This window comes from Singulisphaera rosea (assembly GCF_054877945.1).
In genome coordinates this window covers 518470-729718 of record NZ_JBTYIP020000003.1, presented here as the reverse complement: position 1 = coordinate 729718, position 211249 = coordinate 518470, and the positions used below count along the sequence as shown (strand labels likewise).

Sequence of the window (211249 nt, the reverse complement as noted above, 5' to 3'; positions counted from 1 at the left end):
TTAGGCTTCAACCCGATATCCTCGGCGCTGAGGAGGTAGAGGCCGTAGAAGAGGTCGCGCATCGATCGCAACTCGGCATGGAGGTCCGGCTCGCGGGTCCCGGCCTCTCGGAGCCCGTGGAGCGACTCCAGGGCCGGCTTCCCGAGCGTCGACTCGAGGAAGGCCGCGAGGAACGCATAAGACCGCGCCGTCCTCAGAAAGTGGGAAGGGTTCGGTTCGACTCGAAGTCTGGGCTTTACGGAAGACAAGACGGGGGATACGCCCCCGCCTACTCCCATTTCGGCGCCCCGCACATGCGTTTCCCGTCGCTTGGTCATCAATGCCTTGAACGCCTCAAGCAACCGGTTCTTGTAGCCCTTGGTCATCAAGAGCTTGGCCGACTCCTCACCCTTCGCGGGCAGGAGTAAGGTTTCCAAGGCGTAGATTTGATATTCATACCAACCGCCGTCTTTGCGGGGCGTGAGGTCGACTTTTCCTGAGCGGATGGCGGAGATCAACTCGCGCATCAAGTCGGCCTGGGGCGGGAGGCCTCTGGGGAAAAGTTTGTTGAACAGAGTCGTTTCTCGAGACGACGAGGGCGGGAACAGCGCGACGGGCGGTCGCTTGGTCGAGGCCGGAGGCGGGCCGTTGAGGAAGTCGATCGGAGTCAGACCCACCAAAGGGTTGGTCAACTTCGCGTCGAAGGAATACGCCGCCACATAGTCCTTGCGGAGCGCCTCGTCTTCGCGGAGGACTTTGGCGATCTCGAGTGGGATCGCGTCCCCGTCGATCGGCTGGGCGAAGAAACGGAGGACGCGGAAGCACTCGGATAGGGTCGGGTTCCAGGTGTAGACGCCGATCGGCTGGGAGAGCACCAACTGCGACAGGAAGCCGTCAGCGAGCGCCTTCGCGCGGGGCGTCAACCCCACGCCTTCGCCCGTCAGGCTCAGGCCGGCGGCCAAATAGTCGTCGGCCTCGGTCCCCTTGCCGACCTTCTCGCGGATCCGCCGGAGGGTCCCGAGTCGGCTCTTCAACGTCTCGCCATGCCCCAGGAAATAGGCCTGGTCAATGGCGGCCATGAGGCCGTCGTCGAACTGCTTGGCCTTCCCGTCGATCATGTTGATGGAGGGGAGGATGTAGGACATCGTCGGGTGGGTTGCGGCCGCGTAGCTGGGGTAGAGGGGCCGCCGATCGGGATGCTCTCCGGTCCAGACGACAGGGACGTCGAGGCCGATGACCGCCTCGCTCGCGTTCAGGGACCAGCCCTCGATCGGGCGGCGGTCGATGAGTTCTGGGTCGAATTGAGTCGTCTTCTCTTCGATCCTGTCGTCGACGAGTGAGGCCTCAATGTCCTCGCTCGCGTACAGAAACTCATCATCACTCGGCCGACGGCCGGTAAGGTCCGGGTTGCTACTCTCCGCCACGTCTCCGTTATCGGGCTTGTGCACATCCATGCACCCCACGCCCGAGAACACCAGAGCTAGGAGGCCGAACACGAAGACTGGAGAATTACGAAGCATGAACGTGCCTCGACGAGTAACAAATTACATTAAGTTCGCGTTTGGTCTGAATGGTGGTGCAATCCCGAGTGATTACCCCCTCCCCCCCCAGTCACCGGTTCTTCTGCCGAGTCGGGTATCCGAACGCGGGCTCAGTCTCATTTCTTGAGGGCTTCGAGGATCTTATCCTTGGTCTTCTGCTGATCGCAGAGTGCACGAAGCTCGGCCCGGGTGAGGACTTTCGCACCCTTGAGCTCGACCTCGGCGAATTCATCGACGGGGATGACGTATTCGGCCGGGACGAGCGCGCTCGTCTCGACCGGTTTCCAGTCGCCCGAGCCGTCGGCGGGTCGGACCCGAGGGGCTCGGGCGTAACTGGCCTCGAGCGCGGTGAGCCGGACGCCGATGGTCATCCAGAGGCGGACGGTGCCCGTCTGGGGGTTGTAGTGGATCGGGACCGCGACCCGGGTGTCGGCCGCCAGGTCCGGGTCGTCCTTCAGGTTCGCGAGCCAGTCGTTGGCGACCTTCTCGCAGGCGTCGCGGTCGACGGCCTCCCCTTCCGTGAGGTTAGGCTTCAACCCGATATCCTCGGCGCTGAGGAGGTAGAGGCCGTAGAAGAGGTCGCGCATCGATCGCAACTCGGCATGGAGGTCCGGCTCGCGGGTCCCGGCCTCTCGGAGCCCGTGGAGCGACTTCAAGGCCGTCCCGCCGAGTGTCGATTCGAGGAAGCTCGCCAGAAACGCGTAGGACCGCGCCGTCCTCAGGAAGTAGGACGGGTTCGGTTCGACACGCAGCCTGGGCCGGACGTCCGTGAGAGGCTTGATCGCCTCTGTGGTTACCGTTTCGACGAGGCTCCGCACGTGCGTCTCCCGATGCTTGGTCATCAATGCCTTGAAAGCTTCGAGCATCCGCGTCTTGTAGCTCTTGGTGAGCAAGAGCTTGGCCGACTCCTCACCCTTCTCGGGCAGGAGCAGGGTTTCCAAGGCGTAGACCTGGTATTCATACCAGCCGCCGTCCTTGCGAGGCTTGAGGTCGACCTTTCCGGAACGGATGGCCGTGATCAGCTCGCGCATCAAGTCGGCTCGGGGCGGGAGGCCGTCGGGGAAGAGCTCGTCGAACAGGATGATTTCGCGGGATGACGACGGGGGGAACAGCGAGATGGGGCGAGGCCTGGCCGTGGCCGAGGGGGGGCCGTCGAGGAAGTCGACCGGCGTCAGGCCGACGAGGGGGTTGGTCATCCTCGCGTCGAAGGAGTAGGCCGCGATATAGTCCTTGCGGAGCGCCTCGTCCTCGCGGAGGACCCTGGCGATCTCGAGCGGGATCTCGAGGCCGCGGATCGGCTGGGCGAAGAAGCGGAGGACGCGGAAGCACTCGGAGAGGCTCGGGTTCCAGGTATAGACGCCGATCGGCCTGGAGAGGGCCGGTTTCGAGAGGAACTCGTCCGCGAGCGACTTGGCCCGGGTCGACAACTTGGCTTCCTCGCCTGAGAGGCTCAGGCCGGCCGACAAGTAGTCGTCGGCGGGCGAGCCTTTGGTGACCTTCTCGCGGATCCGTTTGAGGGTCAGGAGCCGGCCCTTCATCGTGTCACCATGCCCGAGATAGTACGCCTGGTCGATGGCGGCCATGAGGCCGTCGTCGAACTGCTTGGCCTTGCCATCGATCATGTTGACCGAGGGAAGCAACTCCCCACGCATGTTTTGGGTCGCGGCGGCGTAGCTGGGATGGAGGACGAGTCGGTCGGGATAGACATCCGGTTTGACGGCCGGGACGTCGAGGCGGATGACCGCTTCGCTCGCATTCAGGGACCAGCCCTCGAGCGTTCGTCGGTCGACGAGGGCCGGGTCGAAGGTCGTTTTCTTGTCCTCGATCCGGTCGTCGACGAGTGGGAACTCATCACCCTTGGGAGGATGATAGTCGGTCACCTCGATGGTGTCCGTGCCGTTTGTGCATGCGTAGCCGACGCCTAGGAGCAACAAGCTCAGGATGCCGAGCCAGGCCGTTCGAGGAATGCGACTCATGGTGATGTCCCGTTCGTTGAGGCGAAGGAGGCAAATCGAAGCGCGGTCATGAAGCCGGTATGATCGATAATGATAACGTCGAGGTACTGGTTCTTCTTAAGGAGATTTTAGAGAAATCGGGGCTTCTTGACAAAGAGCGTCATTGCCAAAGATCGGGCGATTTGGGACCGAAAAGGCAGAGGTGAGATCCGCGATGGGTCTCTGGGGATGTATCGAGTTGACTCCGGAATTGAGCCACGTGTCGTGCCGCCTCGGTGTGTCAGGCCGGTCGGTCGCAACATCGTCGATAGCCGAGGCGATGTGGACCTTGTCGGTTCAACGAGTCTAACCTAATCGATGAGAATCGAGGACTGCGATGCGAATATCCCAGTTCAAGTCCTGGAAGATCTTACCCATCGCCGCCGTCGCGATGGTCCTTGCCTTGGTGGTAAGACTTGGATGGCGGGGACCGGATGTACGACGATCGCCAGTTGCCCCGAGAACTCTCGTGAAGGTGAAAGCGGATCGTCCGCCGGACGCTTCGAGTTCCGCGCCGGCCGGCATTGGAACCAAACCGCCGGTGCTGGTCCACCTCGAACATCTCATCCCGTCAAGTCCGAGGGAAATCTATGCAGAGCAATGGACCACTGCCCCGAAAGGGTATAGTCAAGGCGGGTATCCAAGGGGGAGAGCATTTGCGGGGACAAGGACGCTGATGGAAGAAAATGAAAGGCAGGTCAAAGAGGCTCATGCCTTGTATCAAGACGCGCTGAAGCAACTGGAATTGGATAAAGCCGAGTTGATTTTGATGAAGCGTGCCTTGACGCAAGGAGTCCAGAATTCGGGATCGTCGCAGCCATAACGGAATGCCTGGGCCGAAGTCCGGTTTCTGTTATGAAAACCCGCTCTGCTGGGTCAATCTGTGGGATCTGAGGGGTTTCCGTGAGCTCGGTGCGACCCGCAGGGGCTTGAGCAAATTCCTGGAAACAGGGTTGGCTCATGAAGCGAGATCGGTGCTGGCGCCTTGTAGCCTTGTAGGGTGGGCACTGCCCACCAGGATTCCGGGAGGCCCTGTTGTCGACGTCACCAGCCATCGAATTGCGAGAGGAGCGAGTTGACGACTTTCCTGCTCTCGATCGTCACCGGGGGAGCCTGGTGGGCGATGCCCACCCTACGGGATGACTTCGGCACCGACCGCCACGGGGAATGGCTGCGGAAGGAGCGCCGATGGGGCTTGAAGGGGTGACGAAATGTAGCCCGGCGGCGTAAGTCCCGGGAACGTGGGTATCCTCAGCGCGTTCGCATGCCAGCCTTGCTGGGGGACAGAAACCCAGCTCCAGCACTCTCTTCTTCGAACTGGGATGGATTAGAGCGAATCACACTGGGACAGCATCCACCCGTTGGTTCCCACGGAATGACTCTACAAGCCCGAAGCGCCAGCGAGTGAATCTCTTCGCGAGGAATCAGGGAAGATTCACACGCTGGCGCTTCGGGCTTGTATCAAAGAAGTGCGACCCGGACGTTATTCGCTATAGATCAAGGAATACGCGGTTGGCTTGTCGACTTGTGACGGGACTCTATTACTTCTTGAGGTTTGGGCAATTGATAAATGGTGTGATGTCGCTTTGGCTGTCATCGATTTCCAGTTCAATCGCAAGATACGCGGTGAAAGAAGCCTTTGTCCCGAATAATGATCGAGGACGTACCTCTCGGCTGGCGATGACGAGACATCCGTCAATGATGTGAGGCGGCCCAGTCGGCGGAGGTACCGCGGTATGTCCCCGGTCCTTCCTGGGCGTTTCATGGGACAGCGTTACTTCCACAAGTCGGGCAGATTTCTTGGCCTTCGTTGGCTCGAGGAACTTGGCCATGACAAGAACGTTGCGGAACCTGTCCTCATCCCCGTCGGAAGCCGTGGAAATGCCAATTCCTGGAGCGACGTAGTCACGCTGCCAGGTACCATCGGGTTGACGGCTCAGTTCGCAGAGACGGGCAGAGATATGCGTTTCGGGTTTATTGAAGTACAAGGTATGCGTCGTGCGATCGATGCTGAGCGGTGTGACGGCCTCTTTGAAGGGCAGTTTATATGTCCCCTTCGTTGTAAAGTCTGCACTGACGGCTGGCTTGGCCATGTTGAAAACCAAGGCCATCATCAGGCCGTAGGAGAATAAGGCCTGGGGCTTCGTCATGTTGGTCTCCTTGGTCATTGCTGTTGCACTGGCAGACGCGCTCGGATGCCGAAGCGAGATCGTGAGCTTCATCACTCGATGAACGGACGAGCTTACGAGGCCGTTCACGATCGGAGGAGCGGTATCGAATCGGTGATCGAGGCGACTTCGGACTGCTCGTTTTGAGCTTCCAAGTGTCGAGCACACTCGGTGTGTGGTCGTGTGGGTCCCGATGGACTACTTCGGGTCGGGATTCAATTCAATAATCGTGGCGGGATCGGTCGGCTCATCCTGTGTCTTGACTTCCAATGCAATGACGTGCACGAAGTTCTCTACCTGTAAGGTTGTTCCCCGGGGATCTCTTTCTCGGCAGGCGAGGACGAGACAACCGTCTACTTTAAGGACGCGATCACTCAAGAAGTAAGTCCGTCTCAAATCGGGAATTTTCTCGAAATCTTGACGGACACATCCTGGTCCCACCTTCAGAGAGTAGTTTCTGCACTTGGGGCTGTCGGGGATGAACACACCGATTTCAACATCCTGATACTTGGCCTTTTCGTCGTCTGTACTAATGCTAACCCCAGGGCCTAGATACTCGCGTTGCCAACTACCGTCAGAGCGCCGCCGCAATTCGCAGGGACGGATGGCAACACCCCACACTGGTTTTTCAAAATGAAGTCGATGTTTCCACCATAAGACGTTGAGTGCTCTCGCTAAATCTTCGACCGAAAGGTTATCTGTTGACTGCGCCTGAAAGTCGGCTGCCTGGGCCGAGCTGACGCTACTGAAGAGCATGGCCGTGACCAGCAGGCAGAGACGATAGGGTCTGAAAATTCACCATGGTCGGCTTCCTTGCGGTCTTACTTCAAGGTCTCGCATTTCTGAGCCGTCGAACGCGCAGGTGCTGTGGCGATCGTTGATCTCACGGAGCGGAGGAGATCCCTGGCGCTCGGGGAGAATACCGCAGACGGCAAATCACAACAACATCGAAAACTAAGGCGAAAGGTGACTGAAGGAACGATCCTATCTCAGCGTGGCGCGGGCATTAAGCCCGGCCTCTTCGTGAGCTACGGGGCCTATTTATCTCGGACCGACTCGGAAAAGCCAAGCTCCTTCGTCGGGCCTCGAACTTTGGGTCAAGTGAGAGGCTGAGGTTTCTTCTGCGAGGGACGAGGCCGACGAAGGATCGCGGGGAACCGGAAGCTACCGTCGCGTACGACGTCGAAGATCCAGGCCGCGATCCGGGTCAAGCCAAGGGCCACTGTTGCATGGAGGGCGAGGCTGGCGAGGTAGGTTCGCAGGAGGCCGGGGTCGAGGCGTACGTTGATGGTTCGGAGATCGAAGGGGAGGCTGAGGCGTCCGTCCCACGGGCGGCCGTCGAAGGCGGCCTGGAGGTCGAGGGGGGAGAACAGGGCGAACCATTCGACGAAGGGGGTGACGCCGGCCATGAAGATGGCCGCGGCGGAACCGCCGAGAGGGCCGATGAGCTCGGGGGGGAGGAAGAGGAAGGGCAAGGCGTTGCCCGCGAACAGCGCGAGGAACGTGAGGATGAGCGCCCGGGATGACTGATCCGACAGCATCGACCCGAGAACCCCGAGCGCGGAGGCGTACCAACTGTAGGCGAGGAGGCCGACTCCGGCCGCCAGGACCCCGGCCGGGTGGATCGAGCCGGTCGCCAGTCCAATCACCCAGATGATGAGGAAGGGGATGGCCAGAGTACGCATCCACCAGAGGACGCCGAAGATTTTGGCGCGGACGACCTCGCGGCCGGTCAGGAGGGTCGTCGCCAGGCTCGTCCACGTTTTTTGTTCGCGTTCCCCGGTGATGCTCATCGCCGAGGCGGCGGCGACCGCGGCCAGGCCTAGGACGAAGAGCCCGGTGTGGAGCTGGCGGAGCCGTATGTTCAAGTCGTGGCGCGCCCAAATCTTTGAAGGGCCTTGTGGGATGGTCGCCCACCGTTCGGCGAAGGCTGCGCGTGTGGGCTCGATGAGGGGCCAGAACACGATCAGGCACAGTACGGCGAGCATGACCAGGTGTGGCCCTCGTCGCGAGGTTCGCTCTTTCCAGAGCATCGGGTCGTCGCCGATCGGGGGCCGTTCCCGGACGCGACGATTTATCAGAGTCGTCCGCCTCGGCCGAAGTCCGAGACGGATGGGGCGCAAAAGCGTTGCGGCGGAAGTGAGGAAGAGGACGGATGCGGTCGTCTGGATCGTCATGAGCCTGAGGAATGCGGTCCAGATTGGGGCAAGTGCTCCGTTCAGGGTGGTCGGGTAGACGGTCGCGATCCGGACGGCGTCCCAGAGCGCTCGGATGACCGGGATGGGGTTGCTCGCGAGTAACCCGACATTGAGGAGACGCAGGCCGTCGAGGGCGGGAGGGAGGCCCTTCAGATTGCTCTCGAGCCAGGGCGGGAGCAGTAGCCATGCGCCGGTGACGAGGTAGGCGGCCGTGATCGGCCTGCGCGGGGGACGCACGACCACGGCGATGAAGAGCGAGAGTGACCCGACCGTCAGGGCGAGCGTCGCAAGCATCGGCAGAACGACCGCGACGAGTCGCGGATCGAGCATGCCGAGGAGTCCGAGCGGGATGATCAGAGGTAGTCCGGCGGCCAGGAGGATCGCGACGGACCCGAGGGTGGCGGTCAGCTTGCCCCAGATGATCGACAGGCCCGAGAGGGGGCTGGCCAGGAGGTCGAAAATCGTCCCGCGCCGATCTTCTTCCGCGAGGGATCCCGCCACGAGCCCGGGTACGAGGAGGAGCATCACCACCCCGATGACCCAGGCGGATTCGAGGAAGAGATGGCGAAGAACCCCCGCGGCATACCGGGGATTGATCACGACCCGCTCGCCGCCCGGAGTGACGGGGTCGACGGCGTTTTCATACAGGACCCACGCGACGTACAGGGCCGACAGCCCGACGACTGCCCGCAGCGCATGGTGCAGCGGCCATCGCGAAAAACGTGTCCATTCGCTGCGTAGGATGGCTACGACACCCATTCGCTCAATGATCCCGGGTCGAAGAACGGTTGTTGACTCATGGGGCGAGATTGGTGTTGAGGAACAGCACCCGGGTGCCACGGGTTCCGTCTTCGGACCCCGTGAGGATCAGGCCCGGACCGACACATCGATTCCCCAAGGGGCTCCGACGACCTTGACAGACGGTCGGAGGTCCCGATCGGGAGAGGATCCCGGGACAGACCGTCAGAACTGTCATCGACGGGCTCCAACGCCCAGGTCCGATGCCGACGGCCGGGCCTGCCCCGTACGAGGTCCGAAGACGGAACCCGTGGCAATCTCGACCGCCGTTCCTACACGGATTTCGCTTCATGAGCCAAGGATGTTTTATCGAATTCAGGGAGACTGGCCGGTTGACGATCAAGGACATCTGTAGGACAATCGAGACTATCCGAGTTCGACGTCTGGTTCAACCTCACCTCACCGCTTTGCACGCGAGGGGGGATTCCCAACGGGTCGGCGTTCGTGATTTGCCCAGGAAGATGGACGGAGTTGCCTCGGCCGGGTCCCCATTCACGTTCAGGAGGGTGGGCATGAGATGTTGGGATGAGGATGAGCGATTCGTCAACGGATACGGCAAGGCGGTCTGCATGATGGCGGGCGGCCTTTGTGCCACCGGCATTCTCCTCGGCCTCCTCGCCAGGGACCGAAGTGTCATTTTCTGGATGCTGCAGCTCATCCTCCTCTGTGGTGGGGTTCTGCTCGCTTATGCCTTGATTGTCCAATCGATCGTGGCGCTGGCCATGCTGTCGGCCACGGTCGTCCGCTCTGGCGTTCGCGCTTTCGTCGGCCGGTACGAGGTGTCGGATCCGCGGAATCTCTCTTTCGGAGGGAGACAAACAAGTAAAAAAAGGAGAATCCTCGAAAACTTGGATTAATTGAGGTTGGCGTGTGCCAAAAAACGCGAGCCGTGAGACTGTGGAGACATAGGGACACGCATGGACGCGAAGAGATTCTGGACCTGACCTGAAACCCGAATTTCCCTTCGAAATTGGGTTCCAGGGGGCGTTGGGCACAACATGCTTGGAGGATTCGTCGGCGTCGGAAACCCGGCATTTGTCGAGGTTCCGCCGGGGGAGCATGATCAAAAAGGGTATCTATGTTATTGATTCCGCGATGAAATAACGGTCTGTCACCGACTGATTCTTGGAGGAGTTGCTTGACAGCCTAGGGTGGCCGCTCGATAATCCAGTTCGTCGCCGCGATTCTCGCGGACGGTCTCCTGGTCCTGTACCCCTCGGCATACCAGGCACCGACGTCTCCCTCGAAGCAAAACGGTCTCTCAATCGTCCTACGATTTCCGTTCGGATCTCTCTGCCAGCGGCGGAGCCGGTACTTCGTTGCCTTGGCGATGCTGCCAGGTGCCGCGATCACAATTCATCTTTGGAGTTCGCCTGATGCGATGCAGGTCATCCATGGCGCTGTGCGTCACGTTCGGGGTGTTCGCACTCGTCGGGTGCGACGAAGGGCCGAAGATCCCCCCGTCGAAGGGCGCTCAGTCGCGGGATGAGATCGAACAGCCCTTCGGACCCCCCAAGAATTTGAAGAAGAAGAAAGGCGCCGCCAAGGCTGACGACGCCGAGACGAAGCCCCGAGTGGTCCACTGAGACAGGCGATCTACTCGAGAGCCGCCGTAATCCTTGTTCGCTACCGCAGCCTCTCCCTCGCCCCGTTCGGGGTGGCCGATCCGTGTTCCGTTCGGATTTTTTGGAGAAACTTGTCCATGCTCTCATCTCCGCAAATGAAGCGGCGGGCGTTCGGCTTTACGCTGATCGAGCTGCTCGTCGTCATCGCAATCATCGCGGTCCTGATCGCGCTCTTGCTCCCCGCTGTTCAAGCGGCCCGCGAGGCGGCCCGTCGGATCCAGTGCACCAACAACCTCAAGCAGTTGGGGCTGGCCGCGCATAACTACGTCGACGCGAACCAGGCGTTCCCGCAGGGTGGCTATTACGACCACAACAACGCGGCGTATTCGCCCTGGATGCACAGCTACATCGTCGGGCTCCTGCCGTTCTTCGAGCAGAACAACATCTACAACGCCTTCAACAGCAGCATCCGCTACTACCGTACGGACATCCCTGCCAACTACACGGTCCACGGCGCGAAGCTCGCTGCGTTGGCCTGCCCGAGCGACCCCACCGTACTGGCCGGCAATTCGGCCTACACCACGCCCGCCGGCGGTTGGCCTGCGGCGTTGCCCTCGTACTCCGCGGGCTTGACCAGCTATCGTGGCATCTGCGGCCCGTGGCCCAATCCGCCCCGCGGTTCGTCGGGATCGTCCAGCCAGACGGGCCAGGGCCCTCCGGGCAATGGCAACGCTTCTCCCGACCCGAACTGGACGGCGGAGCTTGGCAACGCCCTCGGCATGCTCTACGTCGGGAGCAGCGTCAAGATCGGCGATGTCACCGACGGAACGAGCAACACCCTCCTGATCGGCGAGAGCGTCTACGGCCGCCTCAGCCAGACCGACCAGAACTGCTGGCACTGGTGGACCGCCGGCAACTACGGCGACACTCTCCAGTCGACCATGTATGCCCCGAACCCCGACCGAAGCGTCGAAGCCCTCACGGACTCCACGCTCACCAACGGGGCCAACGTCTTCATCATCTCGGCGACGAGCAACCACCCCGGCGGTTGCAACTTCGCGTTCTGCGACGGCTCGGTCCGGTTCCTCAAGAACTCGATCAATAGCTGGCCGGCCGCGAACCAGGGGGGCAAGTACCTGCCCACCAACATCGTCGTCGTCGGCAACGGCACCTACAGCACCACCCCGGGCACGCAGTGGGGCGTCTACCAGTCGCTCTCGACCCGCGCCAGTGGCGAGGTCATCAGCGCCGACGCCTATTGATCCGAGATTCGCCGACGCCCAACTCGTTCAGACTTGTAGGGGCCGGGCCGTCGGCGACGATCACGACCGAAGTGGAGAGGCCAGTGTCGAGGGCGGGGGGTGGTCCCCTGCCCTCGGTCGGTTAACAGGGCGGGACTCCTTCGGGGTTGCCCGCACGTTTGGCAAAGTCCCCTTCAATCGACGATGGGACGTCGGCGGGCCTCGGAGTCGGCTCCGGCCCGGTCGATGGCCCGATACCCAGACGAGCCTCGGGGAGGAAGAGACCAATGGAACGACGCGCGTTCTTCGGGCTGGCTACGGGGATCGGGGCGGCGGGTTGGCTCCCCGGGATGGCCATGGCCGCGGCCCAGCAGGTCCGCAGCCTGGCCGATGAGCTGGGGGCGACGCAGGACCCCAAGCAATACTGGGCCCGCGTCAAGAAAGAGTTCATCCTCAAGCCGGGGTTGATCCACCTCAACACCGGGAGCCTCGGCGCCACGCCCCGCTCGGTGGTGGACGCGTTCACCGCGTATATGTACGAGCTCGAGGGGGACCCCGTCTCGAGAGAGTACGGCCCGATGGGCGTCCAGATGGAGGGGATCCGCGCGAAGGCGGCCGAGTTCATCGGGGCGACCGCCGACGAGATGGTCATCAGCAACAACACCACCGAGGGGATGAACACCGTCGCCGGTGGGATCAACCTCAAGGCGGGCGACGAGGTCCTGACCACCAACCACGAGCATCCCGGCGGCATCGTGTGTTGGGAGTACCTCGCCAAGCGTATCGGCATCAAGGTCGTCCAGGTCCCCATGCCCGCCCCGGCGCGGGATGCGGGGCAGATCCTCGAGCTGATCAAGTCGCACATCACCCCGCGCACCAAGGTGTGCAGCGTCCAGCACGTCGACACGATCACCGGCACGCGGATGCCGGTCGCCGAGATCTCGAAGATCACCCGGCCGAAGGGGATCCTGCTCGTCTGCGACGGGGCCCAGGCCCCGGGCATGATCAAGGTCGACGTCAAGGCCCTCGGGGTCGACACCTACGCCTCCAGCAGCCACAAGTGGGTCCTCGCCCCCAAGGGGAGCGGCCTGCTCTACATCCGCAAGGAGGCGCAGGACCGCATCCAGCCGATGATGCTCCACTCGGGCTATAACGTGTATACGGCGTCTTCCGGGACCCGAGACCTCCCCCACATCCTCGCCCACGCCTCGGCGATCGACTTCCTCAACGCCCTCGGCCGCGAGAAGGTCGAGGCCCGCTGCCGCGCCCTCAGCAACCACCTCCGCCAGCGTTTCTCCGAGATCCCCGGCCTCAAGCTGCTGACCACCAGCGAGGACGCCTACACCACGGGCATGGCCGTCTACGGCCTGACGTCGGCCAAGAACGGCGAGGTCTACGACAAGCTCCACAAAGAGCACGACATCGTCGTCAAGCACGTCCCCAAGGCCGACTACAACGCCTTGCGGTTCTCCACCCACGTCTACAACAACGAGGAGGAGATCGACCGCACCGCCGACATCCTCACGAAGATGCTCAAGGTCTGACGTGTCGCCACGGGGGGGATGGCATCCCCCCCATAGGCCACGGATGGGGACAGAGGATTTTTAGCCACGGATGAAACACGGATAATTGAAAAATTAAAAATTGGTTTTTATCTGTGTAAATTTGCGAAATCTGTTGATGAGATCGCCTTCCTGATTTCCGGCCCAATTCGGGTCGCGGTTTTCTTGGCGTGGTAAGGCATCCCCTGGCTTGTCCACGTTTCTCAATCTCTGCTGAAGAGGCACTCCCGACCCTGGCGGGGAGAGGCGCTTTTGCCGATAGGCGGTTTGGGATTGCCTTCGGCGGATTTTTCAACAATAATTCAAAAGTGGTCGACCTAAGGAAGTGACTTCCTCCACGGGTTGGCCAGCGATGCTTGGATGCTTGCGTAGCGGTGCCCGCCTCGGACCTCGTTCCGAATGGATCCTTCCCACCTACAGGGATCACAATGACGCTGATCCGACGTACCTTCGCGGCGACGCTGTTGGCGTGGCTGACCTTCGCGGTCAAGCTCGCCGGGGCGGCGGACGCGCCGAGTCCGACGTTCGAGAAGGATGTCCGCCCGATCCTCAAGGCGCACTGCCTGGGGTGTCACGGGGGCGATGAGACTCTCAAGGGGAAGCTCGACTTGCGCTTGAAGCGATTCGCCGAGCGCGGGGGGGCGAGCGGCGCGGCTTTGGTGCCGGGGTCGCCGGACGAGAGTCTCCTGCTGATGCGGATCCAGGACGGCGAGATGCCGCCGGGCGAGAAGAAGGTCCCGCCCGAGCAGATCGCCGTGATCGAGCGCTGGATCAAGGCCGGGGCTCCGGCCTCGAGGTCCGAGCCGGAGACGCTGGCACCGGGCGTGGACATCAGCGCCGAGGACCGGGCGTACTGGGCGTACCAGCCGGTGCGACGCCCCGAATTGCCGGCGGTCTCGGCGGAGGACGCCGGGCGCATCCGCACGCCGATCGACGCGATCATCCTGGCGGGATTGCGGAAGCATGGACTTGGATTCGCGGACGAGGCTGATCGCCTCACCCTGATCCGTCGCGCGAGCATCGACCTGACCGGGCTCCCCCCTGCCCCGGAGGCGATCGAGGCATATTTGAAGGACTCGGCGCCCGACGCGTATGAGCGGATGGTCGACCGGCTCCTGGCCTCGCCCCAGTATGGCGAGCGTTGGGCGCGGCACTGGCTCGACGTCGCGGGGTATGCCGACTCGGAGGGGAACGGGAGCGATGATAGCTTCCGCCAGTTCGCGTACAAGTTCCGCGACTACGTCATCCGGGCGTTCAATTCCGACAAGCCGCTCGACAAGTTCATCATCGAGCAGATGGCGGGTGACGAGCTCGTCCCCCGGCCCTGGGTGAACCTGAATGCCGAGCAGGTCGACCTGCTCGCTGCGACGGGGTTCCTCCGCTCGGCCGCCGACCCGACCGCGACCGGGGGTGTCGACGAGGTGATGGCCTCGAACCAGGTGGTCGGGGACACGATCAAGATCGTCTCGTCGACCTTCCTCGGCCTGAGCGTCGGCTGTGCCCAGTGCCACGACCACAAGTACGACCCGATCCCCCAGGCCGACTACTATCGCCTTCGTGCGGTGTTCGAGCCGGCGCTCGACCCGATGCACTGGCGACGGCCGGTGCAACGCCTGGTCTCGCTGATCACCGACGCCCAGCGCGCCAAGACGGCGGAGATCGAGGCGAAGGCCAACGTGATGAGCCAGGCCCTCGAGACGAAGCGGACGAAGTTCATGGAGGAGGTCCGGGTCAAGGAGCTCGCCAAGCTCTCCGACGCCGACCGCACCGTCGTGGGAGAGGCCTCCCGAGCCCCCGCCGACAAGCGGACGGAGATGCAGAAGGCGCTCCTGATCAAGTTCCCCCGGCTCGACATCAACGCCGGGAACCTCTACCTCCACAACGACGCGGCGGCGAAGGAGCTGACCGCCGACCAGACGAAGATCAACGAGCTGCTCGCGACGCGCCCGCCGGGCGACTACGTCAGCGTGCTCGACGAGCCGGCGGGGACCGTTCCGCCGACCAAGATCTTCTACCGGGGCGACTATCGCCAGCCGACGAAGGAGGTCAAGCCGGGCGACCTGACCATCGCCGCGCCCGATGGGCAGCGGTATGAGGTCCCCGACGACACGCCGGGGCGGCAGACCTCGGGCCGAAGGCTCGCCTATGCCCGGCACCTGGTCGACGGCAAGCATCCGCTGGTGGGCCGGGTCCTCGTGAATCGGATCTGGCTGAACCACTTCGGACGGGGGATCGTCGACACGGCCGGCGAGTTCGGCCTCCTCGGGACCCGCCCGAGCCACCCCGAGCTCCTCGACTTGCTGGCCGACGAGCTCGTCGCCCGAGGGTGGAGCCTCAAGGCGATGCATCGGCTGATCATGACCTCGACCGTCTATCGCCAGTCGTCGCATCGCCGCCCGCAACAGGATGCGGTCGACTCCGAGAACACGCTGTATGCCCGCTATCCCCTCCGCCGACTCGACGCCGAGTCGCTCCGGGATCGGATCCTCGCGGTGAGCGGCCGGCTCGTGCCGACCTACTTCGGCCCGGCGGTTGGGGTCTCCGAGGACTTCGTCGGCTCGATCACGCCGGACGGCGACTCGGGCCGACGGAGCGTGTACATCCAGGCCAAGCGGACCAAGCCGGTGTCGTTCCTGACGGCGTTCGACGCGCCGGTGATGTCGGTCAATTGCGACCGGCGGTCGCCAAGCACGACGGCGCCGCAGTCGCTGATGCTGATGAACAGCGGGTTCCTGATCGACCAGGCGAAAGCCTTCGCGGCTCGGTTGGTCGCGGAAACCCCGGCCGACCAGGTGCTACCCGAGCCCCCCTCGGCATCGACGAATTCCAGCGGCTGGGGGACGTCCGGCCCTTCGGCGAATCCGAAGAAGGCGGCCCTGGCGAGGATGATCGCCCACGCCTGGACGCTCGCCTATCAGCGGGCGATCTCGAGCGACGAGCTCGACGGGGCCCTCGGGTTCGTCGTCGAGCAGGCCGGGGAGCCGAGCACGGACAAGTTGAATGACGCCCAGGAGAAGGCGGAGGCCGAGCGCCGAGCGGCGGCGCTGGCGAACCTCTGCCAGCAACTCTTCAGCTCGAACGAGTTCCTCTATGTGGACTGACCGACCGGACTGGCCGTCCCGAAGCCGTCGGGCGTTCCTCGCGAACACGTCGTTCGGCGTCGGCTCCTTCGCGCTGGCGCAGCTCCTGCGGGCGGACGGCCTGCTCGCCGACACCGCGACCGCGCCGGCGAAGCCGGTCGAGAACTTCCCGCTCGACCTGGCCCCGCGCATGCCCGCCTTCGAGCCGAAGGCCAAGGCGATGATCTCGCTGTTCATGCACGGCGGGCCGTCGCACGTCGACCTGCTCGACCCCAAGCCCGAGCTCTCGAAGCACCACGGGACCGAGTACACCGGCGAAGTGAGTTTCAGCTTCGTGAACCGGGCGAGCAAGAAGCTGTTCGGCACTCCCTGGAAGTTCGCCAAGCATGGCGAGTCGGGCACGGATGTCTCCGAGCTCCTCCCCGAGTTCGCCAAGATCGTCGACGAGGCCTGCGTGATCCGGTCGATGCACACCGGGCACAACGGCCACGAGGTCTCGATCCGCTACTTCCACGGGGGGATCGCCGGGATCACCGGCCGTCCCACGCTCGGGAGCTGGGTCGTGTATGCGCTCGGCAGCGAGGCCCGCGACCTGCCGGCGTACATGGTCCTCTCCGACCCGGAAGGCCACCCCGTCGACGGCACCCACAACTGGTCGAACGGGTTCATGCCCTCGCTCTACCAGGGGACCGTGCTCCGGGCCCAGGAGCCGAGGATCCTCAACCTCGACCCGCCCCCGCACCTCAAGGGGGCGCAGCAGGCGAAGAACCTCGCGTTCCTCGATCGGCTCAACCGCCGCCACTTCGACCAGCACCCGGGCGAGGACGACCTGGAGGTCCGGATCAAGAGCTACGAGCTCGCCGCGTCGATGCAGGACGCCGCCCGCGAGGCGCTCGACGTGTCCAAGGAGCCCGAGTACATCAAGACGATGTATGGCCTCGACCGCGCGGAGACTCGCGAGTACGGCACCCGTTGCTTGATCGCCCGGCGGCTGGTCGAGCGCGGGGTCCGCTTCGTCCAGCTCTTCCTCGGCGGCCAGCCCTGGGATACCCACACCACGATCCGCTCGAGCCTCCCGGCGATCTGCCTGCGGACGGATCGACCCGCCGCCGCGTTGGTGAAGGACCTCAAGCAGCGCGGGCTGCTCGACACGACCCTCGTCCACTGGGGTGGCGAGATCGGCCGGCTCCCCGTCAGCGAAGGGGACCTCGACACGAACGCGGGCCGCGACCACAACGGCCAAGGGTTCTCGATCTGGATGGCCGGCGGCGGCATCAAAGGGGGGATGACCTACGGCTCGACCGACGAGGTCGGCCACCGCGCCGCCGACAAGATCGTCACCCCGAACGACTTCCAGGCGACCGTCCTCCACCTCCTCGGCCTGAACCACGAGTCGCTGATCTATCGCGCCAACGGCCGCGAACAGCGGATCACCAACGGCCAGACGGCCCGGATCGTCGGCGAGATCCTCAAGTCTCCGCCCGCGGCGATCGCCTGATCGGCGCGTTTGTGTCCGAGCCTCTGTTGCGAAGCCGTCCAGGATCACTGGGCGGCTTCGCGTTTTCTGAGGGGTCGCTAAACCCGGTTTCTTCTTGAAAACCGGGTTATATGAGGGAGTCGGTGATGACATCTCGTGGGGCGCCGACGATGACATCCCGAGAGGGGACGTCGGCGAGATCCCGAGAGGGGTCGGCCGCGTGGACTGGGGTAGAAACCCGGTTTTGAAGAAAAAACCGGGTTTCGGGAACGGGTCTCTCGGCGTTGACCGGGAGGGTTCGCCTGGCCGAAGATGGAAGGCTCGGCGTTGCCCTGTCCTTGGGGTTTCCAGGGGACGACGGCCGGTCGTCGGATGTTTCGAGGGTCGTCGGCATGGCCAGCCCGGAGGAGGATGCGGATGCGGAGGGGGCGGGTGAGGAGGCTCGGCCTCCGCAGCCGTGGTGGGAGGTCGCGCTGATCGGGGTGGTGGTGCTGGGTCTCGGGGGAGCCGTCTGGTTCTGGGCCACCTCCGCGACGGAGCCCGAGCGCCCTCGGACGCACGTCGCGCCGGCCGGATCCCGGCCTGCCGGGCCGGACGCGACGCGGTTCGCGGGCGTCCAGGCTTGTCGCGAGTGTCATCCCGGCGAGCACGCCGCGCACGCCGCCTCGGGGCACAGCCGGACGCTCCGCCGGGCGGCCGACTCGCCCGCAGCCCGGCAGCTCGACGGCAAGGTCGTCGCCGACCCCGAGAAGCCTGGCATCTCCTGGACCTATGCATTGCGCGACGGCCGCTTCACCATCCAGCGCTCGGGCGACGACCAGGGAGGCACGATGCTCGTCGACTTCGCCCTCGGCTCGGGGAAGCACGCCACGACGTTCGTCACTCTCTCGCCGGGGCCTTTGGGAGAGCAGTCGGGCCTGGAGCACCGGCTCTCGTATTACGCCAAGGGGGACCCGGCCGCGCTGACCCCTGGGCAACACGAGTTCTCCAAGGCGGGCCAGTCGCCTTTCGGATACGTCCTCCCCCCCGGACAGCTCCTCGACTGCTTCGACTGCCACTCGACGATCACGTCGTCGCAGGGGCGTGCCACGCTCGACGCGGCCACGGTGGTGCCCAACGTCTCCTGCGAACGTTGCCACGGCCCGGGGCGTGCCCACGTCGAGGCCGCGCGTCGGGGGGCGTCGGGCGAGGGCCTGGCCATGCCGCTCGGGACCAGTCGGGAGCAGTCCGAGGCCCAGGTCGCGTTCTGCGGCGAATGCCATCGCCTCCCGCAGAAGCTCTCGCCCGAGGACATCCGCCCCAACAATCCGGCGCTCGCGCGATTCCCGTCGGTCGGCCTGGTGCAGTCGCAGTGTTCCGTCGCGAGCCGAGGCACTCTCGTCTGCACGACCTGCCACGACCCCCACGGCCGGGCCTCGAAGGACGCCGCCGGCTACGAGGCCGCCTGCCTTTCGTGTCACCAGAAGGCCCCGCAACGAACCTGCTCCGTCTCTCCCACGACCGGCTGTATCGGCTGTCACATGCCGGGGCGGGATGTTGGGCACGGACTCACGTTCACGGACCACTGGATCCGCAAGGAGCCGAGCTCATCTCGCTGATGGGACTTGCCTTTGGGCCGGTGGGTTCATCAAAATTTACGGTCGTCTCCGCGAGCGTCCGTACGACTCCCTCTTGAAGACCAAGGCTCCGGGGCCCTTTCACCTCTCTCTTGTCGAAGGGCCTTCCCGACCGTCCTCCCCCCTCGGCGGCTCGGGCGAGCACCCTGGTTCTCGGCCGATCGCCGGCCTAGAATAGAGTCGTTTCTCACGTCGGCAGTCTCCTGGACAGGACGGGTCCCTCGATGCCCCACCCGCGATCCCGTCTGCGACGTATCCTCCGCGTCAGGTTCCGTCGCTTGATGCGCCGGGTCGATCGGATTGCGCCGGGGATCTTGCTTTGGATCCCCTCGTGGGGGACGAGCCTGCTGATCCACGGGGCCCTTCTCCTGCTTTTGGCGCTCTACGTCTACGCTCACTCGGGAGGGCCTCGCGAGGTCGTCATCCAGTCGAGCTTGCCGTCCCAGTTGACGGAAGACCTGACGTCCTTGATCCCGTCCGACCATGCCGGCGACCCGTTCACGGACCTGAAGTCGCCCGAGCCTCCGTCGCTCTCGATCGAGCCACCCCCGCCCGGCCTCGCGGTCGTGAACCAGCCGGTGCTGCCGAGCCTATCGGATTTCGCCCCCGAGCTGGTCCTGCCCGAACTGCCCGCCGAGACGAAGCCGTCGGCGAAGGGGGCCAAGGGGAAGCGTGCGACGTATGCGGTCCACGTCGAGCCGATGGTCGCCCCGTTCTCGGGCCGCCAGGGCGACGCGAAGGCCCGGCTCGTCCGCCGGGAGGGGGGGACGGTACGCTCGGAGAAGGCGGTCGAAGACGGCCTCGACTGGATCGTCCGCCACCAGCGAAACGACGGGGGCTGGAGCCTGAACTTCCACGGCCAGTGCCAGGGCGACGGATGCCCCGCGCAAACCGCGATGGAGTCCGACACCGCCGCGACCGGCCTCGCCCTCCTGCCCCTCATGGGGGCCGGGCACATCCACACCGAGAAGAGCCGCTATCAGGGGAACGTCCGCAGGGGCCTCGACTGGCTGGTCGCGAATCAGCAGGCCACCGGCGAGCTGTTCATCGGCGGAGGGCCGATGGCCCGGATGTACAGCCACGGGATCGCCAGCATGGCGATCTGCGAGGCCTATGGCCTCTCGCAGGACCCCGAGTTGCGCAAGCCGGCCCAGGCCGCGATCGACTTCATCATCGCCGCGCAGAACTCGCAGGACGGCGGCTGGCGGTACGTCCCCGAGCAGGCCGGCGACACCTCGGTCTTCGGCTGGCAGATGTTCGCGCTCCGGAGTGCCAGGCTCTCGGGATTGATCGTGCCGAAGAACACCCTGATCGGGTGCCGGACCTACCTCGACCTCGCCGCGGCCGACGGCCGCAAGACGACCTACTCTTATCAGCCTGGCCGCGCATTCTCTCCCGTGATGACCGCCGAGGCGCTCTTGAGCCGCCAGTACCTCGGCTGGCCCCGCAACTTCCCCCCGCTGATCAAGGGGGCCTCGCACGTCGCGATCGACCTGGAGCAGTCTCAAGAGCGGAACATTTATTACTGGTATTATGCGACGCAACTCCTGCACAACCTGCAGAACAAGGACTGGAAGAAGTGGAATGTCCGGGTCCGCGAGGGCCTGATCCAGATGCAAATCCCCGGCAATGGCTGCGACCGAGGGAGTTGGGACCCCGTCCGACCCCAGGTCGACCGCTGGGCGATGTCGGGCGGCCGGCTCTTCCTGACCTCGCTGTCCCTGCTGACCTTGGAAGTCTACTACCGCTACCTCCCGCTCTATCAGCCCAGCGACGAAGTCCCCGGCCAGGACGACAAGGACAACCCCACCGCCGAAAAGGCCGTCCCCAAGGGTGAGCCCGAGGTCAAGAACCCTCCCGCTCGCCGCGGTTGAACCCGGCATTGACTCCCCTGGTTTCGCCGTCTCGTCAAGGATGGAAAGGCCGTGGACTTTCTCCTTGCGGTGCGCGGATCATGACATCGGGTGGCCGGGCCGTGGCGCAGCGACGCCCCGGGATTCTCGACATCCCGCGTTCCGGGACGTCGCTGCGCGCCGGCCCGGCCACCCGTCGCTCGGGTCCTCGACCTCATCGGCCTACCTCCGCTCGGTTTCTCGACGCCAAAATGGTAGGCGGGGCACTCTTGCCCCGCGGCCGACAACCTCGGCCAAGACAAACCCGATCGGGTCGGTGGGCCCGCTCGGTCAAACGTCGTCGGGCGGAAGGGGGGTACTAGGCAAGGAGTTGAGTCGAGGCTATGCTCGTTGTGGAGACTGGATGATTCGCGCGAAGGTGGAATCGAGGAGGCAACGCGCCGTGCCCGGTCGTGTGTTGATCACCCAGCCGATCCCCGAACCCGGCCCGAGCCTGGTAAAGCGAGTCTCCGACGACGTCACGCAGAACACCGATGATCGCGTCATGAGTGCGGACGAGCTGCGTACCAAGGTCGCCGGTTGCGACGCGGTGCTCTGCCTCTTGACCGACGCGATCGATGCGACGGTCCTGGAGGCGGCTCGGGGTTGTCGCGTCTTCGCCAACATGGCGGTCGGTTACAATAATATCGACGTGGCGGCTGCGACCCGGCTGGGCATCCTGGTGACGAACACTCCGGGCGTCCTGACGGAGGCGACGGCCGACCTGGCCTGGACCTTGATCCTCGGCGTCGCCCGGCGGGCGGCCGAGGGGGATCGGGAGATGCGAGCGGGGCGGTTCCCGGGCTGGGGGCCGTTGTATATGCTCGGCGGTGACGTGACGGGCCGGACGCTCGGCCTGGTCGGCCCCGGCCGGATCGCCACGGCGGTCGCCGAACGGGCCCAGGGCTTCAAGATGCCCCTCCTTTACCATGGTCGACGCCCCAGCCCCGAGCTCGATGCGCTCGGGGCCCGCGGTGTAGGCTTGGATGAGCTGCTCGCCGAGAGCGACTTCGTCAGCCTCCACGTCCCGCTGACCGCCGAGACCCGCTACCTGATCGACGCCAAAACCCTCGCGAAGATGAAGCCGACGGCCTACCTCATCAACACGGCGCGGGGGCCGGTGGTGGACGAGGCGGCCCTGGTCGAGGCGTTGAAGGCGGGTCGGATCGCGGGGGCCGGACTTGACGTCTACGAGGACGAGCCGAGAATGGCGGAGGGTCTTGCCGATTGTCCCAACACCGTCCTCTTGCCGCACCTCGGGAGCGCCACGCACGCGACTCGCGCCGCGATGTCCCGGATTGCCGGTGAGAACCTGGTCGCTGTGCTCCGCGGAGAAAGGCCCCCGAACCTCGTGAACCCCGAGGTCTGGGAGCGATCGGCCGGCCGGTAAGGCCCGTCTCGAGGCATTCCAACACATTCGCCGACCGGGTCCGGGGCGAATTTCCTTCCGTTCGGTTCGGGGCGAGGTCGCATGGGCGTGCTCAGGTTTCGATTGGCGTCGCCCACACCGGCAGCCCGCGCGGCCGAGCTGCGCAAGGCTTACGTGACCGGGCTCGACCGGACGCCGAGCCGCCTGAACGCCGAGCTCCGCAACGGCATCCTGAGCTGTCATCGCGACAGTAACGAGAGCGGCCGCCTGTACGTCCCCTGGCCGGTCGAAGGGGTCGGCACCCCGATCATCGGCACGGCCACCCTGGGCGAGCGGCCCGAGCCCTACAACCTCGCGGTCGAGATGGCGCGGGGCAAGCTCAACGAGGTCCGCAACCAGTTGGCCGACTGGCGCCAGATGGGCCTGCGGACCCCCCCCGAGCTCCAGGGGATGATCACCAAGGCCCACCGCGCGTTCATCAAGGCGGTGACCGCGAGCCAGGACCTGAACGCATCCCACATGGCGGCCCAGGAGAGCCTGGCCGCCGTCTGGGCCGCGGGCGATCTCCTGGTCGACACCTACACCAGCCAGGTCCTCCAGACGCGCCTGGCGGCGACCTCGAAGCTCCCGACCTGGCTCGCCTGCGCCCTGGACGGCGACATGAAGCAGTCGCCGTGGGCCGCCGAGGTCGCCGGCACGTTCAACTCGGCCCAGGTTCGGTGTACGTGGAAGACGCTCGCGCCGACGGAAGGGCAATATCGCTGGGACGAGCTCGACGCCCAGCTCACCTGGTGCCGCAAGAACAAGGTCGCGATCCAGGCCGGACCGCTCCTCGACTTCCGCCCAGGCGCCGTGCCCGATTGGATCTGGCTCTGGGAGGGGGATTTCGAGACGATCCTCGGGCTCGTCGTCGACCTCGTGCGCAAGACGGTCAGTCGCTACAAAGGGAAGATCCCGCTCTGGCACCTGGTCCATCGCCCCGCGAGCAACGAGTTCCTCGGCCTGTCCGAAGAGGAGCAGATCCGGATCGCCGCCCGAGCGATCCAGGTCGCCCGCCAGGCCGACCCCGGGGCGCAGTTCACCCTGGGCGTCGAGCGCCCCTGGGCCGAATGGATGGGCTCGAGCTCGTTCCAGCTCGGCCCGCTCCACCTGGCCGACTACCTCGTCCGCGCCGACCTCGGCCTGGCCGGGATCGCCCTCGAGATCGCGCCGGGTTACTCGTCACCCGGCAGTCACATCCGCGACCTCTTCGACTTCTCGAGGCTCCTCGACCTCTACGCGCTCCTGAACCTGCCGCTCCACGTGAGCTTCGCCTTCCCGTCCTCCTCCGCCCCCGACCCCAAGGCCGACCCGAACGTCCGCGTCGAGACCTCGCAGTGGCCCGCCCCGCCCGACGACACGATGCAGGCGTCCTGGGCGAGCCGATGGATCTCGCTGGCCGTCGCCAAGCCGTTCGTCCGCTCCGTCACCTGGCTCCAGCCCAGCGACTTCAACCCCCACCTCTACCCCCACGCCGGCCTCTTCCGCACCGACCACACCCCCAAGCCCCTCGTCCCCTGGCTCAAGTCGTTCCGCCGAGAGTTGATCGCTTGAGCGATCGTTCGCCTAGATGGGGGCTACGGAGCAAGAGTCGGCGGCGCTCGCGCTTCCGAAACCCGGCTTGTTCTTCAGAACCGGGTTTCGAACCCGACATGGATGATATAAACAAGGGAGATGAATGGTTATGTCGACCGCACCTGACGCATCTCGCGGTCCGATTGGCTGGCGGTTCGACAACACCTATTCGCGGCTGTCGGAGGTCCTCTTCCACGCGGTGAACCCGGTCACGGTGCGGGAACCGCGCGTGGCGATCTTGAACCATCGACTCGCGGAAGAACTCGGCCTCGACCTTTCGGCCCTCTCGCCCGAATCGGCCGCGGCGATCTTCGCAGGTCAGGACCTGCCAGGTGGCTCTCTCCCGATCGCACAGGCCTACGCCGGGCACCAGTATGGCGGGTTCACGATGCTCGGCGACGGCCGTGCCATCTTGCTGGGCGAACATCGGACGACGTCCGGGCGCCTCGTGGACATCCAGTTCAAGGGATCGGGCCGGACGCCGTTCTCCCGAGGGGGCGACGGCCGGGCCGCCCTCGGGCCGATGTTGCGCGAGTACATCGTCAGCGAAGCCATGGCCGCGCTGGGCATTCCCACGACGCGGAGCCTCGCGGTCGTCACCACCGGAGAGTCCGTCTACCGCGAGTCGATCCGCCGGGGAGCCATCCTGACCCGAGTCGCCGCCAGCCACATCCGGATCGGGACCTTCGAGTACGCAGTCCGCCGCGACGACGACGCCCTGAGGCAACTCGCCGACTATGCGATCGCCCGTCATTACCCGGAGTTGTCCTCCGAGGCACCGGGGAAATACCTGGAATTCCTCCGCGCGGTGGCCGACCGCCAGGCTTCGCTCGTGGCTCGTTGGCAACTCGTCGGTTTCATCCACGGCGTGATGAACACCGACAATGTGCTGGTCTCGGGAGAGACGATCGACTACGGCCCCTGTGCCTTCATGAACGCCTACGACCCCAAGACGGTCTATAGCTCGATCGACCACGGCGGTCGATATGCTTATGGCAACCAGCCCAACATCATCCAATGGAACCTGGCCCGGTTCGCCGAGACCCTGGTGGCCCTGATCGATCCCGACCCGGAGAAGGGGGTCGCGGCCGCCGTGGAGGTCCTCGAAGGATTCCCGGACGTCTTCCATCGCTATTGGCTCGACGGGATGCGCAAGAAGCTGGGATTCCAATCCGTCGAGGACGACGACGCCGACTTGTTCCAGTCTCTGCTCGGCTGGATGCAACGCACCAGGGCCGATTTCACCAACACCTTCCGCGATCTCTCCTCGAGAGAGACGCCTGTCGACGATCGCTACCGCGCCCCGGAATTCCAGGCCTGGCACGCCCGTTGGCAAGAGCGTCTCGAGAGGGACGGTCGCCCGAGAGCCGAGTCGTACGCCTTGATGCAGTCCGTCAACCCGGTCGTCATCCCGCGCAACCACCGTGTCGAAGAGGCCCTCGCCGCCGCCGAGGAGCACGACGACTTGACGGTGTTCCATCAACTTATGGAGGCGCTGGCGTCTCCTTACGAGTCGAGGCCCGGTCTGGAAGGATATCAGGCTCTGCCCGAGGATGAGTCCGGCTATCGGACATATTGCGGGACGTAGGCGAGACCCGAGGATCGTTCGGATAGATCCGGGAATCGGAAGAGACCGTCAGTCTGCCAGGGCGGCGACCGGCGCAGGGTTGTGGGTCGTCATCCGCTCGGCGGTGATCGTGATGAGTAGGGAAAGGGTCGCGCACGCGGCCATGGTCACGGCCATCGGACGTCCTGTGCCGTCGTGGAGGAGGCCGACGATAGCCCCGGTGCCGGCACCGATCGAGAACTGGAGCATCCCCAGCAGGGCGGAGGCGACGCCGGCCCGCTCGGGGAAAGGGGCCATCACGGCGGCCGTCGCGTTGGGCAGGATCAGGCCCACGGTGGCGAGGCAGACGAAGATCGTGGCGAGGAACGCCGGCAGGCCACCGAACCCGGTCCAGGCGAGGACCGGTAGCAGGAGGGCCGACGACGCATTCACGACCGAGGCGACGCGGAGGATCCGGTGCGTGTCGTAGGTCCGCGTCAACCGGCGGTTCACCTGGGCGATCCCGATCAGGCCGATGGCGTTGCTCGCGAAGACAAGGCTGAAGGCCGAGGGCGAGAGTTGGAAATGCTGCATGAAGAGCGACGGGGCTGACGCGACGTATGCGAAGATGAGCCCAAGTGCCAGGCTCACCGGCGCCGCGTAGCCGATGAACCGGCGGTCGACGCTCATCGCGCCGTATCGGCGGAAGATCGTGGCGACCGAGTCCCGGCTCCGGCGTGAGACGGGGTGGGTCTCGGGGAGGTCGAACGCCACGGCGACGCCGCAGGCGCACCCGAAGGCGGAGAGGGCCCAGAAGATCGAGCCCCAGCCTCCCAACTGCATCAGCCAACCGCCGATGGTCGGTGAGAGGATCGGGGCGATGCCGATGACGAGCATGAGCATTGAGTAGATCCGCGACGACTCGGCTTCTTCGAACGAGTCGCGGACGACCGCCCGCGCGATGACCATGCCGGTCGAACCCGCCAGGCCCATCACGAAGCGGGCCAGGATCAGCGATTCGATCGAGCGGGCGAAGGCACACGTCAACGACGCGACTGCGAACGCCGCGCTCCCGTACAGCAAGGGAATCCGCCGCCCGATGCGGTCGGAGATCGGGCCGCAGATGAGCTGGCCGATCGCCAGGCCGGCGAGGAAGAGCGACAGGGTCAACTGCATCGCGCCCCCCGGGGCCTTCATGTCGTGCTCGATCCGGGGGAACGCGGGCAGGTACATGTCGATCCCGAGCGGCCCGAATGCATCGAGCAGGCCGAGCAAGACGATGAAGCGCAGGCCGGGATTCCGGGAGGCCGGCTCGCCGGGAGCCGGTGGGAGGGTCGCCAGTCGGTCTGAGGACATCGCTGGGGATCTCGGAGGACGCGAAGGTCAGAGGGCCGGGCGGGGGGACGCATGAGGAGAGATATCACGGGCATCTTAGGACCGGGGGCAAGCATCCCGACGATCGCTTCGCTGCAAGTATTTTGTGAGCGAGGTATTAGGCCCAGCCGATCCCCTCATCGCAACACGAGCCTCCGGCATTTTGTTAGGATGGGCATCGCCCACCACGCCTTCGATTTGCCGGTGGGCGATGCCCACCCTACGAAATGTAACGTGAAATCAACGAGTCATGTGTTCAATCCCCGACCTTTTGGCGACGAACCGGGCGAGGGTGGGGCCGAGGTCGCGATCACGGCCGCCGCGTCGACCCTGCCGGGGCTCGTGGCGATCTCCGTCGACGAATGGGGCACCCGGGAACGGCCGAGGATCCCCTTCCGGAGGTCGATCATCGCCAAGGCCGTCGTGCGAGGGTCGACGAACATCGAGGTTTACCTCCTGGCCCGATGCCGGGCAGAGTCCGGGATCTCGCCCGGGAGTCGCAGACTTCGGCAACGACTCGGGGCATGGATCGCTCGGTCGGGCGTGATAATATGAGGTGAGCCTCACGAAATTGATTTATGAGGGGTTCCTCGCAAATGTCAAGCTCAAGCGGAAAGGGTACGGCGCGCCCCCCTAGTCGAGAGCGGGGGAGACGGCGTGTGGCCTCGCTCCTGGAGGCGGCCATTTCGCTGTTTGCCGAGAAAGGTTACGACGCGGTCACGATGACCGAGGTGGCCGCGAAGGCGGGGGCCCCGATCGGCTCGTTGTACCAGTTCTTCCCCGGCAAGGAGGCGTTGGCGGATGCGGTGATCGAGCGTTTCGGCGAGCGACTCGGGGAGGTGTTGGGGCAGATCGAGGAGCAGGCCGCGACCTTGGGCGTCTCCGCGCTGGCCGAGGCGATTCTCGGCGTCCCGGCCAACTTTCGCGAAGAACGGGCCGCGGCGACCGCCCTGCTCGAGTCGCCCCGCGATGTCTCCGCACTCGCCGAGGAGTTGAGGTACGCTTTCCGCACGAACGTCGCGCGAATCCTCCGGGCCGCGAACCCGACTCTCGAGACGGAGCGTTCCGAGCTCATGGCGTTGGTCGTAATCCAGCTCATGAAGGCGGCATCGCAGGCGGTCGAGAGAGATCCCGAGCTCAGTGATTTGATTTCGGGGGAATTTCAAGCGTTGATGGAAAGCTACCTGGCCAAAGCGAAAGCTGGCAAGGCGCCGCCGACCGAAGTGAGATGATCCGGCTTCTGCGAATTCGACTCTTCTCGCTGGTCACCATCGAGCTTTGACCGGAAAAATGCTTCACCACAAAGGACACATAAGGACCATCAAAGCAGTCCGAGGAGGTTTGGTTTGGTCCTATCAGGGTCCTCTTCTTTGTGACATTGTGGTGAAATCCTCGCGCGGTGAGGGTCCGGTAGAGATCAGCGAGGCGAGTTACAAATTCGGGACGATTATCGCTCTCGCGGAGTGGCGGCGGAATCCCGATGATCATGGGACCGCGCTCGCTCGCCTTCTTGGCCCGTCCCGACCCAGGAGTTTCGTCGATGTCCGACTCGGTCAACGAACGCAAGGATTCGCCCCGTCCCCGGACCCAGGCCGTGTGGGCCGGCGAGGGGGGCGTCCACATGCAACGCGCCACCCAGGTCCCGGTGGTGAATAGCGTCTCCTTCGGCTACGACGACCTCGACGAGTGGCAGGCGGTGGCGCTCGGCCGGGCGGAGGGGCACATCTACGGGCGGAACACCAACCCTACCGTCGCCGTCTTCGAGGAGAAACTCCGGGTGCTGGAAGGGGCCGGCGCGGCGACGAGCTTCTCGACGGGCATGGCCGCGATCAGCGACACCCTCTTCACCCTGCTCGATCCGGGGCGTCGCGTGGTGTCGGTCACCGACACCTACGGCGGCACCAACCGCATGTTCAGCGAGTTCCTGCCGAGGGTCGGCGTGGAGGTGACGCTCTGCCCGACCGCCGACCACGAGGCCATCGAGGCTGCGATCGACGAAGGGTTGGCGGTCCTCTATCTCGAGAGCCCGACCAACCCGACGTGCAAGATCCTCGACCTCGCCCGCCTCTCCGCACGGGCCCGAGCACGCGGCGCGACGGTGGTCGTCGACAACACGTTCGCAACGCCCATCAACCAGCATCCGCTCGAGCTCGGGGCCCACCTGGTCATCCACAGCGCGACCAAGTATCTGGGAGGGCACGCCGACGCCCTCGGGGGTGTGGTGGCCGGCGACCCGGCGCTCGTCGAGGCGATCTTCCGGCGCCGAGAGATCACGGGGGCGACCCTGCACCCCGACGCGGCGTACATGCTCCTGCGCGGGATGAAGACCCTGGCACTCCGGGTCGAGCGTCAGAACACGAATGCGCTCGCGATTGCGAGGCACCTGCGGGCCCACCCGCTTGTGGAGCACGTGTTCTACCCCGGGCTGGAAGATCACCCGAACCACGAGGTCGCCCGTCGCCAGATGCCCGGCGGTTTTGGAGGGGTCCTCAGCTTCCAACTCCCCGGCGACTTCGGCGTGGTCAAGCGGTTCCTGCCCCGGCTCCGCTGGGCGCATCGCGCGGCGAACCTCGGGGCGGTCGAGACCGTGGTCGCCCCGCCCGCGACCGGCTCCCACGTCGAGCTCACCGCCGAGGAACGCGCCGCCCTCGGGATCCCCGAGACCCTCGTCCGGTATTCCTGCGGCATCGAGGACGTCGACGACCTGATCGCCGACCTCGACTCGGCGCTCGAGGGCTCGCGGCCCGGTTGAGTCCGTCGCCGATTGATCGAAACTCCTCACCGAAGTCCGCCGGGATCCCTCCGGTGGAATCGGGAGATCTTCACCACAAAGGCACGAAGACACAAAGAAATCCGGGAAGAGATCTGAAGGGAGTTTGGTCCCCTCAGAATGGTCCCACTTTGTGTCTTGGTGCCTTTGTGGTGAAGAAATCCTCCGGTGAGGGCTCGACGAGATCGGCGAGGAGTGCGGATTCTTTCCTCACTCAAGCCGGCGGCTTCACGACGACCGGGATGGTGACGTTCGACGGGTGTTGCTTCGAGCGATGGATGGTGTGCCGGGCCTCGCGGAAGTCGCTTGCTTTGGCCTCGAAGATATTCGGGACGAAGGTCTGCGGGTTGCGGTCGATGAGCGGGAACCAGGTGCTCTGCACGTGCACCATCAGGCGGTGTCCCTTGAGGAAGGTGTAGTCCTGGGTGTGCAGGCTAATGGTGTAATCGAGGATCTCGCCCGGCTTGATCGGCTCGGGCTTCTCGAAGCTCTTGCGGTAGCGGCCTCGGAAGACCTCGTTCGAGACCATGAGCTGGTAGCCGGCCAGGTCCCAGTCGTCGGGGTATCGCTCGGGGTAGACGTCGATCAGCTTGACGATCCAGTCGGCGTCGCTGCCGGTGATGGAGGCAGCGAGGTTCGCGACGACCTCGCCGGCGATGGTGAGGTCCGCCGAGAGTGGCTCGCCCTCCCACGTCAGGACGTCGGGACGCCCGGCGACGAAGCGCTGGTCTTCGAGCAGCCAGGGGGCCCACTTCGACCCGTTTTCGGAGTAGGTCGCCTGGATCGGCCGGTGTCGATACGGGACCGGATGGGCCGGGTCCGAGAGGAAGGTGTCGGAGGCATCGGCGCCCTCCTTCGTCGGCGGGTCGAACGAGAGGCGGCCATCCGGGGCGAAATACAGGCGGCGCTCCTCGGTCTGCTTGACGGGCGGCCAGGCGTCCCAGCGTCGCCAGCGGTTCGAGCCGGGCTCGAAGGTCAGGGCCTCGGGCAGGGTGGATTTGCCTTTGTCCTTGAGGTGGTAGGCGAACCAGGGAGCCTGGACCTGCTCCCGGAAGTATTTCGCGGTGGCTCCGTCGAAGGTGATGGGGCCGAGCTTGTCCCCTGCCCCTCGCGCCCAACCGCCGTGGTTCCAGGGGCCGACCACGAGCGTGTTGATCCCCTTCGTGTCGAACCGCTCGAGCGCCTCGTAGATCCGCATCGGCCCGAAGAAGTCCTCCTGGTCCCACCAGCCCGCGACGTTGAGCGTCGGGACCTTCACGGCATGGATCTGAGGGATCAGGGTCTGTCGTTTCCAAAACTCGTCGTAATCCGGGTGGGCGACGAAGTCGTTCCAGGTCGGGATTTTGTTGTGTAGATGCTTTGCGTTCACGTTGGACAGCGGGCCGAGCTTGAGATACCAGTCGAAGGTGTCTAGCCGGTCGAAGGTGAAGTGGTTGACCTCCTTGCCCCCTTCCAGCATCGCGGCGTACTCGAAGCCGTAGCTGAGCCGGAACGCGCCGTTGTGGTGGAAGTCGTCGCCGAGCCACATGTCGGCCGGCGACGCCTGCGGCGAGATCGCCCGGAGCGCCGGGTGGGGCTCGAGCGCCGCCATGATCGTCGTCCAGCCGTCATAGGAGATCCCGAGCATGCCGACCCGGCCGTTGTTGTGCGGGAGGTTCTTGATCAGCCAATCGATCGTGTCATACGTGTCGGTCCCCTCGTCGAGCGTCTTCGTGTCCCCCTCGACGCGGGGAGGGCGCTGCATGACGAAGGTCCCTTCGGAGCCGAATTTTCCCCGGATGTCCTGGAAAACGAAGATGTAGCCGTCGTCGGCCATCGCCCTGAGATACCCCACGAACGACCGCCCCGCGCGGGCCACGCCGTACGGGGTCCGGCTGAGGATGATCGGGAGGTCACCTTTTTGGTCCTTCGGCGTGAAGATCTTCGCATGCAGCCGCACGCCGTCGCGCGCCGGGATCATCGCCTCGGTGATCACGAACCGGTCGTTCGCCGGCCCATCCTCCGGGGCCGCGATGGCGGCCGATCCGATCATCGCGAGTAGGGTGAAGGCGGCGGGGAGATGCCAAGGACAATGACGAAGATTCATGCGTGCCACACCTGGGATGTCTCGTTTCGACGGGAAAGGGATCGGGCCCTCGATCCGGAGAGAATCCCGATCGCGTGCGTCCTCAGCCCGGCCGCGGGAGGGGTTGGCGGCGAGCCGGAAGGCTGAATCGGGCCGATTCTAGCCGAGCCCGATCGGGCATACAATCCGCGGGCCGTTCCCACCTCAAATCAATCTGGGCCGGACGCTATGGGCCCACGACGATTGTGGTAGGATGGGCGGCGAGGGGCTCGGCCGGCCGTCGGGCGGGCCTTGCGACGTGGTCCACGACGCTGGGCGGTGATCATGCTGATGTTCACGTATGGGGTGGCGTCGGTCCTTTTGGCCTTCGCGAGCGACCCGCCGAAGGCTGGCGATGGCGTGACGTTCCGGCTCCAGGACGATCGTGGGGCCTGGCATTCGCTGGACGACGTCCGCGACCGCAAGCTCGTGGTCCTCGCCTTCCTCGGGGTCGAGTGCCCGCTGGCGAATCTCTACGCGCCGAAGCTCGGGGACCTGGCCCGACGGTTCGGCTCGAAAGGTGTCGCGTTCTTCGGGATCGACGCGAATCGACAGGACGGGGTGGCGGCGATGGGTCGCTTCGCGAAGCGGAACGAACTCCCCTTTCCGTTCTTGAAGGACTCGGGGAATGTGCTGGCCGACCGGCTCGGCGTCGAGCGGACGCCGGAAGTCGTCGTGCTCGACGAGGCGCGTCGGGTCCGATACCGAGGTCGGATCGACGACCAGTTCGCGCTCGGCACTCATCGGCCGACGCCGACGCGGGAGGATCTCGTCGAGGCCCTGGAGGCCTTGCTCGCTGGGCGAGAGGTCCCCGCGCCCGGCACCAATCCTGTCGGTTGCCGGATCGGCCGGGTTCGGGCTCCCCGGGCGGGGACGGTCACGTATAGCAAGCAGGTGTCCCGCATCCTCCAGGATCGCTGCGTCGCCTGCCACCGTCCCGGCGAGATCGCCCCGTTCGCCTTGACCACTTATGAACAGGCGGCCGGCTGGGCCGAGATGATCGGCGAAGTCGTCGGCGAAGGGCGGATGCCCCCCTGGCACGCCAGCCCCGAATTTGGGCGCTTCCAGAACGACCCTCGTCTCACGAAGGAAGAGACGTCGTTGATCACCGATTGGGTCGCGGCCGGCGCCCCCGAGGGGAACCCGGCCGACCTGCCCAAGCCGCGCGAGTTCCTCGAAGGCTGGAGGATCCCGAAGCCGGATCTCGTCATCGAGATGCCGAAGGCCGTCGAGATCCCCGCGACCGGCCTCCTCCCGTATCAAACCTTCGAGGTCGATCCCGGGTTTGACAGGGATGTCTGGGTACGGGCTTCGCAGGTCCGCCCGCTCGACCCGTCGGTGGTCCACCACATCATCGTGTTCGTGATCCCGCCGGGCCGCCGTGTGGAGAATGTGCTGGACCTGGATTTGCTCGCCGCCTACTCGCCGGGGATGCCCCCTCGCGAGATGCCGGCCGGGGTCGCCAGGGTCGTCCCGGCCGGGTCGAAGCTCCTGTTCCAGGCCCACTACACGCCCCACGGGAGGCCGACCACCGACCGGAGCGTCGTCGGGCTGTCGTTCGCCGATCCGAAAGTCGTGTCGAAACGGTTGACCTCCGTTGGTGTCATGAACACCTCATTCCGCATCCCCGCGGGGGCCGCCGACTTCGCGGCCACGGCCGAGCACCGCTTCAATCAGGACTACATCCTCTATGGCCTCCTGCCGCACATGCACCTGCGAGGCAAGGCCTTCCGCTTCGAGGCGAACTACCCCGACGGACGTCGAGAGGTCCTGCTGGACGTCCCGCGCTACGAGTTCGACTGGCAGAATGCCTACATCCTCGCCGAGCCGAAGCCGATGCCCGAGGGCACGATCATGCGTTGCCTGGCCCGGTTCGACAACTCGCCCGGCAACCCGAACAACCCCGACCCCACCCGCACGGTCCCTTTCGGCGAGCAGACGAACGACGAGATGCTCGTCGGCTACATGGACGTCGCGCTCGGCTACCAGGACCTGACCGTCGGCCCTCCCGAAATTAAGCCCGGCGCCGAGGGCAAGTTCGACGTGACCTTCCGTCATCGCCCCCCCTCCGGGACGAAGACCGTCCACCTCGCCGCGACGTTCAACCGCGACTTCTCGCCGGTCCAGAAGCTCGACGGCCCCGACGACAAGGGGTTGTTCTCGGCAACGATCTCTCTGACGCCTGGTGTTTATGAATATAAGTATGTTCAGAATGGCGGAAACTATCGTCACGATCCGGCCAACTGGCGCCAGACCGGCTTCTTCAATAACAGCGTGTTGACGGTGGGATCCCAGCCCTGACCGATGGGGATGCCTCCCTCAGGCGATCTCCGCCCTGGGACACTCATGAGGTGTTGGGGAATCGGCGGTTCGAGACGCATATGGGCCGCGAGGCGGGCCGCCGAGCGTTCTGCGATCGATCTTTGCCGTCCACGGACCGCTGCCCTTGGGTGGTCCCTGGACAGACGGCGGCTCGTGCCTACACTGGACGCTTTCACGAGTGGGTCCGCTCGACCCTCTCCTCGTCGCGGTGCGGGCCGGCGCGGCCGAATCCTTTCCCATCCAAACTTCGGGAGCTACGGATATGAATCGCCGAGAGGCGTTGAAAGCGGGCGTGACGGGGCTCACGACCTCGATGTTGGCCGGCCCCCTGGTCGCGGGCGCGGCGGAGAAGACGTACCGGGTGGGCCTCATCGGGGCCGGCTGGTACGGCAAGAGCGACCTGTTTCGCCTGATCCAGGTCGCCCCCGTCGAGGTCGTCTCGATCTGCGACGTCGACAAGAAGATGCTCGCCGGCGCGATCGAGATGGCCGCCGCCCGGCAGAAGTCCAAGAAAACTCCGCGCGGGTATAGCGACTACCGCGAGATGCTGAAGGAGAAGGACCTCGACATCGTCCTGGTGGGGACGCCCGACCACTGGCACGCCCTGCCGATGATCGCCGCCGTCGAGTCCGGGGCGGACGTGTACGTCCAGAAGCCGATCAGCCACGATGTCCTCGAGGGTGAGGCGATGGTCGCCGCCGCCCGCAAGCACAATCGCGTCGTCCAGGTCGGCACCCAGCGCAAGAGCACGCCGCACCTCGTCGACGCCAAGAAGAACGTCGTCGAGGCCGGGCTGCTCGGCAAGGTCGGCCACGTCGAGGTCTGCTGCTATTACCACATGAGGGCCAACGGGAACCCGCCCGTGACGCCCGTCCCCGACTTCCTCGACTACGAGATGTGGACGGGCCCGGCCGCGTTGCGGCCCTACGACGGCCTGCCGCACGTCCGCTGGTGGCGGACGTTCAATGAGTACGGCAACGGCATCATGGGCGACATGTGCATCCACATGCTCGACACCGTGCGCTGGATGCTCGGGCTGGGGTGGCCGAAGCGGATTTCCTCCTCGGGCGGGATCCTCGTGCAGAAGGAGGGGAAGTCGAACATCGCCGACACCCAGGTCGCCACGTTCGAGTACGACGGCCTGAACGTCGTCTGGCAGCACCGCACCTGGGGCACCTCGCCCGACAACGACTACCCCTGGGCCCTGACCCTCTACGGCGACAAGGGGACGCTCAAGGCGAGCACGATGAGCTACGACTTCATCCCCCAAGGGCAGGGCAAGCGGATCCACAAAGATTGCGTGTTCGAGCGCGAGCAGTACCCCGAAGACCTCACCGAGCCGGCCATCGAGCTGAACGCCGCCCCCGCGACCCGGGCCCACATGAGGGACTTCCTCGCCGCGATCGAGAGCCGAGGCAAGCCGGTGGCCGACATCGAGCAGGGGCACATCTCGACGGCGACGTGCATCCTCGCCAACGTCGCGATGGGCCTGGACCGTCCGGTTACCTACGACCCCGCCAAGCGGGTCGTCGTCGGTGACCCCGAGGCCACGAAGCTTCTCAAGATCGACTATCGCGCCCCGTGGCAACATCCGGGGGATGCACTCGCCTGACCCGATCGCTTGGCTCGGAATTCGTCCCGAAACCCGGTGTTTCAGAAAACACCGGGTTTCGGGAGAGCCGGTCACTTCTTCAACGGGGTGATCGTGACGTTGCGGAAGTAGATCTCGGCCCCTTCCGACTGGAGGATGATCTTGCCGCGCGTGACGCTGGCGGCAGTCCCCCGGTTGGTCACGACGCCGTTGACGATGTTGGTGATCGAGCCGCCGTCGCAGACCACTTCGACCACGTTCCACTCGCCGTTCGGCTTCTCGGCGTCGATCGTCCGGATCGCCCGGCCCCCTTCGGTCTTGCCGTTGACGACCAGGGTGGTCCCTCCGACCATGAAGAAGTCGCCGAAGTCGTGCTCCTGGATCTGGCACTCGATCGACTTCATCCAGACGATGTCGGGCCCGACGCAGTGCATCAGGATTCCGGAGTCGCGCGGGGTCTTCGCCAGGTCGCGCGGGGGCCACTTCTTGGTGCCCCACTTCACCTCGAGGCGGAGACGGTAGTCGGCGTATTCGTTTTTCGTCGTCAGGCAGCCGAACTCCTCGCCCGAGACATGGATCACGCCGTCCTCGACCTTGAAGACTCCCTTGGCATCGACATAAGGATCCACCGACTTGTCGGCGTGCGGCGTGAACGTGTACCAGCCGTCGAGGTCTTTGCCGTTGAAGAGGGAGATCGTCTTCCCCTCTTCGGCGAGCGCCGGGGCACCTGAGAAGGCGATCGCCAGCGCGATCCCGGCGACGGCCATGTGGAACGGGCGATTCATGGGAGAGGCTCCGTGGTGGGGTGGAGAGGAAGGGTCGGGTCGCTCGGAAGCGAGAGGGCGGGAATCCCGCGGCGGGGCCATCGTGTGCCCCTGCCCCGCCTCTTAGCCTCGGACACTTCGTGCGAGGCGGCGGGGCGGATGCGAGGCATCGTAACCCGCGCTGATACCCGGCTCAAGTCGCAATAAATTCGCACTTTGGGTGTTTGGGTAGAATGTGGTTTTTGGGGTTTTTGTAGGTTTTACGTGTTTTGGGTCGATGGTTCGGATGGCGTCATCTCGCCGAGAGGATTCCCCACCGGTTTTCGGATTTTGGATCGATCTTTGGGGCGAGTTTGAACGTACGGGACGTTAACGTATCCGAGTCCCATCGCGGGCATGGTCTTCGCGCAACCACGGGGTTTGCCGTAGACTAGGGAGGCGTGCGACGCGGCATAAGGTCAAAACTAGGATGGAGTCGGTCCCCCTTAGGGATTCCGGGTGCGTCATGAGCGAGCCGGAGAAGCCTCTCTCCACGCCGGGCAAGGATACGGCCATCTGGACCGCCACCGGCGGCTTTGAGACCCCTCGGGATTTGACCGGGAAGACGCTGGGCGATTTCCAGGTCGAGCGGCTGCTTGGCCGAGGGGGGATGGGCGAAGTCTATCTCGCCCGCCAGGTCAGCCTCAATCGTCCGGTCGCGCTGAAGGTCCTCCGAACCGACCTGCTCAGCAAGCCGTCGTACCTCGGCCGTTTCGAGGCCGAGGCGACCGCGGTCGCCAAGCTGAATCATCCGAATATCGTTCATGTCTACATGCTCGGGAGCGTGGACGAGACCCGCTTCATCGCGATGGAGTATGTGCAGGGGACGAACCTGCGCGACTACCTGGTGAAGAAGGGGGCGGTCGAGCTGAACCTGGCCCTCGCGATCATGAAGCAGGCCGGCGTGGCGATCGGCGCGGCGGGGGAGATCGGCCTGGTGCATCGGGACATCAAGCCCGAGAACCTGATGCTGACCCGCAAGGGGCAGGTCAAGGTCGCCGACTTCGGTCTTTGTCGCGACACCGACGCCGAGAACGTGCACCTGACCCAGCCCGGCACAACGATGGGCACGCCGCTCTACATGAGCCCGGAGCAGGCGCAGGGGCACACGACCGACCACCGCAGCGACCTCTATTCGCTGGGGGTGACCTTCTACCACATGCTGGCGGGCGTGCCGCCGTTCCGGGCCGAGACGGCCCTGGCGTTGGCCCTGAAGCACGTCAAGGACACGCCGGTGCGTCTGATCGTGCATCGGCCCGACCTCCCGGCCGAGATCGACCGGTTGGTGATGAAGCTGATGTCCAAGAAGCCGGCCGATCGCTACCAGTCGGCGGCGGAGATGCTCCGGGACCTCGCGAAGATCCGCGAGACCTTGCAGGTTCCGTCGATGGCCTTGCCGGCCGCGACGGACCTCGGCTCCGGTAGCGCCAGCGTGATCCCCGCCCCGGCGGTCGAGCCGTCGAAGTCGTCCTCCATCTCCCCCTCGGGCGAGAATGGGGAAGGGAATGAAGGGCCGCAGGCCCCCTCGGGGTTCCGGATCGGGACCGGCCGGGGGATCAGCCTGGTGACCGCTTGCCTCGCGGGGGGCTTGCTCTGGGGCTGGCTCGTCCGGCCGGTGGATTTGCTCGCGGAGGGGGCTCGGCCGTCGTCGGCGATGCCCGGCCTCTGGATGGCCCCCGACTGGAAGGACCGGAACTCGCGCCAACGCACCGCCGAGGCCCAATACCACCACGCCCTGTACAGGGCCCCGGCCGCCGAGCAGGAATCAGCCTGGGTCGCCGTCCCCGGCTACTTCCCGACCGAACGCGAGTATTGCTCCAAGGCGTACATCCAACTCACCCGAAGCCTACTCAGGCAACGTGACCTCAACCGTTTGGGCGCCCTCGCCGCCGAGCTCGCCCGCTGGAAGGATGACAAGGCCCACGGTGAGGAACTCGCCGTCATCGCCCGGGCCGGGGTCGACGCGCTCGACGGCAACATCGATGGCATCCCGCAGACCTTCGGCAAGGACGTCAGCGACCCGGCGCTTCAGGAATTGGCCATCGAGGTCGTCGCCCAGGCGATCGACTCTGCGAAGACCATGAACACGACGTATGCGCTCAGGGACCTCCAGCCCCTGCTCCGCCAGCTCATCCTCAGGCTCGATCGGGGGAATGTCACCGACGAGCTCCGTGCCAAGCAGATCCTGCGTGGGGTGAAGTGAGCCCCCGCCCCTCCTTCGTGCGTTCGCGGTCGTCTGTTGCGTTGGTGCAAGGGAGTCCCTTGGAATGGCGATCCTCAAGCGGGTGACCGGCCATGCCGCCGGACAGATCATCGAGCTCAAAGGGGACCTGACCGTTATCGGCCGCTCGCCCGAGTGTCAGATCGTGCTCGACCCCAACGGCGTGAGCCGGCGCCACGCCGAGATCCGTCGGGTGGGCGACAAGTTCTTCCTGGCCGACCTCAACTCGCGGAACCTCACCAAGGTCAACAACACCCGCGTCGACCCGAGCAAGGACCACCACCTCCAGCCGGGCGACCGGATCAACATCTGCGACGTCGAGTTCCTCTATTTCAACGCACCGCCCAAAGACCCGCCCTCGAGCTCCGACGGCGACGTCATGCTCGTCACCGAGGGGGACGACGCCGACGACCCGAACATGCACACGTTCGACGCGTCGCGCTCGAGCGCCCTCGCCAGCGCCGTCCGCCCCGAGGTCAAGCTCAAGGCGATCCTCGAGATCACCCGCAACCTCTCCAGCGAGTTGAAGATCGACTCGGTCGCGCCCAAGATCCTCGACTCCTTGATGGAGCTCTTCCCCCAGGCCGAGCGGCTCTTCCTCATCCTCATCGACCCGGCCACGAAGCGGCTGGTGCGCAAGGCGTTCAAGTACCGGCCGAACCGGCGTTCGACGTTCGCGGGGATCCCGGACGACGAGATCCCGATGAGCATCAGCCGGTCGATCGTCAACCACGTCCTCGGCCAGCGCCGGGCGGTGCTCAGCCAGGACGCGGGGAACGACAAGAACCTGCCGACGAGCGCCTCGATCGCCGACCTCAAGATCCGCTCGGTGATGTGCGTCCCCCTGCTCACCCCCGACGGCCAGGCCCTGGGGATCCTCCAACTCGACACGAGCGATCGCAAACAATTCCTCCAGGAGGACCTCGACGTCCTCGCGGCGGTCGCGAGCCAGGCGGCGGTCGCGATCCAGAACGCCGCGATGCACGAGACCCTGATCGAACGCGAGCGGATGGAACGCGACCTGAAGCTCGCCGAGCAGGTCCAGAAACGGTTCCTCCCCCAGTCGGTCCCCACGGTGCCCGGCTACGAGTTCTTCGCGCATTACCATCCGGCCTACGAGGTCGGCGGCGATTACTACGACTTCGTCCGGCTCTCCGACACGAAGTGGGCGCTGGCCCTGGGCGACGTCTCCGGCAAGGGGGTCGCCGCCGCGCTCATGATGGCCAAGTTCTCGGGCGATACCCGGTTCTGCATCCTCACCAAGGACACCCCCGCCTTGGCCGCGACCGAGCTGAACCGCCTGCTCTACGCGGCCGGGATCGAGGAGAAGTTCATCACCCTGAGCCTCAGCGTCCTCGACCTCCCGACGCGCCGGCTCACGTTCTGCTCGGCCGGACACCTCCCCATCCTCATCCGACGCGCGAATGGCGCCGTCGAGGAGGTCGGGGAGGACATCGCCGGGTTCCCCCTCGGCATCGTCGACAGCTCGCACTACAAGCAGCAAGAGGTCACCCTCGGGCCCGGCGACGTCGCCGTGATCCACTCCGACGGCGTCACCGACGCACGCAACACCCGCGAAGAACTCTACGACTCTCGCGACAACCGCCGCCTCCTGAAACGGCTCGCCGAGTCCCCCGGCGGCCCCGAGGCCGTGGGCCGCTCCATCCTCCAGGAAATCCGCGAGTTCTCCGCCGGCCACGCCCAGGCGGACGATATTACGTTGATCTGCTTCGGACCGACGGCTTGAGGGTAGGGGAGCTCTTCACCACAAAGGCACAAAGACACAAAGGGAAGAAAAGAAGATGCATTGAAAGCCAGGAGTTTTAAAAAGATCTAAAAGCTTTTAGATTTGCTCTCTTTGTGTCTTTGTGCTTTGTGGTGAATAGATCCCCTTCTCGCGACGATTACCCAATGTCCCTGAAGATTGCCAACGTTCGACTGGAACTAGACGAGCCCGAGGTTGCGCTGCCGGAGAAGCTCTCGGAGCGGCTCGGCGTCGGTCGCGAGGCGATCGCGCGGTGGCGGATCCTCCGCAAGAGCCTCGACGCGCGGCGGCACGACGACTTGCATTTCGTGTACTCGGCCGAGGTCGAAGTCCCGGGCGCCGAGGCCGAGGCGGAGATCGCCGGCCGGTCGCGGGGCCTGAAGGTCGAGCACTACGAGGCGGAGCATTTCGACTGGCCCGAGCCGGGGGCGGTGCCCCTGTCGCATCGGCCTGTCGTCATCGGCGCCGGGCCGGCGGGCTTGTTGGCGGGCTATCTGCTGGCGCTCGGCGGCTATCGTCCGCTGGTCCTCGAACGCGGGCGGGAGGTGAAAGATCGCGTCGCCGACGTCCGCCGGTTCGATGCCGGCGGGGCCCTCGACCCCGAGAGCAACTACCTCTTCGGCGAAGGGGGCGCGGGGACGTTCAGCGACGGCAAACTCACCTGCCGGAACACCGGACCCGACGTCCAACGCGTGCTCGAGATCCTCGCCGATTGCCACGGCAAGCCGTCGATCCTCTACGAGCACCGCCCCCACCTCGGTTCGAACCGCCTCCCGCTCATCGTCCGCACCCTGAGACGCAAGCTCGAGCAGCTCGGCGGTGAGGTCCAGTTCTCCTGCCGGGTCGAGGACCTCGACATCGTCGACGGCCGACTCCGGGGCCTGGGCACCAGCTCGGGGTACATCGCCGCCGAGGTCGCGATCCTCGCCGCCGGCCACAGCGCCCGAGACACCTACTCGATGCTCCTCCGCCGCGGCGTCCCCATCGAGGCGAAGCCGTTCCAGCTTGGCGTCCGGATCGAGCAGCCCCAGGAGCAGGTGAACGTCGCGCGCTACGGTGCCCAGGCCGAGCACCCCGCGTTGGGCGCGGCCGACTATAATCTCGTCGCGCGAGCGTCCGGCAGGGATCTGTTCACGTTTTGTATGTGCGCCGGCGGGTATGTCATGCCGAGCGTCAGCGAGCCGGGCTACTTCTGCACGAACGGGATGAGCGAGAGCCGGCACGACTCGCCGTTCGCCAATAGCGGGCTCGTCGTCACGATCACCCCCGAAGACACGGGGAGTCGGCATCCCCTGGCCGGGGTCCACTTCCAGCAGCGCTCGGAACGGCTCGCGTACCTGGCCGGCGGCCGTTCGTACGCCGTGCCGATCCAGTGGGCCCGCGACTTCCTGGCCGACCGCCCGAGCCGGGGCAAGGTCCCGAGCAGCTATCCGAGGGGCACCAGGCCGATCGACCTCGGGTCGATCCTGCCCCCGATCGTCTTGCAGACGCTCGAGCGCGGCCTGCCGATCATGGACCGGCGTTTCCAGGGGCTCTTCCTCAAGGGGGCGACGCTCGTCGGCCCTGAGTCGCGAGGGAGCTCCCCCGTGCGGATCCCCCGCGACCCCTCGACGCGCGAGAGCCCGGCCGTCGTGGGCCTCTATCCCTGCGGCGAGGGGGCCGGGTTCGCGGGGGGGATCGTCAGCGCCGCCGTCGACGGGCTCCGCACGGCGAGGGCGATCGTCGCACGCCACCAGGCCCCTCACTCCTGAACTGAGACGATGTCCATCCGCTTCAAGGTCGACTGGTTCCTCATGGGGATGGCCGCGGCCATCGTCCTGGCTTGGCTCATCCCCGGCCCCGGCGCGAACGGCGGGATCCTCCATCCCGAGCTGCTGAACAAGGCGGGCGTGGCCCTGCTCTTCTTCCTCCACGGCGTGGCGATCTCCTTCGCGGCCCTCAAGGCCGGCACCCTGCGATGGCCGCTCCACCTGGTCGTCCAGTCGTTCACCTTCCTGGTCTTCCCCGCCCTGGGCCTGGCCACGCTCGGCCTTGTAGGGCGTTGGCTCTCCCCCGACCTCCGGCTCGGGTTCTTCTACCTCTGCGCCTTGCCCTCGACCGTCTCGTCCTCGGTCGCCATGACCGCGGCGGCCCGGGGCAACGTCGCCGCAGCGGTCTTCAACGCGACCCTCTCGAGCCTCCTCGGGGTCTTCCTGACCCCCCTTTGGATCGGGGTGATGGTCCAGGAAGGGGGTGAAGGATCGCTCCCCATGGGCAAGGTCATCCTCGACCTCGTGACCTGGCTCCTGCTCCCCCTCGTCGTCGGCCAACTCGCCCGTCCCTGGCTGGGCGCGTGGGTCTCCCGCCACAAGAAGATCATCCACATCGTCGACCGCTCGACGATCCTCCTACTTGTCTACACGTCCTTCTGCGAGTCGGTCGTGACGGGCGTCTGGACCGGCCAGGGGCTCGACGCGGTGGCGGAGACGTTCGTCGGCACCACCCTGCTCTTCTTCGTCGTCCTCTTCGCGACCAACCTGGTCTGCAACGGCCTTGGCTTCACCACCGAGGACCGGATCGCGGCCGTCTTCTGCGGGTCGAAGAAGACCCTCGCCTCGGGCGTCCCGATGGCCCAGCTCATCTTCGGCCACCACGCGGGCCTGAGCCTGATCCTCCTCCCCATCATGATCTACCACCCCCTCCAACTCGTCATCTGCGGCGTCCTCGCCGGCCGCTGGGCGAAGCGAGCCTGAACCGGCTCGCCTGCCGTCGGGAGGGTGCCCTTACTCGCCCCCCCCATTCTTGGAGACTTTGCACTAAGCACTCACGATTGTAAAATGTTGCTAGCCTGTGGCCCCGAGAGAATGGCCAAGGGGAGATGCAATCGGATGGCCGTGCATCTGGAATTCGTCGTCCCGGGGCCACCGATCTCCAATCAGCAGAGTACGACCAAAGGGAAGGCGAACCTCACGGCATGGAGGGCCCAAGTGGCGGGTGAAGCCCAGAGTCGGTGGATCTCCGCGCCGCCGGTCGTTACTCTTGACGTTATCATTATTGACTTTCATGGCGGAAAACATCATTCGTCGATTTCGATAATATGTCGAAGCCGATTTTGGACGTCATGCAAAACCTCGTCTTCGAAAATGATCGCCAGATTCGCGAGGCCGAAATGGTTCATGTCGAGAGCCTAAGATTTTGTGTGAAAATCTGAATTTATTGATATGTATTAGTTTGAAATATTTGTCGAGTTGCGGTGTTCCTCCGGAACGGTTGGCTCGGCATCGTCGTGGAGGGCCACCCGCGTCCTGCCTCGAGCTTCGTCGTGTCGCGTGCAAGGCCAACACGGCGCCGAGGGGAGGTGGTCAGTGTCGGAGCTTCAGACGCCCGCGACACCGTTCGCTTCATCCCGTGCGACTCACGTCCGGCGAGCGAGTCACTGCATCATGCGAGTCTCCGTGGTCGTCAGCCTCCGAGTGATTTCAGCGAACGGATGGCCCGGCCGCAGTGGGGGCATGGGACCGGGACGGCCTCTGAGGGGAAGTCGACGGAGATGAATTCGTGGCAACTTGGGCATAGGCCGCAGCATTCGCTGGCTTTGCGGTTGGAGGCTTGGGGCCGTCCTGTTTGTCGACGGCCTGGAGGTGGGACCAATGCGGCAAGTTGCTTGACGAGGGAATGGATGGTGAATTCGAACATCGGCCAACTCCTCCGCGTCGTGTGGTGCGGTTTCAGCCCGCGCCGATGGCGGCGAGGCGTCGGCTGAGGGTGTTGAGGTCTTTCGCGGCGTGCTCGACCTGTCGGATGGTGTGGAGGGTGGTCGTCGAGGTCTGTTCGATGTGCTGGATCGCGAGGTTGATCTGGGCCATGCCGACGGTCTGCTGCTTGGCGGAGGTCATGATCTCGGACGCGACCATGCCGGTCTGCGCCAGGGTGTTTTCCAGAACCTTGATCGTCTCGCCCGCCGAGGAGACGACGCGGGTGGCCTCGGTCGCGGCCCGGACGCCTTGCTCGGTGGAGAGGACGGCCGAGTTGGTGGCCTTCTGGATCTCGCCGAGGATCTTATTGACCTGGATCGTGGCCCGCTTCGCCCGATCGGCCAGCTCTTTGACCTCGCCGGCGACGACGGAGAAACCTCGGCCGTGCGTCCCGGCGCGGGAGGCTTCGATCGCGGCGTTGAGCGCGAGGAGATTGGTCTGCTCGGCGATCGTCCGGACGGTCGAGATGATCTCGCCGATGGCCTGGGCCTGATTCGCCAGCTCGAGGATGTTGCCCGCGGTCGTCTCCACCTGGTCGCGGACGCCCCGGATGGCTGTGATCGAGTCTTCGACCGCCTTGCGGCCGAGCTTGCCGATGTCGATCGTGTGCTGGACCGACTCGCCGACCCCCTTGGCCCGGAGCGATGTCTGCTCGGCGGTCTGGCTCACGAGGCCCACGGCCGCCATCGTCTCCATGACGGCGGCGGCCTGCTTCTGCACGTCGGCGGACTGTCGGAGCGTCCCCGCCAGTAGTTGTTCGCCGGCCGTGCCCAACTGGCTCGCGGCGTCCCGGATCGTCCTCCCCGAAGTCTCGAGCTCGACGGCCCGCTCCTCGGCGTCTTGCCGCATGCGCCCGTTGAGCTCGCGGCTCAACTGCTGCGCGTGGGTCCGGACCACGTCGGTCTTGTGGAGGGAGATCGCGGTCATCCAGATCAGGCCGGTGAAGAATACCGTACAAAACATCACGAGGAGCGCGGTGCCGAGGTCGGCGTCGATGAGGCCCATCTCCTCGACTCGGGCCCGCAGCCAACCTGCCACGATGGGGACCAGGATCGTCGCCGGCAGCAGGCGACGCGCAGCGAGGCCGCCGGCGCTACGGACCGTCACGACGCTCATCAGGCCGTCCGAAGGGCGGGATCCCAGCACGCCGACGCTGAGCAACAGGAACGACGCCACCGTATGGATCGCCATCTGGGAGAACCGGGCCAGCGTGTAATACGAGCTGACCCCGTAGAAGTAACCCACCAGCCCGATCAGCGCGAGGGCGGCCACTCCCAAGGCCAATCCCTGCTCTGGGCGGGGGTCGGTCGTCCGCTCCCCGCCGATCCGCAAGAGGAGGATGCCGAACAGGAGGAAGCTGAAGGCGCTCAGGATGGCCATCCGGCCGGGGTGGTGGGTGCCGGAGGCCGTGGTCCCGTCCTTGGCGAGCAACTGGTCGATTCCCAGGTCGAGGCCGGAGAGATACTCGAACAGCGTCAATGACCCGATGAACAGCACCAGGGTCGCGAGAAGGTAGGCGGCGAGCCTGGCCCCGGTCTCCCGATCCTTTCCCTGCGAGATCGCGAGGGATGTCCCGGCGAGGGTGAAGGCTAGCGCCGTGTTGACCTTCATGCTCACGTAGCCCGGGATCAGGCTCTTGAGCGTGGCGATGTCCGCGACCCAACCGAGGAGCACGCAGATCCCGATGACGATCACGGCGATCGTTGCCCCTCGAGCAAGGACCCGGAACCGCTGCACCAGCTGCGGGTCGGAACGCACGTCGAAGGAGAGCAACGCATTCGCGTCGATCTCGGGCATCGCAGGTTGCGGGGTGTCGGAAATCATCAGTTTCCTGAGGGGCGACGGCTGGGACAAAAACGAGCATGAGATCCGACCGAAGTCTGAGTCAAGTTTAACTTCTGACCGAGACTGCCGTAATCCATGAGTCGTCGAAGATTACTTACGAATCCCTAAATTCCCTATTTTCTCATAGTGTTGAGCGTATCCTAATTTGTTCGTGGATGTTGGATGAGTTGGGATCTGCTTGCAGGGCGCCCTTGCCAGCCCGAGAGCGATCGGGAGCCGGCCGGCGACCATCCGCTTACTTCCGCCCGCTTGCGGAGGGCCCTTGCCGTCTCGCCGAGCGGGGCTACCGTGTCATTGCCGTCCGGAGTCGTGTTGCATCCTGTCACGGGTGCTTGACGAACCGACCCGGAAATTGAGACTCTACGCCACGCAAGTCGGGTCTGAACGGGATCCAGGGGGGTGGGCGGACGCGGCGCGATCCGCACGGTCGGCCCTCGATCCTGGGACGATCCGACTCGCGCTGGACGTGGCCAGAGGACGTGGCCGTGTCCCAAGGTTGATCGATTCGGGATGCCCGATGGATTTGTTCGAGCCGTCGGGCCCCGATGGACCTTCGACAAATCAGGATTGGACGATCCGAAAGGCATGTTGTTTGCATTTCCTTTCACGCGGGAGTCGTCGACTATCCACGTTTGCTTCGACGGTGAATCATCAGGGTGGCGATTCCCAGGAGGTGACATGACCCCCCTCGAACCAGACCCGGAGATCCTGGCCACGATTCGTCGATCGTTCGATCGCTACCTTACGGAAGGCTTGAGCGAGGAAGAGACTCGGGGCAGGATCCTCGAGGACCTCATGACGGCCGTGGCTGTCGAAGATGTGGGGGGAGAGGACCGCAAGGCCATGCTGGCCCGTTGGCAGCGTGCTGTGGAGGCCTGGAACCTCCCGGACACCGAGGAGGAAAGGGCGCGGCTACGGGGGGCTGGCTGGACGATCGGGGAGACGGCGTTCTTCGGAGCGGCCGCTCGCTACTGGATCGTCTACGGCTCGAACGGCGAGAACGTCGTGCGAGCCGAGGCGTTGACGCGAAGCAAGGCCTGGCACGATGCGTGCCGGCAGGCGGAGGCGCTGGGGATGCTCGGCCCGCGACCCATCCCTCAGGAATCGACGTCCTAGCGTAAGCCTTACCTCGACCTCGTTGACGACCGAGAGGCGACCGAGGTCAGACGCCGAGCCGGCTGAGATCTCGCTCGTGCGTGAGTACGTCGCACGGGATGACCTCGGCCTGCTCCTCGTTCGTCGTGTGGACGCGGGCGAGATCGCCCACGCCCCCGAACTCTCCTTCCGCCAGGCGATGGATCAGGCCGAAGGCCCCACGCGTGAGCGGGAGTCGGTAGACGAGATCCCTCGGATCGGTCCCGAAGCCCTCGCCCAACGCGCGGATGAGGTCCCCGGCAATGCCGCGGCGTCGATACTCCTTGGCGACCCAGACCCCTTCGACGGCCCGGACCGACGTACCTTCCGCGAGGGGGATGAATCGGCATTTGGGCTTAAGAAAACCCTCTTCGGCGGCCTGGCACGAGAGGACGACCCCTTGGTAGAGGCGGGCGATTGCCAGGCCGACCGCCTTCCCGTCTTCAATCGCGACAAAGACATTTTCATCCGTGGCACGAGCTTGCTCGTCGGCGAGCTCGGCGATGGGTTCGACGTCTCTCCATCCCAGGTCTGCGATCATGGATTCATGTAATCGTCTGGCGACGGCTCGGATCATTCGATGTTCGGGCGATCCGCGGACAATCAGCCTCGAGCCGGCCGCGGCCCGATCGACCGCGGGCCCGAGGATTTCCGCCTTGAGCTCGATCCCACCCGACAACAATGCGGCCGGGTCGGGGTTGCTTACCTCGTCTCGCCAGAGCATGGCGCAGAGGTGGACCGCCCGGCGAGACCTCGGGACGACGAGCCTCTGAACAAACGAACGATTCTGAAACTCTTCGCGTATCCACTGCGGCGCCTTCGAGACGAACTCGAAGAACCGCGGGTCATTCTCCGACATAGCCCGCACGAACCGACTCCATTCCCCCGAGAGCAAGACTCGCGCACAAGTTCCATGGGCAGGCCTCTTACGACCGATGTTGGGGGCATCGGGCGTGTTGCCAGGACCTGGCCAGGGGCGGGGCGGACCCCACCATTGCGGCGACGTCGCCGCATTCCTCGTAGGGCCAAGAGCTCCCAGCGTCGGGAAGTGGGCCCGTGTTGCGTTGGCTTGACAATTCGCCTGGGGAAAGGGCGTGTTCGGAACTTCACGACCGTCGTGGCTTACGAAGGCCCCCAGGCCATTCAATGCGTAGGATGGTACGCACACCCAGTATAGGGCCCGGACCCCTCTCAAGTCAAAAAATTGGTGAGAAGAGATGTGTCTTGCTGCGATCAGGACGAGTGGGATGAGCCTTCGAACTCGCCGGCGAGGGCGACCAGGGACGCGAAGCGTTCGCGGTGCTGGGAGTCGAGGCGGGGGAGGGAGATTTCGCCCAGGAGCCGCACCTGCCGGTAGAGCATACCGCTTTCTTCGTTGCTGCTCAGGTCGCCGCAATAGTAAGCGACCAGGGACGTTGCTTCCATAGCGGTCATCCTCGGCCTGGCCTTGCGTAGCGCAGCCGAGAGAATCGCACGGAACGAATCCAGGCAGCGGGACAGCGCGTCGATCGCACGGCCCTCGGCCTGTGTGTCCGCGTCGGCCGGCCGGCGGAACTTCGCCTCGAGCGGGCCCACCAAGGGGAGGAGCCGCTGCTTGTAGAGGACGTCGAGGTCCCGATGTCCAAGTGTCGCGAGCTCGAAGGGCATGCCGGCCACACGCCAGGTCAAGGAGTGGATCGGATCCATGATGACTCCAGAGCCGCCACGCGCAACGCCCGGCCTCGCGATGCGGTGGATGAAGAAGGGACGGTCAGGAGGGGCACCTCATAAGCGGTTGCCCTCATTATCAATAATATTCTAGGCGAGACCATGCTCACGGTGCAATGTGTTGTCGTTCGAATGGCTCAGGCGAGGACCGCGGCGATCGGCTCGCCGTTGGGGACGACGGTCAGGGGGCGGTTGAGCTGGTCGCGGAGCTCGAGGTCGTGGGGGATGCCGAGGCAGTGGTAGATCGTGGCGACGACCTCGGCAGGAGTGACGGGGTCGCTCTTGGGGCGGGCGCCAATCTTGTCGCTGGCGCCATGAATGTAACCTTGCTTGATGCCGCCCCCGGCGAGGAGGAGGGAGTAGCCGTGGTTCCAGTGATCGCGGCCTCCCATGGCGTTAACCTTGGGGCTGCGGCCGAACTCGCCCATGGCCACGACCAGGGTCCGTTCGAGCATCCCACGCGCCTCCAGGTCGGTCAGGAGGCTCGAGATCGCGGCGTCGAACTGGGGCAACAACGTGTTCTTCAGGTGCCCGAAGTTGTTGCCGTGCGTGTCCCAAGTCGCGTTGGCGTCGGGCGCCCATGAGATGCACGCGGCGCGGGTGCCTGCTTCGATGAGGCGCCGGGCCAGGAGGACGCTCTGTCCGTAGATGTTCCGCCCGTACGCGTCACGGAGCCTAGGGTCTTCTCGGTCGATCCGGAACGCCCGCTGGGTCTCGGGCGCGGTCAGGATGTCGAAGGCCTTGGACTGGAACCCGTCGAGGTCTCGATAGCGACGGTCCCGATCGAAGCCGACGGGGATCGCCCCGAGGTCACGCACCAGGGCACGCCGGCCGCCGAAGCGGGAGGTCGAGACGTCGTCCGGGAGCGCCAGCTCGGGCATCCCGAAGGTGGGGGCGTTCGGATCCTTGAGGACGAAGAATGGGTCGCGGTTCCGGCCGAGCCAGCCGCCGAAGAAGCCAGGCTGAGGCGGTCCCCCGGCCCCTTCGGCCGTGATATAAGGCATTGAGACGTAAGGGACGACGGGAGTCGTTGGAGGCCGACAGAGCCCGAGCACCGAGCCGATTGCCGGGTAGTCGTGCGGCCCGGCGCCGACGAGGACCGTCGCGTCGCCCCGGTCGTGGCCGGTCAGGCTCGTGTACACCGCCGCCGCATGGGCGTTGTTCACGCTGTGATGCGCCGACCGGATGACCGTGCAACGGTGCATCTGCCGAGCAAGTTGGGGGAGATGCTCGCTCAGCGGGACGCCCGGCAGGGTCGAGTCGATCGGCTTGAACTCGCCTCGGATCTCCACCGGCGCATCGGGCTTCATGTCCCACATGTCGAGGTGGCTGGGACCGCCGTCCAGGAAAATCAGGATGCACGCGTCGGCCTTCGGTCGCGGACGCGCCGCCGACACCGCGGCCTGGCGCCTCGCCTCCTCGGCACGGAGCAGCCCAGTCATCCCCAACCCGAGCGTCGACAGCCCGCCGATCTCCACCATCTCGCGGCGCGTGATCCGTCGCGGTCCGCGACAAGGGCTCGGCTGGGCGGGCATCGCGATCCTCCCCTTACGGATGTCTTGGATGGCTCAGGCCATTACGGCAAACCTATGTTAAACATTTCCGGCGAGTCTATCAAGATCCTCGAAAAGAACATGATGCTGGCCGGCCAGCCGCTCAACTTGATGGAGGACGTCGCGGAGGAGTTGGCCGCCGGACTCGACCAAGAACGGGTGCGGACTAGCGAGTGGCACGAGTCGGCACTATGGTCATCAGCAACGACCACCGGTCGACACCGAGCTGCTCCCGGCAATGTCGGAAGCGTTCCAGGCTTCTTCGGCCAGTGGCTGGCAAGTTTGATGGAATCGACCCACCCCCTCAGGAGGTCCACGATGGCGGCGACAGTCGTCGGATCGAACGACGTGGCGAAAGCCTTGATCGAAGGCACCCTGGCCGCCTTCCGTGCCAACAAGGGATGGGCGGATAAGGCCGTGGCCCAACTGCCCGACGACAAGCTGCACGTGGCCCTGGACCCCGAGACCAACTGCATCGCCGTCATCATGAAGCATCTCGCCGGGAACCTTCTCTCTCGGTGGACCGATTTCCTGGCGAGCGACGGCGAGAAGCCCTGGCGAAACCGGGACGACGAGTTTGTCGATACGTTCGCCTCGAAGGAAGAACTGCTCGCCTACTGGGAGTCTGGCTGGCAACGACTGTTCGAGGCCCTGGCGAGCCTGTCGGCGGCGGATGTCGGCAAGACCGTCCTCATCCGGGGCGAGCCACACAGCGTCCCGCTGGCGATCCAGAGGTCGCTGGCCCACTGCGGCTACCACGTCGGGCAGATCGTCCTGATCGCCCGGATCTTAGCGGGAAGTCACTGGACGACGATCACCATCCCCCGTGGGGGCTCGGCGGGTTTCAACCAGCAGGTCTGGGGGAAGGCGGGCTACCAGGCTCCGGACTCGGGAGCGAGATAATCCAGGAAACAGGAACGCCTCGACGGCGCTGTATCGAACACGCCGTCGGCGGAATGGATTTGAGCGAGCATCTTCGTGGGCGGGAGCGTCGACCGATCGGGAGCTTATGATCGAGGGGGCGCTCTCCAATCCCCGAGCTCTCCGAGTCTGTCCCAACCAGGGACGAGTGAACAACGCCAGGGAGGTTCGACGATGGAATCCGCGCCCAAGCAGGTGATCGTAATGCGGCGTGACCTGGGGATGAGGCGGGGCAAAGAGATTGCCCAGGGAGCACACGCCTCGATGATCTGGCTGGCCTGGCGCATTCGCCGGCCCGATTACACCTTCACCGAGGCCGAAAGCCGTTGGCTCGAAGGGGCGTTCACCAAAGTCTGTGTCCGGGTAGACTCGGAGGCGGAGCTGCTCGCCATCGTGGAGAAGGCCCAGGGGTCGAGCGTCCTGGTCCAGCTCTGCGTCGATGCGGGGAAGACCGAGTTCCACGGCGTGCCGACGCCGACCTGCTGCGCCGTGGGGCCGGATTACCCCGAGCGGGTCGACCCGATCACCGGGCATTTGAAGCTGCTATGATCGTCGAACTTGGCGACCCGTGCTGGGTCGAGAGTGCTCCGCCCGCCGAGTACCGGCTCCGCTCGACCGGGCGGGTCGTGACGAACCCGGATTACCTCGCGAAGGTGACCATAGAGCAGCCCCGCTGAGCGCCCTCCCTCCCGCCAGAGTCGCTAACTTGGAGCTGTTCGATGATGGAACGATCGAGTCGCAACCTCTACAGCATACTCCTCCTTTCGATCCTGGGGATCCTTCTCGGGATCGAAGCCCAGGTTCGGGCCCAGGATCAAGCGGCGCCCAAGACCGTCGCGGGGTGGACGAAGTCGCCGAGGAGCCCGGTCCTCGGCGGCGAGCTCGGGACGTGCTTCGACATCTCGGTCCTCAAGGAAGGGGATGTCTACCGCATGTGGTTCTCGTGGCGACCGAAGAAGAGCGTTGCCCTCGTGGAGAGCAAGGACGGCGTCGAGTGGTCCAGGCCCGTAATCGTCCTCGGTCCCGAGGAGAAGACGGGCTGGGAGGACGACATCAACCGTCCGGTCGTTATCAAGCACGAGGGTGTCTACCGGATGTGGTACACCGGGCAAGCGAAGGACAAATCCTGGATCGGATATGCGACAAGCTCGGACGGCAAGGCCTGGAGGCGTGCGAGCGACAGGCCCGTTCTCGCGGCGGACCGGCCCTGGGAGAAGGTGGCGGTGATGTGCCCCCACGTCATCTTCGACGCCGAGGCCGGGTTGTATCGCATGTGGTACTCGGGCGGCGAACAGTACGAGCCGGACGCCATCGGACATGCGACCAGCAAGGACGGCCTCCACTGGGTCAAGCACGAGGGCAATCCCGTCTTTCGCCCCGACCCGTCCCTCGACTGGGAGAAGGACCGGGTGACGGCCTGCCAGGTGGTCCCGCATGGCGGCGGCTACCTCATGTTCTTCATCGGGTTTCGAGACCGAGACCACGCCCAGATCGGCGTGGCCCGCTCGAAGGATGGCCTCACCGGTTGGCGTCGACATCCGGCCAACCCGATCCTCCGCCCCGACCCCGGCACGTGGGACGCCGACGCGGTTTATAAGCCATTCGCGATCCTCGACGAGACGCGATGGCTCCTTTGGTACAACGGTCGCCGAGGCGGCGTCGAGCAGATCGGCCGGGCGACACATGAAGGCGAGGATCTCGGATTCTAGAGCGACGCTCGCATACAGAGGAACGAAGGCCATATGGACCAGGGCTCCCGTCACGGCGATCCGGCGATGGGCCAGGGAATCCTGGCAGGATTCTCCGGTTGACTCGGGATCGGGCTTCAGGAATCATTGACCTCGGCCCGATCTATCCTCTCGAGGGAGGATCGATGTTGCGAGAGTTCCCTCCAAGAGACTTGACTCGGGCCGTGAAATGCCTATTGATTGATGATAGGCATCGATGGCACCAACCCCTCGGGTTTGAAACCGTGCGGACTGTTGCGGCACTCCTCCTGATCGGCCTCGTGATGTTCTGCCCCGTGCTCTGCGGGGCGGTCGAGGTCGCGCACGGGCCGCATCGGCACGCGGACGGGGCCCCTGGCGATTCTCAGGCCCCCGAGTCTTGCCCCGAGCAGGGGGACAACTGCATCTGTCAGGGGGCCGTCCCCTCGGTCGATGCCCGGTTGCCCGGCTTGCTCGACGTCCTCGGTTCTCCGCTCTTCCTCCTGGGCGGCCAGACGATCCTACCCCATCACCTCTCCTGCCCCGTCGACACGTCGGGGACACTGCACGGCCTGGCGAGTTGGGGTGATTCGGTGACCGTGCGGGCCTATCTCCAGAATTTCCGCTGCTGAGATCCCTCCGCGACGGCGCCGGGGTGTGTCCCCGGCGTCTCGAATCCTGGCCCCGCATCCGGGGCTCGTGAAAACCCACGTCATCATCCCACCTTCGACCCTCGAGGCCCGTCGGCCCGAGGCGACGGTGATGGTCCAGGGGCATTCGCGCGGGGATCATTTCCATGAAACGCATTTTTGTCTTCATGTTTGCAGCGTTGCTGGGGATCGGCATCGTCGGCGCCGCGGTGGTCGTGGCCAGGCCGGCATGGGTCCCCTCGTGGGCCAAGGTCGGCCCGCTGGCCTCGGTCGGGGGCGAGGCCAAGACGGAAGACGCCGGGCTCTACTGTAAAGAGCACGGGGTGCCGGAGAAGTTCTGCACGATCTGCCACGAAGAACTCAAGAAGACCTTGATGCTCTGCAAGGAGCACGGCAACATCCCCGAGGACATTTGCACCAAGTGCCATGCCGAGGTCCGCGAGGCTTATAAGATCGAGATGTGTCCGAAGGGGCATGGGCTCCCCAAGGCGTTCTGCGTCGACTGTGGCCTGGCGCCCTCGGCGTCGACCGCGGAGCCGGACGACGGATGGTGTGCTTCGCATAACAAGCCGGAGCTCGAGTGCGCCGAGTGCCTCGCGGAGAAGGTCGCGGGCGGATCCTCCTCCATGGCCTCGGCAGAGGCGGCCAAGGCATGCCGGCAGCCCTTGCCGACGGTCAAGCTCGCCTCGGGCAAGCTCGTCCGCCAGATCGGGCTCCAGACGGCGCTCGTGACGGAGGAAACCCACGCCCACCGGCTCGTGGCCAACGCCGAGACGGCGTACGACGCGAACCACTACGCCGAGGTCAACCCGAGGGTCTCCGGGTTCCTCCGCGAGGTCCGTGTCGACCTGGGACAGGCCGTTAAACGCGGGGATGTGCTCGCCGTCGTCGACGCGGCCGCGGTCAGCGCCGCGAAGACGCAGCTCATCTCGACGCATGCGTCGGTGAAGCTCGCCCAGGCGACCGCAGACCGGACGCAGGCCCTGACGCGTACGGGGGCCGTCGCGGGCAAGGCGGAGCTGGAGATGCTCACCGCCCTGAACCAGGCGCAGGCGGGGGCGATGGACGCGGAGCAGAAGCTCCGCAACCTCGGCTTCGACGACGCGCAGCTCGCGGACGTGCTCAAGGCCCGCGACACCCGGAACGTGCTCGACATCGTCGCCCCGATCGACGGCTGGGTCGTGGCGCGACACGCGGTCAAAGGAGAGGCGATCCAGGAGACCAGCCAGCTCTTCACGATCGCGAACACGTTGCAGATGTGGCTCTGGGTCGACGTGTACGAGAGCGACCTTGCCAAGGTCGCGCCCGACCAGGAGGTCACGTTCACGATCTCGGGCGCCGACCCGAAGAAGGAAGGGGCCTCCTACCGAGGCAAGGTGACCTGGGCGGGGGCCGAGGTCAACCCGACGACCCGCACGACCCGGATCCGGGCGGAGCTCGTCAACACCCAGGGCCGGCTCCGCGCCAACCAATTCGGCAGGGCCGAGATCCGCGTCGGCGACGAGCACAAGGCGGTCGTGGTCCCCAAGCTCGCCGTGCAGAACAAGGACGGGGCCGACGTGGTCTTCCTCCCCGAGGCGGAGGTGGGCCGGTATCGGGCCCAGCGAGTCATGACCAAGGCGTCCGACCGGGGCGACGTCGTCGAGATCGCCTGGGGCCTCAAGCCGGGCCAGCGCGTCGTCACCAAGGGGGCGTTCCTGCTCAAGACCGAGATCATGAAGGGCGCCATCGGCGCCGGCTGTTGCGAATGACCCTCGCGACGCCGACGAACGGAGGATGCCCGCGATGCTCAATGCGCTGATCGATTTCAGCCTCAAGAACCGCTTCGCCGTCCTGCTGCTGGGGGCGATCCTGGTCGTCCTCGGCGCCCGCGCGGCTATCCGGCTGCCGATGGACGCCTTCCCGGACACCACGCCGGTCCAGGTGCAGGTCAACACGGTCGCGCCCGAGCTCTCCCCAGAGGAAGTCGAGCGGCAGATCACCTTCCCCGTCGAGCTGGCCGTGGGGGGGCTCAAGGGGCTCTCCGAGGTCCGCTCGATCTCGAAGTTCGGCCTGTCGCAGGTCGTCGCGATCTTCGAAGACGGGACCGACGTCTACTTCGCGCGCCAGCAGATCAACGAACGCCTGGGGGAGGCGAAGCTCCCCGAGGGGATCGAGGACCCCACGATGGGGCCGGTGGCGACCGGCCTGGGCGAGGTCTACCACTACATCATCACCAGCGAAGACCCCGAGCGCGACCTGGCCGAGCTCCGTTCGATCCAGGACTGGGTGATCCGCCCGAGGCTCCGGCGCGTCCCCGGCGTGGCCGAGGTGAACCCCTGGGGAGGCCTGACGAAGCAGTTCGAGGCGCTTGCTGATCCGATCAAGCTGGCGAAGTACGGCCTGACGCTCGACGACGTCACGCGAGCCTTGCGCGAGAACAACAAGAACGTCGGTGGCGGCTACGTGACGAGGGCCGGGGAATCGAGCCTGATCCAGGGGGTCGGACGGGCCCGCTCGATCGACGAGATCGCCAAGATCGTCATCACGGCGAGGGACGGCGTGCCGATCCGCGTCGGCGACGTCGCCGAGGTCGTCGAGGGCCACGCGATCCGACGCGGGGGCGTCACCGCCGACGGCAAGGGCGAGGTCGTCCTCGGGCTCGCGTTCATGCGGATGGGGGAGAATTCGAGGGAGGTCACCCGGGCGCTCGACCAGGCCGTTAACGAGGTCCGCCGGTCGCTCCCCCCGGGCGTCGACATCGTGCCTGTTTACCAGCGGACCCAACTCGTCGACCGCGTCCTCGAGACCGTCGAGCGGAACCTGTTCGAGGGGGCACTCCTCGTCATCGCGGTCCTCTTCGCGTTCCTCGGGAACCTCCGCGCCGGGCTGATCGTCGCCTCGGCGATCCCACTGTCGATGCTCTTCGCCGTCACGATGATGGAACGCATCGGCATCGCGGGGAGCCTCATGAGCCTCGGCGCGATCGACTTCGGCCTGGTCGTCGACAGCTCCGTCGTCATGGTCGAGAACTGCGTCAGGCGGCTCGCCCACGACCGCTCCGATCGCACGAAACTCGACGTCATCCGGGACGCCGCCGTCGAGGTCCGCAAGCCGACGATGTTCGGCGAGCTCATCATCATGATCGTGTATCTCCCGATCCTGACCCTGGAGGGGATCGAGGGGAAGCTCTTTCGGCCGATGGCCCTGACCGTCGTCTTCGCGCTGGCCGCGTCGATGCTGCTGTCCCTCACGCTGATGCCCGTCCTTGCGTCGCTCGGCCTCCCGAGGAAGGTCCGCGACCGCGAGACGATCGTCGACCGCGCGGCCCAGTTCCTGTTCAGGCCGCTCCTGCATCTCGGGATGCGGTTCCCGTGGGCGACGCTGATCCTCGTCGGCTCGATCACGGTGGCCACGACGATCCTGGGCTTGAGCCTCGGCTCGGAGTTCGTGCCGAGGCTCGGCGAAGGGACGATCGTCATCAATACGATCCGGCTCGCCAGCATCAGCCTGGAGGAGTCGCTCGAGTACGGGACGCGCATCGAAGCGCTCCTCAAGGAAGAGTTCCCCGACGAGGTGGACCGGATCTGGAGCCGTACGGGGACCGCCGAAGTCGCGACCGACCCGATGGGCTTCGAGGTGACCGACGTCTACGTCACGCTCAAGCCCCGAAACCGCTGGAGGAAGGCCACGACACAGGACGAGCTCGTCGAGGCGATGTCGAAGGTGACCGAGACCCTACCGGGCATGCGTGCGGTGTACAGCCAGCCGATCGAGCTCCGGATCAACGAGATGCTGGCGGGGATCCGGGCCGACCTCGGGATCAAGCTCTTCGGCGACGACATCGAGGTGCTCAAGACCAAGGCCGCCGAGATCGAGCGCGTAGTCAAGCAGATCCGGGGGGCGGCCGACGTCAGCACCGAGCAGATCACCGGCCTGCCCGTGCTCCGCGTCGAGGTCGACCGCGACGCCCTCGCTCGGCACGGTGTCTCCGCGCGCCAGGTCCTCGAGACCGTCAAGGCGGCCGGAGGAATCGAGGTCGGCGAGGTCCTCGAGCCGAACCGACGGTTCCCCCTGGTCGTCCGCCTCCCCGCCTCGTACCGGGACGATGCCAGGGCCCTGGAGGCGATCCTGATCCCGACCGCCAACGGCCAACGCCTCCCGCTCACGCGCCTGGCCCGGGTCGTGGAGACGACCGGTCCCTCGACCATCCAGCGAGAGTGGGGGCGTCGTCGGATCGTCGTGCAGGCGAACGTCCGGGGTCGCGACCTCGGCTCGTTCGTCAAGGAGGCTCAGAGGACGATCGCCCGGCAGGTGGCGCTCCCTCCCGATACCACGATCGAGTGGGGGGGCCAGTTCAAGAACATGATCCGCGCCGAGCGTCGGCTGCTGATCGTCGTCCCGCTGGCCTTGGGTTTGATCTTGAGCCTGCTCTACCTGACGTTCGGGTCGTGGCGGGACGCGCTCATGATCTTCAGCGGCGTCCTGTTCGCGAGGGTCGGCGGCGTCTTCGGACTCTGGATCCGAGGCCTGCCGTTCACGATCTCGGCCGGGGTCGGCTTCGTGGCCCTGGCCGGGGCCTCGATGCTCGAAGGGCTGGTGCTCGTCAGCGCGATCCGGGACCGGATGGCGCATGGCGTCCCGAAACGCGAGGCCATCGAGCAGGCGAGGCTCGCCCGCTTGCGCCCCGTCCTGATGACGGGGACCGTCGCCGCGCTCGGGTTCGTGCCGATGATGCTCTCGACGGGCGTCGGGGCCGAGGTCCAGCGACCGTTGGCGACGGTGGTCGTCTTCGGCATGGCCTGCGACACGTTCCTGACGATGCTCGCGCTGCCGGTCCTCTACCTCCTCTTCGGGCGAGGCCCGGGGCACGTCGCCACGGTAGAGGCCGAAGCGACCGACCCTTCCGAGACGGGGGGGCGCCGGGAGCAGCCTCAGCCTGTCGCCCTGGCTTGAGCGGCGGAGGAAACGCGGCCGGCCCAGGATCGGATGGGGAGGGTTCAGTCGGGGACCAGTCCGTCCCGGGACGTCTGGCTGGCGATGGCAGGAGTCTCGTGGGGCAGGCTGGCGGGGGCTTCGCAGGGGAGTCGCATTGGCACGGATCTGCGTGGGGAGCTCGTCGGCGAGGCGAGGATGTCGCGGTCCCTCCGCGGCCGGCCGAGCCAGGCGGTGAGCTCGTCGGCGGGGAGCGGACGGCTGATCAGGAACCCTTGGGCGGCATCGCAGCCCATCGCGGTGAGCCGGTCGAGCGTCTCCTGCGTCTCGACCCCCTCGGCGACGACCCGTACGCCCAGCTTTCGCCCAAGCTCGAGAGTCGACTGGACGATCGCCGCGGTGGTCGGGTCGATCGCGAGGTCTTTGATGAACGACCGGTCGATCTTCAGCTCGTCGATCGGCAGATCTTTCAGATAGACGAGCGAGGAATGCCCCGTCCCGAAGTTGTCGACCGCGATCCTGATCCCCAGGTCGTGGAGTTGCCCGAGGACGATCCTCGCGCGGTCGGGGTTTTCCATCATGACCGTTTCGGTGATCTCGATCGTGAGCCAGGAAGCGAGGGCGTCGCAACGGTCCAGCAGATCCTGGATTGCGGGGACGAGCCCGAGGTCCTGGACGCTCGAGACCGGCAGATTGACCGAGACGACGAGGTTGAGCCCCGAGCGTTGCCAGACCCTTGTCTGCCCCACGGCCGCTTTGAGGCTCCAGAGGCTCAGCGACTTGATCAGGCCGCTCCGCCTGGCGAGCGGGATGAACTGCGCGGGGGGGAGGAGCCCCTCTCGCGGGTGCCGCCACCGGACGAGGGCCTCGACATCGAGGATGCGTCCGGTCCGCAGGTCGAGCTTGGGCTGGTAGTGGAGCACAAGTTCGCCGTCCTCGATCCCGCGCTGCAATTCCCCCTCCATGGAGTGCCGAGGGGCCCAGGATCGGTCGCAACCGGAAGTATAGGCGGCGATTCCCCCTCCGGAATGCTTTGCGGTATACATGGCCGCGTCGGCGTGTCGGAGCAGCTCGTCGTAGTCCCCGCCGTGCTCGGGGAAGGCGGCGACTCCGATGCTCGCCCCGACGTCGACGGGTTGGCCGTCGAGCGTGATCGGCTGCGACAGGCACTCGAGCACCCGCCCCGCGACCGTGGTCGCCTCGGCCTCCGTGACTCCGGCGAGCAGGATGGCGAATTCGTCCCCCCCGAGCCGGGCGGTGACGTCCGAGTCGCGCATCGCATGGCGGAGACGACGGCCGACGACCTGGAGCACGACGTCGCCGTGGTGGTGCCCCTGGGTGTCGTTGATCTCCTTGAATCGGTCGAGGTCGATCATCAGCAGGGCGAAGGGTTCGCCGGTGTCCCGGGCCAAGGCAATCGATCGTTCGGCCTGGCGCCGGAGCAGGACGCGGTTCGGCAGGCCGGTCAAGGCGTCGTGGTGGGCCTGATGCTCGAGCGCTTCCTGGGTGCGGACCCGCTCGGTGACGTCCTGCACGAGCGCGAGCCGGGCCTTATTCCCCTCGAACGGGAAGTCGTGGGTCGTGATCTCGACATCGATGACGGTCCCATCATTCTTGCGATGCCTCCGCAACCCGGCGGCGACCGGCCAAGGCCGAGGTTCGTCGGGCCAGGGGCGGTCATCCGGAGGGGCCAGGTCCGCCAAGGTCATCGACCGAAGGGCTTCCAGCTCGAATCCGTACTGGGCGACGGCGACGGCGTTGGCCGAGAGGATCATCTGCGTCACCGCGTCGAGGATCAGCATCGGTTGGGGGTTGCCCTCGAACATCTGGCGGTAACACGACTCCGACTCCCTGGCCTGGGCTTCCGACTCTCTCGCCCGGGTTTCGACTCGCAGTCGTTCGTGCAGCCCTTGCTTCACCTGATCCCCAAGGACTCGCAACCTCCGGATCAGCAGGGCGATCCCCATCGATGCGACGAGCGGCGGCAGGCCTTCCGCGGCGAACAGGGAAGAGGGTCTCCCCAGCGCCTCATCCAAGGCCGTGTTGGTCAAGTGGATCGCGGCCATCGCCGCCACGCTCGAGCCCAACCCCCAGGTCCATGCCGGCGGGAGGACGACGAGGAACCCGATCGCCCGGATGCTCAACCCCGTGGTCGGTTGGAGCCAGAGGACCAACGCGTAGTAAATCGGTAGGGTGATGAGAAAATATAGCGAGGTGGGTACGAGGCGATCGCGGATCGAACGCAAGGTTCGCAAGGACCTATGGTTCGGCATATTCGCGGCCCGTCGATGGGAGGGGCGGTGCCGGGAGACGCGCCGGAGCGCAACCTGCCGGTGATAGTCTAACGCACGCAGACGGCAGCATGCCGTGAGGAGTCGACGTTGCGCCCCGGTCCGGGCGCGTCGGAGTGAAGGGCGGATTCTGTGGTAGTCTGGGTCGTTTTGATAAAGGGGAGGAACCGCCATTCCTTCATAACCGAGAAACATCGCATTGAGCAAGAGATTTTTTTTGACGTGCTGCACATTGACACCTAAGTGTGACCACACGAATTCACTGATGGGTTGGTGTGTTCGCCTTCGCTGAGGTCGAAGCCTGCGGCTTCAAGATGAGCTCGGAGTGTCTCGGGCCGGACTTCTCCGTCCCGAACCCTGCGTTACATCGAGAGCGCCTCTCGTTTGTGTTTCTCACGCCTTGCGGAGATCCCATTTCTGTCGTTGGCCGCTTCGAGGCCGGCTCTTCTTCCTTCCCTTCCCGTCACTACGAACCGGAGCGACGGCCTCACAGAGGCCGGCCACAGAAGACGGGACGGTGAAATCCCGACGTTTTTACGCGATGCAAGCGATTGGCGTTCTCAATCAGGGTTCCGACGTGGTCGACGGCGACGACCACTCCCCGGAAGTCGTCACTGACTCCCGGAGGACCCCTGTGTTTTGCAAAGTGAGCCCGGATTTTAGGCCGGGTCATGACAACCCGTGCCGCCACCTTCCAGGTCATCAAACGTAACGATTTGACCTGTCACGCGAAGGTCTGGTTGGTTGGCGAGGCCGGTCCGTACGTACTTCGGACGGAGTATAGAGCGTGGCGGGATCTCTCGACGCAGGATGATCGGAACTCGGGCGTGGCCAGGGGATGGTCCGGTCCCTCAAGGGGCTCGCGCGAGAAGGCGAGGTCGGCGTCCCCGTCGAAGGGACGCCGATCGGCCCGCTTGACCGGCCTTCGAGGCGGATGCCCGAGGTCGAGGCGTCGGATGGCTCCGACGGCGAGGACGGTTCGTCCTCGCGCGTCGGGCTCGTTCGATAAAGATTCGCCGTCAACGTCGACGGGGGGCGCTCATGAGCCGGCCTTGGCGGCGGCGGCAGCATCGGCCTTGGCCTTCTTGGCCGCGGCCTTGTTGGCGCGTCGCTCGGCCTTGGCGGCCTTGGCCTCGGCGATGGTCGTCTTGCCGCCCGGGAAGCGCTCCTTGAGGCGAACGGCCTTGCCCGAACGCTCGCGGAGGTAATAGAGCTTGGCGCGACGGACCTTGCCCGACCGCTTCACGACGATGTCGGCGATCCGCGGCGAGTGGACCGGGAACTTCCGCTCGACGCCCTCGCCCTGGACGATCCGGCGCACCACGAACATCTCGCGGGTCTTGGTGCCCGAGCGAGCGATGACGACGCCGTTGAAGATCTGGATGCGCTCCTTCTCGCCTTCCAGAATCCGGACGTGGACGTCCACGGTGTCGCCGATCTCGAACTTCGGGATCGTCTCCTTCATGCTCGAGCGCTCGACCGTCTCCATCAGATGATTTTGCATGGCTCAGCCCTTTCCTTCTGCCTTGGAGTAATCATGAGAGGGGGGCGTCCGACCGCGGGCCTTACCGGGAGACGATGACGACGGGCGCCTGGGCCTAGGTCTAGGGGCCCGGCTCTCGGGGCCGTCGATGCGGCCCACCGTCGCATGTCTACCGAGCGTCGCCGTCGAGGCCGCCCTCATCGTCGATGTTCTTTCCGCCACCGGGCGATCGCGGCGTGGTCGCCGCCGAGGAGGATTTCGGGGACCGCACGCCCGCGGAACTCGCGGGGGCGGGTGTAGTGGGGATACTCGAGTCCGCCGTCGGGCCCGAACGACTCGTCGACCGCGCTCTCGGCGTCGCCGAGGACCCCGGGGATGAGCCGGGTCACGGCGTCGACGACGACCATGGCCGGGACCTCACCCCCCGAGAGGACGTAATCGCCGATCGACAGACGCTCCGGCTCGAGGGCTTCCAGGATCCGCTCGTCGAACCCTTCGTAACGCCCGCAGAGGAGGATCAACCTCGGTTCTCGGGCGAGTTCGCGGACCTTCTCCTGGTCGAGCCTTCGGCCTTGGGGCGTCATGGCGATCAGACGGCCCGGGGGATCGGCGGCGGCCCGGACGGCCTCGACGGCCGCGACCGTCGGGGGTGCCATCAGGACCATGCCGGGTCCTCCCCCGAACGGCCGATCGTCCACCTGCTTGTGCTTCCCCTCGGCCCAGTCGCGGATATCCCAGCGGCGGACGTCCACGAATCCCCGGTCGATGGCGCGCTTCAGGATACTCTCGCCGAGGAATCCGTCGAAGAGCGCCGGGAACAGGGTCAGCAGGTCGAAACGGAGCACAGGGGCGGACATCGGTTCGTCTGTCGTCGGGTGCCGGGGTTACGAGGTCGCCGGGGGCGATGCCAGGGTAGCGGCCGGAGCCGGAGCCGGAGCCGCGGCAGGGGCAGCGGCCGGCGGCTCGGGAAGCTGCCAGGGCTCACCGGGCGCGGGCTTGGTCACGCCATGGCGGTTCAGGATCGCCTGGACCTTCTCGCTCGGCTGGGCGCCAACCGACAGCCAGTAGCGGATCCGGCTGACCTCCAGGACGGCGCGGGCCTCGAGGTTGCGGACCATCGGGTCGTAGAGCCCCAGTTCCTCGATCGCACGCCCGTCTCGAGGGCTGCGGGAATCCATCGCGCAAATGCGGAAGAAGGGGCGATGTCGACGACCGAACGATTTCATGCGAAGACGGACCACTCGAATCTCTCCTCAAACAAAGCCTCGGCTCGGACGCATGGCAAGTCCTTCGGGAACCCCACTCACCTGACTTCTCACCCTCCGGGACGAGGCCGGTCCCGAGCCTACGGCGGCCTCGCGTCACGGGCTTAAAGCACCCGCTCCATTCCCTATCGAACAGTCAGTGAGCCACGGACTAACAGACTGTAAGCCACAGACGAAGACAATTTAGCCACGGATTGAACACGGATGAAACACGGATAAGAGCAAGAGAAAAGATATTTAAAAGACAAAACGGTAAAACTCAACTTTGGTTCGTCCGAAATTGATCAGGAGGCCAATTTTGACACCCGTCGCCTTCAATTCGTTAAGAAGCTGGGGCTCATCCTCTGTGTTATAGGTCTTGGCGACTTTGAGCTCGACAATCACTTGCTCGTCAACGAAAAGGTCGGCTTGATAGTCTCCAACAACGGCCCCCTTGTAATTCACCTTGATCTTCGCTTCCAACTCGGCCCTAAGCCCACGCCTCACCAACTCAACCTGCATCGCCTTCTGATAAACCTTTTCCAAAAAGCCGTATCTCAAAACTCGATGAACCTCAAACGCAGCACCGATGATTTCCTCGGTGATCTGCCGGTGCTCGAGATCCATCTTATTTCTCTAACTGGCTTTTCTTGTTTTGTCTTATCCGTGTTCCATCCGTGTTTCATCCGTGGCTAAAAATTCTGTGGCTCTCTCCCCACACAATCAAGCTTCTTTCCCGCGTTCATCGCGGCGACGCTTGCGTTCTTCTTTCTCGCGTTGCTTGCGGAGCTTCTCGCGTTCTTTGGGGGTGAGCCGCTTGCCCGTGCCCTGCTTGGGGGCGACGAGGCGGGCGCCGGGGTTGAAGGCGCCGGCCTTGCCGAGGCCGGTCATGGCGCGTATCCTGTCAAGCATGCTCATTTGGGACATTTGCTTGACGAACGCCGCCATGGCGTCGAACTGCTTGACGAGCCCCGAGACATCCGAGGGGTCGACGCCCGAGCCGGCCGCGATGCGGCGGCGGCGGGAGATGTCGATCTTGTCGGGGTCCCGGCGCTCGTCGGGCGTCATGCTGTCGATGATGCCCTGGATCCGCTGAACTTCGCCGTCGGCGTCGATCTCGTCGAAGTTCACGGGCATCTGGTTGAGCCCGGGGATCTTGCCCATCAGGTCGCGGACCGACCCCATCTTCTTCATCTGGGAGATCTGCTGGCGGAAGTCGTTGAGGTCGAACTTCCCCTTGGCGAGCTTCTCCTGCTGCCGGATCGCCTCTTCCTGGTCCATGACCGACTGCGCGGCCTCGACCAGGCCGACGATGTCGCCCATGCCGAGCATCTGGCCGACGAGTCGTTCGGGGTCGAACGGCTCGAGCTTGTCGAGCTTCTCCCCCTTGCCGACGAACTTGACGGGGACGCCGGTGACCTTGCGGACCGACAGGGCGGCACCACCGCGGGCGTCGCCGTCGAGCTTGGTCAGGATCACGCCGTCGAGCTCGAGCGCCTTGTTGAACTCGCCGGCGGAGGCGACGGCGTCTTGCCCAGTCAGGGCGTCGCAGACGAAGAAGACGTGGTGGGGCTTGACCTTCTTCTCGATCTGCTGGAGCTCGGCCATCAAGGCGTCGTCGACGTGGAGCCGGCCGGCGGTGTCGAGGATGATCGTGTCGCGGGCCTGGCGATTGGCCTCGGCGAGGGCATCCTGGCAGACCTTGACCGGGTTCGACTCGGCCTGACTGAAGACGGGGACCTGGAGCTGCTGGCCGACGACCTTGAGCTGCTCGATGGCGGCGGGGCGCTGGAGGTCGGCCGCGACGAGCAGGGGCTTGCGGCCCTGGGCGGCGAGCAGCCGGGCGAGCTTGCCGCAGGTCGTCGTCTTGCCCGACCCCTGGAGGCCGCAGAGCATGATGATCGTCGGCCCGGACTTCTCGAACCGGATCGCCGGGTCGACGGGCCCCATGAGCTCGACGAGCTCGTCGTGGACGATCTTGACGAACTGCTGCTCGGGACGGACGGCCTTGATGAGCTGCTGGCCGACGGCCTTCTCGCCGACTCGCTTGATGAAGTCCTGGACGACCTGGTAGTTGACGTCTGCCTCGAGCAACGCGGTGCGGACTTCGCGGAGGCCGTCCTGGATATTGGCCTCGGTGAGCAGGCCGCGCGCGCGGAATCGCCCGAAGGCTGAGGAAAGGCGTTTCTGTAAGTCGTCGAACATGGCCGAGGTCGTTCCCGTTTCCTTCAGGTTGCGAACCTTTGAGTGTAATCCTCAACCGCGCGGCTGGCAACGCCAATGCGGACGCGATGGGCCTCGATTCTCGCAGGCTGTTCGGCTATATTGCGATTTCGAAAATATCCATATCGGAACGGCAACGGGTGTACCGTGCCGGCGTCTCGACCGCGATCCGGATCGGCGCGAAGATCCTACCGTCGGAGGGAAGGGCCATGAAGATCGCAGTGGGTTCCCGGGCTCGAGTCGGTCTGGTGCTCCTGGCCGTGGCCGCCTTCGCCTGGCCATCGTCGTCGGTCTTCGCCCAGAACTTCCCCGGCCCGTACCAGAACCTGACGGCGGGCGGCCTCACCCCCCTGCCCCCTCCTCCCCCGCGCGGGGCGTGGGGGGAAGTGATCATGTCCAACGCCAAATGGCTCGTGGTCCAGAACCATGAGGGGCAGCAGTTCCCGATCGCCTGGGAACGGGTCAGCCAGTACCTCGTCCGCTGGCCCTCCTCGCTCGAGGCCCTGACACCCCGGTCATATGTCGAGGCGATTGGGATGGACCTCGGCTCGAACACGGTCCGGACCGACCACATCGACATCTACGAGGGCTCGGACCAGACCCTCGTCTCGGCCACGTCCAAGAGCATCCTCCCGACCACCAACGGGGTTTTGACCACGATCGACCCGACGTTCAACCGGATGATGAACACATTCGACATCGCCAGCCAGAACGTCCAGTATGGCTGGGCCTACCCGATCAGCCCGGGGGGGAACGGGATCCCGGGCCAGCTCTACGTCGTCGGCAACGCCCTCCAGCTCAACCCCCTGTCGCTCGGCACCCCGGGCAACAACATCGCGACGGTCGTCCCCGACAACTCGGGAGCCTTCACGATTACCCAGGTCACGCGAGGGGCGGCCTCGTTCGCCGAGAAGGGGGACGTCGTCTTCCTCACCCCGGTTGACCTGACGGACAAGAGCCTGGTGCTCTCGCAATTGGTGCTCTACAAGAAGATCTCCCGGAACCGGTTCGGCAACTGACCGGCTCGGCCATCGAGCGGATTGTGGTCGACTTCCAGACGAGCCTTGCTCGATCTCGCGGGGTAGCCGGGGCACTCCTGCCCCGCATTCGAGGCTCAACGATAGAGGACGCCGACCCGCCGACGATAGTCGTCGTAAGTGGCCTCGAAGAGCTCGCGGGCCCGCTCCGCACCGAGGTGGCAGGCGGCCGTGAGGACCTTCGGTGGTTCGCCGGCTTCGGTCAGTCGGCGGGCCACCTCGGCCTTGAGCAGGTTGATGACGGTGCAACCCGAGACGCTCGAGATCGGGGCCACGGGGGTATCCTCGAGCCCTTCGACCCAGACTGCCGAATCGCCGGCCGGAGCCCCCTGATCGAGCACCATGTCGGCCACCTCGTACAGCTTGCGGCCTGACTCGTGCTTCGAGCTCGAGACCCGCGCATGTGGTAGCGAGGTCAGGGCGACCACGAACATCCCGAGCCGCTTGGCCTCGAGCGCCACGTCGATCGTCACGGCGTTGCAGCCGCTGGTGGAGATCGCCAGGAGCGAGTCGGCGGGCGTCGTGACGTAGTTCCGCCAGAGGACCGGTCCGAACCCCTGGACGTTCTCCAGGAACATCGCCTGCCGCTGCCCGTTCGCGCCGACGACCGGGTTGTGGAAGGTCATCGACAACTCGACGATCGGGTGGAAGCCGGGGAACGAGCCATAACGGGGGAACATCTCCTCGACGGCCATCCGAGAATGCCCGGTGCCGAAGACGTGGACAAGTCGCCCGGCCAGGATCGACTGCGCGAACCGCTCGGCGGCGTCGCGGATCGCGGGCAACTGCGTCGTCTCGATGGCGTCGATCGCCGATCGGACGGCCGCGAGATACTGGGTGAAGACGTCGGGAGAAGAAGTCGTGGAAGGAGGCTGTAAAGGGTCGGTCATCGCGACGTCCCGGGCGGATACTGGCCTTCGGAGACGCACCAGCCGCCGTCGACGTTGACCACGGCACCGGTGACGAATCGAGAGGCGGGTTCGCAGAGATAAAGGGCCCCCTCGGCGCAGTCCTCGGGAGATCCCGGGCCGCCGGCGAGCGGTTGCTTCGTGGCGAGGTAGCCTCGGATCGTCGGGTTCCCCACCGCTCTCGAGGCCATCGGGGTGTCGATCAACCCCGGCGCGATCAGGTTGAACCGGATCCGGTCACCGGCATACCGGGCCGCGGCGGCGAGCGTCATCGCGACGACCGCCCCCTTCCCCGCGGCATACGCAAACGTCCCGAAGAGCTCGGGCGATGGCGACCAGCCCAGGACCGACCCCATGTTCAGGACCGTCCCCCGCAGCCCATGCACGTCGACATCTTGCGCGAGCATCCGGCGCACGGCGGCGCGGTTGGTGAGGAATGGCCCTTTGACGTTGGTCTCCATCACGACGTCCCAGCCGTCTTCGCTGCAATCGTGGAGCGGCCCATCTCCGAATCGCCGCCCGCTGATCCCGGCGACGTGGAACAGGATGTCGAGCCGACCCCCGAGCCGTTCCAGGGCCGCGTCAAACAGGCCCTCGACCGCCTCGCCGTCGCGGACATCGGCGACGAGCCCCCAGGACGGCCCGAGTGGGGACAATGCCTCGACGGCCTCATGGGTCGCACCGGCCTCGTGCCCGGAGACGACGACGCGTGCCCCTTCTTCCAGGAACCGTCGGGCCGACGCGAGGCCGATCCCTCCCGTCCCACCGACGATCAAGCACGTCCGTCCCTGGAGTCGTCCGGCCCGGGACAATGGTTGGGTTCCTCTGGATGTCACGACCCTGGCAAGCTTCGGTCAGAGCCATTGCCGAAACCCGGTTTTTTCTTAAAAACCGGGTTTCAAGACAGGCACTCAATTACTAATTTTAATCTGTGCCGATCCGCGTCATCTGTGGATCAATTTCTGACCCAATCTCTCCGGTCTCAATCTTTGACCTGGAGGATCACTTCGATCTCGACCGCGATGCCGCCGGGCAAGGCCGCGACGCCGAAGGCGGAGCGGGCGCCTCGGCCTGGCTCGCCGAAGACTTCGACCATGAGGTCGGAGTAGCCGTTGATGACCTTGGGGTGGTCGGGGAAGTCGGGCGAGCTGTTGACCAGGCCGAGGGTCTTGACGACGCGGACGACCTTGTCGAGCGAGCCGAGGTGATCCTTGACGGTCGCCAGGATCGCCAGGCCGGTCTGCCTCGCGGCGACGATACCGCCGGCGAGGTCCATGTCCGCGCCGAGCTTGCCGGTGATCAGCGTGCCGTCGGACTTCAGCGGGCCGTGCCCGGAGACATAGAGCAGGTCGCCTTGCCGGACGGCCGTCACGTACGTGGCCACGGGCTTGGGGGCGGTGGGCAGTTCCAACTTCAACTCGGCCAGACGGGCGTCGGCTCCCATGGGGGCGTATCCTGCAAATGGAGCGGGGACTTCCAGATAACCACGAGGGTAACGACCCAAAAGCTAACCGCTGGCCCTCCTCAAATCAACGGGTTCGACGGTCCTTGTGATAGGGCGGGAGGACTCGCTTCAGGACAAAGGCACAAAGTCACGAGGAACTTGGGGAGGAGGTCCGATCAAGGGACCCCGAACAGGTAGACCGCCACGACGACGGCCGTGCCGACCAGGGCCACGACCACTCCGGGGAGGCGCCTGAGCTTCAGGTAGAAGAGCAGGATGAGGCCCGTCAGGGAGATGAGGGTCATCAATGCGGCCGACAGGTCGATCACCAGCGACCAGGCCGGGCCGGTGTCTCGGCCTTTGTGGAGGTCGTTGATGACCGCGATCAGGCCGTGGAACGACTGGGTGACGGTGTATCGGCCCGATTCCCGGTCGATGAATGCGTCCGCGGAGTAGCCCGGCCCCTTGAACGTCACGACGCATTCCCGGTCGTCCGCGCGGAACTCCGTCAGGGCCCCTCGGATGTCGTGGGCCTTGCGGAGATGCTCGACGACCTCCAGCTTCGCGACCCCGCCCGCCGGGTCCGGTTCGCTCGAAGGCGAGGGAGATGCCGGGTTGTCGACGTGCAGCCACCTGGCGTCGACCTCCCCTTCGGCCTGCACGCTGCGCTCGGCCTCGCCGAAGAACCAGTTCGGGTGGTTCAGGGTGATGCCGGTCACGCTGAAGAAGAGGACGGCCGCCAGGCCGAACATCGACAGATAAATGTGGATCCAGCGTGAGACCGCCGCGACCCGGATGGCGAGGCGGCGACGCCTTGGCCGGGCCGCGGGAGCCGCTCCCTCCTCGTCACTTCCGGGGGGCCTTCCGTCGGTATTCGATCGTGGCGGATTTGATCTCGACATTACCCTTGAGTTCCTCGGCGAACGGCTTGCGATCGATGACGACGGGCTGGCGGAGGCCCTGATACGTCCCGTTTTCCCGGGCGGCGTCGATGAACACGGTGTACTCGCCGGGGGGGACCGGCTTGCCGTGGTCGTCCTTGCCGTCCCAGATCACGGAGTATTTGCCCGGCGGGCGGGTCGGCCTCGAGATCGTGGTGATCATATCTCGCTTGTCAACGACCCGGCGCTCCTGGTCGGCCCGGTACCAGCGCTTCAGGTCGGGGAGCCATTGGAACGGGCCCGGCCCGCCGAGCGAGATCCAGAGGACCAGGTTGCGCACGGGGAAACCGTCCTTGTCCTCGACCCAGACGGCCACATACGGCCGACGATAGCGCTTCCCTTCGGGGTCGGGCTCGGGGCGGTTGATCTCGAAGTCGATCAGGAGCTCGAACTCCTTGCCCCACGAGTCTCCTTCGGCCACCTTTGTTTTCGGGACCGCCTTCTTCGATTCGCCCGTCTTTTTTTTGGCCTCGGGCTTGGTCGCGGGGTCCTTCGGAGTGTCGGCGAGCGCGACCGGCAGCGGCTTCGGCCGCTCGAGGCGGTCCCAGCCCTCGCTCCTGACGACTCGGCCGTCGGCCGACAGGATCATGCATTGGACGCCCGGTAGCGAGTTCGCCAGCCGCACGCCCTGCTCGGGCTCGAGCACGTTGAAGGCGGTCGCCAGCGCGTCGGCGTCGGCCGAGCGGTCGGCGACCACCGTCGCGGCGAGGACCCGATCGGCGGGCCGGCCGGTCCTCGGGTCGAAGATGTGAGAATGCCAGCGGCCGTTGATCCGAATCCCGCGCTGGGAGCTCCCGCTCGTGGCGAGCGCCCGGCCCTGGACCTCTACGTACGCGATAGGCTCCGAAGACTCCGAGTCTCCCAAGGGGGGCGCGATCCCGACCGTCCTCGCGAGGTCGCCGACGACGCGTAGATCCCCGCCGACGTTCAGGAGCACGCCTCGGATCCCCCGGGCGCGGTCCAGCGCGGCCTCGGCGGCCCTCCCGACGATGAAGCCCTTGGCGATCCCGTCGAGGCTGAGCGAGCCCTCCGCGAGGAATTCGGCCGTCCCGGCGGACGGGTCGAGCCGCCAGGCCACATGCCTCATCCGTCGGGTCGCCTCGGCCAACTCGTCGGGGTCCGGCGTCCGGCCTCGCTTGGCGCAGGACGACCAGAGTTGAGTCAGGATCTGGACCCTCGGGTCGAACGCCCCTTCGGTCCTTTCCCGCCAGGCGTCGCACGCCCGGAGGACCTCGAAGAGCTCCGGCGAGACCTTCACGGGACCCCCGGGGCCGGCCTGCCAGCGGCGGAACTCGCTCGACGGGTCGTACCCGCTGAAGATCGCCGAGAGGCGGACGATCTCGCCGAGGACCCGGCCTTCGGCCCGACGCGCCGCCTCGCCGTCATCGGCGGCGACCCGGAGCTCGAGCGACGTCCCCATCACGTTCTCGTGATAGAAGACGAAATCGTCCCCGGCCGAGGCCGACCGAACTCCGGCGCCGAAGAGCCAAAGCCCCAGGGCGCATGCGGTGATCCAACTCGTTCGACGCATGGTGGCTCCGTCTCTCCTCCGGGCGGGCTCGTCGCAAAGTCGCCGGGCGGTCCAGGCCATCCTCCTCATTCGGGAACGACAGCTCGTCCAAGTATATCCAACGGCTCACCGTCGTTCATGCTGGCTTTTCCGGCCCGATCGGTCCACAGGGGGAGTTCCGATCGGCGAGCACCGAAGCCGTGTCGTTTTCGATCGCGGCCGTAGTGGAGGCGGTCAACGTCACGGCAACAGCCCCAGAGCGGCTCTCACTTGCGTTTGAGGACGGTGGCGGAAAACGGGGACCGGGTCCCGGCCGGGTAGGTCCTGGTCTCTCGGGGCTCGAGGCCACGGCGGGCGACTGTTCCCATTACCTCCGGCGTGGGCAACGCAAACGCGAACCGCTCTAGGCCTAAACCAAGCGTATCGAAAACCCTCTCACGCCCCTCCAACTTGGATTTAAGGGGTTTTGGCAACGGCACTTGCGCGAGCGTGTGCGTTTTCGAGTGAGCGCCTCTTCGATTTCCATAGTTTCGTGGCATGCCTTGTTTTATAGGGCGCAGACCGCTGTCATCCCTATGTCATCGTGCCGGGTACGCTTGTTTTAGGTCTAGGGCCGCCGGGCCAGCGGGTGGCGGGAGCGGGCGACTGCTCCGCGATCCAGCGAGACCCTTCCATGGCCTCGGCGGCAGGAGACTGGGGCCCGCAGAAGATCCGCCTCATCTCCACGAAGACCCCTTCGATGGGCGGTTTTGCCGGCCTTCGACTCTTCGCGAGAGAGTCCTATTTATATTAAAATTAAAAAATACATGAAAAAAGATTATGTTAACAGACGGTATCAATAATATTGATGTAAATGTAATAAAAAATTTGTTCGCTAAATCAACGTTTATATTGGTGATTTGTATTGCAATGTAAAGTGGATGGACGGTGGATTTGTAAAGAATCATTGGGGAAACGGGGGCGTGCGGGTAAGATGGAAAAAATCGGGCGAGGCAGGAAAGCCTACCAATGCAATGGGCAGGCGGACTATTGGATTAAGACTGAGGGTTGCGCGCCTGTGGACATGGGGCCGTAGAGATCGGGGAGATCGGATCACGTCTCACGGGCGGGCGATCACGGCCGCGCGACTCCCATGAAGCAATCGGAGTTCCATGCTTGTCACGAATGCAAAGATATGAAAGCTTATTAAAAATGAAAACATCGGCATTTAAAATGATCGCGGCCCATTGCGAGAATGACGTCGTGATCGCGGTCGTCGCACTGGTGGCCATCGCCATTCACCTGATCCTGCGATTCGGCCTTGGGCCGCCGGGTGCGGCTTTCGGCTTTCCCATCCCCGCGATACCGCTGCTGATCGCCTTGGCGTGCGGCTCTCCGCTCGTCGTTGGGCTGGTGGTTCGCCTGTCGCGTCTGGAATTCAGCTCCGATCTACTCGCGGGGATTTCGATCGTTACCTCGGTGTTGCTCGGCGAATACCTGGCCGGGACCCTCGTCGTCCTCATGCTCTCCGGCGGTCAGGCCTTGGAGAACTACGCCGTCCGCCGGGCGTCCTTCGCGTTGGAAGCACTCGCCCGGCGGATGCCATCCCTCGCACACCGGCGGATCGAAGGAGTGATGGGGGACATAGCCCTGACCGATGTCGCGGTCGGCGATAGTCTCGTCGTCTTCCCGCACGAAACCTGCCCGGTCGATGGTCGCGTGCTCGAAGGGAACAGTACGATGAACGAATCGTACCTGACGGGTGAGCCTTATCTCCTGCCCAAAACCACTGGCTCGGCGGTGCTTTCGGGGGCCATCAACGGCGACGGGGCCTTGACGATCCGGGCGGAACAAACCGCCGTCGATTCGCGTTACTCCAAGATCATGCAAGTCATGCGCGATTCGGAGCAAAAGCGGCCCCAATTGCGGCGACTCGGCGATCAGATCGGGGCCGTTTACACGCCGCTGGCCATCGTCATCGCCCTGCTCGCATGGGCACTGAGCGGCGATGTCTTGCGGTTTCTGGGCGTGCTGGTCGTCGCCACGCCCTGCCCGCTGTTGATTGCCATCCCCGTGGCGATCATTGGTTCTGTATCACTAGCGGCACGCCGGGGCATCATCATCAAAGACCCGGCCGTTCTGGAGAAGATTGATACCTGCCGGATCGCGATCTTCGACAAGACGGGCACGCTTACCTATGGGCAGCCCAAATTGACCGAAGTGCTCCCTGCCGTTGGCTTCTCCAGGGACGAAACACTTGCGGCCGTGGCAAGCCTCGAACGCTATTCGCGGCATCCTCTCGCCTCGGCCATGATCGACGCCGCTGCTGATGCAAAGCTGCCATTCATCGAGGCTGGCGAGGTCAGCGAACGCCCGGGTGAGGGCCTGCGTGGTGTTATCGATGGGCGGACCGTTCAGGTGACCAGCCGGAAGAAGTTCGCCGCCCAATCCCCGGAAGTCGTCGATTTGCTCCCCCCCCTCGCAGGTGGGCTGGAATGCGTCGTGCTGGTCGACGGCCAATATGCGGCCACGTTCAGGTTCCGCGACGAACCCCGGGCCGAGAGCAAATCGTTCGTCCGGCACTTGAAACCTCGGCATAATTTTGAACGTGTCCTACTCGTTTCGGGCGACCGCGAATCCGAGGTCCGCTACCTCGCCGAAAAGGTTGATATCACGGAAGTTCATGCGAGCCAAAGTCCCGAACAGAAATTAGCCCTCGTGCGCGCCGAGACGCAACGCGCCAATTCGGTCTTCATGGGCGATGGTATCAACGACGCTCCGGCTCTCACGGCGGCGACCGTGGGGATTGCCTTCGGGCAAGGGAGCGATGTCACCGCCGAGGCGGCAGGTGCCGTCATTCTGGATAGCTCTTTGGAACGGGTAGATGAGCTGCTGCATATCGGGCGAAGGATGCGGATGATCGCCTTGCAGAGTGCCATTGGCGGCATGGGATTGAGTCTCGTCGGCATGTGTGTCGCCGCGGCGGGGTACCTGCCGCCGGTGGTGGGTGCCATCACGCAAGAGGTCATCGATGTCCTTGCCGTGCTGAACGCCTTGCGAACCTCCATGACGCCGCGAACTCTCACGGACTACGAGCAGCGACCCATTCCAGGAGATTATAAATAAAAGTATTTTTGTGTTTTCGCGGCTCGCTCGACTCCATCCATCGTGGGATGGTCGCGGCTACGGTCATGGAGCCTTGTCGTTTTTGGGCTTTCGTTCGTGATCGGCGATCCCGAGGGATTTCGCCCTGGCGTTTATCGTGACGAGGGCAATCCTGCCGGTCGGCGAGCGGCGGGCCAACGACCTGTGACGATCGATAGAGCGGACGGATGGGGTTTACCGGTCGTCGGCGACGCATGCCGCTTCAATGCAGGCCGAGCTTAAGAGGAAAAGCGTGGCGCGCGGGTCCGGGACTCGACCGCTCAGCCGCCTGACTTGGAGGGATCGATCATGGGGAGGAATGCCTTGACGACCTTGGGGTCGAGGTGGGAGCCTGCCAGCGATCGGATGTGGTCGAGGACCTGATCGATGGGCCAGCCCTTGCGGTAGGGTCGATCGGAGCGGACGGCGTCCCAGATGTCCACGGCGGCGAAGATTCGGGCGGCGAGCGGGATCTGTTCGCCTTTGAGGCCGCGGGGGTAGCCGGAGCCGTCCCACTTCTCGTGGTGGCAATAAGGGATGTCGAGGGCCGATCCCAGGAAGGGGATCGGGGAGAGCATCTCCATGGCGAAGGTGGGGTGGCGTCGCATCGTCGCGAGTTCCGTCTCGTCGAGGGGCCCGGGTTTGAGCAGGATGGCGTCGGGGATCCCCATCTTCCCGATGTCGTGCAGCAGGGCGCCCCGGCGGATGTGGATGAGCTCGGACGCACCCAGGCCCATGGAGCGGGCGAGGTGGAGGGTCATCTCGGTGACGCGCTGGCAATGCCCTTCAGTCTCGTGGTCCCTCAGGTCCAACGCCCGCGACCAGCCCTCGATCGTGGCGTCATAGGCGATGGCCAACTCGAGGTTCGTGCGCTGGAGGTTCTCGACGAGCGAGGCGTTGTCGATGGCGATCGCCGCCTGGGCGGCGAGCGTGTCGAGGAACTCGTGCCATTCCAGGTCGGGGGCGAGCTCGTCGCGGTGGAAGACTTCGAGGATCCCCTCGACCTGCCCCTTGACCAGCAGGGGTACGGCCCAATACGCGACGATCCCTTCGTCCGCGAGCGGCCTCGGGTCCGGCGAATGCCTCCCGTCGCCCGGCCAGCGGGGGACGTGGATCGTCCGGCGCTCGATCGCGGCGACCCCGGCAGGCCCGACGCCCAGGCGGACCGGGGTCCTCGCGAGGCCCTGGGCCCGAAACCCCTTGCCGTTGGCGAATTCGAGGTTGTGGGCGTGCGGGTCGCGCAGGAGGACGCAGGCCGCGTCGACCCCGAGTTGGGAGAGGACGTGGTCGAGGATCACGCCGAGCGTCAGCCGGAGGTCGTTGCCGGAGGTGATCTCCAGATCGATCCGGCGCATCGCGGCGAGCTTCTCGACGCGTCGGGCGAGCCCGACGTTCAGGCTGCGGATCTCCTGCTCGGCCCGCTTCTGCTCCGTGATTTCGCGGAAGACGGCGACGCCCCCGCGGGGCGTCAGCTCCTCGTCGTCGCGGAGCGGGCAAGCCGTGAGGTTGAGCCAGAGCCCCTCGGGGTGCGTGCTGTTCCGGATCAAGATCTCTTCGGAGGAGACGTACTCGCCCCGGATCGCCCGGGCGATGGGGATCAATTCGGACGGAAAGGCCGCCCCTTCGTCGAGGCGGGTGCCGTGATCATCCGCGTGCTCGTCGCCGAGTGATCCGGTCGTCCCGGTGCCGAGGATCGCCTGGGCCGCCGGGTTGAAGAACAGGAGCCGCCCTCCCTCATCGGCCACCGCCACCCCGTCGCCCATGCTGTCGAGGATCGACTGCAAGATCCTGGTCTGATGGCGGAACGCTTCTTCGGATTGCGCCAGCTCCCGGGACTTCCGCTCCAGCTCCCCTTCTTTCCGCCGCTCCTCGCTCACGTCGACCGCGATCCCTCCGATGAAGCGTCGTCCTTGGGGGGCGTTCACGGGGAACTTGTAGTAGAGCAGGTCGTGCGGTGGGCCATCCCGGCCAGGGACTTGGCCCACGAACTCGATGGCACGGTCTTCGACGAGCACCGACCGGTCGTGGTCGCGAAATCGTTGCGCCAGTTCGACCGGCCAGAGTTCGAAGTCCGTCTTACCGAGGCAGGTCTGGTCCTCCAGGTGGAAGAGGCGGTTGAAGGCGTGATTGGCGAATTGGTATCGTCCTTCCTCGTCCTTCATCCACGCGATCACCGGGCTGTTGTTGATGAAGGCGTCGAAGAGCTGTTCCCGCTCGAGGAGCGCGACCTCGGCCCGCTCTCGCTCGGCGACCTCGGCGGAGAGCTCGCGGTTGGCCCGTTCGAGCGCGGCGGTCCGTTCCCGGACCCGATCCTCGAGCTCGTCGCGGGCCCGTCGTAGCGCCTCCTGCGCCTGTTCTCGTTCGGCGATCTCCGAGCGCAGGCTGTCGTTGGCCCGCTCGATTTCGGCGGTCCGCTCCCGGACGCGACCCTCGAGCTCGTCGCGGGCCCGCCGGAGCGCCTCCTGCGAATCGCGGTGCCAGATTGCGTAGCGGAGGCTCCGCTCGAGCTGGCGCGCGTCGAACCGCCCCTTGGCGAGATAGTCCGACGCCCCGAGCTGCATGGCCTGGATGTCGAGTTCGAGGCCTCCCTGGCCGGTGAGCAAGATTAACGGGGCCTTGTACCCCGCGACGATGGCCTCTTCGACCAGGTCGAGGCCATTGCGGCCCCCGAGGCGATAGTCGATCAGGACGACGTCGTGCTCGTCTCGAGCGATCACGGTCAGGGCGGTCTCGGGGTCCGGAATCCAATCGAGCGAGTAGCCGTCTCCCGGGATCTCCGCGAGATAGTCGCGCACCAGGACGAAATCGTCCTCATCGTCTTCGACCAAGAGAACCCGGGTTCGCCGCTCGTCCATCGATCTCAGGCCCTCTCAGGGTCGTTGGGCAGGTCGACGATCTCGAACCAATAGCGTCCGAGGTCTTTCATCACCTGCACGAGCCCCGAGAAGGACACCGGCTTGGTGATGAACGAGTTCGCCCCCAGGTCATAGCTCCGAAAGATGTCTTCCTCTGCTTTCGACGTGGTCAGGATCACGACCGGGATCCGTTTCAGGTCGGGATGCAGCTTGATCGCTCTCAGGGCGTCGCGGCCGTCCATCCGGGGCATGTTCAGGTCGAGCAGGATCAGGTCCGGCCGCGTCGCGTTGGGGTCGTTCTCGTAGTCCCCGCGCAGGAGGAGGTAATCGAGCAGTTGCTCGCCGTCGCGGACGATCCGAAGATCATTGATGAGACGACTCTGCTTGAGCGCCTCGCTCGTGAATTCGCAGTCGTCCGGGTCGTCGTCGGCCATCAGGATCGTGATGACCCTGTTCTGAGATGCCATGGACTTTACCTCTCTGGGGTGCGCCGGGCGGGCAACACGACGTGGAATGTCGAGCCTTGGCCGAGGATGCCGGTGGCCGAGATCGTGCCGCCGTGCCGTTCCACGATCTTGCGGCTGATGGCCAGGCCCATACCGGTCCCTTCATAGGTGTGCCGGGCGTGGAGCCGCTCGAAGAGTTGGAAGATGCGCGAGGCGTGTCTCGATTCGAACCCGATCCCGTTGTCCTCGACCTCGATCCGGAACGCCTTCTGGGCTCTTGGATCGGGAGGGTGGACTCCGGCGTGGACCACCTCGGCGTGGACCTTGATCGTCGACGCGACGTCGGGCCGGCGGAACTTCAGCGCGTTGCCGAGGAGGTTCTGGAAGAGCTGCCTCATCTGAGTCGGGTCGGCCTCGATGGTCGGGAGCGGGCCGAGCTCCACCGACGCGCCTGCGGCGTCGACCTGGACCTCCAGGTCGCGGAGCACCTCGCCGACGACCCGCCCGAGGTCGACCGCGACGAACGGGCGGGCCTTGGTGGAGATCCGCCCGTAGGTCAGTAGGTCGTTGATCAGCGACTGCATCCTCTCGGCCGCGGCCTGCATCCGGGCGAGATAATCGCGGGCCGGCCCTTCCAGCGAGGCGCCACAGGCATTCTCGAGTCGTTCGCCGAAGGATCGAATCTTGCGGAGCGGCTCCTGCAAGTCGTGCGACGCGATCGAGGCGAAGTCCTCCAGGTCGCGATTGCTCCGCTCGAGCTCGGCGGCATACATCGACGCCTGGGCCTCGGCCGTCCGACGCGCCGTCTCGTCCTGGAACGCGAGCAGGATCATGTCGGGGCGATCTCCCTCGCCCGCGATCTTCCGCGCGTTCAGCAACATGACCCGACGGCCCAGCTTCGGGAAGTCGTGGTCAACCTCGAAGTCCTCGAACGAGGCCTCCCGGGGGATGATCTCGACCAGGAGAGAGATGAGCGCGGGGATGTTCCACTGGCCGTCACCCATCCGGGCGATCTTCCGGCCTTCCGTCTCCTCCGCCGTGACCTGAAATTTCGCGTAGAAGGAGCGATTCGCAAGGACGACGTGGAGCCGACCGTCGAGGACGAGCAACGGTTCACGAATGGTCTCGAGGATCGCCTTGGCGAAGACGGAGTCGTCGTACATTGGTCCACTCGGCGGAAGCGACGCCCGGAGTCGGGAAGTTCGCCGACCACGAGGGCCTTGCCTCGAAGCCGTTGAGCGACGTTCCGGCCCACCCGAACCTACGCCCCGGCCTTTCGGGACAGTAGGGGGGCTGGGGTGTGCGTTGGCGTGACGAATTCGGTGGGGTTAGAGTGTGATCAAAAGGGCATCAGCGTTCGACGCGCCTCGACTTGAGGCGGCGAGAAATGAGGATGGCGGGGGGGGGGCGAGATGTTGTCCAACGATCCGATCTCGAGTTCCAAGAGCCTCTTCCTTCCCGTCCGCGGGTTCCCGCGAAGGTCTCGGTCGGGGGCGAGGAGGATCAATTGATCGGACCGGAGTGAGCGTGAACCCACATCGGGGCAATTAACGCCTCTTGGGTTTCGAGCTCAACTCGGAGTTGCGGCATCGCAAACCCTAGATCATCCCTTCCTTATTAAGACCCCATTGTGATCCAAGACTCGACGAAAATCAATACAAGTTGCCAGGATTCACCATGAAGCGGATCCGTTGCCGTCGCGCAGGGCCTACGCGCGGTGTTGCCGTCGGCCCGACTTCCGGCCTCCGGCGGGGCGATCCACAGGTCGTCGCATCAGCATGAATTCCTCGATTCCTTCAACTAAGGCCGCCGATTTCGCCCGTCCGTCGAGCCCTCTCAACTCGCGGGGGCGGCTGGCGTGCCGGGGCGCCGGCGCATCGGCTGGCGCTCCCCATACGTCAGCGAACGCCAGAGCCATTCCGCCGGGCCGAATCGGAAGGACTCGAGCCAAAGCGGGCTGATCAGGAGTTGCACGGCCCAGATCGTCATGACGATGGCATAGAGGAGGGTCCGGTGGATGACGCCGAAGAAGTCGCAGCCGTAGCCATAGAAGAGGGTCGTGCAGGCGATCGAGTCGAACAGGTAGTTGGAGAGGGCCATGCGTCCGACGGCCGCCAGCCGTCGGGTCAGCCAGGTCAGGACGCCCGCCTTGCAGGCCAGCATCGTGACGCCGATGTGCCCGAAGACAACCGGGAAGCCCCCGTAGACGGTCAGGAGCGGCCATCCCGCAAGGGCGTGGTCGAGGCGATGACCGAGGAAGAACCCATGCCGTGCCTCGTAGACCGCGTCGAAGGCCATCAGCGGGACGCCGACGCCGTAGCCGAGGATTGTCATCCATGCATACGTCCGGTGGGATCGTGATGCGGAGAAGACGCCGAGCTTCATCAGGCCCATCCCGATGAGCATCCGGCCCCCCGCGAACCAGAGCCCTCCGAGGACGAATCCGAAGGTCTGCTCCCAGACCAGGCCGCCGGCCCGGTGCTTGACGATATCGAAATACCCCGCTCGATACGCGAGGACGTCCTGCAAGAACTCCTCGCGTCGAGGTGAGTCGACCTTCGCCATCTCCTCCCAGGCTTCGCTGGCTTTCGTGTCGAGCCAACTTGGCGCCTGCCCCGCCTTGAGTTCGGCCTTGACCCGAACCGACGCCTCTTTCACATACGGGACGATCACCAGTCGGGTGGCCATCAGGATCGGGACGAGCAGCAGGTTGAAGGCAATCCCGGCGACGATCAGGGTTCGCGGCGAGAGCCTCCGGAGCGGATAGAGGAGGAAGCCGCAGCACGCGTAGAGGACCAGGACGTCGCCATCCCAAATCAAATAAGAATGGATCAGGCCGATGACCAGGAGCCAGGCCACCCGCCGATAGTACACTCCCCGCATCGAGGCCCCTCGGACGTCGGCCCGGTCGGACATCAGCACCAAGCCCGCGCCGAAGAGCATCGAGAACAACGTCATCATCTTGGTGTCGAAGACGACATGGTTGAGGCCCCATAAGGCGATGTCGAGCCTCGAGGCGTCGGGGTCGCGGGTGGGGATCTCATAGACATCCCAGGGCCAGGCGAAACCGACGATGTTCATCGCCAGGATGCCCAGGAGCGCGACGCCCCGGATCACGTCGACCGAGGCGACCCGCTCGCCGGCACGGACGGGCCCGGCGTGGACCGTCGAGGATCGCGCCTCTCGAGGCCCTTCCCCCGCGGAAATCGGGGGCGTCTCCTCCGTCATCGGAGGCCGTGGTCGTGGTCGCTCGTCGATCGACATCGGATCCCTCCTCGATCCCCTCTTCGCGAAACCAGTGCCCGGCCTACTCCTCAGTCTTCGAGGGACGAGCCGGATGCTTTCGTCCGTCAGGGCCGGGGAGAACAAATACGAACATGTTAGAACGCCGCCGTTGCGCTGAAGCCGTCCCTCCAGGTGATGATCGGTGAGACCGGCTGGCCCTCGCGGGGGATTAAGTTCTGCGACGCGAGCGGGAAGTCGAGCACCGTCGCCAACGAGCCGGCCTACTATTAACGCCCTCTCCAAGTGGGCGAATGATCATTGTGTGATCGGCTATTTCTTCGAGGCGATCGACGAGCCCTGGTAGAGCACCAAGAACGTGAGCCCGGGCAGCACCAACCAGCCCTGGTTGAGCAGCGCCGGGGCCGAGGGGCATTCCGGGCTCCACACCTCCAACTCCTCCGGCAACGGCGGGAAGTTTATCCCCGAGTTCCTCCGTTAGCCCTCTCCGGCTTCAGGAGCCCTACATTTTTACTCAAATCCGGGTTTCTGCCAAAGTCCTCGTCGACCTCTCCCTCTCAAGAAATCCGGTTTCTGCTAGGAAAATCCCACTTCCTGCTTCAATCTGCGGACGCTGGGGGATTTTCGTGATCTCAGGGTGCCCCGCGGGGGCATGAGCCAACCCGGTTTCTGCCAGGGTCACTGCAGCAACCCTCTCCCGGATCCGTCGTCCTGCGGATCCGCCCTCGCCCTCGCCTGGGACTCGGGGTTGGAAACGCCCGGTGGCAGGAGGCCAGCATTGGCTTGACCGAATGGGTTCGGTCTGCTCGACCCTGTCCCGTGCGAGCGGGGTCGGTTTCCCACGCTCGTCCGCAAATTCGAGGCGAAGCCGATCCGGTCCTTCCTGACCACCGGCACCATAGGGACATGGAAAACTGCGCCGGCGACCGGTTCCTGCTCGACCAGGAGATGGACAAGGCCTGAAGTTCTCGGGTTATGGTGATGTTTTTCGGACGATCGAGGGCGGCCACGTCGCGGGATACTACGACAATTTCCGCGAGGCGATGAGCTACCCCTGGAAGGGCTGGCCCGAGCCCGTCCGGGCCGGGCCGGGCCGGGCGCCCCGAGGGTGCGCGACGTGATCCTCCCCGCCGAGCCCTGGCAACTCCTCGCGGAGGGCCGCCATGACGCGCGAGGGCCCGCCGTCAACGCGCGAGGCGAGGTGTTCTTCGTCGAGCGTTCGGAGAACCAGGTCCGCCGCATCGACCTCGACGGGAAGCACAATGACTTCCTCCCCGACGCCGGTCGAGCGGATGGCCTGACGGTGGGGCCGAAGGGCGAGGTGATCGCCGTTTCGGGAGAGACCGGGAAGGTCATGAGCGACGACGAGTCGGGCCAGGTGATCCTGCCCATCCCGGGAGCCGTCGCCCCGTCGGCGGCTGTCTCGGGGGACGTGATATGGACACGCTCTTCGCGTTCTGCGGCGATTCGATCTGGGAGCGTAAGGTGAAGGTCCACGCCGTCGGCGTCTCCAGCCCGAAGACCTCCGTCCGGGCGACGCCCCTGTAAACCGCCTCATGCCGAGAGTTGGCCTCCCGTGCGGACAAGCCGGGCGCGTCCCCCCCCTTGACGTCCCGGTTAGGATAAAGGACGTTTGATAACGGGAATTGACCCCGGGAGGGTACGCCTCGAGATGAGCCGAACCGCGAAACCGTTCAACGTCGCCCTGGTGCAGATGCGGTGTTCGACCGACCCCGACGACAACGTACGCCGGGCGTGCGAGGCGCTCCGCGAGGCCGCCGGGCGGGGGGCGCAGATCGCCTGCCTGCCCGAGCTGTTTCGGACGCAATACTTCTGCCAGGTCGAGGACGCGTCCCGGTTCGACCTCGCCGAGTCGATCCCCGGGCCGACGACGCAGGCCCTCGCCGAGGTGGCGCGCGAGTCCAAGTTGGTGGTCGTCGGCTCGCTCTTCGAGCGGAGGACGGCGGGCCTCTACCACAACACGGCGGTCGTCTTCGACGTCGACGGCTCCGTCCGCGGCATGTATCGGAAGATGCACATCCCCGACGACCCGCTCTATTACGAAAAGTATTACTTCACGCCCGGCGACCTCGGGTTCCAGGCGATCGAGACGAGCGTGGCGAAGGTCGGGACCCTGGTCTGCTGGGACCAGTGGTATCCCGAGGCCGCCCGCCTGACGGCCTTGCAGGGGGCCGAGGTCCTTTTCTACCCCACGGCCATCGGCTGGCACCCGGCCGAAAAGGCCGAGTTCGGCGCGGCGCAGGCCGACGCCTGGGAGACCGTCCAGCGGGCCCACGCGATCAGCAACGGCCTGTTCGTCGCCGCGGTCAACCGCGTCGGGCACGAAGGGCCCGCCGACGGCGGCCTCGAGTTCTGGGGCGGCTCGTTCCTGGCCGACCCCTTCGGCCGCGTCCTCGCCCGAGCGGGGAGGGACACCGAGGAGATCCTCATCGTCCCCTGCGACCCCCGCCTCCAAGAAGAGACCCGGCGCAACTGGCCCTTCCTCCGCGACCGCCGCATCGACGCTTACGGATCGATCACCCGACGCTTCCTCGACCCCACCCCATGAGCGAACACGAGACCGCAGCCGAGACCGAACCCAAAACCCCCGCCGGACTCGGATACCGGATGCCCGCCGAGTGGGAGCCGCACGAGGCGACCTGGATCGCCTGGCCCCACAACCGCGAGGACTGGCCGGGCAAGTTCGCGCCGGTCCCCTGGGTCTACGCCGAGATCGTCCGACTCCTGAGCCGGGTCGAGCGGGTGAACATCGTCATCAAGGGGAAGAAGGCGAAGGCGAAGGCCGCCGAACAACTCCTCCTCCACGGGGTCGACCTCGACCGGGTCGAGTTCTTCAAGGCGCCGACCGACCGCGTCTGGCTCCGCGACTCGGGCCCGACATTCGTGGTCAACGACCGGCCTGACCTGGAGCCGGCCGACCGCGTCGCGACGATCGACTGGCGGTTCAACGCCTGGGCGAAATACGACAACCACCACGACGACGACCGCCTCCCGCGCCGGATCGCGAAGCGTCTTGGCCTGAAGCGGTGGGTGCCCCGGGCCGAGGCCGACGGCGAACTTATCCGCGTGGTCCTCGAAGGGGGGGCGATCGACGTCAACGGCCGGGGGACGCTGCTGACGACCGAGGAATGCCTGCTCGACGAGGTCCAGGCCCGCAACCCCCGCCTCGACCGCGCCGGGATCGAACGCGCGCTCGCCGATCACCTCGGCATCCGGAACGTCATCTGGCTCGGCCGGGGGATCGCTGGTGACGACACCCACGGCCACGTCGACGACATCGCTCGTTTCGTCGATCCCAGCACGGTCGTCACGGTCATCGAGCGTCGAGAGTCCGACCCCAACTTCGAGCCGCTCCAGGACAACCTTCGCCGACTCCACGAGGCGCGCGACCAGGACGGCCAGCCCCTCAGGGTCGTCACCCTCCCGATGCCATCGCCGGTGACCTTCGAAGGCCAACTCCTCCCCGCGAGCTACGCCAACTTCTACATCGCCAACGGCCTTGTCATCGTCCCGACCTTCAATGACCCGGCCGATCGCGAGGCCCTGAACACCCTCGCCTCCGTCTTCCCCGGCCGAGAAGTCGTTGGCATCCACGCCGTCGATCTCGTCCTCGGCCTGGGCACCCTCCACTGCCTCTCTCAGCAGCAGCCGGCCGCGCCTGCGGTGTGAGGGGGTGAACAAGAAATTGTTAAAGGAAATCCAAAGACGCAGCCGTGTCTCATCCTCGAGACCCCCAGAGATCGAGGACCTCGCCTCGACCCGACTTATCAAGGCGGGGACCACCCAAATAGCTCTTCCGCCTGGCGGATGAACAATCGTCTCGGATGGTTGAACTCCAGGGCGAGCACGGTGGCTCGCCCGGAGGCCGTACGACCGACGACTTCATAAGCGATCCCAGATGAAATGTTCGGTCCAATCATTCTTCCTTGGATGAAACAGGGGAACGATCTCCGTGCTAATTGGGTCGAGCATCTCGACTCGGTCGGACTTTCGCAGGTTGCAGCCAGGACGACGCCAGGCCGGATTGTTGATGTTCGAGTCACCACCCCGAGATCGTGGATGGATGTGCTCGACGTGATAGGTGGCTCCCTGGGGTTCCTGATGCATTTTGCAGTATTCACAACGGCCTTCAGCACGCTGCTCAACCAGACGTGACACCTCAGCCGTGATCCCGGTCATGCCGGCGGACGTCCCAGGAGATTCAGGGCCTTGGCTCGGTAATCGCCGGTCTGGAACAAGGCCCATTTCTGGGGAAATGGGCTCGCCCTTTTCCTAACTCAGATGTCGGGGTTGTTGAGACTCTCGAGGCTGAGGTCTGGCGTGGAGAGGAAATGCCGCCCTTTGGGCTAGGGCCTTCCAGTCCCCTCGCAAGTGGCCTGATCCTATGGGTGGGCCGATCATTTGAGATCCGATTCACTTCTCTCTGCGTTGGCCATGTCGAGGGTTTGCCAGGTCCGGTACTGGGGCGATTTGACGAACTCGGAGAACTCCGGAAGTTTGGTCATGTCCTCATAATGGGTTCCGAAGTTGTCGTGGAGCGCCTTCAGGGCGGAGAGGGTCCCGTCGAAATCATTCTTGCGGAGGGTGACGACGATCAGGCTGTCGTAGGCCTGTTGCAGTGTGGGGTCTTCGGCGATGGCCTTTCGGACCTCATCCTCCGCGGCGACGAGGTCGTTCGCGAGGAGCGAGACGCCGGCGCGGAGTACGTGGAGGTAAGGGTCGCCATGCACCGACTTGTCGAGATGACCGAGACACTCGAGCGCCTTCGGATAGTCCTTCTTCATCGTGAAGTAGTCGATCGAGATCATGTCCACGCACGGATCGTTGGGGTATCGCCTGCGGAAGTCTTCGAGCGCCGTCTCATACAGGGTCTCGCCCGCTGCGTCCGCGGCACGCAGGCGGATCAACTGCACCGTCTTGTCGTTCTTCACGACCTCCGAGAGGCCATCGTAGATCTTCAACGCGTCCTGGGGTCGGCCCTGGGCCTGGGCCGTCATCAACTGTTGGAATTGGGGGAATTCCTTGAGGAATGCCTGCTCCGAACCTCGGAGCCGATCCAGTATCCCCCGCGAGCTGTGCGTGGCCGTGTATGCGTAGAGTCGTCGGATCGGCTGTGAGACGAATTCGGCGGAGAGGAACGTATACACGTCGACGGCGCGGACAACCTTGTCGTCACGCTTGGCGAGGATGTAGAAGTGGTAATTGATCGCCCCGTCCGCCGAGATCATTCGGAATAAGACGCCCTTGCGTTTGTCGCGGGTGAAGATCCGGAGGAACGTGTACGCCCCGCCGTCGCGCGTGGTTTCGAGGATCTCCTTGACGTACCGGTTATCCGCCAGGATCGACGTCCTCGCGCCTCCAATGAACCCCTTCCGGGCCGCCTCCGGCGCCGGGATGCCGGCCGTCGCGGCTTCGAGGATGGCCTCCCAATCGATCTCGGACGCGAAACGGGCGGAATCGCCCATCGCCACTTCTTCCTGGGTCCGGTCGGCGAAGGCCCGGCAGTCCTCGTCGGAGACGGTGATTCCCGTCTTCGGGGCGTTCCCTGCCTTGACGCGAGCGTCGGCCGAATGGCCGGCTCCCATCTTGCCACACCCCCCTGCCCCGACGGCCAGGATCGTCGAGAAGATCAGGGTGATGTTCACGCTCCGTCGGAGGACGTACATGGTCGGGACTCCATCCAGGTCTCGTGGTCCGGAGATCCGATCTCGGTCGCACTCAACGCTAATCCCGAAGAGGTCGAGCCGCCAGCGTGACGAGTCGGCCTTGGTCGCATCGCGCCCGCCGGTGCGTAGACGGGGCGTTGACAATTGACATCACCGGAAACAATACCCTCAAATCCAAGGATGGTTCCCGCAATGCGCCATCGCCATGTTCCCGGATCGTGATAACCCGGACGATCGGTCGACTTTGACCGCCCGCTGATCCGGCAGGCGCAGCAGATGTCGGGCAGGTTTCCCCCGTCCATTTGCTCAGGGTTCCGGTTCCGGAGCCCAACGATCCTTGGAAAAACCTCGGGCAGGCCCCTGGACATTCCGAGGTGTTGGGAGATATTCTAAGTGTTGAGGAACGCCCCGGCGTTCGCGTTTTTTTGCGCCAGACCCCATCTGGACACGGTTCCCGAGAAGCAAGGATTCGGATTCCCATGGCGAATCGCCGCCCCCCGCGAGGGGAGGGACAGGGCCGCCGCCCGGCGCACGGCCAGAAATCGGCCGGCCCCGGCTCAGGTCACGGTCGGAGGCCGACCGGCCCGCCCAAGGGCCCAAGGCCCAACGGCCCGGCGCGTCGAGGCAAAGCCTCCGCGCCCAAGACGTCGCGCGGCGATTCGGACGCGGGCATCGATCGTCTCCAGAAAGTGCTCGCACACGCCGGCATCGGCTCCCGACGCGCCTGCGAGGACGTGATCCTCCAGGGTCGTGTCACCGTCGATGGCCAGGTCGTCCGCGAGCTCGGCAGCAAGGTCGACCCCCAAAACTCCAAGATTTTCGTCGACGGCGAGCGGATCTATCCTGAGAAGATCGTCTACTTCGCCGTCAACAAGCCCAAGGGATATGTTTCGACGAACAACGACCCCTCGGGACGCCCCCGGGTCGTCGACATCCTCCCCGAAATCCCCCAGCGGGTCTACACGGTCGGCCGCCTCGACGAGATGAGCACCGGCCTCATCCTGCTGACCAACGATGGCGAGCTCGCCAATAAGCTGGCCCATCCCAAGTTCGGCGTCGAGAAGCTGTATCGGGCCGTTGTCGCCGGGAGCCCCGACCGCGAGGTCCTCAACAAGCTGACCGAAGGGATCTGGCTCGCCGAAGGTAAGGTCCGGGCTCGCCGGGTCCGCGTCGTCGGCAAAAAAGGGGAGTCGACGGTCCTCGAGATGGTCCTCGCGGAAGGGAAGAACCGCGAAGTCCGGCGCATGCTCGCCAAGCTCGGGCACAAGGTCATGACGCTGACACGCGTCGCCGTCGGCCCGATCACCCTCAAAGGTCTGACCCCCGGCCAGTTCCGCCCCCTCGCCAACGCCGAGATCGACCTGCTTCGCAAGGTTGCCGCGGGGATCGTCGTCTCGCCGTCGCGGTTCGCCGAACGCAAGGCGCCCCGAGGCCCCGGGCGTCCGCAGGCCTCGAGCCCTGATGCGAGGCCCAGAGAAGGCACGAACGCCCGACCGGGTGAGTCGCGACGGAAGAATCCCTATTATCCCGCCCCTCGCGAACCCCGTCGGCAAAACGCTTCGGGCGGCCCCGGGTACAATCCGAGGCCTCGGGATGGAGATGGTGTGCGTTCGGAAGGTCCTCCGTCGGGACCCCCGCGACGTCGATTCGAGCCCCAGGGTCCCGGTGGACCCCGAAGGCCAGGCCCGCCGTCCTCCTCGCCTCGCGGCCGAACCTTTGGCGTGCGTCGACCGGAATCCGATGGACCCCCGACCGGCGGTCGCCCGCCTCGTCCCGAGGGATTGCCCCCTTCGCCTCGCCGAGGTGCGGGTGACTCCGCTCCGAGGCGGCCGGGTCCCCATTCCGAAGCGCCGACCCGACGGATTGTCGGCGAAGGTGGTTACCCGCCTCGCCCCGAAGGGCTCCCGCCCTCGCAACGTCGACCTTCGAATGAAGGTGGCCCGCGTCGCCCCGGCCCCTACTCCGAGGAGCCGACCCGACGCATCGTTGGCGAAGGTGGTCGCCCGCCTCGCCCCGAAGGATTGCCCCCCTCACAACGCCGAGGTTCAGGCGATTCTGCGCCGAGACGTCCCGGTTCCTACTCCGAGGAGCCGACCCGGCGGATCGTTGGCGAAGGTGGTCGCCCGCCTCGCCCCGAAGGGCTCCCGCCCTCGCAACGTCGGCCTTCGAATGAAGGTGGCCCGCGCCGCCCCGGCCCCACTTCCGGAGGGCCGCCGGCCCGAGGGAACCTCGGGCCGGGTCCGCGTCCTCCTCGTCCGTCGGGACCTCCTCCGTCGCAGCGTCGACCTGCGGGCGGCCCCACCCCGCCGCCGCGTCCCGAACCATCGTCAGATGATGGACCGCCCATGCGTCGGATCATCGGGCTCGAATCGGGGAGGAGACCTGAACCCCCGTCGCCACGACCGATGCCCAAACGCCCCTTCCCTCGAGCATCCCTCGGGCCCAGGAAGCCTCGCCTCCGTCGCGAGGACGGTGACGCGGGAGAGGAATGAGCGGGACGTCCTTCGACGCAGTCTCGCGTGCCGTCAACTCGAGGTCGGTGAGATGCCCTGAATGGCCTCTCTCCGGCCTCTCCCCGAAGTGAGGGTCCGGACCTTGGAAGCGGTGGCTCCTGCGTGCGCGGCCCAGCGGACGGTGACCGTCCTCGAAAACGTGGAGATGGCCCGGGACACGTTCCGGATCCGCCTCGACGATCCGGAGATGGCCCGGTCCATCCTCCCCGGCCAATTCCTCATGATCCGCTCGGGTGAGGGGACCGACCCGCTCCTGGGCCGTCCGTTCGCCCTCTATGACGTCGCGAGGGACGGGGCTGGGACGCCGGTCGCCGTGGACGTTGTGTACCTCGTGATCGGCCGAGGGACCGCCGCGCTGGCGAGACGCCGGTCAGGAGATCGTGTCACCGTCTGGGGGCCGCTGGGCCATGGCTTCGGCCCTCCGCCCGCAGGGCCCGTCGTTTTCGTCGCGGGGGGGATCGGCCAGACCCCGTTCCTCGCCCTCGGCCGGAGCTGGCTCGGGCTCGCGCCCTACGGCGAAGAGAGTTCGGGGGAAGAACCGGGACAGGGCCCCTTCGCAACGTCGGCAACCTTGCTCTACGGCGTCCGCAACGCGGCGTTGGCGGCCGGGGTCGACGACTTCGAGGCCGCGGGCATCCGGGTGGAGCTCGCGACCGACGATGGTTCGGCGGGCCACCACGGTTATGTCACCCAACTCCTCGAACGCCGGCTCGAACGCGGCGAACGCCCGGCCAAGGTTGTCGGCTGCGGACCGCCTCTTATGCTCGCGGCCCTCACCCGACTGGTCGAGCGGCACGGGATCCCATGCGACCTCTCGCTCGAGAACCACATGGCCTGCGGCTTCGGCGTCTGCTTCAGTTGCGTCGCGCCGATTAAGCAGCCCGACGGGACCGTCGACCTTCGTCGCGTCTGCGTCGAGGGGCCGATTTTCCCGGCATCCACCGTCGACTGGCCGGGTTGAACCGGTCGGACGGAGACCAAGACTCGAGGTATGACCCTTTCGCACTCTGCGAACCTCAGCGCTTCGTCCGCGCCTTGATCTGGTCGCGGAGCCTGGCGGCGAGCTCGTAGTCTTCCTCGGCGACGGCGTCGTCGAGCTGCTCTCGCAACGTCTTCGCGACGGCGAAGTTTTTGCGGATCTCCTGCTCGAGGACGCGAAGCTGCTCGATGAGGGGTTGGTTGGGGGTCTCCTCCTGGTCGTGCGACTCGGCCCATTGGTTGTGGTGGGCCACGAGTTTCTCCGCCCCTTCGCGGACGGCGTCGATCGCCTCTTCGGGCTTCCGCCGTTCGAGCGCCAGCGCGGCCGCGGCCTGGGTCCTGTGGAATAGGACGAGGCCCCGGAATCGCTCGTGGGACGCGATGTACTCTTCATCCGGCCCGTGGAGCTGAACGAAGTCCATCAGGGCCAGGGTGTGGTCGGTATCGAGGAGCGCCTTGTCATAGCGCTGGAGCGTCAACCAGGCGACCCGCCGATGATAATACTGGACGAACTCGCGATCGGCCTCGGTGCAGTGCTCCGGCGACATCGCCCACTTCGCCTTCGCGCTGCGGTCTCGCGCCTTGCTCCCGGCTCGATAGCGGAGGTAGTCGAGATAGGTCGTGAAGCCGTGCGGCTGGGTCCCGTCCGGACGCCCGACGACCTCCATCTGGAGCGCACCGAGCTCGACACGGATCTGGACCACCATGCGACCGTCGCGCGCCCGGAGCTCGCGTGCGATCACCTCGCCAGGCTCGGGTTCATACGGCCACCCTTGGATCGTGTCGTCCATATCGCGACGCATCGCCAGCCCCCCGCGGAGGGTCGGAAGACGTTCGAAGACCCTCACGAAATCGATTATATCAAGGAGCCGTCCTCGAGCCTATCGTCACCACCCTTATGCATTCGCGGTGCCGACTCTGTTGCTTTAGGGATCGCCTGGCCAATGCTCCCGATCCGTTCGCATTGACAGCGCCGAGCGGGGGCTTCATGATGGCCCCGAAACGGCCCCTTGACGCGGCCCGACTTTCCCGATCCCACCAAGAAATACCGAGCCACTGATGTTCACCAGCGAGCCCAGCCTGGCTCAACGCATCGAGCGCATGATCGCCGAGACGCCGATCATCGACACCCACACGAATCTCCGGGGCGACGAGCTCGCCGCACCCGACCTCGCCACCCTCCTGGCCGAGCCCGGGGTCCGCACCGAGCTCCGATCCGTCGGCATGCCCCGGGCGGACTTCGACCCCGCCCTGCCCGTCGACGAACGCGTCCGGCGCACGATCCCGTACCTGCGCCGGATGCGGAACACCGCGTCGGCCTGGTGCCTCTACCGGATCTTCCGCGACATCTATGACTTCGGCGAGCCGCACCTGACCGAGTCCAATTACGTCGAGCTCCTCGACCGGGTCGCGGCGACCGGCCGAGACCCCGCCTGGGTCCCCAGCCTCCTCCGAGACCAATGCAATATCCGGGCCTTCGCGACGAGCGTGGCGAATCGAGCGTCCGACCCCGCCCAGAACCCGGCCAACCTCTTCTATTGGCTCGACCTGACTTCCCTGGTTGCGCCCGAGCTCGGAGTCGAATCTGTTCCGGACGCCGACGACGCGTCGTCGACCGATCCAAGCTACTACGACTCCCTCTGCACCCTCCTCGGCGATCGACCCGACCAAACCGAGCGGCTGGACACCTTGATCGGTGATTGGCTCGGCCGAACCGTCACGGGGAGCGTCCGTTTCACCCACGCTCGCCTGCCGATCGACCGAGGCTTTTCTGCCCCCGACGAGGACCACGCCCAGTTCGTCCTGACTCAGTACGCCGACGACTGCGACCCGGCCGACATCGACACCGAAGCCCTGGCCCATTACGTCACCGGGCAGATCCTCGCCTGGCACCACGAGAACCGAAAGCCCCTCCAACTCGCCTTCGGCCTCGAGCCACCGCGAGGTGATGACAGGCGCCTCCCTCGCTTCCGCGAAGACTGGTCGAGCGACCTGGCCCTGGCGTTCTCGCACTTCAAGAACGCCCGTTTCGAGCTCCTGACGGCCTCCGACCTCCTCTCCCAGGAAGTTGCCGAACTCGCCCGCCAGTACCCCAACGCCTACGCCTCGGGCTACTGGCAGCACACCTTCGTCCCCCCCACGATCGATCGGACCTTCGGCCTCCGGATCCAGACCGCCCCGATGACGAAGGTCGTCGGTTTCTTCTCCGAAGCGACCTCCGTCGAATGGGCCTACGGCAAACTCCAGGTCGCCAAGAAAGCCATGGCCGCCGCCCTCGCCCGCCAGGTCGACGCCGGCTACTTCGAGGAACACGACCTCCCCCCGATCCTCCGCCAGGTCCTCCACGACACCCCCCGCGACCTCTACGGCCTGACCTCAAGCTAACCAATCCCCACCCATTCCATCCCATCCCCGCCGATTCCCACTCGGCGGGGATCCTCAGCCCGTCCGCAGCGGCCCTGCGAAAAAAGACCCTCGACCCCCTTGAAAACTCCCCCGTCCCACGGCATAATTTGAATCTCGCCTGACGCATCTGCCGCCTCCCTAGCTCAATTGGCAGAGCAGCTGACTCTTAATCAGCGGGTTGTAGGTTCGAGTCCTACGGGAGGCATTTATCTGCGAGATTTCACATCACTCCCTGGCAATGATATGAGGCCGGCTTTTCGCCGGCCTCTGTTTGTTGGTCGAAGTTTAGTTCTTCCGTAGCAGCCCTCCCCCACCCTCCCTCCATATCTACGTTTGCGAAAGCTCGACTTTTGGCTTTCACATATCAGTGATTTGTCGTTGATTGCGGTGTCGAGGACAGACCGGATGAACCTGGCGTTGTCGATACGGTCTAACCTCGCGATGTAGCGGTGCCGGCCCCCTCGCTCAAGGAAGTCCACCGTGAAGGATGTGGCGCTCGGCCGACTGATGGATCGGAACGCGGTCCTGTTCGCGGTCTATACGCTCGCGGACCGTGAGGGGCAGTTCTGTTCCGCGACAAATACGAGCATTGCCGAGTCGTCGGGCCGCTCGCTTGCGGTTGTCGATACTGTGCTCCCGGGGTTGGAACGCGAGGGTGTCATCAGGACCTTTGGCCCGTGCGAGGGCCTACCCGAACGAATTCCTATCCTTATGGGTCATCCGGATCCATGGATATGCAAGCGATATCGCGGACAGGCCTACCGTCGGGAACGCCAGGCTCTGCGGGCGGAATAAGTCGAGTGGGCTGCTTGCCCAGGGTTCTGTGTCCGGCTCGAATATGTAGGTTCGAGGCCTCGGGCCAGAGCGGCTGAATTCATGAGACGTATGCGATTTCCGTTGCGGTGGATGTTGGCTTTGGTCGCTGTCATCGGCTTGCTGCCGGGTGCCGAGCGACTATGACGACGCTCTGAGCACTATCGGAATCCGGCGGCTTTGTGTGCCTACTTTGAGTTCTGATCAAGAAAGTCGGTGCCGTCTCGTTCGGTAACGGCTACGACCACGCCTTCCTCTCGATGAGATCAGCGATCGTTTGTCGACAACGTCCCTCGAGCGACTGTCCCTCAAAAATGCTTCCGTTCGATCTTCAATCCGGCTCCTCCGCAATCTCGAAGATTCGTGGTGTCGTGCCCTTCGCGTTCTCGACGAGGTCGGGCCAGACTTTGACGAAATTTTAGGATTGTTCTTTATAGAAATTCATGTGTATCCATTGGCTCGACAGGCAGAAGAACGTGAGCTTGGCCTCCTTCAAGGCGGACAGTTCGGTCTTGTTCTTCAGGATCCTGCCGTCGCCGCTCACGATGACCCATGGCGAGTCATCGGCTCCCAGGACCTCGATCCATTCCGCGTCGGGAGTCGTCGGCTTGGATCGGTCGTCATCGTAATAGGATCGCGCCGTATGGTCTCGATCCAAGAGATCTGCCATGCGAGCAAGGAAAGGCGATATGTTCCGATCAAAGGAGAACCTCATGCCGCCATGCTTTGCTCGAACTCCACGGCGGCCATGACGTGTTTCGCGTGGACCCTGAACCAGTCCGCGACCAAGTTCGGCATCCTGGTCGTTGGCCTCATACGCCGCGGACAGGATGGCGGTGGCGATCCCAACGCCTTCGATGATCGGCTTGCCCAGGCAAATCGCCGGGTCGATCACGACCAGGTTCGCGATGGACCAGCGCCGCGCCATGGCCGACGCCTCGTCGTAATCGATCCGCCGGAGGATCTCCGGGAAAACACGCTGGTGTCTCAGGATCTCAATCATCTCGGCCTGGCCATTCTCGTCGAGCCCGAGCGTGAAGATCTGGCCTTCCTTCGTAAGGATCTCCTTCCGGCAGAACGGATGCTTCGTCTCAAGATCCTTCCTGAGTTGTTCGTGGACCCTCCGGAGGGATTGCAAGGAGCCGCCGCGATCTCGGAGCTGGCCGGCGACGAAGAGCTCGATTAGGTCATGAAAACTGATTGCCCGATCCCCATCGACGGTCGGGTAGTCGCTGAGGAAGACCTGCGTGAGGGCCTTCGGGGCGGGGGTAGACTTCGCTTCGGCCGGGCCCGAAGCCGACTGCGACGGCTCGTCTCCCCCATCCCCACGGCTCCACGTGGCGGTCGCCGCAACACCGATCGCCAGCACGCTCGCGGTGATCATCCCGATCCGTCTCAAGGCCGTCATTCGCAATTCTGCGATACGAGTGCCGCGACCCCCATGCGAGCGACCAGGCTGATTGCCCGGCCGGCCGCGACGCGCGTCGCAGCGGTGGTGGTCATCTGGATCAGAGCTTCCGGGATGGATCCTCCCACCCGGATCGTTGCGACCGTCGCGGTCGGTTGGAGGCCCCGATGCTCCAGGCGTGATCTCAGGCGGACCCTCGCGCGGGCCAGGCGGCTGCGGACCGTCCCGGCCGGCCATCCCAGCCGCTGTGCGGCCTGCTCGGGGGTCAGTCCTTCCAGCAGGCAGAGCACGACCGGGGCGCGTTGTGGGCCGGGGAGCCGATCGATTTCCTCGTGGATAACCCCGCGTTCGTCGTCCGGGGCGGTCTCGTATGACTGGGCTGCTCTCCCTGCCGCGATCGCCTCGCTTCGACGACGCCGACTTGCGGCCGACCGTGCGGATGCGGATAAGGCCGAGCGTCGAGCCACCCGGTGCAGCCATGGCCCCAGCGAATCCTTCACCCAAAGTGACCCCGCCCACCGCGGCAGGACGAGGAACGTTGCTTGGAAGGCGTCGCAAGCGTCGTGCTCATCGCGGAGAACGCTGCGGCAGACGTTCATCACCATCCGCCCGTGGCGGTCCACCAGCATGCCGAAGGCCCACTCCGCAGCCTCGTCCCGCTGGGCCGCAAACCCCTCGAGAAGCTGCGAATCCGAAAGCCCGCCAGCGGCCCCCCAGAAGTAACAGCGCCTCTGTAGGCCAGAACTCGATCGTTCGTTCCCCGTCCAATGCCAGGCCTCCCGTTCCCCACCCCAGTTCATCGCCTTACAAAAGGATAAAGGCACGTCGACCGCCGCCATGTCCCATTTTCCCAGGCACGTTCGGGCTAACGCCGCACGGTCTCGTGGCGTGTCACCGGTCCTAGGCATCTCAGCCGGCCTTGAGGACTCCTAGAGGGCGTTTCGGGGTTTTGCCCTCCCCGCCGGTGGCCCTTGGGTCGCGAAGTGGCGCTCGACGACGCTCCAGATCGTCCGGGCGCCGCGGGCCTCGCGATGTCGGCCGCTGCGAAGCGAGGGGTGGCCAGGTTCCATTAAGTGTGAATATTCTGCTGGTCGGGCCCAAGATTTGCGTGCGGAGATCGCCCCCGAACTCGAACGCTTCGAGAAGACGCAGCCCCCTCCTGACTCGCCTCGCGTAACCCCGGAGTTTACATGGACGTCAAACGCTCCTTGACCTGGCTCGTCGACGGATTCGTCTTCCATCTCAACCCGCTCGAGCACAAAGATCTCGACGACCTCTATCGCGAGCGGTCGCTCCCGATGGTGGTCCCATTGCGGTCGAGGATCGATCGAGTCATCTTCGACGGCGGCAAGGACGAACTCTCGGCGGTCGAGGCATTACATGGGTGCCTCGAGTCATTCCGGGCAATCCTGGTCGCGTCGCTCCGCAAGGGCCAGCCGTGGATGAGCGGGCCCGAGGCCGAGTTGGTGGTGACGGTCTACTGCGGCGACGAAGACGACCGGGAGGATGACCTGATCCTCTTTCGCCAGGTGCAATGCTTGGGAAAGTGGACGCTCGAGGGCCTGGTGTCCCAGCACCGTGAGCGATTCGCCGGGCTGATCTCGCTAGCGGAAGCGTTCGAGGCGGTCGTGATGATGCCCTGGGAGGGCGAGGAATAATCCCCGGAGCCGGATCAGGTTTCCCGTTGCGGGGCCATCGCCGATTGGGCGCGGACTAACCCCGACTGGCAACGTCGGGTGCCGAAGGATCTCTGCGGCCTGCCACCTGGCGACCCAACCCCAGAATCGTCGGCGTTTTGAGGCATCTCGTGAAAATCGAGATTGCTGGACCGCCCCTCGCGACACTATGGGAAGGAGGATGAGAGACGACTGCCTCAGGTGGGGACTTCGGCGATGGTGCCTGGGCGACGCAATGGTTGGAAGCGGGCGGTTGTCGGACTACTTCAAGCGGGCACGGCTTCAAGCCTCTCCGACGAGCAACTCCTGGATCGCTTCGCAGCCCGGCATGATGAGGGGGCCGAGGCTGCATTCGCCACGATCGTCGAGCGCCACGGGCCGATGGTGTTGGCCGTCTGCCGGCGAGCTTTGAAAGATCCCCACGACGCCGACGACGCATTTCAGGCGACCTTCCTGGTCCTGGTCCGGCATGCGACCTCGGTACGGCGCGGGAAGTCTCTGTCGTCGTGGCTCTACGGTGTAGCGATCAGGGTTTCGGCCCGCGCAAACTCAGCATCCGCTCGTCGGCGTGCCGTGGAGTCTCGTGCCATCGACTCCCGGGCGACCGAAGAGACTCAGACCGACGATTGCGCGGATGTGTGGGATCTGGTCAACCGTCTTCCGGAAACACTTCGGGTCGCGGTGCTCCTCTGTTACCTGGAAGGTTTGACCCATGAGCAGGCCGCCTCCCGATTGGGATGGCCGGTCGGCACCGTCCGGAGCCGTCTGGCACGGGCCCGCGATCAATTGCGGCGCTCGTTGGCACGCCGGGGTTTTGAACCGGCCCACAGCCTCTCCACCCTCCTCGTCGGGCGTGTTCCCTTGCCGGCAAACCTGGTTGAGACGTCGGTCAGGGCCGCCATGCTGTCAACCCCCCGAAGCGCCCTCGAGGTTGGGGTAATCTCAGCCTCTGTCGTTTCCCTGAGCGAAGGAGTGATTCGCACCATGCTCTTCAGCAAAATTCGAGCCGCCGTCCTTGGGACGGCCGCGACACTATGCGTCACGTCCGCCGGGGTGTTCGCCTATCAGGATGAGGCGACTCCGGCGAAGTCGGCCCTCACGACCAAAGACTCCCTGGTTTCGGGGAAGGCCAACCTTTCGCCCCGGGCCCGCAAGCTGGCCTGGTATGGCAAGGTGATCCCCGAGCGAGCGCGAGCTGCCGCGGTCGCGCAGGCGAAAGGGGACTTGAGGCTCGCGGCCGAGCACACCGAGACCGTGAGTCGGCTCTCCCACGAGTGGAACTGGATGGTTCGACACTCTGACCCGGAGGCGTTTCCCGACTCAGCCTACGAAACCCCGGTTGACCCGCCATCGACGTACGAGTTCGTCCCGCCGGACGGCCCATCCCAGCCTCAAGTCTCGACTTCACCCGATACAGGACTTGTGGATGGATCAGATGTTAGGATTCGGATCGAGGGTGTCGAGAGGAAACTCGACAAACTGTTCGAGCTCCTACGGGATCGCCGCCTTGATCGTGAGACGACAGGGGGATCGGATCACCGTCCTACGGCAAAGTAAAGACGGGATTATCTCATCGCTCAACGCCAAGTCTTGATAGTGCGCTCCAGGATGGGGCGCCATTTTTTTATGTACAAACTCACTTCTACTCCTTTGATAAGGACGAGAAGGACGCCAACCCGGGAGATGACAGCCCGATTTCGCCAACCACTCCCTCGACAGTAGGCTTTTCAGCTCCGATGCTGAATGTATGGGAATTCGCATCCATCGTCCTTGGCGACGCTATCTACGCCTCAGCATGGCCGGCTTCATGATCGCGGTCCTGGCGGTCGGTTGCTGGTTAGGCTGGATGATCCGCGGTGCTCGTATCCAACGAGATGCAGTAACATCCCTACAGAGATCGGGAGGTCGAGTCCTCTACGAGTGGGAGATCGTAGACGGCCGATGGAAACCTAACGGCGCCCCCTGGTGGCCTCGATGGGTTGTGGATCTTGTTGGGGTGGACGTCCTGGGGAATGTCGTCCACGTGTTCCTCGGCCCGGGTTGCACCGATTCAGAAGTGAATCTCGCGGCAACGCTTGGCCATCTCGAGGCGTTGATTCTGGGCGGCGCCCAGGTGTCCGACGACGCATTCGCTCGACTCAATGAGTTCCCCCGGCTCCGATACCTGGACCTGACCGGCACCCCCACCTCGGATGCCGCATTGGTTCATGTCGAAAGACGGAGCGGCCTCGAGGTCCTTTGGATGGACAACACGAGGATCACCGGCGCGGGGCTCGTCCATCTGGAGGGCCTAGCATGCCTCCGGAACCTGCACCTGGCCGGCACGGACGTCGACGATGCCGGGCTGACCTCTCTCGAAGGGCTTGCTGACCTGGAGGAGATAACCCTCGACGAAACGAATGTCGGCGATGCCGGGCTGGCCCACTTCGCCCGACTGGAGCAGCTCCGTCGTCTCAGCCTCAATCACACGAAGGTTTCCGACGCAGGTCTCGTTCATCTGTCGAGATTGCCCCGCCTGGAAATACTCGGCCTCAATGGGACAGGGGTCACTGACGCAGGGCTCGCTTCCTTGAAGGGGAGGGTGAGCCTACGGAAGCTCTACCTTTCCGGGACGAAGGTCTCCGACACAGGTCTCATGAGTTTGGAGGGGCTGACGGGATTGACCGGACTTTACCTGACCTCGACGCCAGTGACCGATCACGGCCTCGTTCCCCTGGGTCGCCTGACCGGGTTACGCAATCTGACCCTCAACGGTACCCGGATCGGTGACGCGGGGCTTGTCCAGCTAGCGGGACTGACCGGCCTTGAAGAGTTGTGGGTCGACAATACGGCGATTAGCGATGCGGGCTTACATCATCTGAAAGGGCTTACGCGGCTCAAGCTCTTGCAGCTCTACAATACACGGGTCTCCGCCAACGGAGAGGCAGAGATTCTCAAGTCGCTACCTGGCGTGAGATTTTATCCTTGAGGCTCGTGCCTTGGCGGCCGAGGGATAGGCTCGGGCTTGCGAGCGTCCCGATCAGGTGTGAACTCGCCCCTGCAAGGACCTCCCTCAAAGGCTGTGTCGCCCACGGATCAGCCGGCGCGATGGAGGCTTCGCCTATGGTCAATGATCCATCCCCGTGATCGCTCGTTGCCAACGAGCGGCGATCCTCTCGAACGTGGGATCGTTCGTTGCCTCGGGAGGGAGGGCGCTGATCAGATCGCGGACGACCTTGCGGCGGGCCTCGTCTTCGTCCATGCCTTCGGCACGGCACTGCTCGAGCGAGGTACGGATGACGGCCAGTGTCGTTGGGTCGATGTCGAGCCAATCCGCCACGGCGGCAATCGTCCCCGGGGCGTACCCTTCGAGGCGGTTGTTGACGTACAGGAACGCCGGGGCGTTCCGTGCTATAGATTGACGGCAGAGCTCGGCCATCGCCTCTCGAGCGGGATGATTGAGCTCCTGGATCCGGTCATAGGGCTCGAACGCCTCGACGCTCCTCTCGTAGGACTGGCCCTTCGCCACAATCGCCCTCGCGACGGTGAAGTCGGCGGTGTGGGCCCCCTCCATCGCAATTTGCTTGGCGAGCTCGGGCATTCGGGTCCAGGCGGTGAAGACGTGGGCGACGTTGTGCGAGGCCAGCAGGGCGAAGTACGCCGGGCCGAGGTATTCGGGGTTGCGGATCTCGACGCTATACCGCGGGCCCTTGGGGAGCTTGGAGAGGAATCCGTCGAATTTCTCGAGGAAGTCGTCGACGGTCGGGAACGTCGACTTGTTGAACGTGCCGAACTCGAGAATCAGGGGGCCCACCCGTGCCGAGTAGGGGGCGAGCCGGCGGACGAACAACGTGGTAAAGACTTCGGCGTTCAGGAAGTGGACGTTCGGCTTGCCGGCCTTGGTGCCGTACCGGGCGTGCTTCGGCCAGGCGGCAACCGTGATGTCTTCGGGGACCTTCAGCCCGACGATGAGACTCGAAGGAGACTCGCCGAACAGCCGGGCCCAGTAGTCTTCGCTCGGGAACTGGTAGAAGGCGAAGTCGCCGCAAACGGTTGGGAAGACCTCGGCGTACTCCGCCAGGCAGGTCTCCTCAAACTTCTTCTTCGAGAACTTCCCGCGGGTTTCGTAGCGGTCCGGGCTGTAGATCGACCCGAGCCAGCCCTCGTACTTCCAACTCGAGGTCCCGAAATAGACGCCCTGCTCGGCGAGGGCCCGGAGCTTCGGGGCAAGTGACCTGGCCAGGAGAGAGTGCGAGGACTCGGGTTCGTTGGGCATGGCGACCGCCTTTAGTGGGTTGGGGACGACCACGGAGCTCCGACTATAGCCGAGGGGGACCGGGGCGGAGAGGCGGGGAACCGGCCGAACAGGTCGGGGCGGAACGCCGTTGACGTTGCGCTGTGCTCCAACGTCTCAGGAATTGACGTGCAATGGCTACGGCCGATCTGGGAGATTCGAGGATATGGCCAAGGCTCCTCTCTCCACCTTGGCGGCCAGAGCTCGAAACCGAAATGTCGAACAACCGGAGAGACGACATAGTTCGACGCAATCGCCCTCGTCTTACTCGCCAGTGGTCGGCATGGCTTCGCGTGCTGATCGGGGTCGCGGCGGTCATCCATTCCTTGACCGCCACCGACCTTAGCAAATCAGGTCGGATCCTGATCGGTGTCATTGGTGCAAGCTTTATTTGCGTAGGCATCATCTTGCTCTACTTGAAAAAACGATTTCCCGGGTAGATCAAGGCACCTGACCCTACGCGGCGTCGTTGAGGTCCTGTTCCGATCGAGGTGCCGGGCGGATGACCTGAGCCCCCTCGGGAATACCGTCGCCGTGGCCCAACCTTTGCGAATGACAAGGTCGGACCTCGGATGCTCCTCCGGCCAAAACTCCTTGGAGCGTCATCCCGCTCGGATCCTCCACGAATTCGGCTGGCGGCTGGCTCCCCGGGAGCATTGCTCGGCTCGACGGTTCATTCGTGAACACAAGCAGGTGAGGACCTACGGTGCCTGGGGCAGGAGCTTGAGGAAATGATCGGCCCTGCCAATCCCGATACCGCAAGTGCCTACGAACTATGCTATCGACCAAACTTGGGCTAGCGAATCGGATCAACCTTGGTCACTTGGACCATGGACAGATGGTTGTTTTTGTCATTCGATGACACGGCAAATGTCATCAATGCGAGGTCTAGTTCACTTCGTCTTTCGCCTCACCGGATTGGATTGGGCTGATAATGGGCAGCACAGGCCGTGACGTCCGCATCGGTTGCGCCGGCTGGTCGATCCCGAAAGAGCATGCGGGACGTTTTTCGGCCGATGGAACCCACCTCGCTCGGTATGCCTCCAAGTTCGCCGCCGTCGAGATCAACTCGTCGTTCTACAAGCCCCACCGCCCGACGACCTATACTCGCTGGGCCGGGTCTGTGCCAGTCGGCTTCAAATTCTCGGTGAAGATGCCGAAGATCGTGACCCACGAGCGGCGACTGGTGGACGCTGAGGCCACCATAGGTAGCTTTCTCGAGGAGGCGACTCATCTTGGCGAGAAGCTTGGGCCACTTCTCGTCCAGCTCCCGCCCAGCCTGACGTTCGCTGCTCAGGTTGCCGAGCCGTTTTTCGCCGGGTTGAGAGAGCGATTTGATGGGGACGTGGCCCTCGAGCCAAGGCATGCGAGCTGGTTCGAGCCGACGGCCGAACACCTGCTCGTGCGGTACCGCGTGGCGCGGGTTGCCGCCGACCCGGCCGTGGTCCCGGCCGCGGCTAAACCCGGGGCTTGGGATGCCCTCCTGTACTACCGCCTCCATGGCTCTCCGAAGATTTACTACTCCCCATATTCGAATGAGTATCTATGTAACCTCGCGAACGTGCTGGACGATGCAGCCCGGTCGGCCGACGTCTGGTGCGTGTTCGACAACACGGCCGACGGGTGCGCCACCCCAAACGCCCTCGACGTCCTGGACAAGGTTGGGACGCTCTGAGACATTTTTTGAGCTTGTCCCTAGCTCGGTGATCTGGCTTAGCCTCGAATTGCCGTTGCTTGGCAAGCGGCGACGAAATCGGCAACCAGACGGTCGAACCGCTCGTGATGTTCGAGTAGGCCCATATGCCTGGCTGGCGAGAGCGTGACCAGCGTGGCCTTGGCCACATGGTTGACGATGAATTCGCCGGCCTCGGGTAACGTCGTCGTGTCCTTGTCGCCCACGAAAACCAGCGTCGGGATGTCGATTTTGGGCAGGACGGCCGTGGCGTCATAGGCGAGCATGCCGAGCATGCCCCTGGCCAGGACGTCGGGTCTCCCTTGCGGCATGAACCGGCTCACGAAATCGAGTTGGCCCCGGGTTTCATTGCCCGAGAACGAAGTCTTGTGCGTCGAGCGATGCGCCGAGCCGTTGAAATAGCTCATCCAGTTCATCACCCAGACGAGGGGCCAGGTCGCGATCGTCAGGTACAGTAGCGGGATCAGGACCGGCTTCTCTATCGCGGTAAAGAAGCTCGCCATCGAAGTCGTGCGCACCGGATTGATGTAGGTCGTGTGGGCGAGCACCAACCCTGCCACCTTGGCCCCGAGGGCTTCGGGGAATTGCTTGCAGTAGGTCAGGGTAATCATCCCGCCGATGCTGTGACCCACAAGGACCGCGGGTCGGCCGGCGAAGGTCAGCACGGCGTCGAGGTCGGAGGCGAGGTTCTCGAGGCGGTAGTCGTTGTCGTCGGGCTTCTTCGACAGGCCCAGGCCCGGTTCATCCCAGACGATCAGCCGAAACCGGTCGGCGAGATACCGCTTCTGATAGAACCACTCGGTGCTGTTGGCCCCCCAACCATGGGTGAAGACGATCGGTTGCCCCTCGGCCGGGCCATAACACTCGACCCGCAGCTCACTGCCATCGGGCCGACTGATCGTGTGAACCTCGCCGACACGATCGTCCTCGGGGTCTTCCTCTCCTTCGGGGCGCATTGCAACGGTTTGCACCTTTCGCTTGCGGCGGCGGTCGCGTTTGCTCTCGCGATGGCGAGTCTCTGACGGAAGTCCGCGACCGGATGTCGAAGGCTTGCCTTGGCGGAGCGTGAGCCTGGTGAACCCGTTGCCGATCAGCCGGCCCGCCGCCGCCCAGGCGATCAAGGCGATGGCGCCAGCGAGTTCAGCTGTCCGCCGGTTCCAGCCAGGATTGAAGCGAAAGACCCGGCGAATCGGGCGGGTTTCTTGTAGACGTCGGACTGGCCTCTCATCGGGGGCGGTTTTGGCGACCAATTCCACTCGTGACGGGGTTTGGACGACGTTCGAATCGTCATACCATCGCTCGAGGAGGTATATGCCCCCTGCCAATAACACGATCGAGAACAATCCCCGTAACCAGATTCCTAGGATATTGAACGGCATGAAGTGCATGGTTGGGCTCTGAGTTGACGGCTAAAATCGGATATCGAATACTTGGCGGAACCATCCTTATGCAACGGCTATGCCGAAGCGATGAGATTATGAATTTCGACTCGTTCATGGTTTGACTTTTAAAAATCATGGACATCTAAAAGAAAAAATTTCCTTGAGGACGGTGATCCGCGAAGCCGGTCCGGAATTTGCTCGGGCTGGTTAAAACCTGAGGGTCTGACGGCGCACAAGGGCAGCCCAAGCCGATCACCAGGGTGGAAGGCATGTCCAGCTCATCTCTGCAGCGACGGTCGCTCTGCATGGCGATCTGCCTCATGCTCTTCGGCTGGAGCCAGTGTTCAGATTCTGCACAGGCCAGGCGGAAGAAGCCGGTCAAAGCCGTCCCCGAGCCAAGGCGGTTGACAGGAACGCATCTGCCGCCGACAAAATCCCCCTCCGTAGCGGCCAGGATGTGCATGGTCTGGTCGCGGATTCGTCATCTCCGGCGACGTTGCTCGTCGTCGCTCGTCGAGAATGGCTCCGAGTTCCGTTCTCGGATCGCATAGAGAAGTGGGAATTCGCTGAACGGGAAGGATCGATCAAGGCCCGGTTACAGCGGCGGCAACGACTCGAGGGCTGGCGTCGAGAACGCCCCTCGTCGCCGGCTCCCGGCGATCGAATCTCACTATGGATCGATCAAGAATTGGCCAAAGTCCTCGAATCCGAGACCCCATCCACGCTCATCGTCGTTCATCTTGACCGGCGTGAGGGGAGGTCCGTGCAGTAACGCGGCGACCAGGCTGCGCGAGCGTTGAGGGCGGCATGGCTGTTGGATCGACCGGACCCGGAAACCTCTCCCTTGTCGACCCTAATCGACTCGATCCCTGGGCGTGCCCCCTACTTGGAACGAGATGATCCGGTCGACATAGACAGCCTGCTTCCGCCTGCGCTCGAGTCCGACGAGCGATGGTTCCTGCGACGAGCGGCCACCGAGGTGCTCCAGGATGAAGGCCTGAGATTCATCCGGATCGGAAGCACACTGCTCGCCGAGCCGATGGCCGGTCAGAGGCCCAATCCCACGGCGGGCGCCACGATCGTTGAGGGGACGATCCGCGATGTCTTGACTGGCGGCCGGGCGGACCCCCTGCCGGCCAGGCTGGGCAGCGTCGCCGAACGTGGCCGAGTCGGCGCGATGGTGACGCGGGTCGAACCGGCCGCGGACCTCGGTTCGGTGAATGCCGAGGCGGCACTCTATGTCCGCGGTAGAGGAGGGTGGGAGCGGGGACTCGGGCGTTCCAGTACCTTGCAGGTCGGTGAGATGCCCCCTTCGTCATGAACGCAGTCGGCAGCGATCCCCAGGTCAAAGCGATTCTCGACTTGGTCGATTCTTCGGGAGCCGGGCTGGTCTCCCCCGAGATGAGACAACGTGGGCTTGAAATCGGCACAACGACGGGAGCCGCGGCTATCATGTCCAGGGCCGCATTGACTCGTGCCCTCTCTGCCATCGCTCTCGACATCGAAGCGAAGCATGGGGGAAACCATAAGTAGAAAACTGAGTGCCAATCGGAGAAATGGGGCGCGACAAAACATCGCGAGGCGCACAACTAGAGACTCTTGAAGAAGATACGGCCGCTCATTGCGTCGGGTCACGGCTCATCGAGGCTACGAATAGAAATATTGATTTATTGTTATATCAAATAGACAAACTATTCCACAAGTCCTCGAATGACGGGGATGTGGACAAAACCAGGGAGCATCGAGATGGGTACTCAGACCAGACGCCGGAACGAAGAAGAAACGGTCGACGAGTCCGGTCGTAAGCACGATAGCCGAGGCCGGTTCGCCTCCGACGACAGCGAGCAAGGGGGCAGGAAGCCGCCTACCGGATCTTCGGCAAGGGTAAAGCCAAGACGTAATATCGGAGCTTCCAAATGCCAGGGGCGAACCCCCGTACCCTCCCGACAAGACTACGGGAGGGTTTTCATTAAATCGTATGATCAAAAAAATTTACATTACACGATATGCTTCGCCTTATATCAGCCGACTGAGGCCCTCCTCTCCCTCCGGCCGTGATCAGATCTTCCGGGGATTTGGTCAAGGCATGGCACAAATAGTGCTTATTGCAATAATCGGTTCAAATATTGCAAATCGAATAGGATGGGGTTTCTACCCGTCGGGGTTCTTCCGCGGAAAGGACACAAGAACATGAAGACCGTGCATTTCGCCTCCCTGGTTCTGGCGATCGTCGGGGCCGTCAACTGGGGGCTGTGGGGGCTTTTCCAGTTCGATCTCGTCGCCGCTCTTTGCGGTGGACAAACGGCGCCCATCAGCCGTGTGGTCTACAGCCTTGTGGGCCTGGCTGGCGTTGCTCTCGCCATCACGACCACGGCTCATTCCACCATGATTCCGCTGACCAAGTCCGCTCCGGCTAGCAGCCGAATTTGAACAATCGTCCATGAGTGCTCGATCACCAACCCTTCACGAGGAGTCCAGCATGTCGACCTCCACGCTTCAGAGCCCAAGTCGTTCAATCGCCCCGGGCGAGCATAAAGAGGGCACGATCACCAAGACGATCGAGCACTATACGAGCCAGGTTCCCTCGGGGACCTACCTTACCCTCGCGGTCGGATCGATTGGGCTGGCGGCCGTCATGAAGCTCATGGGCCGCGACAAGGACGCCCAGTTCATCGGACACTGGGTGCCCACGATCCTGATCCTCGGCCTGTACAACAAACTCGTAAAGGTCGAGGGATCGGATTGACTGAGTCGTTGACCGGACCGGCGAGTATGCCCGGCATATTCGACCGGCCTCGGTTCGTGAAAACCCTGGGATTTCCGGTCAATGTTCGACATTCCTCGTTGATCTCCATCGGGCTCTCACCACGCGAGGAGTCCACCCCAAAGGCACAAAGGACACAAAGTAGCGGAGCCTGAGAGGACCAATCCTCTTCGGACCCGCTTCGATGGTGCTTTGTGTCCGTTGTGCCTTTGGGGTGAAGCCTTCTTCCGGATAGGGCTCGGTGGGGATCAGCGAGGAGTCTCGCGAATATCCACAACATCCGGGAGCGAACTTGGCTGGCAGGCCCGGCTTCCTCGTCGGACGAGATCACCGACCAAGTCGTGTTGCGATACTTCCAGCGGGTCAGCAACGTCGACCTCGACTTCATCCGTGGGGCGCTCGATACGAATGAACTTCGCGAGTCGATCACTGCGGTGCGGCAACGCGAGTGGGAATGCTCAACGCCGCCGGTCGGGCAGGATCAAGCTTTTCGGCGCGAAAAGCGTTCGATGAGCGACGGCAAGTTTTCCAGCGGGAATTGCGTGCACACCGCGCCCTCGAGCTGGGCGGCCTTGTTCATGCCGTAGACGACGGACGTGGCTTCGTCTTGCCCGAAGGTGACCCCTCCGGCGGCAAGGATGCGCTTGCAGCCTTCGACGCCGTCGCGCCCCATGCCCGTCATGATGATGCCGACAGACGACGGCCCGTAGGCCCGTGCGACGGACTGAAAAAGCATGTCCACGGACGGTCGATGTCCGCTGACGGCCGGGCCGTCGGTGATGGAGACGATGCACTTGGGGGGATGCCCTGATACGACCATGTGCCGACCCCCGGGCGCCACCAGGATCTGATTGGGAACGACGCTGTCCCCGTCGGCCGCCTCTTTCACCGCGATCGAGCAACGCCTCGCGAGCCTCGTCGAGAACACGCCCGTGAACGAGGCCGGCATGTGCTGCACAATCAAAATCGGGGGCGTGGGCGGCGAGAGCAAGGGGAGCGTCTGGGACAGGGCTTCGGGGCCGCCGGTGGAGATGCCAATGACGACGCACGGCAGATTGGCGTGGACGCCTTCGCTCGACCCGGCCGGTGGGCGAATCGAGGGGCGTCTGGGGACGTCGGCCGGCGCACCCTTGGCGGCGGTACGCCCGTGGCGCACGCGACTGCCGGCGGCGGCGAGCACCTTCTCGATCACGGCGTCGGCCGCCGTCTTCAGCGCGGAGATCGCATGCCGATCCGGCTTCGCCATGAAGTCGACCGCGCCGAGCTCCAGCGCCTCGATCGTCGCCTCGGCACCGGCGTGGGTGAGCGAGCTGATCATCACCACGGGCAACCCGCTCGCCACCAGGGTCGGCAGGACTTCGAGGCCGGAGGCACCGGGCATCTGGACGTCGAGCGTGACGACGTCGGGACGGAGCCGCGCGGCCATCTCGATCGCGGCGGCACCGTCGGGAGCGACCCCCGCGACCTCGATCGCCGGCGAGCTCCGAAGAATTTCCGTGAGGAGCTTGCGGATGAGCGCCGAGTCGTCGACGATCAGGACTCGCACCCGTCCGGCCTTGTCAGTCGTCGCGTTCATCCTGTCCGCCCGCCTCCAAGCCGAGTCCCGCGGCCTTCGCCTCGACGTCTCGAGGCCGTATCTTGTTCAGCAGGCTGACCATCCGCTCGCGTTCGAACGGCTTCACGATGAAGTCCATGGCACCGCCCCGGATGGACTCCATCAGGGTTTGCTTCTGGTCGAGTGCCGTCACCATCACAACCTGCGCGGAGGGGTCTCGCTCTCTGATGAACCGGAGCGCCTCGAGGCCCCCCATGCCGGGCATCACCACGTCCATGGTCACGAGGTCGGGCTTGAGCTCGTCGTAGAGGGCTACGGCCTCCAGGCCGTTCTTTGCCTCCCCGGCCACCTCCCAGCCCGCTTCGGAGGCCACGTCGCTGATCAGCTTGCGCATCAGCATCGCGTCGTCGACGACTAGCAGCCGCTTCATCTCCGGAACCCTCCGGCTCGCGTGGGGACGTTGTCCCGAAATGAGCCTGTCCATCAATACGAATAATCGGCGCCGCCGGGGATCCTCACGGTGACGATGCCCGAGTTCGTGTCAAGAGTCAAGTGACGTCCTGACTCCCCGCCCAGGTCTCGGGCCGTCACGGCGATACCCAACCGGGCCAGGATCTCCTGCACCGAGTCGCCGTTCTGCTTCCCGATGTTCATCGTCGGCCCGGCCTGGAACATGCTGGCCCCGCCGGCGATCTTCGCGGTGAGCCGACCTCGGATCGGCCGACCGAGCACTCGCTCCATCTCCGCGATGAGGGCCGGCACCGCCGTGTCCGCGAAGCGGCCGGGCTGGTCGACCGCGCCGCGGGAGTGAGGGAGCACGATGTGGGCCACGCCGCCCAGGCGTGCGATCCGGTCGTAGAGGACCACGCCCACGCACGAGCCGAGGAGCGTCCGGATCCCCGTCGGCGCTGACGCAACGCCCCAGCGCCCGATGGGCACCGAGATCGTTTCCGAAGGCCGAGGCCTCTCGCGTGCCAGCTCGCTCACGTTCATTCTCCCGACTCGGCCAACGCCGACGCCAAGGCCTGGATCGCCGGCGCGCCGGGAACGTAGAGCAGCGACCAGTTCCGCGACTGGCCGTCGGACGTGAAGCGGGTCCGGGCCAGCATGACGCGCTCCGACTCCATCGCCTGGTTCATCAACGAGAACTCCAGCAGGCTCCCCGCGAACTCGTGTCGGAACTCGGGCGGCGAGGGCACGAGCGACTCGTCGGCTCCTTCGGGGCCGGCGGAAGGCAGGTGTGTCGCCAGGGAGTTCAGGAGGGCGCAGCCCACGATGTTCGCCGTCTCGCACGCCGCCGACTGCTCCAGCTCGCCCCAGGATTTCGCCGTGCCCGGCGGATGCCGCAGGAGCGAATCCGCGAGCTCGAGGCCCGCGGCGTCATCGAAGACGAGGAGGATCTCGCCCGCGAGGCGGCCGGGGAGCGACATGGCGCATGCGGCCACCAGCGATTCGGGCGGCCCGAGCAGCTCGGCGGCCTCCGCCAGTTCGACCTCGACGATGGCGCTGACGTCCATGTGGATTCGACGGCCCAGCCAGATGGAAAGCGCCTGCGAGGCACCCTCCGCCGCTCGCTCGAAGATCGTCTCGAGCAGTCGCATTTGGAACCCATTGAGCGGCCCGTTGGCACTCATCGACACAGCTCCTTTCCCGCGGTCACGCCGTCGACCGGATTGCCCCCTGCCCTGCGATGTCGATCAACGCGTCCACGTCGAGGATGAGCGACACGCGACCGTCGCCGAGGATGCTTGCGCCGGAGAGCCCGCGCACGGGGCGGAAGTTCTTCTCCAGCGACTTGAGCACCGCCTCCTGCATGCCGATCAACTGGTCGACGAGCAGTCCGACCGTTGCCTCCCCGTTCGAGACCACCACGACCACTTGCTTGCCGAGGGCCGTCGCCTCTCGCGCGGCACCTCGCGACCGGTAGAGCTCGGCCAGCTCCACCAGGGAAATGATCCGGCCGCGCACCTCGATCGAGCGCAGGCCCTGGACGCGGTACACCTGCGAAGGCTGGACCTCAACGATCTCGTCGAGGTGGTCCAGCGGGATCGCATACGCCTCGCCGCCGATGCGGACCAGCAACACCGGCATGATCGCCAGCGTGAGCGGCAGGCGGATCGTGAACGTGGTCCCCTGCCCCGGCTCCGAGCGCACGTCGAGCGTGCCGTTGAGCGCCTCGATCCGGTTCTTGACGATGTCCATCCCGACGCCCCGACCGGAGACGTCGGTGATCTGCTCGGCGGTGGAGAGGCCCGGGTGGAAGATGTATGGGATGATCTGCCGGTCCGACATCAGGCGCGACTCGTCCTCGGTGATGAGGCCCTTCGCGATCGCCTTCTTGCGGACGCGCCCGCAGTCGATCCCGCGGCCGTCGTCGCTCACCGTGATCACCACGCTGTTTCCCCGGTGCGAGGCGGCCAGCAAGACGGTCCCGGCACGCGGCTTGCCTGTCGCCTCGCGGGCGTCGGGCGACTCGAGCCCGTGGTCGACGGAGTTCCGCACCATGTGGACGAGCGGGTCGGCGAGCTCGTCGATCATCCGCTTGTCGAGCTCGGTCTTCTCCCCCTCGACCTTCAGGGTCACTTCCTTGTTCGACGACAGGCGAAGGTCGCGCACCACGCGCTGGAAGCGGTCGAACAGCGGCCCGATCGGGACCATCCGCGTCTCGAGCACGCCCTTCTGAATGCCGTCGGAGACGCGCGCGAGCTGGTGGATGGCCTCCGACATTGCGCTCAGGCGGTCGCGCCCCTGGCGGACCTGGTCGAGGTCGTCGAGGATCGCTCGAAAGTTCTCCCGGAGCCTGCGGAACTGCCCCGCCCACCGCGAACTCGAGCCGCTCCCATCCGTGTCGTCTTCGAGCCCGCGCATGATCGTATCGAGCCGGTCCATCGTGTCCGAGACGAGCAGTTCCGTGTTCGACCCGCGAAACACCTCCTCGAGCCCGCGCTCGATCTCGATGAAACGCGCCTTGTTGATCACGAGCTCGCCCGCGAGGTTCATCAGGTGGTCGAGCCGGTCGGCGTCGACGCGCAGCGTTTCCACCATCTTCGCCTTGCGCGGTTCATCCGGAGTCGACGGGGGTGCCATGTTCGCGGGGATCGTCGCGGCCGTTTGGGGTGCGACAATCGGCGCGGGTGCCGATACGACGACGGGCTCCGGGACTGGTTCTGGGGTCTCGGGCGTGCCCGCGGGCTCGTGCTCCGTGGCCGGCGGTGGGGCGATCCGCGGCGCCCCCGCTTCCGGCACGATGGCCGGCGTCCGGACTTCGATCGACGCGACGCCGTCGACGTCGGCGAGCGCCTGGAGCTCGTCGATGTCCCCTTCCGAAGCGATCCAGACCGTGAACTGACGCAGCGATTCGATCTCGTCGAGCGCCTCGATCGGCGGATCCGAGCCGACGATGCTCCCCCTCGTCCCCAAGCGATTGAGGACGAGTCGGGCCTTCATGTCGGGCCAGGGGATGTTCGGCTCGAACGTGACGGTGATCGTGACGACGCCTGCCGACGCCCCCAGCTCCTTCGCGCTTGACGCCCCCTCGGGCCGCGGTCCTTCGGCCGGTGATCGGGAAGGTTCCGGCTCGGGAGGAATCTCGGGCGCGGGCGCACTCTCGGCGACGACTTTCCCTTCCAGTTGATCGACGACGAGCGCGGCAAGGCCGGTCAGGTCGGCGTCGCTCTGGCCTCGGGCGCGGAGATCGGCGTGGTAGTCGCGGAGGGCATCGAGGCAGCGAAAGCAGAGGTCGAGGAAGGGCCGGTCGAGCGTGCGCTGGCCGGATCGGAGCTGGTCGAAGAACGACTCGAGGTGATGGGTCAATTCCTTCACCTGGGTGAAGCCCATCACCGTCGCACCGCCCTTGATGCTGTGCGCCAGCCGGAACGCCTCGCGTAGCGCCTTCTCGTCGCCGGGTGCCTGCTCCAGGGTCAGGAGCATCTCGTTGAGCCCGGCGATCTGCTCGTCGGACTCGTCGAGGTAGAACGGCAGCAGTTCGGAGAGGTCAAATCCCGACATCGGGCCCTCCTCGCCGATAGGCCCACGCGTTCTCGCGCCTGAGCTCGCCGAGCATGTTGTGGATGCCCTCCGTGGGGCCCACGACCAGGCATCCCCCCATCGCCAGTCGGTCGAGCAGGTGCTTCACGACGACCTGCTTGGACGCCAGGTCGAAATAAATCAAAACATTCTTGATGAAGATGAGGTCGAAGGGCTCTTCGTTCAGCGGAAGGAGCAGGTTGTGGGGCTTCCAGGTCACGGACGCGCGGATCTCAGGCTTGATCGTGGAGCGCTGGCCGCTGGCATCCGGGTCGAAGTACGACCGTCGCTGCGCCACGGGGACGAGTCGGAGCGAGCGATCGTCGAACGAGCCCGCCCTGGCGGCATCGAGTGCCGCGTGGCTCAGGTCGGTGCCCAGGAGCGTGATCTTCCAACCCAGGAGGTCGGCCTTGAACTCCTGGAGTTTCAGGGCGAGGGAGTAGAGCTCTTCCCCCGTGCTCGCGGCGGCGGACCAGACCCTGAGCAGACGCCTCCGCTTCCCCGCCCGCGTCCGCGCGATCAGCTCGGGGAGGAACTTCGACGCGACCCAATCGAAGTGGTGGGGGTCCCGGAAGAAGTAGGTCTCGTTGGTGGTGATCTCGTCGAGGAACTTCGGCGCCTCGGCCTCGGCGGCGGGGCTGCGTGCGGTGATCATCGCGTAGTAGGCCGAGAATGTGGCAATCCCCGTCGCCCGGAGCCGGCGACGCAGGCGATTGCTCACCATCACCCGCTTGGTCGCGGGGATCTGGATCCCGCTGACCTTGTAGATGTGCTTGCGGAATTTCTCGAACTCGCCGTCCGTGAGTTCGGTCTGCGACGACACGGCCGTGTCCCCCAGCGTGTGCTCGGAATGGTCGCGTACCGCACCGAGGCGGGACCCTTGCATCGCGGCTCCTTAGACCTTGAATCCGGAGATGACGTCCTTGAGCGCCGCCGCCTGCGCGCCCAGTTCCTCCGCGCTGGCGGAGAGCTCCTCGGAGCTGGATGCGTTGGTCTCGGTGATCGACGACACGTCCTGGATCGCCTTGCTCACCTCGGCGGCCGATTCCGACTGCTCCTGCGTGGCCCGGGCGATCTTGGCGATGCTGGCGGCCGTCTCCTCCACGCCCTGCACGATCGTCGCGAGCGATTGCCCCGCCTTTTCCGAGAGCTGGGCGCCGTCGGCGACGCGCCGGGTCGACTCCTTGATGAGCGCGGTGATCTCCTTGGCGGCGGCACGCGAGCGTTCGGCGAGCTTGCGCACCTCGTCGGCCACCACGGCGAAGCCCAGGCCGTGCTCGCCGGCGCGGGCGGCCTCGATCGCGGCGTTGAGCGCGAGGAGGTTCGTCTGGCTGGCGATCTCGCTGATCACCTGGATGATGTCGCTGACCTGCTCGCTCGACTTGCGGATCAGGACCATCGCCTCGATCGCCTGGTCCACCGACTCGCCCCCCTGCTTGGCGAGCACGCTCGTTCGCTCCGCGAGCCCGCGAGCCGAGCCGGCGTTCTGGTTGATCTCCAGGATCGCCTTGCTCAGGTGGTCGATCGAGGCCGACATCTGCTCCACGGTGGCCGCCTGGTTCTGTGACGACTCGCTCAGGTAGTTGGCGCTCTCCGCGACGACCCGCGCACCCTCGCCGAACTGGTTCGCCGACTCGATGACCTGCCCGATCACGTGCTTCAGGTCTTCGGTCATCTTGGCGAGCGCGGAGCCGAGGCGTCCCATGTCGTCGTGGCCGCTCACCGTCACCTCGACCGTGAGGTCGCCGTGAGCGGCGGCCTGGGCCACCTTCATGAGCTCGTTGACTTTCATCTCCAGGTCGCGCTTGGCGAGTTCCGCTCGCTCGCGCTGCTCGGCCCGTTCGAGCGCGGTCGAGACCAGTTGGGCCACGCCCCGCAACGCGTCCACTCGCCCCTCGGACGGCTTCTCCTTTGCGGTCGACATGAAGTCCATCGTGCCCACGACCTGCCCGTTGAGTACGATCGGGAACGCGATCGCCGTCACGATGCCCGCCCGCCGCGCCACCGGTGCCCGACAGCAATCCGAGAGCTCGGCCAGGTCGTCCACGACCACGAGGTCGCGCCGGCGCCAGGCCCGGCCCGCGAGTCCCTCGCCTTCGTGAAATTTGGCCGACCGGGTGACCCGGCGGAACTCCTCGTCCGTCGCCCCCGACTCGATGGAGAACACCAGCGCGCCCGCGGCGGGATCGACTCTCCAGAACGACCCGTAGGCCCAGCCGAACGCCCGCCGGACCACGTCAAGCACCGCGGAGAGCATCTCCTCGGCGCTCGACACCCGCCCGAGCGCCAGCAGCACCTGGTTCACCGCGCCGGTGTTTGCCGCGAGCTCGGCCTCGCGCGCCGTCGCCTCGATCTTGTCGGTGACGATTTCCCAGGTGAGCATCGGGCCGACGTAGACGCCGGAGTCGTCGAGGATCGCGGTGACGAGCAGGTTCACGTGCTCCGGCCCCACACGGATCGTGGCGTTGTGCGGCAGGTTCTTCGGATCCGCGAGCAGTCGGCGTTGCATCTCCGGGCGCTTGTGGAAGATGTCGATCGTCTGGCCGATCATCTCGTCGGCCTTCACGGGCAGGTACGGCTCCAGCCGCTTCATCATCCGCGCCGACGCCGGGTTCATGTACTGGATGCGCAGGTCGAGGTCCGTGTACATCATGTTCAGGGGCGCGTTCTCGAGCATGCGCTGCATGCGCATCAGGCTCGATTGCCGGGCGAGATGGTCCATCTTGTCGGCGACGATCCGACCGATAATGCGGAGCACGTCCACACGCGTCGTGCTCAAGGCATCCTCGCCGTCGACGAAGAAGTCCAGCACCCCCCGCAACGACTCTTCCGCGACCACCGGTATCGCCACGGCGGCCCGCAACCCGGACCGCCGCGCCGCCGCGCCTCGAGGACAGTCGGTCAGGTCGGCCAGGTCCTCCACCACGACGACCTCGGACCGCTTCCAGGCTTGCCCCGCGAGGCCCTCCCCCTTGCGAAAGCGGCACGCCCGGGTCGCCCGGCGGAAGGCGTCGTCGATCTCGCCGGACTCCGCGGCGAACTCGAGCGATTCCGATCCGGCATCGAGTTTCCAGTACGAACCATAGACCCAGTCATACTGCTCGCGCACGGTGTTGAGGGCGGCGAGCGCGAGGTCCTCGAGCGTCTCCGCCACCCCGATGGCCGTGAGTGTCTCGATCAGGGTGCGAGTGTCCGCACCCTCGCCGGACTGGGGCCTTTCCGGTGGGCTACCACTCTCTCCACTGTCGCCGAGGTCTGCCGCCGTTCGGTGACGAGCAGAAGCCTTTCGCGGCGGGCGTTTCGGCGAGGATGCGAGGCGATACGCGCGTCCGGCCCGCCCTGGCCCGAGCGGATTTGGCTTCATGGCGTCCACGGTCGACTCCGGGTTGCGAGTTCAGTTGAGGGAAGCGGGCGGGGCGACGACATCCTCGTTCGGCTCGATCTCAAGCTCGGAGGGGTCGAACAGGCGGTCGATATCGAGCACGATCAGGAGCCGCTCCTCCAGCCGCGCGATTCCCGAAATAAACCGTCGCGAGAGGCCCGACACCGACACGGGCACCGGCTGGATCTGGTCGGCCGAAACTCGCATCACCTGCGTGACCTCGTCGACCACGCAGCCGATCGTCTTCTCTCGCGTGTTGACCACCACGGTGCGGGTCTCGTCGTCGAACTCACGCGCGGCGAGACCGAACCGCTTGCGGAGGTTCACGACGGGGATGACATTCCCGCGCAGGTTGATGAGCCCCTCGATCGAGTCCGGCACCTGGGGAAGCCGAGTGATCGGCTTCATCAGGATGATCTCCTGGATCTTGGTGATGGCGATTGCATAGTCCTCTTCGCCGATCCGAAACCCGACGAACTGACGGATCGGCTGATCGCCCGTCTGCGAGTCTTTGCCGGAGCCGGGAGAGCGGCGTTCCGCGGCCATGTCGCTCGACCTCGAAGGTGCGCGGTAGAAGAGGAACCGTCCCGGAGCGGCACAGGCATGCCCCAGGTTGCAGAACGGACGCGTGTTCGATCCAATCCGAGTGAAACGTATCACGTGCATCATCGCACCCGTTCCACCGATCCGATTCTGCTCTCTATCTTACCACATCCTTCGGCACAGTCGACGGACTCGAAGTTCTCGTTCGCGAAGTTGCCTTCCCGGGGGAGTTTTCACGAGCCGACCCGTATACCGTCGTTGCTCAAACGGACAGCGAGGCGATCTCGACGGCTCGCGTAACCCCCCGCATCCGCAACCTCTGCGGGTAGTCCCCATCGTGGCTTGATTGTGGCAGGCCAGCTGTGCTAATGATCACAAACCGGTGGCTCAAGCGACGAATGCGCGGAATTTCTCCGCTGTCGTCCATTCCCGTGCCCCGGCCAAGATGACGGGGGGGCGATGGCTCACGACCACGACCATGCACACGGCGTCGACGGGAACAACCCGCGACTCGGGCTCTCCATCGTCCTCACGGTTGCGTTCGTAATCGGCGAGGCCGTCGCCGGCTACCTTTCCCACAGCCTGGCCTTGATGTCCGACGCCGGGCACAACTTCAGCGACGCCCTCGCCCTCGTCCTCTCGTGGTACGGCGTGCGGGCCGCGAAGCGTCCGGCGAACGCCGAGAGGACGTTCGGGTCTCACCGCGTCGGGATTCTCGCCGCCCTGGCGAACGCCCTCACACTCGTCGCCATCGGGACCGTCATCATCTGGGAGTCGGCCCAGCGGCTCTTCGACCCACAACCGGTCCAGAGCGGACCGATGATCGGGGTCGCCCTCGTGGCGGTCGTCCTCAACGGCGTGATCAGCCTCTGGCTCCGGGGCGCGGCGAAGGGGGATTTGAATATCCGCAGCGCCTATCTCCACATGCTGGGCGACGCGGTCTCCGCCCTGGGGGTGGTCGTTGCGGGGATCGTCGTCGCCTTCACCGGGAGCACGCTCGCCGACCCGATCGTCTCGCTGGTGATCGGGGCCACCATCATTTGGAGCTCGTGGGGCATCATCACGGAGGCGGTCAACATCCTGCTCGAGGCCGTCCCTAAAGGGGTCGACATGGAGGCACTCGAGCGGTCGACGAAGTCCGTGCCCGGCGTCCTTGGCGTGCATGACCTGCACGTCTGGAGTATCTCGACGGAGCTGCTCGCCGCGAGTCTTCATGTGCTCGTCTGTGAGCAGAGCCTCAGCAGCGGCCAGCGGGTTCAGAAGGCCGTCGCGGAAAAGCTTCGGCACGACTTCGGCATCGGGCACGTGACGATTCAGCTCGAGGTCGATGGCTGCAAGGCCGACGAGACGTATTGCACGATGGAACCCCCGCACGAAGATTATGCCGAGCACGAGCATTGAGGCGGAGTGATAGCCAATCTCGCCAATGCCGGGTCAAGAGGTGATAGGAGGAAGGAGTCGACCCGGACGTGCGCGGATGAGTCTATGACCGCCATGGGGTCAGCAGGGCGATCGGCCAACTCACGGCCTGAGGCCTTCGCGAAAGCTCGTGTCTGCGCGATTACCCAGGAAGGCCTTGGTCGCCGTGGTGGCGTGCCAGATCCCGCCTTCGCCGCGATCGAAGATGACGGAGAGCGTATCACCGACCGTCGACGACTTGGGCAACAAGTCGACCGGGACTTCGATCGGGGTACCGAGCTCGCTCAACAGAACGGCCAACGGAGGCTCGAGATGGCTGATGAAGAGCGTGAGGGTCATCGATAAGGATCTCGAGGGGGAAGGTGCGGCGCGGCCTCGGATCGGATGCGAGAGCCGACGGCTTTCCCATCGGTCCTAATCACCTGCTGTCGGTTCGAATCCGCTCAGGTGTTGTAGTCACCCGTCGATCGGCGACAAGCCCTGGTCCCATTTTTCTCGTTTTTTTCGCGAGACGTCGACGATTGGGAGGAAGCCGCTTACGGATTCTCGGCAACAATCCTCGGCTAACGAATGCGAAGTCCACGTCCTCGCCCAGCCACGGAACTCCAAAGCCGTGGACGGGGTCGCGATGCGGCCCCTCGTCACGCTCGGCTCTCGTCGAGGCCAGTACGGGGCCCGTCTGGGCAATCCATCTCAGGAACCATATAATCGAATCCGAATGAAGCCATGATGGGGCTTGTCTTTCTCGGGTATGCGGCCAAGGAGTCTCCCATGATTCGATTCACGCTGTCCGCACTCTTGCTCGCTGTTTCATTCGAAACCGCTGCGAACGCCCAATCGGATTGGGAAGGGGACTTCACGATAACGTCCCAGTGGAACAACCTCGCAGTCGACGTGCCAAACGGCAGGAAGACCGACGGATTGGCCATCATCCAGTGGGCGTGCCACGGTAAAGACGCCCAGCGGTGGCGTGTCGAACCGGTGGATGCTGGGCGTGGTTGGTATAAAATCGTGAATGCGTTTACAGGAATGGCCCTGGACATCAAGGATGAGTCGAAGGACGACAGGGCGATCGTGATCCAGAGCGAGTGCAAGGACACCAAGACGCAGCATTGGCGGATCGACCGACAGCCCGATGGGTCTTACAAGATCACCTCCCGATACAGCGGCAAGTGCCTCGATATCCCGTATGGGAGCAAAGACCCGGGCACGGAGCTGGAGCTCTGCGAGGACAACAACCAGGCCAACCAGCGATGGGTCTTCGCGAAGGCCAAATCGATGTCGTCACCATGTACTCCTGGCGGTGGATTCGACACACGCCGTATCGAGTGAGGAGTCGTTCCACGATCTGCCGACATTGATCACTTGGCTCGGATCAGGACGACGTCAGTGTCGGGTAGGCAGACGGACAGGATCGCCGGTAGAATCATAGGTCGAGACAGCGTGAGGAGCCGTCGCGGCGAGCGCGAGTCATGGAGCTCCGGCTATGGACATATTTCGGGATCTATTTGTTTATGCCGATGTCGGCCGAATGTCCACCTTGGTGGAGTCGGTCGAACTCGCCCCCGTTATGAGTTGGTCCCGAGATCGTGGGGCTGAGGAGAGGGTGCGACTCACCGCATTCGGCACGGGGGCGACCTTTTGTTTCACCCGACAGGCGAAGGTCGACTCAGGGTCGGCGACGCTGGTCCTGAGCGAAAGAGACCCAGGCGTCTTCCATGTCTCGAACATCATCCCCCTGTCGGAACACGAGCTCTCGCACCTCGAATACAATCATCTCCTGGAGGAATTCTTCGAGCACTCGCTCCGCCCGGCGGCCGAGCGGGAGGGATTGAACGTCGAGTTGACGGAGGCGCGGGCGGATCTGGAACACTGGATGACGGCCGTGACGGCGGCCAAGCTGCGTTCGTTCTCAACGTGCGCCAATAAGGCCACCGGCGCGGCTCATCCCCGGGATCGGGAGCGGTGGAACGAGTTTGTGCTGTCGGCCCATCGCGACGATAGTCGGATGGAGGCCGCGACGCTCCGGCGATGGCTCGTCGAGTCCGAAGGGTGGGCCAAGGAAGTGGCGGACCAGCTTGCCGTCGAATACGAGTACGGCCGGGAGCTCCTCACCTTCGCCGAGGAGCACCGACGGAGCGCCTGACCGACATGTCGAATCTCGCCGACACAGTCGCCCGGATCCGGGCGGCCGGGCTCCCCGTGCTCTTCGCCGACACCTGCAGCCTCGTTGATGTGATCCGGGCGCCGACGAGGCCCAACGAATTGCCCGGCTGTGTTGAGGCGGCGACCGAATTGCTCGCGCTCGCGACGGCACAGACTCCAGCATGTCTTCCGGTCGCAGCCTCGTTCGTGCCAGGTGAATGGCTCGCACATGCCGGTCCAGAAGCGGACAAACTCCGGGCTCACATTGCCCGAGTCGACGAGGAGGCCAACGTACTGACAAAGTCAGTGGCCTCGTCGAGATTCCTCCTGGTTTTCCCAGGCCTGTGTACGGCAGCCTACCCCTCGCGGACCGTCTCCACGACCTATCCAAGAGACTACTGGATTGTGCCCTCCGGCTCGATCCGGACCAGGACTGCATCATCCGCGCCCATGGGCGGGCGGCCACATATACTCCCCCGTCCCGAAAGGGAGGTGAGGTCAAGGATTCCACTATACTCGAGGAGTGCCTCGAGGTTGGTCGGAGGTTGCAGTCGACCGGATTCGGCCGCAAGCTCGTGTTCTGCACGTCAAACAGGCGGGACTACTGTGAGGCTGGGTCGAGGCTCCACCCTTCCCTCGCCATCGAGTTCGGGGCCGCCGGTCTGGGCTTCGCCACCAGCTTGCCGTGGGCTTTGAACGAGACCAAGAAGCCCTGACGCTCGGGCCCGAGCCGGGTCATGACGGCGAAAGGCTGGCGACCCGAGCGATGGCCTTCGGAATTGTAACGGAGTGCCTGCGGGAACATCGGGGCGACGACCAGGACATTGCGTGCTTCTCAGGTGACATCGCACCTGGTTTTCAGAAAAGCTCGGCGATCGGGGAGCCGTCTTCGATGATGAATCGAGGGCGGCCGGTGCCGTCCTGGTAGGTGGTGTCGAGGGGGACGCCCATGTGTTGATAGATGGTCGCGGCGAGGTCGCCGGGGGTGACGGGGCGTTCCTTGATGTGGCCGCCGTCCCGCTCGGTTGCGCCGATGACCTGGCCGTGGCGCAGGCCGCCGCCGGCGAGGAGCATCGACATGACGACGGCCCAATGGTCTCGGCCGTCGGTGCTGCCTTGGGTCCCCATCACGGGGGTCCGGCCGAACTCTCCCATGGCGATGACGAGGACGTCGTCGATGAGCCCGCGCTCCTCCAGGTCGGAGACGAGCGTGGTGAAGAGGTGGTCGAACAGGGGCAAGAGGGGCTTGAGACCTCGGCTGATCCCGCCGTAAGGGGGGATGTTGTCGCCGTGGTTGTCCCAGGTGCCGGAGGCCGAGTGATAGCTGAGGTCGAGCGTGACGAAGGCGACACCCGCCTCGACCAATCGCCGGGCCAGGAGCGCCTGCTGGCACCAGAGGTGTTTGCCGTAGCGTTCTCGGGTCCGCTCCGGCTCCCGGGCGATGTCGAACGCCTCCTTGGCTCGCGTGCCGACGAGCAAGTCGACGGCCTCCTGTTCGTTCCGGCCCATGGTCTCGAGGACCGCGTTCCGGTCGAGCCGGCGCCGGAGTTCGTCCAGGTCGGCGAGGAGGGCCCGGCGGTCGTGGAGACGCTCGTGGGTCAGCCCTTTGGGGAGGTGGAAGAAGTCGCCTCCGCTGGTGCGGCCGGTGTCGACGCCGACGTCCGTGTAGACGGGTAAGCGGGTCGCGCCGTTGGCGAGGAAGGGGTCGAACCGCTGGCCGAGGTAGCCGGCGTGGGCGACGTGCGACCTCGAGACGTGGAAGGCGACATAAGGCGGAATACCCGGCTGGTTCGGGCCATGATGCTTGGCGACGATCGAGCCGATGGCCGGGTACATGTCGCCGGTCGGGGTCAGGCGAGGCTCGGCCAGGAGATTGGCCGTCTGGAAGACCTGGTTCGGCTCGTGGTTGCTGAAGCGGGCGTCGACCGAGCGGATCACCGTGAACCGATCGAGCATCGCCGCCTGCTTCGGGAGATGCTCGCAGAACTGGACGCCGGGGAGTCGCGTGGGGATCACCCCGAACGGACCTCGGTTCAGCAACGGGCGGTCGGGCTTCGGGTCCCAGGTGTCGATGTGACTGGGGCCTCCGGTCATCCAGAGCAGGATCACCGCCTTGTTCCCGGCGATGGGTCGTCCGGCTTCGGATGCCTCCGACCGCTTTCTCAGCAGCGCGGGGAGTGTCAGGCCGGCGAACCCGGCCATGCCGGCCTTGAGCATGTTCCGCCGGCTGGAGACGACGAGCCCTTCGCGGTCCAACGGGTTGAGCCATCCAAAGGCGTGCCCGTCTCCATGTCCTCGTCGATCATGATCGGCCATATGTGGTCGTCCTGGTCGTGCGTCACGCTCTCCCGGGCGTGGGGGGGGAACCACGTGGACCTTCATGATACTCGAATCCGATGAGCCTCGTCGACCGCGAGCCGGACCTCCCTCGGTCGAGGTCGACATCTCGAGGCCTCGGCTAACCCTCGCACCGGGCGTTGCGTTTCGAGGCAGGCCTTCTCTTCAGGGGGCAATGCCGCGGCGTCGGCACGGATTATGCGGAATTCCCCGCCATTCCGTTATTGTGGGTCGAGGACCGGGTGATGAAGATCTTCCATTGCGGGCATTGCGATCAGCTCGTCTTTTTCGAGAACACGTCTTGCGTCAATTGTGGGCACGTTCTTGCGTATTTGCCCGATCAAACGGGCATGGGGACGCTCGAACCGGCCGGTGACGACCTCTGGAGGTCGATCGCGCCGGAGTCGAACGAACGGACGTACCGGCTCTGCCAGAACTATCGAGAGGAGAACGCCTGCAACTGGGCCATCCTCGAAGACGACCCCAACACGTATTGCCAGTCGTGCCGATTGACGAAGACGATCCCCGACCTCAGCCGGCCGCACGACCGGGAAGGTTGGTTGCGCCTGGAGGCCGCCAAGCGTCGGTTGATCTACAGCCTGCTCAGCCTCGGGTTGCCCCTGGTGGGCAAGGCCGAGGACCCCTTGGGCGGGTTGACGTTCGAGTTCCTCGCCGATCCCGACCCGGGCACTCCGGGCGCGGCGCCGATCTTGACCGGGCACGAGAACGGGTCGATCACGATCAACGTGGCCGAGGCCGACGACGCCGAACGCGAGAAACGCCGGCTCCTGATGCACGAGCCGTATCGGACCATCCTCGGCCACTTCCGACATGAGATCGGCCACTACTACTGGGACAGGCTGATCCGGGATACCGACCGCCTCGACGGTTTCCGCGAGCTGTTCGGCGACGAGCGCCAGGACTACGGCCAGGCCCTCCAACGCCACCATCAGGAGGGAGCCCCGGCCGACTGGGCGGCCTCGTTCGTCTCGGCGTACGCGAGTGCTCATCCCTGGGAAGACTGGGCCGAGACCTGGGCGCACTACCTGCACATGACCGACACCCTGGAGACCGCAATCGCCTGCGGGCTCTCGCTCCGGCCGAAGCGCTCAGGCGAGCCGGCCCTGAAGCCGAATATCGAAGTCATCGGCCCCCGTCCCCCGGCCTTCGACGAATTGGTCGACCGCTGGCTCCCGCTCACTTATGCCTTGAACAACCTGAACCGAGGGATGGGCTTGGCGGATGCCTATCCGTTTGTCTTGTCTCCGCCAGCACTCGAGAAACTCCGGTTCGTGCACGAGGTCGTCACCAACTCGATGGCGGCCGGGTCGGCCGTCGCCGTGGCGTGAGCCCGAGGTGATCATTGATCGCGAGGGAAATCGCGTGGTTCAATAGGAGGAACCTCGATTCGCCGAGTTGCGGAAACGGTCGCCAGGCCCCGAACCGTGGGCCTGGCGGCTCACATGGTGCGAGGGCCGATCGTCGTGGATCGGTTGATCGGAACATCCCGCAGGACGAAGCACGATGGTACGTCTCGTCCGTCCGGCCCTCATCGGACTCCTTGCCGTCCTGATGCACCCGAAGCGTGCGCCGGCGGGGATGCCCGCGTTGACCCTGGCCGATATCCCGGAAGCGGTCCAATCCTTGAGGAGGCTCAGGGTCTCGGAAGTCGCGCGACAGCGACTCGAAGTCCTCTCCTTCTTCCTGCTGGGCTTCCTGATCTGCGTCGGGGTCGTCCAGATTGTCTGGAATTCGCTCCGGCGCGATTTTCCCGTACTCCCTCGACTGTCCTACTCGAGGGCCCTCGGGATTGTCGTGTTGTGGGGACTCCTCTTCGTCCTGGTGCTCACCATGATCTCGGGCGCCAGGGAGTTGATGACACCCGGCGCCTGGGTGAAAACCGGCTTCACGTATCGACTGGCCGACCAGCCGAATCCGCCGATCGAAATGGTGATCCACGCCCGGGTCCAGCGGCTTGAACATGTCCGGGATCGCTTGTTCCAGGCGGCGAAGGAGCACGGAGGGGTCTTCCCGACTCCGGCGGAGTTCGCCCGCAACTTCGACTCGACCTCGAGGGTCCCGGCGACCGGAGGTGAAGTCTACATGTATCGGGGCGGCCGGTTGCAGGATGAGGAGCCGAGCGGGCGGGGACCCTTGGTGCTGCTCTATGAGCCCGCAGCCGTCGGATCCGACCGCCTGGTCCTCTTCGACAACGGCACGATCCGGTGGCTATCCGCGTCGGCGCTCGAGCGCCACTTGAAGAAGGGCTCCCAACCGTGATGAACCGGTTGCTGGTGACGGCCGGTGCCCTCTTCGCCTGCTACGCCGGGCTGATGTTGCTCGTCCGTCTGGGAGTACCGGCGTACGACGTGTTGTGGTACCTCGGTCTTGGCTGGTGGCCTTACCTGGCGGAGGTCCGGCCTCGGGTGAAGATCGCGTGGGACGGGGTGGCTACGGGGGCCGTCTGCCTGGCCCTCTTCGTCCTGGGAATGCACCGATTCCTGAGTTGGCTCTCCCGAGAAATCCAGGTGGCGGCCGGCCGGCCGCATCGGCCCTGGTTGCCACGTTGGACGATCTCCCTCGTGACGTTGATCGTCGTCATGTTCGTCCTGGGAATCTCGGTGACGGGGATCGTCCACCAGACGGGCTGGCTCATCGCGTCGAGGAAAGGATTCCTCGAGAGAAAGACGGTCTTTCCGCGAGATTTCGTGGGAGAGAGTGCCGGCTTCAATCTCCGCCGGATCGGAGACGCCCTGCGCGAGTCCTCAAGTCAAATTTCAGTTCTCATCGTCGAACGTGATGCTCGCGGTCGGATGCTCCACAGTTGGCAGAAGGAAATCCTGGGAGGGATGTATTTCTACCCCGGCGAGATCCACGACGACCTACCCTGGGACCATCCCGAAAACTCGGCCTATTTCAAGGGAATCGTTCCCGCCTACCTCAGCCCGGAAATTGGGGTGATCCGGAGTTCCGAGGGTTATGCGCTCAGCCACTTCGCGGGGAATTCCCACCTCCTTGACGGCAAACATCCTCAGGCTCGATGGGATTCGAAGGGACAGAACACGATCGTTGCGGGTGAGGTGGGCGAGGGGTTCAAACCCTGGGGCGACCCGTCCAACCTCCGGGACCCGAGCCTGGGGATCAATCAAGTTGCCGGCGGATTCGGCGGCCCTTCGGGGCTTGGGGCGAACTTCCTCTTTCAGGACGGTTCCGTCCGATTCCTGCGGAACACAACCGCACCTGAGGTTCTCCGGCGGTTGGGCGATCCTGAATCCCAATAATATGTTCTTGTCAGGCTTTCGGTAATCGCGTCGCCTGGGCGGCTGGTTTGTCCGGAAACGGTCTGTCGCTCACGATCCGAGAGCTCGGCCTCAAACGGCGTCGAGGCGGGGCGCCGGAGTCGGCGCCCCGCCTCGGTCATCGAGCCATGCCGGCCCGCGTCAATGCGAGCAGCTCGGTCGGCCACGCTTCATGAGGTACTGCTGGTGGTAGTCCTCGGCGCGATAGAAGGTCGACGCCGGGGTGATCTCGGTGACGATCGGGCGACGGAACCGGCCTTCGGCGAGGAGGCGGGCCCGGGAGGCTTCGGCAGCGCCCTTCTGGCCGTTGTCGTGGTAGAAGATCGCCGAGCGGTACTGCGGGCCGACGTCGGGGCCTTGGCGGTGGAAGGTCGTCGGGTCGTGGGCCTTCCAGAAGACGTCGAGGAGTTGATCATACGAGATCTTGAGCGGGTCGAACTCGACCTCGACGACTTCGGCATGGCCGGTCGTACCGGTGCAGACGTCCTCGTACGTCGGATTCTCGAGCTCCCCGCCGAGGTATCCGACCGCCGTGCTGGTGACCCCGTCGAGCTTCCGGAACGCCTCTTCGACCCCCCAGAAGCAACCGGCGCCAAATGTGGCCTTCCTCATCGAGGTTGTCCTTTCCTTTGAACGAGTCGCGACCGATCGGTCCCCTCTCTCCTATTTGTACGCTCGGGCCGGTCCTCCGGGCAATCCTCGGGAACGTTCGACGAACGAACGCGACCACCTTCGCATTGCGAATGCGAAGGTGGTCGTGGTGGGAGCGTGGTCGGTCGGCAAGCCCTGCCGACCGGGGTACGGACCTTCCGATCAGCGGGCGAACACGGGGGCGCGTCGGTCGGATGTTGCGAGGGGGACGGAGACCCAGGCGACCGGCTCGCCGGGGAGCTCGAGGGCCGTCGGGGCGCAGAGCTTGGGGATGATCAGGGTCTCGCCATCGAGATCCTCGTCGCTCATGCAGAGGGGGACGGGGATCTGCACGACGACGTCGGAGGTCCCCAGGAACAGGAGCATGTAGGGCATCGGGGCGTCGTCTTCGACCTTCCTCGCGAGGGCGACCCAGGGGTGCGAGAAGGTCACGCTGGAGACGTGGAGGAAGCCGTCGTGGGCCTCGAACAGGTTGACGTCGAAGTCATGGTCGGGGTTGCCGACCCACTCGATCGCCGACTCGAACGTCGGGAGCTCTCGGCGGGGCATGAGCGTGAGCGCCGTCTTCGCGAGCGCCTTCAGGGCCGCGACGGAGAGTGGATGCCTCGACCCCCAGCGGTTCGACCGAGATGACCGGAGGAACTCGACGAGCCCCGGGTCGACCTCTTCCTCGAAGAGCGAGCGGCATTCCTCGCATGTTTCGGCGGAGAAGAGGCTCGTGTTGCCGATCGCTTCGGGCAACGCGAGGGCGTTGTCCGAGAAGTTGGCGGAGGGCTTGGCGCGTTCGCAGAAGCGACAAACCGGCCGCTTCCTGTCGCCAACGACCTGCCTGGCGAGGCCCGACAGGCCGTAATGCGCCACGACCTCGTAATTCATCGAAAAGAGGAGGTCTTGCTCCGAGGCGAACCAGTCGCCATGGTGCTCACCGTGGGAATAGCCCCTGCGCTCCCAGCGATGGTACGCCGCCCGCTCGATCTGATCGAAGGTTGGGAAGGCCATAATTCTGCCGCCTCTAAGAGAAAGCGCCGAGGGACGCGTGGCGGAGAGCCTCCAAGCTCGCCGTCGAAGTCCGATCCACGGGACCGATCCCGTCCCGGATCGGCCCTCGGCGGCCACACCCGTTGTCATTCGGCCGATCGAGGTCGCTCGGGCCAAAGAATCCCGCCAGGAATCGCCCGACAACACGGCAACCGCCGCTCGAGTCGGAAGTCACGGCTCGGGACGGAGATATGTTCCTGTTGTGATTGTTGCTCCGGTTGCCGGCGACCCTGCCGATTGGAGGGATTTGGCCTGCCCGTTGTGGTCGAGAATTTTCGGGATGACCGTCGCAAATCGCGTGGATTTGCGGTGGAGTTGAGTTGGTGAACGGTCCTGTTCGTCGAAATGACTTGGTGTACAAAATCGAAGTGTCCGCCCACGGACTCGTGTGGCCTCACAACACGACGCGAGATCCCTGGGCTTGTTGCATGAGGGGATATGGCCTTTTGGATACTGGTGGACGGAGTGTTCTTCGACATCCTGGGTCCTCGGAAGACGAGAAGGGCTTGGTCCTCCACGACCTCATGCTCTCCACCTGGACGTTCCGCTCGGACGACGGCGAGGCAACTCCACCACGTCAAAGTTGAACGCAATGTGTGGAATCGCGAGCGATGCAATCGCAGTCCATTTATGTTCATCAGAAAATTATTTGGGTGAAGCTTCCGGGGAGCAGGGCTGGTGATCGAGTCGAGTGACCTCCGCGGTGGTGGTGTCGCTGAATGAAATCAAAAATCGTTACAATTTGATAGTTTGTTGGATAAGGAGCGTTTATGCCTTTGGCTGTGCGCGAGGCTTGGTTTTGGGGAGTCTTCGTGCTGGTCGCTCAACTTGGGGTTATCCCGCCCGCAGGGGCCCAATGGGCTGTCTCGCATGCGGTGACGGACGTGCGGTTGCGGGGCCTCGGGGTGGTCGACGCGGACACCGTCTGGGCGAGCGGGGGCCGAGGGACATTTCTCAGGACCGTGGATGGAGGACTCCACTGGACGACCGAGGTCGTGCCCGGGGCCTCATCTCTCGACTTCCGCGACCTCCACGCGTGGGACTCCGACAACGCTTGCCTCCTCTCGATCGGACCGGGTGAGTCGTCGAGGATCTACCGCACCGACGACGGTGGGAAGCGTTGGAGTCTGTCGTACAAGAACACGGATCCGAAGGGGTTCCTCGATGCCCTCGCGTTCTGGGACGAGGAGCACGGGCTCGCCCTGGGCGACCCAGTGGACGGTCGATTCACGATCCTGGCGACCGACGACGGGGGCAAGTCGTGGCAGTGTCTCTCTTCCGAAGGGGTCCCGCCGGCGTTGCCTGGCGAAGGGGCGTTCGCCGCGAGTGGTACATGCCTGGTCGTCGGGGGTCGACAACTCGCGTGGTTCGCCACGGGCGGGGCGGCGGTCTCGAGGGTGTTTCGATCCACGGATCGTGGGCGGCATTGGTCGGTCCATGAGACGCCGATCCAGGCAGGATCGCCTTCTTCGGGGATCTTCTCGCTCGCCTTCCGGGATCCCGAAAACGGCGTGGCGGTTGGGGGCGATTACAAACAACCCGAAAACTCCGGACGGTTCGTGGCCCGGACTTCGGACGGGGGCAAGACCTGGATCCTGCCGACGAATGCACATCCGCGCGGCTATCGATCGGCCGTCGCGTATCTCCCGGCTTCCCATCCACCGACGCTCGTCGCCGTCGGCCCCACCGGGGCCGACCTGTCGGCGGATGACGGCGCGTCGTGGACACCGTTCGGAAAGATCGGCTTCGACTCCATCGGGTTCTCGCCCGCAGGCGACGCCGGGTGGGCTAGCGGAGAACTCGGCGCCATCGCCAAACTCACTCGAGACGCATCGGGGCTTGCGAAGTAATTTTTCGTCAGGATTTCCACCGCCGTCGCATTGATCGTTCGGCGGAGGGGTGGAGGGCTTCCCCCGTGCGGCGTCCCCGGCCTCGCGACCGTTGCCGCGAAGCCCACGGCCCGTTGTTTTGTTTCGGCAATGTATTGATCCGAGAAAGTTCGGATCCGTCGATGAATAAACTCGGCCGTGTTGATGTTACCGTTGTTGGTGAAATTGTGGTGGACAGGGGGATTGTAATTGTCCTCTTGTCGTGTGCTACACTAGAGACATGTCGTGCCGACAGTGTCCGATTGTTGGAGAAACCTCGTGGCAGCCGATAGCGAAAACCGACCGAGCAAGACCGACTTCCTCAAGGAGTTCCTCCAGAGGAACCCGAAGGCCAACCCGAAAATCGTGAATGAGGCCTGGGAACTCGCCGGACACGACGGCGCGATCAGCGGCACCCTGGTGCACAAGATCCGGGCCGAGCTGGGCTTCGCGGGCAACCTGCGAGCCCGGAGCAAGTCGAGCACGCGTGGCCGCGTGCCGGCCGCGACGGTGACCCCGGCCCCGATCGTTCGACGTCGGGGCCCCCGCCCCGGAGCCAAGGCCGCGGCGGCCGCGGCGGCCGCGGCCGCCGCCCTCGAGCGTTCCAACGGCACGCACCAAGCGGCCACGACCGAGCGGGCCGCCCCTTCGCGTAATCGCGATCGCCTCCTCCAGGAGGTCGAGGGCGAGATCGACAGCCTGATCTTCAAGCTGATGGGCGTCGGTGGGCTCGACGAAGTCGAGAACGCCCTGCGTCGAGTCCGCCGGATCGTGGTCCGAAGCCACGAGGCCTGAGTGTCAACCCGCCGATTCCCCCTCTCGGCGGCGATTTTCACTCCGTCCGCGGGAGCGAAAGACGATCCGCAGATGACGCAGATTGGCACAGAGGAAAACGGTCATTTTTGCGATCCTCGCTGTGCCAATCTGCCTCATCTGCGGACAAATCAGCCTTTTCCTGCTGGTGATCCATCCTCGGCTGCTTTAAGCCCGATGTCGGATCGCTGGATTCGATCGAGATCACCGGGCTCGACGATGGATTAAGGATTGGGCCGAGGCCTCGGGTTTCCGAGCCCCGGTTTACTTCACTCCGGGTGTTCCCGGTTGAGCTGCCCCGCGCGGCCGTTCCACCCGTTCGAGCTCCTTCTCGAGATTCTTGCCGAGGTCTTTCCCCTTCATTTCGGCCGAGTTATCGAGCTCGATGAGCCACGACTGGCAGAGGTCGTATTGCGCCTTGCCGGATTCGACCACGCAGTCCATCACGTGTCCCCCGAACTTCCGGTCGTCGCTCAGGAAGTGCCAGTGATAACCGGGGACGTTCAACCCGGTCACCCACTTCGGGCAGCGGAAGCCCACCAGGGTCCCCGAGACGTCGCGCTTCGTCCACACCGACTGCCGTTTCGTCACCTCCGCGAGCGGCTCGTAAGGGGGCTCCTGACGAGGGACGCTCCGCATGACGAGTTTCGAGAATCGGCCGTCGACCCGGATGGCATAGAACGAATTCTCCAGGCCCGTCGCCCGATCCATCCGCGAATCCAACTCGTCCAGGCTCTTTACCCCGTCGCACGTGACCGTACCGTCGACGTCGAATGGCGTCACGACCGCGAATGGGGTCTTCAAGGCGCCGTCGACTTCGCGGATCTGGCCATCCGACCTGGCCTGGTAGACCTTGCCGCCGAAGAGGATCATCTCACCATCGAGGTGGTCGAAAGTCCCCAGTCCGATGTCACCATAACGTAACAACTCCTTGGAACTCACACCTCCCTCGTAGCGGCCGAGCATCAGGGCATTGATGACCGAAATCTGGGTCAGACGATCGCGATCCGCGGGCTGGGTGCCACATGAGGACAACACGAACCCGAGAAGCGACAGGGAAGCCAGGCAGGAACGTCTCATGATTCTCTCGACATTGAAGCCGCGGACAGCCCCGAGCATAATAATCGTCGGGTTGGGGCGAAGACTATCATGAATAGGCTGGGGGATGTGATAGGGGAGGATTTTCTGGCCACGGATTGGACACGGATGGAATACGAATAAACGATTAAATGGATAATGAAATCCTTAAAATCGCGGTGTTTTGGTTTTATTCTTCGATCTTATCCGTGTTTCATCCGTCTTCAATTCGCGGCTAGAAAGCAGCCAAACTTCCAAGGTCCGAGGCCAGGAGACCACGATGGCCGCCGAGTGGTATTTCAAGCGGATGGGCACGGAGCACGGGCCGTTGGAGGCGTCCGAGTTGGTGAGGCACGCCGTCGACGGGAAGATCGGTCCGGATACCCAGGTGAGGAAGGGTGGAGGGGCGTGGGTGGCGGCTGCGCAGGTCCCGGGGTTGCTGGACCGTTTACCTCAGGGGCGGCCGTCGACGGCCTGGGATGAGCCCCCGACCGTGTTCGACGAGGTGGATAGCGTAGGCAACGCACCGACGCGGCCTTCGATGCCGATGCCGCCGGCGCTCGGCAAGTGCGAGGTGATCGACGCGGCGGAAGCCGAGAATGACGGCTTCCGGGTCGAGATCCTTGCGTATTCCCACCTCGGCGGCGCCCGAGATTACCAGACGGCGGCCACGGTGTACTTCGCGAACCAGGCGGGGATCCGGCTCAAACAGGTCCGGATCACACTCCGCGAGTCGGAAGCCCTCGTCGAGTCGGGCGCCTTGAACTTCATGCTCGGCCACATCAAGTTGGAGAGCAAGATCGGGGGCGTCTCGGGCCTTGGCAAGGCCATGATGAACAAGTTCCTCACCAAGGAAGCGGCGGTCATGCCCCGATATCGGGGGACCGGCCAGGTCTACCTCGAGCCTTCGTTCAGCCACTTCTTGATCTACCGGCTGAACGGTGAAGAAATGATCACCGACAAGGGGATGTTCTACTGCGGCCAGGGGGCCCTGGATGTCGGCGCGGTGATGCAGCAGAACGTCTCCTCCGCACTTTTCGGCGGCGAGGGGCTGTTCCAGACCCGGATCAAGGGTTCCGGGATCTGCGTCCTCGAGTCCCCCGTGCCGGCCGACGAGGTGCTCCGGGTCGACCTCAAGGACGAGACGTTGCAGGTCGACGGTAACTTCGCCCTGATGCGCACGGGCCGCATCGATTTCTCGGTGGAGAAGTCGACGAAAGGCCTCCTGGGGACGCTCACAAGCGGCGAAGGGCTGCTCCAGACCTTCCGCGGCACCGGCTCGGTCTGGCTCGCCCCGACTCAGGCGGTCTACCGGAACCTCCAGGCCGGCGGCGTCGGATCACTGGCCTCCGCCCCGAGGTCCTCGAACACCGCGACTTGACCGGGTGCTGACCTGCCGGCGGGGCCGAGGGTCTCCCCTGCCCCGCCCGCCGCGATCTCTTGAAAAAGTTGTATCAACCCGCGCCAACCTCCTCTCAGCTATCGTGGACGTACGATGGTTCATGGGGGAGAGCCGGGCCGATGACGAGCACGCGACATGGGGACGTCCTTCGGGGACTGCAGACCCTCTTCACCTCGGGCACGACGTCGGGGCTGACCGACTCCCAACTCCTCCAGCGGTTCGTCACCGGTCATGACGACGAGGCGTTCGCCGCCCTGGTCGTGCGCCACGGCCCGACGGTCTTCGCCGTTTGCCGAGGAGTCCTACGAGACCCTCATGACGCGGAAGACGCATTCCAGGCGACCTTCCTGATCCTCGTCCGGAAAGCTCGAACGATCCGTACCGGCGAATCGGCCGGTGCCTGGCTCCACCGGGTCGCGCAACGAGTGGCGGTGCAAGCCAACATCGAGGCCGGTCGGAGGGTCTTGCACGAGCGGCAGGCGGCCGACCTGGAGGCCCGGGAGTTCGGCCGAGAGGGGCCTTGGGATGATCTTCTCCCCCGCCTCCACGAGGAGATCGGACGTCTGCCCGAGAAGTACCGCGCCCCGATCGTGCTCTGCGACCTCGGCTCCCTGACACGGGATCAGGCGGCGGGCCAACTGGGCTGGCCGCCCGGTACGGTGGCGGGGCGTCTGGCTCGTGGTCGGGACCTGCTGCGGGCTCGCCTGGTTCGCCGAGGTGTGGCTCCGGCGTGCGTGGCGATCGGGATGACCTACGCCGCGAAGGCCGCGCGAGCGAGCGTCCCTCCCGCCTGGGAGTCGAAGGCGGTGGAGGTGGCCTCTCGAATCGGTGCGAATACGATGACTTCAGGCGGGACCGTCTCCGCCGTGGTGTGGACCCTCGCGGAAGCGACCTCGAAGGCATCCGTCCGCACTCGATTCTTCCGAGTTGTCCCCGTCAGTCTGGCGTGCGGGGTCGTCGCGTTGGTCGGCCTGGTGGCGGCGTTGGCACTCTCCGGCCCTGATCCCAAGCCGGCCTTGAAGCTTGCCGGGACCGTCGTCGACCTCGACGACCGTCCCGCTCCGGGTGTGGAGTTGATCCTTGCCGAAGGGGCATTCCCTGCCGTGGCGGCCCCGAGTGTAGTACGCAGGAACTTCGAGTCGGAAGTGATCGCACCGCCGACGATCTTGCAGCAGGGGCGGAGTGATGCGAAGGGTGCCTTCGACTTCGCGTTGCTCGCGAACGGGACGGAGGACTCGTTCCACTGGAAACCGTTCTCGCTCTGGGCCTATCGCCCGGGTTCGGGGTTGGCCTTGCGGTCGATACCGGAAGGCTGGCCTCCCGCGGGCATCCCCATCAGCATCAAGCTCGGGCGATCGGCCTCGATCGTGTATCGAGTGGTCGGCCCCGGCGGTCAGCCCGTCGCGGGTGCGTCGCTGACACCTGCCGTGTTGCGCGGTAAGCCAGTACCCAGGACGCTCGCCGAGAAGTTCGCGGCAAAAACCGACGGCGAGGGCCGGGCGGTGCTCATCGCCGACGTCCCCGGCGATCTGGAGAGCCTCCGCGTCGTCACGGAGTCGTTCGGTACGCAACTCCTCAAGGCGCAAAACACGGATGCCGGAGGACTCCGGACGTTGACGCTGAGTCCCGTTGGATCGGTCGAGGGGCGGATCGACGCCGAGGACCCGGCCGCGGTCAAAGCCGTTCCGGTCCGGCTGCGAACCGCCCTCGACCTCGGAGTTGAAGGGAATGACGTCGGCGGTGTGGCGGAGGTCTTGACCGACGACCAGGGCCGATTCACTGTGCCCGCGATCGCCAGGGGGATGCTCAGCGTCGCGTTCAAGCCTCACCCCGATCTCCCGTATCGAGGCCGGTTTACCAACCATCCACCAATCGAGGTCGGAAGGACGACTCGCATTGCGTTCTCCTTGAAGCAGGCCGCGCACGTGCGGGGAGTGGTTCGCGAGAGGGATACCGGCGTGCCGCTCGTGGGGGCGCGGGTGATGATCGAGAGCAACTACGATATCCCTTTTGCCGTCACGGACGCGCAAGGGCGTTTTTCCGCGTACGCCCTACCAGGGGCGATCACTCCCAGGATCATTGCATTCGGACCTACCAATATCGATATCCAGCCTCAGGAAACACGGAACAGATCCCCGAAGGCACTCTCGAGTTCACATTCAAGCCCGTGGAAATGCCGAGAGGATTGACAATCGAAGGTGTTGTCATCGATTCGGCAGGGCTTCCGGTCCCGGGGGCCGTGGTCCATGCGTCCTTGTATCAAAACCAACGGGAACGGTCCGTCCTGGCTGATCGTGATGGAGCCTTTCAAATCGAGGGCGTCGAGCCCGAGACGGAGGTCATCCTCTCGGCCCAGCACGACGAATTGAGGACTGCCGTGCCCGTTGCGACCAAGTTCGGCAAGGGGCCGATCACGCTCAAGGTTGCCCCGGGGCAAACCATCGCCGTCAAAGGTCGTGTGCTCGACATCGACGGGAGTCCGGTCCCCGCTGCGACGGTCCGGATCGATTCACGGCGGCGGAGAGGTCGTTTCGGTGGAATGCCATCGGATTACGAACGCCTTACGTTCGACGAGGATGGTCACGAAAACCTGTACACCGCGGCCGATGGACGGTTCTACTCGCCTCGACGATTTTCGCCCGACCTCGAGTATCGCGCCGTCGTCGAGGCTGAGGGGCATTCACCCGAGCAGAGTCAGTGGATTGAGCCAACCAAGACAACGGCATTTCCCGACGTCTTCATGCAGCAGGTGCCGAGGACTCGACTGGTCCAGGGCCGGGTCGTGGATGGTGCCGGAACGCCTGTTGTGGGTGCACTCGTCTTCCAGAGTGGAGATGGGCCTGCTCGTACGAGTGTCGTGACCGACTCGCAAGGCCGGTTCCAACTCCCCGGGGTCTTTCAGGAGCCGGCGGTGCTCTTCGTCGATGAAACGGGAATACGTTTCTCGGGCTATCCCATCGACGGATCATCTCGTCCCGTCGTGCTGACGGTCCGGCGCAACGACGATCCGGCGGATCCTCCACTCCGACCGCTCCCGCCTCCCCTTCCTCGAGCCGAGGCGGATGCGCTGGCCCTCCGAATCATCGAACCTGAAATCGAGGGATTCCTCAAGCCTTCGAAATACGAGGCTGGCAAGAGCATTCCCATCAACATCGCGCCGGCCTTGCTGAGCATCACCGCTCGAATCGATCCCGCGCGAACGGAGGATTTGGTCGGTCGCATCTCCCTGTCGACTCCGGAATACAACGACCTCTTTCGCTCTTATGTCGCCATGAGCCTCTTCCCCGTAAGTCCTCAGCGAGCCATCGCCGTCGCCGAGACACTCGCCAATCCTCTCGCCCGCTCGAGGTTCTACTGCCAGGCCAGCGATGCCGTGCCGGAGGAGGACCAGACCCGAAAGCTCGAACTTCTCGAGAAGGCTTTGCAACTCGTCCAAGCATCGACCGCTCCCGCCCCCAAGATGACGGGGTTGGGTGCGGTGGGCTATCGTCTCCTCGACCTCGGGGACACCAGTCGAGGCACGTCCCTTCTCCGAGAAGGCCAGACGTTGGCCGAATCGCTCCCGAAGGGGCGGGATCGCATCATCGGCGGTCATTTACGCGGCTTCGCGCCGAAACTCGCAAGGATCGACCCATCGTCCGCATTCGCGATGATCGATGCGTTGAAGACTTCGGACGCGCAGTATTATTACAGAGGCATCGTCCTGGGGCTGGCCGACCGCGATCCGGAGAAGACCGAGCAGTTCCTCGCGCGGATCGCGTTGGGAGACTATCGTAACGTCGTCACGGCCCGAATCGTCGGGCGGATGGTGGCAAAGGACTCGATTCGGGCCCGACGGATCATCGACGCGGTGGCCGACCCGGTGTGGCGGGCCACCGGACTGGGCCTCATGGCACGAAAACTCGCCCACACCGATCCGAAGGCCGCCATCGGTCTGATTGACGAAACGCTCGATCTGCTCCTGCGAGTGTCGCGAGAAGGAAGCTTCCCCGAGCAGAATTACGTCATCCGACTTGTCAGAGTTGCGGCCGGGCTCATGCCTGTCGCAGAAAGACTTGATGAGGCGTTGTGTCGTCGATCTTTCTGGAAGGTCGCTGCCCTACGACCACCCCGATCGACGACGGTCGACCCCGGGGTACGTTACGCCATCGTCCCGACGGAAGCGGCCGCCAGGATTGCCCTGATCCTGCCTCGTTACGACCGTGTACTGGCCCGGCAGATCCTCGAACCGGTGGCGAAACGAGTCAAAGCCTTCGACGTCGAGAAATTCCCGTTCAGCCTTTCCCTTTTTGCCGCCGCAGCCCGGATCGATCCCGTTTGGGCCCTGGAACTGGTCGAGAGGTTGCCCGTTGGGGTTGCCAACCTGGACGGTTTCCCAAGAGACCAGGCGCGACGCGCCGTGGCCGACATCCTCGCGGGAGAGAACAGCGACCCCAAGAATCGTCTCGAGGCGAAGTATCTCGGCGATGATGGCGACTCCAAGGACAAAGAACCGTGATCCGGGGCCGATCGATTGCGGCGGGCCTCGCGACTTCAGGCTCTTGCGGCGGCCTCGTCGAGGATAGACTACGCGGGACGATTTGGACCGGTGGTCTCGACTCGCTCGATGAGGACTCATCGCAATGCTTGGCACGCTCAGTTTGCTCGTCTCTGGATGTCTGCTGGCCGCCGCTCCCCCGGCGAGCCTCGGTGAAGAGGGATTCGTCGACTCGGGCGGGGTGAAGATCCACTACGTCACGGCCGGAAAGGGGCCGCTCGTGGTCCTGATCCACGGGTTCCCCGACTTCTGGTACACCTGGCGGGCTCAGATGCCCGCGCTCGCCGAGCACTTCCAGGTCGTCGCGATCGATCAGCGCGGGTACAACCTGAGCGACAAGCCGGAGGGGGTCGAGAACTATGCGATGGACAAGCTCGTCGGCGATGTCCTCGCGGTGATCAAGCACTTCAAACAAGAGAAAGCGGTGGTTGTCGGGCACGACTGGGGAGGGGCCGTCGCCTGGACGCTCGCGATGGCGCATCCCGAGGTCGTCGACCGCCTGATCATCCTCAACCTGCCCCACCCGAAAGGGTTGGCCCGGGAGCTGGCGAACAACCCCGAGCAGCGCAAGAACAGCCAGTATGCCCGAGACTTCCAGAAGCCCGACGCCGCCTCGAAGATCCTCCCGGTGATGCTGACGTTCTGGGTCAAGGACCCCGAGGCCAAGAAGGTCTATCTCGAAGCGTTGCGCCGGTCGTCGATGGAAGGGATGCTCAATTATTACAAAGCCAACTATCCGAAAGAGGGGGCGAAGGACGACGGGAATTTCCCACCGGTGAAATGCCCCGTCCTGATCATCCACGGCCTCGACGACCCGGCCCTTCTCTCGGGCGCACTCAACGACAACTGGAAGTGGATCGACAACGAGATGACGCTGATCACGATCCCCCACGCCGGGCACTTCGTCCAGCAGGATGCCGCCGATCGCGTCACGAAGGCGATGGTCGATTGGCTCACGCGGCGATGATCGCGCGTCTCGAGGCCCGGTTTCTTCTTAGAAAACGGGTTTCTGAGCGTAAGACCCCGTCAACTCCCACGCAGGGAGTCGTCGTTGACCGTGACAGAAACCCGTATTCCAAGAAGAAACCAGGTCTCGAGAGAAGTGTTCACTTGGCTTTAGCTTTATTTGTGGGCGGGGCGGGGATCTGACTCTCCCAACCGATAGGTTGGGTCCAGGCCTGCTTGAGTTGATCGGTGAACGAGGGGTTGTCGGGGGGGAGGGACGAGGTGACGACGGCCCGGACGTAGAGCTCGTCGCCGGTCAGGGTGTAGCGGGGCGAGATGCCTTCGGCCGTGGCCAGGACCTGGCCGACGTCGTCGGAGTAGCGCTGGGTCACCGGGAGCGGCTTGTCGTCGTTGTCGAGGACGGGTTTGCGGGTCGAGTCGTAGCCCTTCCTGGTCCCGATGAACGAGGTCGTGTATCGGGCCGAGGGCTCGGGGTCGATCTCCAGCGAGAGGGTGTGGTCCTTGGGCGAGTAGCGGACGTCGCGGAGCGTGACGCCGCTCGAGGCGTAGAAGTCGCCCGCGACGATCGCGTGGATGATCGGCTCGGGGGCCAGGTTGCGGGCACGGACCATGACCCAGCCCCGGCCGGGGGAGGAGCCGCCGGTGCCGAAGTAGTGGTGCGAGTCGTCGGTCGCCAGGCCGGCGACGGGGGCAACCTTCATCTCACCAATGCGCAAGGTGTTGATGATGTCCCACATTCGTTCGACGCCCGCATGCGTTTCGTCCCCCATCTGGTGGGTGCCGGGGTGGCCGTTGTAGACCTCGAAGAAGCGCTCCTTCGTGACCATCGCGAGCTCTTCGGCCGTGATCGCGTAGCCGAAGTTCGGGTGGTTGAGGTGGCCCAGGATCGGCCTCCCCAGTCGCTTGCCTTGCTCCTCGATCGCCGCCAGGTTTCTCGTCATCGTGTCGACGACGCCTTTGCCCCCCTGGGGCTTGATCAACTCGAGTACGTTGGTGGCGTTGAGGTGGATCGGCTTCGCGCCGAAGCCATCGGTGATCTCCTCCCCCTGGATCATCAGGAACTTGTCGGCTTGTTCGAAGAGGCCTCGGAACTCGCCGAGCGGCTTGAGCCGGACCTGGAGGTCGCCGTCGACGGTGCGGGTCTCGACCCATGGGTCGCCGAATCGTTTGCGGTAGGCCGCGAAGCCGTCGGTCTTGGCGCGGCGGTTCGCGCCGGCGACGCTCATCCACCTCGGGCCCTGGCTCAGGATGTTGTGGTCGGAGAGGGCGAGGAAGTGATAGCCGCGTCGTTGGTAAAACTCGACGACCATCTCGGGATAATTGTCGCCGTCGCTCCAGAGCGTATGCGTGTGCAAGTTCCCCTTGTACCACCGAAGCGCCGAGTCCGCGGGCACCAGGGCGTCCTCCGCCGAGGCCGACCGGGGCCCGACCGCGGTGACGGACGTCGCGATCCCGACGATGACAGCAATTTTTGCGATCATTCCGCGCATGCGACGGCCTCGATGGGTCGGTAGCCTGAATCGATTTTGATGCATCTTCGGCGCCGGGACTCGAACCCGTCCAATAAGTTTCCGCGAAGATTTCGACATGCGTACCGAATCGCATGGATAGGAGGCCCGTCCTGCCCGAGCCCAACCCTGCCTGGCTCTCCCACGTGGTGTTTGATTACCATAATCGGCGTTTTCGAGACGGGGATGCTCCGGCGCCCGACCGGGTCGGAGCGGGTGAGGTTGGCCCGGGGAGGGCCTTTGGATGCAGATTTACGTCGATGGCGATGCCTGTCCGGTCAAGGAGGAAGTCTACAAGGTCGCCCGTCGGCATCTCGTGAAGGTGCTCGTCGTCGCTAACTCGTCGATCCGCGTCCCGAAAGAAGACTTGGTCGAGGGTATCGTCGTGCGCGGGGGCTTCGACGCGGCCGACGACTGGATCGTCGAGCGGATCGGGGCGGAAGATATCGCGATCACTTCGGACATCCCGCTGGCCGAGCGCTGCCTAGCCAAAGGGGCGAAGGTCCTGGGCCCGAAGGGCCACGAGTTCACGGAAGAGGCCATCGGCGACGCCCTCGCGACTCGCGCCCTGCTCGAGATGCTGCGTCAGTCCGGGGTGATGGGGGGCGGCCCCGCCCCGTTCGCCAAGGCCGACCGTTCTCGATTCCTCTCCAAGCTCGACGACACGATTCACGCGATCCGACGCCGACGCCCTTGATTGGGTCGCGTCGTCAGGGCGATGAGCCCGATTGCGAGGCTTCGGGCGGCGTCGTGGGATCTCCCCCGACCTCGAGCAGCGAGATCTCGGGCGGGCACCAGAACCGGATCCGAGGGGCCTGCCTCCGCTCGAAGCCGACCCCTCGGCTCACGTAGATCGGGTTCTCACGGATCGCGTGCAGGCCCCCCGCGGCGACCGCACGAGGGACCCGGGTCAACGTCATCAGCGGGCCGAAGCCCGGGATGACGATCTGCCCGCCGTGGGTGTGGCCGGTCACCGTGAGGTCGATCCTCGACCGGCTCTTCAACCCCAGGACCACGTCGGGTCGGTGCCCGACGAGGATTCGGATATCCTCATCCCCCGGCAAGGACTCGAGGCGCTCCGCGACACCTCGGGAGCCCGGACTGCTGAAGTCGAGCTCGGATCCTCCGATCGTCACGAGGCGATCCCCGATCGTTACCCGGACGACCTCGTTGACGAGGGTCCGGATCGACGTCGCGGCGAGGACCGGGCGGAGCTCCCTGCCGTCGCCGTCGACGTCGCCCAGGACGAAGTAGACGCCACCGGGCGCGGAGAGCCGTGCGAGAAGGTCGGTGAGCGCCGAGCGGCTGGCCTCGAACTCGGCATCCGAGCCCTGGAAGATGTCGCCCGGCAGCAGGATCAGGTCGGGCTTGAGTGCCATCAGGCGATCGATCGCGGACCGCTCGTGCTCGGTGACTCCGTTGGTCTGGAGGTCGGAGAGGACTCCGATCCGGATGGGCCTTCGGCCGCGACGTTCGGGCCTGACGGGAACTTTCGCCTCCTCCAGTTGGAGCCGGAAGGGCTCGATGAAGGTGGCGTCCAGGCCGATCGGGATGAGGAGCAAGCTCGCCCATGCGGCGAGCCGGACGGCCTTCGTCGGCGAGCGCCGACGCAATGATTGTGGGGAAACTCGAGGCGCGATGAGGAGCACGAGCCCGAGCGTCGGCAGCAGGACCACGAGGTCGGCGTAGAGCAGGTGGATCACCCCGAATCGCTGGACGCCCAACCGTCCCAGGACGATCAGCTTGCCGAGGAAGACGGCACCGGTGATCAGTGCCGCGCGGGCGACGCGCGCTGTCCCGATCGTCGATGGGTCCTCGCCTTCGCGTCCCAATCGGGGAGATCGGAGCGCAGCCACGGCCACGATCCCGTCGACGATAGCCGAGGCGAGCACGGCCCAGAAAAAAGGGACCTGCGGCATGCTGCCGATCCTTTCGCACCTCATCCGGGAGGTCTGCCTCGAACGGGCGGGGCCGACGAGGCGAATCGTCCGCCGGGCGCATGAGGGACCCGGCTACCGTTCCGTCAGGCGAGGCGCAGCTCCGTCCGGACGCCCCGCATGTCCATCTCGTACTCGATGCCCTCGACGGGCGGGCGGCTGTAGAACCAACGGACCCCGTGGATCGCGGCCGAGCCGGCTCGCTTGAGCACGGAACCCGGCAGGAGGCGGTCGATCGGGTGGATCGTGTAGACGTCGAGCGCCGAGACCGCCGGCCAGTCGGCGCCGAGGCCTTTCAGCCGGGATTCCATCAAGTCTATCACGAAGTCGGCCTTGGCCGTGATCGCCTCGGGCGAGGTCTCGCCCCCTCGGACGATCGCCTCGGCGGCCAGGACGCCCTCGGGGAGCTCCCCAGCACCCGCCACGACGAACGTGGGGGATAGGTCGGAGTCACAGGGCCTCGAGTACGAGAACCCGTAGAGGACCGGCTCCTTCGGTGCGCACCCTTCGGGGGCGACGTTGGTCCGGGCCACGGGGTTGACGCCGTCGACGAAGACCCCCCAGGCGTCGAGGATCTGGGCATATTCGGCGTTGAACGCGGCGAATCCGTCGAAGGTGAACGGTCGGGGCGAGCGCAGCTCGACGCCGCAGAGGGCGGCCTTCGGTCGTCCCTCACTCTCGAGGTGCTCGACGATCCGGTCGAACCCTTTGTGATACGGGACCGGGGTATGGAGCGTGACGTGGGCGATCTCGTAGCCCGGCACGGAGACGACGCCGCAGGAATACGGGGCGATGCCCGGCAGGAAGGCGTAATCTCCGGTCGGATGTTTCACGGTCGGCATAGGGCGGGCTCTCCGAGACCTCGACGACGCGCCAACGTGGGCGCCGGCAGCGAACAATGACGCGCCGACCTCGCCGAGAAAACAAGGGGGCAGCCCCGGAAGGCCACCCTTGTCGAGATTAAATTGATGGGTGCTTATATTGTCTTGTAGGGTGGGCACTGCCCACCGGTCTTCCGGAAGGCCTGGTGGGCGATGCCCACCCTACACTTGATGATATGCCGAGTTTTGTGGGGTGTGCCTGGGTTTCGATGCCGATGCTTACTCGTCGATGCCGAGGTACTCGCTGGGGATGGCGCGGAGGACTTCTTCGGGGGCGGTCAGGCCTCGGGCCACCTTGAGCATGGCGGAGCGTCGGAGCTCGAGGAAGCCTTCTTCGGCCGCCTTGCGGCGGATATCAAGGGTAGGCTTACCTTCGGAGATCAGCCGTCGGACTTCGCGGCTGATTCGAAGGATCTCGAAGACCCCCGTGCGGCTCGCGTATCCCGTCCGGTGGCATTCGTCGCACCCCGGTGCGCCGAAGAGCCGCTGGCCTTCGCCCGGCTCGAGCCAGGGCCGGATCTCGTCGAACATGCTCATGGAGTCGTCGACGTCGTAGGCGATCTTGCACTTGGGGCAGAGCGTGCGGACCAGGCGCTGGGCGATGACGCCGAGGAGGCTGCTGGAAAGGAAGTGCGAATTGATGCCGAGGCTGAGCATGCTCTGCACGGCCCCCGCGGCGATCGGCGCGTGCAACGTGGCCAGGACGAGGTGTCCGCTGTTCGCCGCGAGCACGGCCGTCTCGGCCGTCACCGCGTCGCGGACCTCGCCGATCATGATCACGTCGGGAGACTGGCGGAGGATGCTCCGGAGCAGCTCGGGGAAGCCGACGTCGAGCTTGACGTTGACCTGCGACTGGTGGATCCCCGGGATGGCGAACTCGATCGGGTCCTCGATCGTGTTGATCTTGCGCCGGCCGTCGTTGAGGTGGCGGAGGCCGGCGTAGAGCGTCGTCGTCTTGCCCGAGCCGGTCGGGCCGGTCACGAGGATCAGGCCGCTCGGGTTGTTGAGGATCCCGGCGAGCTCGTTATGCTCGCGGCGGCTCAGGCCGAGCTGGTCGAGCGTCTGGGCCTGGACGGTGCCGTTGAGCAGGCGGATCGTGGCGTCTTCGCCGTAGAGCGTGGGGATGGTGCTGATCCGGAGGTCGACCCGCCCATGTCCGGGCGTGTCTCGGACCCAGCGGCCGTCGAGCGGCCGGCGCTGCTCGCCCAGGTCCATGCCGGCCATCGCCTTGAGGTGGGCGATGCATCGCCGGCCCGTCTCAGGAGGGAGGATCGTCAGCAGGCTCATGATCCCCAGGTGCCGGGCCGACACCGCGACGTGCTTCTCCTGTGCCGAGAAGAACAGGTCGCTGGCCGGGAGCTTCGCGGCGTAGTCGATCAGGACGGCCACCGCGGCCTCGGGCATCATCCCGGCGACCTGGGGCGACTTCGGGTCGACATAGGCGGTGCTCAATGGGCACCTCCCTTCGCCAGCTCGCGTGCGGACATCTCGTCATCGGCGATCTTCAGGAACTTCTCCAGGTGGAGCAGCTTGAAGATCGAGACGACCGACGGCGGTACCGAATGGAGGATCAGGGACCCCTTCGCTTCGTTGCAGCGCTTGTGCTGCTTGAGCAGCCACGCCACGCCGCTCGAATCGATGTAGGTCGTTCGTGAGAGGTCCAAGAGAATGACATGGCTCCGACAATCCTGTCCCAGGAGCGCGTCGAGCGGGTCGACGTCCGTCCGGAACACGCCTAGGCGGATTTCTCCCTCGTGGCGGATCGAGAAGATCCCGCCCGAGTCCTGGATCAAGCTGAGCGGCATAACGCACCTGTCGAGGGGCAGTGGAGGCCGTCTTGGCCCGAGGAGCGAAGGGCAGGGTTTCCCCCTCCCGAATTGATTGTGCAGGATTCTGACTTGAAATTCCAGCCGATGCAAGGGCCAGGAGGCCAAGTCGCCGACCGTCCCGATCCGGCCTTGCTCAACGGTGCGATTGCCGAAGCCTTGCGGTCCGCGCACGGCGGAAGACTCGCCTGGAAACGTCCTCGGGGCGGGGTTCGAGGCCTATTGTTTTCGGTCACGATCCCGGTCGCCTGAGGTCAGGGACTCGGAGTGTGGTCTAGGCTTGTCGGGGACCCCTGCGATCTCCGCGGGGCGGCCGCTCGGCCGCTCGGCCGCGCGTTCGGACGCGGCGTGGCACCTCGGCGTCGATCCTCGGTAAGATAGCCTCTTCCTGCGGCGCGGGGAGCGGCGAGGGGCGACATGACCATCAGCAATCCGAAACCTCGATTGGGCCCGGATTTCGAGGACCTGGACTCGTCGATTGCGATCAAGGGACGCCCCTGGCTGTTGCGATACGGGTGTGCGATCCTCTGCGTCGCGACCGCGACATACATTCGTGTGCGGCTCAACCCGATGCTGGGGACTCGGTTCCCGGTCATCACGTACTTCCCCGCGCTGGTCTTCGCGGCCTGGTTCGGCGGCCTCGGGCCGAGCCTCCTCGCCTTGCTCCTCAGCGCGTTGACGGCCCGGTACTACTTCCTGCCCCCCACCGGCGGCTTGCTCACCATCGATGACCCCGTCTCCCAGGTCGGTTTCGGCATCTTCCTCTTCGTCGGCCTGGCGAACTCCCTGATGGGGGGTGCGATGAATGTCGTTCAGAGACGCGCCGAGGCGAGCGCCGAAGAGGCACGCTCGAAGCAGCGCCAGCTCGAACGAGAGTTCGCCGAACGGTGGAAGGTCGAGGAGCAGGTCCGGGAGCATCGGGAATGGCTCCGGGTCACCCTCGAGAGCATTGGCGACGCGGTCATCGCCACCGACCTCGGGGGCCGGATCACCCTCCTCAATTCTGTCGCCCGCGTCCTCACCGGTTGGGATTCGGACGAGGCGCTGGGGCGGCCCCTGGAGGAGGTCTTCCGAGTCATCGACGAACAATCTCGGGCCCCGGCCGAGAACCCGGTCGATCGGGCGTTTCGCGATGGCCAGGTCGCCGGGTCGGCCCAACTCCTGCTCGTCGCCCGGGACGGTTCGGAACGGCCGATCGACGATAGCGCCACCCCGATTCGAGACGGGGCGGGGCGAGTCGTCGGCGCGGCCCTGGTCTTCCGCGACGTCACCGAGCGGAGGCGGGCCGAGGAGGCCCTCCGCGAGGCCGACCGCCGCAAGGACGAGTTCCTCGCTGTCCTCGCGCACGAGCTCCGCAACCCCCTCGCCCCCATCCGCAACGCCTTGCACCTGATGGGCGACAACGCCGGAGATCGCCGCGAGTTCGAGTCCGAGAGGGCCATGGCCGAGCGCCAGGTCGTCCACCTGGCACGACTCGTCGATGACCTCATGGACGTCTCGAGGATCACGCAAGGCAAGATCGCGCTGCGTAAGGAGATCGTCGACGTTATGGCCGCCGTCGACCGCGTGGTCGAGTCGTCCCGGTCGTCGATCCGGGACCGAGGTCATGCCTTGACCATCACCAGGCCCGAGGCCCCGATCCGACTCGAGGCCGACCCGACCCGGTTGGAGCAGATCCTCGACAACGTCCTCAGCAACGCCGTCAAATACACCGAGCCCGGCGGCCGGATCCGGCTCTCGGCGACCCGCGAGGGAGATAACGTCCTCGTCCGAATCCGCGACTCGGGCATCGGCATCGAGTCGGAGATGCTCCCCCGGATCTTCGAGATGTTCGTCCAGGCCGGGAGCGATCCTGGCCGTTCGAAAGGGGGCATGGGGATCGGCCTCGGCCTGGTCCGGGCCCTCGTCGAACTCCACGGCGGCACCGTCACGGCGCGGAGCGGAGGCCCGGGCGAAGGATGCACCTTCGAAATCCGTCTGCCCGCCCTGCCGGCCGTCGCGGGGGTTCACGAAGAGCCGAAGCCTCTGCCCTCACCGCCGACCCCTCCCCCTGCTCCGGCCCCCACCGAGTCGACTCTGCCGCGGCGCCGGATCCTCGTCGTCGACGACAACGAAGACGCCGCGCGGAGTCTCGCGCGGCTCCTGTCGCGACTCTACCGCCAGGAAGTCCGCGTCGCTCACAGTGGCATCGCCGCACTCGAGGCCGCTGACGAATTCCACCCCCAGGTCGTCCTCCTCGACATCGGCATGCCCGGCATGGATGGATACCAGGTCGCCCGGCAGATGCGCGAACGCCCCAACCCCGACGCCCTGCTCCTCGTCGCCGTCACCGGCTGGGGCCAGGACGAAGACCGTCGCAAGTCCAAGGAAGCCGGCTTCGACCGCCACCTCGTCAAGCCCGTCGACCCCGAAGCTCTCCGCACGCTCTTCGCGGACTTCCGCGACGCGAGCTGATGGCATCGCTTGCCATTCCAGGCGGGGAGGACTCACCACAAAGGCACAAAGGACACAAAGTTAAGAATCAAAAAACGACAATGGATTTTCATTCTTTGTGTGCTTTGTGGTGAGTCCTCCCCCGCTTTGGTATCCGGCTCCTGTCTCTCGTGCGAGGTCAACCTGGCCCGTCCAGCCAATTGTCGGCGACGCCGCCCCCAGTCGAGGAGGCTCGGAGGCGGCGTTGGCGTTGGCTCCGGAAGATCCAGCAGAGGGACATGAAGGCGGAGATGGTGAACGTCGCGGACCAGACGACCAGGCTGACGACCAGGAGCAGACGGAGGGCGGGTGCGATGGCCTTGGACCCGCCCATGAACCAGGCGAGCGGCAATGCGGACAGGAAGATCCCGAAGTTCAGCAGGGCCGATTTCCAGACGAGGCGTCGGAAGTTCGGCGCGGGGAGGATCCGAGCCGCTTCTCGCGACGGTTTCTCGGCGAACGGCAAATGCACGGATGCTGGATTCATGATTTGACCTCGAAAAGAGATTCTCCGAGGAATTGGCAGACACAGGACACCCTCGCGAATCCATGCGGAAGGATTCGCGGCGAGGGTGTTTGATACGGAGGTTCGAATTCGGCTCGTCTCGATATCCCTACGCGAAATCATACCTCCCGGGGGCATCTCGCATAGCCGGTTGTGCCGGGAACGGCACGCAATCGTCTCGCAGAGGTCGCACCGGGACGTCCTCGAAGACCATACTTGTCGTGGTTCGACCCACCGAACCGCAACGTGCTCGACCTTCGAGCCACCGAAACCGGAGGATGCGATGGCGATCGAATCGACGACGGGAGAGTCCGCAGACGTGGCTTCGGCCTTCATCGCCGAAGCAAGGCGGCGCTTGTGTGAAAACGTCGAGCGGATCGAGCACGGCGTCAACCAACTGGATGACGCGCAGGTCTGGTGGCGACCTCACGAGTCGCTGAACAGCATCGCCAACCTGCTGTTGCACCTCAACGGCAACCTTCGCCAGTGGATCGTCTCCGGAGTCGGCGGCGTGCCGGACGTCCGCGACCGCCCTCGCGAGTTCTCCGAGCGGGACGACGTCCCCAAGGCGGAATTGCTTCGGGGCCTGGAGGCGGTGGTTGCGGAGGCGGACCGCGTCCTGGCGGGCCTGGACGCTTCAACGCTCCTCGAACCTCGGCGAATCCAGGGCTTCGATGAGACCGCCCTCGCCGCCCTCTGGCAGACCCTGGGCCACCTGAGCGGACATACCCAGGAGATCATCCTGATGACCCGCCTGCAACTCGCCGACCGGTACACGTTCGCCTGGACCCCGAAGACTCCGGAGCAAGGGGCACCGGTCTGAAAGTGCTTCGTTCACAAGAGCCTGGGCGACGGCCTTCGGAATAATAGATTCATGCGATTATCTTTGCTGAGAGGCGGTCCCTTGTGCCCCGGTTTCTGTTCCCGAAGCCCGGCTTTGAAGAAAAGCCGGGTTTCGGGAGTAGCTCTCACTCCTCCTGACGGATTCGGAACAACCGAGGATGCCTATTCAAGAGGGGGTTCGATGTCGACGGGTGGCTTGTTTTCCGCTGGCGGGGGCACTGCCGAGGTCCCTGCCTCGGCCGGAGGCGGCGGAGTCGAGGGCGAAGCCAACGGTGCCGAAGGGGGCGTCTGTGCGGGCTCCGTGGGTTTCACGACCGGCTTGTCGGGGGGAGCCAGAGGCGGCTCACCGGGGGCTACCGGAAGTCCGGGGCTTGGCACGCCCAGGGAAGGGGCCGTGTTAGGAGGGGTCGTGTCGAGATCGAATGGACTTCGGTTCTTTGGCTGCGGCAGCTCCGTTGAGCTATGGGGAAACTCTTCGGCGGGTTGCTCCGCGCCTTCGACGACCATCAGGGCTTCGCGAGCCCGCTTCAATCGGGCGAGCTCCGCCTGGGTCTTGACCAGGTCGGTCTGCGTCTTCTTCAGGAGTCGGTTCAGGGACTCCACCTCAGTGGAAAGCTCCTTGATGGCATGCTCGAGATCGTCCCGCAACTTCTCTTCGCGGGTCAGCGGGGTCGAAGGAACAGAGGGGGGCGGAATCGCGATGGATCCTGATGGCGGGAGATCAACCGGTGACGGCAAAGAGTGGGCCGGTGGTGCCCCAGGCGCCGGCAACGGCGGATCTCCTGGGGGGGACGAGCCCGCGACGGGAAGTGGGACCGAGGGAGGAGCCAGGTCCGGTTCCGGCACACTCGGGCCTGGTTCAAGCGTGGGTTCCGCGTTGCTCGCAACGAGGACGGACTCAGGACCGGGCAGCGCAACAGGGATCGAGTGCGCCTCGGGAGTCGCTTTGTGCGTTTCCCCGTGATCTCTGGCGATGACCATCAAGGGGCGTGGCTGCCTGCCTTGCTGTGCCAATACGCCCGCGCCGGCGGCCAGCATCCCCGACGAGAGGACGCCGAAAGCCGCGAGCTTAAGCTTGGTCGAGATCATGGTCGTCATCGCCCCTTTCGCCAAGAATGCGACGCGGGCCGAGAACGCCCCGGCCGCCAGCATCACCGCGAGTTTCCCCGAACCGGCCTGGCCGACCGCCTGGACCGTGGCCTCGATCAGCGCTTCCGGCACCACGGTCGACACTCCGGGCCATTGCAACGCCCCGAGCGGTCCAGTCGCCGACGCGATTCCCCGACGGGTCAACCGAGTTCGCAGCCGCTCTCGCCCTCGAGAGAGCCGCGACAGGACCGTGCCGCGCGGGCAACCCAGCAGTTGGGCGGCTTCTTCGGTTGACTGGTTTTCCAGGTAGCAGAGCACGATCGCCGCCCGATACTTCTCCGGAAGGAGGGCGATCTCCTCGTGGAGCTCCGGCCATCCGGAAAGGCCATCCCCCTCCTCGAGGGCGACCGCCTCCGAGGGCAAGGACCGACGCCCTTCATGCTTGCGCCGCCGAGCCTTATCCGCCCGTGCGTGCTTCGCGACGCGTAGTGCGATCCCGTATAGCCAACTCGCCAACGAATCCCGCTTGCGCAGCAGGGCACCGCGCGACACCAGGACCAGGAACGTGGCCTGGAACGCATCCTGGACGTCGTGCGGGTCGCCGAGCACGTCCCGGCAAACGCGGAGCACCATCGGGCCGTGCCGCTCCACCAGGGCGGCGAAGGCGACCTCGGACTCTCCGCCCGGCCCCTCCTGAAACCGTTCCAGCAGTTGTCGATCGGTCCAGGCGCCGACCGCACCCACCGTGTAGAGGGTTTGGATCTGTCTCAGGAGGTCGGTGCGCACCGACTTGCCCACCATCGGCCATCTCCTCGAGGCGAGTCAACTGGTCAGTAGTGCCGCGAGCGGGGCGAACGATTCCCACTTTTTTCCGGAGGCATGGAATCGAGGCCCATGTCACCCCAGGGGCTCGGCCTCAGCGCGTGGGAATATACCGGTTCGCGAGCTCCGCGTAGTCTTCCCTCACCGGGCTGAAGGCGTCGAGGATGACCGAGGGCCCGATCGCGACGACCCGATGCGGCACCCCCGAAGGGATCAAGAACATCGCCCCGGCCTCGACCCGACGCGTCTCGTCGCCGATCGTGAGGTCGACCGTCCCTTTGATCAGCATCCCGCCCTGTTCGTGCGGGTGCGAATGCGTCGGGATCTCCGCCCCGTCGTCCATCTCGAGGTACGACAGCATCAGGTTCTTCCCGAACGGCGTCCTCATCCGACACCCGGGGACGGGCTCGATCGCCGCGTACTCCGAAATCTCAACGAACCCCATGTGCCCCATCCTCGCTGTTGCATCAGGACTCGCGCGACGAAAGTCGCCGGGTCGCCCGGGAACTCCCGAGCGGTTCGTCGCTCTCGCCGCCCTTTGGACAACGCCCCTCGCCAACCACAAAGATACGCGCAAAACGATCGAGGCGATAGGCGTCAAAGGGCGGCCCGGCCGGCCTCGAGCAGGTCATCATGAAGGGGATTTTAGCATTTCGAAGTACGGAAACGCGGAGCCTAAACGCTAGGATCACAGGGATCAACGAGGGGTCGTGTTCGTGATCATGGACGGGACGAGCGAGGCGAACGTCAATCAATTCGAGGATGTGACACATGCGACGGCGTCATACACGGCGGGAGTTTGTCGCGGGAGTGGTCGGGGCGAACGTCGCGGCGCTGCTCGCGCCGGGATGGCTCCGGGCGCAGACCGAGGAAGACCCACGGGTCGCGAAAGTCCTGGCCGATACCACCGGCATCGACATGCACAACCATGTCACCCCGGGAGGGGGAAGGTCGGGGCCGGGCCCGAAGGCCCAACAGAAGTCGCAATCCGACCTCAACTTGGCCGGAGAGATCAAGCGATCGGGCTTGACGGCCGTATGCGCGGCCTTCCGCCTCGACTTCAACGCGAGCAACCCCTACGAGACGTTCCAGCAAGGGCTCACCGCGATCGACGGGCTGATGGAGAAGGGCCGCCTGACCCTCGCCCTGACTTTGAAGGACCTCCAGGCCGCACACGACAAGGGCCAGCCCGCCATCGTCCAGTCGATCGAGGGGTCGCATTTCCTCCACGGACACCTCGAGCGGGTGGAAGATGTGTACAAGCGAGGCCTGCGCCACCTCCAACTGCTGCACGACAAGGGCGACAAGGTCGAGCCGCTCGGCGACATCTATACCGAACCCGCGCGGCACGGCGGCCTGACCCCCTTCGGCGCGTCCGTCGTCAAGGAGTGCAACCGACTGGGAATCGTCGTCGACCTCGCCCATGCCAGCCACGAGACGGTGCTGGGTGCGCTGAAGGTGTCGACGCAGCCGGTGATCGTCTCCCACACGAGCCTCGACTCGAGGGCCGGCAAGAATCCCCGGATGGCCAAGATGATGGCCCCGCGCCTGATTAGCAAGGAACACGCCCGCGTCGTCGCGGACGCCGGCGGCGTCGTCGGCGTGTGGACCAAGCTGTCGGACTCGATGGAGGAGTTCGTCGGGGGCCTCAAGGCCTTGGCCGACGCCATCGGCGTCGACCACGTCGGCATCGGCAGCGACACCGACATCCTCTCCTCGAGGGCCGGCCAATCCACCAACGCCGCCTGGCCCGGCATGTCCGGCGGATTCTTCAAGGCGACCGTCGCCGAGATGCTCCGCCAGGGCTTCACTCCCGAAGAGATCGCCAAGGTTGGCGGCGGGAACTTTTGCCGGGTCTTCGACAAGGTCACGAGCGGCCACACCTGAGTCCCGAAACCCGATAGCGGACTAAGAATAGGGAAGCAGAAGACGATCCGCAGATGACGCAGATTGGCGCAGATGAAATGGAAAGATTTCAGGATTTTCCTCTGCGTCAATCTGCGTCATCTGCGGATAGAGTCGCCTTTTCTTGAGTGTGTTCCACTCCGGCGTGGCCTCATCGACGTCCTCGTTCAGCCCTTCCCCGACTCGCCCCGGGTTGTGGGGCGATTGAGGCGATAGAGGACGTGGGGCATGTTGTTGTAAACGATATCACGTTCGAATGTGAATCCCACCTTCTCCATCACCTTCCGCGATCCGATGTTGGTCGTCATGGTGAAGCAGATGAGATGGTCCAGTCCGAGTTGATCGAAGGCGATCGCGACGAGCGTCTCGGCGATCTCGGTGGCAAGACCCCGGCCCCAGTATTCGGCCATCAGGGCATAGGCCAGCTCGATCTCGTCCATGTCGTCGACGTGGACGCTCCGGATCCCAGCCCGGGCGACGAACTGGTTCGTCTCGGGGTCGCGGAAGACCCAGAGCCCGTGCCCGTCGCGATCCCACTGGTCGAGGCTTTCGAGGAAGAACTTCCGCGACTGTTCGTCGGAGCGGACGCCCCCGAGCGTCGCCATGACCTTCGGATCCACGTGCATCCGGGCGAACTCCCCCTCGTGCTCGGGCCGCAGGCGCTCGGCCTTAAGTCGGGCCGTCCGGAACGAATCGAGCATCCCCGTCCACTCCCTTTGATGGAAGGCAAAAACCGATCACCTCATCGAACGTGCCGACCGGACCGATCGGCACGACGCTCGACCCCGGTGCGCGTTACGACCCGGCGTCGAACCGGGTGAGGATCCCCTCGATGGCATCGGCGTGGATTTTCCAGGAGTCCGCAGAATACCCGCCGGAGAGGACCATCGCCACCGGGATCGCCCGGCTCCGGATCATGTCGACGACGAGGAGGTCGCGCTCGGCGAGGTCGTTGGCGGAGAGGCGGAGCCGAGCCAAGGGGTCGTCCGCGAACGGGTCGGATCCGGCGTTGTAGATCACGAGGTCCGGACGGACGGCGTCGAGCGCTTCGGGCAGGAGCTCTCGGACGAGGTCGAGGTACTCGAGGCCTGCCAGGCCCGCGGGGATCGGCACGGGATAGTCTTCGTGCTCCTTGTGGCTCGGGAAGAGGTCCTCCTCGTAAACGTCGAAGATCGACGCCCAGTCTCGGCTCGCGAAGACGGCCGCGGTGCCGTTGCCCTGGTGGGCGTCGAGGTCCACCACGAGGACGCGCGCGGCCCGCCCTTCCGTATGCAGGATCGTTGCCGCGAGTGCGGCGTCGGAATAGACGCAGAACCCGCCACCCCAATCGGGACCCGCGTGGTGATATCCGCCGCCCAGATTGATCGCCAGGCCCCGATCGACCGCCAGGCGGGCCGCGAGGATCGTCCCCCCCGTCGCGTACCGCATCGGCGTCAGGATTCGCCAGTCGACCAACCATCGAGGCAAGGCCGCGACGATCGGCACCTCGAGGATCCGCACGAGCACCGCTCTGCGACGGAGCGATCGAAGGTAGTCCGGCGTGTGGACCTTGAGCAGTTCGGCACGCCTCACGGGGTGAGGCCGTTCGAAATCGCTCGGCCGACGCACCCCGCGCGCAATCAATGCGTCGCGGATTCGGCGATATTTCCGGCCGTCGAATGGATGCCGACGCTCCAGCCCGAACGCCGTTATGTTGTATCGCGGGTGGTAGACGAGCGGGACCACGACAAAAACTCCTGCGCGTGAATGGGAGACGACGAGCCAGGGGAGCGAGTCTCAATCTATGACGGCGAGATCCCTATTCCTTCGCGATCTCGGAACAACAATTCCGAGACATGGTCGGTTCATGAAGCGAAATCTGTTATGTTGCACATGGTTATGTGGCATGTGGATCATGCCTGATTCGGGTCGCACGGGTTGTTCCAGCCGGTGCCACCCTTGACCCGCTATATCCAGCACCAATTTCGCACCTTGAGCCGACATGGTCTACCGAAGACCTGTCGATGGCGCTCCTGCCATCGACATGGCGTTTTTCCGAAGGCCTCAGTCCCACATCAATGACGGCGCGGACACCCGCGAAGTTCACCGCGGCCGACATCCCGAGGCAGTTACGCAGCAAGGTGCTCGGCCGGCTTCCCCTCGCCGGCGGATCTGCAATAATGGGGAGAGACTATCGGAGGGATGAGGGGCGGAGGGCCGTCGAGACGCTCATCCTTCGGGCCGAAGAAGGCGCGGGGCTGCACTCGCGAGTTGCATCGTCATGGTCGACCCAACCGCGTTCATCGCCCGAGGGGCGATCGTCCTGGGCGACGTCGAGCTCGGGAAGGGTTCGAGCGTCTGGTACAACTCGGTGATCCGGGGCGACACCGAGCGAGTCGCGATCGGCGACGAGACCAACATCCAGGACCTCTCGATGGTCCACGCCGACCCGGGTTTCCCCTGCCTGATCGGCCCACGGGTCTCGGTCGGCCATCGGGTCATCCTCCACGGCTGCGTCGTCGAGGAAGAATGCTTGATCGGCATGGGGGCGATCCTGCTCAACGGCGTCCGCGTCGGCCGGGGCTCGGTCGTGGGCGCGGGGGCGGTCCTGGCCGAGGGGGTGGTCGTCCCCCCTGGCTCGGTGGTCCTCGGCGTTCCGGGCCGGGTGGTCCGCGAGGTCGACGAGGCGATGCGAGGCCGGATCGACCGGACGTATCGCCACTACGTTGCCGAGGCCGGTCGGCACCGCCTCGGGGAGTTCTCGATCCGACCCGTGACGCAGCCCGATTGAGTGATGCTCACCTGTCGGTTTCTCGGCCTGAGCGGGCGACCGTCCCGAGCCGGTACCGGGAATTCGGCGACCTTGAGGAGTGAGCCCGGGGCTATCGCGACGGTCATTCCTCCAACGTGGAGAGACACCATGCCGGTCCAGATCCGGATCGACGGGGATACCGTTGTGCTGAGCAACTTCGGCCGGCTCATGGACGACCCGAGGCACTTCGACGCGAGCAAGGACGTCGACGAGATGCTCGCGCAGGGGTATCGGAACTTCGTCCTCGACCTCCGGGGCCTCGGCGAGCTCGGCCCCAGCGGGGTCGGCCTGCTGATGACGATCACCCGACGCGTCCGACAGCATCGGGGAGACGCGGTGCTCGCGAGCCCGAGCCGGACCGTCGACAGGCTGCTCGATGAGTGGCGGCTCGAGACCTTCTGGGAGACGTTCGAGAACGTAGGTCGGGCGAGGGCCTCGTTCGACGGCCGGCCGACGTGATCGGTTTGCATCGGCAGGGACTCGAGCCTCGATGTTGATTTCATCCAAGGAGAGTCTCATGTTGACTCCGAACACGCGACGGGCCCGACTCCTCGGCTTCCTGCTCGTGGCCACCTCGGCCGCCCCCGTCCCGGCGCAGCCGCGTCCCTCGGCGCTCGCGGTGGCCCGGCACCAGGCCGCGCTCCAGCAATTCGAGGAAGTCTGGACCTACTACCGCCAATCCCGCACCGAGTCGTTCCCCGTCTACTACTGGTCTCGCCTCGTCCTCGACTCCGAGCGCGAATTGAGTGACGGTGCGGGCGTCCGAATCACCTCGCTCGAAGGGCACCTGGCCCGGATGCAACGGCTGGAGGCGCTTGTGAATCGGGTGCGGCGCCTCGGCTTCGGATTCTCGATCGACGTCGGCGCCGCGCGATACTATCGGCTCGAGGCCGAACACTGGCTGGAACGCGAACGCTCGAGGTGACGGCGTAGGTCCGGCCGGAAAACCAGTCGGTCGTGTCGGTGGGGGATGGTGCGCATCGCCCTCGCAATGTGCCTCGGCCGACCGCCGGCACCCTCACCCCCGGTCTCGTCATCGCTCCTTTCCCTCCTCTCTTCGAATGGGTCGGCGTCGGGCTTGCGCAGGACTTCCCTCCTCCGGCGGTCGCGATGGATAGCGCGCGGCCCTCGTCGTCGACGTCGTCCGCACGACGGATTGCCGGTCGACCTCGGGTCCACTTCTCGATTCCTCGGCTCTTGGCACATTCATTTCTTCACGAGATCGAAACGATCGATTATGGCGTGGCCTCCCCCGCGACCCGGTGCCTCGCGGCGGCCCCTTCTCCGCTCCTGGGCCGTGCGCGGGGTTGGGCCGGGACGCGTGCCCGGCACGTACCGAGGCCTCCTTGGGGATGAGGCGACGTCGCGAACGGATGTCGTGTTCAAAGGAACTATAGAAGGCACGAGTTCTCACTTCAGAATAACACGGGGGATTCACGAGCGAGACACGCACCGGCGACTATCGTAAAATGCCATCAGCATAATCAAAATTCAGGTTGACAAGCGGCCCTTTCATGCTAACAATAGACGAGATGAGGCTCCTTTAGGGCCACGCCCCGTGGCCCTCGCGTGTGGTCGAGGCCGCGCCGACGTGCTCGACGTCGACGCACGAATTTATACAGTCCGGCCAGCCCGGTCGGCGTGTCGTCCCGCAAGCGACGGCGGCGACACCGAATCACAGGAACATGAAAATGGCTGTTGCAACGTCCCGGACGAAGGCCGCCCCGAAGGCCGGCGCGAAGAGCGCACCCGCTGCCACCCCCGCCGCCGAGAAGGCGGCCCCCCCCGCGAAGGCGCCCGTCGTCGCGAAGGCGACGCCGACCAAGGTCACCAAGGCCAAGAAAGAGGTCGTGGACCGCGCCAAGCTGGCCCAGCGCGCCGCCAACCTCCTGAAGCAAGTCAGCGACCCGACCCGGCTCCGCGTGATCCTCATGCTCCACGAAGGCGAGAAGCACGTCGGGGCCCTGAGCGAGGACCTGAACCAGAGCCAGCCCGCCGTCAGCCATCACCTCGCCTTGCTCCGCCACGGCGGGATCATCGCGCCCCGCCGCCAGGGCAAGAACAATTATTACGCGCTGACGTCCGTCGGCGAGGAACTCGCGAAGGTCGTCAAGACCGTGATCTCCTGATCCGCAGGCCAACGTCCGACGACGATGCCGAAGGCTTCAGCCCCCCCCCGCTTCCCCCTCTGCGCCCGGGACGACGACCCCTCTCCGTCGCCGTCTTCGGGCGCATGGCTTTGCGCCCTCTCCTCCCCTCCCCTCCCACTCGCTCGGTCTCTTGAATTCAGCCGCCAACCCGCTGGCGCACTCCTGGTCCGATGAAATCTTGTTGCGCCTTTGTTGCACCTGGCTTCAGGGCGCGGCCGCTATCGTCGATAAATTTCATATCTGCGGCGTGATCGGTGCCGGGGCGGTGTGATTTCGTTGTGAAGTCATCGTCGGGCGTGAACCGGGCGAAATTCGGCGATGAGTGTCCATTTCTTTTCCAAAGTGAACGTGGTCGCAGCATATGGTGCCGAGGATAGACAGTACTGGCCCTGCTTTCGCGGTTGTGGACAACAGCAACGATTGACTCCACCCCATAGCCAGGGGTTACACTATGTTCGGAGGACGTTTGCCCCGCTAAGGATGGCGGTCGGTCCCGTAACAAATCGACCTGGAGACTGTCTATTATGGTGGCGACGGCGAGAGATCAGGGGAAATCCAGTTTCATCAAGGAATTACTCTTAGTCAACGATCAAGCGAACCCGAAACTCGTCAACGAGGCGTGGGCGGCGGCGGGGCACGAAGGGACGATCAGCCCCACCCTGGTGCAGAAGATCCGCTCCGAGCTGGGGCTCTCGGGGAATATCCGGACGCGACGCAATCGGTCCGCTTCGGTCTCCGGCGACGGCAGCCACACCTCCTCAGGGCCGAGGCTGCGTCGAGGTCGCGACGGAGTGAAGACGCTCGGGCGCGAGCCCAGGCCGATGGCGCAGCTCGACGCCGCGCCGGCCCGCCAGGCGGGCGAACCCGAGGGGCGTCTTCGGACCCTGACGAAGTTGGAGGGAGACATCGACGAGATGATCTTCGCCGTCAAGGACGTGGGAGGGTTGCCCGAATTCGAAGAGACCTTGCGCAAGGCTCGCCGGATCCTGGCCCGGAGCCACGAAGAGTGAGAGCATGACGAAGGCCAAGCCCCCGGGATCGGGGGCTTGCCTCGCGTCTCGACTGGGTTGAGAGCTTTCCCTCACCCTCAAAGGCCCAGCGACCCCTACCCCGATGATCTCCCGAACCGACGTCCGAGGTTCCCTGGCCCTCTGGGTCATCGGGTGTTACAAGCTCGCCAAGGCACTCGCCCTGGTCCTCGCGGGGGTCTTTGTCTTCCGCCTGGATCCCGACGCCATCCCCGCGACCCTCCTCCGCCTCGCGAAACGCTCGAGGCTTGACCCTGACGATCAACAGATCCACACCGCCATCGCCCGTCTCTCCGGCCTCGACCGGCAGCAACTCGAGGCGATCGGGGTGGGGTTGATCGTGTATAGCCTGCTCTACGTCGCCGAAGGGGTCGGCCTGTTCCTCAAACGCCGATGGGCCGAATACCTCGTCACGGCCTCCACGGGCTTCCTGATCCCGTTCGAGCTCTACGAGGTCGTCCGGCGTCCGACCCTCGTGCGGGTCGTGGTCATTCTGGCGAACGTCGGTATCGTCGCATATCTCGTCGCAAGGCTCCGTCGTGAGCATCGGGAGCGGGACCGACGCCAGGCCTCGGAATCCCCGGCCGTCCGTCCAGTCTAATCCCCCACCTCACGAGAACGCGGACGCGTAGTCGCGGGCGAACTGCGCAAATGGTATCGGCGGAGTCCCCAGCACTTGCGCAACCGTCTCGGTCGTGCGGGCGGCGCCCCCTTTGGCGAAGAGCTCGAGCAACTCCACCACGGCCCTGGCGTTCCACTCGGGGGTCCCCGCCTGGACCATCGCGTCGTGCGCGGCGAGGGGCGGGACATCCACGTAACGAACGGGCTTTCCGAGCGCCTGGGAGAGTGCGCCGGCGACCTCGTGGAACGAGAGCGAATCGGGGCCGGTGATCTCGTAAGTCTGTCCCTCGTGGCCGGGATGGGTGAGCGCCTCGACGGCGATCGCGGCGATGTCTCGGACGTCGACCAGGCTTTGTCGGCCATCCCTCAGCGGGGTGTAGAAGGCCCCTTGCTCCTTGATCGTCTTCGCGGACCAGAGCATGTTTTGATGGAACGAGTTGGGCTGGAGGATCGTGTAGGGCGTGCCGGAGTCGAGCAACAGCCGGTCGGTCTCGCCGTGCTGGCGGAGGAGCTCGACGGTCGAGTCGGGATCGGCCCCCAGCGCAGAGAACTTGACCACGTGCGCGGTCCCCGCGCGGCGGACGGCATCGAGGAAGTTGCGGAACCAGCCGACGAGGCGAGGGTCGACCGCCGTGACGAAGAAGGCTCGCTCGACCCCGGCCAGCGCCTCGTCGAGCGAGGCGGGGTCGTCGAGGTCCCCCCGAACGAGCTCGGCCTTCCCGATCAGGTCCGCCGCCCGGGCCGGGTCGCGGACGAGGGCGCGGACGGCGGCCCCCGACGCGACCAGGCGGTCGACGACCTCGCGTCCGTTGGTCCCTGTGGCTCCGACGACGAGGATCATGAACGGCTCCTTCCCCAACGGATCAAGATGTGTCCGGCCCCTCCGGCGAGCCTGGCGACCCAGGCCGGCGGATTGTAGGGTAGGCTGGTGTCGTCGCCAAGTACGCGGGAAAAAGTGCAATACTTACTCCGGAGTCCGTATGGCCACCAAGCGACTCGGGCCGTCCCGCCAATTCAACTGCCCGGTCGAGGCCACGCTCGACGTCATCGGCGGGAAGTGGAAGGTCCTCATCCTCTTCTGGTTGAAGGAAGAGACCCGCCGCTTCAGCGACCTCAAGCGAAGAATCCCCGGCATCAGCGAGCGGATGCTCACCCAGCAACTCCGCGAGCTGGAGGGCCACGGGATCGTCCATCGCGAGGTCTTTCCCGAAGTCCCGCCCCGCGTGGAGTACTCGCTGACGGCCTACGGAGAGACCCTCCGGCCGATCACCGAGCTCATGTGCGCCTGGGGCAAGACTCACATGCAGCGTCGGGATCCTGCGCAGTGAACCCACGTTAGGAAACCCTGTTGGCTCAAGCTGCGAAGTTGGGAATTGAAGATCTGTATCGGGGTGCTATGGTTCCGTCCTCGGACCCCGTGCGGACCGGGCCCGGACTACCCCCTCGATTCCTGGCCGACTTTCAAGACTGGTCGCGCAGGAGGCCGTTTGACTGCTTGAAGAATGAGGCCCTGACCGGCTGGGGGCTTGACCAAATAGACGATTTGCCCGGTCACGGAGGCTAGGTCCGACGACATCGGAAGAGGAACCTGACACGGCTCGTCAGTACCGACTTCGACGTGCTCTGCGGCCAAGCCCGATGCTGCCGGCCGGGCTTTATCCGCACGGGGTCCGAAGTCGGAACCCGTGGCACCCTCGACTTCCGTCCCTCCTCCGATTTCACGAAGTGAGTCCACCCGATTTCTTATTCATTTCGGGGTTCCGCCGCAGGACGTCGATCCCTTTGCGGTGTACTGGACGTTCGCCGAGAGCAGTCAGCCTATGGTGGCCGCACGAATCGTCCGCCTTACGCCGTCTTACGCGGCACCGCCGCGAAAGCGACGTAGGTACGAACGTGAGGCGGGATTTGCCAGAAACGCCCGGGCCGCGGCCACGCCTTCCTCGAAGAGATGCGACTTCTGTTCGTTGCTCAGGAGGAAGTTGAGATTCGCGACGTCTCGCCCGTGGATGAGGACGGTGCGGGACCGCCAATCGTCGGACTCGGCGAGCCTGGCGTCGTGGCCTTCGATCGCCGTCAAGGCGCAGGCCATCAGGAGCGAGACCGGCCCGTGGATCCGGACGGTCTGGTCGATGTCCTCCGGCCGCTTGATCCGGATCCCGATCGTCGGGCGTTCGTCCCTGCCGTGGAGGTTGAAGTAGGCGATCGGGAACTGGCTGAGGACGCCGCCGTCGACGAGGTAGCAAGTCTTCCCCGACCCCTTCTCGGTCAGGGCCACCGGCCGGAAGAATGCCGGGACGCTCATGCTGATGCGCATCGCCAGCGCGACGTCCAGGTCGTCGGGTGAGTCGAAACCCGAGTAATGGACGATGTCGTCGGGGAGCAGGACGAGTCGCCCACGAGAGACATCCGCGCCGACCATCTGGACCCGGTATCTCGGCGGCCTTCCCGGAAGGTCGGGCCGTCGGAGGTCGCGGAAGGTCCTCACCCCCTTCTTCTCCAGGAGGTGCCGGAAAAGGGCCCCGAACCCGGAGCTGGGAAAAAGCCCCAGACGCTTCGGCGACGACGCCCGACGCGGCCCCGTCTTGCCCGACAGGCGGGCCTTCAGGCTTCCCCAGACGTTCACGAGCTCGGCCTTGCCGAGCCCCTCGTCGAGCTCGAACGGAGATCCCCGGCCGACCTCCGCCTCGGCCGGGTCACCCGTGAACAACTGCCTGCGGAGGTTCACCGCCATCCATTCGGCCTTGAGCTCCTCGGCCGAGAACCCCGCGGCATGGAGCCCCCCCACGATCGCCCCCGCCGACGTCCCGGCGTGGCGGACGATCCGATATCCCTCTTCCTCGAACACCGACAACGCGCCGATGAGGGCAATCCCCTTGACCCCGCCTCCCGAAAAGACGGCATCCAACTCCATCATGGTCAGCCCCTTATGATTGGTTGGGATGCAATGCCAAGACCCCCGGACGCCCTCCTCTGATTTCTACGTCCCTCCTTCGAAAACCGGGTCACTCCGCTCCCGAAAAACCTCACCCGATCGTCGGATGATGCGAGACCTCCAGGAATTGAGATGGAGGAACGTCTCGGGCGTCTTGTCCGTCACGTTTATGAAACGGTTCCTCTTCGGCATGGCCCTGCATCGATAAGATGTTGGGTCGGTGGTGTTGCCTCAGCGGACGAGAATCCCTCGCACGGTCCGCCTCGATCCAAGGCGCAATCCTGGAGAGGCCAGTGATGCTCCGTTCTCTGGCGAGGAGGATCCGGCGAATGCGATTGACGCTCGTCAAGCCGTTGGCCCGGGACCTTCCGGGGGAACTTCTGCGCGTGAGCCTATGCGACAAGAATCCCGACGTCGTCCGGGCCTTCCTCGAGCATTTCCACGACGTCGAGGGTGTCGAGATCCTCGAGGGCAACGTCCTCGACCTCGAATGCGACGCCTTGCTCAGCCCGGCGAACAGCTTCGGATACATGGACGGCGGATTCGATAAACATATCGACGATTTTTATCAGGGCGAGGCCCAACGCGCGGTCCTGTCGGCGATCGCCGAGCGTCATTTCGGGGAGCTCCCGGTCGGATTGGCGATCCTTCTCGAGATGCCCAGCCGCCGATTTCCCTGCCTCGTCGTGGCCCCTACGATGCGGATCCCCGGCGCCATCCGCGAGACCCTGAACGCCTACCTGGCGTTACGCGCCGCGTTCATCGCCATCGAAGGCCGGAACTCGGCCGGGGGGCAACGGATCCGGAGCCTTGCCGTACCCGGCCTCGGTACGGGAGTCGGGGGGATGGATCCCCGAGACTCCGCCCAACAGATGCGTGCGGCCTACGATATGATCATCGGGCAAGGTTGGCGACACGTCGCGCACCCGCTCCAGGCACCATTCGTGATGCCGACTCGCCCGAGACGGGATGGCCACGACGCTTGATGAGGCCGGCCGACGTCGACGACACCCTCAACGTCCTTCGGCCTTGCCCCGTCGCATCCGTTTCCAGGCCGGGTAGTCGTGTTCCAGAAGACCCCGGGGTGAATCGACGAGCCAGGCGTAGCCGTTGCGCCGTTCGTAGCCGATGTCGGCCAGCCGGTGATTGGGGACGCCGTCGCGATCGGCAAAGAGAGGCCGGTTGGTGCCGATCTCGTAGAAGCGGGCCCAAAGGGGAGGCGCCGAAGGGTCGTCCACGACGACCTTGTTCCGGCCGGTCGGTGAGTGCGGGTCGGGTCGTTCGACCTGCCGGATGCCGACGAGCTTGACGGCGTCGAACCAGGCGACCGCCGCCTCGACGGCGTCGACGACCTCGGGGCTCGGGTCTTTCAGGCTCATCAAGAGCCTCACGATCCCGACCGACTCCGAACCGCTGAGGCTGGTGAGCTCGAAAGTCCGGCCCGGCCGGGGTTGGTCGTCCACCTCGTCGTGCTGGGCACACCAGGCGGTCCGACGCCCTTCGACCCGGACCTGGCATCGGAGGATGCACGCGACGCCCTTCGTGAACGCGGCTCGAGCCGCCTCGCGTTTCGAGGCGGCCACGAAGTCGTGGGTTGAGGTGTCCGAAACTTCGCGGAGGAACTCCATCAACCGGACCATCGCCCCGTCGTTGAAGGTGACGTGGCGGTGATAGGCCCGCCCCGGAGGCGAAAACTGGGGCCAGCCGCCGCCGGGATACTGAGCCTTGAGGATGTAGTCGAGCCCCCGGTCGAAGGCCTCCTTGGCACGCTCGTCCTTCGAGGCCCGAACGAGACGCGCCAGAAATCGCAACTCGTCCGTCGTCGCGCCATTGTCGAAGGTCGGCTTGAGCGCCTTGCGGTCGCCGGCGTAAGGAGCCGAGGTCGTGTCGATGTTCTTGGGCCAGCCGCCGAGCTCCGACTGATGCGACAGGATCTTGGCCGCGACGCGTCGCCCCCCTTCGGTGGCGAACCATGCGTCCGGTCGGTCGAGATACCTCCGCGGCCCGTCCGCTGCCGAGGCGACGCCGACCAGCCCGGCGAGGATCACCTGCATCGTCCACCGTTTCATCCGCATTGGGGCCCCGCCTCTCCACAACGATTCGAGTCGTCGAGGACCAGCGTAACCCCACGACGGAGGGATGCCAACCGTCGCTTGCCCGGGAGGACTGACGGGTTAGCGGCCTTCGAGGAAGGCGAGGACCTCCCGGACGACCTCCTTGGCGATCAGGATGCGCCGGTGCCCGAAACGCTCGGTGATCAGGGCCTTCGAACCCGGCCAGGCGGCGGCCACGGCGAGCCCTTGCGCGAGGGGCATCTCCTTGTCGCCTCGGTCGTGGACGATGAGCGCGGGGGTCTTCAACCCTGCGGCGATGCGGACGAGATCCAGGTCGGCGACCGGCTCGCCGACCACGCGCTCGACCCGCCTGAGGAACTCGGGGATGTCGTGTTCGGGCAGTTTGTAAGCCCGCCCGGACCGCTCGATGACGGAGACGAGCGACGCGGGGCCGCTGATGAACACGGCCCGTTCGGTCTCGAGACCTCGTTGCAGTGCGATCGCCATCGCCCCGGCGCCGAACGAGTGCGATACGACGCCGACGAGCGGCCCGATCTCCCGCCCGACCTCGCGGAGCGACCGGCCATATTCGAGGACGTGGGTCTGCTCACCGGGCGAGTCCCCGTGCGCGGGGGCATCCACGGCGACTGCCCGAAAACCCGCGTCGACCAGCGGTTCGATGTACGCGCCCCAATGCGTCCTCCGGCTCTCCCACCCGTGGGCAAGTAAGACCGTCGGGCCCGTTCCCCACGCGGTGGCGGCCAGGCCGCAGGCCAGCGTAAGGCTTGTCCCTCGCCGGATCCAATCGCCATCCCGCTCCGTCGCCGCCGTCGACCGGGGCGTCAGGAACCGCTCCACCGCCTTGTCGAGCGAGTCGCGGGCATCCCTCTCCGTCATCTCGACGACCGGCTTTCCCTCGGGCATGGACTATTCCCTCTCGCTCAGGGCCGTCATCGTCCTTGACTTGACCACGACGGAGCTCCCTTCGGCCGGGCCGACAGGAGCCACCTCGTTGTATCTGCAATATACGCCGAAGGTCAATCCGGCCGAATCGCAATCCCCTGCAAGGATCGTCGACGCACAATTGGATTCAGGGAATGATCATTTTGAATTATTGTTAAGTGGAGAGGGTCGCCGAGGGAGGGCTTGGGCCGGGAATGTCGGCTCCGATTTCGCGGAAAGAGATCGGTCCGAAGTCGTCCCGAAAAAGAGTTGACAGGCGAACAGGAGCCTGTATAGTGTACGGATGTTCGCTGTAGGTGAGGGTGCCGGGGAAGGACTTCGCGGCGAGTTCGCGGGCTACCCCGAAGGAGGCTCAATCGCATGTTGACCAAGCACATCGCCACCGCCCCGTTCGTACCCGTGCCGCGAAGTCTCACCGATCGCGAGGTGCTCTCACCTTGGTCCGGTCAGGGGAAAGACCCGAGGGGGACCGAGTCGAGGACGACCACTTCCCTGCCGTCTCGCCCGGAAGGCCGCGTGACGCCCCGGTGCCCGTTCGTCTCCGATGGGTCGGCCGAGATGTCCTCAGTCCCTCGCGATCAGGCCGTGCTGGGGAGGCGTTACCAGCAACTTCGCCACGCCGAAGAACGCCTTCGCCCACTCCGCGGCACCCGACTGGCCAAGGTCTACTGGCAGGTGCATGACGAGTTCCATCGACTCGGCAGGGAACTCGCCAAGCCGGAGCGGCGGTGGATGTGAAGCGGTGCAAGAGTGAGGCGCTTTAGTAGCGTCGACGTGATTTCTTCTTGGTGGTCGCGGATTTCTTGGTTTCCTTGACCCCTTCTCCCTTCACGACGAGGAGCCCCTGATCCTGGAGCTTGGTCCGGAGGGTGCCGGTGATGGTTTCCTGGGTGGCGACGATGGTGTCGTTCAATCGTTCGGCGTGGCGTTTCAGGGCGGACATGAGGCGATCGGCGGTGGTCGAGTCGGGGCAACGGAACACGGTCAGGGTCGAGGCGGTGACCTCGCGGGTCCACTGGCTCCACTCCTCGACCTCCCGTTGCACGTTGGCGGGGACACCGGTCGAGGCGTGCCGCTTGAGCCTGGCGAGGATGTCTGGGGGCTTGAGCCCGAGCGCGACCGCCTTGATGACCGACTCGCGGGTCAGCTTCAGGATCAACGCCCCCTGGCCGGTCCCTCGGGTCGTCCGCTCGCAGAACGGTGCCAGCTCGGCGGCCGGGGCCGGGTCCAGGCCGATGATGATGATGCTGAAGTCGGGCTGCACGACCACGCGTGCCTGGCCCGCCGGCTTGCCCACGAGCTTGTCCTCGGAGACCTCCTGTCCGAAGTAGGCGTCGAGCCGGGGAAGCCGGGCGATGCAGAGCCGGCCCGCCTCGTCGATCGCCGTTTGGACGCAGCCCAGGGGGATCAACCTCTCACGGATAAACGTCTTGAGGGCCTCTCGTCCCGCCGTCTCGAGGAAATCCATCAAGGAAGGGATCTGCCGGCTCCTCACCTGGACGGAGACTTGCCTGGGCTCGAGACCCAGGAGTAACGGGTTGTTCTGTTCGAAGACGAGGTGTTCTACGACGTTCTCGATCGGGTAGAACGTCCCCAATTTCAAGGCCGAGAATGCGGAATGGATCGCGTCGCGGAGATCCTTGATCTGGGTCTTGAGCTCCCCGACCTTGCGTCTTGCGACGACGCCTTTCGCTGTCCGGGTGATCCGTCGACTCGAAAAGTTGAATCCGTAAAACCCGCTATCACCTTCGCCTGAGTCATAGTAATAAAACGAGCTGTTGTTGTCGAAATCGTCGTCGTCGTATAGGTCGTCGTCGTATGGGTCGGAATCGTGATAGCCGTAACCCGACTGGATCTTGTTATAGCCTTCGTATAGCCGTCGATAAAGCGCCCCCACGTTCGCTCCCAGCCATTCCTTTCCCTGGGGCGAGAGCTGGAGCCACACCTGCTTCTCCTCGATTACCGTCGCAACCAGCCCGAGTCGGAAGGCCAGGAGACGGGCCTGGTCCAAGCGACCTTCCTCGTGCCATTCCAAGGCGTCGGTCAACCAGTCGGGGCGAGGGTCGAAAATCGTGTCGAACCGGTCGACTTCCTTCTGGAAGAGTTCTCCGTCCTGTCGGAGGCGGGGCGGCTGGGTCGCCAGTTCGAGGAGGAACGAACGCAGGTCGTCGAGCCACGGGCTCCCGTCTGGGCCTTCTTCTCGGGGCGATTTGCAGGCCGACAGGGGCGGCCTGCGTTGAGGGTTGGAGGCCTGTGAGAGGCGTTCGTGGACGACGGGGAGAAGCCCCACCACAATATCTCGCGTTTCCGCCTGGAGATCCTCGAAGACGGCCAGGTGGCCGATCAGGACGTCGAGGACCTGGCGGACTTGCTCCGAGGTTCCCTGCCCGACCCTGGTGGCAAGTTCGGTGATCGGGATGGGGGCCTGGGACGCCTTCAGGGTCTCCAGCACTTTCCCGGCGAGCGGGATCCCCAGGGTGTTGAGGACCCACTCCGGCCAATGGGAGCTCGTGACGTACTGCGAGATCACCTTATCGGGCGAGAGGTAAAGGTCGGCGACCTGCGACGTCTTCAAGACGTTGAGGAGCGTCCGGGTCAGGTGGCCTCGGTCGAATGTCAGGTTGGTGTAGGAGATGACCGACTTGGGCGGGCCGGGGCTGAGGAGGTGATCCCGCTCGAGGGAACGAATCCGGATCAAGAAGTCACGAACATTCATCGGGACGAAGGTCCGCTCGGTGAGCTTCTTGGAAACGGCGATCTTCCGGGATTCCAGAAATCCGGCGGCGACGAGCGACTTCAATGCCTCGGGAGGATACTTTTCGGGGGGCACGCCTCCCCTCTCGAGGGTGGGGTCGCTTCGAATGTTGAAGTGACGCTGCGGGGCCGAAGGGACCTTGGCCTCTTTCAAGTAGCTCTGGCGAGCTTCGGCTGAGAGCGTATGCCACTTGGCATCCCAGGCCGGGAGGGATGCGCGCTCGAACGCACGCCCGCTCATGTCTTTCAGCAATCTGACGAGGTTCGACTCCCAATCGTTTCCGGATTTCATGTGAGCCCGTTTCTCGTCGAAGCGGTGACCGTCTGTCCCGTTTAGTTCGATGATACCTCGCCGAGACGTTGATTCCAGCGAGGATGCTGACAGAGGTCCGGATCCTCGTCCGGTTATTCCGATTGGAGGAGATTGGGTCCGGTCACCTCGGTAAGAGCAGGAGGTGGCGGGCGAGGTCCGAGAAGTCGTCCCTCCAGACGGCCGAGTCGTCTCGCCTGGGGACCCGCCACTTCGGGTCGCTTGCAAGCGGCCCCAGGTCGGCCTCGCGCCCGGTCATCACGCCCCAGATCGAGCTCTGTTCGCCGCTCCTGCGCTGATCGCGACTGAGTGCCAGGTCGTAGCTGACCCGACAGGCGAAGCCCGCATCGCGTGCCAGGGCCCCGAGCACGGGGTCGAGGTCGACGTAACGGTTGGTGATCTGGAAGACCAGGATCCCGCCGGGCGCGAGCTTCGATCGGTAGAGGCGCAGGGCCTCGCGGGTGAGCAGGTGCATCGGCACGGCGTCGGCGCTGAACGCGTCGAGGACGATCAGCCCAAAGGTCCCGTCGGGGGCCTCGCGGAGTCGGAGCCGGGCATCGCCGAGCACGACGGCGATCGATTCGGCATGACTGTCTTTCAAAAATGTGAAATAGCGAAGATCGGACGCGACCCGGGCGATCGCCGGGTCGATCTCGTAGAATGTCCAACGTTGGCCCGGCCGGGCATACGAGGCGAGCGTCCCTGCGCCGAGGCCGACGATCGCAACGTTCGGCGATGCCGGATGCGCCGAGTACCGCTCGAAGACCTGGCCGATCGGCCCCCCCCGGCGGAAGTAAGACAGCGGCTGGTCGCGACGGGCCGGGTCGAGGCTCTGCTGGCCGTGGAGTGTCCGGCCGTGAAAGAGGCGGTGGCTGTTGCTTGCAGGTTCAAAGGTCACCTGCAACACGCCGAAGAAATTCCGCTCCTGCCGCAAGACCCTACCGTTCAACCCGGCCGTTAGGCCGCTCGCAAAGAGGATCGCTCCGGTCGTCAGCGCGAACCGGACCGGCCGCTTCCGGTGCGTCCAGCACGCCAGGCACACGAGCCCGGAGTCGAGCACGACCGCGAGATTCCACATCACCGAGTTGGACCAACCTCCCACATCCAGGATCGCCGCGGCCGACAAGACGAAGACGATGGCGGGGAACGCGACGTCACCCACGAGCTTCGAGCGCGACCTCATGCTGGCCGATGCGCCGGGCAGGGTCAGGCAGGCGAGGATTACCATCAGCGGGTATTCGGCGAGCCGGTCGAACACGACCGGCGCGACCAGGGCGTTGAACATCCCCCCGAGTGCGCCGCCCACGGCGATCGCGAGGTAGAACGAGGTGAGCCTCGACACGTCCGGCCGCCGCCTTGCCAGCTCTCCGTGGCAGACCATCGCCGCCACGAAGAACGTCGCAAGGTGGATCGGGATGCAAAACGGCTGTACGAACCCCATGCCGAGGATGAACGCGAGCACCATCACCAGGATCGGCAGGGTACGGACCATCGCCGAATGGGGCACGACCGTCCTGCTCGCGAAGACCAGGACGAACGACCCGAGGTACAGGGCCAGGGGGACGACCCAGAGCAGCGGCACCGGCGCGATGTCGGTCGAAAGATAAGTCGTCACCCCCAGCATCAAGCTCGAGGGCACGAAGGCCAACCAGGCCCAGCCGAGCCAACGCCCCAGCTCGACGCGCCCCGAGGCTTTGGCTCCCGATCCCGACTCATCGAGGTCGGCTGCGCTCCGGGCCGCCAGTGCGCAGGCGATCGTCAAAGCCGCGAGGAACCCGTACCCTACGGACCAAAGTCGGCGTTGCTCGGTCATGGTGAACAGCGGTTCGATCACGAATGGGTACGCGATCAAGGCCGCCATGCTGCCGAGGTTGCTGGCCCCATACAGGAAGTACGGATCCCGGGCCGAGCGGTGCCCCGTCTTCGCGAACCAACTCTGGAGTGTCGGGGCGGTCGTCGAGACGACGAAGAACGGCAATCCCGCCGAGGTCAGGAGCGCCACGAGCAGCCAACGCGTGGGGCTCCCTTCCCGTGGTGCGGTGGCCTCGAGGGCCTCGAACGACGCGATCGGCAAGGCCGCCATCGGCCACACGACCAGGACCGCTTGCACGATCCTCTGCCGACGTTCCCCCAGCCAGGCCACACTCCCGTGCGCGTAGGCGTACCCCGCCAGCAACGTCATCTGGAAGAACAACATGCACGTCGTCCAGACCGCCGGCGAGCCCCCCAATAGGGGCAAGACCATCTTCGCGATCATCGGCTCGACCGAGAACAGCAAGAAAGCGCCAAGGCCGAGCGTCAGGGCGAAGAGGACGGGCAAGGGAGACCTCGAGATTCAGGCCAAACTCGTGTCGCGGTGTCACCGTTTGAAATATCGAAGCTCGGTTTTCACTCCCTCGCAAATGATGTGTATCAACAAGGGCCTCGCAAACGGCTCGAAAAGCCACCATGCGCCTTGATTTTACGCGAAGGCAACGGACCTAACCAGAAAGTAGTCGGCGGCTCATGGAGCGATCTCGGTGCTATGGCAGAGGTCGTGGGTGCCACGGGTTTCGTCTTTCGGACCCCGTGCGGGCCAGGCTCGGCCGGCGTCATCGGACTCGCACTCATCGTTCGTCGATTCGGGGCTTCCGACCGTCTATTGTCGCTTTCTCCGAGGATCGAAGCGTTGGGCCGGGCCAGGTCCGCACGGGGTCCGAAGACGGAACCCGTGGCACCCAGGTACAGATCTTTAACACCGATTTTGTAGCATGGGCCGAGGCCGGCTACTGGCGGATCACGAAGGGAGATACCGCTTCGGGATCTCTGCCCCGGCGACGTAGCTGAGCTTGCCGAGTTTACACATCTGATAGACGTTGATGCGGAAGTCGGGGCAGGTGGCGACGAGGGCGTAGGCTTCGGTCTGGCGGAAGCCGTGTTCGTCGACGAGCCATTCCATGAGGGAGATGGTAGCGGTCTCGACGGCGGTCTCGAGGGGCCTCGAGGCGAAGAGGGCGATGATCGCGTCGGGCTTCTCGATGCGCATCCAGGGGAAGCGCTTGCCCTTGATCAGGTCGAGGCTCAGTCGGACGGTGGACTTGGTCTCGGCGGCGGTGCCGATGAACTCGGTGTCCCCCTGGCTGGCGTGGACGTCGCCGAGGTAGAACCGGGCGCCGGGGTGGTAGATGGGGAGGTAGATCTTGTTCCCGGGGGCGACGTCGCGGATGTCGACGTTGCCTCCCCAGTCACCCTGGCCGTCGTTACTGGTCGTGACCTCGCGGTCGGGGGCGACGCCGATGGTGCCGATGAACGGGGTGATCGGCCAGGAGAGGCGTTCGTTGAACTGGAGGGTGCCGTCGACGGTGGTGCCGCTCGGTCCGGGGTGGTGGGGGAAGATCATCGTCGTGTAGTCGGTCGAGAGCTCGGGCCAGCGCGTCGACTCTCCCAGGGGGCCTCGGCGGGGGCCGATGGCCGTCCACGAGTAGTCGTCGACGACGATCTGCTCGACGCTGACGACCAGGGTATCGCCTCGCTCCGCGCCTTCGACCAGGATCGGACCCGCGATCGGGTTGACGAGGGCCGGGCTGCGGTCGAAGCCCGGCCGGAGCGCCGGGATGGCCTTGTCTTCGGCGGTGCGGAAGTAGCCGTTGCTTGCGTCGAAAGTTTCGACCTCGAAGACCTCGCCCCGGCCGACCTTCAGGAGCGGTTCGTCTCTCCAATCGAATGCGAATTTCCGGGCCTGCTCACGGGGGATGCGCTGCATGGGGGAAGCACCTCGACGGTTCACCGGCGACCCCGCCCGACGTCGGCGGAAGTCGTCCAACCTGACCACGATCGAGCGGGGATGTCCAGCGTTGAGGCGGCGGATCGGTCAAGAAACTTCTGGATTGTCGGGGGGCCTCGCGGCCATGATCGTGAGTATCGTCCGCGCCGTCGCCCGCCGGGGTCGATCGGAGGTGATGCCCCGGTGACGGCCTTGAGTTCTCCAGTTTCGAAAGGGAGAGAACGATGAGTCCTCGAAGCATGATGGCCCGGCTCCTGTCCCCCGCCGGCCTGGCGTTCCTGCTCGCCGCGACGTTCGCCTCGGCCAACCTGGCCGCCCGGGCCGATGAGGCCGAAGACCAGGACAAGGCCGTCGCCGCGATCCAGAAGCTCGGCGGGAAGGTCGACCGCGACGACAAAGCTCCCGGCAAGCCGGTGACCAACGTCAGCCTCGCCATCACCAAGGTCTCCGACGCCGACCTCGCTCACCTCGAAAAGCTTGGCAAGCTCAGCCGCCTCTCGCTCGTCGGCACACCGATCACCGACGCCGGCCTCGAGCACCTCAAGGGCCTCACCGAGCTCCGCAAGCTCTACCTCGTCGACACCAAGGTCACCGACGCCGGGCTCGCCCATCTCAAGGGCCTCAAGAACCTCGAGATCCTCAGCCTCGTCGGCACCCAGGTCGGTGACGCTGGCGCCGAGCAGCTCAAGGAGTTCCCCAACCTCCACCTCGTCTTCATCCTCGGCACCAAGGTTACCAACCCCGTCGCCCTGAAGCTCAAGGACGAGATGCCCAAGGCCAAGGTCGACCTCGCCATCAAGATCATCGATGACGAGGCGCGAAAGGTTGAGGAAGCTAAGAAGGCCGCCGAGGCCAAGAAGGCCGAGGAAGAGAAGAAGGCCGCCGAAGCCAAGAAGGCGGAGGAGGCCAAGAAGGCCGAAGAGAAGAAGAAGGCCGACGAAGCCAAGAAGGCCGAGGAGAAGAAGGCTGAGGAAGCCAAAAAGGCCGAGGAGGCCAAGAAAGCCGAGGAGCAGAAGAAGTCTGACGAAGCCAAGAAGACTGAGGAACCGAAGAAGGCTGAAGAGCCGAAGAAGGATTGATTCCCGAATCCTGAGCTTGAAATCCGCTCGGGGTCGTCTCGATGCCCGGTTGGCTGGACCTCCTGCTGTTTCGGACGTGGTGGCGATTCCGCCCGGGGGCCGACCCTTGGGTCGAGTCGCCCTACCACCTCTTCAACCTGTTCGAGGGAACCGCCTGGTTGGTCTTCGGGGTCCTTGTGTTCGTTCGGTATGGGGCCAGGCGCCACTCCTCGCTCGAGGTGTGGTATGCCCTGGCCTTTTTCGCGTTCGGGATGACCGACTACCTCGAGGCCTATGCCCTGACGTCCTGGCTCCTCTGGATCAAGCTCGCAAACTTGATCCTGCTGATGAAGCTTCGGGCCACGGTCATCCGCCGCTATTATCCGACGAGTCGCCTCTACTGATCCGGGGCTATTCTTGGCGCCTGGGCATGATCCGTGCAGAGAATGTCGAGAGTGACGAGGTCCTTGGGTTTGCCTCGTGGGTCTTGCCCGAAACCGGGGTGGATGAAAACGGGATTGCTCCTGGGTCGAGGAGACGCGAATGTTCGGGTTCTTCAAGCGTCGGCGGCGGGAGCGGTTGCGAGCGACCCCGTTCCCGACCGCATGGGTTGAGATCATCGAGAAGAACGTGCCCCTTTACCAGAGGCTCGGCGAGGCCGACCGTCGCGAGCTCCAGGGGCACATCCAGGTCTTCCTCGGGGAGAAGCAATTCGAGGGGTGCGGAGGGCTCGAGCTGACCGACGAGGTTAGGGTCACTATCGCCGCACAGGCGTGCCTCCTGCTCTTGCACCGCGAGACCGACGACTATCGCCGTTTGATCACGATCCTTGTTTATCCCAGCGCCTATGAGGCCAAGGGGGTCGAGCCGATCGGTGGCGGGTTCGTGATCGAGGGGATACAAGGGAGGCTGGGCGAAGCCTGGCAGGACGGGGTCGTCGTCCTCTCCTGGGACGATGTCCGCCGCGGGGCGGCCGACGCTCGTGACGGGCAGAACGTCGTCCTGCACGAGTTCGCGCACCAACTCGACCAGGAAGACGGCGCCGCCGACGGCGCCCCCATCCTCGAGCGACGGAGCCAGTACGTCGCCTGGGCCCGCGTCCTGAGTGCCGAGTACGAGCAACTCCGCCAGGACAGCCAGCGGCACCGCAAGACCGTCCTCGACACCTACGGTGCCACCAATCCGGCCGAGTTCTTCGCCGTCGCGACTGAGTGCTTCTTCGAGAAGCCGGCGCAACTCAAGAGGAAGCATCCGGAACTCTACGAGGAGCTCAAGGAATACTATCATCAGGATCCCGAGCAGTTGTTCGCCTCGGCGATTTCATGAGCCGCCCCCCCCAACCGACGCAGTCGAAGGAGGGTCCTCGGGGGGCAGTGAACAGGAATTCTGCCACTCGTCGATATTCGGGGATGTTGTTGATAAAATGGCTCGAGTATCGATTGAAACAATCGATTTCAATAGATTTGATGACCAATGAATGCCTGTTTGGTGCCGATATGGCGATCCAAGGTGCCCGAAGGAATGGGGGTGTTGAAGCGTGCCAGGGTCACATGTGGCCTGTAGGGACGTCCTTCGGGTCGAAAGCCGATGGCCTTGGTGAGCGCCATCCCCACCGAAAGATGGAGCGAGGTTAACTCCGAGCAGCTCTCCACACCGGCCCACATCACCTGGGGTTCTGCGTCGCGGGGGAATGTCCCGACTCCCCGGATGTCGATCGCGAAAACATCCGCCTCGACCGCTGCCAGCGCGGACTGTAGCGATTCGATTGATCTTCGGTCCAGCTCGCCGAGGAAGTGGAGCGTCAGGTGCAATTCCTCATGCCCGAGTCGTCGCATGCCGGGGATGTCGCGCGGTTGGACAGCGACTAGCCGAACTTTCGTGTCGTCTGGGATAGGCCTCGCGACGAAATCGCGAAGCATGATGTTGTGGTTGTATCCTTGATGAGATCTTCGCGATCTCTTTTCGGAGCTATCGGGTCGGGCGTTGTGAGTCGTATTGTGCTTGTGATGGAGTGTACACTGATGGCGATCGGGACGACAGCCTCGGGGTTCGATCGGTTCCGGTGTGTCTCTCGCGAGGTCGCGGCGCTGGCCGCAGCCCTGGCGTTGTGCTTTGCCGTCGCGGGGTTGGGTGGGCTTTGGACGAGTCAGGGATTGGAGCAGTGGTATCCGGCGCTCAGGAAGCCGGACTGGACGCCACCGAACTGGGTCTTCGGGCCTGTCTGGTCGATGCTCTATGCCGCCATGGCGGTCTCGGCCTGGCTGGTCTGGCGTCGCCGGGCCTCGGCCGCGGTCGGGGGGGCGCTCGGGTTGTTTGGACTCCAATTGCTCCTGAACCTCGCCTGGTCGGGGATCTTCTTCGCGGAACGCCAGCCAGGCTTGGCTTTCGCTGAGATCGTCTTGCTCTGGTTCGCGATCCTGGCGACCGCGTGGGCGTTCCGGCGCATCAGTGGCGTTGCGGCGGCCTTGTTGGTTCCGTATCTCGCCTGGGTGGCCTTCGCCTCGGCGTTGAATTTCGCGATCTGGAGGCTGAACGTCTAAAGTGGTGGGTGAGGAGGGCCTTGTCCCGAGGTCCGGGCTGCGGTGTGAGTCTTGGGTCGTCATGCCTATGGGGTGGGGAGACTGCACATGGACGGTGATCGGACGCAGGTTCTCGAGGGTATTGCCGAGGACCTGGATGGGATCCTCTCACGCCTCGTTTCCCTAGGTGACTTGCCCGAGGTTGAGGAGTTGGTGAGGGCGGCACGGAGCCGGATCGTCTTGCTGTCGGGACATCGAGGACCCCGCGTTGCGGTGGTCGGTGCCAGCACTGACCGCGACAAGTACGGAAACAAGGCTGTGCGGGCCTTCCTCAACGCGGGTTTCGACGTTTACCCGATCAACCCGAAAGCGGAAGTCATCGAGGGACTTAAAAGCTACCCGAGCCTCGATGCCCTCCCGGTGGACCACCTCGACCGGGTGACTCTCTATGTCCCGCCATCCGTCGGGATCAATGTCCTCGAGCAGGCGGTCCGTAAGGGGGTGGGCGAGGTCTGGTTGAATCCCGGGTCGGAATCGCCGGAGCTCATTGCTCGTGCCGAGTCTCTGGGATTGGACGTGATACAGGCTTGCAGCATCATCGCAGTCGGTGAGAATCCGGCCCAACTCTGAGCCCGGAGCGCTCGTGTCGACGAGTCGGTCCGGTGATCTTCACGATAAGTCGTGAACCTGGCACGGCTTTCTGTCGAGAGAGGTGGGGTCTCCGGTCGAATGAATGGTTGATCGACCGCACCCGGATTCGAAGTCTCCTTGCCGAAACCAATCTTCCCGGACCCCCCTCCCCGGATCCTGCAACCGAGACCGAGTGGAACACGTTTTGCTGCGATGGGGGCCGGACCCTCTCGCGCGAGGGACCGACAGGGCTCGCGTACCGGCCCTTGGTTCAGGTGGACAGGGGCTGGAGAGATCGGTGGAGTTCGTCGGGGGCGGCTCCTTGTTGACATAGCCTTTGCCTGGACATGATCGGGGGCCCGTGGGTTTTCGGGGCCGGTCTCGGTGTGAACTGGGAAGGGATGTCGAGCGACAGGGTCCGAGGGAGTTCGACGAGGGAGGGAGCCGTCCATGCGTTTAGAGCACTTGAGTCGGGTCGTGATCCGGCGGCCGGGTTGGGTCGTCTCCGGGTGGTTACTGGTGGCGGTGGTGGTCGCGTTGGCGGCGCCTGACCTGACGAAGCTCGCCGCCGACGGGCAGGCGAATCTCCTCCCGAAGAAGGCGGAGAGCTCGCGGATGGCCGCGCTGATCGCTAAGACGTGGCCCGAGCAGTCTTACGAATCGATGGCCGTCGCAGTGTTGCATCGTCCGACGAAGTTGACGAAAGAGGACAGTGCCTATGCCGATCGACTCGCCCGGCAATTCGAGGCCTCTGGTCGGCCTCGATCGGTCCTGCGGGTCCTCGGACGGCATTCCGACCCCGACGTCGCCGGCCGACTGGTCAGTCACGACGGCACGACCGAGCTCGTGGCGGTCCCGCTCTCGGTCTCGTTCGTCAGCCCGAATGCCCATGATGCCGTCGACTGGCTCGAGCGGAAGGCGAAGGAACTCGACGGCTCCCGTCCCTCGGGCCTCCAGGTCTCCTGGACCGGCGACGCCGTCATCGGCGGCGACTACATGGACGACGTCCAGGCCTCGCTCGACCGCGCGGCGGTGGCGACGGTCATCCTGCTCCTCATCGTGCTCCTGGTCGTCTATCGGTCGCTCCCGCTGGCGATGGTCCCGCTGATCACGATCGGCGTCAGTCTGGTCATCGTCCGCGGCGTGCTCGCCTGGCTGGCGACGGTCGGCTGGGAGGTCTCGCCGCTGGTCGAGCTGTTCCTGATCGTGGTGCTGTTCGGCAGCGGGACCGACTTCTGCCTCTTCCTGGCCTGGCGGTACGGCGAGAACTGGAACAAGGACGACCCCGCCGAGGCGATGGGCCAGACCCTTCGCAGTTCGACCGCCGCGCTCCTTACCAGCGCCGGGACCGTGATCGCCGGGCTCTCGTTGATGGGGACGACCGAGTTCAAGCTCTTCTCGAGCACCGGGCCGAGCGTGGCCATCGGCCTCGCGCTGACCTTGACGGCGACGTTGACGCTCACGCCCGCGCTGCTCGTGCTCCTCGCGAAGGCCCGGCCGCAGTCCTTCAGCGGCTTGACCGCGGGGTCGTCGGGCCTCTGGGCGTTGCTCGGGAAGCGGGTGTTGAAGCGGCCGCTCCTGACCTGGGTGGCGACGCTCCTGTTCCTGGCCCCCGCCGCCGTCCTCGGGCTCCAGACCGAGTACATCCAGGACCTCTTCACCGAGATGCCTGCGAGCACGAAGTCGGTCCAGACCTTGCGGCAGGTGGCCTCGCGGTTCGGCACGGGCTTCCTCGCGCCGCTCACGGTGGTGGTCTCGGTCCAGCCGACGGAAAAGGGGAACTTCCGCGACTCCACGGGCCTCGCCCTGATCGACGACGCGAGCCGGCTCCTGAGCCAGAACCGCAGGCTCGTCGAGGTCCGTTCCGCGACCCAGCCGTTGGGGAGCACCGCGCTGCTCGACCCCGCCCGGCTCAGCTCGAGGCTGACGGTGGTGAACGACGGATTCAAACGGATGTCCGACGGGGCCGCGCAGCTCCGCGACGGCCTGACGGAGGGCGTGCGCAAGGTCCGGCTGGGGGCGCTCTTCGAGTCGATGATGGGGCAGACCTTGCCCGGCAGCCTGTTTGCCCCGAAGGGGCCGCCGAAAGTCGAGTCGCCTCCCGCGACGTCCTCGAATCCACTGACTTCGGTGGTTCGCTGGACGAACTCGGCGATGATCGGCACGCGCAACCGGCTCGACAGCGTCGCGTCGAAGGCCGCCGAGGCCGGCGCGGGGGCGACCAGCAGCACAGACGGCGGTGACCCGAAGCAGGCGATGATCCGGGACCTCGCCCACGCGGCGGAAGGGGCCGGGCAGATCGCGTCGGGGGCCAGCCGGGCCCTCCACGAGGTCTCGGCGATCCTCGCCGACCCGGTCGGCCGCCACTCGCTCGACCGGCTCCTGATTACCCCCGAGACGGTCCGCGAGCACCCCGACCTCCGCAAGAGCTTCGACTCCTACATCTCGAAGGACGGTAAGCTCGCGCGGATCGACGTGATCCCGGCCGAGCGGATGAACTCGGAGGCGGCGATGGACCAGGTCCTCACGCTCCGCCGCCGCCTCGGCGAGTCGCTCGGCGAATCCCCCTGGCTCCATGTCAGCGCCGGAATCGCCGGCGCCAACGCCGAATCTGTCGACATTCGTACATTGACCCGTTCGGACCAGCGCCAGACCTGGTTGATCGTCCCGGCCGGGGTCTTCTTGATCCTCCTGCTGGCGCTCCGCGACCCGTGGGCTTGCACGAACCTCGTCGCCACGATGCTCCTGACGTACGCCTTCGCCCTCGGGATCACGCACGCGGTGTTCGTGACATTACTTGGGGACGAAGGGCTCGACTGGAAAGTGCCCTACTTCCTCTTCGTCCTCCTGGTGGCGGTCGGCGTCGACTACAACGTCTTCCTGATGACCCGGCTCCAGCACGAGACCCAACGCCTCGGCCTCCGCAAGGGGATCGTGCGGTCGATCTCGAAGACCGGCGGCCTGATCACCTCGGCCGCCGCGATCACCGCGTGCAGCTTCGCGTCGTTCATGCTGAGCCCGCTCTCGTCGATCCGGCAGCTAGGATTCGCACTCGTGGTCGGCATCACCGTCGACGCTTTGCTCGTCCGCCCGGTCCTGGTCCCGTGCGGCCACTGGCTCATGAAGCGGCGGCTCGACAAGACGAGCCCGCTCGCCTCGCCCCCCGTCGAGCCGAGGCCCGTCGCGGCGTCGCAGGCCGGCTGACCCTCTTCGTCAGGCTGTTGTGGATTTTAGCCACGGATTGAACACGGACGAATCACAGGGAAATCAAGAAAGCCTATCCACAGATGACGCAGATGAACGCATGTTTTCAAGTGATTTTTGTCTGAATCTGCGTTCATCTGCGTCGACCGTGGATCATCGCCGGATCGCGACCACCTCGGGCCTGGCGTGGGGGCCGTCCGGGACTTGGGGAGGGTCGGCGAGAAGAGAGCGTCGGGCGAGGGCTGGGGAGATGGGGCTGAGGTCGAGTCCCCATGGTGCCACCACCTCGAGCATGAAGCGGAAGTGGGTCGCGCTCGCGGCGACGACCAGGAAATGGAACACCTCGTGTCCCTCGAAGACTCCCGGCCAGAGGACCGGCCACTGGAGGACATGAAAGACGACGCCGACGCTGTAGATGACCCCGCCGAGCGGGATCGGGCGAATGGCTCGGCTCGGGAAGGTCTTCGAGAGCTCGAGGTAACAGAAGACCGCCCCCCAACCCATCAACAAGTAGAGCGTCGTTTCAAGGCTGCGGGGGAGGTGTCCGAGGAAGACGTTGAGACCGATGCCGACCGCGGCGACGAACCAGACCGCGGCAAGGGTACCTTGCCTCCAACGGCCCTTCAGCAACACCCATGCGATGGGCGTGTAGGTCCCCGCGATCAGTAGGTAGATCCCGATATGATCGAGCCGTAGGAGGAGCGAGAGCTGGTCCCCGGGCAAGGTAACGCCATGGTAGAGGGCGCTTGCCGACGCGCACGAGGCCAGGCAGAGCACGTACGCGAGCAGGATGATTTGTCGGGCTCGGTCCCCGGCCGCCCGGTTCCAGAGGATCCAGGCCCCGGGGAGGGTCGCGGCCAGCCAGATGGCATGGCTCCAGGCGCTGATCGGGTCGCGAAGGTTCAAGATATGCATCGTGGGCGCCTCGCCTTCGTCGCATCTTGTCGATCACGACCCGGTCGAGGGTCGTCGGGGATCTCGATGGGCGGGGCGCGCGGGGCCGTCGAAGGCCCCGGGACGACGCCGGGCCCTATCCCGCCCCCCCTCGCACCGGGGTGGCGGCGAAACCGTGAAGATCCCTTCTATGTCTACGAGCTGATAGTTGAACGGGTTCGTGGGATACGGGCGACGATGCCGTCTCCGAGACCTGGGTGGGGCCGATGCTCGGTCGAGGGTCGAAAGCCCCCGGTGCCCTCCCTCGCCTCGAGTCGACAGCCTATCGCTTTCGTCGGCTCGCCCCGGCTTCGTGCTTGAGACGAACCGGCGGCGTTGATGCCCAGGCTTCGTCTCGTGCTCGAGGTGAGGTCTTTAACGCCTCGAGCCGGGCGAACGGGTCCGGGATTCGGACTGCCCCGACCTCGAGCGATTCGTCAAACGGGCTCGCACCAGTGGATGCGTGAGGCCTCGCGAGTGTCGGGCTCGAGCCGACGGCCCCGAACGCGAGGATCAGCCATCCTCTCGATGCTTCGGAGTGCCCGGCGCATTGCGACGGGCTACTCGAATCGTAGCGCCCGAGGCGGGTCGTAACAAGGACCGGCGCCGAATTGGCGGTCGAAAGAAATGGGGGTGGGATCAAGGCCGGGGAAACCTCTTCGAGGCCGGCGCGGTGCCGGCCCCGAGAGTTCGAGCGATCATTTCTTGGCGGCCGTCAGGTGGGCGTCGAACCAGTCGCCCAGGGTCTTCACGTCCTTGAGAATGTCGGGCCAGCCGTGCGCGGCGCCCGGCTTGACGACGAGTTTCGCCTCGACCCCGGCCGTCTTCAGTTTGTCCACGATCGTCTCGGCCTGCTGGATCGGGACGAGCTTGTCGGCGTCGCCGTGGATGATCAGGGTCGGCGGATCGTCGGGGGTGACGTGGGTGATCGGCGAGATCTGGCGGCCGAGCGCCACGATTTTCCCTTCGTCCTTGATCGAGACGAACGCTTTCGTCGCGTTGTCGAACTCCTGGAAGTCGAAGGGCGCGTGGAAGGCGGCGAGGATCCCTCGGCCGATGGCGTCCTCGCCGGGCTTGCCGTAGTTGAGGAAGTCGGTCGGCGGGAAGAAGCAGGCGACCGCCTGCACCCGGCTCGAGAGCCGGTCGATCGGGTCCTTGGCGACCGGGTTGCCGAGGGCGCCCGCCGTCCCCTGCATCAGCGACAAGTGCCCGCCCGCCGACGCGCCCATGATGCCGATGCGGTCGGGGTCGATGTGGTACTCCGACGCATGCGAACGGATGAAACGGACCGCCCGGTTCATATCGTCGAGCACTTCGGGGATCGTGAACCTCGGCTGAGAGCCGTGGACGACGGCGAAGACCGTGTACCCTCGGTCGAGGATGTCGGCGACGAAGGCGGGATTGATCGAGTCGTGCGACGAGAACCAGCCGCCGCTGATGACCCAGATCACGGCCGCACCATTGGCCCCCTTCTTCGGGGTCAGCACGTCGAAGGTCAGCGCCGTGCCGAATTTCCGGCCGTAGATCACATCTTCGGTCCGGGTGAAGCTTGGCGGCTCGTCGCCGAAGCCCGGAGGCGCGAAGGTCGCGGCCAGGGCGAACGCCAGGAAGAACGGGGGAAGTGCAAGTCGCATCGTCGGCTCCCGGGGTTAGGACCGGTCCCGCCCTCGGCCTCGCAACCGCCGACGGGACCCGGACTCCTCGGGATCATATCGGTGCCGACATCCGCCGTCAAAACCGGGCCGAGGTCGCCGTCTCATCGGCGCTCGGTTGAGGTTTCGGTGGCTCCGGCCCCATTCGGGACGTCCGGCTCAGTTCGCGGAAGGGGGCAGGTCTCGCAGCTCGATCTTGGTGGGATCGATGACGACGTGCTTGATCCGCTTGCGTTTCCACGTGTAGGTGATGTGGACGAGGCCGTCGGCCGACTGGATCACGGCGGGATACGAATACTCGCCCGGCTCGGTCTCGAGCACGGGGCCGGCTTGCCAGGCCTTGCCGTCCTTGGAGACGGCGACGTTCAGCGGCGAGCGTGCCCGGGGCGTGTGGTTGTAGATCAAGAGCGCCCGGCCGTCTTTGAGCGTGACCGCGTCGATCCCGCTGTCCGGGTTCGGGAGGGAGGTCGCCTGCAAGGGGGTCCAGGTCAGGCCCGCGTCGGAGGACCACGACTCGAAGATCCGCTTCTGGTCGGTCCGGCAGAGGATCTGGATGGAACCTGGGCCGTAGGTGAGGACCGTCGGCTGGATCGCGTCGAACTTGTGGCCGTCGTTCAGGGGCTTGGTCTTCGACCAGGTGGCTCCGCCGTCGCTCGACCGCTCGAGGTGGACGCGGAAGCCGTGGTCTTCGGTGCTCGAGGGGGAGAGCAAGGTCCCGTCGGCGAGCCGGACGAGCTTGTTTTTGATGGGTCCGAGGATCCCCTCGGGCAGGAGCTCCGGCTTCCCCCAGGTCTTGCCGCCGTCGGCCGAGACGATCTGCATCCCCCACCAATCCCTGGGAGATGGGCCCACCTTGTAGTAGAGGAGCAGGCGGTCCTCCGAAAGTGACGCCAGGACCGGGTTCCAGCAGGGATAACGCCGGCCCGAGCCTTCCTTGCCGTTTACCACCTCGACGGGCCTCGACCAGTGCTCCCCATCCTTCCTCGAGACCCAGATGCCGACGTCGGCGATGCCTTCGTCCGTGCCGCCGAACCAGGCGGCGACGAGGCCCCCCTTCGACTCGGCGATCGTCGAGGCGTGGCAAGACGGGATGAGTCCATCCGCGTAGAGGAACTCGGACGTGATCACGCCAGGGGCCTCCCCTGCACCGGTCGTCCGCGGCCCGGTCCCGATCAGGGCCGACAGCAACGCGAGGACCGAGAATCGACGATCCATAAAGATTGAGCTCATGAAAACTTCTCTCGGCTCGCGGGAGCCGTCTCCTTCGTCGCGTGGCGCCTTCCGCCCGCGTCGCGATCCCTCCGTCGAGGGGCCCGGACACGGGGTGTACGCTCGATGGTTGGTCGGTTCCGAACTCGGACGACGCATCGGATTCTGGCCGAGTCGTCGCCCGTGGTTCAAGGCCGGAGTCCCCCGTAGGAGTATTTTGCGCCAGGGGTATCCACGTATGAATTGATCGCGGAATTCCGCATGGATGTCGCTTGGTGCTGGATTTGGCGTCATAAAGATGTGTGCGGGGCGATCGAAATCGGTGGGAGGAGGCCCGTGTTCGGGGGGTAGGCGTGGGCCAGCACCTCGTGGGGAGACCGCGACGGTGGGCCTAGGGGAAGTCCGACGATGCGAGAATGAAGCGCGGACGAGGTTGATGATTTACAATGCTCCTCGGCATCGGCTATCCTTGAATCCGGCGGGTCTGTCCGGATTCGGACCCTGTACGACCCCGGGCGTGTCGTTCGGGGTTGGGCTTCGGCGGGAAGACGCGTCGGTGAGAAGGCTCGCCCTGCACGGGATCCTCGCGGCCGCGAGGACTCCGTCACCCCCTCGGGCAAGTCCGTCGTGCGTCATCCGAGGCGATCGTCGAGCGTCATCCTCAATGATCGTGCCCCCAGTGGTCCCCGGGGGCGGATCAGGCTGCTCTTATGCATGTCACGATCCAGTGTGTCCACTGCGGCAGGCCGCTGAAGGCCCCCCAAGAGATGGCGGGGAGGCCGGTCCGTTGCCCCGGCTGCAACGGGCAATTCGTCCTGCCCCTGGACCTCGAGGTCGGTGCAGAGTCGGGCGAGTACCGGCAGGTCCCGTCCTACCGGGCTGAGACCCTCAGCCGATCGATGCTCGCTCCTTTGCCCGGCCGTGGGGTCGCCCCGTCGGCCGGCATGATCTGCCGGCTCGAGCCCGGGACTCTGAACTGGCTCGACCTCTCCGACTCGCTCCGAGAGTTCCTCGGGCGCACCGTTGAAGAGCTTCGGCGGCAACCGTTCCTCGAGCTGCTCCACGAAGACGACCGGGCCCTGGCCGAGGACGAATTCCAGCAGGCCGCCGAACTCGGCGAGCGCCACGACTTCGTCCTCCGGGTCAAGGGCCGCTCGGGGCAGTGGCACTACATGCGGGTCAATACCCAGGCCCGCTACGACCCCGACGGCGCGGTCAACCACTTCCGGTGCAACCTCAAGGATGTGACCGACCGGATCCGCGCCGAGCAGGAGCTGCGGAGGCGGACCGAGCAGTTGACCTCCGCCAACGAACGATTGCGCCAGACCAACCAGAAGCTCAAGGAAGCCCAGAGCCAACTCGTCCACTCCGAGAAGCTCGCCGCTCTCGGGACGCTCGCCGCGGGCATGGCCCACGAGATCAACAACCCGCTCGCCTATGCCTCGAACAACGTCGCGGTCCTCGAGCGCGACCTCGGCTCACTCCTCATGATCCTGGCACGCTACCAGGAAGGGAGTGAGGCCATCCGGGCGGCCTACCCCGAGCTCGCCGAGGCGATCGCGGGGCTCGAGGAGCAGGTCGACCTCCCCTACCTCCAGCAGAATCTCGTCGGGATCGCGCAGTCGGCGAGGAAAGGGCTGAAGCGTGTCGCCCAGATCGTCCAGAACTTGCGAGGATTCGCCCGGCTCGACCGTGCCGAGATCGGCGAGATCGACGTCAATGAGTCGATCGACCAGGGACTCGGGATGCTCGGCGACCTCCTGGCCCGCCAACAGATCACGGTCGTGCGGAACTTCGGGGAACTGCCGCCGCTGGAATGTGCCCCCGCGCACATCAACCAGGTCTTCTTGAACCTGCTGATGAACGGGATGCAGGCGATCGAGGCGACGGGCAGGGCCTCGGGGCGGATCGAGGTCGCGACCCGGCGCTCGGACCTCGGCGTCGTGATCGAGATCGCCGACGATGGCTGCGGGATCCCCGCCGACGTCCTCCCCAAGATCTTCGACCCGTTCTTCACCACGAAGCCCGTCGGCCGGGGCACCGGCCTGGGGCTCAGCCTCACGCACGGCATCATCGCCGAACACGGCGGGCGGATCGAGGTCCAGAGCAGCGTCGGCTCCGGGACCCGCTTCCTGATCCACCTGCCGATCCGCCGGTCGAATCCCCGCCCGGGGCCGGTCCACGCGGCTACCGAAGGCTAGGAGCCGACCCTGAAACCCGTTATTTTCTTAAATAACGGGTTTCTGATGGGATCGGCTTCGGCAACCCCTCCCGGGATGTCGTCGTGGCGCCCCACAGAAACCCGTTTACGAAAGGAAACGACGGGTTTCGGGAGAGGTTCTCACTGGGGCTTGGGGGGGCTCTCGAGGTGATCCCAGCTCATCCCTCGGAAGAATGCGGAGGCGGCCGAGCTCAACGAACTCCCGGCGTTCTCGACGGTCTGGACGGCGTTGTCCGCCGCCTTGGAGACGTCGTTCCCGACGTTCGCGCCGACCTTCTCCGCGGTCGAGACCGCGGCGTTCGTGTCGTTCTCGACGTCCTTCCCGAAGTTGTTCCCGGCCTTGGCCATGGACTGGAAGGTGTTCTTCGCCGACTGCTCCACGCTCTGAGAGACGTTCGAGAGGGGCCCGTCTACCGCGTTGTCTAGGATCGTGTAGAGGGTCGTGTAGATCTGCCGCTGGCGGAACGACTTGGCCGGCGCGAAGCGGAGGTTGAACGCCTGCATGAAGGCGATCAGGTCGCTCACGGTCGTCCCCTGGTACGTCTCGAGCTGGGCCAGGATCTCGTCGACCTTCGGGCTATAGAGCATTCGCGTCAGGCCGGCGAGCGACTTGAGGTAGTCGCGGCCGTCGTTGTGGGTGGGGTCGTTGGCCGGGACCGACGCCTCGAAGTGCTTGCGCAGGGCCGAGATCGCGTCGGAGACGGCGCGGATCGTTTTCGGTCGGAGGTCGTTGCGTTCGTCCTCGTCGAGGGCCGCCTTGACCGCGTCCTGGAGCCGCTGGCGATCGGCGTCGAAGGAGTCGTCGCGCAAGGCGAGGGGCCAGGACTCTTTCCCCGTGATCTGGTCGATGCAGATCGTCATCGCCTCCGACGCGTATTCAAACGGGATGTCCTGAATGACCTCGCGGCTCAAGGGTGACCGCAGCATGCGGTAAGACGAGTGGGAGACCGCGGGATTGGTCAGGATGTCGAGGATGACGTTGAGCGAGTCGCCGTCCTGGATGTCACGGATCTCGGGGTGATTCCGGAGCCGGTCGTAGGTCGCCGCCTGGGCGCGGTTGACCGCGGCCTGCCGCTGCTTGAGGTGGAGGTAGTTCGACACGTTGAGCGTATGCTGCGACTCCCAGGCCGCCTGGTTCCATCGCAGGACGGTATCGGTGTTGATCGACGTCGCCTGGGCGTCGAGGAGATTGCCCTGCCCCGCGCCGAGGTTGAAGGCGCCGAGGCCCCGGGCGATATCCCCTTGGGGCGTCGATCCCCAGCCTCCCCAGCCATATCCGCCGTATCCGCCGGGATAGCCGAACTGCGCGCGGGCGGTCCCCGAGGCCGCGACGGCGATGGCCAGGGTCAGGGCCGGGATGAATCGCGTTCCCATCGACGTTTCCTTGGATATTGGGCCGGGACGATCGCATGGCCGGTCTTGGCGCACCGATCAGGAACAAGCGAGTTATCCAAGTGTATCGCTTCGAGATCCGTGTGCCAATCCGGTTGATCCATCGACGCTCGGGCGGTCGTGGCTCGGTGCTCCTCGTCGTCGGTCCGAGCTCCAGTCAGTGGTCGTACGAGTCGACGCCTCGCCGGATGATTTATACTATATAAACGTGTGAAATTGTGCGTTATGCTGGGAGTCTTCGGTCGGAATGACGGGCCATGGTGGGTGCTCATTCTCCTCGCTGTCGGGCCTGGGTCAGGAGGGACTCGAGCTCCTTGAGCAGCTTTCGGAATGACCGAGACCGCTGCGATATCCCCACCGTGAACGGCAAGTGGCCGGTTAGTTTCGTTTGATGGATGGTGGGCGAATACTTCTTTTCGCCAAGGAGCCTGGCCACGGCACTCTTACAATCGGCGATGCTCTCAACGTCTGTGCCTTTGGGCAGAGACTGCCGGGTCAGCGCGAAGCCTGCTCCTTTGAGGCCGGCTCGGAAGCGGGTGCTGGGGAAGGCGGCGAGGAACCACGCCTCGTACTCGCGGTTTGCGACGACGACCCCGATCGGGTAATCGTGGGGGACCAACGCCCTCGCCCGGGCCAATAGAGATGTCCCCAGAGTCTTCGGACACTCTTCGTCCGCATCCAGGAGCACGAGGATGATGTCGGGTCGCCGGAGGTAGGCGATCTCGACGTAGTGCTCGATCCCCAACTCGTCGGACTCGTCGTGCGGGACTTTGAGGGCTCCGACGCCTGAAGCCCGGACAGGTCCCTTGATGTCCACCTCCACGTTCCCGTGGTAATTCCGGTGGCGGAGCCAGCGTTGGATGAGGATCGGCACGGCCTTGACTTCGCCGAAGCTCTCGACGATCGGGACGATCACGTATCGGGGCATGGCGTTACAATGCCTTGAAGAAGTCGGCTTCGCCCCCGATCGCCGAAGGATCGGCCTCGGTCCAGAGGGCGTTCGATCGAAGGAGCCGGCCCACGGTCTGGGGGGGCCTCAGGTTGTCCCGGATCTCGCGATTGAGGTGGTAGAGCTGGCTGGTCCCCTCGTTCCATTGGACGATCCTGATGCGATCAGGGGTCGCCGTGGCATGGCTCAGGATTTCCGGGTTGTGCGTCGAGACGACGATCGGGAAATCCTCGCTCGCCAGGTCGATGGCATCGAGTAAGACACTTTGGGCGAAGGGGTGGAGGGAATCCTCGATCTCGTCAAGGAGCACGATCGATGGGCGTGGGGTCTGCCGGAGGGCCAGCAGTATGCCCAGGCTTCGGACTGTGCCGTCGGACATCATGGACGCGTCGAAGGTATTCGCCTGCCCCCCTTCCCCCTCCTGTTGAAACAGGATCACTCGGCGCCCTACGCGAGCGTCGGCTTTGATCCCCCGCAAGCCCGGGATGGCCGCCTGGAGATGTTCCTCGATCCAGTCATGATCCCTCAGACTGGTGTGCTTCAAGACGTCGCCGGCGTTACTCCCGTCGCGGTTGAGTCGTTCCTCGCTGCCGATCTTGGGCTCGCCGCGGATGGCCTGCGGCGAGAGCTGGTGGACGGAGATGCGGCGAAGGGCCTCGTAGATGGCCTTCCACGAGGAATTCGTCCCCGCAATGAGTGGGAAGAGGAGCGTTTCGGGATCGGGGACGGGCTTGATCCCGTCGATATCGCTCGTGACGGATTGACGGTCGCGGATAAAGCCGTGGCGGATGCCCGAGAGATACTCATGCTTGACGATGTAGTTGGACTTGGGCGTGTCCGTTCCGATGCCGAACCCGTAAAGGACAGATTGCCCACCCAACTCCATGATTGCGGCAAGGCTGACGTCGTACTCCGGGCCTTTTCCCGGCTGCCTCTGGCGGATCCCTTCCAGGTTGCCGCGTCGTTCCAGGGCCGTGCCCAATGAGTCGGTGACGGCCTCGCTGATGAAGCTGAGAGCATCCATCAACGTCGATTTGCCGGCACCGTTACGCCCCACCAGGAAAGTAATCTTTTCAAGTTCCCATCGGACGTTGGCGAACGCTCGATAGTGGCGTAGTCGCACTTCCTTGATCTTGACCTTGCTCGTTTGAGGCATGTGCGACCTTATCCACGTCTACAAGTCCGTGAGGCCTTCTTGAGTCGACGAGCAGCCTATGGCAAGCTGCCTCACCTCGCATGTGGCCCTCCAGCAAACCGTTGATCGGTTCCACGTCGCGAGAGGTGCCACTCCGGAATGATACCCCGGAGTGGCGTCCAGAAGGTTGCGTCAGAAGGCACTGTGGTTCAACGAAGTAGTATTAGCAGGCTTCGAAGATGGTGGCTACCCCCTGTCCCTGGCCGACGCACATGGTCGCGAGGCCGAATTGGGCCCCTTCATCGCGCATCCGGTAGAGGAGGGTCGTGGCGATCCTCGCACCGCTGGCGCCCAGGGGGTGTCCGATCGCGATCGCGCCGCCGCGTTTGTTGACCTTCTCTTCGTCGGTGCCGAGGAGTTTCAACGAGGCGAGGACCTGCACGGCGAAGGCCTCGTTGAGCTCGATGCAGCCGATGTCGGCCAAGGTCAGGCCGGCCCTGGCGAGGACTTTTTTGACCGCGGGGGCCGGTCCGATGCCCATTTCGGCGGGGTCGACACCGACGACGGCCATGGCGCGGATCTTGGCCATTGCCTTCAGGCCCAGGTCTCGGGCCTTGCCCTCGGACATGATGAGCAGGCCCGCGGCGCCGACGTTGATCGGCGAGCTGTTGCCCGCGGTGACCGAGCCGCCGTCGGGGTTGAAGGCCGGCGGCAGGGCGGTCAACGACTCGAGTGAGGTGTCGCGGCGGATGCACTGGTCCTGGGTGACCAGGACCTTTCGCCCGGCTTCGTCGCGGCCCCAGGTCGGGACGACCTCGTCGCGGAAAAGCCCGCCGTCGGTGGCCGCCGCCGCCAACTGGTGGCTGCGCAAGGCGTATTCGTCCTGCTTTCGTCGGGAGATCCGATACTTGGCCGCGACGTACTCGGCCGTCAGGCCCATGCTCATGACCGCCTCGCCGTGCCGCTTCGCGAGGCCGGGATACGGGTTGTAGTCCTTGTTCATCGGCACGTGATCCATGTGCTCGACGCCGCCGGCCACCTGGACGTCCTCGCACTCGGCGGCGATGCTCATGGCCGCGTCGTTGATCGCCTGCAAGCTCGAGGCGCAGTTGCGGTTGACCGTGACGCCTCCCGTCTCGATCGGGAGGCCGGCCGCGAGCAGGGCGATCCGGGCGATGTCGAACCCCTGTTCGCCCTGCTGCTGGACGCATCCCCAGCGCACGTCTTCGACCCGAGCCGGGTCGATCCCGGTCCGCGACATGAGGGTCCGGATCACGTGCGCGGAGAGGTCTTCCGAACGGACGTCACGAAACGACCCTTTCTCCGCCGAGGCTCGCCCCACGGGCGTGCGAACGGCATCGACGACGACCGCGTGTCTCATCGTCCTGGTCCCTTCTTATTGGGAATCGCGGCCCGTGGCGAAGGCGGGCGGCGATCATGGGTGAATCATCCCTTCGAGCCGAGCATCCGGAGACGTCAGGCCGGGACCGTCTTGGGGACGGAGATGGCCTTGGGGCTCGGATAGAACGTCGCGCCGGTCCTGGCGTGCGCGACCAGGGTCTCGGTCGGCTCGAACTGCTTCCCGAGGTGTCGGTAATGGGCGAGCCGGTCGACGATCTTCGCGGCCCCTTCGGTGTCGCACCAGCGGAGGATCCCGCCTCGGAACGGGGGGAAGCCGATGCCGAGGATGAGCCCCATATCGACGTCGGCCGCTTCGCGAACGATCCCCTCTTCGAGGACTCGCGTGGCCTCAAGGAGCATCGGGAAGAACAGCCGATCGGTCAGCTCCCGGGCGTCGGGCGTCCGCTCGCCGGTCCGGTGTGCCTCGAGGATCGTGGCGAACGTCGGGTCGGGCACGGGGCGTTTGCCACCGTGCTTGCGGAACCCCACGCCGGACTTCTGGCCGAGCCGTCCCGCGTGGACCATCTGCGTGAGGATCGCCGGCGACGTGGCCCGGTCGGGGTACGCCGAGGCGAGGATCCCCCCCGCGAAGAAGGCGGTGTCGATGCCGACGACGTCGTGGAGCGCGATCGGGCCCATCGGCATTCCGAACGCCTGAGCGGCCGCGTCGATCGCGTCCATCGGCACCCCTTCCACCAGGAGCGAGAGCGCCTCGTTCATGTAGGGGAAGAGGACCCGATTGACCAGGAAGCCCGGGCAGTCGCGGACGACGATCGGCGTCTTGCGGATCTTCTTGGCGAGCGCGACGACCGTGGCCACGGTGTGGTCGGACGTCTTCTCGCCCCGGATCACCTCGACGAGCTCCATCCGGTCGACGGGGTTGAAGAAGTGCATCCCGAGGAACCGCGACGGGTCGGGAGCCGACTCGGCCATCCTCGTGATCGAGATCGTCGAGGTGTTGCTGGCGAGGATCGCCCCTTCTCGCAGGATGCCCGCGAGTTGCTTATAGGTGGACGTCTTGGTCGCTTCGTCCTCGACGATCGCCTCGATGACGAGGTCGCGGTCGGCGAGGGCGCCGTTCATGGTCGTGCCGTTGAGCCTCCCGAGCATGTCGACCATGTCTTGCGGGGTCGCCCTGCCGATCTTGATCCGGCTCATGACGACGTCCTCGGCCCGCTTGAGGCCGGCGGCGACCCGGGCGTCGTCGACGTCGAGGAGTGCGGTCGGGATCCCCGACCTCGCGTGTGCGGCGGCGATCCCCGCCCCCATCAGACCGGCCCCGATCACGCCGACGCGGCCGATCTTCTCGGGCACGACGTCGGTCGTCGCGACGCCGGAGTCGCGATCGAGCCGATTCTTCATGAAGAAGACGGAGATCAGGTTCGCCGAGATCGGCGTTCCCATGATCCCGAGTGCCGCCTCCTTCTCGACCTCGAGCCCCTGGTCGAGCGTCAGGTTCGCCCCCTTCTCCATCGCGGCGAGCGCGGCGAGGGGCGCGGGATACTGCCCCTTGGTCTTGGACGCGACCGCCCCTTTGGCCACGGAGAAGGCGAACATCTGCTGGTCGGGGCTCAGGCCGAGGGGCTGCTGGAGCCGCTCCCGACGAGGCTTCCACTCGCCGCTCTGCTGGAACTCCTCGATGAGGCGGCAACCTTCCTCGACGAGCCGATCGGCGGGGACGGCGTCGAAGACGATCCCGAGCTCGACGGCCTTCCGCGCGGGGACAGGGTCGCCCGAGCAGATCAGCTCGACCGCGTTCAGGCCGATGAGCCTGGGGAGGCGTTGAGTCCCTCCCCACGCGGGGATGAGGCCGATCTTGGTCTCGGGGCAGGCGATCTTCGACTCGGCGGCGTTGGAGATGATCCGCTCATCCATCGACAGGACGAGCTCGGTCCCGCCTCCCATGCAGTTGCCGTCGATCAGGGCGACGGTCGGGAACGGGAGCCGGCTCACCTTGTTGAAAAGCTGGTGCCCGAAGCCGATCGCCTGGGCGACCTGCTCTTTCGGGGCATGGGCGAGCGCCCCGAGCTCGTTGAGGTCGGCGCCGGCGATGAACTGGCCCGGCTTACCGCTCCGGAAGAGGAGGCCGCGCAAGTCGCCTCGCGACTCGAGCCGGCCGACCCACTCCGACAATTCCATGAGCACGCCACGCGAAAGCGTGTTGACCTTCTTATCAGGGACGTCGAAGGTCAACACCGCGATCTTGTCGTCGCGCTCTTCGAGATGAAATGCGCCGGACATCATGACCCCCGTGTCTGCATTTGAGGAAAGTCGGGCAGGTCTTTCGCCCGCAGATCTCGATCCCGAAGGCCTGCCATCCCGGGGGACGACGGGACCGTTCGTCTCCGATCCCGAGGCCTTTGCGGCGCCGTCCGACGCCGGCGTGTTCCTCTCGACGGCATCGGGCCCGCGGCTCTCTTCTCCACGGCTGGAGGGCCATCAATGGGCCTTCTCGGTCGGTTCATTCGTGTACGGCATCAGGATCGCCTCGGGTTTGATGCCGGCGATGGCCTCGAAGCCGCCGTCGGCGATCGTCTGGCCGAGCTTCGTGACGGCGCGGAGCGAGGCGTCGGTCGGCCGCCCGCCCGAGAGTTTACGACGCAGGTCCTGGCAGAGCACGTCGCCGGCGGCCTGGACGACCGGGTTCGACTGCTTGCCGGCCCAGACGCTCGTGGCGAGGATCACGACCATGTCCTGGATCCGCTGCGAGAGCTCGGCCATCCGGCACTGGCGGTCGGCGAGCCGCAACTGGTGCTTGCTCATCACGTCGCTGACCTCCAACCGGCTCCGCCGGAGCGCCTTGACGGCGAATCGGGCGTGGTCGTCGAGCGGCTTGGGCAGGTCGATGTCGGGGAGCCGGCCGCTGGACGCGAAGTGCTCGCGGAGCCACCACCCGGCGTAAGGCACCACGGCCTTGCGGAGCGCCCAGGCGTGCGCGGGGTTCATCGGGTTCGGCTCGCGGATCCCCGCGGCCTGGAGGGCCCGGCCGATCGGCTCGAAGTAGGTCTTGCCGTGGTCCTTGATGAGCGACTTGAAGAACGCCATCCCGAGGATCTCCCCTTCCCCTTCATAGATGCAGGGGGCGAGGTACTCGTGGACGTTGTCGCCGAACAGGTGGCCGTGCAAGAAGGCCCGGCCGCCGTGCGTCTTCATGAAGAGCTCGACCGCGGCCTCCTTCTGCGCCTCGCTCCCGAAGATCTTGGCGATGATGCACTCCATCTCGCCCCGATATCCCTGGTCGAGGAGGCCCGAGCACCAGTCGACCATGGCGTCGGCGCCGACGATCAAGGCCGCGAGCCGGCCGATCCGACGCCGGACGAGCTCTCGGGTGTCGATCGTCGCACCATACGTCCTGCGGAAGTGGGCCCAGGGGAGCATGTTCGCGAGCATCGTCCGCATCGTGCCGGCGGCGACCGAGCAGAGGGCCACTCGGCCGAGGTTCAGCCCGTGATAGGCGATGGTCAGGCCGTCGCCTCGGCCGGGCTCGAGCAGGTTCTCCTTCGGGACCCGGAAGTCGTGGAACTTCAGGCCGTTGTTATAAGAATGCTTCAACGCGTGGAGGCCGTACTTGACCGTCCGGAAATGCTCGTCCTCCTGGTCGGGCAGGTCGGCGATCAGCACCGAGGGCTTGCCGCCGATCAAGCAGACCAGGCCGACCGTCCGGCCTGGGACGGCGTTGGTGATGAACAGCTTCTCGCCGTTCACCACGTAGTCGTCGCCGTCGAGCACCGCCGACGTCCGCAAGGCGGTCAGGTCCGAGCCGGCGCAAGGCTCGGTCAGGGCGAAGCCGGAGAGGCGTTCACCGCTGGCGAGCTTGGGCAGGTGCCGCCGCTTCTGCTCGGCGCTGCCGAAGGTGCGGAGCGGGTCGACCGCCCCGATGCAGCCGTGGACCGACGCGAGGCCCGCGACGGTCGGGTCGATCGTGGCCATCCGCGTCAGGAACCGGGCGAACGCCGAGAACGAGACCCCCTGCCCCCCGTGGGCCGGGTCGACGAGGAGGCCCCAGTAGCCGGCGTCGGCGAGGTCCTTCAAGAGCGGGTTCGAGACCTTGCGATTCTCATCGAGCAACGTGCCCGCGTCGCGATGCCGGCGCACCACGGCGAGCGAGTCGTCCATCACCCTGGCCCACGACGGCTGCACGGGCGCCGGGGTCGAGGAGAAGAGATCGAGCGGGAATTCGTGGTCCCAGACCGCGCGGTGCGCGGGGCTGTGGGCCGTCTGGTAGCGGGGCGCGAAGAGGGCCTCGACCTGCTCGTCGGCACGGTCGAGCGAGCCCGTCCGCCGCGACTCCTCGCGGCTCTTGCCCCCCAACTCCAACGCGGTTTCGACAAACGTTTGCGGTTCGAGCTCCTGGAGGTCTTGGCTCATCTCAGTCCCCTCTTGTCTCGAAGAATGATCTCACGTGTCTCTGATTGTCTTACGAAGCTCCCCGGGGTTTGGGTCACGGCGGACCTTCCGCGACCTGGCTCGGACTCCGGGCGAGCGAGACGGCCGCGGTCGGCGCGGGGTGATTCTCCAGGAGCCAGTCCTCCAGGTTGACGTGGACGAGATAGGGCAGCCTCAGGAGCGCGGCCTTCGACGGCAGGAGTCGCGTCAGCCACGCGTGCCGGTTCAGGCCGGAGGCGAGCCCTCGTCCGAGCATGTGGAGGTAGCGGTTGCCCTGGCCCAGTTGCCGGCTCACGTTGTTCTCGAGCCGGGCGAAGGTCGCTGCGATCAGGCTGGGGCCGGGCCCCGCGTGCAGCACGACTTCGATGCTTTGCGACAGCGTCTCGTCGATCACGTCCCAGAGGCGCTGGGGGTGGTCGGTCCAGCGGATCAGGACCTCTCGGCTCTCGGTCCCCTCGTAGCTCGCCTCGCCCGTGACGCAGGAGAGGACCGGCGGCGAAGGAGGTGTCGGGTTCTCCTTGATGTGATAGAGCATGATGGCCGTGCGGTTCGGCACCGAACGCTCCCAGACCAGGGGCGAGTGCAGCGGCGGCCACTGGTTCGGATTCCTCTTGAGGATCACCTTGTCCGGGATGAAGTCGCCCATCAGGCGCTCGACCCGGTCGAGCGTCCCCCCCTGGCCCAGCAACAAGGCCGTGTTGGGCGAGAGGTATGCCGACGGCCCGATCAACCCTTTCCCCTCGGCGCTGATCGTCCGGCAGAGCCGTTCGACGTCCTCGGGGTGGAGCGCACCCCCCCTGGTGAAGAGGACGCCGAGGGTGGTGTCCGCGGCGAGCTCGGCACAATCCGGAGCGAGCCGCAACGGGATCGGGAGCAGGCTCTCGAGGGAGAAGCTGCCGCCGAAGATCAGGGCCGAGAGCTCGCCGATGCTGTAGCCGAAGCTGAACCGGGCGCGACGGACGGGGACGTCGTGGAACTCTTCCAGCAGCTCGAGCTGGGCGAGCTCCATCCCGACGATTGCCCCGATGTCGTGTGGGAACGTCGTCAGCGAGGTCTTTTCGCCGGCCCGGATGTACTCGGCCAGGTCGACCTTGTCGTGGAGGACCTCCGAGCAAATCCCCGAGACGTGGTCCAGGGTCCGCCGGACGGTCGGCCCGTAGACCTCGTGGTCGACGAACTCTCGGCTCCGCCCCAGGTTCGTGACGTCATAGCCACGGAAGGCGATCGCCGTGGACTCGATCCGTTTCTTGAGGTTGAGGCCTCCCGCCCCGGCGGACGCAACGACGGCCGGGGCCTCGATCGCGTGGGCGTGGGCACCGCCCGAAGGGCCCGGCGAGGATCTCGGATGATCCGTGTCCATCGTCGCCCAGCGTAGCCAACGCCCATCGATGTGTTTCATGGGAGAGGCCCTTTCCTTCGAGGCGATTGGATGCCGGGTGATCGCGCCCGGCCGTTCTGTGATTTCTACGAAGGAGACTCGTGAAAGATCGTAAGAATATTGAGATTTGGAGTCCCGAAACCGCACGCGCAGCCCGGCCGAAGACGCCGCAAAGGCGCTCTTCTTGATACCGACGACAAGTCCGCCACCCGCCCCATCGGTGCGAATGGATTTACGGTTCGATCCGCCCGTCGTGTCGAGAAAATCGCGACGAACCGAACCAAGGCTCGCCCCAATGTTTCGGGCGAACCCCCTCCAGGGCCTTACGGGAGCCCCGCTCGATTGCGGACGCCCACTCAAACGGCCTCTTTTTCCCCCGTGCTATTGTAATGCACGAATTGTCAAAGAGAAGGACTGCGGTCGGAACCTTTTTGATCGAGGCCGAACGAGATCAAGATGACGGACGTGGGAGGCCCGTGGTCTTTCGGGGCGGCGACGGAGCGCCGGCACCCGAGAGCGGCCTCGGTGCGTGGTAGATCGTGTCAAAAAATGACCGGATTAAAAAATTGGAAGACGTGTGGATGCGAGGGGGACGGCCCGCCTGGGGCCGTCCCGGCGATCATGGGCGGGGCGTTCAGCTCGCGACCTTCTCGGTGACCATCGACTGGGCGAACTTCTCGAGCTTGCGGGCGTCCGCGTAGAACTTGCGGATCCCGTCGCTGAGCTTCTCGACGGCCATGGCGTCCTGGTTGTGGAGCCAGCGGTAGGCCTTCTCGTCGAGGTGGATCTTCTTCTCGTCGCTCGCCTTGGCGGTCTCGACGGTGAGGCGGCGGTCGAGGTTGCCGTCGGCCTGGCCGAGCTTCTCGAGGAGGTCGGGGCTGATCGTCAGGAGGTCGCAGCCGGCGAGGTGGGTGATCTGCTCGACCTTGCGGAAGCTCGCACCCATGACCTGGGTCTTGTAGTCGAACTTCTTGAAGTAGTCGTAGATCTTCGTCACCGAGGCGACGCCCGGATCCTCGTCGGCCGGGATGTCGGAGACGCCCTTGTCTTTCTTATACCAGTCGTAGATCCGGCCGACGAACGGCGAGATCAGGGTCACGCCGGCCTCGGCGCAGGCGACGGCCTGCGCGAAGCTGAAGAGGAGGGTCAGGTTGCAGTGGATCCCTTCCTTCTCGAGGGCTTCGGCGGCGCGGATCCCTTCCCAGGTGCTCGCGATCTTGATCAGGACCCGTTCACGCTCGACGCCGTACTGCTCGTAGAGCCCGATCAACCGGTGGGCCTTCGCGAGGGTCTTCTCGGTGTCGAAGCTCAGCCCCGCGTCGACCTCGGTCGAGACCCGGCCGGGGATGATCTTGAGGATCTCGCGGCCGAAGGCCACGAACAGCCCATCCATGAACGCTTCGGTCTGGGAAGCCTTATCCCCCCCCTGCTCCGCGGCCTCCTGCAGCGCCTTCTCGACCAGGTGGGCGTACTGGGGCTGTTGGGCGGCCGAGAAGAGCAACGACGGGTTCGTCGTGGCGTCCTGCGGCTTGAACTGCGCGATGGCTTCGATGTCCCCGGTGTCCGCCACGACCGTGGTGTACTTCTTAAGGGAGTCCAGGAGCGACATGGTTGGTTCCTCGTTTCGGGAGTCGATTAACGAACCCGATTGTAACCCAACCGGGGGCCTATTCGCGCCACCTCCCCGGCAAGCCCCTCGAGGCCCTTCACGGGGAGGTGGTTCGGGCAGTCGACGACGCAAAAGAGCGGTGTGCTCGGGGACGATCCGACGGCCGACGATCCGTGACGTCGACCTGGAGACCGACAACCAAGCGGCCGTCCCGGGGATGACGGCCGAAACACTCGGCTCTCCTCCTTCGACGCCTCTCGACCGCCCGTGGTTCGCGGGGAACCACCGACGACTACGGTTTTGCCCCGACCTCGGGGCGAGGGCCGCCGGAGGCCGCCTTGGCCTCCGGCTTATCGAGCCGCCCTAGGGTTTGTCGGAATCGTTCGAGTAGCGGCTTGAACTCATCCGACTTCACGAGGTCCTTCGCCTCGGCGGGGTCGGACGCGAGGTCGTAGAGTTCCTCGTGGCCGTCGCTCTCTCGGATATAGACCTTGCCTTCGGAGATGATCGAGCGGGGCGGCACCCAACCGGCGGGAGACTTCACGTCCTTGTCGACGAGCTCCGAGAGGATGAGTTCCTCCACGCCATCGGCGGCCGATCGCGGCCCATCCCAGTGCCTGGCCAACGTCCGCCCCGGGAACGGCGAGTGGGCGTCCAGGGCCAGGACGTCGAGGACGGTCGCCGGCAGGTCTCGGAGGCTCGTCGGCTCGGCGACCGTCGAACCGGCCGGTACCCGCGACGGGGCGACGACCAGGAGCGGCACGTGGACCCCGGGGCGGTAGAGGCTATGCCCATGCCCGAAGCATCCGTGCTCGCCGAATTGCTCGCCGTGGTCGGATGTGACGACGATCATCGTGTCCTTGAGGATCCCCTGCGACTCGAGCGAGTCGAGCAACCGGCCGAGCTGCTCGTCGAGGTAGGAGATGCACTCATCGTAGCAGTCTCGGGCCAGCTCGACCTGCTTCGGCGAGAGGGCCTTCTTGTCGATGCGATGCCAGTCGCGGAGCATCGCGCGGTCGGCGGGCTCCGTCGGATGCGTCCCGAATCGACGGCTCGTCCCGTCGGGGGTGAAGTAGGGGTCGTGGGCGTCGTAGTAGTTCAGGAACATGAAGAACGGTCGATCCTTGGGGCGTTGCGCCAGCCAGTCGAGCGCCTCCTGATTGATCGTCGGGGCGTCCTTCCGGCGGAAGAAGGCCGTCGGCCGGTCGTGGTCCGTCGCGGTGAAACGCCTGAGGAGATGCCGGCCCAGGGCGGAGCCCCGGAGGACCTCGAACGTCGTCATCGCCGTGTCTTCATAGTGGAGGAACCCGCGGCTCAGGCCGTACCAGGTGTTGCAGAAGAACGTGTTGGCCACGAACCCCGCCGTCGCATACCCGTGGCCGCCGAGGACCTCGGCGAGCGTGGGGAAAGTCGCGTCGAGGGGACGCTCGAGGCGGGCCGACAGCTCGTGCGGCCAACGCCCGGTGAACATGCTCGCGTGCGACGGCAAGGTCCACGAGCACGTCACCCTCGCCTGATCGAAGCGGACTCCTCGGCGGGCCAGCTTCGTCAGGTTCGGCGAGGTGTCTCGACCGTACCCGTAGGTGCTCAAGCTCTCGGCCCGGACCGTGTCGAGCACGATCATCAGGACGTTCGGGCTCCCCTTCGGGGGGGCGGCCAGCTTCGCCAGGGCCGATCGCTCGGCGACCTTGTCGCGACTGACGCCAAACGCCGTGAGCCCCCCGACGAGGATCAGCAGCACGGGGAGGCTCACGCGGACGAGCCGGGCAAACCCCGCTTCGCGGGCGCGGACGAATGGGACGATCCTCGACGCCAGGCCGCAAGCGAAGACGACGTAAGCGGTCGTCGACAGGCCGTGGAACGTCAGCATCAAGGTCAGCATCGCCACGGAGAACAGGACGTAAGAGGCGGCGAGATGGACGTATCGATGACGGACTACGGCCGCGAGGGATCCGAAGACGAGGCCGCAGGCTCCTAGGATGATCAGGTTCGAGACGGGGATGGTCCAGATGGCATGCTTGCTCAGTTGGAGCGAGCCCATCGCCGCGGCGTTGAGGAACAGCTTGCGGACCTGGAGGATGAGCAGCTCGAGCATCCCCGTCATGATCCCGAGCCAGGCCGCCGACAGGACGATCTCCCGGGCCAGGAGTTGGGGGCTCGCCGCCTGTGGGGCGATGACCAAGAGGCGCCGGAGCCTCCGCTTGGCGACGTGCGGGGTTGAGACCGTCGAGTGTTCCTTCACCTTCGCATCCTCCCTGGATCTCGCCATCCTGATCGGCGTGGCCGGCGCCCGAAACCGTGGCCTCGGGCGCGGGCACTCCGTGGCTCGATCGTCCGACTGGATTCTTTTTCGTCTTTATTTTTAATTATTTAAAAGTCGTAGCCAAGGAGGCTCCTCGTCCCGAGGAGGTCCGCGCCTGTCGGATCCCGCGCCTCCGAGACTCATCGCATGCGACGAGCCGAGCGGTCGGAATCCCGGCCTATTCCGACAAAGGCCGGGATGTCTTCGTCCGCCTCAGACGGTCTCGGTCTGGGAGACCGTTTGCGGCTTCGCCGTCCGGGACATCTCGAAATGCGGCTTCTTCACGCTCACCGCCGGGGCCTTCTTGCGGAACGCCAGGCGAATGGCGCGGGCGGCCATGCGGTGGATATGCCGGCCGAACATCATGAGGATGCCGACGAAGGTTGCCGCGATCGAGGTCAACGGCAGGAATGTTTCGGGGCCGAAATAGGCGAAGAGAATGTCGGGGGTCGACATGGGAATATCACCTCCCCAAGGGGGGGATTAGGCGTTTAGGTAAAGGTGAAGGAGTATGAAGAATCGAACAGCCGACCCCGGGATCCGAAGGCGTGACTTCGGAGCGGGTGGCGGATTCGATGGTGCGGAACTCTTCGGAATGTGGGCTGGCGACCGGCCGGAAGATTGCCCACTGGCGCATCGAGCGCCCGGGGCGCAGGCCGGGTGTGGTGAGGGGCTAGCAGAGGAAGCGGCAGAGCGACGTCGATGTGTGACTTCGAGGTCCGGTCTGGGGACGGGCCCGGCTCGCGGACCGAATCGAGACGCCAATCCGGGCCTGCCTGCTCGGGACGAGCCAGGGGAGGACCTGAGTCGAGGCGCCAGTCCGCGACCGAGAGGCGAGCACGGCGTCGGGCCAGACCGATTCGCGGACGAGGTATTGGGAGCCCTCGGATTCTTCGCCCGCCGAGACCGGTTGGCCTCGCGAGACGTCGTCGCCCGACGTCGGCGTGTTCGACGCCAGGTCGAGGAGCCCGAAGAGCGAGGGAATGTCCTCGTGGACGCCAGCCTGGCTGAGATCCGAAAGCGGGGCCAGGTCGATCACATCGAGCGCCGTCCCCAAGGTCACCAGGGCGACCAGGAGGGCGCGGATGTAAATCATCCTGGACCGACAACTCGAATCCATGACCTGGTTCAATACCTCATACCTGATCGCCGGCCGGGAGGGCCCATCGATCGCACCTTGTCCGCGTGAAGACAAAGGCCATCGATTGTCCGAGAACGTCCTGATCGAATCGGGGAGGCTTCTTCATGAGGGGTATCGACCATGCTGGCCGAGGATCTTAACGAATACCTGACTCCGGGAAAGATCAATCCCTTCAACGGAATGGGCAAGGGGGTGATCCCACCAAGCCCTCGGCGTCTGAGGTGCGAGTCCCGAGTGGTTCTGGTGGCGATTCGGAGGGAAACGGCGTCAAGGATTGCCGTCACCGTCTCAGGACGCCTCTTCAGGGGCCGTCATCTTCAGCAGAGATTCGACGGCCTCGTCAAGTCGTCTATCGCGGATGTCCTTGAAGCGGATGACGCCGTCGGTGTCGAGGACGTAAATGGTCGGGAATCCGGTGACTCCCCACCTCGTGGAGATCGGGCCATCCGACGCCCCATCGGACCAGCAACGCCAGGTGATTTCGCCGGATGCGACCGAATGCCGTAGAGTCTCCTTGTCCTCGTCGGTATTGACGCTCAGCATTGCGAAGGGTTTGCCTTTCAGTCGGTCGACGAGCGCCCGCTCCTGGGGATACATCGCCCGGCAGGGGCCGCACCAGTTCCCCGAGAAGGTCAGGACGATGACCTTTCCTCGATAGTCGCTCAACCGGAGTGGTTTCCCATCGGCATCGACGCTGTCGATCTCAGGCGCGACGTCCCCGATCTTGAGTCGGCGAAGCTCGAAAACTTCTCCGTTCGCGATGTCGGCAAGCAGGCGTCGGCCGAACTTGATGGTGCCGAATTCCGAGGCCGTCCGCTCGAGGAGGGCGACGGCCTCGGCCTCCAGACCGCTCGGGTCTTTGTCCTTCACCAAGCGCTCGATCCGGGCCTTGCCGCGGGATTGCCCGAATTTCTCGACCCGATCGGGGTTTTCACGCAGCAGTCGTACCATCCGTGCTTGTTCTTTCAAATACTGGGCCAGGCCATAGCATGCGAGGCCTCGGGCCGTCGGGCTCGGATTGCGGTCCAGAACTTTTCGGTCGAGTTCCTCCGCGGCGGGGAGATGGGAGAAGTGGAAAATCTTCGTGCAGGCGTCCCCGATCCGCTCATCCCGGAGATGGTCGCGAGCTAGCATCCCGATGGCCTTCTCGGATCGGTCCGACGGACCTGCCCCCGCCGTCCTGATGACGAAGATGAGCGCATCAAGGGCCGATGGGTCGTCGCGATGACGTCGGGCCAGGTCCAAGGCCCGATCCGCGTTCACGACCACCGCGTTGAGGTACTCCTCGACCGCCTTATCCCTTTCATCAGCGGTCTTCGCGTCGCCCAGGGCCTTGCCATACCTCTGCGAGGCCCCGGTTTGTGCGTCCCGGATTGCCTCCAACTCCACCGCCGGAGTTCGTGGCCCCACCGGCTCGGAGGCCAGGACGATCAGCAGCACCAGCGTCAGGCCTTGCATCTCGAACGCATCTCCAAAGTGAGTGGCGAAACTCGCCCTTGCGAAACCTCCCAAAGAGGGCTCGTCACCCCGGCGAGGGTAACCCCAGGCGACTCAGGGGACGGGATGCCTTGCCGGTTCGGCTTTCACGTCACATCAGGCTGCGTGAGCACCGAACGTCGAAATCGCCATCTTAAGGAAGACCTCGTCTATTGATCAGTCTGACGATTGTAATGGGGCATTGTTCGTCGAGCAATAGGGCATCACGATCCGGTCTCATGGGTCGACAGAATAAAATATGACGATAAAAACGTTTATATAGAACGTTATTTTTATGTAGGATGGGCCTGCTCAGGAGTGTCTCGTCGTTCGCCTCGAATAATGGGGATTCGGCGAGGAAACGGCGCGAGCATCTTCCGGAAGCCGCGAAGTCGCGATAAGAATGGGTCATAACTCTCTCGTCGCCATCCCCCGCGACCGGATGAAGGCCGCCTGAACCCAGGACGAGTTCGGGACGACGCGTGTCCTCGATCCTCGTCCTCCCTCCATCAACCCCGAGAGACTTGAACCGGTGAATACGGCCGACCCCCAGCAGCCACCCGCGACCCGAGGACGGATCGCGTCGCTCGACCAGTTCCGGGGCTATACGGTCGCCGGGATGCTCCTCGTGAACTTCATCGGCGGCTTCAAGGTCGTGCCGGCGGTGCTCAAGCACCACAATACGTATTGTAGTTATGCCGACACGATCATGCCGCAGTTCTTCTTCGCGGTAGGGTTCGCCTTCCGCCTGACGTACCTCCGCCGCCTCGAATCGCTCGGGGCTTGGACGGCCTCGACCGCGGTCTTGCGTCGGAATCTGGGCCTGATCCTGGTCGGCTTCGTGCTCTACCACCTCGACGGAGGGTTCAAGACCTGGGAACAGGCGCAGGCCCTGGGCGTCGAGGGGTTCTTCAAGACGGCGTTCGTCCGCGAGATCTTCCAGACGTTGGTCCACATCGCCTTGGCCTCGGTCTGGGTGCTGCCGGTGATCGCCAGCGGCGTCCCCGTGCGTGCCGGCTTCCTCGTGGCCTCCGCGGCGCTCCACCTCGGGCTCTCGGCCTGGTTCTATTTCGACTGGGCGTGGAAGACGCCCGTGATCGACGGCGGTCCGCTCGGTTTCATGAGCTGGTCGATCCCGCTCCTCGCCGGCTCCCTCGCCTACGATGCCATCGCCAGGCGAGGTGCGGGGATGGCCGCGGCCGTCCGGATCGCCGCGTGGGGCGTCGTGCTGATGGCCATCGGATATGGGCTGTCCTGCATGGACGGCACGCTCGCCCCGCCCCCGTTCGTGCCGCCCGACCACCCCGTCGACCTCTGGACGATGAGCCAGAGGACCGGGAGCATCTCCTACCAGATCTTCTCCGCGGGCTTCTCCCTGGCCGTCTACGCCCTCTTCGTCGTCATGTGCGACGTCGGCGGGCTCCAGGTCGGCCTCTTCCGCACGTTCGGGCAGAACGCCCTGGCCGCGTACATCCTCCACGGCATGGTCGCCGGCGCGGTCAAACCCTACCTCCCCAATGACTCCCCCGCCTGGTATGCCGCCCTCGGCTTCCTGCTGTACTTCTCCCTCTCCTACTTGTTCATCCGAACCCTCGAACGCGATGGGATCCATCTCCGCCTCTGATCGCCAATCCCGGGACCACCCCGAGCCCCCCCCAGGGTAGCCTTGACGACGAGGCCGTTCGTGGTGTTGTGAATTGATTTGTTGATAAGGTGACATCCCATGTCCACGTCTGCGCCAACGGGGGCCCGCTCGACCTGGGCCATCTACGGGCTCACGGCCCTCTCGCTCTCAGTCGGTTGGGGGATTCGAGGCCAGTTCGGCCACGAGTTCGGGGCGATGATCGCCGGGGCGATGGCGGCGATGGCCCTGGTCTTGTTGTCGGGTCGGGATGACTGGTGGCGCCGGGTCGCGTACTTCGGGATGTTCGGGGCGCTCGGGTGGTCGTTCGGCGGGAGCATGTCGTACATGCAGGTCGTCGCCTATACGCACTCGGGGGACTCGGCCTCGGTGCTCTACGGCTTCGCCTGCCTGTTCGTCCTCGGGTTCTTATGGGCAGCTCCCGGCGGCGCGGGGACGGCCCTCCCGGCGGTCTTCGACCGCGATCGGATGACCGAGCTGTTCAGACCCATGAGCGTCGTCTTCCTCGCCTGGTGGGCCCAGGAGGCCTCCCTCGAGCCCTGGATGCGCACCCACGGTTACAACCTCAACTGGTACGACACCGACTGGCTCGGTGCGCTGGTGGCGGTCGTCGCGGTGCTCGGGATGGCGGCCGTCCGGCGCCGGGTCGACCGGGGGTCGTCGCTGATCCTGCACCTGGCGATCGGATGGTGGGCGGGGTTCTTGATCCTGGTGGTCACGCTCGGCCTGAGGATGACGCCGCCTCGCGGGGACAATTGGTCGGGGTGCGTGGGGCTGGTGGGCGGGCTCCTCGTCTACTGCCGGCGGGAGAACCTCGGGGAGATCGCCCGGGCCACCCTCGTGACGGGCTTCATCGGCGGGATCGGCTTTGCCGCCGCGTCGATGCTCAAGCTCGTCGAGGTCACTTGCGGGTACGACACCAACTGGCACAGCATCCTCGAGCAGACGACCGGCCTCTTCAACGGCCTGGCGATCGCCGCGGCGATGCTCCCGCTGATCCGCCGCGCCCCGGCGACGATCGAGAACCTCCCGGCCAGGCGTTGGACCGAGGTCTACGCGGTCGGCTTCGTCCTCCTCGTGATCTCGTATCTCAACTTCCGGAAGAACCTCGTCGACTGGCTCGAGAGCGGCGACGTCCCCAAGCTGATGCACGACATCCCGCTGGCGCGTTGGTATGACTTCGCCTACATCCTGCTCGCGGTCGCCATCCTCGTCCCGATGATCCGGCACCTCTCGCGGCCGTTGGCGCTCTTCCAACTCAATCCCCTGGGGCGGGGACAGTGGCTGTTCCTGGCGTTCCTGTGGTGGATGGTCATCGGCAACTTCGAGAAGGCCGTCGTCCACTTCACCGCGCAGCGGCTCGTGACCGAGGGGGTGATCCTCGTCAACGCGGCCCTCTGCACGCTCCTCGCCCTGCTCGTCCCGACGACGTCGTCGGTGGCCGTGGCCCCTGTAGCCGCGACCCCTCGCCCCCATTTCCGTTGGCGGAAGACGGTCGCGGTCGGACTGGTCGTCTCCGCGTTCTCGGTCTTGGTCGATTGGGGGGTCGTTCGCGCGGTCTATGGAGATCGGTACGCGGGACACGCGAAGCTCCACATCCGCTTCGGCCCCAACGCGACGACCCAGGCGAAGCCGAAGTCGTAGTTGTCAGGATCTGCGGACACTTCCCCGTCGATCTCCAAAAGCCTCCCGCCGCGCAGAGATTTCACCACAAAGGACACAAAGAGGAGGAGCCGTAGAAGCCCAATCGAGATCAGAGCTGTTAACGTTCGAGGGGCATCGATTCGATACAAGCCCGAAGCGCAAGCGAGTGAATTTTTCTTGATTTTTTGTGAAGAGATTCACTCGCTTGCGCTTCGGGCTTGTAAAATCCGTCCCGGGGAGCCGTGCAATGTGTGCAACCCGAGAGTGAGCTGCCCTGGCAGTAATTAAAAATTTTTGATATATTTGTGATGAAAACCTCTTTATTTCAATGAATGTTCCGCGAAGGTCGGCGAGATGGGTTGCGCTGCATGCGAATGGTGGAGAGCCGAGGCGCGAGCGATTGGTCGTGCCTCGGCCCTCGTCGTTCAACCCGTCAGACGCGGAGGAAGATCTTGTTCCTGTAGAGGAAGAGCAACAACAACCACTCGAACGCCACCACGCCCGTCGCCTTGATGGCGGGGCCGTAGACCCCGGAATGGTTGATGACGCCCCCGAGGAAGAAGGTGTTGATCTTCCCGAAATCGATGATGTTGCGACCGAAATAAATCGTGATCGCATTGGCCCCGATCACGACGAAGAAGAACGCCCAACGGCGGAACTTCATGACGTCGATGACCGCATAGAAGAGGGCCAGGAGCATTAAACTCATCCCCCCGACGAACAGGACGTAGGAGCTCGTCCAGAGGATCTTGACGATGGGGAAGATCATGCCCCAGGCATAGCCGATGCCCGTGCAGGCGGCCCCCGCGAGCAGGAGTCCCAGGACCTTCAGCCAGGGGTTGTGCCCCGTCCGGAGCCATTGACCGGCCAGCACGCCGATGAGCGCGGTGGCGACGGCCGGGATGGTGGAGAGGATCCCTTCATTGTCGCCGTCTCCGTAATAGGCCTTCATGATCTTGCCCGGGAGGACGTGCCGGTCGACGTACCCCGCGAGGTTGCCGGACTTCGTGTAGTCGCCGGCCTTGGATCCCGGGACCGGGACGAACGCGAGCAGGGCCCAGTAACCGAGCAGGATCGCGAGGACGAGGATGACCTGCCCGCGGACCTTGAACCGGATCGTCGCGAGCGCGGCGAATAGGTAGCAGAGGGCGATCCGCTGGAGCACGCCGGGATACCGGACATTCGCGAAATCGAATTTCAAGATGCCGTTGCCCATCAGGCCGAGCGCGAAGAGGAAGACCGCACGGCGGATGGCCCGTAAGTAGAGCGCGGAGCGCGGGGCCCCCTGCTCGGTCAGCTTGCCGAGCGAGAACGGCAAGACGGCGCCGACGATGAAGACGAAGAGCGGGAAGATCAGGTCGAGGAAGTGGAACCCTTCCCAGGGGACGTGCTCGAGCTGCTCTTCGACCGTCTTGGCCCAGGTGTACTTGTACTTGGACAGGTTGGCCCAGGCCATGACGGCATTCTCGCCGCCGACGATCCAGAACATGTCGAAGCCCCGGAGGGCGTCGATGGAGACGAGTCGTTCGGTGGGAGTGGCCTTGGCGACGGGCTCGGCGAGGGGAGGCGCCTCGGTGACCGGCTCGGCTTCGGTCTGCATGGTGGGTGATCTCTCAGGGACCTGGGAAGAAGTCGATTTCCGGGAATACGAACTCGGGACGAGAGTCACCCCGGCGCGACGCAACCTTCGACGTCGGGGGGGACGGCGGCGCCTGCCGGACGAGGGAGAGGGGACTCGGACGTTGGGCACCGTCGCGGACGCTCATCCGTCGGCGATGAGGACGGGGCTCGGCCCCCATCATAACCGCTCCCCCCCGGGCCGGTCATGGCCGCAGTCCCCGGATCGAGCGGGCCTCAGCCTCGGGCCGAAGGCGAATGGGCACGACCTGTGATGACGAACCATACGTGCATGAATGATCCCTCGGGGCTTGGGACATCCGGAGAGGTGGGCTCAATGCAGCGACTTGAGGACACGGAGCGCCTCGTCGATATGCCTGGAGACCTGGAGCTGCGATGAAAAGATGTGCCGGACGATCCCCTGTTTGTCGATCACGTAGGTCACACGCCCGGGGATGAAGCCCAGGGATTTCGGGACGCCGAAGAGGGCCCGCAGCGAGCCGTCGGGGTCGCTCAGCAGTCGGAACGGGAGATTGTGCCGTCCTGCGAATTTCTGATGCGAGGACGACGAGTCGCTGCTGACGCCGATGACCTCGGCCCCGGCCTCGCGGAATGCCTCGTAGTTGTCGCGGAATGAGCAGGCCTGCGCCGTGCATGCGGGCGAGTTGTCCTTGGGATAGAAGAACAGGACGACCTCGGACTTTCCCCGATAGTCGGCCAAGCTCACTCTCCCCCCGTCCGACGCCTCCCGAGTGAACTCCGGCGCGGGCTCGCCCACGGTCATCCCCTTCGTTGCCGCCATGCCTTCTCCCTTCCTCGTCTAGAGCGGTTAACGTTTGTCTGACACACGGCACGATGTGACCCGAACCCGAGAGCGGAGACGGAAACGGGGACTGGCTCCGCAGCGAAGCGGAGGTGCCTGTCCCCATTTCCGCCGCAGCGGACGGCGACGGCCCGGAAAATGGGGACAGGCACCCGGCCTCGACGTCGATCGCGAGGGTCCGGATCCGACCCTGCCGGGAGCCAGTCCCCGTTTTCCTCCGACGTGCGCAATGCAAGCGAGAGCCGCTCTAGGTGATCACCCTGTGTTCCGCGGGACGGTCGCGACGTCCTCCGACGATTCGTCGGGCACGAACGAACGCCGCCCCAGAGTTGCCCACCCTCAGATTGTAGGAATCGCATCGTGCCAGCGACAACCGCGTCGACCGTAAGAAACGGCCTTTCGTGAGATGTAGAAGATGTCGATTTTAAGAATTTGATGAAATTATGGCTGTGTCGGCTCGCACAGAGTGACTTCGACAAGCCCGAAGCGCCACTCGGACGCCAATCGATTGAGGCCGATGGGCCTGGGGGGGGTGAGGTGAGGGAGCGTCGGCCGGGAAAACATCGAGGCCGGGAGCGGTCGCGATCGACTCCCGGCCTCGCTGATCCGCCCCTGCTCTCTTCCATACCAAGTCGAGACGGATCGTTGTTAGCAATCATCATGGCAAAATGTCGAAAAAAATAAAAGAGGGAAGTGCGTCGATTTCTCCATTTGTTTGATTCGACTCCGGGAGACGACCCGTCTCCCGGCGCATTGCAGGGTATTTGCGTTACTTGTGACGGCTCGACTCCGAGTATTCGAGCATCTGCTTCGTCAGGTCTTTGGGATAGCTGATGGTCACGTCGATGATCGTGCCGTCCGGCTTGGTGACGGGCTCGAGCCGAGGCATGACGTAGCCGGTGTACGAGGCGAGGTCGAGCTTGGCGACGCGCCCGACGACCTCGTCGCGGAGCGCGGGGTCGAAGTGGATGCCGTGGGCCTCGAAGAGGGCCTTGGCCGCGGGGTAGTCCCCCTCGGACTTGATCCGCTGGACCTCGGCGAGCAGCTTGCCCACGCCCTCGTGGAACGCCTTGGCGTCGCTCAGGACGTAGTAGGTCTTGCCGTCGCGGTTGCGGACCTCGATCGCCTTCGTGTTCGCCATGAGCCAGCGGACGACCATCTGGCGATTCCGCATGTGATCTTCTTCAATCTGCGTCCCCTCGCGGATCCGGCGGAGCTGCACGAGGGCGTTGCGGGTGTAGTTCTCGAAGGCGGCCCGGGCGACCTCGGGCTGGTCCGCGGCCGGGACGAGGCCGAGCTCGGCGAGCTTCGGGTCGGGCATGTAGTAGAGGGCGACGAGGTCGGCGCGGCCTTCCTCGAGGGCGGAGTATTGCTCCTTGAGGGCGTCCTGCGGCTTGCCGGCGAGGGCCTCGGACACGCGCCCGGAGGCGTGGCCGATGACCTCGTGCATGTTGACCAAAAGCTCGCCCGCCAGCACCCCCCACTTGGTCGCCCGCTCCGCCTCCTCTGGGGTCCAGGCGAACTCGCTCCGGAACGAGGTCGGGGTCGACTTGTCACTGGCCTCGATGACGTTCGACAGCGAGACCGACTTGCTCCCGTACTGCTCGCGGACCTGCTGGTCGTTCGGCAGGTTGATCCCGATCGGCGTGATCGGGCCGCACTCGCCGGTCTCGACGACGACCTCGATGGCGTTGGCGGTGATCCCCCGGACGTTCTCCTTGCGGTAGGCCTTGTCCCAGGGCATCCGGTCCTCGAACCATTGCGCCTGGCCCGCGAGCTTCCGGATCGACTCGGTCTTCTCGGGGTTCACGAAGAAGACCGACGCCTCCCACGAGCCCTTGACGCCCCGGGCGTCCATGTAGACTTCGATGAAGCCGTTGATCGTGTCGACGGGCGAGTCCTTGTCGCGGACCCACGCGATGTCGTAGGCGACGCGGTCCTTGGTCTCGCCCGATCGGTAGAACTGGACGAGGGCGTGGAGCGCGTCCTTCATCGGCTTCCTGGCGTAAGCCGACGCGGCTTCGAGGTGGTCGGCGACCCTCGAGAGCTGGTTGCCGTACTTGCCGGTGACGCGATAGACCTCCTCGACGAGGTGGCCGTCCATCTTGACCAGCCGCGAGTTGAGGGGATAGCGCTCGGTGAACCCCTCGAGGTCCTTCGTCGTGACGCCGACGTAGAGGTTGTTGGCGCTCGAGCCGAGGATGTCCATGCCGGGCCCGGGCGTCTTGTTCGTCACGATCGGGTCGTGCGCCGGGTCGAAGAACATGGGGCGGAGCCGTTCGAGCAGCGCGTCGAGCCCCTGGTCGTGGGCCGTCGGGAACGGGGCGCCGGCCTTCGCGGCGGCCTTGGCCGCGGTGGCGAATGCTTCGGGCGTACACTTGAGCAGGAATTTGCGAGCGGTCAGGTGGTTATACGGGCCGCTGTTGATCCAGAAGAGCTTGGTGTAGCGGAGGACCTCCGCGTACGTGTCCGGGGCGACGTCCGCCTGGTGGGTCACGATCGCTTCGAGGACCGCCCGCATCTCCAGGGAGAGCGCGTGCCGCTGGTCGAAGTAGATGTCTCGGCCGGCCAGGGCGGCGCGGTAGAGGTGCCAGGTCAGGATCTTCTGCTTGAGCGGGAGCTTGGAGAAGCCGTCGGCGTAGACTTGCACCACGGCCGCGTCGTCGACGCGTTCGAGGAGGTATTTCCGCTCCGGCTCGTCTCCGGCGGCGGCGAATCCCGGCGCGACGAGGCCCGTCAGGGCCGCCGCAGACAGGGTCATGAGCTTCCACGCTGTCCGTCGCATTGGACGATGACTCCTTGTTCGGGCCCGGGAATCCCCGGACGACACCGGGCCTCCCGCGCGTTCTCCCCGAGAGGTGGCCGAGTTGCGGGAGCATCATACCCGCAGGGCTCTCGGACCGCACCGCCTTGACGGCGAGGTTCGCGAGGGTGGTCAGGCTGGCGAGGCCCCCTCGGAGGGTGTGTGAGACATCCCTGTGTCGCCATTATCCCCTCCCGATCGGGGCGGAAATCGGTTTGCTGGCGAAGCGAGGGATGTCGTATGGTGTGGGTCGAACGGAAGCCTGGGGCGAGCGATTGCCCAAGGCCCGAGTGTCCCCGGTCGTGGGTCCGACCACGATCGGCGTCCCCGAACCCAACGTCCCGGGCGAATGACCCGATGAAAATCGAGAGTACGGATCTCCCCGGCGTGGTGATCCTCGAGCCGCCGGTCTATGACGACTCCCGAGGCTACTTCACGGAGACGTGGAAGCAGTCGAAGTTCGCCGAAGCCGGGCTGCCGACCGACTTCGCCCAGGACAACCTCTCGTATTCGCTCGGCGGGGTTCTCCGCGGGCTCCACTACCAGGAGCCCCACCCCCAGGGCAAGCTCATCTACGTGCTGCAGGGCGAGATCTTCGATGTTGCCGTCGATATCCGCCCGGGGTCGCCGACCTTCCGGCGTTGGGTCGGTGTCACACTCTCGGTCGAGAACCATCGGCAAGTGTACATACCGCCGGGGTTCGCCCATGGCTTCGTCGTCACGAGCGACGCGGCGATGGTCGTCTACAAATGCACGGCGTCTTACCGTCCCGACTGCGACCGGAGTGTCGCGTGGGACGACCCCGAGCTAGCGATCCG

164 protein-coding genes, 1 tRNA gene and 4 pseudogenes (1 of these 169 cut by a window edge) are annotated in these 211249 nt (G+C 65.1%); 84 read left to right on the top strand and 85 right to left on the bottom strand.

Annotation, left to right across the window (positions count from 1 at the left end; translation table 11 throughout):
• Both ACYOEI_RS09180 and ACYOEI_RS09175 read right to left on the bottom strand, forming a co-directional pair.
• On the bottom strand, positions 1 to 1499 hold a 1499-nt coding region (locus ACYOEI_RS09180; protein ID WP_462849104.1), incomplete at its 3' end, for a hypothetical protein.
• Between the two features lie 137 nt (positions 1500 to 1636).
• Positions 1637 to 3496 (bottom strand): hypothetical protein, encoded by a 1860-nt coding sequence (locus tag ACYOEI_RS09175; protein WP_462849103.1) that lies wholly within the window; start codon positions 3494 to 3496, stop codon positions 1637 to 1639.
• A gap of 487 nt (positions 3497 to 3983) precedes the next feature.
• Between ACYOEI_RS09175 and ACYOEI_RS09170 the strand changes: the two genes are divergently transcribed.
• Together ACYOEI_RS09170 and ACYOEI_RS09165 are read left to right on the top strand one after the other, a co-directional pair.
• Positions 3984 to 4337: a hypothetical protein gene (locus ACYOEI_RS09170; protein ID WP_462849102.1), complete on the top strand. Its 354-nt coding sequence runs from the start codon at positions 3984 to 3986 to the stop codon at positions 4335 to 4337.
• Between the two features lie 252 nt (positions 4338 to 4589).
• Entirely contained in the window at positions 4590 to 4721 is a 132-nt protein-coding gene (locus ACYOEI_RS09165) for a hypothetical protein (RefSeq protein WP_462849101.1), read from the top strand.
• A gap of 334 nt (positions 4722 to 5055) precedes the next feature.
• Here the strand turns inward: ACYOEI_RS09165 and ACYOEI_RS09160 are convergent, their stop codons facing one another.
• From ACYOEI_RS09160 to ACYOEI_RS09150, 3 genes are all read right to left on the bottom strand, one after another.
• Entirely contained in the window at positions 5056 to 5664 is a 609-nt protein-coding gene (locus ACYOEI_RS09160; RefSeq protein ID WP_462849100.1) for a hypothetical protein, read from the bottom strand.
• A gap of 216 nt (positions 5665 to 5880) precedes the next feature.
• Positions 5881 to 6438 carry a hypothetical protein gene (locus ACYOEI_RS09155; protein WP_462849099.1) on the bottom strand — a complete coding sequence of 186 codons (558 nt, stop codon included), beginning with the start codon at positions 6436 to 6438 and terminating at the stop codon, positions 5881 to 5883.
• 341 nt (positions 6439 to 6779) lie between these two features.
• Entirely contained in the window at positions 6780 to 8639 is a 1860-nt protein-coding gene (locus ACYOEI_RS09150; protein ID WP_462849098.1) for an ABC transporter permease, read from the bottom strand.
• A gap of 551 nt (positions 8640 to 9190) precedes the next feature.
• On the opposite strand from ACYOEI_RS09150, the gene ACYOEI_RS09145 reads away from it, so the two are divergent.
• From ACYOEI_RS09145 to ACYOEI_RS09095, 11 genes are all read left to right on the top strand, one after another.
• Positions 9191 to 9535, top strand: coding sequence for a hypothetical protein (locus tag ACYOEI_RS09145; protein WP_462849097.1), 345 nt, complete (start codon positions 9191 to 9193; stop codon positions 9533 to 9535).
• A gap of 519 nt (positions 9536 to 10054) precedes the next feature.
• Positions 10055 to 10264: a hypothetical protein gene (locus ACYOEI_RS09140; protein ID WP_462849096.1), complete on the top strand. Its 210-nt coding sequence runs from the start codon at positions 10055 to 10057 to the stop codon at positions 10262 to 10264.
• A 116-nt stretch (positions 10265 to 10380) separates the two neighbouring features.
• Positions 10381 to 11505: a DUF1559 family PulG-like putative transporter gene (locus tag ACYOEI_RS09135; RefSeq protein WP_462849095.1), complete on the top strand. Its 1125-nt coding sequence runs from the start codon at positions 10381 to 10383 to the stop codon at positions 11503 to 11505.
• Positions 11506 to 11771: 266 nt separating this feature from the next.
• The gene (locus ACYOEI_RS09130; RefSeq protein ID WP_462849094.1) at positions 11772 to 13028 is read left to right on the top strand and encodes an aminotransferase class V-fold PLP-dependent enzyme; all 1257 of its coding nucleotides are present in this window, start codon (positions 11772 to 11774) and stop codon (positions 13026 to 13028) included.
• Positions 13029 to 13474: 446 nt separating this feature from the next.
• Positions 13475 to 16147, top strand: coding sequence for a DUF1553 domain-containing protein (locus ACYOEI_RS09125; protein WP_462849093.1), 2673 nt, complete (start codon positions 13475 to 13477; stop codon positions 16145 to 16147).
• Complete coding sequence (locus ACYOEI_RS09120; RefSeq protein ID WP_462849092.1) at positions 16137 to 17624, top strand: DUF1501 domain-containing protein; 1488 nt, start codon at positions 16137 to 16139, stop codon at positions 17622 to 17624. The genes ACYOEI_RS09125 and ACYOEI_RS09120 overlap by 11 nt, the downstream gene beginning before the upstream one ends.
• Positions 17625 to 17995: 371 nt before the next feature.
• The gene (locus ACYOEI_RS09115) at positions 17996 to 19201 is read left to right on the top strand and encodes a multiheme c-type cytochrome (protein WP_462849091.1); all 1206 of its coding nucleotides are present in this window, start codon (positions 17996 to 17998) and stop codon (positions 19199 to 19201) included.
• Between the two features lie 242 nt (positions 19202 to 19443).
• Positions 19444 to 21093, top strand: coding sequence for a prenyltransferase/squalene oxidase repeat-containing protein (locus tag ACYOEI_RS09110; protein WP_462849090.1), 1650 nt, complete (start codon positions 19444 to 19446; stop codon positions 21091 to 21093).
• A gap of 382 nt (positions 21094 to 21475) precedes the next feature.
• A complete protein-coding gene (locus ACYOEI_RS09105) occupies positions 21476 to 22501 on the top strand; it encodes a 2-hydroxyacid dehydrogenase (protein WP_462849089.1) in 1026 nt (341 codons plus the stop codon).
• Positions 22502 to 22582: 81 nt separating this feature from the next.
• Positions 22583 to 24073 (top strand): hypothetical protein, encoded by a 1491-nt coding sequence (locus tag ACYOEI_RS09100; RefSeq protein ID WP_462849088.1) that lies wholly within the window; start codon positions 22583 to 22585, stop codon positions 24071 to 24073.
• 124 nt (positions 24074 to 24197) lie between these two features.
• Positions 24198 to 25682, top strand: a complete 1485-nt coding sequence (locus tag ACYOEI_RS09095) for a protein adenylyltransferase SelO (protein WP_462849087.1) — start codon at positions 24198 to 24200, stop codon at positions 25680 to 25682.
• A gap of 48 nt (positions 25683 to 25730) precedes the next feature.
• Here the strand turns inward: ACYOEI_RS09095 and ACYOEI_RS09090 are convergent, their stop codons facing one another.
• Both ACYOEI_RS09090 and ACYOEI_RS09085 read right to left on the bottom strand, forming a co-directional pair.
• Positions 25731 to 26996, bottom strand: coding sequence for a multidrug effflux MFS transporter (locus tag ACYOEI_RS09090; protein ID WP_462849086.1), 1266 nt, complete (start codon positions 26994 to 26996; stop codon positions 25731 to 25733).
• A 266-nt stretch (positions 26997 to 27262) separates the two neighbouring features.
• Positions 27263 to 27457, bottom strand: coding sequence for a cysteine hydrolase family protein (locus ACYOEI_RS09085; RefSeq protein ID WP_462849084.1), 195 nt, complete (start codon positions 27455 to 27457; stop codon positions 27263 to 27265).
• A gap of 216 nt (positions 27458 to 27673) precedes the next feature.
• Between ACYOEI_RS09085 and ACYOEI_RS09080 the strand changes: the two genes are divergently transcribed.
• Both ACYOEI_RS09080 and ACYOEI_RS09075 read left to right on the top strand, forming a co-directional pair.
• Positions 27674 to 28246, top strand: coding sequence for a TetR/AcrR family transcriptional regulator (locus ACYOEI_RS09080; RefSeq protein WP_462849083.1), 573 nt, complete (start codon positions 27674 to 27676; stop codon positions 28244 to 28246).
• A gap of 308 nt (positions 28247 to 28554) precedes the next feature.
• On the top strand, positions 28555 to 29766 hold the full coding sequence (locus ACYOEI_RS09075; protein WP_462849081.1) for a cystathionine gamma-synthase family protein: 1212 nt from the start codon (positions 28555 to 28557) through the stop codon (positions 29764 to 29766).
• A gap of 232 nt (positions 29767 to 29998) precedes the next feature.
• On the opposite strand, the gene ACYOEI_RS09070 is transcribed toward ACYOEI_RS09075, so the two are convergent.
• Entirely contained in the window at positions 29999 to 31870 is a 1872-nt protein-coding gene (locus ACYOEI_RS09070) for a CocE/NonD family hydrolase (RefSeq protein WP_462849080.1), read from the bottom strand.
• A gap of 303 nt (positions 31871 to 32173) precedes the next feature.
• Here ACYOEI_RS09070 and ACYOEI_RS09065 point away from each other — a divergent pair, with 303 nt between their 5' ends.
• Both ACYOEI_RS09065 and ACYOEI_RS09060 read left to right on the top strand, forming a co-directional pair.
• On the top strand, positions 32174 to 34189 hold the full coding sequence (locus ACYOEI_RS09065) for a redoxin domain-containing protein (RefSeq protein WP_462849121.1): 2016 nt from the start codon (positions 32174 to 32176) through the stop codon (positions 34187 to 34189).
• 334 nt (positions 34190 to 34523) lie between these two features.
• Positions 34524 to 35822 (top strand): Gfo/Idh/MocA family protein, encoded by a 1299-nt coding sequence (locus ACYOEI_RS09060; RefSeq protein ID WP_462849120.1) that lies wholly within the window; start codon positions 34524 to 34526, stop codon positions 35820 to 35822.
• A gap of 71 nt (positions 35823 to 35893) precedes the next feature.
• On the opposite strand, the gene ACYOEI_RS09055 is transcribed toward ACYOEI_RS09060, so the two are convergent.
• Positions 35894 to 36586, bottom strand: a complete 693-nt coding sequence (locus ACYOEI_RS09055; RefSeq protein ID WP_462849079.1) for a 3-keto-disaccharide hydrolase — start codon at positions 36584 to 36586, stop codon at positions 35894 to 35896.
• A 484-nt stretch (positions 36587 to 37070) separates the two neighbouring features.
• Here ACYOEI_RS09055 and ACYOEI_RS09050 point away from each other — a divergent pair, with 484 nt between their 5' ends.
• The 5 genes and pseudogenes from ACYOEI_RS09050 to ACYOEI_RS09030 form a co-directional block, all read left to right on the top strand.
• On the top strand, positions 37071 to 38807 hold the full coding sequence (locus ACYOEI_RS09050; RefSeq protein WP_462849078.1) for a serine/threonine-protein kinase: 1737 nt from the start codon (positions 37071 to 37073) through the stop codon (positions 38805 to 38807).
• A gap of 64 nt (positions 38808 to 38871) precedes the next feature.
• On the top strand, positions 38872 to 40572 hold the full coding sequence (locus tag ACYOEI_RS09045; protein WP_462849077.1) for a SpoIIE family protein phosphatase: 1701 nt from the start codon (positions 38872 to 38874) through the stop codon (positions 40570 to 40572).
• A 164-nt stretch (positions 40573 to 40736) separates the two neighbouring features.
• Positions 40737 to 42341, top strand: coding sequence for an NAD(P)/FAD-dependent oxidoreductase (locus ACYOEI_RS09040; RefSeq protein WP_462849076.1), 1605 nt, complete (start codon positions 40737 to 40739; stop codon positions 42339 to 42341).
• A gap of 9 nt (positions 42342 to 42350) precedes the next feature.
• A complete protein-coding gene (locus ACYOEI_RS09035; RefSeq protein ID WP_462849075.1) occupies positions 42351 to 43322 on the top strand; it encodes a bile acid:sodium symporter family protein in 972 nt (323 codons plus the stop codon).
• Between the two features lie 332 nt (positions 43323 to 43654).
• Positions 43655 to 43780, top strand: a pseudogene (locus ACYOEI_RS09030) (RusA family crossover junction endodeoxyribonuclease); the annotation flags it as partial.
• A 517-nt stretch (positions 43781 to 44297) separates the two neighbouring features.
• On the opposite strand, the gene ACYOEI_RS09025 reads toward ACYOEI_RS09030, so the two are convergent.
• Complete coding sequence (locus ACYOEI_RS09025; protein WP_462849074.1) at positions 44298 to 46148, bottom strand: methyl-accepting chemotaxis protein; 1851 nt, start codon at positions 46146 to 46148, stop codon at positions 44298 to 44300.
• A gap of 699 nt (positions 46149 to 46847) precedes the next feature.
• Here ACYOEI_RS09025 and ACYOEI_RS09020 point away from each other — a divergent pair.
• Positions 46848 to 47285 (top strand): hypothetical protein, encoded by a 438-nt coding sequence (locus ACYOEI_RS09020; protein ID WP_462849073.1) that lies wholly within the window; start codon positions 46848 to 46850, stop codon positions 47283 to 47285.
• 46 nt (positions 47286 to 47331) lie between these two features.
• On the opposite strand, the gene ACYOEI_RS09015 is transcribed toward ACYOEI_RS09020, so the two are convergent.
• The 3 genes from ACYOEI_RS09015 to ACYOEI_RS09005 form a co-directional block, all read right to left on the bottom strand.
• Positions 47332 to 48162 carry a GNAT family N-acetyltransferase gene (locus ACYOEI_RS09015; RefSeq protein WP_462849119.1) on the bottom strand — a complete coding sequence of 277 codons (831 nt, stop codon included), beginning with the start codon at positions 48160 to 48162 and terminating at the stop codon, positions 47332 to 47334.
• A 374-nt stretch (positions 48163 to 48536) separates the two neighbouring features.
• Positions 48537 to 48989, bottom strand: a complete 453-nt coding sequence (locus ACYOEI_RS09010) for a hypothetical protein (protein WP_462849072.1) — start codon at positions 48987 to 48989, stop codon at positions 48537 to 48539.
• 158 nt (positions 48990 to 49147) lie between these two features.
• A complete protein-coding gene (locus ACYOEI_RS09005; RefSeq protein WP_462849071.1) occupies positions 49148 to 50545 on the bottom strand; it encodes a DUF1501 domain-containing protein in 1398 nt (465 codons plus the stop codon).
• 336 nt (positions 50546 to 50881) lie between these two features.
• Here ACYOEI_RS09005 and ACYOEI_RS09000 point away from each other — a divergent pair, with 336 nt between their 5' ends.
• From ACYOEI_RS09000 to ACYOEI_RS08970, 7 genes are all read left to right on the top strand, one after another.
• Positions 50882 to 51466: a DUF1572 family protein gene (locus ACYOEI_RS09000; RefSeq protein WP_462849070.1), complete on the top strand. Its 585-nt coding sequence runs from the start codon at positions 50882 to 50884 to the stop codon at positions 51464 to 51466.
• A 192-nt stretch (positions 51467 to 51658) separates the two neighbouring features.
• The gene (pth2, locus tag ACYOEI_RS08995; protein WP_462849069.1) at positions 51659 to 52033 is read left to right on the top strand and encodes an aminoacyl-tRNA hydrolase; all 375 of its coding nucleotides are present in this window, start codon (positions 51659 to 51661) and stop codon (positions 52031 to 52033) included.
• On the top strand, positions 52030 to 52161 hold the full coding sequence (locus ACYOEI_RS08990; RefSeq protein ID WP_462849068.1) for a hypothetical protein: 132 nt from the start codon (positions 52030 to 52032) through the stop codon (positions 52159 to 52161). Before pth2 ends, ACYOEI_RS08990 begins: the two co-directional genes overlap by 4 nt.
• A gap of 42 nt (positions 52162 to 52203) precedes the next feature.
• Entirely contained in the window at positions 52204 to 53193 is a 990-nt protein-coding gene (locus tag ACYOEI_RS08985) for a family 43 glycosylhydrolase (protein WP_462849066.1), read from the top strand.
• A gap of 263 nt (positions 53194 to 53456) precedes the next feature.
• Entirely contained in the window at positions 53457 to 53822 is a 366-nt protein-coding gene (locus ACYOEI_RS08980; RefSeq protein WP_462849065.1) for a hypothetical protein, read from the top strand.
• A gap of 164 nt (positions 53823 to 53986) precedes the next feature.
• Positions 53987 to 55591, top strand: a complete 1605-nt coding sequence (locus ACYOEI_RS08975) for an efflux RND transporter periplasmic adaptor subunit (RefSeq protein WP_462849064.1) — start codon at positions 53987 to 53989, stop codon at positions 55589 to 55591.
• A 34-nt stretch (positions 55592 to 55625) separates the two neighbouring features.
• Positions 55626 to 58775: an efflux RND transporter permease subunit gene (locus ACYOEI_RS08970; RefSeq protein WP_462849063.1), complete on the top strand. Its 3150-nt coding sequence runs from the start codon at positions 55626 to 55628 to the stop codon at positions 58773 to 58775.
• A gap of 44 nt (positions 58776 to 58819) precedes the next feature.
• Here ACYOEI_RS08970 and ACYOEI_RS08965 read toward each other — a convergent pair whose 3' ends face one another.
• Positions 58820 to 61009, bottom strand: coding sequence for a putative bifunctional diguanylate cyclase/phosphodiesterase (locus ACYOEI_RS08965; RefSeq protein ID WP_462849061.1), 2190 nt, complete (start codon positions 61007 to 61009; stop codon positions 58820 to 58822).
• 874 nt (positions 61010 to 61883) lie between these two features.
• Here ACYOEI_RS08965 and ACYOEI_RS08960 point away from each other — a divergent pair.
• Positions 61884 to 62054 carry a hypothetical protein gene (locus tag ACYOEI_RS08960; protein ID WP_462849060.1) on the top strand — a complete coding sequence of 57 codons (171 nt, stop codon included), beginning with the start codon at positions 61884 to 61886 and terminating at the stop codon, positions 62052 to 62054.
• Positions 62055 to 62207: 153 nt separating this feature from the next.
• Here the strand turns inward: ACYOEI_RS08960 and rplS are convergent.
• The 5 genes and pseudogenes from rplS to ffh all read right to left on the bottom strand — a co-directional run.
• Positions 62208 to 62549 (bottom strand): annotated as a pseudogene (gene rplS / locus ACYOEI_RS08955) (50S ribosomal protein L19); the annotation flags it as partial.
• Between the two features lie 176 nt (positions 62550 to 62725).
• A complete protein-coding gene (gene trmD, locus ACYOEI_RS08950) occupies positions 62726 to 63385 on the bottom strand; it encodes a tRNA (guanosine(37)-N1)-methyltransferase TrmD (RefSeq protein ID WP_462849059.1) in 660 nt (219 codons plus the stop codon).
• Positions 63386 to 63412: 27 nt separating this feature from the next.
• Complete coding sequence (rpsP, locus tag ACYOEI_RS08945) at positions 63413 to 63769, bottom strand: 30S ribosomal protein S16 (protein ID WP_462849058.1); 357 nt, start codon at positions 63767 to 63769, stop codon at positions 63413 to 63415.
• A gap of 261 nt (positions 63770 to 64030) precedes the next feature.
• A complete protein-coding gene (locus tag ACYOEI_RS08940) occupies positions 64031 to 64399 on the bottom strand; it encodes a GxxExxY protein (RefSeq protein WP_462849057.1) in 369 nt (122 codons plus the stop codon).
• Between the two features lie 96 nt (positions 64400 to 64495).
• Positions 64496 to 65977 (bottom strand): signal recognition particle protein, encoded by a 1482-nt coding sequence (ffh, locus tag ACYOEI_RS08935; protein ID WP_462849056.1) that lies wholly within the window; start codon positions 65975 to 65977, stop codon positions 64496 to 64498.
• A gap of 227 nt (positions 65978 to 66204) precedes the next feature.
• Here ffh and ACYOEI_RS08930 point away from each other — a divergent pair, with 227 nt between their 5' ends.
• Entirely contained in the window at positions 66205 to 67014 is an 810-nt protein-coding gene (locus ACYOEI_RS08930; protein WP_462849055.1) for a hypothetical protein, read from the top strand.
• Positions 67015 to 67109: 95 nt separating this feature from the next.
• Here ACYOEI_RS08930 and ACYOEI_RS08925 read toward each other — a convergent pair whose 3' ends face one another.
• From ACYOEI_RS08925 to ACYOEI_RS08905, 5 genes are all read right to left on the bottom strand, one after another.
• Positions 67110 to 67922: a sugar isomerase domain-containing protein gene (locus ACYOEI_RS08925; protein WP_462849054.1), complete on the bottom strand. Its 813-nt coding sequence runs from the start codon at positions 67920 to 67922 to the stop codon at positions 67110 to 67112.
• Positions 67919 to 68752 carry an SDR family NAD(P)-dependent oxidoreductase gene (locus ACYOEI_RS08920; protein ID WP_462849053.1) on the bottom strand — a complete coding sequence of 278 codons (834 nt, stop codon included), beginning with the start codon at positions 68750 to 68752 and terminating at the stop codon, positions 67919 to 67921. The genes ACYOEI_RS08925 and ACYOEI_RS08920 overlap by 4 nt, the downstream gene beginning before the upstream one ends.
• A gap of 170 nt (positions 68753 to 68922) precedes the next feature.
• Positions 68923 to 69384, bottom strand: coding sequence for a RidA family protein (locus ACYOEI_RS08915; protein ID WP_462849052.1), 462 nt, complete (start codon positions 69382 to 69384; stop codon positions 68923 to 68925).
• Positions 69385 to 69560: 176 nt separating this feature from the next.
• Positions 69561 to 70286 (bottom strand): PepSY-associated TM helix domain-containing protein, encoded by a 726-nt coding sequence (locus ACYOEI_RS08910; protein ID WP_462849050.1) that lies wholly within the window; start codon positions 70284 to 70286, stop codon positions 69561 to 69563.
• Positions 70231 to 71856: a DUF2271 domain-containing protein gene (locus ACYOEI_RS08905; protein ID WP_462849049.1), complete on the bottom strand. Its 1626-nt coding sequence runs from the start codon at positions 71854 to 71856 to the stop codon at positions 70231 to 70233. Before ACYOEI_RS08905 ends, ACYOEI_RS08910 begins: the two co-directional genes overlap by 56 nt.
• 1170 nt (positions 71857 to 73026) lie before the next feature.
• Here ACYOEI_RS08905 and ACYOEI_RS08900 point away from each other — a divergent pair.
• On the top strand, positions 73027 to 74940 hold the full coding sequence (locus ACYOEI_RS08900; protein ID WP_462849118.1) for a heavy metal translocating P-type ATPase: 1914 nt from the start codon (positions 73027 to 73029) through the stop codon (positions 74938 to 74940).
• Between the two features lie 299 nt (positions 74941 to 75239).
• Here the strand turns inward: ACYOEI_RS08900 and ACYOEI_RS08895 are convergent, their stop codons facing one another.
• From ACYOEI_RS08895 to ACYOEI_RS08880, 4 genes are all read right to left on the bottom strand, one after another.
• Positions 75240 to 77813 (bottom strand): HD domain-containing phosphohydrolase, encoded by a 2574-nt coding sequence (locus ACYOEI_RS08895; RefSeq protein WP_462849048.1) that lies wholly within the window; start codon positions 77811 to 77813, stop codon positions 75240 to 75242.
• A gap of 5 nt (positions 77814 to 77818) precedes the next feature.
• A complete protein-coding gene (locus ACYOEI_RS08890; protein ID WP_462849047.1) occupies positions 77819 to 78280 on the bottom strand; it encodes a response regulator in 462 nt (153 codons plus the stop codon).
• A 5-nt stretch (positions 78281 to 78285) separates the two neighbouring features.
• Positions 78286 to 79422, bottom strand: a complete 1137-nt coding sequence (locus ACYOEI_RS08885) for a sensor histidine kinase (RefSeq protein ID WP_462849046.1) — start codon at positions 79420 to 79422, stop codon at positions 78286 to 78288.
• A gap of 673 nt (positions 79423 to 80095) precedes the next feature.
• Positions 80096 to 81523, bottom strand: coding sequence for a DUF418 domain-containing protein (locus ACYOEI_RS08880; RefSeq protein WP_462849045.1), 1428 nt, complete (start codon positions 81521 to 81523; stop codon positions 80096 to 80098).
• 1087 nt (positions 81524 to 82610) lie between these two features.
• Here ACYOEI_RS08880 and ACYOEI_RS08875 point away from each other — a divergent pair.
• The 3 genes from ACYOEI_RS08875 to ACYOEI_RS08865 all read left to right on the top strand — a co-directional run bounded on the left by ACYOEI_RS08875 (position 82611) and on the right by ACYOEI_RS08865 (position 85192).
• Complete coding sequence (locus ACYOEI_RS08875) at positions 82611 to 82991, top strand: SMP-30/gluconolactonase/LRE family protein (protein WP_462849044.1); 381 nt, start codon at positions 82611 to 82613, stop codon at positions 82989 to 82991.
• A gap of 183 nt (positions 82992 to 83174) precedes the next feature.
• Entirely contained in the window at positions 83175 to 84071 is an 897-nt protein-coding gene (locus ACYOEI_RS08870) for a carbon-nitrogen hydrolase (RefSeq protein WP_462849043.1), read from the top strand.
• Positions 84068 to 85192: an agmatine deiminase family protein gene (locus tag ACYOEI_RS08865; RefSeq protein WP_462849042.1), complete on the top strand. Its 1125-nt coding sequence runs from the start codon at positions 84068 to 84070 to the stop codon at positions 85190 to 85192. Before ACYOEI_RS08870 ends, ACYOEI_RS08865 begins: the two co-directional genes overlap by 4 nt.
• A 213-nt stretch (positions 85193 to 85405) precedes the next feature.
• On the opposite strand, the gene ACYOEI_RS08860 is transcribed toward ACYOEI_RS08865, so the two are convergent.
• The gene (locus ACYOEI_RS08860; RefSeq protein ID WP_462849041.1) at positions 85406 to 85702 is read right to left on the bottom strand and encodes an HNH endonuclease; all 297 of its coding nucleotides are present in this window, start codon (positions 85700 to 85702) and stop codon (positions 85406 to 85408) included.
• 218 nt (positions 85703 to 85920) lie between these two features.
• Positions 85921 to 87189: a tetratricopeptide repeat protein gene (locus ACYOEI_RS08855; RefSeq protein ID WP_462849040.1), complete on the bottom strand. Its 1269-nt coding sequence runs from the start codon at positions 87187 to 87189 to the stop codon at positions 85921 to 85923.
• A 479-nt stretch (positions 87190 to 87668) separates the two neighbouring features.
• Here ACYOEI_RS08855 and ACYOEI_RS08850 point away from each other — a divergent pair.
• From ACYOEI_RS08850 to ACYOEI_RS08840, 3 genes and pseudogenes are all read left to right on the top strand, one after another.
• Positions 87669 to 88475 (top strand): annotated as a pseudogene (locus ACYOEI_RS08850) (pseudouridine synthase); the annotation flags it as partial.
• A gap of 307 nt (positions 88476 to 88782) precedes the next feature.
• A complete protein-coding gene (locus ACYOEI_RS08845; protein WP_462849124.1) occupies positions 88783 to 89742 on the top strand; it encodes a hypothetical protein in 960 nt (319 codons plus the stop codon).
• The gene (locus ACYOEI_RS08840) at positions 89743 to 90663 is read left to right on the top strand and encodes a dihydroorotate dehydrogenase electron transfer subunit (RefSeq protein ID WP_462849039.1); all 921 of its coding nucleotides are present in this window, start codon (positions 89743 to 89745) and stop codon (positions 90661 to 90663) included.
• A gap of 55 nt (positions 90664 to 90718) precedes the next feature.
• Here the strand turns inward: ACYOEI_RS08840 and ACYOEI_RS08835 are convergent, their stop codons facing one another.
• Positions 90719 to 91483, bottom strand: a complete 765-nt coding sequence (locus ACYOEI_RS08835; protein ID WP_462849038.1) for a UvrB/UvrC motif-containing protein — start codon at positions 91481 to 91483, stop codon at positions 90719 to 90721.
• 256 nt (positions 91484 to 91739) lie between these two features.
• On the opposite strand from ACYOEI_RS08835, the gene ACYOEI_RS08830 reads away from it, so the two are divergent.
• Both ACYOEI_RS08830 and ACYOEI_RS08825 read left to right on the top strand, forming a co-directional pair.
• On the top strand, positions 91740 to 93065 hold the full coding sequence (locus tag ACYOEI_RS08830) for a hypothetical protein (RefSeq protein ID WP_462849037.1): 1326 nt from the start codon (positions 91740 to 91742) through the stop codon (positions 93063 to 93065).
• 153 nt (positions 93066 to 93218) lie between these two features.
• A tRNA-Lys gene (locus tag ACYOEI_RS08825) sits at positions 93219 to 93291 on the top strand.
• 1026 nt (positions 93292 to 94317) lie between these two features.
• On the opposite strand, the gene ACYOEI_RS08820 is transcribed toward ACYOEI_RS08825, so the two are convergent.
• Positions 94318 to 95307 carry a PIN-like domain-containing protein gene (locus tag ACYOEI_RS08820; protein WP_462849036.1) on the bottom strand — a complete coding sequence of 330 codons (990 nt, stop codon included), beginning with the start codon at positions 95305 to 95307 and terminating at the stop codon, positions 94318 to 94320.
• Complete coding sequence (locus ACYOEI_RS08815; protein WP_462849035.1) at positions 95304 to 95936, bottom strand: RNA polymerase sigma factor; 633 nt, start codon at positions 95934 to 95936, stop codon at positions 95304 to 95306. The genes ACYOEI_RS08820 and ACYOEI_RS08815 overlap by 4 nt, the downstream gene beginning before the upstream one ends.
• 561 nt (positions 95937 to 96497) lie before the next feature.
• Between ACYOEI_RS08815 and ACYOEI_RS08810 the strand changes: the two genes are divergently transcribed.
• The 3 genes from ACYOEI_RS08810 (at position 96498) to ACYOEI_RS08800 (ending at position 99951) form a co-directional block, all read left to right on the top strand.
• The gene (locus ACYOEI_RS08810; protein WP_462849034.1) at positions 96498 to 96965 is read left to right on the top strand and encodes a hypothetical protein; all 468 of its coding nucleotides are present in this window, start codon (positions 96498 to 96500) and stop codon (positions 96963 to 96965) included.
• A gap of 234 nt (positions 96966 to 97199) precedes the next feature.
• Positions 97200 to 98540: an RNA polymerase sigma factor gene (locus tag ACYOEI_RS08805; RefSeq protein ID WP_462849033.1), complete on the top strand. Its 1341-nt coding sequence runs from the start codon at positions 97200 to 97202 to the stop codon at positions 98538 to 98540.
• A 466-nt stretch (positions 98541 to 99006) separates the two neighbouring features.
• On the top strand, positions 99007 to 99951 hold the full coding sequence (locus ACYOEI_RS08800) for a leucine-rich repeat domain-containing protein (RefSeq protein WP_462849032.1): 945 nt from the start codon (positions 99007 to 99009) through the stop codon (positions 99949 to 99951).
• A 138-nt stretch (positions 99952 to 100089) separates the two neighbouring features.
• Here the strand turns inward: ACYOEI_RS08800 and ACYOEI_RS08795 are convergent, their stop codons facing one another.
• A complete protein-coding gene (locus tag ACYOEI_RS08795) occupies positions 100090 to 101238 on the bottom strand; it encodes a DUF72 domain-containing protein (RefSeq protein WP_462849031.1) in 1149 nt (382 codons plus the stop codon).
• 952 nt (positions 101239 to 102190) lie between these two features.
• Between ACYOEI_RS08795 and ACYOEI_RS08790 the strand changes: the two genes are divergently transcribed.
• Positions 102191 to 102931 (top strand): DUF72 domain-containing protein, encoded by a 741-nt coding sequence (locus ACYOEI_RS08790; RefSeq protein ID WP_462849030.1) that lies wholly within the window; start codon positions 102191 to 102193, stop codon positions 102929 to 102931.
• A gap of 38 nt (positions 102932 to 102969) precedes the next feature.
• Here ACYOEI_RS08790 and ACYOEI_RS08785 read toward each other — a convergent pair whose 3' ends face one another.
• Positions 102970 to 103905, bottom strand: coding sequence for an alpha/beta fold hydrolase (locus tag ACYOEI_RS08785; RefSeq protein WP_462849028.1), 936 nt, complete (start codon positions 103903 to 103905; stop codon positions 102970 to 102972).
• 1270 nt (positions 103906 to 105175) lie between these two features.
• Here ACYOEI_RS08785 and ACYOEI_RS08780 point away from each other — a divergent pair.
• The 3 genes from ACYOEI_RS08780 (at position 105176) to ACYOEI_RS08770 (ending at position 107077) form a co-directional block, all read left to right on the top strand.
• Positions 105176 to 105652, top strand: a complete 477-nt coding sequence (locus ACYOEI_RS08780) for a hypothetical protein (protein ID WP_462849027.1) — start codon at positions 105176 to 105178, stop codon at positions 105650 to 105652.
• A gap of 869 nt (positions 105653 to 106521) precedes the next feature.
• The gene (locus ACYOEI_RS08775) at positions 106522 to 106761 is read left to right on the top strand and encodes a DUF378 domain-containing protein (protein WP_462849026.1); all 240 of its coding nucleotides are present in this window, start codon (positions 106522 to 106524) and stop codon (positions 106759 to 106761) included.
• A gap of 49 nt (positions 106762 to 106810) precedes the next feature.
• Entirely contained in the window at positions 106811 to 107077 is a 267-nt protein-coding gene (locus ACYOEI_RS08770) for a hypothetical protein (RefSeq protein ID WP_462849025.1), read from the top strand.
• A gap of 499 nt (positions 107078 to 107576) precedes the next feature.
• On the opposite strand, the gene ACYOEI_RS08765 is transcribed toward ACYOEI_RS08770, so the two are convergent.
• The 8 genes from ACYOEI_RS08765 to ACYOEI_RS08730 all read right to left on the bottom strand — a co-directional run bounded on the left by ACYOEI_RS08765 (position 107577) and on the right by ACYOEI_RS08730 (position 116727).
• Positions 107577 to 108671: a protein-glutamate methylesterase/protein-glutamine glutaminase gene (locus ACYOEI_RS08765; protein ID WP_462849024.1), complete on the bottom strand. Its 1095-nt coding sequence runs from the start codon at positions 108669 to 108671 to the stop codon at positions 107577 to 107579.
• Positions 108655 to 109080: a response regulator gene (locus tag ACYOEI_RS08760; RefSeq protein WP_462849023.1), complete on the bottom strand. Its 426-nt coding sequence runs from the start codon at positions 109078 to 109080 to the stop codon at positions 108655 to 108657. The genes ACYOEI_RS08765 and ACYOEI_RS08760 overlap by 17 nt, the downstream gene beginning before the upstream one ends.
• A gap of 53 nt (positions 109081 to 109133) precedes the next feature.
• Entirely contained in the window at positions 109134 to 109637 is a 504-nt protein-coding gene (locus ACYOEI_RS08755; protein ID WP_462849022.1) for a chemotaxis protein CheD, read from the bottom strand.
• Positions 109638 to 109639: 2 nt separating this feature from the next.
• A complete protein-coding gene (locus ACYOEI_RS08750; RefSeq protein ID WP_462849021.1) occupies positions 109640 to 110284 on the bottom strand; it encodes a chemotaxis protein CheC in 645 nt (214 codons plus the stop codon).
• A gap of 22 nt (positions 110285 to 110306) precedes the next feature.
• A complete protein-coding gene (locus tag ACYOEI_RS08745; RefSeq protein WP_462849020.1) occupies positions 110307 to 112658 on the bottom strand; it encodes a chemotaxis protein CheA in 2352 nt (783 codons plus the stop codon).
• The gene (locus ACYOEI_RS08740; protein ID WP_462849019.1) at positions 112645 to 113562 is read right to left on the bottom strand and encodes a CheR family methyltransferase; all 918 of its coding nucleotides are present in this window, start codon (positions 113560 to 113562) and stop codon (positions 112645 to 112647) included. Before ACYOEI_RS08740 ends, ACYOEI_RS08745 begins: the two co-directional genes overlap by 14 nt.
• Before the next feature lie 9 nt (positions 113563 to 113571).
• Positions 113572 to 115830, bottom strand: coding sequence for a methyl-accepting chemotaxis protein (locus ACYOEI_RS08735; protein WP_462849018.1), 2259 nt, complete (start codon positions 115828 to 115830; stop codon positions 113572 to 113574).
• Positions 115831 to 116070: 240 nt separating this feature from the next.
• Positions 116071 to 116727 carry a chemotaxis protein CheW gene (locus tag ACYOEI_RS08730; RefSeq protein ID WP_462849017.1) on the bottom strand — a complete coding sequence of 219 codons (657 nt, stop codon included), beginning with the start codon at positions 116725 to 116727 and terminating at the stop codon, positions 116071 to 116073.
• Positions 116728 to 117060: 333 nt separating this feature from the next.
• Here ACYOEI_RS08730 and ACYOEI_RS08725 point away from each other — a divergent pair, with 333 nt between their 5' ends.
• The gene (locus tag ACYOEI_RS08725; protein WP_462849016.1) at positions 117061 to 118002 is read left to right on the top strand and encodes a cation diffusion facilitator family transporter; all 942 of its coding nucleotides are present in this window, start codon (positions 117061 to 117063) and stop codon (positions 118000 to 118002) included.
• 120 nt (positions 118003 to 118122) lie between these two features.
• Here the strand turns inward: ACYOEI_RS08725 and ACYOEI_RS08720 are convergent, their stop codons facing one another.
• Positions 118123 to 118359, bottom strand: a complete 237-nt coding sequence (locus ACYOEI_RS08720) for a hypothetical protein (protein ID WP_462849015.1) — start codon at positions 118357 to 118359, stop codon at positions 118123 to 118125.
• A 432-nt stretch (positions 118360 to 118791) separates the two neighbouring features.
• Between ACYOEI_RS08720 and ACYOEI_RS08715 the strand changes: the two genes are divergently transcribed.
• Both ACYOEI_RS08715 and ACYOEI_RS08710 read left to right on the top strand, forming a co-directional pair.
• Positions 118792 to 119352 (top strand): RICIN domain-containing protein, encoded by a 561-nt coding sequence (locus ACYOEI_RS08715; protein ID WP_462849014.1) that lies wholly within the window; start codon positions 118792 to 118794, stop codon positions 119350 to 119352.
• 199 nt (positions 119353 to 119551) lie between these two features.
• Entirely contained in the window at positions 119552 to 120166 is a 615-nt protein-coding gene (locus tag ACYOEI_RS08710; protein ID WP_462849013.1) for a hypothetical protein, read from the top strand.
• A 600-nt stretch (positions 120167 to 120766) separates the two neighbouring features.
• On the opposite strand, the gene ACYOEI_RS08705 is transcribed toward ACYOEI_RS08710, so the two are convergent.
• Together ACYOEI_RS08705 and ACYOEI_RS08700 are read right to left on the bottom strand one after the other, a co-directional pair.
• Entirely contained in the window at positions 120767 to 120970 is a 204-nt protein-coding gene (locus ACYOEI_RS08705) for a hypothetical protein (protein ID WP_462849012.1), read from the bottom strand.
• A 53-nt stretch (positions 120971 to 121023) separates the two neighbouring features.
• The gene (locus ACYOEI_RS08700; RefSeq protein WP_462849011.1) at positions 121024 to 122481 is read right to left on the bottom strand and encodes a DUF1501 domain-containing protein; all 1458 of its coding nucleotides are present in this window, start codon (positions 122479 to 122481) and stop codon (positions 121024 to 121026) included.
• A gap of 266 nt (positions 122482 to 122747) precedes the next feature.
• Between ACYOEI_RS08700 and ACYOEI_RS08695 the strand changes: the two genes are divergently transcribed.
• From ACYOEI_RS08695 to ACYOEI_RS08685, 3 genes are all read left to right on the top strand, one after another.
• Positions 122748 to 123851: a zinc-binding metallopeptidase family protein gene (locus ACYOEI_RS08695; protein ID WP_462849009.1), complete on the top strand. Its 1104-nt coding sequence runs from the start codon at positions 122748 to 122750 to the stop codon at positions 123849 to 123851.
• A gap of 175 nt (positions 123852 to 124026) precedes the next feature.
• Positions 124027 to 124782: a hypothetical protein gene (locus ACYOEI_RS08690; RefSeq protein ID WP_462849008.1), complete on the top strand. Its 756-nt coding sequence runs from the start codon at positions 124027 to 124029 to the stop codon at positions 124780 to 124782.
• The gene (locus tag ACYOEI_RS08685; protein WP_462849007.1) at positions 124782 to 125783 is read left to right on the top strand and encodes a DUF1559 domain-containing protein; all 1002 of its coding nucleotides are present in this window, start codon (positions 124782 to 124784) and stop codon (positions 125781 to 125783) included. Before ACYOEI_RS08690 ends, ACYOEI_RS08685 begins: the two co-directional genes overlap by 1 nt.
• 159 nt (positions 125784 to 125942) lie before the next feature.
• On the opposite strand, the gene msrA is transcribed toward ACYOEI_RS08685, so the two are convergent.
• Together msrA and ACYOEI_RS08675 are read right to left on the bottom strand one after the other, a co-directional pair.
• Complete coding sequence (msrA, locus tag ACYOEI_RS08680; RefSeq protein ID WP_462849006.1) at positions 125943 to 126413, bottom strand: peptide-methionine (S)-S-oxide reductase MsrA; 471 nt, start codon at positions 126411 to 126413, stop codon at positions 125943 to 125945.
• A gap of 201 nt (positions 126414 to 126614) precedes the next feature.
• Positions 126615 to 127451: a DUF2934 domain-containing protein gene (locus ACYOEI_RS08675; protein ID WP_462849005.1), complete on the bottom strand. Its 837-nt coding sequence runs from the start codon at positions 127449 to 127451 to the stop codon at positions 126615 to 126617.
• Positions 127452 to 128260: 809 nt separating this feature from the next.
• Between ACYOEI_RS08675 and ACYOEI_RS08670 the strand changes: the two genes are divergently transcribed.
• Both ACYOEI_RS08670 and ACYOEI_RS08665 read left to right on the top strand, forming a co-directional pair.
• Positions 128261 to 129340, top strand: a complete 1080-nt coding sequence (locus tag ACYOEI_RS08670; RefSeq protein ID WP_462849004.1) for a WD40/YVTN/BNR-like repeat-containing protein — start codon at positions 128261 to 128263, stop codon at positions 129338 to 129340.
• A 297-nt stretch (positions 129341 to 129637) separates the two neighbouring features.
• A complete protein-coding gene (locus ACYOEI_RS08665; protein WP_462849003.1) occupies positions 129638 to 130153 on the top strand; it encodes a hypothetical protein in 516 nt (171 codons plus the stop codon).
• Positions 130154 to 130435: 282 nt separating this feature from the next.
• Here ACYOEI_RS08665 and budA read toward each other — a convergent pair whose 3' ends face one another.
• On the bottom strand, positions 130436 to 131251 hold the full coding sequence (gene budA / locus ACYOEI_RS08660) for an acetolactate decarboxylase (RefSeq protein ID WP_462849002.1): 816 nt from the start codon (positions 131249 to 131251) through the stop codon (positions 130436 to 130438).
• Between the two features lie 277 nt (positions 131252 to 131528).
• Between budA and ACYOEI_RS08655 the strand changes: the two genes are divergently transcribed.
• From ACYOEI_RS08655 to ACYOEI_RS08635, 5 genes and pseudogenes are all read left to right on the top strand, one after another.
• Positions 131529 to 132629, top strand: a complete 1101-nt coding sequence (locus tag ACYOEI_RS08655) for an AIM24 family protein (RefSeq protein WP_462849001.1) — start codon at positions 131529 to 131531, stop codon at positions 132627 to 132629.
• A gap of 140 nt (positions 132630 to 132769) precedes the next feature.
• Positions 132770 to 134839 (top strand): sigma factor, encoded by a 2070-nt coding sequence (locus ACYOEI_RS08650; RefSeq protein WP_462849000.1) that lies wholly within the window; start codon positions 132770 to 132772, stop codon positions 134837 to 134839.
• Positions 134824 to 135018, top strand: a pseudogene (locus ACYOEI_RS08645) (carboxypeptidase-like regulatory domain-containing protein); the annotation flags it as partial. The gene ACYOEI_RS08650 and the pseudogene ACYOEI_RS08645, both read left to right, overlap by 16 nt.
• Before the next feature lie 9 nt (positions 135019 to 135027).
• Positions 135028 to 137148 carry a carboxypeptidase-like regulatory domain-containing protein gene (locus ACYOEI_RS08640; protein ID WP_462849123.1) on the top strand — a complete coding sequence of 707 codons (2121 nt, stop codon included), beginning with the start codon at positions 135028 to 135030 and terminating at the stop codon, positions 137146 to 137148.
• Positions 137149 to 137272: 124 nt separating this feature from the next.
• Positions 137273 to 138154: an alpha/beta fold hydrolase gene (locus ACYOEI_RS08635; RefSeq protein ID WP_462848998.1), complete on the top strand. Its 882-nt coding sequence runs from the start codon at positions 137273 to 137275 to the stop codon at positions 138152 to 138154.
• A 139-nt stretch (positions 138155 to 138293) separates the two neighbouring features.
• Here the strand turns inward: ACYOEI_RS08635 and ACYOEI_RS08630 are convergent, their stop codons facing one another.
• Positions 138294 to 139643 carry a CehA/McbA family metallohydrolase domain-containing protein gene (locus tag ACYOEI_RS08630; protein ID WP_462848997.1) on the bottom strand — a complete coding sequence of 450 codons (1350 nt, stop codon included), beginning with the start codon at positions 139641 to 139643 and terminating at the stop codon, positions 138294 to 138296.
• A gap of 262 nt (positions 139644 to 139905) precedes the next feature.
• Here ACYOEI_RS08630 and ACYOEI_RS08625 point away from each other — a divergent pair, with 262 nt between their 5' ends.
• A complete protein-coding gene (locus ACYOEI_RS08625) occupies positions 139906 to 140358 on the top strand; it encodes a YaiI/YqxD family protein (RefSeq protein ID WP_462848996.1) in 453 nt (150 codons plus the stop codon).
• 13 nt (positions 140359 to 140371) lie between these two features.
• Here ACYOEI_RS08625 and ACYOEI_RS08620 read toward each other — a convergent pair whose 3' ends face one another.
• From ACYOEI_RS08620 to ACYOEI_RS08605, 4 genes are all read right to left on the bottom strand, one after another.
• Positions 140372 to 141580: a metallophosphoesterase gene (locus tag ACYOEI_RS08620; protein WP_462848995.1), complete on the bottom strand. Its 1209-nt coding sequence runs from the start codon at positions 141578 to 141580 to the stop codon at positions 140372 to 140374.
• Between the two features lie 104 nt (positions 141581 to 141684).
• On the bottom strand, positions 141685 to 142440 hold the full coding sequence (gene cnbZ, locus ACYOEI_RS08615) for a 2-amino-5-chloromuconate deaminase CnbZ (RefSeq protein ID WP_462848994.1): 756 nt from the start codon (positions 142438 to 142440) through the stop codon (positions 141685 to 141687).
• Between the two features lie 258 nt (positions 142441 to 142698).
• Positions 142699 to 143931: a GspE/PulE family protein gene (locus tag ACYOEI_RS08610; RefSeq protein WP_462848993.1), complete on the bottom strand. Its 1233-nt coding sequence runs from the start codon at positions 143929 to 143931 to the stop codon at positions 142699 to 142701.
• Positions 143928 to 144284, bottom strand: coding sequence for an STAS domain-containing protein (locus tag ACYOEI_RS08605; RefSeq protein ID WP_462848992.1), 357 nt, complete (start codon positions 144282 to 144284; stop codon positions 143928 to 143930). Before ACYOEI_RS08605 ends, ACYOEI_RS08610 begins: the two co-directional genes overlap by 4 nt.
• Before the next feature lie 438 nt (positions 144285 to 144722).
• Between ACYOEI_RS08605 and ACYOEI_RS08600 the strand changes: the two genes are divergently transcribed.
• The gene (locus tag ACYOEI_RS08600) at positions 144723 to 146759 is read left to right on the top strand and encodes an ATP-binding protein (RefSeq protein WP_462848991.1); all 2037 of its coding nucleotides are present in this window, start codon (positions 144723 to 144725) and stop codon (positions 146757 to 146759) included.
• Between the two features lie 157 nt (positions 146760 to 146916).
• Here the strand turns inward: ACYOEI_RS08600 and ACYOEI_RS08595 are convergent, their stop codons facing one another.
• Positions 146917 to 147264 (bottom strand): hypothetical protein, encoded by a 348-nt coding sequence (locus ACYOEI_RS08595; protein ID WP_462848990.1) that lies wholly within the window; start codon positions 147262 to 147264, stop codon positions 146917 to 146919.
• Positions 147265 to 147565: 301 nt separating this feature from the next.
• Between ACYOEI_RS08595 and ACYOEI_RS08590 the strand changes: the two genes are divergently transcribed.
• Positions 147566 to 148105 carry a DUF1572 family protein gene (locus tag ACYOEI_RS08590; protein ID WP_462848989.1) on the top strand — a complete coding sequence of 180 codons (540 nt, stop codon included), beginning with the start codon at positions 147566 to 147568 and terminating at the stop codon, positions 148103 to 148105.
• Positions 148106 to 148287: 182 nt separating this feature from the next.
• On the opposite strand, the gene ACYOEI_RS08585 is transcribed toward ACYOEI_RS08590, so the two are convergent.
• A complete protein-coding gene (locus ACYOEI_RS08585) occupies positions 148288 to 150015 on the bottom strand; it encodes an RNA polymerase sigma factor (protein WP_462848988.1) in 1728 nt (575 codons plus the stop codon).
• Positions 150016 to 150130: 115 nt separating this feature from the next.
• Positions 150131 to 150481 carry a cupin domain-containing protein gene (locus tag ACYOEI_RS08580; RefSeq protein WP_462848986.1) on the bottom strand — a complete coding sequence of 117 codons (351 nt, stop codon included), beginning with the start codon at positions 150479 to 150481 and terminating at the stop codon, positions 150131 to 150133.
• Positions 150482 to 150807: 326 nt separating this feature from the next.
• Between ACYOEI_RS08580 and ACYOEI_RS08575 the strand changes: the two genes are divergently transcribed.
• Entirely contained in the window at positions 150808 to 151923 is a 1116-nt protein-coding gene (locus tag ACYOEI_RS08575; protein WP_462848985.1) for a dipeptidase, read from the top strand.
• Positions 151924 to 152108: 185 nt separating this feature from the next.
• On the opposite strand, the gene ACYOEI_RS08570 is transcribed toward ACYOEI_RS08575, so the two are convergent.
• Positions 152109 to 152642 carry a GNAT family N-acetyltransferase gene (locus ACYOEI_RS08570; protein WP_462848984.1) on the bottom strand — a complete coding sequence of 178 codons (534 nt, stop codon included), beginning with the start codon at positions 152640 to 152642 and terminating at the stop codon, positions 152109 to 152111.
• A 94-nt stretch (positions 152643 to 152736) separates the two neighbouring features.
• Positions 152737 to 153666: a histone deacetylase family protein gene (locus tag ACYOEI_RS08565; protein WP_462848983.1), complete on the bottom strand. Its 930-nt coding sequence runs from the start codon at positions 153664 to 153666 to the stop codon at positions 152737 to 152739.
• A 535-nt stretch (positions 153667 to 154201) separates the two neighbouring features.
• Between ACYOEI_RS08565 and ACYOEI_RS08560 the strand changes: the two genes are divergently transcribed.
• From ACYOEI_RS08560 to ACYOEI_RS08535, 6 genes are all read left to right on the top strand, one after another.
• Positions 154202 to 154711: a gamma carbonic anhydrase family protein gene (locus tag ACYOEI_RS08560; protein WP_462848982.1), complete on the top strand. Its 510-nt coding sequence runs from the start codon at positions 154202 to 154204 to the stop codon at positions 154709 to 154711.
• Positions 154712 to 154840: 129 nt separating this feature from the next.
• Positions 154841 to 155191: an STAS domain-containing protein gene (locus ACYOEI_RS08555; RefSeq protein ID WP_462848981.1), complete on the top strand. Its 351-nt coding sequence runs from the start codon at positions 154841 to 154843 to the stop codon at positions 155189 to 155191.
• Positions 155192 to 155249: 58 nt separating this feature from the next.
• Positions 155250 to 155657 (top strand): hypothetical protein, encoded by a 408-nt coding sequence (locus ACYOEI_RS08550; RefSeq protein ID WP_462848980.1) that lies wholly within the window; start codon positions 155250 to 155252, stop codon positions 155655 to 155657.
• 925 nt (positions 155658 to 156582) lie between these two features.
• Positions 156583 to 156861: an ArsR/SmtB family transcription factor gene (locus ACYOEI_RS08545; RefSeq protein WP_462849116.1), complete on the top strand. Its 279-nt coding sequence runs from the start codon at positions 156583 to 156585 to the stop codon at positions 156859 to 156861.
• A 545-nt stretch (positions 156862 to 157406) separates the two neighbouring features.
• The gene (locus ACYOEI_RS08540; RefSeq protein WP_462848979.1) at positions 157407 to 157892 is read left to right on the top strand and encodes a hypothetical protein; all 486 of its coding nucleotides are present in this window, start codon (positions 157407 to 157409) and stop codon (positions 157890 to 157892) included.
• 103 nt (positions 157893 to 157995) lie between these two features.
• The gene (locus tag ACYOEI_RS08535; protein ID WP_462848978.1) at positions 157996 to 158511 is read left to right on the top strand and encodes a DUF2127 domain-containing protein; all 516 of its coding nucleotides are present in this window, start codon (positions 157996 to 157998) and stop codon (positions 158509 to 158511) included.
• 9 nt (positions 158512 to 158520) lie between these two features.
• Here ACYOEI_RS08535 and ACYOEI_RS08530 read toward each other — a convergent pair whose 3' ends face one another.
• Positions 158521 to 159372, bottom strand: a complete 852-nt coding sequence (locus ACYOEI_RS08530; protein ID WP_462848977.1) for an SDR family oxidoreductase — start codon at positions 159370 to 159372, stop codon at positions 158521 to 158523.
• A gap of 139 nt (positions 159373 to 159511) precedes the next feature.
• Between ACYOEI_RS08530 and ACYOEI_RS08525 the strand changes: the two genes are divergently transcribed.
• Positions 159512 to 159859 carry a winged helix-turn-helix transcriptional regulator gene (locus tag ACYOEI_RS08525; protein ID WP_462848976.1) on the top strand — a complete coding sequence of 116 codons (348 nt, stop codon included), beginning with the start codon at positions 159512 to 159514 and terminating at the stop codon, positions 159857 to 159859.
• 527 nt (positions 159860 to 160386) lie between these two features.
• Here the strand turns inward: ACYOEI_RS08525 and ACYOEI_RS08520 are convergent.
• Positions 160387 to 161445, bottom strand: coding sequence for a patatin-like phospholipase family protein (locus tag ACYOEI_RS08520; RefSeq protein WP_462848975.1), 1059 nt, complete (start codon positions 161443 to 161445; stop codon positions 160387 to 160389).
• 347 nt (positions 161446 to 161792) lie between these two features.
• Here ACYOEI_RS08520 and ACYOEI_RS08515 point away from each other — a divergent pair, with 347 nt between their 5' ends.
• Positions 161793 to 162449 (top strand): macro domain-containing protein, encoded by a 657-nt coding sequence (locus ACYOEI_RS08515; RefSeq protein ID WP_462848974.1) that lies wholly within the window; start codon positions 161793 to 161795, stop codon positions 162447 to 162449.
• Positions 162450 to 162476: 27 nt separating this feature from the next.
• Here ACYOEI_RS08515 and pelA read toward each other — a convergent pair whose 3' ends face one another.
• Both pelA and ACYOEI_RS08505 read right to left on the bottom strand, forming a co-directional pair.
• The gene (gene pelA / locus ACYOEI_RS08510; RefSeq protein ID WP_462848973.1) at positions 162477 to 163538 is read right to left on the bottom strand and encodes a pectate lyase; all 1062 of its coding nucleotides are present in this window, start codon (positions 163536 to 163538) and stop codon (positions 162477 to 162479) included.
• Between the two features lie 99 nt (positions 163539 to 163637).
• Positions 163638 to 164441: an alpha/beta fold hydrolase gene (locus ACYOEI_RS08505; protein WP_462848972.1), complete on the bottom strand. Its 804-nt coding sequence runs from the start codon at positions 164439 to 164441 to the stop codon at positions 163638 to 163640.
• 399 nt (positions 164442 to 164840) lie between these two features.
• Here ACYOEI_RS08505 and ACYOEI_RS08500 point away from each other — a divergent pair, with 399 nt between their 5' ends.
• Entirely contained in the window at positions 164841 to 165218 is a 378-nt protein-coding gene (locus tag ACYOEI_RS08500; protein WP_462848971.1) for a hypothetical protein, read from the top strand.
• A gap of 22 nt (positions 165219 to 165240) precedes the next feature.
• On the opposite strand, the gene ACYOEI_RS08495 is transcribed toward ACYOEI_RS08500, so the two are convergent.
• From ACYOEI_RS08495 to ACYOEI_RS08485, 3 genes are all read right to left on the bottom strand, one after another.
• A complete protein-coding gene (locus tag ACYOEI_RS08495; RefSeq protein WP_462848970.1) occupies positions 165241 to 167526 on the bottom strand; it encodes a helicase-associated domain-containing protein in 2286 nt (761 codons plus the stop codon).
• A gap of 142 nt (positions 167527 to 167668) precedes the next feature.
• On the bottom strand, positions 167669 to 169864 hold the full coding sequence (locus ACYOEI_RS08490) for a spermidine synthase (RefSeq protein WP_462848969.1): 2196 nt from the start codon (positions 169862 to 169864) through the stop codon (positions 167669 to 167671).
• 456 nt (positions 169865 to 170320) lie between these two features.
• Complete coding sequence (locus tag ACYOEI_RS08485; RefSeq protein ID WP_462848968.1) at positions 170321 to 171286, bottom strand: acetamidase/formamidase family protein; 966 nt, start codon at positions 171284 to 171286, stop codon at positions 170321 to 170323.
• Positions 171287 to 171531: 245 nt separating this feature from the next.
• On the opposite strand from ACYOEI_RS08485, the gene ACYOEI_RS08480 reads away from it, so the two are divergent.
• The 3 genes from ACYOEI_RS08480 (at position 171532) to ACYOEI_RS08470 (ending at position 173691) form a co-directional block, all read left to right on the top strand.
• Positions 171532 to 172386 (top strand): leucine-rich repeat domain-containing protein, encoded by an 855-nt coding sequence (locus tag ACYOEI_RS08480; protein ID WP_462848967.1) that lies wholly within the window; start codon positions 171532 to 171534, stop codon positions 172384 to 172386.
• A gap of 41 nt (positions 172387 to 172427) precedes the next feature.
• Positions 172428 to 172769 (top strand): hypothetical protein, encoded by a 342-nt coding sequence (locus tag ACYOEI_RS08475; protein WP_462848966.1) that lies wholly within the window; start codon positions 172428 to 172430, stop codon positions 172767 to 172769.
• Positions 172770 to 172908: 139 nt separating this feature from the next.
• A complete protein-coding gene (locus ACYOEI_RS08470; protein WP_462848964.1) occupies positions 172909 to 173691 on the top strand; it encodes a M90 family metallopeptidase in 783 nt (260 codons plus the stop codon).
• A 128-nt stretch (positions 173692 to 173819) separates the two neighbouring features.
• Here ACYOEI_RS08470 and thpR read toward each other — a convergent pair whose 3' ends face one another.
• Positions 173820 to 174284 carry an RNA 2',3'-cyclic phosphodiesterase gene (thpR, locus tag ACYOEI_RS08465; protein ID WP_462848963.1) on the bottom strand — a complete coding sequence of 155 codons (465 nt, stop codon included), beginning with the start codon at positions 174282 to 174284 and terminating at the stop codon, positions 173820 to 173822.
• Positions 174285 to 174386: 102 nt separating this feature from the next.
• Between thpR and ACYOEI_RS08460 the strand changes: the two genes are divergently transcribed.
• The 3 genes from ACYOEI_RS08460 to ACYOEI_RS08450 all read left to right on the top strand — a co-directional run bounded on the left by ACYOEI_RS08460 (position 174387) and on the right by ACYOEI_RS08450 (position 178718).
• A complete protein-coding gene (locus ACYOEI_RS08460) occupies positions 174387 to 174905 on the top strand; it encodes a TspO/MBR family protein (RefSeq protein ID WP_462848962.1) in 519 nt (172 codons plus the stop codon).
• An 87-nt stretch (positions 174906 to 174992) separates the two neighbouring features.
• Positions 174993 to 175514: a CoA-binding protein gene (locus ACYOEI_RS08455; protein ID WP_462848961.1), complete on the top strand. Its 522-nt coding sequence runs from the start codon at positions 174993 to 174995 to the stop codon at positions 175512 to 175514.
• 450 nt (positions 175515 to 175964) lie between these two features.
• Complete coding sequence (locus tag ACYOEI_RS08450) at positions 175965 to 178718, top strand: MMPL family transporter (protein ID WP_462848960.1); 2754 nt, start codon at positions 175965 to 175967, stop codon at positions 178716 to 178718.
• Positions 178719 to 178871: 153 nt separating this feature from the next.
• Here the strand turns inward: ACYOEI_RS08450 and trhA are convergent, their stop codons facing one another.
• The 3 genes from trhA to ACYOEI_RS08435 form a co-directional block, all read right to left on the bottom strand.
• The gene (gene trhA / locus ACYOEI_RS08445; protein WP_462848959.1) at positions 178872 to 179633 is read right to left on the bottom strand and encodes a PAQR family membrane homeostasis protein TrhA; all 762 of its coding nucleotides are present in this window, start codon (positions 179631 to 179633) and stop codon (positions 178872 to 178874) included.
• A 716-nt stretch (positions 179634 to 180349) separates the two neighbouring features.
• Positions 180350 to 181285, bottom strand: coding sequence for a prolyl oligopeptidase family serine peptidase (locus ACYOEI_RS08440; RefSeq protein ID WP_462848958.1), 936 nt, complete (start codon positions 181283 to 181285; stop codon positions 180350 to 180352).
• Positions 181286 to 181462: 177 nt separating this feature from the next.
• Positions 181463 to 182533 (bottom strand): sialidase family protein, encoded by a 1071-nt coding sequence (locus ACYOEI_RS08435; RefSeq protein WP_462848957.1) that lies wholly within the window; start codon positions 182531 to 182533, stop codon positions 181463 to 181465.
• A 689-nt stretch (positions 182534 to 183222) separates the two neighbouring features.
• Between ACYOEI_RS08435 and ACYOEI_RS08430 the strand changes: the two genes are divergently transcribed.
• Complete coding sequence (locus tag ACYOEI_RS08430) at positions 183223 to 184713, top strand: sensor histidine kinase (RefSeq protein WP_462848956.1); 1491 nt, start codon at positions 183223 to 183225, stop codon at positions 184711 to 184713.
• 140 nt (positions 184714 to 184853) lie between these two features.
• Here ACYOEI_RS08430 and ACYOEI_RS08425 read toward each other — a convergent pair whose 3' ends face one another.
• From ACYOEI_RS08425 to ACYOEI_RS08370, 12 genes are all read right to left on the bottom strand, one after another.
• A complete protein-coding gene (locus tag ACYOEI_RS08425; protein WP_462848955.1) occupies positions 184854 to 186107 on the bottom strand; it encodes a hypothetical protein in 1254 nt (417 codons plus the stop codon).
• A 286-nt stretch (positions 186108 to 186393) separates the two neighbouring features.
• On the bottom strand, positions 186394 to 187053 hold the full coding sequence (locus ACYOEI_RS08420) for a hypothetical protein (RefSeq protein WP_462848954.1): 660 nt from the start codon (positions 187051 to 187053) through the stop codon (positions 186394 to 186396).
• A gap of 4 nt (positions 187054 to 187057) precedes the next feature.
• Positions 187058 to 188230, bottom strand: coding sequence for an AAA family ATPase (locus ACYOEI_RS08415; protein WP_462848953.1), 1173 nt, complete (start codon positions 188228 to 188230; stop codon positions 187058 to 187060).
• A 202-nt stretch (positions 188231 to 188432) separates the two neighbouring features.
• Entirely contained in the window at positions 188433 to 189590 is a 1158-nt protein-coding gene (locus ACYOEI_RS08410) for an acetyl-CoA C-acyltransferase (protein ID WP_462848952.1), read from the bottom strand.
• A 95-nt stretch (positions 189591 to 189685) separates the two neighbouring features.
• Positions 189686 to 191854, bottom strand: a complete 2169-nt coding sequence (locus tag ACYOEI_RS08405; RefSeq protein ID WP_462848951.1) for a 3-hydroxyacyl-CoA dehydrogenase NAD-binding domain-containing protein — start codon at positions 191852 to 191854, stop codon at positions 189686 to 189688.
• 195 nt (positions 191855 to 192049) lie between these two features.
• A complete protein-coding gene (locus ACYOEI_RS08400; RefSeq protein ID WP_462848950.1) occupies positions 192050 to 193978 on the bottom strand; it encodes an acyl-CoA dehydrogenase family protein in 1929 nt (642 codons plus the stop codon).
• 73 nt (positions 193979 to 194051) lie between these two features.
• Positions 194052 to 195395: an ACP S-malonyltransferase gene (locus tag ACYOEI_RS08395; protein ID WP_462848948.1), complete on the bottom strand. Its 1344-nt coding sequence runs from the start codon at positions 195393 to 195395 to the stop codon at positions 194052 to 194054.
• 613 nt (positions 195396 to 196008) lie between these two features.
• Positions 196009 to 196983 (bottom strand): transaldolase, encoded by a 975-nt coding sequence (gene tal, locus ACYOEI_RS08390; RefSeq protein WP_462848947.1) that lies wholly within the window; start codon positions 196981 to 196983, stop codon positions 196009 to 196011.
• A gap of 292 nt (positions 196984 to 197275) precedes the next feature.
• Positions 197276 to 199225 (bottom strand): sulfatase, encoded by a 1950-nt coding sequence (locus tag ACYOEI_RS08385; RefSeq protein ID WP_462848946.1) that lies wholly within the window; start codon positions 199223 to 199225, stop codon positions 197276 to 197278.
• Positions 199226 to 199498: 273 nt separating this feature from the next.
• A complete protein-coding gene (locus ACYOEI_RS08380; protein ID WP_462848945.1) occupies positions 199499 to 199741 on the bottom strand; it encodes a hypothetical protein in 243 nt (80 codons plus the stop codon).
• A 217-nt stretch (positions 199742 to 199958) separates the two neighbouring features.
• Entirely contained in the window at positions 199959 to 200381 is a 423-nt protein-coding gene (locus ACYOEI_RS08375; RefSeq protein WP_462848944.1) for a hypothetical protein, read from the bottom strand.
• A gap of 333 nt (positions 200382 to 200714) precedes the next feature.
• Positions 200715 to 201884 carry a peroxiredoxin family protein gene (locus ACYOEI_RS08370; RefSeq protein WP_462848943.1) on the bottom strand — a complete coding sequence of 390 codons (1170 nt, stop codon included), beginning with the start codon at positions 201882 to 201884 and terminating at the stop codon, positions 200715 to 200717.
• A gap of 550 nt (positions 201885 to 202434) precedes the next feature.
• On the opposite strand from ACYOEI_RS08370, the gene ACYOEI_RS08365 reads away from it, so the two are divergent.
• Both ACYOEI_RS08365 and ACYOEI_RS08360 read left to right on the top strand, forming a co-directional pair.
• Positions 202435 to 203526, top strand: a complete 1092-nt coding sequence (locus ACYOEI_RS08365; RefSeq protein WP_462848942.1) for a heparan-alpha-glucosaminide N-acetyltransferase domain-containing protein — start codon at positions 202435 to 202437, stop codon at positions 203524 to 203526.
• A gap of 99 nt (positions 203527 to 203625) precedes the next feature.
• On the top strand, positions 203626 to 205188 hold the full coding sequence (locus tag ACYOEI_RS08360) for a hypothetical protein (RefSeq protein WP_462848940.1): 1563 nt from the start codon (positions 203626 to 203628) through the stop codon (positions 205186 to 205188).
• A gap of 433 nt (positions 205189 to 205621) precedes the next feature.
• Here ACYOEI_RS08360 and ACYOEI_RS08355 read toward each other — a convergent pair whose 3' ends face one another.
• From ACYOEI_RS08355 to ACYOEI_RS08345, 3 genes are all read right to left on the bottom strand, one after another.
• A complete protein-coding gene (locus tag ACYOEI_RS08355; protein WP_462848939.1) occupies positions 205622 to 206788 on the bottom strand; it encodes an acyltransferase family protein in 1167 nt (388 codons plus the stop codon).
• Positions 206789 to 207139: 351 nt separating this feature from the next.
• Positions 207140 to 207607 carry a peroxiredoxin gene (locus tag ACYOEI_RS08350; RefSeq protein ID WP_462848938.1) on the bottom strand — a complete coding sequence of 156 codons (468 nt, stop codon included), beginning with the start codon at positions 207605 to 207607 and terminating at the stop codon, positions 207140 to 207142.
• Positions 207608 to 208397: 790 nt separating this feature from the next.
• The gene (locus ACYOEI_RS08345) at positions 208398 to 210413 is read right to left on the bottom strand and encodes a dipeptidyl-peptidase 3 family protein (RefSeq protein ID WP_462848937.1); all 2016 of its coding nucleotides are present in this window, start codon (positions 210411 to 210413) and stop codon (positions 208398 to 208400) included.
• A 375-nt stretch (positions 210414 to 210788) separates the two neighbouring features.
• Here ACYOEI_RS08345 and rfbC point away from each other — a divergent pair, with 375 nt between their 5' ends.
• Positions 210789 to 211249, top strand: the 5' portion of a protein-coding gene (gene rfbC / locus ACYOEI_RS08340) for a dTDP-4-dehydrorhamnose 3,5-epimerase (RefSeq protein ID WP_462848936.1). It continues 109 nt past the right edge of the window; the window shows 461 of its 570 coding nt (coding positions 1-461); it begins with the start codon at positions 210789 to 210791; the stop codon falls past the right edge of the window.

Excerpts from the sequence above, each read along its gene's own strand:
- ACYOEI_RS08690 (WP_462849008.1), top strand. The coding sequence starts at position 124,027 with ATGGTACGTCTCGTCCGTCCGGCCCTCATCGGACTCCTTGCCGTCCTG.
- ACYOEI_RS08410 (WP_462848952.1), bottom strand. The coding sequence starts at position 189,590 with ATGAGACACGCGGTCGTCGTCGATGCCGTTCGCACGCCCGTGGGGCGA.
- ACYOEI_RS08575 (WP_462848985.1), top strand. The coding sequence starts at position 150,808 with ATGCGACGGCGTCATACACGGCGGGAGTTTGTCGCGGGAGTGGTCGGG.
- ACYOEI_RS08705 (WP_462849012.1), bottom strand. The coding sequence starts at position 120,970 with ATGTTCCCGCAGGCACTCCGTTACAATTCCGAAGGCCATCGCTCGGGT.
- ACYOEI_RS08870 (WP_462849043.1), top strand. The coding sequence starts at position 83,175 with ATGAGCCGAACCGCGAAACCGTTCAACGTCGCCCTGGTGCAGATGCGG.
- ACYOEI_RS08910 (WP_462849050.1), bottom strand. The coding sequence starts at position 70,286 with ATGTCGAGATCAAATCCGCCACGATCGAATACCGACGGAAGGCCCCCC.
- ACYOEI_RS08700 (WP_462849011.1), bottom strand. The coding sequence starts at position 122,481 with ATGGCCGATCATGATCGACGAGGACATGGAGACGGGCACGCCTTTGGA.
- ACYOEI_RS09060 (WP_462849120.1), top strand. The coding sequence starts at position 34,524 with ATGTTGGCCGGCCCCCTGGTCGCGGGCGCGGCGGAGAAGACGTACCGG.
- pth2 (WP_462849069.1), top strand. The coding sequence starts at position 51,659 with ATGGAATCCGCGCCCAAGCAGGTGATCGTAATGCGGCGTGACCTGGGG.
- ACYOEI_RS08570 (WP_462848984.1), bottom strand. The coding sequence starts at position 152,642 with ATGCTCGATTCGTTCCGGACGGCCCGACTTAAGGCCGAGCGCCTGCGG.
- ACYOEI_RS09160 (WP_462849100.1), bottom strand. The coding sequence starts at position 5,664 with ATGACGAAGCCCCAGGCCTTATTCTCCTACGGCCTGATGATGGCCTTG.
- ACYOEI_RS09175 (WP_462849103.1), bottom strand. The coding sequence starts at position 3,496 with ATGAGTCGCATTCCTCGAACGGCCTGGCTCGGCATCCTGAGCTTGTTG.
- ACYOEI_RS08675 (WP_462849005.1), bottom strand. The coding sequence starts at position 127,451 with ATGGCCTTCCCAACCTTCGATCAGATCGAGCGGGCGGCGTACCATCGC.
- pelA (WP_462848973.1), bottom strand. The coding sequence starts at position 163,538 with ATGCGGATGAAACGGTGGACGATGCAGGTGATCCTCGCCGGGCTGGTC.
- ACYOEI_RS09125 (WP_462849093.1), top strand. The coding sequence starts at position 13,475 with ATGACGCTGATCCGACGTACCTTCGCGGCGACGCTGTTGGCGTGGCTG.
- ACYOEI_RS08395 (WP_462848948.1), bottom strand. The coding sequence starts at position 195,395 with ATGAAACACATCGATGGGCGTTGGCTACGCTGGGCGACGATGGACACG.
- ACYOEI_RS08745 (WP_462849020.1), bottom strand. The coding sequence starts at position 112,658 with ATGTCGGGATTTGACCTCTCCGAACTGCTGCCGTTCTACCTCGACGAG.
- ACYOEI_RS08495 (WP_462848970.1), bottom strand. The coding sequence starts at position 167,526 with ATGAAATCCGGAAACGATTGGGAGTCGAACCTCGTCAGATTGCTGAAA.
- ACYOEI_RS08555 (WP_462848981.1), top strand. The coding sequence starts at position 154,841 with ATGCCGGTCCAGATCCGGATCGACGGGGATACCGTTGTGCTGAGCAAC.
- thpR (WP_462848963.1), bottom strand. The coding sequence starts at position 174,284 with ATGCTTCGCGATTTCGTCGCGAGGCCTATCCCAGACGACACGAAAGTT.
- ACYOEI_RS09045 (WP_462849077.1), top strand. The coding sequence starts at position 38,872 with ATGGCGATCCTCAAGCGGGTGACCGGCCATGCCGCCGGACAGATCATC.
- ACYOEI_RS08370 (WP_462848943.1), bottom strand. The coding sequence starts at position 201,884 with ATGCAAGGCCTGACGCTGGTGCTGCTGATCGTCCTGGCCTCCGAGCCG.
- msrA (WP_462849006.1), bottom strand. The coding sequence starts at position 126,413 with ATGAGGAAGGCCACATTTGGCGCCGGTTGCTTCTGGGGGGTCGAAGAG.
- ACYOEI_RS08855 (WP_462849040.1), bottom strand. The coding sequence starts at position 87,189 with ATGTACGTCCTCCGACGGAGCGTGAACATCACCCTGATCTTCTCGACG.
- ACYOEI_RS08740 (WP_462849019.1), bottom strand. The coding sequence starts at position 113,562 with ATGCAAGGGTCCCGCCTCGGTGCGGTACGCGACCATTCCGAGCACACG.
- tal (WP_462848947.1), bottom strand. The coding sequence starts at position 196,983 with ATGTCGCTCCTGGACTCCCTTAAGAAGTACACCACGGTCGTGGCGGAC.
- ACYOEI_RS08895 (WP_462849048.1), bottom strand. The coding sequence starts at position 77,813 with ATGGACGAGCGGCGAACCCGGGTTCTCTTGGTCGAAGACGATGAGGAC.
- ACYOEI_RS08350 (WP_462848938.1), bottom strand. The coding sequence starts at position 207,607 with ATGGCGGCAACGAAGGGGATGACCGTGGGCGAGCCCGCGCCGGAGTTC.
- ACYOEI_RS08760 (WP_462849023.1), bottom strand. The coding sequence starts at position 109,080 with ATGAAGCGGCTGCTAGTCGTCGACGACGCGATGCTGATGCGCAAGCTG.
- ACYOEI_RS09065 (WP_462849121.1), top strand. The coding sequence starts at position 32,174 with ATGCTGATGTTCACGTATGGGGTGGCGTCGGTCCTTTTGGCCTTCGCG.
- ACYOEI_RS08865 (WP_462849042.1), top strand. The coding sequence starts at position 84,068 with ATGAGCGAACACGAGACCGCAGCCGAGACCGAACCCAAAACCCCCGCC.
- ACYOEI_RS09120 (WP_462849092.1), top strand. The coding sequence starts at position 16,137 with ATGTGGACTGACCGACCGGACTGGCCGTCCCGAAGCCGTCGGGCGTTC.
- ACYOEI_RS08605 (WP_462848992.1), bottom strand. The coding sequence starts at position 144,284 with ATGCCGCTCAGCTTGATCCAGGACTCGGGCGGGATCTTCTCGATCCGC.
- ACYOEI_RS08900 (WP_462849118.1), top strand. The coding sequence starts at position 73,027 with ATGAAAACATCGGCATTTAAAATGATCGCGGCCCATTGCGAGAATGAC.
- ACYOEI_RS08525 (WP_462848976.1), top strand. The coding sequence starts at position 159,512 with ATGGCCACCAAGCGACTCGGGCCGTCCCGCCAATTCAACTGCCCGGTC.
- ACYOEI_RS08625 (WP_462848996.1), top strand. The coding sequence starts at position 139,906 with ATGCAGATTTACGTCGATGGCGATGCCTGTCCGGTCAAGGAGGAAGTC.
- ACYOEI_RS08345 (WP_462848937.1), bottom strand. The coding sequence starts at position 210,413 with ATGCGACGGACAGCGTGGAAGCTCATGACCCTGTCTGCGGCGGCCCTG.
- trhA (WP_462848959.1), bottom strand. The coding sequence starts at position 179,633 with ATGCATATCTTGAACCTTCGCGACCCGATCAGCGCCTGGAGCCATGCC.
- ACYOEI_RS08500 (WP_462848971.1), top strand. The coding sequence starts at position 164,841 with ATGTTGACCAAGCACATCGCCACCGCCCCGTTCGTACCCGTGCCGCGA.
- ACYOEI_RS08890 (WP_462849047.1), bottom strand. The coding sequence starts at position 78,280 with ATGGCATCTCAGAACAGGGTCATCACGATCCTGATGGCCGACGACGAC.
- ACYOEI_RS08480 (WP_462848967.1), top strand. The coding sequence starts at position 171,532 with ATGAGTCCTCGAAGCATGATGGCCCGGCTCCTGTCCCCCGCCGGCCTG.
- ACYOEI_RS08810 (WP_462849034.1), top strand. The coding sequence starts at position 96,498 with ATGGACGTCAAACGCTCCTTGACCTGGCTCGTCGACGGATTCGTCTTC.
- ACYOEI_RS08770 (WP_462849025.1), top strand. The coding sequence starts at position 106,811 with ATGTCGACCTCCACGCTTCAGAGCCCAAGTCGTTCAATCGCCCCGGGC.
- ACYOEI_RS08420 (WP_462848954.1), bottom strand. The coding sequence starts at position 187,053 with ATGCCCCGATACGTGATCGTCCCGATCGTCGAGAGCTTCGGCGAAGTC.
- ACYOEI_RS08785 (WP_462849028.1), bottom strand. The coding sequence starts at position 103,905 with ATGCGCCCCGAAGGAGAGGAAGACCCCGAGGACGATCGTGTCGGCGAG.
- ACYOEI_RS08905 (WP_462849049.1), bottom strand. The coding sequence starts at position 71,856 with ATGCGTCGAACGAGTTGGATCACCGCATGCGCCCTGGGGCTTTGGCTC.
- ACYOEI_RS09095 (WP_462849087.1), top strand. The coding sequence starts at position 24,198 with ATGGTTATGTCGACCGCACCTGACGCATCTCGCGGTCCGATTGGCTGG.
- ACYOEI_RS09155 (WP_462849099.1), bottom strand. The coding sequence starts at position 6,438 with ATGCTCTTCAGTAGCGTCAGCTCGGCCCAGGCAGCCGACTTTCAGGCG.
- ACYOEI_RS09035 (WP_462849075.1), top strand. The coding sequence starts at position 42,351 with ATGTCCATCCGCTTCAAGGTCGACTGGTTCCTCATGGGGATGGCCGCG.
- ACYOEI_RS09085 (WP_462849084.1), bottom strand. The coding sequence starts at position 27,457 with ATGTTCGTCGACCCTCGCACGACGGCCTTGGCGATGATCGACCTCCGG.
- ACYOEI_RS08375 (WP_462848944.1), bottom strand. The coding sequence starts at position 200,381 with ATGATTTACATCCGCGCCCTCCTGGTCGCCCTGGTGACCTTGGGGACG.
- ACYOEI_RS08940 (WP_462849057.1), bottom strand. The coding sequence starts at position 64,399 with ATGGATCTCGAGCACCGGCAGATCACCGAGGAAATCATCGGTGCTGCG.
- ACYOEI_RS08380 (WP_462848945.1), bottom strand. The coding sequence starts at position 199,741 with ATGTCGACCCCCGACATTCTCTTCGCCTATTTCGGCCCCGAAACATTC.
- ACYOEI_RS08450 (WP_462848960.1), top strand. The coding sequence starts at position 175,965 with ATGCGTTTAGAGCACTTGAGTCGGGTCGTGATCCGGCGGCCGGGTTGG.
- ACYOEI_RS09070 (WP_462849080.1), bottom strand. The coding sequence starts at position 31,870 with ATGAATCTTCGTCATTGTCCTTGGCATCTCCCCGCCGCCTTCACCCTA.
- ACYOEI_RS08725 (WP_462849016.1), top strand. The coding sequence starts at position 117,061 with ATGGCTCACGACCACGACCATGCACACGGCGTCGACGGGAACAACCCG.
- ACYOEI_RS08620 (WP_462848995.1), bottom strand. The coding sequence starts at position 141,580 with ATGCCGCAGGTCCCTTTTTTCTGGGCCGTGCTCGCCTCGGCTATCGTC.
- ACYOEI_RS08355 (WP_462848939.1), bottom strand. The coding sequence starts at position 206,788 with ATGCAGACCGAAGCCGAGCCGGTCACCGAGGCGCCTCCCCTCGCCGAG.
- ACYOEI_RS08475 (WP_462848966.1), top strand. The coding sequence starts at position 172,428 with ATGCCCGGTTGGCTGGACCTCCTGCTGTTTCGGACGTGGTGGCGATTC.
- ACYOEI_RS08695 (WP_462849009.1), top strand. The coding sequence starts at position 122,748 with ATGAAGATCTTCCATTGCGGGCATTGCGATCAGCTCGTCTTTTTCGAG.
- ACYOEI_RS08530 (WP_462848977.1), bottom strand. The coding sequence starts at position 159,372 with ATGATCCTCGTCGTCGGAGCCACAGGGACCAACGGACGCGAGGTCGTC.
- ACYOEI_RS08750 (WP_462849021.1), bottom strand. The coding sequence starts at position 110,284 with ATGAGTGCCAACGGGCCGCTCAATGGGTTCCAAATGCGACTGCTCGAG.
- ACYOEI_RS08635 (WP_462848998.1), top strand. The coding sequence starts at position 137,273 with ATGCTTGGCACGCTCAGTTTGCTCGTCTCTGGATGTCTGCTGGCCGCC.
- ACYOEI_RS08815 (WP_462849035.1), bottom strand. The coding sequence starts at position 95,936 with ATGCTGGTGGACCGCCACGGGCGGATGGTGATGAACGTCTGCCGCAGC.
- ffh (WP_462849056.1), bottom strand. The coding sequence starts at position 65,977 with ATGTTCGACGACTTACAGAAACGCCTTTCCTCAGCCTTCGGGCGATTC.
- ACYOEI_RS08415 (WP_462848953.1), bottom strand. The coding sequence starts at position 188,230 with ATGCCTCAAACGAGCAAGGTCAAGATCAAGGAAGTGCGACTACGCCAC.
- ACYOEI_RS08600 (WP_462848991.1), top strand. The coding sequence starts at position 144,723 with ATGACCATCAGCAATCCGAAACCTCGATTGGGCCCGGATTTCGAGGAC.
- ACYOEI_RS09150 (WP_462849098.1), bottom strand. The coding sequence starts at position 8,639 with ATGGGTGTCGTAGCCATCCTACGCAGCGAATGGACACGTTTTTCGCGA.
- ACYOEI_RS08685 (WP_462849007.1), top strand. The coding sequence starts at position 124,782 with ATGAACCGGTTGCTGGTGACGGCCGGTGCCCTCTTCGCCTGCTACGCC.
- ACYOEI_RS08435 (WP_462848957.1), bottom strand. The coding sequence starts at position 182,533 with ATGAGCTCAATCTTTATGGATCGTCGATTCTCGGTCCTCGCGTTGCTG.
- ACYOEI_RS08460 (WP_462848962.1), top strand. The coding sequence starts at position 174,387 with ATGGCGATCGGGACGACAGCCTCGGGGTTCGATCGGTTCCGGTGTGTC.
- ACYOEI_RS08550 (WP_462848980.1), top strand. The coding sequence starts at position 155,250 with ATGTTGACTCCGAACACGCGACGGGCCCGACTCCTCGGCTTCCTGCTC.
- ACYOEI_RS08485 (WP_462848968.1), bottom strand. The coding sequence starts at position 171,286 with ATGCAGCGCATCCCCCGTGAGCAGGCCCGGAAATTCGCATTCGATTGG.
- budA (WP_462849002.1), bottom strand. The coding sequence starts at position 131,251 with ATGAGACGTTCCTGCCTGGCTTCCCTGTCGCTTCTCGGGTTCGTGTTG.
- ACYOEI_RS08960 (WP_462849060.1), top strand. The coding sequence starts at position 61,884 with ATGGTCCGGTCCCTCAAGGGGCTCGCGCGAGAAGGCGAGGTCGGCGTC.
- ACYOEI_RS08835 (WP_462849038.1), bottom strand. The coding sequence starts at position 91,483 with ATGCGTCGCGATATGGACGACACGATCCAAGGGTGGCCGTATGAACCC.
- ACYOEI_RS08520 (WP_462848975.1), bottom strand. The coding sequence starts at position 161,445 with ATGATGGAGTTGGATGCCGTCTTTTCGGGAGGCGGGGTCAAGGGGATT.
- ACYOEI_RS08775 (WP_462849026.1), top strand. The coding sequence starts at position 106,522 with ATGAAGACCGTGCATTTCGCCTCCCTGGTTCTGGCGATCGTCGGGGCC.
- ACYOEI_RS08470 (WP_462848964.1), top strand. The coding sequence starts at position 172,909 with ATGTTCGGGTTCTTCAAGCGTCGGCGGCGGGAGCGGTTGCGAGCGACC.
- ACYOEI_RS08580 (WP_462848986.1), bottom strand. The coding sequence starts at position 150,481 with ATGGGGTTCGTTGAGATTTCGGAGTACGCGGCGATCGAGCCCGTCCCC.
- ACYOEI_RS08630 (WP_462848997.1), bottom strand. The coding sequence starts at position 139,643 with ATGCGCGGAATGATCGCAAAAATTGCTGTCATCGTCGGGATCGCGACG.
- ACYOEI_RS08765 (WP_462849024.1), bottom strand. The coding sequence starts at position 108,671 with ATGAACGCGACGACTGACAAGGCCGGACGGGTGCGAGTCCTGATCGTC.
- ACYOEI_RS09135 (WP_462849095.1), top strand. The coding sequence starts at position 10,381 with ATGCTCTCATCTCCGCAAATGAAGCGGCGGGCGTTCGGCTTTACGCTG.
- ACYOEI_RS09105 (WP_462849089.1), top strand. The coding sequence starts at position 21,476 with ATGATTCGCGCGAAGGTGGAATCGAGGAGGCAACGCGCCGTGCCCGGT.
- ACYOEI_RS09145 (WP_462849097.1), top strand. The coding sequence starts at position 9,191 with ATGAGATGTTGGGATGAGGATGAGCGATTCGTCAACGGATACGGCAAG.
- ACYOEI_RS09005 (WP_462849071.1), bottom strand. The coding sequence starts at position 50,545 with ATGCCCGCCCAGCCGAGCCCTTGTCGCGGACCGCGACGGATCACGCGC.
- ACYOEI_RS08425 (WP_462848955.1), bottom strand. The coding sequence starts at position 186,107 with ATGGGAACGCGATTCATCCCGGCCCTGACCCTGGCCATCGCCGTCGCG.
- ACYOEI_RS08440 (WP_462848958.1), bottom strand. The coding sequence starts at position 181,285 with ATGCGACTTGCACTTCCCCCGTTCTTCCTGGCGTTCGCCCTGGCCGCG.
- ACYOEI_RS08715 (WP_462849014.1), top strand. The coding sequence starts at position 118,792 with ATGATTCGATTCACGCTGTCCGCACTCTTGCTCGCTGTTTCATTCGAA.
- ACYOEI_RS08585 (WP_462848988.1), bottom strand. The coding sequence starts at position 150,015 with ATGGTGGGCAAGTCGGTGCGCACCGACCTCCTGAGACAGATCCAAACC.
- ACYOEI_RS08795 (WP_462849031.1), bottom strand. The coding sequence starts at position 101,238 with ATGCCCAACGAACCCGAGTCCTCGCACTCTCTCCTGGCCAGGTCACTT.
- ACYOEI_RS08880 (WP_462849045.1), bottom strand. The coding sequence starts at position 81,523 with ATGTCGATCGACGAGCGACCACGACCACGGCCTCCGATGACGGAGGAG.
- ACYOEI_RS08455 (WP_462848961.1), top strand. The coding sequence starts at position 174,993 with ATGGACGGTGATCGGACGCAGGTTCTCGAGGGTATTGCCGAGGACCTG.
- ACYOEI_RS08400 (WP_462848950.1), bottom strand. The coding sequence starts at position 193,978 with ATGAGCCAAGACCTCCAGGAGCTCGAACCGCAAACGTTTGTCGAAACC.
- ACYOEI_RS08505 (WP_462848972.1), bottom strand. The coding sequence starts at position 164,441 with ATGCCCGAGGGAAAGCCGGTCGTCGAGATGACGGAGAGGGATGCCCGC.
- ACYOEI_RS08845 (WP_462849124.1), top strand. The coding sequence starts at position 88,783 with ATGGAGATGGTGTGCGTTCGGAAGGTCCTCCGTCGGGACCCCCGCGAC.
- ACYOEI_RS08975 (WP_462849064.1), top strand. The coding sequence starts at position 53,987 with ATGAAACGCATTTTTGTCTTCATGTTTGCAGCGTTGCTGGGGATCGGC.
- ACYOEI_RS08790 (WP_462849030.1), top strand. The coding sequence starts at position 102,191 with ATGGGCAGCACAGGCCGTGACGTCCGCATCGGTTGCGCCGGCTGGTCG.
- ACYOEI_RS08430 (WP_462848956.1), top strand. The coding sequence starts at position 183,223 with ATGCATGTCACGATCCAGTGTGTCCACTGCGGCAGGCCGCTGAAGGCC.
- ACYOEI_RS08540 (WP_462848979.1), top strand. The coding sequence starts at position 157,407 with ATGGTGGCGACGGCGAGAGATCAGGGGAAATCCAGTTTCATCAAGGAA.
- ACYOEI_RS08720 (WP_462849015.1), bottom strand. The coding sequence starts at position 118,359 with ATGACCCTCACGCTCTTCATCAGCCATCTCGAGCCTCCGTTGGCCGTT.
- ACYOEI_RS08885 (WP_462849046.1), bottom strand. The coding sequence starts at position 79,422 with ATGTACGACGACTCCGTCTTCGCCAAGGCGATCCTCGAGACCATTCGT.
- ACYOEI_RS09090 (WP_462849086.1), bottom strand. The coding sequence starts at position 26,996 with ATGTCCTCAGACCGACTGGCGACCCTCCCACCGGCTCCCGGCGAGCCG.
- ACYOEI_RS08925 (WP_462849054.1), bottom strand. The coding sequence starts at position 67,922 with ATGACCGACCCTTTACAGCCTCCTTCCACGACTTCTTCTCCCGACGTC.
- ACYOEI_RS08970 (WP_462849063.1), top strand. The coding sequence starts at position 55,626 with ATGCTCAATGCGCTGATCGATTTCAGCCTCAAGAACCGCTTCGCCGTC.
- ACYOEI_RS08730 (WP_462849017.1), bottom strand. The coding sequence starts at position 116,727 with ATGATGCACGTGATACGTTTCACTCGGATTGGATCGAACACGCGTCCG.
- ACYOEI_RS09115 (WP_462849091.1), top strand. The coding sequence starts at position 17,996 with ATGGCCAGCCCGGAGGAGGATGCGGATGCGGAGGGGGCGGGTGAGGAG.
- ACYOEI_RS08535 (WP_462848978.1), top strand. The coding sequence starts at position 157,996 with ATGATCTCCCGAACCGACGTCCGAGGTTCCCTGGCCCTCTGGGTCATC.
- ACYOEI_RS08930 (WP_462849055.1), top strand. The coding sequence starts at position 66,205 with ATGAAGATCGCAGTGGGTTCCCGGGCTCGAGTCGGTCTGGTGCTCCTG.
- ACYOEI_RS08360 (WP_462848940.1), top strand. The coding sequence starts at position 203,626 with ATGTCCACGTCTGCGCCAACGGGGGCCCGCTCGACCTGGGCCATCTAC.
- ACYOEI_RS08670 (WP_462849004.1), top strand. The coding sequence starts at position 128,261 with ATGCCTTTGGCTGTGCGCGAGGCTTGGTTTTGGGGAGTCTTCGTGCTG.
- ACYOEI_RS08830 (WP_462849037.1), top strand. The coding sequence starts at position 91,740 with ATGTTCACCAGCGAGCCCAGCCTGGCTCAACGCATCGAGCGCATGATC.
- ACYOEI_RS09020 (WP_462849073.1), top strand. The coding sequence starts at position 46,848 with ATGACCCCCCTCGAACCAGACCCGGAGATCCTGGCCACGATTCGTCGA.
- ACYOEI_RS08840 (WP_462849039.1), top strand. The coding sequence starts at position 89,743 with ATGGCCTCTCTCCGGCCTCTCCCCGAAGTGAGGGTCCGGACCTTGGAA.
- ACYOEI_RS08515 (WP_462848974.1), top strand. The coding sequence starts at position 161,793 with ATGCGATTGACGCTCGTCAAGCCGTTGGCCCGGGACCTTCCGGGGGAA.
- ACYOEI_RS08590 (WP_462848989.1), top strand. The coding sequence starts at position 147,566 with ATGGCGATCGAATCGACGACGGGAGAGTCCGCAGACGTGGCTTCGGCC.
- ACYOEI_RS08405 (WP_462848951.1), bottom strand. The coding sequence starts at position 191,854 with ATGATGTCCGGCGCATTTCATCTCGAAGAGCGCGACGACAAGATCGCG.
- ACYOEI_RS09025 (WP_462849074.1), bottom strand. The coding sequence starts at position 46,148 with ATGATTTCCGACACCCCGCAACCTGCGATGCCCGAGATCGACGCGAAT.
- cnbZ (WP_462848994.1), bottom strand. The coding sequence starts at position 142,440 with ATGCCGACCGTGAAACATCCGACCGGAGATTACGCCTTCCTGCCGGGC.
- ACYOEI_RS09000 (WP_462849070.1), top strand. The coding sequence starts at position 50,882 with ATGGCGGCGACAGTCGTCGGATCGAACGACGTGGCGAAAGCCTTGATC.
- ACYOEI_RS08655 (WP_462849001.1), top strand. The coding sequence starts at position 131,529 with ATGGCCGCCGAGTGGTATTTCAAGCGGATGGGCACGGAGCACGGGCCG.
- ACYOEI_RS09010 (WP_462849072.1), bottom strand. The coding sequence starts at position 48,989 with ATGGATCCGATCCACTCCTTGACCTGGCGTGTGGCCGGCATGCCCTTC.
- ACYOEI_RS09130 (WP_462849094.1), top strand. The coding sequence starts at position 11,772 with ATGGAACGACGCGCGTTCTTCGGGCTGGCTACGGGGATCGGGGCGGCG.
- ACYOEI_RS08805 (WP_462849033.1), top strand. The coding sequence starts at position 97,200 with ATGGTGCCTGGGCGACGCAATGGTTGGAAGCGGGCGGTTGTCGGACTA.
- ACYOEI_RS08595 (WP_462848990.1), bottom strand. The coding sequence starts at position 147,264 with ATGAATCCAGCATCCGTGCATTTGCCGTTCGCCGAGAAACCGTCGCGA.
- ACYOEI_RS08985 (WP_462849066.1), top strand. The coding sequence starts at position 52,204 with ATGATGGAACGATCGAGTCGCAACCTCTACAGCATACTCCTCCTTTCG.
- ACYOEI_RS08860 (WP_462849041.1), bottom strand. The coding sequence starts at position 85,702 with ATGACCGGGATCACGGCTGAGGTGTCACGTCTGGTTGAGCAGCGTGCT.
- ACYOEI_RS09050 (WP_462849078.1), top strand. The coding sequence starts at position 37,071 with ATGAGCGAGCCGGAGAAGCCTCTCTCCACGCCGGGCAAGGATACGGCC.
- ACYOEI_RS08560 (WP_462848982.1), top strand. The coding sequence starts at position 154,202 with ATGGTCGACCCAACCGCGTTCATCGCCCGAGGGGCGATCGTCCTGGGC.
- ACYOEI_RS09075 (WP_462849081.1), top strand. The coding sequence starts at position 28,555 with ATGTCCGACTCGGTCAACGAACGCAAGGATTCGCCCCGTCCCCGGACC.
- ACYOEI_RS08650 (WP_462849000.1), top strand. The coding sequence starts at position 132,770 with ATGACGAGCACGCGACATGGGGACGTCCTTCGGGGACTGCAGACCCTC.
- ACYOEI_RS09040 (WP_462849076.1), top strand. The coding sequence starts at position 40,737 with ATGTCCCTGAAGATTGCCAACGTTCGACTGGAACTAGACGAGCCCGAG.
- ACYOEI_RS08990 (WP_462849068.1), top strand. The coding sequence starts at position 52,030 with ATGATCGTCGAACTTGGCGACCCGTGCTGGGTCGAGAGTGCTCCGCCC.
- ACYOEI_RS08820 (WP_462849036.1), bottom strand. The coding sequence starts at position 95,307 with ATGACGGCCTTGAGACGGATCGGGATGATCACCGCGAGCGTGCTGGCG.
- ACYOEI_RS08915 (WP_462849052.1), bottom strand. The coding sequence starts at position 69,384 with ATGGGAGCCGACGCCCGTCTGGCCGAGTTGAAGTTGGAACTGCCCACC.
- ACYOEI_RS08710 (WP_462849013.1), top strand. The coding sequence starts at position 119,552 with ATGTCCACCTTGGTGGAGTCGGTCGAACTCGCCCCCGTTATGAGTTGG.
- trmD (WP_462849059.1), bottom strand. The coding sequence starts at position 63,385 with ATGTCCGCCCCTGTGCTCCGTTTCGACCTGCTGACCCTGTTCCCGGCG.
- ACYOEI_RS09015 (WP_462849119.1), bottom strand. The coding sequence starts at position 48,162 with ATGTCGGAGAATGACCCGCGGTTCTTCGAGTTCGTCTCGAAGGCGCCG.
- ACYOEI_RS09110 (WP_462849090.1), top strand. The coding sequence starts at position 19,444 with ATGCCCCACCCGCGATCCCGTCTGCGACGTATCCTCCGCGTCAGGTTC.
- ACYOEI_RS09055 (WP_462849079.1), bottom strand. The coding sequence starts at position 36,586 with ATGAATCGCCCGTTCCACATGGCCGTCGCCGGGATCGCGCTGGCGATC.
- ACYOEI_RS09140 (WP_462849096.1), top strand. The coding sequence starts at position 10,055 with ATGCGATGCAGGTCATCCATGGCGCTGTGCGTCACGTTCGGGGTGTTC.
- ACYOEI_RS09100 (WP_462849088.1), top strand. The coding sequence starts at position 22,583 with ATGGGCGTGCTCAGGTTTCGATTGGCGTCGCCCACACCGGCAGCCCGC.